This is a genomic window from Methylobacterium sp. D54C (assembly GCF_053345595.1).
Genome location: NZ_JBKFAK010000008.1, coordinates 1 through 224,106, shown reverse-complemented (window position 1 = coordinate 224,106; position 224,106 = coordinate 1). Strand labels below are relative to the sequence as shown.

General features: G+C 72.7%; 191 protein-coding genes, 3 tRNA genes and 2 pseudogenes (1 of these 196 only partly in view). 111 read left to right on the top strand and 85 right to left on the bottom strand.

Annotated elements, in window-relative coordinates:
- The 5 genes from glgB to treZ form a co-directional block, all read right to left on the bottom strand.
- On the bottom strand, positions 1-635 hold the 5' end (the start) of the coding sequence (gene glgB / locus ACLBYB_RS18275) for a 1,4-alpha-glucan branching protein GlgB (RefSeq protein ID WP_447699603.1). The gene continues 1,648 nt to the left of window position 1, outside the view; the window shows 635 of its 2,283 coding nt (coding positions 1-635); the start codon lies at positions 633-635; its stop codon lies off the left edge, out of view.
- The gene (treS, locus tag ACLBYB_RS18270; RefSeq protein WP_020093336.1) at positions 632-3,910 is read right to left on the bottom strand and encodes a maltose alpha-D-glucosyltransferase; all 3,279 of its coding nucleotides are present in this window, start codon (positions 3,908-3,910) and stop codon (positions 632-634) included. Before treS ends, glgB begins: the two co-directional genes overlap by 4 nt.
- A 149-nt stretch (positions 3,911-4,059) precedes the next feature.
- On the bottom strand, positions 4,060-7,455 hold the full coding sequence (locus tag ACLBYB_RS18265) for a maltotransferase domain-containing protein (protein WP_447699602.1): 3,396 nt from the start codon (positions 7,453-7,455) through the stop codon (positions 4,060-4,062).
- Positions 7,456-7,672: 217 nt separating this feature from the next.
- Positions 7,673-12,574, bottom strand: coding sequence for a malto-oligosyltrehalose synthase (locus ACLBYB_RS18260; RefSeq protein WP_447699601.1), 4,902 nt, complete (start codon positions 12,572-12,574; stop codon positions 7,673-7,675).
- Complete coding sequence (treZ, locus tag ACLBYB_RS18255) at positions 12,571-14,376, bottom strand: malto-oligosyltrehalose trehalohydrolase (protein WP_447699600.1); 1,806 nt, start codon at positions 14,374-14,376, stop codon at positions 12,571-12,573. Before treZ ends, ACLBYB_RS18260 begins: the two co-directional genes overlap by 4 nt.
- A 296-nt stretch (positions 14,377-14,672) precedes the next feature.
- On the opposite strand from treZ, the gene ACLBYB_RS18250 reads away from it, so the two are divergent.
- A complete protein-coding gene (locus tag ACLBYB_RS18250) occupies positions 14,673-15,542 on the top strand; it encodes a hypothetical protein (RefSeq protein ID WP_103985027.1) in 870 nt (289 codons plus the stop codon).
- Between the two features lie 90 nt (positions 15,543-15,632).
- On the opposite strand, the gene ACLBYB_RS18245 is transcribed toward ACLBYB_RS18250, so the two are convergent.
- Both ACLBYB_RS18245 and ACLBYB_RS18240 read right to left on the bottom strand, forming a co-directional pair.
- On the bottom strand, positions 15,633-15,908 hold the full coding sequence (locus ACLBYB_RS18245; protein ID WP_020093331.1) for a YiaA/YiaB family inner membrane protein: 276 nt from the start codon (positions 15,906-15,908) through the stop codon (positions 15,633-15,635).
- Entirely contained in the window at positions 15,905-16,642 is a 738-nt protein-coding gene (locus ACLBYB_RS18240) for a PspA/IM30 family protein (RefSeq protein WP_447699599.1), read from the bottom strand. Before ACLBYB_RS18240 ends, ACLBYB_RS18245 begins: the two co-directional genes overlap by 4 nt.
- Before the next feature lie 105 nt (positions 16,643-16,747).
- Between ACLBYB_RS18240 and ACLBYB_RS18235 the strand changes: the two genes are divergently transcribed.
- Complete coding sequence (locus tag ACLBYB_RS18235; RefSeq protein WP_026604950.1) at positions 16,748-17,374, top strand: TetR/AcrR family transcriptional regulator; 627 nt, start codon at positions 16,748-16,750, stop codon at positions 17,372-17,374.
- Between the two features lie 58 nt (positions 17,375-17,432).
- Here ACLBYB_RS18235 and ACLBYB_RS18230 read toward each other — a convergent pair whose 3' ends face one another.
- A complete protein-coding gene (locus ACLBYB_RS18230) occupies positions 17,433-19,109 on the bottom strand; it encodes a cache domain-containing protein (protein ID WP_020093328.1) in 1,677 nt (558 codons plus the stop codon).
- A gap of 176 nt (positions 19,110-19,285) precedes the next feature.
- Between ACLBYB_RS18230 and ACLBYB_RS18225 the strand changes: the two genes are divergently transcribed.
- A complete protein-coding gene (locus ACLBYB_RS18225) occupies positions 19,286-20,326 on the top strand; it encodes an ABC transporter substrate-binding protein (protein ID WP_447699598.1) in 1,041 nt (346 codons plus the stop codon).
- A 12-nt stretch (positions 20,327-20,338) separates the two neighbouring features.
- Here ACLBYB_RS18225 and ACLBYB_RS18220 read toward each other — a convergent pair whose 3' ends face one another.
- Both ACLBYB_RS18220 and ACLBYB_RS18215 read right to left on the bottom strand, forming a co-directional pair.
- Positions 20,339-21,931 (bottom strand): DHA2 family efflux MFS transporter permease subunit, encoded by a 1,593-nt coding sequence (locus ACLBYB_RS18220; RefSeq protein WP_447699597.1) that lies wholly within the window; start codon positions 21,929-21,931, stop codon positions 20,339-20,341.
- Positions 21,928-23,178 (bottom strand): HlyD family secretion protein, encoded by a 1,251-nt coding sequence (locus tag ACLBYB_RS18215; RefSeq protein ID WP_447699596.1) that lies wholly within the window; start codon positions 23,176-23,178, stop codon positions 21,928-21,930. Before ACLBYB_RS18215 ends, ACLBYB_RS18220 begins: the two co-directional genes overlap by 4 nt.
- Positions 23,179-23,256: 78 nt before the next feature.
- On the opposite strand from ACLBYB_RS18215, the gene ACLBYB_RS18210 reads away from it, so the two are divergent.
- Together ACLBYB_RS18210 and ACLBYB_RS18205 are read left to right on the top strand one after the other, a co-directional pair.
- The gene (locus ACLBYB_RS18210) at positions 23,257-23,931 is read left to right on the top strand and encodes a TetR/AcrR family transcriptional regulator (protein WP_091926397.1); all 675 of its coding nucleotides are present in this window, start codon (positions 23,257-23,259) and stop codon (positions 23,929-23,931) included.
- 210 nt (positions 23,932-24,141) lie between these two features.
- Positions 24,142-24,852, top strand: a complete 711-nt coding sequence (locus tag ACLBYB_RS18205) for a DUF1013 domain-containing protein (protein ID WP_020093323.1) — start codon at positions 24,142-24,144, stop codon at positions 24,850-24,852.
- Positions 24,853-24,897: 45 nt separating this feature from the next.
- On the opposite strand, the gene ACLBYB_RS18200 is transcribed toward ACLBYB_RS18205, so the two are convergent.
- The 3 genes from ACLBYB_RS18200 to ACLBYB_RS18190 form a co-directional block, all read right to left on the bottom strand.
- Positions 24,898-26,256: an MFS transporter gene (locus ACLBYB_RS18200; protein WP_447699595.1), complete on the bottom strand. Its 1,359-nt coding sequence runs from the start codon at positions 26,254-26,256 to the stop codon at positions 24,898-24,900.
- A gap of 191 nt (positions 26,257-26,447) precedes the next feature.
- Entirely contained in the window at positions 26,448-27,473 is a 1,026-nt protein-coding gene (locus ACLBYB_RS18195) for a histone deacetylase family protein (protein WP_447699594.1), read from the bottom strand.
- Positions 27,474-27,504: 31 nt separating this feature from the next.
- On the bottom strand, positions 27,505-28,941 hold the full coding sequence (locus ACLBYB_RS18190) for an HD domain-containing phosphohydrolase (protein WP_447699593.1): 1,437 nt from the start codon (positions 28,939-28,941) through the stop codon (positions 27,505-27,507).
- A gap of 436 nt (positions 28,942-29,377) precedes the next feature.
- Here ACLBYB_RS18190 and ACLBYB_RS18185 point away from each other — a divergent pair, with 436 nt between their 5' ends.
- Positions 29,378-30,262: a LysR family transcriptional regulator gene (locus ACLBYB_RS18185; protein WP_091677452.1), complete on the top strand. Its 885-nt coding sequence runs from the start codon at positions 29,378-29,380 to the stop codon at positions 30,260-30,262.
- 42 nt (positions 30,263-30,304) lie between these two features.
- On the opposite strand, the gene ACLBYB_RS18180 is transcribed toward ACLBYB_RS18185, so the two are convergent.
- The gene (locus ACLBYB_RS18180; protein ID WP_020093318.1) at positions 30,305-30,592 is read right to left on the bottom strand and encodes a hypothetical protein; all 288 of its coding nucleotides are present in this window, start codon (positions 30,590-30,592) and stop codon (positions 30,305-30,307) included.
- Positions 30,593-30,693: 101 nt separating this feature from the next.
- Entirely contained in the window at positions 30,694-31,128 is a 435-nt protein-coding gene (locus tag ACLBYB_RS18175) for a DUF1236 domain-containing protein (protein ID WP_447699592.1), read from the bottom strand.
- A gap of 205 nt (positions 31,129-31,333) precedes the next feature.
- Between ACLBYB_RS18175 and ACLBYB_RS18170 the strand changes: the two genes are divergently transcribed.
- On the top strand, positions 31,334-33,022 hold the full coding sequence (locus tag ACLBYB_RS18170; RefSeq protein WP_447699591.1) for a thiamine pyrophosphate-binding protein: 1,689 nt from the start codon (positions 31,334-31,336) through the stop codon (positions 33,020-33,022).
- 33 nt (positions 33,023-33,055) lie between these two features.
- Here ACLBYB_RS18170 and ACLBYB_RS18165 read toward each other — a convergent pair whose 3' ends face one another.
- Positions 33,056-34,384 (bottom strand): Nramp family divalent metal transporter, encoded by a 1,329-nt coding sequence (locus tag ACLBYB_RS18165; protein ID WP_447699590.1) that lies wholly within the window; start codon positions 34,382-34,384, stop codon positions 33,056-33,058.
- A 187-nt stretch (positions 34,385-34,571) separates the two neighbouring features.
- Between ACLBYB_RS18165 and mntR the strand changes: the two genes are divergently transcribed.
- Positions 34,572-35,033 (top strand): manganese-binding transcriptional regulator MntR, encoded by a 462-nt coding sequence (mntR, locus tag ACLBYB_RS18160; protein ID WP_020093314.1) that lies wholly within the window; start codon positions 34,572-34,574, stop codon positions 35,031-35,033.
- Positions 35,034-35,089: 56 nt separating this feature from the next.
- Here the strand turns inward: mntR and ACLBYB_RS18155 are convergent, their stop codons facing one another.
- Complete coding sequence (locus ACLBYB_RS18155) at positions 35,090-36,286, bottom strand: zinc-binding metallopeptidase family protein (protein ID WP_026604947.1); 1,197 nt, start codon at positions 36,284-36,286, stop codon at positions 35,090-35,092.
- Positions 36,287-36,483: 197 nt separating this feature from the next.
- Between ACLBYB_RS18155 and ACLBYB_RS18150 the strand changes: the two genes are divergently transcribed.
- The 3 genes from ACLBYB_RS18150 (at position 36,484) to ACLBYB_RS18140 (ending at position 43,484) form a co-directional block, all read left to right on the top strand.
- Positions 36,484-39,774 carry a transglutaminase family protein gene (locus tag ACLBYB_RS18150; RefSeq protein ID WP_447699589.1) on the top strand — a complete coding sequence of 1,097 codons (3,291 nt, stop codon included), beginning with the start codon at positions 36,484-36,486 and terminating at the stop codon, positions 39,772-39,774.
- 157 nt (positions 39,775-39,931) lie between these two features.
- Positions 39,932-42,469: a circularly permuted type 2 ATP-grasp protein gene (locus ACLBYB_RS18145; RefSeq protein ID WP_447699588.1), complete on the top strand. Its 2,538-nt coding sequence runs from the start codon at positions 39,932-39,934 to the stop codon at positions 42,467-42,469.
- A 115-nt stretch (positions 42,470-42,584) separates the two neighbouring features.
- Positions 42,585-43,484 carry a transglutaminase family protein gene (locus tag ACLBYB_RS18140; protein ID WP_447693350.1) on the top strand — a complete coding sequence of 300 codons (900 nt, stop codon included), beginning with the start codon at positions 42,585-42,587 and terminating at the stop codon, positions 43,482-43,484.
- A 123-nt stretch (positions 43,485-43,607) separates the two neighbouring features.
- On the opposite strand, the gene ACLBYB_RS18135 is transcribed toward ACLBYB_RS18140, so the two are convergent.
- The 3 genes from ACLBYB_RS18135 to ACLBYB_RS18125 all read right to left on the bottom strand — a co-directional run bounded on the left by ACLBYB_RS18135 (position 43,608) and on the right by ACLBYB_RS18125 (position 47,085).
- Positions 43,608-44,219, bottom strand: a complete 612-nt coding sequence (locus ACLBYB_RS18135) for a pyridoxamine 5'-phosphate oxidase family protein (protein WP_020093309.1) — start codon at positions 44,217-44,219, stop codon at positions 43,608-43,610.
- 7 nt (positions 44,220-44,226) lie between these two features.
- Positions 44,227-45,933: a lysine--tRNA ligase gene (locus ACLBYB_RS18130; protein ID WP_447699587.1), complete on the bottom strand. Its 1,707-nt coding sequence runs from the start codon at positions 45,931-45,933 to the stop codon at positions 44,227-44,229.
- A 204-nt stretch (positions 45,934-46,137) separates the two neighbouring features.
- Positions 46,138-47,085, bottom strand: a complete 948-nt coding sequence (locus ACLBYB_RS18125; protein ID WP_447699586.1) for a transporter substrate-binding domain-containing protein — start codon at positions 47,083-47,085, stop codon at positions 46,138-46,140.
- A gap of 45 nt (positions 47,086-47,130) precedes the next feature.
- Here ACLBYB_RS18125 and ACLBYB_RS18120 point away from each other — a divergent pair, with 45 nt between their 5' ends.
- From ACLBYB_RS18120 to ACLBYB_RS18095, 6 genes are all read left to right on the top strand, one after another.
- Positions 47,131-49,014 (top strand): glycosyltransferase family 2 protein, encoded by a 1,884-nt coding sequence (locus ACLBYB_RS18120; protein ID WP_447699585.1) that lies wholly within the window; start codon positions 47,131-47,133, stop codon positions 49,012-49,014.
- 130 nt (positions 49,015-49,144) lie between these two features.
- Positions 49,145-49,390, top strand: a complete 246-nt coding sequence (locus tag ACLBYB_RS18115; protein ID WP_042672728.1) for a hypothetical protein — start codon at positions 49,145-49,147, stop codon at positions 49,388-49,390.
- 127 nt (positions 49,391-49,517) lie between these two features.
- Positions 49,518-49,754: a hypothetical protein gene (locus ACLBYB_RS18110; protein WP_056523116.1), complete on the top strand. Its 237-nt coding sequence runs from the start codon at positions 49,518-49,520 to the stop codon at positions 49,752-49,754.
- Positions 49,755-49,839: 85 nt separating this feature from the next.
- Positions 49,840-50,757, top strand: a complete 918-nt coding sequence (mazG, locus tag ACLBYB_RS18105; RefSeq protein ID WP_447699584.1) for a nucleoside triphosphate pyrophosphohydrolase — start codon at positions 49,840-49,842, stop codon at positions 50,755-50,757.
- Positions 50,758-50,888: 131 nt separating this feature from the next.
- Complete coding sequence (locus ACLBYB_RS18100) at positions 50,889-51,266, top strand: hypothetical protein (protein ID WP_447699583.1); 378 nt, start codon at positions 50,889-50,891, stop codon at positions 51,264-51,266.
- Positions 51,267-51,388: 122 nt separating this feature from the next.
- Positions 51,389-51,718, top strand: coding sequence for a hypothetical protein (locus ACLBYB_RS18095; RefSeq protein WP_447681767.1), 330 nt, complete (start codon positions 51,389-51,391; stop codon positions 51,716-51,718).
- Positions 51,719-51,787: 69 nt separating this feature from the next.
- Here ACLBYB_RS18095 and ACLBYB_RS18090 read toward each other — a convergent pair whose 3' ends face one another.
- The 5 genes from ACLBYB_RS18090 to pabB all read right to left on the bottom strand — a co-directional run bounded on the left by ACLBYB_RS18090 (position 51,788) and on the right by pabB (position 56,114).
- Positions 51,788-52,333, bottom strand: a complete 546-nt coding sequence (locus tag ACLBYB_RS18090; RefSeq protein ID WP_447699582.1) for a YciE/YciF ferroxidase family protein — start codon at positions 52,331-52,333, stop codon at positions 51,788-51,790.
- Positions 52,334-52,758: 425 nt separating this feature from the next.
- Complete coding sequence (locus ACLBYB_RS18085) at positions 52,759-53,283, bottom strand: DoxX family protein (protein ID WP_447699581.1); 525 nt, start codon at positions 53,281-53,283, stop codon at positions 52,759-52,761.
- A complete protein-coding gene (locus tag ACLBYB_RS18080; protein ID WP_447699580.1) occupies positions 53,280-54,143 on the bottom strand; it encodes an aminotransferase class IV in 864 nt (287 codons plus the stop codon). Before ACLBYB_RS18080 ends, ACLBYB_RS18085 begins: the two co-directional genes overlap by 4 nt.
- Positions 54,130-54,744 (bottom strand): anthranilate synthase component II, encoded by a 615-nt coding sequence (locus tag ACLBYB_RS18075; RefSeq protein WP_042672743.1) that lies wholly within the window; start codon positions 54,742-54,744, stop codon positions 54,130-54,132. Before ACLBYB_RS18075 ends, ACLBYB_RS18080 begins: the two co-directional genes overlap by 14 nt.
- Positions 54,741-56,114, bottom strand: coding sequence for an aminodeoxychorismate synthase component I (gene pabB, locus ACLBYB_RS18070; protein WP_447699579.1), 1,374 nt, complete (start codon positions 56,112-56,114; stop codon positions 54,741-54,743). Before pabB ends, ACLBYB_RS18075 begins: the two co-directional genes overlap by 4 nt.
- Before the next feature lie 357 nt (positions 56,115-56,471).
- Between pabB and rimO the strand changes: the two genes are divergently transcribed.
- The 3 genes from rimO to ACLBYB_RS18055 all read left to right on the top strand — a co-directional run bounded on the left by rimO (position 56,472) and on the right by ACLBYB_RS18055 (position 59,614).
- Positions 56,472-57,818 (top strand): 30S ribosomal protein S12 methylthiotransferase RimO, encoded by a 1,347-nt coding sequence (gene rimO / locus ACLBYB_RS18065; protein ID WP_447699578.1) that lies wholly within the window; start codon positions 56,472-56,474, stop codon positions 57,816-57,818.
- A 204-nt stretch (positions 57,819-58,022) separates the two neighbouring features.
- Entirely contained in the window at positions 58,023-59,105 is a 1,083-nt protein-coding gene (gene dinB, locus ACLBYB_RS18060) for a DNA polymerase IV (protein ID WP_447699577.1), read from the top strand.
- 284 nt (positions 59,106-59,389) lie between these two features.
- Positions 59,390-59,614: a hypothetical protein gene (locus tag ACLBYB_RS18055; protein WP_132367652.1), complete on the top strand. Its 225-nt coding sequence runs from the start codon at positions 59,390-59,392 to the stop codon at positions 59,612-59,614.
- Positions 59,615-59,662: 48 nt separating this feature from the next.
- On the opposite strand, the gene ACLBYB_RS18050 is transcribed toward ACLBYB_RS18055, so the two are convergent.
- The 3 genes from ACLBYB_RS18050 to ACLBYB_RS18040 form a co-directional block, all read right to left on the bottom strand.
- On the bottom strand, positions 59,663-59,863 hold the full coding sequence (locus ACLBYB_RS18050) for a hypothetical protein (RefSeq protein WP_020093291.1): 201 nt from the start codon (positions 59,861-59,863) through the stop codon (positions 59,663-59,665).
- Positions 59,864-59,962: 99 nt separating this feature from the next.
- Positions 59,963-60,589, bottom strand: coding sequence for a bifunctional nicotinamidase/pyrazinamidase (pncA, locus tag ACLBYB_RS18045; protein WP_042672749.1), 627 nt, complete (start codon positions 60,587-60,589; stop codon positions 59,963-59,965).
- Between the two features lie 9 nt (positions 60,590-60,598).
- Positions 60,599-61,576 carry a quinone oxidoreductase family protein gene (locus ACLBYB_RS18040; protein ID WP_020093289.1) on the bottom strand — a complete coding sequence of 326 codons (978 nt, stop codon included), beginning with the start codon at positions 61,574-61,576 and terminating at the stop codon, positions 60,599-60,601.
- 190 nt (positions 61,577-61,766) lie between these two features.
- On the opposite strand from ACLBYB_RS18040, the gene ACLBYB_RS18035 reads away from it, so the two are divergent.
- The 6 genes from ACLBYB_RS18035 (at position 61,767) to ACLBYB_RS18010 (ending at position 70,474) form a co-directional block, all read left to right on the top strand.
- Entirely contained in the window at positions 61,767-62,063 is a 297-nt protein-coding gene (locus ACLBYB_RS18035; RefSeq protein ID WP_020093288.1) for an FAD assembly factor SdhE, read from the top strand.
- Between the two features lie 25 nt (positions 62,064-62,088).
- The gene (locus ACLBYB_RS18030; RefSeq protein ID WP_020093287.1) at positions 62,089-62,319 is read left to right on the top strand and encodes a hypothetical protein; all 231 of its coding nucleotides are present in this window, start codon (positions 62,089-62,091) and stop codon (positions 62,317-62,319) included.
- Positions 62,320-62,700: 381 nt separating this feature from the next.
- Positions 62,701-66,297: a transcription-repair coupling factor gene (gene mfd / locus ACLBYB_RS18025; RefSeq protein ID WP_447699576.1), complete on the top strand. Its 3,597-nt coding sequence runs from the start codon at positions 62,701-62,703 to the stop codon at positions 66,295-66,297.
- Between the two features lie 65 nt (positions 66,298-66,362).
- Positions 66,363-67,715: an AmpG family muropeptide MFS transporter gene (locus ACLBYB_RS18020; RefSeq protein WP_447699575.1), complete on the top strand. Its 1,353-nt coding sequence runs from the start codon at positions 66,363-66,365 to the stop codon at positions 67,713-67,715.
- Positions 67,716-67,902: 187 nt separating this feature from the next.
- On the top strand, positions 67,903-69,282 hold the full coding sequence (locus tag ACLBYB_RS18015) for a DUF2778 domain-containing protein (RefSeq protein ID WP_056523015.1): 1,380 nt from the start codon (positions 67,903-67,905) through the stop codon (positions 69,280-69,282).
- Between the two features lie 142 nt (positions 69,283-69,424).
- Positions 69,425-70,474 carry an HpcH/HpaI aldolase/citrate lyase family protein gene (locus tag ACLBYB_RS18010; RefSeq protein ID WP_091978291.1) on the top strand — a complete coding sequence of 350 codons (1,050 nt, stop codon included), beginning with the start codon at positions 69,425-69,427 and terminating at the stop codon, positions 70,472-70,474.
- A gap of 174 nt (positions 70,475-70,648) precedes the next feature.
- On the opposite strand, the gene ACLBYB_RS18005 is transcribed toward ACLBYB_RS18010, so the two are convergent.
- Positions 70,649-71,632: a GlxA family transcriptional regulator gene (locus ACLBYB_RS18005; protein WP_447699574.1), complete on the bottom strand. Its 984-nt coding sequence runs from the start codon at positions 71,630-71,632 to the stop codon at positions 70,649-70,651.
- 53 nt (positions 71,633-71,685) lie between these two features.
- On the opposite strand from ACLBYB_RS18005, the gene ACLBYB_RS18000 reads away from it, so the two are divergent.
- The 4 genes from ACLBYB_RS18000 (at position 71,686) to ACLBYB_RS17985 (ending at position 74,289) form a co-directional block, all read left to right on the top strand.
- Complete coding sequence (locus tag ACLBYB_RS18000; protein ID WP_020093280.1) at positions 71,686-72,408, top strand: DJ-1/PfpI family protein; 723 nt, start codon at positions 71,686-71,688, stop codon at positions 72,406-72,408.
- A 10-nt stretch (positions 72,409-72,418) separates the two neighbouring features.
- Complete coding sequence (locus ACLBYB_RS17995) at positions 72,419-72,796, top strand: nuclear transport factor 2 family protein (protein WP_447699573.1); 378 nt, start codon at positions 72,419-72,421, stop codon at positions 72,794-72,796.
- Positions 72,797-72,843: 47 nt separating this feature from the next.
- Positions 72,844-73,182 (top strand): heat shock protein HspQ, encoded by a 339-nt coding sequence (hspQ, locus tag ACLBYB_RS17990; protein ID WP_012318638.1) that lies wholly within the window; start codon positions 72,844-72,846, stop codon positions 73,180-73,182.
- A gap of 81 nt (positions 73,183-73,263) precedes the next feature.
- On the top strand, positions 73,264-74,289 hold the full coding sequence (locus tag ACLBYB_RS17985) for a DUF4424 domain-containing protein (RefSeq protein WP_447699572.1): 1,026 nt from the start codon (positions 73,264-73,266) through the stop codon (positions 74,287-74,289).
- 89 nt (positions 74,290-74,378) lie between these two features.
- Here the strand turns inward: ACLBYB_RS17985 and ACLBYB_RS17980 are convergent, their stop codons facing one another.
- Positions 74,379-75,152 carry an invasion associated locus B family protein gene (locus ACLBYB_RS17980; protein ID WP_447699571.1) on the bottom strand — a complete coding sequence of 258 codons (774 nt, stop codon included), beginning with the start codon at positions 75,150-75,152 and terminating at the stop codon, positions 74,379-74,381.
- Positions 75,153-75,629: 477 nt separating this feature from the next.
- On the opposite strand from ACLBYB_RS17980, the gene ACLBYB_RS17975 reads away from it, so the two are divergent.
- Both ACLBYB_RS17975 and ACLBYB_RS17970 read left to right on the top strand, forming a co-directional pair.
- Entirely contained in the window at positions 75,630-76,973 is a 1,344-nt protein-coding gene (locus tag ACLBYB_RS17975) for an AMP-binding protein (RefSeq protein ID WP_447699570.1), read from the top strand.
- Positions 76,974-77,134: 161 nt separating this feature from the next.
- The gene (locus ACLBYB_RS17970; RefSeq protein WP_020093275.1) at positions 77,135-77,479 is read left to right on the top strand and encodes a hypothetical protein; all 345 of its coding nucleotides are present in this window, start codon (positions 77,135-77,137) and stop codon (positions 77,477-77,479) included.
- A gap of 177 nt (positions 77,480-77,656) precedes the next feature.
- On the opposite strand, the gene ACLBYB_RS17965 is transcribed toward ACLBYB_RS17970, so the two are convergent.
- Positions 77,657-78,871 (bottom strand): UbiH/UbiF family hydroxylase, encoded by a 1,215-nt coding sequence (locus ACLBYB_RS17965; protein WP_447699621.1) that lies wholly within the window; start codon positions 78,869-78,871, stop codon positions 77,657-77,659.
- A 281-nt stretch (positions 78,872-79,152) separates the two neighbouring features.
- Positions 79,153-80,037, bottom strand: a complete 885-nt coding sequence (locus ACLBYB_RS17960) for an alpha/beta fold hydrolase (protein ID WP_447699569.1) — start codon at positions 80,035-80,037, stop codon at positions 79,153-79,155.
- Between the two features lie 98 nt (positions 80,038-80,135).
- Here ACLBYB_RS17960 and recG point away from each other — a divergent pair, with 98 nt between their 5' ends.
- Positions 80,136-82,355, top strand: a complete 2,220-nt coding sequence (gene recG / locus ACLBYB_RS17955) for an ATP-dependent DNA helicase RecG (RefSeq protein ID WP_447699568.1) — start codon at positions 80,136-80,138, stop codon at positions 82,353-82,355.
- A gap of 297 nt (positions 82,356-82,652) precedes the next feature.
- Entirely contained in the window at positions 82,653-82,976 is a 324-nt protein-coding gene (locus ACLBYB_RS17950) for a hypothetical protein (protein WP_012318646.1), read from the top strand.
- Between the two features lie 322 nt (positions 82,977-83,298).
- On the opposite strand, the gene ACLBYB_RS17945 is transcribed toward ACLBYB_RS17950, so the two are convergent.
- The 3 genes from ACLBYB_RS17945 to ACLBYB_RS17935 all read right to left on the bottom strand — a co-directional run bounded on the left by ACLBYB_RS17945 (position 83,299) and on the right by ACLBYB_RS17935 (position 85,853).
- Positions 83,299-84,093, bottom strand: coding sequence for a DUF502 domain-containing protein (locus ACLBYB_RS17945; RefSeq protein ID WP_042672775.1), 795 nt, complete (start codon positions 84,091-84,093; stop codon positions 83,299-83,301).
- Positions 84,094-84,202: 109 nt separating this feature from the next.
- A complete protein-coding gene (locus tag ACLBYB_RS17940; RefSeq protein ID WP_042672778.1) occupies positions 84,203-85,138 on the bottom strand; it encodes a sugar kinase in 936 nt (311 codons plus the stop codon).
- A 496-nt stretch (positions 85,139-85,634) separates the two neighbouring features.
- On the bottom strand, positions 85,635-85,853 hold the full coding sequence (locus ACLBYB_RS17935; protein ID WP_139215641.1) for a hypothetical protein: 219 nt from the start codon (positions 85,851-85,853) through the stop codon (positions 85,635-85,637).
- 63 nt (positions 85,854-85,916) lie between these two features.
- On the opposite strand from ACLBYB_RS17935, the gene ACLBYB_RS17930 reads away from it, so the two are divergent.
- Positions 85,917-86,870: a PAS domain-containing protein gene (locus ACLBYB_RS17930; protein ID WP_244491817.1), complete on the top strand. Its 954-nt coding sequence runs from the start codon at positions 85,917-85,919 to the stop codon at positions 86,868-86,870.
- Positions 86,871-87,087: 217 nt separating this feature from the next.
- Here the strand turns inward: ACLBYB_RS17930 and ACLBYB_RS17925 are convergent, their stop codons facing one another.
- Positions 87,088-87,516, bottom strand: a complete 429-nt coding sequence (locus ACLBYB_RS17925; protein ID WP_020093268.1) for a MucR family transcriptional regulator — start codon at positions 87,514-87,516, stop codon at positions 87,088-87,090.
- 634 nt (positions 87,517-88,150) lie between these two features.
- On the opposite strand from ACLBYB_RS17925, the gene ACLBYB_RS17920 reads away from it, so the two are divergent.
- On the top strand, positions 88,151-89,572 hold the full coding sequence (locus ACLBYB_RS17920) for an HdeD family acid-resistance protein (protein ID WP_427509466.1): 1,422 nt from the start codon (positions 88,151-88,153) through the stop codon (positions 89,570-89,572).
- Between the two features lie 38 nt (positions 89,573-89,610).
- Here ACLBYB_RS17920 and ACLBYB_RS17915 read toward each other — a convergent pair whose 3' ends face one another.
- Entirely contained in the window at positions 89,611-90,840 is a 1,230-nt protein-coding gene (locus ACLBYB_RS17915; RefSeq protein WP_020093266.1) for a serine hydrolase domain-containing protein, read from the bottom strand.
- A gap of 336 nt (positions 90,841-91,176) precedes the next feature.
- On the opposite strand from ACLBYB_RS17915, the gene ACLBYB_RS17910 reads away from it, so the two are divergent.
- Positions 91,177-91,503 carry a DMT family transporter gene (locus tag ACLBYB_RS17910; RefSeq protein WP_020093265.1) on the top strand — a complete coding sequence of 109 codons (327 nt, stop codon included), beginning with the start codon at positions 91,177-91,179 and terminating at the stop codon, positions 91,501-91,503.
- 136 nt (positions 91,504-91,639) lie between these two features.
- Complete coding sequence (locus tag ACLBYB_RS17905) at positions 91,640-92,266, top strand: cell wall hydrolase (RefSeq protein WP_447699567.1); 627 nt, start codon at positions 91,640-91,642, stop codon at positions 92,264-92,266.
- Between the two features lie 53 nt (positions 92,267-92,319).
- On the opposite strand, the gene ACLBYB_RS17900 is transcribed toward ACLBYB_RS17905, so the two are convergent.
- On the bottom strand, positions 92,320-92,592 hold the full coding sequence (locus tag ACLBYB_RS17900) for a hypothetical protein (protein WP_447699566.1): 273 nt from the start codon (positions 92,590-92,592) through the stop codon (positions 92,320-92,322).
- Between the two features lie 87 nt (positions 92,593-92,679).
- Between ACLBYB_RS17900 and ACLBYB_RS17895 the strand changes: the two genes are divergently transcribed.
- Positions 92,680-92,871 (top strand): hypothetical protein, encoded by a 192-nt coding sequence (locus ACLBYB_RS17895; protein ID WP_091677546.1) that lies wholly within the window; start codon positions 92,680-92,682, stop codon positions 92,869-92,871.
- 198 nt (positions 92,872-93,069) lie between these two features.
- The gene (locus ACLBYB_RS17890) at positions 93,070-93,477 is read left to right on the top strand and encodes a hypothetical protein (RefSeq protein WP_447699565.1); all 408 of its coding nucleotides are present in this window, start codon (positions 93,070-93,072) and stop codon (positions 93,475-93,477) included.
- Between the two features lie 236 nt (positions 93,478-93,713).
- Here ACLBYB_RS17890 and ACLBYB_RS17885 read toward each other — a convergent pair whose 3' ends face one another.
- From ACLBYB_RS17885 to ACLBYB_RS17870, 4 genes are read right to left on the bottom strand one after another with little or no spacing between them, the layout of a single operon-like run.
- Positions 93,714-94,259, bottom strand: a complete 546-nt coding sequence (locus tag ACLBYB_RS17885; RefSeq protein WP_042670687.1) for a transglycosylase SLT domain-containing protein — start codon at positions 94,257-94,259, stop codon at positions 93,714-93,716.
- Positions 94,219-95,787 (bottom strand): flagellar hook-length control protein FliK, encoded by a 1,569-nt coding sequence (locus ACLBYB_RS17880; protein ID WP_447699564.1) that lies wholly within the window; start codon positions 95,785-95,787, stop codon positions 94,219-94,221. Before ACLBYB_RS17880 ends, ACLBYB_RS17885 begins: the two co-directional genes overlap by 41 nt.
- Complete coding sequence (locus tag ACLBYB_RS17875; RefSeq protein ID WP_447699563.1) at positions 95,784-97,031, bottom strand: chemotaxis protein; 1,248 nt, start codon at positions 97,029-97,031, stop codon at positions 95,784-95,786. Before ACLBYB_RS17875 ends, ACLBYB_RS17880 begins: the two co-directional genes overlap by 4 nt.
- Complete coding sequence (locus ACLBYB_RS17870) at positions 97,028-97,168, bottom strand: hypothetical protein (protein WP_447699562.1); 141 nt, start codon at positions 97,166-97,168, stop codon at positions 97,028-97,030. Before ACLBYB_RS17870 ends, ACLBYB_RS17875 begins: the two co-directional genes overlap by 4 nt.
- A 9-nt stretch (positions 97,169-97,177) precedes the next feature.
- Between ACLBYB_RS17870 and ACLBYB_RS17865 the strand changes: the two are divergent.
- Together ACLBYB_RS17865 and flhB are read left to right on the top strand one after the other, a co-directional pair.
- Positions 97,178-97,870, top strand: a pseudogene (locus ACLBYB_RS17865) (flagellar motor switch protein FliG); the annotation flags it as partial.
- 104 nt (positions 97,871-97,974) lie between these two features.
- Positions 97,975-99,036 (top strand): flagellar biosynthesis protein FlhB, encoded by a 1,062-nt coding sequence (flhB, locus tag ACLBYB_RS17860; RefSeq protein WP_447699561.1) that lies wholly within the window; start codon positions 97,975-97,977, stop codon positions 99,034-99,036.
- A 205-nt stretch (positions 99,037-99,241) separates the two neighbouring features.
- Here flhB and ACLBYB_RS17855 read toward each other — a convergent pair whose 3' ends face one another.
- The gene (locus ACLBYB_RS17855) at positions 99,242-101,404 is read right to left on the bottom strand and encodes a malate synthase G (protein WP_447699560.1); all 2,163 of its coding nucleotides are present in this window, start codon (positions 101,402-101,404) and stop codon (positions 99,242-99,244) included.
- Between the two features lie 144 nt (positions 101,405-101,548).
- Between ACLBYB_RS17855 and ACLBYB_RS17850 the strand changes: the two genes are divergently transcribed.
- Positions 101,549-102,448 carry a LysR family transcriptional regulator gene (locus ACLBYB_RS17850; protein WP_020093252.1) on the top strand — a complete coding sequence of 300 codons (900 nt, stop codon included), beginning with the start codon at positions 101,549-101,551 and terminating at the stop codon, positions 102,446-102,448.
- Between the two features lie 219 nt (positions 102,449-102,667).
- Here ACLBYB_RS17850 and ACLBYB_RS17845 read toward each other — a convergent pair whose 3' ends face one another.
- The 4 genes from ACLBYB_RS17845 to ACLBYB_RS17830 form a co-directional block, all read right to left on the bottom strand.
- Entirely contained in the window at positions 102,668-103,471 is an 804-nt protein-coding gene (locus ACLBYB_RS17845) for a class II aldolase/adducin family protein (RefSeq protein ID WP_091978273.1), read from the bottom strand.
- Between the two features lie 236 nt (positions 103,472-103,707).
- The gene (locus ACLBYB_RS17840) at positions 103,708-104,310 is read right to left on the bottom strand and encodes a nucleoside deaminase (RefSeq protein ID WP_447699559.1); all 603 of its coding nucleotides are present in this window, start codon (positions 104,308-104,310) and stop codon (positions 103,708-103,710) included.
- Positions 104,311-104,387: 77 nt separating this feature from the next.
- Entirely contained in the window at positions 104,388-104,642 is a 255-nt protein-coding gene (locus ACLBYB_RS17835; protein WP_042670699.1) for a hypothetical protein, read from the bottom strand.
- 124 nt (positions 104,643-104,766) lie between these two features.
- Positions 104,767-105,108 (bottom strand): GCG_CRPN prefix-to-repeats domain-containing protein, encoded by a 342-nt coding sequence (locus ACLBYB_RS17830; RefSeq protein ID WP_447699620.1) that lies wholly within the window; start codon positions 105,106-105,108, stop codon positions 104,767-104,769.
- Between the two features lie 242 nt (positions 105,109-105,350).
- On the opposite strand from ACLBYB_RS17830, the gene ACLBYB_RS17825 reads away from it, so the two are divergent.
- Positions 105,351-106,556, top strand: a complete 1,206-nt coding sequence (locus ACLBYB_RS17825) for a serine hydrolase domain-containing protein (RefSeq protein WP_447699558.1) — start codon at positions 105,351-105,353, stop codon at positions 106,554-106,556.
- 24 nt (positions 106,557-106,580) lie between these two features.
- Here ACLBYB_RS17825 and ACLBYB_RS17820 read toward each other — a convergent pair whose 3' ends face one another.
- The 5 genes from ACLBYB_RS17820 to ACLBYB_RS17800 all read right to left on the bottom strand — a co-directional run bounded on the left by ACLBYB_RS17820 (position 106,581) and on the right by ACLBYB_RS17800 (position 110,261).
- Entirely contained in the window at positions 106,581-107,864 is a 1,284-nt protein-coding gene (locus ACLBYB_RS17820) for an amidase (RefSeq protein ID WP_447699557.1), read from the bottom strand.
- A gap of 61 nt (positions 107,865-107,925) precedes the next feature.
- The gene (locus ACLBYB_RS17815) at positions 107,926-108,705 is read right to left on the bottom strand and encodes an SDR family oxidoreductase (RefSeq protein WP_056523289.1); all 780 of its coding nucleotides are present in this window, start codon (positions 108,703-108,705) and stop codon (positions 107,926-107,928) included.
- Positions 108,706-108,878: 173 nt separating this feature from the next.
- Positions 108,879-109,016 (bottom strand): hypothetical protein, encoded by a 138-nt coding sequence (locus tag ACLBYB_RS17810; protein WP_020093244.1) that lies wholly within the window; start codon positions 109,014-109,016, stop codon positions 108,879-108,881.
- A 247-nt stretch (positions 109,017-109,263) separates the two neighbouring features.
- The gene (locus tag ACLBYB_RS17805) at positions 109,264-109,761 is read right to left on the bottom strand and encodes a hypothetical protein (RefSeq protein WP_056523291.1); all 498 of its coding nucleotides are present in this window, start codon (positions 109,759-109,761) and stop codon (positions 109,264-109,266) included.
- Complete coding sequence (locus ACLBYB_RS17800; RefSeq protein ID WP_020093242.1) at positions 109,758-110,261, bottom strand: hypothetical protein; 504 nt, start codon at positions 110,259-110,261, stop codon at positions 109,758-109,760. The genes ACLBYB_RS17805 and ACLBYB_RS17800 overlap by 4 nt, the downstream gene beginning before the upstream one ends.
- Before the next feature lie 297 nt (positions 110,262-110,558).
- On the opposite strand from ACLBYB_RS17800, the gene ACLBYB_RS17795 reads away from it, so the two are divergent.
- On the top strand, positions 110,559-110,888 hold the full coding sequence (locus tag ACLBYB_RS17795) for a hypothetical protein (RefSeq protein WP_020093241.1): 330 nt from the start codon (positions 110,559-110,561) through the stop codon (positions 110,886-110,888).
- A 39-nt stretch (positions 110,889-110,927) separates the two neighbouring features.
- Positions 110,928-111,146, top strand: a complete 219-nt coding sequence (locus ACLBYB_RS17790; RefSeq protein WP_447699556.1) for a hypothetical protein — start codon at positions 110,928-110,930, stop codon at positions 111,144-111,146.
- A 215-nt stretch (positions 111,147-111,361) separates the two neighbouring features.
- Here ACLBYB_RS17790 and ACLBYB_RS17785 read toward each other — a convergent pair.
- Positions 111,362-111,436, bottom strand: a tRNA-Val gene (locus tag ACLBYB_RS17785).
- Positions 111,437-111,912: 476 nt separating this feature from the next.
- On the opposite strand from ACLBYB_RS17785, the gene ACLBYB_RS17780 reads away from it, so the two are divergent.
- From ACLBYB_RS17780 to scpA, 9 genes are all read left to right on the top strand, one after another.
- A complete protein-coding gene (locus tag ACLBYB_RS17780) occupies positions 111,913-112,956 on the top strand; it encodes a hypothetical protein (protein WP_091926348.1) in 1,044 nt (347 codons plus the stop codon).
- Positions 112,956-115,142 (top strand): glycosyltransferase family 2 protein, encoded by a 2,187-nt coding sequence (locus ACLBYB_RS17775; RefSeq protein ID WP_091978268.1) that lies wholly within the window; start codon positions 112,956-112,958, stop codon positions 115,140-115,142. The genes ACLBYB_RS17780 and ACLBYB_RS17775 overlap by 1 nt, the downstream gene beginning before the upstream one ends.
- A gap of 168 nt (positions 115,143-115,310) precedes the next feature.
- Positions 115,311-116,642: an MFS transporter gene (locus tag ACLBYB_RS17770; RefSeq protein WP_020093237.1), complete on the top strand. Its 1,332-nt coding sequence runs from the start codon at positions 115,311-115,313 to the stop codon at positions 116,640-116,642.
- A gap of 139 nt (positions 116,643-116,781) precedes the next feature.
- Positions 116,782-118,014: a ubiquinol oxidase subunit II gene (gene cyoA / locus ACLBYB_RS17765; protein WP_447699555.1), complete on the top strand. Its 1,233-nt coding sequence runs from the start codon at positions 116,782-116,784 to the stop codon at positions 118,012-118,014.
- A gap of 75 nt (positions 118,015-118,089) precedes the next feature.
- Positions 118,090-120,090, top strand: coding sequence for a cytochrome o ubiquinol oxidase subunit I (gene cyoB, locus ACLBYB_RS17760; protein WP_100252086.1), 2,001 nt, complete (start codon positions 118,090-118,092; stop codon positions 120,088-120,090).
- A gap of 4 nt (positions 120,091-120,094) precedes the next feature.
- The gene (cyoC, locus tag ACLBYB_RS17755; RefSeq protein WP_020093234.1) at positions 120,095-120,727 is read left to right on the top strand and encodes a cytochrome o ubiquinol oxidase subunit III; all 633 of its coding nucleotides are present in this window, start codon (positions 120,095-120,097) and stop codon (positions 120,725-120,727) included.
- The gene (gene cyoD, locus ACLBYB_RS17750; protein ID WP_020093233.1) at positions 120,724-121,119 is read left to right on the top strand and encodes a cytochrome o ubiquinol oxidase subunit IV; all 396 of its coding nucleotides are present in this window, start codon (positions 120,724-120,726) and stop codon (positions 121,117-121,119) included. The genes cyoC and cyoD overlap by 4 nt, the downstream gene beginning before the upstream one ends.
- Positions 121,120-121,193: 74 nt before the next feature.
- Positions 121,194-121,913 (top strand): SURF1 family protein, encoded by a 720-nt coding sequence (locus ACLBYB_RS17745; RefSeq protein ID WP_447699554.1) that lies wholly within the window; start codon positions 121,194-121,196, stop codon positions 121,911-121,913.
- 117 nt (positions 121,914-122,030) lie between these two features.
- Positions 122,031-124,196, top strand: a complete 2,166-nt coding sequence (gene scpA / locus ACLBYB_RS17740; RefSeq protein ID WP_091677589.1) for a methylmalonyl-CoA mutase — start codon at positions 122,031-122,033, stop codon at positions 124,194-124,196.
- 55 nt (positions 124,197-124,251) lie between these two features.
- Here scpA and ACLBYB_RS17735 read toward each other — a convergent pair whose 3' ends face one another.
- Entirely contained in the window at positions 124,252-125,364 is a 1,113-nt protein-coding gene (locus ACLBYB_RS17735) for an alpha/beta hydrolase (RefSeq protein ID WP_447699553.1), read from the bottom strand.
- Between the two features lie 217 nt (positions 125,365-125,581).
- Here ACLBYB_RS17735 and ACLBYB_RS17730 point away from each other — a divergent pair, with 217 nt between their 5' ends.
- Complete coding sequence (locus ACLBYB_RS17730) at positions 125,582-127,216, top strand: alpha-D-glucose phosphate-specific phosphoglucomutase (RefSeq protein ID WP_447699552.1); 1,635 nt, start codon at positions 125,582-125,584, stop codon at positions 127,214-127,216.
- A gap of 126 nt (positions 127,217-127,342) precedes the next feature.
- Here the strand turns inward: ACLBYB_RS17730 and ACLBYB_RS17725 are convergent, their stop codons facing one another.
- On the bottom strand, positions 127,343-127,822 hold the full coding sequence (locus ACLBYB_RS17725; protein WP_020093228.1) for a GNAT family N-acetyltransferase: 480 nt from the start codon (positions 127,820-127,822) through the stop codon (positions 127,343-127,345).
- Between the two features lie 193 nt (positions 127,823-128,015).
- Here ACLBYB_RS17725 and rpsD point away from each other — a divergent pair, with 193 nt between their 5' ends.
- Positions 128,016-128,633, top strand: coding sequence for a 30S ribosomal protein S4 (gene rpsD, locus ACLBYB_RS17720; protein ID WP_010686187.1), 618 nt, complete (start codon positions 128,016-128,018; stop codon positions 128,631-128,633).
- A gap of 111 nt (positions 128,634-128,744) precedes the next feature.
- Here the strand turns inward: rpsD and ACLBYB_RS17715 are convergent, their stop codons facing one another.
- The gene (locus ACLBYB_RS17715) at positions 128,745-129,047 is read right to left on the bottom strand and encodes a hypothetical protein (protein WP_447699551.1); all 303 of its coding nucleotides are present in this window, start codon (positions 129,045-129,047) and stop codon (positions 128,745-128,747) included.
- Positions 129,048-129,149: 102 nt separating this feature from the next.
- Between ACLBYB_RS17715 and ACLBYB_RS17710 the strand changes: the two genes are divergently transcribed.
- The 5 genes from ACLBYB_RS17710 (at position 129,150) to ACLBYB_RS17690 (ending at position 132,839) form a co-directional block, all read left to right on the top strand.
- Entirely contained in the window at positions 129,150-129,488 is a 339-nt protein-coding gene (locus ACLBYB_RS17710) for a DUF2293 domain-containing protein (protein WP_042670839.1), read from the top strand.
- Positions 129,489-129,583: 95 nt separating this feature from the next.
- A complete protein-coding gene (locus ACLBYB_RS17705) occupies positions 129,584-129,793 on the top strand; it encodes a TOBE domain-containing protein (RefSeq protein WP_020093225.1) in 210 nt (69 codons plus the stop codon).
- Positions 129,794-129,925: 132 nt separating this feature from the next.
- Entirely contained in the window at positions 129,926-130,990 is a 1,065-nt protein-coding gene (gene tsaD / locus ACLBYB_RS17700; protein ID WP_091978264.1) for a tRNA (adenosine(37)-N6)-threonylcarbamoyltransferase complex transferase subunit TsaD, read from the top strand.
- Positions 130,987-131,844 carry a GNAT family N-acetyltransferase gene (locus ACLBYB_RS17695; protein WP_447699550.1) on the top strand — a complete coding sequence of 286 codons (858 nt, stop codon included), beginning with the start codon at positions 130,987-130,989 and terminating at the stop codon, positions 131,842-131,844. Before tsaD ends, ACLBYB_RS17695 begins: the two co-directional genes overlap by 4 nt.
- Positions 131,841-132,839 (top strand): NAD(P)H-dependent glycerol-3-phosphate dehydrogenase, encoded by a 999-nt coding sequence (locus tag ACLBYB_RS17690; RefSeq protein WP_091926355.1) that lies wholly within the window; start codon positions 131,841-131,843, stop codon positions 132,837-132,839. Before ACLBYB_RS17695 ends, ACLBYB_RS17690 begins: the two co-directional genes overlap by 4 nt.
- 25 nt (positions 132,840-132,864) lie before the next feature.
- Here the strand turns inward: ACLBYB_RS17690 and ACLBYB_RS17685 are convergent, their stop codons facing one another.
- Positions 132,865-135,252: a bifunctional diguanylate cyclase/phosphodiesterase gene (locus ACLBYB_RS17685; RefSeq protein WP_447699549.1), complete on the bottom strand. Its 2,388-nt coding sequence runs from the start codon at positions 135,250-135,252 to the stop codon at positions 132,865-132,867.
- Positions 135,253-135,476: 224 nt separating this feature from the next.
- Here ACLBYB_RS17685 and ACLBYB_RS17680 point away from each other — a divergent pair, with 224 nt between their 5' ends.
- The gene (locus ACLBYB_RS17680; protein WP_447699548.1) at positions 135,477-135,893 is read left to right on the top strand and encodes an EVE domain-containing protein; all 417 of its coding nucleotides are present in this window, start codon (positions 135,477-135,479) and stop codon (positions 135,891-135,893) included.
- Positions 135,894-135,920: 27 nt separating this feature from the next.
- Here the strand turns inward: ACLBYB_RS17680 and ACLBYB_RS17675 are convergent, their stop codons facing one another.
- On the bottom strand, positions 135,921-137,456 hold the full coding sequence (locus ACLBYB_RS17675; RefSeq protein WP_447699547.1) for a sensor histidine kinase: 1,536 nt from the start codon (positions 137,454-137,456) through the stop codon (positions 135,921-135,923).
- 284 nt (positions 137,457-137,740) lie between these two features.
- Between ACLBYB_RS17675 and ACLBYB_RS17670 the strand changes: the two genes are divergently transcribed.
- From ACLBYB_RS17670 to ACLBYB_RS17650, 5 genes are all read left to right on the top strand, one after another.
- Complete coding sequence (locus tag ACLBYB_RS17670; RefSeq protein ID WP_020093218.1) at positions 137,741-138,196, top strand: (2Fe-2S)-binding protein; 456 nt, start codon at positions 137,741-137,743, stop codon at positions 138,194-138,196.
- Between the two features lie 59 nt (positions 138,197-138,255).
- On the top strand, positions 138,256-140,451 hold the full coding sequence (locus ACLBYB_RS17665) for a molybdopterin cofactor-binding domain-containing protein (RefSeq protein WP_447699546.1): 2,196 nt from the start codon (positions 138,256-138,258) through the stop codon (positions 140,449-140,451).
- Positions 140,452-140,588: 137 nt separating this feature from the next.
- Entirely contained in the window at positions 140,589-141,206 is a 618-nt protein-coding gene (locus ACLBYB_RS17660; RefSeq protein ID WP_056523320.1) for a uracil-DNA glycosylase family protein, read from the top strand.
- A gap of 276 nt (positions 141,207-141,482) precedes the next feature.
- Positions 141,483-142,175 carry an orotidine-5'-phosphate decarboxylase gene (pyrF, locus tag ACLBYB_RS17655; protein WP_056523322.1) on the top strand — a complete coding sequence of 231 codons (693 nt, stop codon included), beginning with the start codon at positions 141,483-141,485 and terminating at the stop codon, positions 142,173-142,175.
- A 63-nt stretch (positions 142,176-142,238) separates the two neighbouring features.
- Entirely contained in the window at positions 142,239-142,583 is a 345-nt protein-coding gene (locus ACLBYB_RS17650; protein WP_447699545.1) for a DUF1330 domain-containing protein, read from the top strand.
- 8 nt (positions 142,584-142,591) lie between these two features.
- Here ACLBYB_RS17650 and ACLBYB_RS17645 read toward each other — a convergent pair whose 3' ends face one another.
- Complete coding sequence (locus tag ACLBYB_RS17645; RefSeq protein WP_020093213.1) at positions 142,592-143,221, bottom strand: TetR/AcrR family transcriptional regulator; 630 nt, start codon at positions 143,219-143,221, stop codon at positions 142,592-142,594.
- Positions 143,222-143,373: 152 nt separating this feature from the next.
- Between ACLBYB_RS17645 and ACLBYB_RS17640 the strand changes: the two genes are divergently transcribed.
- The gene (locus tag ACLBYB_RS17640) at positions 143,374-144,144 is read left to right on the top strand and encodes a glucose 1-dehydrogenase (protein ID WP_132367614.1); all 771 of its coding nucleotides are present in this window, start codon (positions 143,374-143,376) and stop codon (positions 144,142-144,144) included.
- 91 nt (positions 144,145-144,235) lie between these two features.
- On the opposite strand, the gene ACLBYB_RS17635 is transcribed toward ACLBYB_RS17640, so the two are convergent.
- The 4 genes from ACLBYB_RS17635 to ACLBYB_RS17620 all read right to left on the bottom strand — a co-directional run bounded on the left by ACLBYB_RS17635 (position 144,236) and on the right by ACLBYB_RS17620 (position 146,696).
- Positions 144,236-144,433 (bottom strand): hypothetical protein, encoded by a 198-nt coding sequence (locus ACLBYB_RS17635; protein ID WP_012318739.1) that lies wholly within the window; start codon positions 144,431-144,433, stop codon positions 144,236-144,238.
- Between the two features lie 204 nt (positions 144,434-144,637).
- Complete coding sequence (locus ACLBYB_RS17630) at positions 144,638-145,282, bottom strand: cysteine hydrolase family protein (RefSeq protein WP_447699544.1); 645 nt, start codon at positions 145,280-145,282, stop codon at positions 144,638-144,640.
- Between the two features lie 96 nt (positions 145,283-145,378).
- The gene (locus ACLBYB_RS17625) at positions 145,379-145,888 is read right to left on the bottom strand and encodes a ferritin-like domain-containing protein (protein ID WP_056523329.1); all 510 of its coding nucleotides are present in this window, start codon (positions 145,886-145,888) and stop codon (positions 145,379-145,381) included.
- Between the two features lie 208 nt (positions 145,889-146,096).
- Positions 146,097-146,696, bottom strand: a complete 600-nt coding sequence (locus tag ACLBYB_RS17620) for a PAS domain-containing protein (RefSeq protein ID WP_100252078.1) — start codon at positions 146,694-146,696, stop codon at positions 146,097-146,099.
- Positions 146,697-147,452: 756 nt separating this feature from the next.
- Between ACLBYB_RS17620 and ACLBYB_RS17615 the strand changes: the two genes are divergently transcribed.
- The gene (locus ACLBYB_RS17615) at positions 147,453-148,172 is read left to right on the top strand and encodes a hypothetical protein (RefSeq protein ID WP_447699543.1); all 720 of its coding nucleotides are present in this window, start codon (positions 147,453-147,455) and stop codon (positions 148,170-148,172) included.
- On the opposite strand, the gene ACLBYB_RS17610 is transcribed toward ACLBYB_RS17615, so the two are convergent.
- The 5 genes from ACLBYB_RS17610 to ACLBYB_RS17590 form a co-directional block, all read right to left on the bottom strand.
- The gene (locus tag ACLBYB_RS17610) at positions 148,169-149,086 is read right to left on the bottom strand and encodes an ABC transporter permease subunit (protein WP_447699542.1); all 918 of its coding nucleotides are present in this window, start codon (positions 149,084-149,086) and stop codon (positions 148,169-148,171) included. The two genes, ACLBYB_RS17615 and ACLBYB_RS17610, sit on opposite strands and share 4 nt — an antisense overlap.
- Positions 149,083-149,874 carry a taurine ABC transporter ATP-binding protein gene (locus ACLBYB_RS17605; protein ID WP_447699541.1) on the bottom strand — a complete coding sequence of 264 codons (792 nt, stop codon included), beginning with the start codon at positions 149,872-149,874 and terminating at the stop codon, positions 149,083-149,085. Before ACLBYB_RS17605 ends, ACLBYB_RS17610 begins: the two co-directional genes overlap by 4 nt.
- A 23-nt stretch (positions 149,875-149,897) precedes the next feature.
- Entirely contained in the window at positions 149,898-150,911 is a 1,014-nt protein-coding gene (tauA, locus tag ACLBYB_RS17600) for a taurine ABC transporter substrate-binding protein (protein WP_447699540.1), read from the bottom strand.
- Between the two features lie 412 nt (positions 150,912-151,323).
- Positions 151,324-154,782, bottom strand: coding sequence for a PAS domain S-box protein (locus tag ACLBYB_RS17595; protein ID WP_447699539.1), 3,459 nt, complete (start codon positions 154,780-154,782; stop codon positions 151,324-151,326).
- Positions 154,783-154,993: 211 nt separating this feature from the next.
- A complete protein-coding gene (locus ACLBYB_RS17590) occupies positions 154,994-155,539 on the bottom strand; it encodes a TetR/AcrR family transcriptional regulator (protein WP_020093203.1) in 546 nt (181 codons plus the stop codon).
- A gap of 112 nt (positions 155,540-155,651) precedes the next feature.
- Between ACLBYB_RS17590 and ACLBYB_RS17585 the strand changes: the two genes are divergently transcribed.
- Positions 155,652-156,215 (top strand): sugar O-acetyltransferase, encoded by a 564-nt coding sequence (locus ACLBYB_RS17585; RefSeq protein WP_447699538.1) that lies wholly within the window; start codon positions 155,652-155,654, stop codon positions 156,213-156,215.
- 372 nt (positions 156,216-156,587) lie between these two features.
- Here the strand turns inward: ACLBYB_RS17585 and ACLBYB_RS17580 are convergent, their stop codons facing one another.
- On the bottom strand, positions 156,588-158,336 hold the full coding sequence (locus ACLBYB_RS17580; protein ID WP_447699537.1) for an outer membrane beta-barrel protein: 1,749 nt from the start codon (positions 158,334-158,336) through the stop codon (positions 156,588-156,590).
- 550 nt (positions 158,337-158,886) lie between these two features.
- Between ACLBYB_RS17580 and ACLBYB_RS17575 the strand changes: the two genes are divergently transcribed.
- Together ACLBYB_RS17575 and ACLBYB_RS17570 are read left to right on the top strand one after the other, a co-directional pair.
- Positions 158,887-159,165 carry a hypothetical protein gene (locus tag ACLBYB_RS17575; RefSeq protein WP_427509520.1) on the top strand — a complete coding sequence of 93 codons (279 nt, stop codon included), beginning with the start codon at positions 158,887-158,889 and terminating at the stop codon, positions 159,163-159,165.
- Between the two features lie 186 nt (positions 159,166-159,351).
- Positions 159,352-159,669 (top strand): hypothetical protein, encoded by a 318-nt coding sequence (locus ACLBYB_RS17570; RefSeq protein WP_447699536.1) that lies wholly within the window; start codon positions 159,352-159,354, stop codon positions 159,667-159,669.
- A gap of 30 nt (positions 159,670-159,699) precedes the next feature.
- Here the strand turns inward: ACLBYB_RS17570 and ACLBYB_RS17565 are convergent, their stop codons facing one another.
- Complete coding sequence (locus tag ACLBYB_RS17565) at positions 159,700-162,405, bottom strand: MGH1-like glycoside hydrolase domain-containing protein (protein WP_447699535.1); 2,706 nt, start codon at positions 162,403-162,405, stop codon at positions 159,700-159,702.
- Positions 162,406-162,753: 348 nt separating this feature from the next.
- On the opposite strand from ACLBYB_RS17565, the gene ACLBYB_RS17560 reads away from it, so the two are divergent.
- The 6 genes from ACLBYB_RS17560 to ACLBYB_RS17535 all read left to right on the top strand — a co-directional run bounded on the left by ACLBYB_RS17560 (position 162,754) and on the right by ACLBYB_RS17535 (position 169,615).
- Entirely contained in the window at positions 162,754-163,887 is a 1,134-nt protein-coding gene (locus tag ACLBYB_RS17560) for a branched-chain amino acid ABC transporter substrate-binding protein (protein ID WP_447699534.1), read from the top strand.
- Between the two features lie 122 nt (positions 163,888-164,009).
- On the top strand, positions 164,010-164,900 hold the full coding sequence (locus ACLBYB_RS17555) for a LysR family transcriptional regulator (protein WP_447699533.1): 891 nt from the start codon (positions 164,010-164,012) through the stop codon (positions 164,898-164,900).
- Positions 164,901-165,030: 130 nt separating this feature from the next.
- Positions 165,031-165,795, top strand: coding sequence for an HpcH/HpaI aldolase family protein (locus ACLBYB_RS17550; RefSeq protein WP_447699532.1), 765 nt, complete (start codon positions 165,031-165,033; stop codon positions 165,793-165,795).
- 22 nt (positions 165,796-165,817) lie between these two features.
- Positions 165,818-166,705 carry a 2-hydroxy-3-oxopropionate reductase gene (locus ACLBYB_RS17545; protein ID WP_447699531.1) on the top strand — a complete coding sequence of 296 codons (888 nt, stop codon included), beginning with the start codon at positions 165,818-165,820 and terminating at the stop codon, positions 166,703-166,705.
- A 44-nt stretch (positions 166,706-166,749) separates the two neighbouring features.
- Positions 166,750-168,342, top strand: a complete 1,593-nt coding sequence (gene garD, locus ACLBYB_RS17540; protein ID WP_447699530.1) for a galactarate dehydratase — start codon at positions 166,750-166,752, stop codon at positions 168,340-168,342.
- A 76-nt stretch (positions 168,343-168,418) separates the two neighbouring features.
- The gene (locus ACLBYB_RS17535) at positions 168,419-169,615 is read left to right on the top strand and encodes a PepSY-associated TM helix domain-containing protein (protein WP_447699529.1); all 1,197 of its coding nucleotides are present in this window, start codon (positions 168,419-168,421) and stop codon (positions 169,613-169,615) included.
- 54 nt (positions 169,616-169,669) lie between these two features.
- Here the strand turns inward: ACLBYB_RS17535 and ACLBYB_RS17530 are convergent, their stop codons facing one another.
- The 6 genes from ACLBYB_RS17530 to ACLBYB_RS17505 all read right to left on the bottom strand — a co-directional run bounded on the left by ACLBYB_RS17530 (position 169,670) and on the right by ACLBYB_RS17505 (position 178,121).
- Positions 169,670-171,850 (bottom strand): TonB-dependent siderophore receptor, encoded by a 2,181-nt coding sequence (locus ACLBYB_RS17530; protein ID WP_447699528.1) that lies wholly within the window; start codon positions 171,848-171,850, stop codon positions 169,670-169,672.
- 426 nt (positions 171,851-172,276) lie between these two features.
- Positions 172,277-172,915 (bottom strand): TetR/AcrR family transcriptional regulator, encoded by a 639-nt coding sequence (locus tag ACLBYB_RS17525; RefSeq protein WP_091677649.1) that lies wholly within the window; start codon positions 172,913-172,915, stop codon positions 172,277-172,279.
- On the bottom strand, positions 172,912-173,211 hold the full coding sequence (locus ACLBYB_RS17520; RefSeq protein ID WP_020093189.1) for a hypothetical protein: 300 nt from the start codon (positions 173,209-173,211) through the stop codon (positions 172,912-172,914). The genes ACLBYB_RS17525 and ACLBYB_RS17520 overlap by 4 nt, the downstream gene beginning before the upstream one ends.
- A gap of 403 nt (positions 173,212-173,614) precedes the next feature.
- Positions 173,615-175,462 (bottom strand): NADPH-dependent assimilatory sulfite reductase hemoprotein subunit, encoded by a 1,848-nt coding sequence (locus ACLBYB_RS17515; protein WP_447699527.1) that lies wholly within the window; start codon positions 175,460-175,462, stop codon positions 173,615-173,617.
- A gap of 262 nt (positions 175,463-175,724) precedes the next feature.
- Positions 175,725-177,494, bottom strand: a complete 1,770-nt coding sequence (locus ACLBYB_RS17510) for a diflavin oxidoreductase (protein WP_447699526.1) — start codon at positions 177,492-177,494, stop codon at positions 175,725-175,727.
- A 111-nt stretch (positions 177,495-177,605) separates the two neighbouring features.
- Entirely contained in the window at positions 177,606-178,121 is a 516-nt protein-coding gene (locus ACLBYB_RS17505; RefSeq protein WP_010686224.1) for an Lrp/AsnC family transcriptional regulator, read from the bottom strand.
- Between the two features lie 265 nt (positions 178,122-178,386).
- On the opposite strand from ACLBYB_RS17505, the gene ACLBYB_RS17500 reads away from it, so the two are divergent.
- The 3 genes from ACLBYB_RS17500 to cysN are packed head-to-tail and all read left to right on the top strand — an operon-like array spanning position 178,387 to position 181,579.
- Positions 178,387-179,214: a phosphoadenylyl-sulfate reductase gene (locus ACLBYB_RS17500; RefSeq protein WP_020093186.1), complete on the top strand. Its 828-nt coding sequence runs from the start codon at positions 178,387-178,389 to the stop codon at positions 179,212-179,214.
- On the top strand, positions 179,211-180,173 hold the full coding sequence (gene cysD, locus ACLBYB_RS17495) for a sulfate adenylyltransferase subunit CysD (RefSeq protein WP_091926378.1): 963 nt from the start codon (positions 179,211-179,213) through the stop codon (positions 180,171-180,173). The genes ACLBYB_RS17500 and cysD overlap by 4 nt, the downstream gene beginning before the upstream one ends.
- Entirely contained in the window at positions 180,173-181,579 is a 1,407-nt protein-coding gene (gene cysN, locus ACLBYB_RS17490; RefSeq protein WP_447699525.1) for a sulfate adenylyltransferase subunit CysN, read from the top strand. The genes cysD and cysN overlap by 1 nt, the downstream gene beginning before the upstream one ends.
- A 167-nt stretch (positions 181,580-181,746) precedes the next feature.
- Here cysN and ACLBYB_RS17485 read toward each other — a convergent pair whose 3' ends face one another.
- The 4 genes from ACLBYB_RS17485 to ACLBYB_RS17470 all read right to left on the bottom strand — a co-directional run bounded on the left by ACLBYB_RS17485 (position 181,747) and on the right by ACLBYB_RS17470 (position 184,562).
- Positions 181,747-182,775: a fumarylacetoacetate hydrolase family protein gene (locus tag ACLBYB_RS17485; protein ID WP_447699524.1), complete on the bottom strand. Its 1,029-nt coding sequence runs from the start codon at positions 182,773-182,775 to the stop codon at positions 181,747-181,749.
- A 105-nt stretch (positions 182,776-182,880) separates the two neighbouring features.
- Entirely contained in the window at positions 182,881-183,903 is a 1,023-nt protein-coding gene (locus ACLBYB_RS17480) for an LLM class flavin-dependent oxidoreductase (protein WP_447699523.1), read from the bottom strand.
- Positions 183,904-183,949: 46 nt separating this feature from the next.
- A complete protein-coding gene (locus ACLBYB_RS17475) occupies positions 183,950-184,291 on the bottom strand; it encodes a type II toxin-antitoxin system RelE/ParE family toxin (protein WP_026604932.1) in 342 nt (113 codons plus the stop codon).
- Positions 184,284-184,562 (bottom strand): ribbon-helix-helix domain-containing protein, encoded by a 279-nt coding sequence (locus ACLBYB_RS17470; RefSeq protein WP_326491885.1) that lies wholly within the window; start codon positions 184,560-184,562, stop codon positions 184,284-184,286. The genes ACLBYB_RS17475 and ACLBYB_RS17470 overlap by 8 nt, the downstream gene beginning before the upstream one ends.
- Positions 184,563-184,728: 166 nt before the next feature.
- On the opposite strand from ACLBYB_RS17470, the gene ACLBYB_RS17465 reads away from it, so the two are divergent.
- The 4 genes from ACLBYB_RS17465 to ACLBYB_RS17450 all read left to right on the top strand — a co-directional run bounded on the left by ACLBYB_RS17465 (position 184,729) and on the right by ACLBYB_RS17450 (position 188,677).
- On the top strand, positions 184,729-185,931 hold the full coding sequence (locus ACLBYB_RS17465; protein WP_020093181.1) for a pyridoxal phosphate-dependent aminotransferase: 1,203 nt from the start codon (positions 184,729-184,731) through the stop codon (positions 185,929-185,931).
- Between the two features lie 27 nt (positions 185,932-185,958).
- A complete protein-coding gene (locus ACLBYB_RS17460) occupies positions 185,959-186,801 on the top strand; it encodes a DUF1932 domain-containing protein (protein ID WP_447699522.1) in 843 nt (280 codons plus the stop codon).
- A 427-nt stretch (positions 186,802-187,228) separates the two neighbouring features.
- A complete protein-coding gene (locus ACLBYB_RS17455; protein WP_447699521.1) occupies positions 187,229-187,609 on the top strand; it encodes a hypothetical protein in 381 nt (126 codons plus the stop codon).
- Positions 187,610-187,723: 114 nt separating this feature from the next.
- Positions 187,724-188,677 (top strand): DMT family transporter, encoded by a 954-nt coding sequence (locus ACLBYB_RS17450; RefSeq protein ID WP_056523381.1) that lies wholly within the window; start codon positions 187,724-187,726, stop codon positions 188,675-188,677.
- Between the two features lie 50 nt (positions 188,678-188,727).
- Here ACLBYB_RS17450 and ACLBYB_RS17445 read toward each other — a convergent pair whose 3' ends face one another.
- A complete protein-coding gene (locus ACLBYB_RS17445) occupies positions 188,728-188,991 on the bottom strand; it encodes a hypothetical protein (RefSeq protein ID WP_447699520.1) in 264 nt (87 codons plus the stop codon).
- 336 nt (positions 188,992-189,327) lie between these two features.
- On the opposite strand from ACLBYB_RS17445, the gene ileS reads away from it, so the two are divergent.
- From ileS to ACLBYB_RS17410, 7 genes are all read left to right on the top strand, one after another.
- Entirely contained in the window at positions 189,328-192,294 is a 2,967-nt protein-coding gene (ileS, locus tag ACLBYB_RS17440; protein ID WP_447699519.1) for an isoleucine--tRNA ligase, read from the top strand.
- Positions 192,295-192,379: 85 nt separating this feature from the next.
- On the top strand, positions 192,380-192,895 hold the full coding sequence (lspA, locus tag ACLBYB_RS17435) for a signal peptidase II (protein WP_447699518.1): 516 nt from the start codon (positions 192,380-192,382) through the stop codon (positions 192,893-192,895).
- Positions 192,896-193,055: 160 nt separating this feature from the next.
- Entirely contained in the window at positions 193,056-193,721 is a 666-nt protein-coding gene (locus ACLBYB_RS17430; protein ID WP_020093175.1) for a hypothetical protein, read from the top strand.
- Between the two features lie 159 nt (positions 193,722-193,880).
- Complete coding sequence (locus ACLBYB_RS17425; RefSeq protein ID WP_447699517.1) at positions 193,881-195,290, top strand: M16 family metallopeptidase; 1,410 nt, start codon at positions 193,881-193,883, stop codon at positions 195,288-195,290.
- 107 nt (positions 195,291-195,397) lie between these two features.
- Entirely contained in the window at positions 195,398-196,693 is a 1,296-nt protein-coding gene (locus tag ACLBYB_RS17420; protein WP_447699516.1) for a M16 family metallopeptidase, read from the top strand.
- Positions 196,694-196,883: 190 nt separating this feature from the next.
- Positions 196,884-197,834, top strand: coding sequence for a ring-cleaving dioxygenase (locus tag ACLBYB_RS17415; RefSeq protein ID WP_447699515.1), 951 nt, complete (start codon positions 196,884-196,886; stop codon positions 197,832-197,834).
- Between the two features lie 314 nt (positions 197,835-198,148).
- Positions 198,149-198,922 (top strand): ferredoxin--NADP reductase, encoded by a 774-nt coding sequence (locus tag ACLBYB_RS17410; protein WP_447699514.1) that lies wholly within the window; start codon positions 198,149-198,151, stop codon positions 198,920-198,922.
- Positions 198,923-198,947: 25 nt separating this feature from the next.
- On the opposite strand, the gene ACLBYB_RS17405 is transcribed toward ACLBYB_RS17410, so the two are convergent.
- The gene (locus ACLBYB_RS17405) at positions 198,948-199,241 is read right to left on the bottom strand and encodes a helix-turn-helix domain-containing protein (protein ID WP_447699513.1); all 294 of its coding nucleotides are present in this window, start codon (positions 199,239-199,241) and stop codon (positions 198,948-198,950) included.
- 603 nt (positions 199,242-199,844) lie between these two features.
- Between ACLBYB_RS17405 and ACLBYB_RS17400 the strand changes: the two genes are divergently transcribed.
- From ACLBYB_RS17400 to ACLBYB_RS17390, 3 genes are all read left to right on the top strand, one after another.
- Positions 199,845-199,911 (top strand) — tRNA-OTHER (locus ACLBYB_RS17400).
- Positions 199,912-200,043, top strand: a tRNA-OTHER gene (locus ACLBYB_RS17395). It abuts the tRNA gene before it with no gap.
- 224 nt (positions 200,044-200,267) lie between these two features.
- Positions 200,268-201,872 (top strand): TROVE domain-containing protein, encoded by a 1,605-nt coding sequence (locus ACLBYB_RS17390; protein WP_447699512.1) that lies wholly within the window; start codon positions 200,268-200,270, stop codon positions 201,870-201,872.
- Positions 201,873-201,906: 34 nt separating this feature from the next.
- Here ACLBYB_RS17390 and ACLBYB_RS17385 read toward each other — a convergent pair whose 3' ends face one another.
- Entirely contained in the window at positions 201,907-205,356 is a 3,450-nt protein-coding gene (locus ACLBYB_RS17385; RefSeq protein WP_447699511.1) for a hypothetical protein, read from the bottom strand.
- 183 nt (positions 205,357-205,539) lie between these two features.
- On the opposite strand from ACLBYB_RS17385, the gene ACLBYB_RS17380 reads away from it, so the two are divergent.
- The 6 genes from ACLBYB_RS17380 (at position 205,540) to ACLBYB_RS17355 (ending at position 211,530) form a co-directional block, all read left to right on the top strand.
- Positions 205,540-206,007, top strand: coding sequence for a peroxiredoxin (locus ACLBYB_RS17380; RefSeq protein ID WP_447699510.1), 468 nt, complete (start codon positions 205,540-205,542; stop codon positions 206,005-206,007).
- Positions 206,008-206,107: 100 nt separating this feature from the next.
- Positions 206,108-207,337: a M23 family metallopeptidase gene (locus tag ACLBYB_RS17375; protein WP_056524070.1), complete on the top strand. Its 1,230-nt coding sequence runs from the start codon at positions 206,108-206,110 to the stop codon at positions 207,335-207,337.
- Positions 207,338-207,509: 172 nt separating this feature from the next.
- Positions 207,510-208,073, top strand: a complete 564-nt coding sequence (locus tag ACLBYB_RS17370) for a Uma2 family endonuclease (protein ID WP_103985870.1) — start codon at positions 207,510-207,512, stop codon at positions 208,071-208,073.
- Positions 208,074-208,120: 47 nt separating this feature from the next.
- Entirely contained in the window at positions 208,121-208,462 is a 342-nt protein-coding gene (locus ACLBYB_RS17365) for a hypothetical protein (protein WP_020096438.1), read from the top strand.
- A 120-nt stretch (positions 208,463-208,582) separates the two neighbouring features.
- Positions 208,583-209,434 carry a DUF1206 domain-containing protein gene (locus ACLBYB_RS17360; RefSeq protein ID WP_091682461.1) on the top strand — a complete coding sequence of 284 codons (852 nt, stop codon included), beginning with the start codon at positions 208,583-208,585 and terminating at the stop codon, positions 209,432-209,434.
- Positions 209,435-209,532: 98 nt separating this feature from the next.
- On the top strand, positions 209,533-211,530 hold the full coding sequence (locus tag ACLBYB_RS17355; RefSeq protein WP_447699509.1) for an SDR family NAD(P)-dependent oxidoreductase: 1,998 nt from the start codon (positions 209,533-209,535) through the stop codon (positions 211,528-211,530).
- Between the two features lie 42 nt (positions 211,531-211,572).
- On the opposite strand, the gene ACLBYB_RS17350 is transcribed toward ACLBYB_RS17355, so the two are convergent.
- Positions 211,573-212,598, bottom strand: coding sequence for a cyclase family protein (locus ACLBYB_RS17350; RefSeq protein WP_091926036.1), 1,026 nt, complete (start codon positions 212,596-212,598; stop codon positions 211,573-211,575).
- 325 nt (positions 212,599-212,923) lie between these two features.
- Here ACLBYB_RS17350 and ACLBYB_RS17345 point away from each other — a divergent pair, with 325 nt between their 5' ends.
- From ACLBYB_RS17345 to ACLBYB_RS17305, 9 genes are all read left to right on the top strand, one after another.
- Complete coding sequence (locus ACLBYB_RS17345; RefSeq protein ID WP_091926034.1) at positions 212,924-214,183, top strand: ABC transporter substrate-binding protein; 1,260 nt, start codon at positions 212,924-212,926, stop codon at positions 214,181-214,183.
- Positions 214,184-214,201: 18 nt separating this feature from the next.
- The gene (locus ACLBYB_RS17340) at positions 214,202-215,077 is read left to right on the top strand and encodes a branched-chain amino acid ABC transporter permease (protein WP_020095281.1); all 876 of its coding nucleotides are present in this window, start codon (positions 214,202-214,204) and stop codon (positions 215,075-215,077) included.
- A 257-nt stretch (positions 215,078-215,334) separates the two neighbouring features.
- Positions 215,335-216,255 carry a branched-chain amino acid ABC transporter permease gene (locus tag ACLBYB_RS17335; protein ID WP_056524055.1) on the top strand — a complete coding sequence of 307 codons (921 nt, stop codon included), beginning with the start codon at positions 215,335-215,337 and terminating at the stop codon, positions 216,253-216,255.
- Positions 216,252-217,757, top strand: a complete 1,506-nt coding sequence (locus ACLBYB_RS17330) for an ATP-binding cassette domain-containing protein (protein WP_447699508.1) — start codon at positions 216,252-216,254, stop codon at positions 217,755-217,757. The genes ACLBYB_RS17335 and ACLBYB_RS17330 overlap by 4 nt, the downstream gene beginning before the upstream one ends.
- Positions 217,758-218,054: 297 nt before the next feature.
- Positions 218,055-219,290: an acyl-CoA dehydrogenase family protein gene (locus ACLBYB_RS17325; RefSeq protein WP_447699507.1), complete on the top strand. Its 1,236-nt coding sequence runs from the start codon at positions 218,055-218,057 to the stop codon at positions 219,288-219,290.
- Positions 219,287-220,345, top strand: a complete 1,059-nt coding sequence (locus ACLBYB_RS17320) for a phosphotransferase family protein (RefSeq protein ID WP_447699506.1) — start codon at positions 219,287-219,289, stop codon at positions 220,343-220,345. Before ACLBYB_RS17325 ends, ACLBYB_RS17320 begins: the two co-directional genes overlap by 4 nt.
- 2 nt (positions 220,346-220,347) lie before the next feature.
- Positions 220,348-221,124, top strand: a complete 777-nt coding sequence (locus tag ACLBYB_RS17315; protein WP_447699505.1) for an SDR family NAD(P)-dependent oxidoreductase — start codon at positions 220,348-220,350, stop codon at positions 221,122-221,124.
- 148 nt (positions 221,125-221,272) lie between these two features.
- The gene (locus tag ACLBYB_RS17310; RefSeq protein ID WP_447699504.1) at positions 221,273-222,043 is read left to right on the top strand and encodes an SDR family NAD(P)-dependent oxidoreductase; all 771 of its coding nucleotides are present in this window, start codon (positions 221,273-221,275) and stop codon (positions 222,041-222,043) included.
- Positions 222,040-223,812 (top strand): class I adenylate-forming enzyme family protein, encoded by a 1,773-nt coding sequence (locus ACLBYB_RS17305; protein ID WP_447699503.1) that lies wholly within the window; start codon positions 222,040-222,042, stop codon positions 223,810-223,812. The genes ACLBYB_RS17310 and ACLBYB_RS17305 overlap by 4 nt, the downstream gene beginning before the upstream one ends.
- On the opposite strand, the pseudogene ACLBYB_RS17300 reads toward ACLBYB_RS17305, so the two are convergent.
- Positions 223,779-224,106: pseudogene (locus ACLBYB_RS17300) on the bottom strand (hypothetical protein); the annotation flags it as partial. The gene ACLBYB_RS17305 and the pseudogene ACLBYB_RS17300 sit on opposite strands and share 34 nt — an antisense overlap.

The window sequence follows — 224,106 nt, the reverse complement described above, 5'->3', positions numbered from 1 at the left end:
GCCTTGAGGCCCGGCACGAACAGCTCCCAGATGCCGCCGTCCTGCCAGAGGCGCATCGGGTGGCGCCGCCCGTCCCAGTCGTTGAAGTCGCCGACGACGCTGACCTTGCGGGCGTTGGGCGCCCAGACGGCGAAGCGGAAGCCGTCGATGCCGTCGAGCTGCCCCGACTGGGCGCCGAGCATCCGGTAGACGAGGTTGGTGCCGACCTCGCGGAGCGCCGCCACGTCGTACTGCTCGATCGAGGAGCCGAAGCCGTAGGGGTCGTAGCGGCGGCGCTTCGTCCCGTCCCAGGACTCGACCTCGATCTCGTAGAGGGGCCGGTGCTCGCCCTCGGCCTTCGCGACCCAGAACCCGTCCGGGTGGCGCTTCTCGAAGGGCGCGGTGCGGCCGTCCATCACCAGGGTGGCGGCCCGCGCCTCGGGCAGCACGGCGCGCACCTCCCAGGCCTTCGGCCCGACCCGGTGGGGGCCGAGCACCGCGAAGGGGTCGCCGTGGTTGGCGGCCATCAGCGCGGCGACCGCGTCCGGGTGGACGCTCGGCGGCTGCGCGGCGCCGGCGCCCGGGACATCCGCGGACCGCGCCGTCGCCCCCTCCGGGTCGACCCGCGTTGCGAAGGTCTCGTCGATCGCCGTCATACAGTTGCTCCGGGCTCGTGTCCGTCCGTGTCCAGAATGGTGAGAACCCCACGGGCGGGGATTTCGATCCAGTCCGGCCGGTTGTTGGCCTCGTAGTCGACCTCGTAGAGCGCCTTGGTCAGCAGGCAGAGGCGCAGCAGCCGGGTCCGGCTCTCCGAATCGGTCACCGCCGCCCGGGAGCCCTCGACCGCGGTCTCGTAGCCGGCGAGGAATGCCGCCTCGATCATGCCGCGCCACGCGGTCGCCGCGTCCCGCGCCCGCTCCTCCGAATCGGCGAACCGTGCGGTGATTTCCCGGATCACCGTCTCGGCGCCGTACGCGAAGGAGCGCATCAGCCCGGCGACGTCCCGCAGGGGCATCGACTTGGCCCGGCGCTCGTCGGCCGGGCGCGAGGGCTCGCCCTCGAAGTCGACGATGATCAGGTCGTTCTCGGCGACCAGCACCTGGCCCAGATGGTAGTCGCCGTGGATGCGGGTCTTGTGGGCGCCCCGGACCGGCGCTTCGGTGAGCGCGGCGATCAGCGCCTCGACCTCGCCCCGGCGCTGGCCGAGCTCCGCGCAGGCCGGCTTGCCGGCGTCGAGGCCGCGGTCGGCGAGGCCCTTGAGCGCCCGGAAGGCGCGCTCGGCCTGGTGGCGGGCGTCACGCGCCAGCACGGCGAGGTCGTCCCCGGTGAACGGCTCGGCCGCGAAGGCCGGGTCGTCGGTCTCGATGGCGAGCGCCGCGTGCAGCTCGGCGGTGCGCCGGCCGAGCAGGTCGGCCCAGGGCCGGTGGGCCTGGAACGCCTCCTCGGGGGTCGCGGCCTCGCTCTCGGGCGTGAGCACCACGGTCTCGAAGTCCCGGCGCAGGCCCTCCAGCATCAGGGTCCAGGCGTCGCCCTGGTTCATCACGAACTTCTGCAGGACCGCCAGGGCGGTCCGGGTGCCGTCCTCGGCGACGTGCTCCAGGGTGCCGAGCAGGGCGGGGGTGTTCGAGAACCCCGCCTTCTCGGTGAGGAAGCGCCCGACCTCGATCTCGGGATGCAGGCCCGGCTGCAGGCGGCGCAGCAGCTTGAGCATCATCTTCGAGCCGATGGCGATCGAGGTGTTGCTCTGCTCGCCCGAGAGCCGGCGGATGTCGGCCACGTCGACCGTGACGTCCGGGTCGAAGGCCGAGGTGACGGCGAAGACGAGCCGCCCGGTCTCCGTGGGGATCTCGCGGGCCTGCCGCATGTCGTCGATCAGGCAGGCGGCGAAGTCGTTGGAGCCGGCCGCCCCGTAGAGCAGGCCGGTGCGCGGCCCCCGGCGCACCCGCGCCACCGCGAAGGGCATGAGGGTCTCGTCCTCGCGGCCCTCCTCGACGCCCACGGGCACGAAGTATTCCTGGGTCTCGCCGCTGGCGAGCTGCACCTGCAGCCGCGGCAGCAGGAAGCGCGCGCTGCCGTCGACGTCCTTCAGGGCGGCGCAGTCGACGACCTTCGTGGCCTTGATCCGCGAGCCCTTGGCGCCGAACCAGCGCCGGCTCGTCAGGAACGGCGGCACCACGGTGCGCTCGAAGGCGACGCGCTCGCGCCCGCTCATCAGGGTCTCGATCCCGCCGGTGAGCACGAGGGTGAACAGCTCGGGCGGCTCCTGCTGCGGGCCGATCACCCCCGACCGGGCGGCGCTCAAGGAGAACCAGTAGAAGCCGTAGGACGGCAGGGTCAGCAGGTAGGGCAGGTCGCCGATCGGCGGGAACTCGGTGCCGCCGGTCAGCTCGATCGGCACCGCGGTGCGCAGCTCCGACAGGTCGAGCTGCACCGCCTGCGGCGCGCGCGACAGGTTCGCCACGCACAGGATCCGCTCGTCCTCGTGCTCGCGGATCCAGGCGAGCACCTTCCGGTTCGACGGGTACAGGAACTGGATGGTGCCGCGCCCCAGCGCGACGCTGTTGTTGCGGATCGCGATCATGCGCCGCGTCCAGTTCAGCAGGCTCGTCTGGGCCTGGGTCTGCGCCTCGACGTTGATCGCGTCGAACCCGTAGATCGGGTCCTGGATCGCCGGCAGGAACAGCTTCTGCGGGTTCGCCCGCGAGAAGCCGCCGTTGCGGTCGGGCGACCACTGCATCGGCGTGCGCACGCCGTCGCGGTCGCCGAGGTAGATGTTGTCGCCCATGCCGACCTCGTCGCCGTAGTAGAGCACCGGCGTGCCGGGCATCGACAGGACGAGGGACTTCATCAGCTCGATCTTGCGCCGGTCGTTCTCGAGGAGCGGCGCGAGGCGTCGGCGGATGCCGAGGTTGATCCGGGCGCGCCGCTCGGCGGCGTAGAACGACCAGAGGTAGTCACGCTCCTCGGCCGTGACCATCTCGAGCGTCAGCTCGTCGTGGTTGCGCAGGAAGATCGCCCACTGGCAGCCCTCCGGGATCTCCGGGGTCTGGCGCATGATGTCGGTGATCGGGTGCCGGTCCTCCCGGGCGATCGCCATGTACATCCGCGGCATCAGCGGGAAGTGGAAGGCCATGTGGCACTCGTCGCCGTCGCCGAAATACTGCGCGGTCTCCTCGGGCCACTGGTTGGCCTCGGCGAGCAGCATCCGGTCGGGGTAGCTCGCGTCCAGCGCGGCGCGGATCGCCTTGATGACGTCGTGGGTCTCGGCGAGGTTCTCGCAGTTCGTGCCGTCGCGCTCGATCAGGTAGGGGATCGCGTCGAGCCGCAGGCCGTCGACGCCCATGTCGAGCCAGTAGCGCATCACGTCGATGACCGCTTCCAGCACCTTCGGGTTGTCGAAGTTGAGATCCGGCTGGTGACTGTAGAACCGGTGCCAGAAATACTGCTTGGCGACCGGGTCCCAGGTCCAGTTCGACGCCTCGGTGTCGAGGAAGATGATCCGCGTGTCCTTGTACGGCTCGTCGGTGTCCGACCAGACGTAGAAGTCGCGCTCGGGCGAGCCGGGAGGGGCCTCGCGGGCGGCTTGGAACCAGGGGTGCTGGTCCGAGGTGTGGTTGATGACGAGCTCGGTGATGACCCGCAGACCGCGCTCGTGCGCCGCCTCCACGAAGGCCTTGAAGTCCTCCATGGTCCCGTAGGACGGGTTGATGTCCCGGTAATCGGCGATGTCGTAGCCGTCGTCGCGCAGCGGCGAGGGATAGAACGGCATCAGCCAGATCGCCGTCACGCCGAGATCGCGCACGTAGTCGAGGCGCTGGGTCAGGCCCTCGAAATCCCCGATCCCGTCGTTGTTCGAGTCGAAGAACGACTTGACGTGGATCTGGTAGATGATGGCGTCACGGTACCATTGCGGGTCGCTGCGATCGATCATCGCGTCGCTGCCTCATCGGTCGAGTCTGACGGGACCGGCGGGGGACCCGGCCGGGGCGCGGGCGGCGGGCCGCCGCGCGGGTGCGAGGGTCGGCGACGGGAATTCCCGCCGCCGCATTCAAGGGCCATGGCCGAGTGCCACGCGCGGCCTCAGCCCGCAACCCGCCGCGGCGCCCGGAGGCGCCAGATCACGCAGGATCGCTCGGCCGGATCGAGGGCGATGCGGTGGGTCTTGCCGCGCAACTCGAACGTGTAGCCCTGGAGCAGGTCCTCGACCTCGACGGCGCCGTCGTCGGGCAGGCCGAACAGCCAGAGCGGCACCTCGTAGGTGCATTCCTGGCGGTTCTTCGGGTCGAGGTTGACCATGGTGAAGACGCAGTTGTCGCGCTCCGGCGTCGCCTTGGCGTAGGCGATGATGTTGTCGTTCCAGGCGCCCGTGAAGGTCACGTTGCGGAAATCCCAGAGAGCGGGATTCTCGCGCCGGATCCTGTTGAGCTTGACGATGTGCTCGCGGATGTTGCCCGGCCGGTCGTAGTCCCAGGCCTTGAGCTCGTATTTCTCGGAGTTGAGATACTCCTCCTTGCCCGGGTACGGCGCGGCCTCGCACAGCTCGAAGCCGTTGTAGATGCCGTAGACCGACGACAGGGTCGCGACGAGCGTGCCGCGGATGACGAACCCCGCCCGCCCGCTGGTCTGGAGGAAGTAGGGATTGATGTCGGGCGTGTTGGCGAAGAAGTTCGGGCGGTAGTACTCGCCCATCTCGCCAGCCAGCTCCAGGGCGTAGTCGGTGAGCTCCTGCTTGGTGTTGCGCCACGTGAAGTAGGTGTAGCTCTGCTGGTAGCCGGCCTTGGCGAGCTTCTTCATCATCTTCGGCCGGGTGAAGGCCTCGGCGAGGAAGATCGCGTCCGGGTAGCGGCCGTTGACCTCGCCGATCACCCATTCCCAGAACGGGATCGGCTTGGTGTGCGGGTTGTCGACCCGGAAGATGCGCACGCCGCGCGCGCACCAGCCGAGCAGGATGTCGCGCAGCTCGATCCAGAGCGAGGGCAGGGCGCCGCCGTAGAAGTGGACGTTCGAGATGTCCTCGTACTTCTTCGGCGGATTCTCGGCGAATTTCAGCGTGCCGTCGGGGCGCCACTCGAACCATTCCGGGTGGTTCTTGATCCAGGGATGGTCGGGCGAGCACTGGATCGCGAAGTCGAGGGCGATCTCCATCCCGTAGGCGTGGCTCGCCGCGACCAGCCGCTCGAAATCCGCGAGCGTGCCGAGGTCGGGATGCACGGCCTCGTGGCCGCCCTCCTCCGCGCCGACCGCGTAGACCGAGCCGACATCGCCGGGCTCGGCCTTGAGGGTGTTGTTCTTCCCCTTGCGGTTGGTCCGACCCACGGGGTGGATCGGCGTGAAGTAGAGAACGTCGAAGCCGAGCTCGCGGATCTCGGGCAGGCGCCGGATGACGTCGTCGAAGGTGCCGTGGCGGTTGACGTCCATCGACTGCGAGCGCGGGAAGATCTCGTACCAGGCGGAGAACCGGGCCGCGAGGCGGTCGGCGATCACCGGCAGGGTCACGGGATAGCGGGTCAGGTTCACCCGCTCGGCGTTCCGGCGCACGAGGCTCGCCGCGTCGGGCGCGAGGATCCGGTCGAGCTGGGCCGCCGAGCCGGTCTCCTCGGCGGCGAGCGCGGCCACCAGGGCGGCGAGGCGCTCGGCGTCGCGCCCGCCCCGGGTGCGGGCCAGCGAGGCGGCGGTCCCGACCAGCGCCACGCCCTCGATCGTCTCCAGGCGCACGTCGACGCCGGCGGCGCGCTTCTTCAGGGTGTCGCGCACCCAGGACGAGAAGGCGTCGCGCCACGCGATCAAGGTGAACTCGTAGCGGGCGTTCCGCTCCAGGGGGAAGTGCCCGGCCCAGCGGTCGTTGTCGACGAAGACCATCGGGTCCTCGCGCCAGGTCTCGCCTCCAGACGCCTCGGTGCCGGCGACCCGCGACAGGATCGCGGCGTCGATGATCTCGTGGCCGTCGGAGAAGATGTCGGCCTCGACCCGCAGGGACTCGCCGACGATCCGCTTCACCGCCGAGCGGCCGCCGTCGAGTTCGGGGCTGACCGCCTCGATCACCACCCGCCCCTCGCCGTCCGGGGTGCCGCGCCCGGGGAGCCGGGCGACCTCCTGGGTGCTTGCCGCGAGGATGCGCAGCTCGCCCGGCATCAGGTCGATGGCGCTGCCGGGATGGAACGCGATCGGCTCGGCCTCCGGGGTCCGGTCGACGAAGGCGCCGAGCATGCCGCCGGTGCGGGCGATGAGCGACCCGGCCTCGACCGGCACCGGCTTGTCGGTCGGGTTGAAGAGCACGATCAACCCGTGCCGCGCCGAGGCCGGGTGGCCGGTGTCGAAGCGGGCGAGCGCCACCAGATCGCTGTCGGGGGCCGAGATCCGGATCTGCGCGCCCTCGACATTGGCGGCCGGCAGCTCCGCCCGCAGGGCGTTGATCGCCCGAATGGAGCCGGAGATGTCGATGCCGGTCTCGTTCTCGCGGTCGCGCGGGGTAGTCTCGACCACGTGCAGCGCCCGCCGGTAGCCCCACTCGTAGCCGATCGGCATGAGCACGCCGGCCGAGAAGAAGGCCGCGAGCGCGTAGCGGGTGCGCAGATGCGCCGCCACCGCCTCCGGGCCGCCGCCGATCTCGGCGGCGAGCCGCTTCATGTCGTGGTTCTCGGGGAAGGCGATCGAGGGGGCCAGCACCCGCAGGCGCTCGTACTGCTCGAGCGCCCAGGGCTTCCTCAAGTCCCACCACGCGAAGGAGTTGAACAGGTAGTCGAAGCCGGCGCCGGCCGTGGCCCGGGCCTCCTCGAAGGTGCAGCCCAGGGTCTCGGCGGCGAACAGGCAGGCGGGGTCTTGGCTCTTGGCCTGCCCGATCAGCACCCGCCAGGTCTCCGGCGGCACCTTGTAGGCGGCGTCGCACCGGAAGCCCTTCACGCCGAGGCCCTGGAGATGCGCCACGTAGGCGCCCCAGATCCGGGTGAGTTCGTCCCGGGCGGAGGGGGTGTGGTAGTCGAGCTCGGCCAAGTCGCCCCAGACGGTGCGGATCGACGGGTCGTCCGGGTCGACGGCGGCCGGGTGCATGATCGAGCCGTCGGGCTCCTTCATGAACAGGTCGGGCCGCTCGGTGGCGAGCCGGGCGTTGTCGGCGGTGTGGTTGATCACGAGGTCGGTCATCACCGACAGGCCCAGAGCCGCGGCGGCGGTGCAGAAGCGGCGGATCTGCTCGTCGTCGGGCGTGCCGTCGGGGTCGCGGAACCGCTCGTCCAGGCGCTCGGGATCGGCGACCGCGTAGAGGCTCCGCGAGCCGCCGGTCTGGTGGAACGGGTTGAGGTAGACCCAGTCGAAGCCGAGGGCGGCGATCCGCGGCAGCTCGGCCGTCCAGTCCGAGACGCGCCCGACCAGGAGCGGGAACAGGTTGTAGATCCGCGGCCCCTCGGCCCGGGGGGCCAGCGCGGCCGGCAGGACGGCCGCGGCCCCGGACGTCGCAGCGGCTTTGGTCGGTGCGTTCATGCTGCCTCTCGGCTCCCGTTCCCAGTGTCGTAACGCCCGAACCGCCGGGCTGTGCCGCGCGATCCGGTCCGACGTGTCTCAGCAGAGTCGCGTGACAGGGCTGCGGAGGGGCCACCGGAAGACGCGCCCGGACCGCCGCCGTCTCTGCGAGCGGCGCCACGCTGATCCAGGTCGCGCTGCCCTGGGTCGCCTCGCTCCGCTCGCGATGACGGCGCGGTCACGGTTCCCGCCGCAGCACCGCGTAGGGGAGGTCGCGCAGGAGAGCGCCGAGATCGGCCCCCTCCCCCTCCACCACCCGCCCCGAGGCGAGGTCCCGCCAGCGCGTCCCCGCCCCGAGATCGACCCGGGTGCCGGCAAAGGCCTCGCCCGACCAGACGGCGTCCCCGACGAAGCCCGCCACCAGCCGCGGCACCGCCACGAACAGGTCGCCGCCCTCTTGGACGGGGTCGGTCCGCCGGTAGGCGATGACGTGGTCGGCCCGGGCGCCGGTGGCCGCGACGGGCTCGTAGGCGGCGCTGGCGTAGAAGTCCGGGCGCTCGGCCCGCTCGGCGAGGAGCCGCGTCAGCGTCGCCTGCTTGACCCGCCCGTCCGGCCAGTGGCCCAGCAGGTCGGCGGGCGCCCCGCCCTCCTCCAGCATCCGTTCCAGCGCCGGGTAGTCCACCGGGCGGCGGTTGTCGGGATCGACGAAGGAGAAGTCCCAGATCTCGGTGCCCTGGTAGGTGTCGGGCAGGCCCGGCAGGGTGCATTTCAGGACCGTCCGGCCGAGGCTCGCCAGCATGCCGAGATGGGCGAGACGCCGGGCGAAGGGCCGGAGTTCGCTCAGGAAATCCGACCCCGGGGCGATCAGCGCCGTGAACAGCCGCTTGACCGCGCCCTCGTAGACCTCGTCGACGTTGACCCAGCTCGACCGGCGCTTGCCCTCCCGCATGGCCTTCTCGCCGTAGGCGATCAGCCGGTCCCGGAAATCCGCGATCGCCCCGGCCTCGTCCCGCTCCAGAAGCTCCAGCGGCCAGCCGCCCAGGATCGCCTGGAAGAACATCCACTGGTCGTTGGCGTCCGGGGCCGGCTCGCCGTCGATCCGGGCGAGGTGCGGCCCGGCCTTCCGCTGCCACAGGTCCCAGGCCCCGGCCCATTCCTCGGGGATCTCCGAGAGGGCGAGGAGCCGCGTGCGGGCATCCTCGCCGCGCTTGGTGTCGTGGGTCGCAGTGGTGATCATGGCGCTCGGCCAGTCCCGGGCGCGGGCGATCTGCAGGTCGTGGAAATGCTCGGCGTCGATGCCGTACTCGCCCGGATCGCCGCCGACCTCGTTGAGGCCGAGCAGGCAGGCGTAGCGGTAGAACAGCGTGTCCTCCAGGCTCTTGGCCATGACCGGGCCGGTGAGCTGCTGGAACCGGCGGCGGAAGCGCAGGACCACCCGCGGGTCCGGCCGGCCGGGGCCCGCCGTCTCGACCCGACCGAGCAGGACGTCGGCGGCGAAGTCGTGGACCGAGCGGTCCGGCAGGCTCGACCAGCGCTTGGCCTTGGCGACGGCGCCCTCGATCAGGCGGACATCCTCGGGCTCGACCTCGCCCTCCTCCAGATCCGACGGCAGGTAGCTCCGGTAGGTCGGGAAGCGCGCGATGATCTCGATCAGCGCCCGGCGCAGCGCGTTGACGGTGAAGTCGCGGGTGCGCCGGTCGGCGTCGGCGACCTCCTTGAGGTCGGTGGTCAGCACCTCCAGCTCGCTCGCGAAGCTGATCTCCAGGATCTCGGCCTTGGCGGCGCGGAGCTGGAAGCCGTAGGGCTCGTCGAAGCCCGTGGCCCAGGTGTAGAGCCGCTCGACCTTCCCGCGCCGGGACTTGTCGACCAGGATCCCGTCGAGCTGGTTGAGCACGTCGTAGCCCGTGGTCCCGGCCACCGGCCAGGGCCGCAGCCGCTCGCCCGGCTCTAGGATTTTTTCGACGACGACGTAGAAGCCCGGTCCGACCGCTGCCTGGAGCGCCCGCGCGTAGCCCAGCGGGTCGGCGAGCCCGTCGATGTGGTCGATGCGCAACCCGTCGATCCGGCCCTCGCGGACGTGCCGGAACACGGTCTCGTGCGAGCGGTGGAAGATGTCGGACAGCTCGACCCGCAGGCCGGCGAGCGAGTTCACGTCGAAGAAGCGGCGGTAGTTGATGTCGCTCGACGCCACCCGCCAGTGGGCCAGCCGGTAGGCCTGGGCCTCCAGCAGCCGGTGCAGCGGCCCGAAGCTGTCCGGGCGGCCCTTGAAGCCGTTGAGCAGCGCCAGCGTGCTGGCGGTCGCCTCCTGGATCAGCGGCGACACGCCGTAGATCTCGGCGAGCCGGCGCTTCAGCCCCTCCGCCTCCTCGGGGAAGGTTTGCCGGCGGGTCTCGTCGGTATCGATCGACATCGCCCGCAGCCGCTCGGAGATGGCGAGCAGTTCCGCGGTGGTGTCGTCGTCCACCGCCCCGATCGCGGCGATCACCCGGTTGAGGATGGTCGGGTAGCTCAAGGGGCGGATCGGCAGCTGGTGCTCGTAGTGCCAGACGCTGAAGGCGCCGGTCTCGGGGTCGAACTTCAATTCTAGCGTGCCCTTCTCCAGGGCCTCACCGTAGCGGTCGCCGAGGAATGGGATCACGAGGTTGCGCCCGGCCCCGAGCCGCTGCCAGTCGATGTCGAAGGCGTCGGCGAAGGGCGACAGGGAGCCCCATTCGAGCACCGAGAGCCACCACGGATTGTCGGAGCCGCCGACGCCCATGTGGTTCGGGACGATGTCGAGCAGGAGCTTGATCCCGTGGGCGTGGAGCGTCTCGGAGAGCGCGATGAAGCCCTCCTCGCCGCCGAGCTCCGGGTTGATCGCGCCGTGATCGACGATGTCGTAGCCGTGGGTCGAGCCGGGCCGCGCCTTCTGGAGCGGCGAGGCGTAGACGTGGCTGATCCCGAGCCGGTGCAGGTAGGGGACGATCCGGCCCGCATCCGCGAAGGTGAAGTCCTTGTGGAACTGGAGCCGGTAGGTCGCGCGCGGCGGCGGCGCGGCGAGCCGCGCGGCGCCCGAGCGCGGGCCCCGCGCCTCGGCCGAGAGGGACGCCGCGAGCTTCGCCAGCGGCCCGCCGGGGGCGGCGATGTCCAGGAGATCCCGGTCGAGCTTGCGCCGCCAGTTCGGGTAGCCCTCGGTCGAGCCGGGCACGTTGGCCTGGGCGAGTTCCGAGACCACGTCCTCGTACTGGACGGCGGTGAGCATCGCGGGCGCGCGGGCGAGGTAGCGGGCGGCGGCCTCGAAGGGCGCGGAATCCGGCGGCTCGGCGGAGGGCAGCAGCTGCTCGGCCGCCAGCGCCTCGGCGAGGCGGCGGCGCTCGACGACGCGCTCGCCCCGCTCGACCTCGGCCCGCTCCTGATCGTAGAGGCCGAGCGACTGGCGGGTGTCGGTGTCGACCCCGCGCCACCAGCCGACGAAGGTCGGCAGGTCGTGGGTGGTGATGGCGGTGAGCGCGTCCCGCGGGTAGGCCGAGGGCGGCTTGAAGCGTCCGTCGGCCTCGCGCTCGAAGGCGAGGATCCGGTAGCTCAGCACCCCGGCCCGCATCAACGCGTCGGAGAAGCCTTCCGGCGCCGTGCCGAGATCCTCCGCGATGACGAGGCACTTGTTGCGGTGGCTCTCCAGCCGCAGCACCGCCAGCATCGGCTCGAACGGCATGGCCACGTAGGCGCCGGCCTGGGCCCCCGCCCCCAGCGGGATCAGGAACAGGCGGGCGAGCTGGAAGGCGTGGTCGATCCGGATCGCGCCGGCGTGGCGCATGTTGGCCTGGACCAGGGCCCGGAAGGCCGCGAGCCCGTCGCGCTCCATCGCCAGCGGATCGAAGGCCGGCAGGCCCCAGTTCTGGCCCTTCGGTGCGAGCAGGTCCGGCGGCGCGCCGATCGACACCTTGTCGGCGAAGCGCTCGGGATGCGACCAGATCTCGGAGCCGCCCCGGTCGGCGCCGACCGCGAGGTCGCGGTAGAGCCCGACCCGCATGCCGGCCCCGAGCGCCGCCGCGGAGGCCTCGGCGAGCTGCCGGTCGGCGAGGTACTGCAGCCACGCGTGGTAGCCGACGAGGTCCGCGTTCCCCGCCGCGAAGGCTCGGACCGCCTCCGTGCCGGCGCGGCGATACGCCTCCGGCCAGTCGCCCAGCCAGTGCGCCCCCTGCCCCCGGAAATGCTCGGACAGCGCCTCGAACAGGGCGTGCGCTTCGAGATCCTCCCCGCCCTCCTGGCGGAACTGCTCGAAGCCCGCATCGGTGCCGGCCCGGGCCGGCGACTCGGCCCAGAGCGCCCGGAGCACCGGGTCGAGCACGTCGTGGACGCCCTGGTGGTCGACGAGGGCGGCCTCGCGCAAAGCCGTGATCGCGTCCGCGCGCTCGGCGAGCAGCGCCTCGGCCCGGGAGCCCGCGAGCCCCGGCAGGCTGCGCGGGGCGATGAACAGGGTCTCCAGGAACAGCCGCGAGGACGGCGAGTAGGGCGAGATCTTGGTCCGGTCGGAGCCGAACAGGGCGTGGACCGGGCTGAGCCCCAGGAACGCCGCCCCGCGCAGGGCGGCCTCGCGGGCGGCCTCGCCGGCATCCGCGTAGGTGCCGATGCCGATATTGGTGGCCGAGCGCAGGCCGTAGAGCTGGGCGGCCATGCCCCAGTCGGAGGCGCCCTCCTCCGTGTAGGGCCGCGGGCGCCAGCAGCGCTGCGGCGCGGCGATCACCCAGGATTCGGTGCGGGTCTGCCCGGCCTGGACGGTGAGGCGGTGGTAGCCCGGGGTCAGCGGCGGCAGCTCGAAGCCGGGCTCCGACCCCTGCGGGTTGGCCCGGCCCTCGCGAGCGGCGCCGCGCTCGTCGACGAGGCGCCACACCAGGGTGTGGGGCGCGCCGTCCTGCGGGCGCACCGGCACCCGGGCGGCCCGGCGGGCCTCCACCGGCAGGAGCGGCGGGATCAGGCCGCGGCGCAGGCGCTCGACCTCCGCGAGGCTCGCGGCGATCGCCGCCTCGTCCTCCACCGCGAAGCCGAGGGCCGCCAGCAGGCCGCGGCGCACCTCCAGCGACGTCTCGACGGGCTGGCCGAAGGCGTCGGTGTAGCCGGGGGCGACGCCGACGAGGTCGGCGAGTGTCTCGAGGCGGCTCACGCGCGGGACTCCGTCAGGAACACGCCCGTCCAGGACGGGAGATCGCGTCCGGCCCCGTCCGGGGCGTTGGTCCAGACCAGCCGGGCACCGCCCGGATCCAGCGCGAAGGGTTCGGTCCCGACATTGGCGACGAAGCGCAGGGTGCCGGCGCCGAAGCGCCACGTGCAGTCGACCACGTCCGGGCGCGGCATCGCGGCGGCGGCGCCGTCGTAGCCGGACTTCGCCAGGGGCACGACCAAGTCGCGGCGCAGCCCCAGGAGCCGCGTCGTCTCGGCCAGCACCTCGCGGTGGGGCGAGCGCTCCCGCTCGGACCAGTCGAGCTTCGAGGCCGCGAAGGTCTCGGCCTCGGTCGGGTCCGGGATCTTGGAGGTGTCGTCCGCGAAGGCCGCGAAGCTCTTGAACTCCCGGCGGCGTCCGTCGCGCACCGCCTTGTTCAGTTCCGCGTCGGGCGCGAAGTCGACGAAGAACAGGAACGGCGCGGAGGCCGACCATTCCTCGCCCATCCAGAGCATCGGGATCTGCGGTGCCAGGAGGAGCCCGGCCCGGGCGAGGTCGAGTTTCTTGGGATCCGCGAGGTGGTTGAGCCGCTCGCCGAGCGCCCGGTTGCCGACCTGATCGTGGTTCTGCAGGAAGGTCACGAAGGCGGAGGGCGGCAGGTGCCCGGAGGGCTCGCCGCGCGGGTGGTTGTCGAGCGTCGGGAAGGGCTCGCCCTGGTAGGCGAAGCCCTCGGCGAGGCAGCGGGCCAGGTGGGCGACCGGTTTGTCGGCAAAGCTTTTATAGTAGCCGGCGTCCTCGCCCGTCAGCAGGACGTGCCAGCAATGGTGCAGGTCGTCGGCCCACTGGGCGTCGTGCATCTTCGGGCGCCCGGCGGCGTCGCGCTCCAGCCAGCGGGCCTGGTTGGCCTCGTTCTCCAGCATCAGGTGGATCTGCCGGTTCGGGAAGATCCTCCGGACCGTCTCGCCGAGCTCGGCCAGGAAGTGGCGGGGCGAATCGTCGAGGATGGCGTGGACGGCGTCGAAGCGCAGGCCGTCGAAATGGTACTCCTCCAGCCAGTACAGGGCGTTCTGGATGAAGAACTGCCGCACCGTGGCGCCGCTCTCCTTGCCGTCGAAGTTGATGCCCGCGCCCCAGGGGGTCTGGTGGCGCTCGGTGAAGAACGTCCCGGCATAGGCGTGGAGGTAGTTCCCGGCCGGCCCGAAGTGGTTGTAGACCGCGTCGAGATAGACCATCAGGCCCAGCCCGTGGGCGGCGTCGATCAGGCGCTTGAGGTCGTCCGGTCGACCGTAGGCGCCGTCCGGCGCGTAGGGCTGGACGCCGTCGTAGCCCCAGTTGCGCGAGCCCTTGAAGTCGGCGAGCGGCAGCAGCTCGAGGGCGGTGACGCCGAGCGCCTTGAGGTCGGGAAGCCGGGCCTGCAGGCCGGCATAGGTGCCCTCCGGCGTCGCGGTGCCGACATGGCACTCGTAGATCACCGCCTCCTCGAAGGGCCGCCCGGTCCAGCCCGCGTCGGACCACTCGAAGCTCCGCGGGTCGATCACCTCGCTGAGGCCCGAGACGTCATCCGGCTGGAAGCGGGAGGCGGGATCGGGCACGACGAGGTCGCCGTCGACGCGGAAGCCGTAGCGGGCGCCGGGCTTCACCCCGGGCAGGGCGGTGCGGCGCCAGCCGCCGCCGGATTCGGGCAGCGGGTGGTCGACGCCGTCGACGACGAGGTCGACGCTCCGGGCGGTGGGCGCCCAGAGGGCGAAGCGGACGCCGCCCCCGACCATCTCGGCCCCGAAATCCATGCTGTGGGCGCGCCGCATCGGGCCACCGTCCTCGTCATTGGCCGCGCGACCGGGACGCAAGCGCGGCAGGATCATCTGTCGTGGGAGAAGGCCCCGGGCCCGATCCGGTTCCCGCAGCGCAGCTATGGCGGAGCGGCCGCGTGGCAATGGGGTATCGGCGGGCGTGACGGCGAGGTGACGGCGAGGTGACGGCCACGTGACGGCGGAGGGTAGCGGCGTGACGGCGGGCCGCGCGGAAACTAAGCCGCAGTTCCGTCCGCGCGGGGCGGCCCTATCTTGCCCGGCCGGCACTCTCGTCGGTCTGGGAGCGGACACTGGGTCGGACGCACATCATCGGCATCCACGGGCTCGCCAACAAGCCGCCCCGGGACGAGAAGGCCGCCTGGTGGCGCGCCGCGATCCGCGAGGGGCTCGACCGCAATCTCGGGCTCCGGGTCGCGGAGCCCGATTTGCCCTTCACCTTCGTCTACTGGGCGGACCTGCGCTACCCGCAGCCGCTCGCGGGCGACCGCAACCGCGAGCCCTACCGCCCCGATCACGGCCTCGGGCCGTTCCCCTCCCCGGCGGGGGAGCCGGAGCGCGCCGAGCCGACCCTCACCGACCGGATCTACCGCGGCCTGTCGCACCTGCAGGAGGCCGCCGGTCTGACGCCGGTGGACGACCTGATCCTGGAATACCGCCTCGACGACCTCTGGGGCTACTACGAGGACGCGGACTTCCGGGCGGCGGCGCGGGCGCGCCTGCGCGACGCCCTGGCGGCGGCCGCGGCGGACCGCGTGCTGATCGCCGCGCACTCGATGGGCGGCCTGATCGCCTACGACGTGCTGCGCGCCGCCGAGGCGGACGGGACGCCGATGCCCCGCTGCGACCTCGTCACCCTCGGCGCGCCCCTCGGGCTCGCCGAATTGAAGCTGAAGCTCGCCGACGAGCACGGCGACCTCCGGGTGCCTGCGGCGCTCGCCGCCTGGACCAACCTGATGGATCGCCAGGACATCGCCACGGTGGGCGACGACCTCGCGGCCCTCTACGCGCCGAACGCCGCCGGGGTGCGGGTGCGGGACGTACCGGTGATCAACGCCTACCGGAGGCCGGACGGCGCCGAGAACCGGCACAAATCCTACGGCTACCTGCGGACCCCGGAATTCGCCCGGGTCGTGGCCGGGTTCCTGGACGCCGCGGCGTGAGCGATCCGGGGAGGTGCCGCGCTCCGCCGCGCGCCGCCTCCCCGACCCCGGACGCGCGCCGCCCGGGTCGGGGCGCGGACCTGCCGGGCCTCAGAGCCGGCCCGGCACCACCTCGCGCAGGACGCGCTCCGTGGCGGCGTCCTCGATCTTGTTGATCAGCCGCTTCGCCTCGTGCTCGTCGCGCAGGGTCTTGGCCAGGGTGAAGGTCGTGCCCGTGAGGAACAGCGACGCCATGGCGAGGTAGCCCTTGATCCAGATGTCGGCGGGCAGGAAGAAGATGCCGAACGTCAGCATGGCGGCGGCGACGGCGAAGCTGACCAGCGTGAAGGTCTTCCAGGCGCCGGTATGGGGCATCTGCGGTGTCATGGTGCGGTCTCCTGAGGAATGATCGAAGGGGAAGCGGTGCGGCGCCGGTCAGGCGCCGGCCCTGAGGCGGTCGAGCACGGCCCGCGGGTCGGTGCGGGGGGGGGGGGGGGGCGGCCGTAGCCCGCCGCCTCGAGATCGGCCTCGATCCCGCCCGCGGCCTCGGCCTGGAGCGCGGTCAGCGCGGCGGCGACGTCCGCCTCGGCCGCCTGCCGCTCGCGCAGGCGCGCCAGCGTCCGCTCGGCCTCCCCGAGCGCCCCCGCCGACAGGGTCGTCACCCGGCGGCCCTCCAGTCCGGCCCGCCGCAGCGCCTCGGTGGTGCGGGCGGTCTGGAGCCCGCGGTCGAGGTCCCGCAGGCGCTCGCCGCCCTGCGCGACCAGGCGCTTCAGCCGCTCGACCTCCGCGGCGAAGCGCTCGGCGGCGGCCCGGCGGTCGGCCCGCTCGTCCTCCAGGGCGGCGATGTGGATCGCCGCCTCGGTCCCGAGATCCTCGCGCCCGTCGCTGAGCGCCCGCCGCGCCCCGTCCGACAGGGTGTCGATGCGGGTGCCGATGGCGTCGAGGGCGCGCGCCTCGGCGGCGTGGTAGGCCATGGCGACGGCGAGTTCCCGCCGGGCGGTCGCCAGGGCGCCGGCGGCGTCCCGGATCTGCTGGCGCAGGATCGTCACGGCATGGGCGTCGTGGATCGCCTGGGCGTTGTCGGCGATCACGCCGCGCATCAGGAAGGAGAGGGTCCTCATCACGGTTCACCTCGCGGGAACGACGGGCCGGACCGCGTCCGGATTTGATTGAACGTCGTTCATGAAACAAGTAAACACGGGACGTGCCGGGCCGCAAGGGATAAAATGAACGAGGTTCATAAAAAAGTGAGGGGGCGGCCGCGGAAGGAGCCCGGCGATCGGGCGGCCGATCGCCAGGCCCTGATCGCGGCCGCGGTGGCGATCCTGAACGCGGGCGGCGCGGCGGCGCTGACCGCCCGCGGCGTCGCGGAGCGGGCCGGCACGGCGGTCGGCTCGGTCTACACGCAGTTCGACAGCCTGGAAGTGCTGCGCCTGGAGGCGAACGCCGTCACCATGCGCCGGCTCCGGGACACCCTCGCGGGGGCGCTGGCGGCCTGTCCGTCGCGGGAGACGGAGGCGCGGCTCCTGTGCCTGGCCGACGCGTATCTCGCCTTCGCGGCCGAGCACCACGCCGCCTGGGCGGCGATCTTCGAGCGGCGCACGGTGGCGGCGCCGGACTCGGTGCAGGCCGACATCGCGGCCCTGTTCGGGATCCTGGAGGGGGTGCTGCGCGACGGTGGCCGCCTCGGCGAGGCGGCGATCCCCGTGATGGCGCGGGCGCTGTGGTCCAGCGTCCACGGCATGACCTATCTCGCCGATCTCGGCAGCCTGGGTCCCCTCGGGGTCAGCGACGTGCGGCCGATGATCGACGCGCTGGTGCGGGCCGCGGTCCGGGGCTTCTCCGCGGGCTGAGCGCCGTCCTGCCCGCCCGCGGGGGCCCCGCCCCTCAGGCCACCCTCAGGCCGCGCCCTCAGGCAGCCTGGACCTCCGCCAGGAAGGCCTTCACGGCGTGGTCGAGCTCGTCCGAGCCGCGGGTGAGGTCGCGTGCGGCCGCCAGCACCTGCTCGGAGGCGCTGCCGGTCTCGTCGGCGCCGCGGCGCAGGTCGACGACGTTCTCGGACACGCCCTGCGCCCCGGTGGCGGCGCTCGCCACGCCGCGGACGATCTCCTGGATGGCGGCGTTCTGCTCCTCCATGGCGGCCGCGACCCCGACCGCGATGCCGCGCATCTCCTCGATGGTCCGGCCGACCGCGCCGATCGCCGCGACCGCGTCCCGGGTCTCGCCCTGGATCCGGCCGATCTGGCCGGAGATCTCCTCGGTCGCCTTGGCGGTCTGCTCGGCCAGCGCCTTCACCTCGGAGGCGACGACCGCGAAGCCGCGCCCGGCCGCGCCCGCGCGGGCCGCCTCGATCGTGGCGTTGAGCGCCAGCAGGTTGGTCTGGCCGGCGATCGAGGCGATCAGCCCGACCACGTCGCCGATCTTCTCGGTGCCGGCGGCGAGCGCCCGCACGGTCGCCTCGCCCTGGCGGGTGCTGATCGCGGCCTGCCCGGCGATCTCCGAGGCGCGGTTCACCTGCCCGGCGATCTCCTGGACCGAGGCCGACATCTCCTCGGTGGCCGCCGCGGCGGTCTGGACGTCGGCGGAGGTGCCGGCCGCCTGCGCGGCCACCGCGCCGGTGCGCTCGGTGGTGTGGGCGGCCGTGACGGTCAGCGTCCGCGCCGTCGCCTCGAGGTCGGCGGCCGCCGTCGCGAGGCCGCGGCTCAGGGTCCCGGCCCGGGTCTCGAAGGACCGGGTCAGCCGGTCGAGGGCGGCGGCCCGCCGGGCATCCCCGTCGGCGCTGGCGGCGGCGCGGGCGTCGGTCTCGGCCTTGGCGATCAGCGCGTCCTTGAACACCTGCACGGCGCCCGCCATGGCGCCGATCTCGTCCCGGCGCTCCCGTGCCGGCACCGGCACGGCGGTCTCGCCGGCCGCGAGGCGGTGCATGGCGCCGTTCAGCGCGCGCAGCGGCCGCGTCAGCCGCCGGCCGATCAGCGCCGCGAGCAGGCCGATCAGCGCCACCACCACGAGCATGCCGGCCGCCGCCTTCCAGGCCGCGTCCCGCAGGATCGCCGCGGTGTCGTCGGCGTAGATGCCGGTGCCGATCACCCAGCCCCAGGGGGCGAAGCCGCGCACGTAGGAGAGCTTCGGCACGGGGGCGTCGGCGCCGGGCTTCGGCCAGTAATAGTCGACGAAGCCCTGCCCCTGCCGCTTCACCGTCTCGACGAAGTCGACGAACAGGCGCTTGCCGGTGGGATCCTGCACGGCGGCGAGATCCTTGCCCTCCAGCTCGGGCTTGATCGGGTGGGCGACCATGCGGGGCTGCATGTCGTTGACCCAGAAGTACTCCTTGTCGTCGTAGCGCAGGGCCTTGAGGGCCCGGATCGCGGCGCCTTGCGCGTCCGCCCGGGACAGGCGCCCGGCCCGCTCCTCGCCCTCGAAATAGGCCGCGACCCCGTAGGCGACGTCCGTGAGGTTCCGCGTCTTGGCCATCCGGTCCTGCTCGACCTGGGATTTCAGGCTGACGAGCCCGATGCCCGAGACCGCGACGATGCCGACCAGCGCGGTGGCCGTGATGGTGTGGAGCTTCGCTCCGAGCCCGATCTTCACCCACGCCCCCGCGATGATGATTGCAAGAAGATGATTTCAACGTGCGGTATTTTGCAGCTTCTGCGTTAGCGGAGCGTGAAGACGGCCTTGCGCGCGCCGGCCCGAGCCTGTCCACTCCCCGTCCAACGAAAGCCCGGCGCCGCTCAGGATCGCGCCGGGCCACAGGGAGAAGCGTCATGGTGCGTACGTCTCGGACGGGCTCGCTGCTGCCGGGCCGCCGCCGGCTCCTGCGCGCGGGATCGGTCCTCCTGCTGGCCGGGCTGGCGCTGGCCACCCCCGCCCGGGCCGACGATGCCAAGGTCCGGATCAGCCGGCAGCCGGGCTTCGTCTACCTGCCCGCGGTGCTGGCCGAGCAGCACAAGCTGATCGAGAAGCACGCCAAGGCCGCGGGCCTCGGGGACGTCACGGTGGAGTGGGTCAACCTGACGAGCGGCGCTGCCGGCAACGACGCGCTGCTCTCGGGCAACATCGACATCGTCGACAGCGGCTCGACCAACATGCTGCTGCTCAACGACCGCACCAAGGGCGACGTGAAGGGCCTGTGCGGGGTCGGCACCACGCCGATGATGCTGCTCACCCGCAATCCGGACGTGAAGGAACTCAAGGACTTCTCGTCCAAGGACAAGATCGCCCTGCCCTCCGTGAAGGTCTCGTCCCAGGCGGTGCTGCTGCAGATCGCCGCCAAGAAGGCGTTCGGGCCCGAGAACGCCACCAAGCTCGACCCGCTCACCGTCCAGCTCGGCCATCCCGACGCCGTGGCGGCGCTGGCGAGCCCGCACAACGAGGTCAACAGCCACTTCTCGCTGCCGCCGTTCCAGCAGCGCGAGCTGCAGGACCCGGCGATCCACAAGGTGCTCAATTCCTACGAGATGGTCGGCGAGCCGGTGAGCAACGCGATCTTCTACGCCCGGACCGGCTGGTACAACCGCAACCCGAAGCTCGCCGCCGCCATCGTGGCCGCCATCGACGAGGCCAATGCCGAGATCGCCCGGGATCCGCTGAAGGCCGCCAAGGACTACGTCGCGGCCACCAACGAGAAGACGCCCCCCGAGATCCTGGTCGAGATCATGAAGGAGCCCGGGACGAACTTCTCCACCACGCCCTACGGCATCATGCTCCAGGCCCGGCACTTCTACGCGATGAAGACCATCAAGACCGAGCCCAAGGACTGGAAGGACACGTTCTTCCCGATCGTCCACAACCTGCCGGGGCGGTAGGACCCCGGCCGCTCAGTGCGCCTCCACGGGCCCGGCGGCGCGCTGCGGCTTCTTGAGGATGGCCACCACGGCGAGGCTCGCCACGAGGCTCACGCCCACCAGCCAGAACCCGTCCGCGTAGGCCATCACGTAGGCCTCGCGGCGGACCTGGGCGGCGAGCTGGCCCAGCGCGGCGCCCTTGGCGGCCAGCGGGTCGGCGATGCGGGCGTGCATCCCGGCGGCGAGCGCCGCGAGCCGGTCCTGGGTGCGGGTGGCGTTGACGGTGATCGCCTCGGCCAGCATCGAGAAGTGGAAGTGCTCCCGCCGGTCGATCATCGTCGACAGCATGGCGATGCCGATCGAGCCGCCGAGGTTGCGCATCATGTTCGACAGGGCGGAGGCGTCCGCGGTGTCGCGCGGGGCGAGGCCGACGGTGGAGAGCTGCGACAGCGGGATGGTGAAGAGCGGCTGGCCGATGGCCCGCATCAGCTGCGGCAGGATCAGCTGGTCGGCGCCGACATCGTGGGTCAGGCCGACGTTGATCCAGCAGCTCGCGATGAAGAACAGCGTGCCGGTGACCACCAGCACCCGGGCGTCGAAGGTCCGCATCAGCAGCGGCATCATCGGGAAGAGGACGAGCTGCGGCAGGCCCGACCACATCACCACGTAGCCGATCTGCTGGGCGTTGTAGCCCTGGATCTGCGCGCAGTAGACCGGGATGATGTAGATCGACCCGAACGAGACCGCGCCCAGCACGGTCATCAGCACGCAGGCGCCGCCGACCGAGCGGTTGGCCAGGACCCGCAGGTTGATGAACGGGCGCTCGGTCGTGAGCTCGCGGACGATGAAGCCGGCGATGCCGGCCGCCGCCAGCAGCGACATGTTCACGATGACCTGCGAGCCGAACCAGTCCTTGCGCTGGCCCTCCTCCAGCACGTAGGTCAGGGCCGGCAGGCCGATCGCCATCAGGCCGATGCCGATCCAGTCGCCCTTGAGCAGCTCGCCCCAGCGCGCCGGCACGCTGTCGAAGGCGCCGAGCTGGATCGCCGCCGCCACGGGTCCGAAGATCAGGTTCAGGTAGAAGATGTAGTGCCACGACAGGTTGTCGGTGAGCCAGCCGCCGACCGTCGGGCCGATCGCGGGCGCGAAGGTCGCGGTCAGCCCGAACAGCGCGATGCCGATGGGCTGCTGCGCCTTCGAGAGCCGGGTGCGCACGATCACGATGGCGGTGGGGATCAGCACGCCGCCGGTGAAGCCCTGGCCGGCCCGGAACAGGATCATCTGGCCCAAGGTCGTCGACAGCGCGCAGGCCAGCGAGAAGGCGGTGAACAGCATGGTGTTCACCGCGAGGTAGCGGCGCAGGCCGATCACCGAGGACAGCCAGCCGGTGAGCGGGATCACGATGATCTCGGCCATCAGGTAGGCGGTGGAGATCCAGCTCCCCTCCTCGGTGGAGGCGCCGAGCGCCCCCTGGATGTCGGCGAGCGACGCGTTGGTGATCTGGATGTCGAGGATCGCCGTGAAGGCGCCGAGGATCGCGCCGAACACGGCGAGCCAGTCCCGGGCGCTCGCCTTCGCCTCGGGTACGGCCACGGCCGGCACGGGGCTCGTCGGGGCCGGACTCATCGGGGCAGGGCCTCGCTGACGAGGGCCGGAGCGGGCTTCGGCCGGGCGGGCCGCACCGGCTCGACCGGATCCTGGGTGTGGACCGTGGCCTCCACCGACAGGCCCGGGCGCAGGCGGGCGATGAGCGGATCCGACGGGTCGAGGGCGACGCGCACCGGCACGCGCTGCACCACCTTGGTGAAGTTGCCGGTGGCGTTCTCCGGCGGCAGCAGCGCGAATTGCGAGCCGGTGCCCGGGGAGAAGCTCTCGATCCGGCCCCGGAACGCGTGGTCGCCGAAGGCGTCGACCGTGAAGGTGACGCGCTGGCCCTCGACCATGCGGCCGGTCTGGGTCTCCTTGAAGTTCGCCACGAGGTAGATGTCGCGGCCCATCGGCACGAGGGTCAGGAGCCCGGTGCCGGCCGAGACGACCTGCCCGATCCGCAGCGCCCGGTCGCCGGCCACGCCGTCGATCGGCGCCACGATGGTGGTGTAGCTCAGGTCGAGCCTCACCCCCTCGACCTTGGCCTGCGCGCCCTCCAGGCTCGCGCGGGTGCTGGCCTCGAGCGCCTGCAGGCTGTCGATCTGCTTCTGCGCGGCGTCGAGCGAGGCGGCGGCCTTGTCGCGGGCGGCGTGGCGCTGGCGCAGGTCGGACTCCGCCTGCTGCTGGCGCTGCACCGTGCCGGACCCGGTCTGCAGCAGGTTCTGGTAGCGGGTGTATTCCTGCTGCGCGAAGGTGAGGGCGGCCTCGGCGTTGGCGAGGTCGGCCCGCGACGAGGCGACCTGCGCCCGCTGCTGGACGATCGCCGAGGCGACGCCCAGGATCTGCGCCCGGTCCTTCTCGACCTCGGCCTCGGCCTGCCTGAGCTGGACCCGGTAGGACCGGTCGTCCAGGCGGGCGATGACGTCCCCGGCCTTCACCGGCTGGTTGTCGCCGACCAGCACCGCCGCGACGGTGCCGGCGATGCGCGGCGCTACCGTGACCTTGTCGGACTGGAGATAGGCGTCGTCGGTCACCTCGAGGAAGCGCCCGACACTCCACCAGTGCCAGCCGTAGGTCCCGGCCCCGCCCAGCGCGAGCAGGCCGAGGAAGGGCAGCACGATCCGCGCGCGGCGGCGGCGCGGCGCCGGTGCGGAGACGGTGGCCGGGACCGGCGCGGAGACCGGGGGCGTGACAGCCGCGGTGGTCGGGGCGGTGACCGGGGTCGTGAGCGGCGCACCCGCGACCGGGTCGGCGCTCTTGAAGCTGTCGCTGCGACGTGCGTCCATCGGGTCTGGCCAGAATCAAAACGGTACGGTATCGTTTTAATAGGACGAACGGCGGTGGTGAGCAAGGAGGATCGCGGGGTGACGGTCACGGAGATCGAGCGGGCGGAGGCGGGCCCGCGGCGCGGCGGCCGGCCGACCCGCGCGGAGGCGGCCCGGCGCGAGGCGCACCTGATCGCCGTCGCCACGACTCTGTTCCTGGAGCGCGGCTTCGACGCCACCTCCATCGACGCGGTGGCCGAGGCCGCCGGGATGAGCAAGCCGACGGTCTACGCGCGCTACCGCGACAAGCGGGCCCTGTTCGAGGCGGTCCTGCGCGAGCGGATCGCCGCGTGGCTGGCGCCGCTCTCCGCCGCGGCCGAGGCCCAGGCCGCGCAGGGCGGGAGCGACGACGTCGAGACCGCCCTGGAGGATCTCAGCCGCACCCTGCTGGCCCACGGGCAGTCGCCGGGCGCGGCGATGCTCAAGCGCAACCTCGTGGCCCAGGCGCTGCAGTTTCCCGAACTCGCCCGCCTCGCCCACGAGGAGGGCTGGCTGCGCGGCGTGCGCGCGGTGGCGCAACTGCTCGACGCCTTCGCGCGGCGCGGGCGGATCGCCGTGGCGGATCCGGAGATCGCGGCCGACCTGTTCCTCAGCCTCGTCCTCGGCCGGTCGTCCCAGGCGACCCTCTACGGCATCGCCACCGACCCGGAGGCGCAGGAGCGGCGGCGGCAGGCGGCGGTGCGGCTGTTCCTCGACGGGGTGCGCCCGCGCTGAGGGCGACCAGTCGGCGCCGGTGATCCGGCCGCCGGTAGAATCGGCACGCCGGGCTCCGAACGGGTCCAACCCGCGATTGCGCCCCTCCCCGCCCGGGCCTATAGTGCGTCATCCCCATTCGACAGCGTGAGACGGGACATCCGGATCGGTCATCCGGAGCCCGCGGCCCGATGCCCGGCCCCCGTCCCGCCAGGCCGGAGCACGAGAAGCATGTCCCAGGGTCCGCTGATGCCGAAGGCGACCGCCGTCTGGCTGGTCGAGAACACCTCGCTCGCCTTCGAGCAGATCGCCGATTTCTGCAAGCTGCACCCGCTGGAGGTGAAGGGCATCGCCGACGGCGAGGTCGCAGCCGGCATCAAGGGGCTCGACCCGGTCTCCACCGGCCAGCTGACCCGCGACGAGATCGAGAAGGCCCAGAAGGCGCCGCACTACAAGCTCAAGCCCGCCGTCTCGAAGGTGAAGCTGCCGGAGGTGAAGCGCACCACCAAGGGCCCGCGCTACACCCCGCTCTCCCGCCGCCAGGACCGGCCGAACGCCATCCTGTGGCTGCTGCGCAACCACCCCGAGCTGAAGGATTCGCAGATCATCCGGCTCGTGGGCACCACCAAGTCGACGATCCAGCAGATCCGCGAGCGCACCCACTGGAACTCGGGCTCGCTCCAGCCGATGGACCCGGTCACCCTCGGCCTGACCACCCAGATCAACCTCGATTTCGAGGTCCAGCGCGCGGCGGCCGACCGCCCGGCCGCGGTGGCGGCCGAGTCCGGCGCCTCGCTGCTGCCGACCGAGGTCTCCACGGCCCGCGACGCCGACGAGCGGGACCACGAGGACGATCACGGCGGCCGCGAGGAGCGGCTCGACGCCGATTCGGTCTTCGCCAAGCTCAAGGGCCGGCACCAGGACGAGGACGACGAGGACTAGGACCAGGACCGGCCCCCGCTCCGACCGAGCGGGGGCCGGACCGACCTATTCCGGCAGCGGCCGGCCCCGCGTCTCCGGCATGAACCACGGCACCACGAGGCCGATCACGTAGACGCTCGACAGGGTCAGCGCCGCCGCGGCGACGCCCCCGAAGGCGGTCACGATCTGCCCGGCCAGGATCGGGAAGATCCAGGCGATCAGCCGCGCGCCGTTGAAGACCGCGCTCGACGCCGTCGCCCGGACCGCCGGGGTGAACAGCTCCGCGAGGTAGATCGCCATCCATGAGAAGGCGAAGCCCAGGGTGAAGAACCCGTTCAGGAAGGCGAGCGCCATGAACGGCACCAGCCCGCCGGTCCAGAGGTAGCAGGCGAGCGACGTGGCGATGCAGCCGGCATAGGTCACGAGCAGGAAGGCGCGGCGCCCGATCGCGTCGGCCACGAAGCCCGAGATCACGTAGGCGGTGATCGCCCCGATATTGTAGACGATGCCCATGCGCGGGCCCCAGACATTGGCCGGCGCGCCCGCGGCCTTGGCGAGCCCCTCGGTGTAGGCTGGCAGCCAGGACGAGACCGCCCACCAGCCCACCGTGGTGGCGAAGGACAGGAGCGTGGCGAGCAGGACCCGCCGACGGCTCTCGGGCTCGCGGAAGATCTCCGTCAGGGAGAACGGGCGCCGCGCGCTCCGCGGGGCCCGGTCCGCGTCCTCCGCATCCTCGGCGGTGGCCGCCCAGCGCTGCGCCTTGAGCGCCCGCATCCACTGCTCGGATTCCTCCAGCGCCCGGCGCAGGTACAGGCACACGAAGGCCGGCAGCGCGCCCAGCGCGAACAGGATCCGCCAGGATTCCGCGCCCAGGGGCTCGGTGGCGGCGAGCACGGCCCACACGATGGCGGCGAGCACCGCGCCGCCGCCGAAGCCCGATTGCAGGAAGCCGCAGCCCTTCGGGCGGGCCCGGTTCGGCCAGGTCTCGGCCACGAGGGCGATGCCGGTGGACCATTCCGAGCCGATGGCGAGCCCGGTGATGAAGCGCAGGACGGCGAGCTGCGTGAAGCTCTCCGCGAAGGCGGTGAGCCCCGTGAACAGCGCGTAGCCCAGGATCGACACCATCATCATGCGCTTGCGGCCGATGTAGTCGGCCGCGATCCCGCCGATCAGGCCGCCGATCCCCCAGCCGAGCAGCGTGATGCCGATGGCGAGGCCCACGTAGAAGGCCGGCGCCTGGGCCTGCTCGGGGGTGAGGATCGAGGCCAAAGCCGGGCGCAGGGCGTAGACCAGGGCCACCGCCTCGTAGCCGTCGAAGATCCAGCCGAGATAGCTGCCCCACAGGATCCGCCAGTGGCGCCGGGTGAGACCCGCGTGCCACGGAGCGCCGGCCGCCTCGCGCATGCCCACGTCGCCCGCGTCCATCGCCCGTTCCTCCCGCCCGGGACGCGTCTGCGGCGCCCGCCCCGCCCTGATAGGTCGGTTGTGGCATCGGGTCGACCATATCCGGGCGGCCGATCCGGCGCCCCGGCGATCACGATCGCATCACGCCTTCACTGCGCAGCTTCACTGCGCACCTTGCACTGGGCACCTTCTGCGCGCCCGCGGCGTTCGGCCTAGCGCGCGGCGTCGAAGGCGGCGAGGAAGGCCGCGAGGTTGTCCGGCAGGGCCGCGCAGAGGTAGCCGCCCTCTTGGACCAGCGCCGTGGGCAGCCCGGACCGGGCGATCCGCTCCGCCGCCCCGACGAAGCCCCCCCGGGAGACCGCGAGGGCGCCGATCGGGTCGTCCGCGGCGGCGTCGAGGCCGAGCGCCACCACGAGCGCCCGGGGCCGGTGCGCGGTGATCGCCGCGAGGCCCGCCTCGACGGCCTCGAGCCAGGGCGCGTCCCCCGAGCCCGGCGGCAGCGGCAGGTTGCGGTTGAACCCCGCCCCCGCCCCGGCGCCGGTCTCGTCGGCGTAGCCGGCGAAGAACGGGAAGTAGTCGGACGGGTCGGCGTGGACCGAGACGGTCAGCACGTCGGCGCGGGCGTAGAAGATCCCCTGCGTGCCGTTGCCGTGATGGACGTCGATGTCGAGGATCGCCACCGGGCCGCCGGTCGCGGCGCGCATCCGCTCGGCCGCGATGGCGCTGTTGTTGAGGAAGCAGAAGCCGCCGGCGGAGTCCGCGTAGGCGTGGTGGCCGGGCGGGCGGCACAGGGCGTAGGCGTGCCCCGCCGCCAGCGCAGCGTCGGCGGCCGCGACCGCGCACTGCGCCGATCCGTAGACCGCCGCCCAGGTGCCGGCGCGGATCGGCGTCGAGGTGTCGGCGGTGTAGAGGCCCAGGCGCCCGAGGAGGCCGGCGGGCTTCCGGTGCATCTGCGGCCGGGCGAAGGCCCCGGTCAGGATCTCGTCGCCGATGCCGGAGATCGCGTCCCGGCGCGCCCAGGCCTCGGCCAGGAACGCCACGTAGTCGGGATCGTGCACCGCCCGGATCGGGTCGAGGCCGTGATCGGCCGGCTCGGCGAGGTCGTGGCCGCCCCGGACGGCCGCGTCCCGCAGGATCGCGTAGCGGGCCGCCTGCTCGGGATGCGGGATCGGCGCGCCGCGGCGCATGTAGCGCTCGGGATCGTGCCGGCTCGAATCGGGCGTGTGGACGATGCGCATGCCGGCAGGTTAGGGCCCGCCGGGCCGCGCGTCATCCGCCCGGGACGGCCTCGCGGGGCGCGCCCGCATGGGATGCACCCGGATGGGACGGGCTCAGATGAGGTAGACGGTGCCGTCCGCGCGGAAGACCTTCGGGCAGTTCGCCCCGTCCACGAGGCGCTGGGCATCCTCCAGGGAGATCCCGTGCGCCAGGGCGATCTCCGGCAGCGTCTTCCAAGTCGGGGTCATGGTCCGGCTCCGTCCGTGATCCGTGCGGGTCGGGGATCAACGGCGCAAACGCCTCCGGGTTCGCCGACAGGGCCGATGACGGCTCCAGGATCCTGTCGAGGGTGTCGGCGCGCCACTCCGCCGGGCCGGGCGCCGCGGGGGCGACCTCGCGCAGCAGGGTCGGGACCCGAGCCCAGGGTTCCGTGACCGGCCCGGCGCTCGGCCGCATGCCCGCCCGGGTCCGCCCGCCGGCGACGCGGATGTCCGGGAAGCGCGCGCAGAACGCCGCCACGCAGTCCGGGTCGAAATGGCGACCGCTCTCGGCGCGGACGCAGTCCAGGGCCGCCTCGAAGGGCATCGCGTCCTTGTAGGGCCGCGCCGTGGTCAGGGCGTCGAACACGTCCGCCACCGCGACGATCCGGGCCGAGAGGGGGATGGCGGCGCCGGCGAGCCCGTGCGGGTAGCCGCCACCGTCCCACCGCTCGTGGTGGAACTCGGCGATCTCCGCGGCCAGCCGGATCAGCTCGGAGGCGCTCCCGCCCAGGATGCGCCGGCCGATCGCCGGGTGCGTCTTGACGAGGTCGAACTCGTCCCGGTCGAGCCGGCCGGGCTTCAGCAGGACGGCGTCCGGGATGCCGACCTTGCCGACATCGTGCAGCGGCGCCGCGAGGTAGAGGTTGCGGCAGGTCTCCGGCGCCAGCCCGAGCCCCTCGGCCACGATCTGGCTGTAGCGGGCCACCCGCCACGTGTGGTCGCCGGTGTCGTTGTCGCGGTACTCCACCGCCAGCGCGAGCCGGAAGATGATCTCCTCCTCGCGCTCGCGCATGTGGCGCAGGGCGGCCTCCACCTCGCCGTCGAGCCAGGCGGCCTGCTCGGCCAGCCGCCGCACCGCCCGGGCGAGCCGGATCAGGTTGCGCAGGCGGACGGTGAGTTCGACGCCCTGCATGGATTTGTCGAGGAAATCGGTCGCTCCGGCCTCCAGGGCGGCGAGCCGCACCGCGTCCGAGATGTCGCTGGTGACCATCACGATGGGCACCTGCGCGTAGTGCGGGATGGTCCGCATCTGCCGGATGAAGGCGATCCCGTCGATGTCGGGCATGTGGCAGTCGACCAGGACGAGGTCGAAGGCCCGCGTCCGCGCCTCGACCATGGCGGCGACCGGGTCGCCGTGATCGGTGACGGACACGTCGGGCTTGGCCTCCAGCAGCAGGCGCAGCCGCATCCGCATGGTGGCGCTGTCGTCGACGAGGAGCGCGTCCATCAGCGGCTCCCGGGCCGGCGCAGGCGATCCCGGGGCGGCCGCCGGACCGGGTATGTCGACACAGGAACCATCGCCGCGACGCCTCGCAAGACTGTCGAGCAGCATTGAAGGATGCGGCATTAACGGGTGGTAAATCTTCGCTCTGGGCTATATTTGGAAGTTTTATTTTAATCAGGGGCGTAGTGCGCGTGAATTCCTGTCCTCGTCTGTCGGAGACAGGTGAGGCCGCGGCGATCGACGGGCGGAGAGCCGGCCTCATCCGCTCCGGGGCGCCTGAAGGATCGGCGCGTCTGTAACGGGGATCGCCGCGGCCGCCGCGGCCCGGCTCCGGGACGAAGGGTTGACGCGGCCGCGCGGCCCCCCGACGGGGACCGGGACGGGTCCCAGGCGGCCCGGAGCGCGCCGGCCGGACGGCGCGGCGGGAGGCGCCTTCGCGATGATGCGGTTCGATCTCGTCGATCTCGGCCTGTTCCGGCACGTGGTCGAGGCCGGCTCGATCACCCACGGGGCCGCGCGGGCGAACCTCGCCCTGGCGGCCGCCTCGACGCGGATCCGGCTGATGGAGGAATCCCTCGGCGCCGCCCTGCTGACCCGGGGCCGGCAGGGCGTCAGCCCGACCCCGGCCGGGCGCGCGCTCCTCGTCCATGCCCGGGAGGTCCTGGCCGGGGTGGAGCGCCTGCGCGAGGAGATGGCGGCCTTCTCGGGGAGCGCCTTCGGGCAGATCCGGGTGCTGGCCAACACCAACGCGCTCACCGAATTCCTGCCGGAGGCGCTCTCGGCCTTCCTGGCCGATCACCCCGGGATCGGCGTCGAGATCGACGAGCGCACCTCCGAGGAGATCGTCGGGCTGGTGGCCGAGGGGGCGGCCGATCTCGGCATCCTGTCCGGCACGGTGGATACCGGCTCGCTGCAGACCTTCCCGTTCCGGGAGGACCGGTTCGTGCTGGTGGCGGCCCGGGACCATCCCCTGGCCGCGCGCGGGACGATCCCGTTCGCCGAGGTGCTCGGCCACGACCTCGTCGGCCTCGACCGGCGCAGCGCCATCAGCCGCTTCCTCGTCGCCCAGGCGGTGCGCGAGGGGCGGCCGATGCGCCTGCGTGTCCAACTCCGGGACTTCGACGCTGTCTGCCGTCTCGTCGAGGCGCGGGTCGGGCTGGCGATCCTGCCCGAGAGCGCCGCCGCCCGCGCCGCGCAGGGCCTCGCCCTCGCGGTGGTGCCCCTCGCCGACGCCTGGGCGCGGCGCGACCTGACCCTGTGCCTGCGCGACCTCGACGGGTTGCCGCCGTTCATCCGGGCCTTCGTGGCGGAGCTGCGCGCCTGAGCGGAACCCGCCCCGCCGCGGACGGGCCCGCGCGCGGCGGCGTCAGCGCCACCGCTCGTCCGTGCAGGCCAGCAGGTAGACGACGTGCATGCAGCGCGCCTGGGCGGCCTGCGAGGGCGCGTCGCCCATGCAGGCGCGCATCCCGACGGAGAGCAGGTCGCGATCGACGTCCTGATTGCGCGCGCAGGTGAAGATCGGCTGGAAACCCTCGAACCGGCTCACCTGCCAGAAGATGACCATGACCGCGAGCAGGCAGAAGGTGCAGACCAGGATCCGGCTGTCGTAGAACCAGTGCCGCCGTCCGGCATCCGCGGCGTCGCGCGCGCTCATCCCGTCACCAGGCCCGTTACCGGGAGCGCCGCCCGGATCCCCACCCTTCTCGGCATCGGCTCCCCCTCTCCCTCGCGCCGGATCCCCGGCCGCCCAGGCCGTCAGTCGATCACCTCCACGATCCGGCGCGACCGCGGGTCGACGAGGACCGGGTGGTCGTTGACGATCGTGTAGCTGTAATCCGGCAGGGCGAACTCCCGCGGGACATCGTAGTACACGATGCCGTCCTCCGGGAGCACCGTGCCGACCCGCACGGGTCCCGCGAGCGCGATGGAGGGGCGGCGCTCGCCGCGGGCGTAGATGCGGAACCGCTCCCGCCGGTCGACGCCGAGGATGCCGTTGGCGGTGCCCACGGCCGCACCGATCGCGCCGCCGACGATCGCCCCGAGGGGACCCGCCATCTCCTCGCCGCGCGAGGCGCCCTCCTGGGCCCCGCGCTCGAGCCCCTGCGCCCGCGCGTCCGCGGCGAGGCCCAGGAGGGCTGTCGGGGGAGCCACCAGGGTGGCGAGGAGCGCGAGGGGCGCCGCGATCCGCATGATGTGTCGTCCTGGTCGGTGGCGTGGATCGGCGGGCCTGCGCCCGGGGGCGCGGGCGCGTCCCGGCCGGAGGCTACGCCGAAAAGGCTGCCGATCGGTTGCCGGTCAGTTGCCGCCCGGCGCGGGGCGGCGCGGGGCGGCGCCGGCATTGCCCCGGTCCGCCCATGGGGTAGCCTCCGGCTGATTCCGTCGGAGAGGACAGGGCATGCCGATCGAGACCGTGGAGACCGCCGGCCGCCGCCGGGGCGCCGACCTCCTGGTGGAGGTGCTGCGCTCGGAGGGCGTGCGCTACATCTTCGGCAATCCCGGCACCACCGAGTTGCCGCTCATCGACGCGCTCACCGAGGCGCCGGACATCGCCTACATCCTCGCCCTGCAGGAGGCGACCGCCGTGGCGATGGCGGACGGCTACGCGCAGGGCGCCCGCCGGCCCGCCTTCCTCAACCTGCACACGGCGGGCGGCCTCGGCCACGCCATGGGCGGGCTGGTGAATTCCCAGGTCTCCGGCACGCCGCTGGTGGTCACCGCCGGGCAGCAGGATCTCCGCCACGCCCTGACCGACCCGCTGCTGATGGGCGACCTCGTCGCCATCGCCGACCCGGTGATGAAGTGGGCCCGCGAGGTGACGAGCCCGGACCAGATCCCGATCCTGCTGCGCCGGGCCTTCCACGACGCGGGGGCCGCCCCCTCCGGGCCGGTCTTCCTGTCCCTGCCCATGGACGTGATGGAGGCGCTGTCGGCGGTGCCGGCCGGCGAGACCTCGACCATCGACCAGCGGGCCGTGGCGGGTTCCCTCGACCGCCTCGCGGAGAAGCTCGCCGCCATCGCGCCGGGCCGCCTCGCGCTGATCGCGGGCGACGAGATCGACGCCTCGGACGCCTCGGCGCAGATGGTGGCGCTCGCCGACCTGCTGGCGGCGCCGGTCTACGGCTCGTCCTGGCCGGCCCACATCCCCTTCCCCACCGCGCACCCGCTCTGGGCCGGGAACCTGCCGACCCGGGCCGACGCCATCGCCGAGATCCTCGGGCGCTACGACGCGGTGTTCGCGCTCGGCGGCAAGTCGCTGATCACCGTGCTCTACTCGGAGGTCTCGGCGGTGCCGCCGGGGGTGCAGGTGTTCCAGCTCTCGGCGGACGTGCGCGACCTCGGGCGCACCTACGCCACCTGCCTGTCGACGGTGGGCGACATCCGCGCCTCCCTCGACGCCCTGCTGCCGCTGCTCGCGCCCCGCCTCGCCGACCGGGCCGACGCCTTCGCGGGCCTGCGCGCCCAGGCGGTGACCGCCCGGGCCGAGCGCCGGGCGAAGCTCGCCGCCGCCGCCGACGCGGCCTTCGAGGATCCGGTGATCGCGCCGCTGGTCGCCGCCCGGGAGGTCGCCCGCGCGGTCGGGGCCGAGACCACCATCGTGGACGAGGCGCCCGCGACGCTCACCCATCTGCGCACCTTCCTCGACAGCCCCTCCGCGCACCAGTACGCGGCGATGCGCGGCGGCGTGCTCGGCTGGGGCATGCCGGCCGCGGTGGGTTTCTCTTTGGGACTTGATCGTGCGCCTGTCGTTTGTGTCGTGGGCGACGGCGCCGCGCTATACTCGCCGCAGGCCCTGTGGACCGCCGCGCACGAGAAGCTGCCGGTCACCTTCGTGGTGATCAACAACGCCGAGTACAACATCCTCAAGACCTTCATGAAGGGCCAGGCGCACTACGCCTCGGTGCGCGCCAACCGCTTCATCGCCATGGACCTCACCGACCCGCGGATCGACTTCCCGGCGCTGGCCGCCTCGATGGGCGTGCCCGCCCGGCGGGTGACCCGGGCGGCCGACATCGCCCCGGCGATCGAGGCCGGGATCCGCTCGGGGGGCGCCAACCTCGTGGAGGTGGTGGTGCGGGCGACCTGAGCGGGGCCGTCGTCAGGGCTGCCGGCGGGGCTCTCACTCCAGCCCCGGCACCGGCACCCCGAAGGCGACCGCCAGCAGCACCATGTTGAGGGCCAGCACCAGGGCGGCCCCCGCCACGGCCGCGGCCTGGGTGATGGGCCCGTTGGCGAAGGGGCCCATCACGCTGCGGCGCCGGGTGAACACCACCAGGGCCACCATCGGCACCGGCAGGGCGAGCGACAGCACCACCTGCGACAGGACCAGCGCCTGCGTCGGGTCGACGCCGATCGCCACCACCGCGAAGGCCGGCAGCATGGTCACGAGCCGGCGGACGAGGAGCGGGATGCGCCAGCCGGTGAAGCCCTGCATCACCAATTGCCCGGCGAGCGTGCCCACCACCGAGGAGGAGATCCCGGAGGCGAGCAGCGACACCAGGAAGGCCGCCCCCGCGGCGGGCCCGAGGAGCGGCGTCAGGGTGCGGTAGGCCTCGCCGATCTCCGCCACCTCGCTGTGGCCGACGTGGAAGGCCGCCGCCGCCATGATCACCATCGCCATGTTGACGAGGCCCGCCAGCAGCAGCGCCACCACCACCTCGCGGTTCGAGTAGCGGACCAGCAGGCGCCGGTCGGCCTCGGTGCGGGGATTGCCCCGGCCCTGGGTCAGGCCCGAATGCAGGAACAGCGCGTGCGGCATCACGGTGGCGCCGATGATCCCGACCGCGATGGTGAGCGCCTGCGCGTCCGGGATCCGTGGGGTGACGAGGCCCTTGGCGGCCTCGCCCCAGGCCACGGGCGCGATCAGGAGCTCGACCGCGTAGCAGAGGCCGATCGTGCCGACCATCGCGCCGATGGCGATCTCCAGCGGCCGGAAGCCCTCGTGCTCCAGGAGCAGGATCGCGTAGGTGACCACCGCGGTGATCGCCATGCCGGCCATGAGCGGCATGCCGGTGAGCAGCGACAGGCCGATCGCGCCGCCGAGGAACTCCGCGAGGTCGGTCGCCATGGCGGCGACCTCGCTGATGCCCCACAGGGCGAGGCGCACCGGCCGCGTCGTCGCGTCCCGGCAGTGCTCGGCGAGGTTCTTGCCCGTCACGATGCCGAGCTTGGCCGACAGGGCCTGGAACAGCATCGCCGTCAGGTTGGCAAGCAGCACCACCCAGAGCAGGCCGTAGCCGTAGCGGGCGCCGGCCTGGATGTTGGTCGCGAAATTGCCGGGGTCCATGTAGGCGATCGACGCCGTCACGGCGGGGCCGGCGAACAGCAGGAACCGGGCCCGGCCGCCGGGACGGCCGTCGAGGACGTCGCGGATCGCGCCCTCGGTCCGCCGGCTCATCGCCCCGGGCGCGGCGCGCCCGGGGGCCGTCGCGGCGTTCGGCGCCACCATGCTCGAACCCTCTCCTCAAAGATATAGCGGAGGCTATATTCAGGGTTCGCGGCCAGGATTCAAGGGGTTGGATTCAAGGGGCCGGCAGCGGCCGCCGGTATCGGCCCCGCGGGACTCCCCTCAAGGTGGCGGTGTTTGCTAGACAGGGGTCGGGGCGGCCCGCGCGGACCGCGGTGGGGGAGAGCCGATGCAGGAACCGTCCGAGCCGGGCTCGCCCGAGACCGCGCTGGTCGATCCCGAGCGCCACGTGGAGAGCTTCCGCCAGGCCCGCGAGGCCCGGCGCTCGGAACTCGTGGAGGATTACGTCGAGCTGATCGACGACCTGATCGGCGACGGCGGCGAGGCGCGGCAGGTGGACATCGCGGCCCGGCTCGGCGTGGCGCAGCCGACCGTCGCCAAGATGCTGAAGCGCCTGTGCGAGGACGGGTTCGTCCAGCAGCGGCCCTATCGCGGCGTGTTCCTGACCGAGGCCGGCCGCCGGCTCGCCGCCCAGGCCCGGGAGCGCCACCGCATCGTCGAGCGCTTCCTGTGCGCGCTGGGCGTGAGCCCCGAGACCGCGCGGCGGGACGCCGAGGGGATCGAGCACCACGTCAGCGCCGAGACGCTCGCGGCGTTCCGCGCCTTCGCGGAGCGGCACGGGGGGGCGTGAGGCGCTCCTCCGACCGTCATCGCGTCGAGACGGCGTGTCTGCCGCGACCACCACCCTCACGCCGTCGGCGCCGCCACCTTCTGGCGCAGGCCCAGGATCACCGCGCGGAGCATCTCGGCGCCCGCCGCGCCGGCATCCGGCAGGGTGCCGGTGCGGGAGGCGTAGACCCGCTCGTGCACGAAGGCGAGCTTGGCGATCACCGCGGGTGTCAGCTTGAACGGGTAGAGCGCCGGCTGGCCCATGCTGTGGGACAGCGAGTTGATCGCGTAGGTGAGCGGCAGCCACGCGGCGATCAGCCGGTCGAGGTCGGCCGTGTTGTACGGGTCGAAGTCGATCACGGTCGGTGCCTGCGGCCCGGAAGGCCCCCGCTGGCGCAGGCGCGGGCGCACGTGCAGCTCGAAGGTCGAGGCGGTCTCCACCGTGTCGACGATGTGCAGGTAGTGCGCGAAGGTCTCGGCGAAATCCTCCCACGGATGGGCCGTGGCGTAGGCCGAGACGTAGGCCTCGTCCCAGTCGGCGGGGGCGCCCCTCGCGTAGTGGTCCTGCAGCGCCTGGACGTAGTCGCGGCGCTCATCGCCGAACAGCGCCCGGAAGGCGTCCCAGTCGGGGCTGTTCAGCACCAGCAGGTACCAGAAGTAATGCCCGATCTCGTGCCGGAAATGGCCGAGCAGCGTGCGGTAATGCTCTCCGAACAGGATCCGGCGGCGCTCCCGCTCGACGTCGTCGGCCTCGGCGATGTTCATGGTGATCAGGCCGTTGATGTGGCCCGTCAGCACCGGCGGCCCGCCGGAGACGCTCTCGGAAGGGTCGACCAGGAAGTCGAAGGCCAGCCCGTCCGTGTACTGGGCGCGGGTGGCGAGCGGCAGTTCCAGGCGCAGCAGCGAGTAGAACAGCCGGTGCTTGGCCGCCTCGATCTGGCGCCAGCGGGCGAGGTTCCAGGGCTGCGACAGGTCCGGCACCACGCGGTTGTGGCGGCAGGCGGTGCAGTAGATGTCGGGGCTGTCCTCCGGCACCAGCCAGTTGCAGGCCTGCGCGAGGGCGTTGTTGCACAGCCGGTAGCGCCGGCCGGGATCCGCGTAGGCGTGGAAGATCTGCGCGCCGCCCATCAGCGGGTGGGCCGAGAGCCCCTGCGGCTCCAGCGCCGAGACCTCGTGGACCGCGCAGGCGTAGCCCAGCGGCCGCGCGCAGCTCTCGCAGGCGGTCGCCTCGAAGGTGACCGGCTGGTCGCAGGCCTGGCACTGGAAGATCTTCATCGCGCGGTCCCGGGCCGGCGGCCGGCCCACCTGCCGGTCAAGCGGGGCCGGGCGGCAAAGTTCCTGCCAGCGCCCCGGACGGACGGGCGACGCACGGAAATTGCTTGTTGCGCGATCCGTGTCGCATAACCGTGCGGTGGGCGCCGGCGCCAGGGACCGGCAGCGCGACCGCGTTCGATCCTTCCGACGGAGCCATCGTGTCGATCAGAGCCGCCCTGCACCACGTCACGCATTACCGCTACGACCGGCCGATCAGCCTGGGGCCCCAGGTGATCCGCCTGCGCCCGGCCCCCCACGCCCGTACCAAGGTCCCGGCCTACGCGCTCACGGTGACGCCCGCCAACCACTTCCTGAACTGGCAGCAGGATCCGAGCGGCAACTGGCTCGCCCGCCTGGTCTTCCCCGAGAAGACCGACGAGCTGAGGATCGAGGTCGACCTCACGGCCGACATGGCGGTGATCAACCCGTTCGACTTCTTCGTGGAGGACTACGTCCAGGTCCGGCCCTTCGCGTACGACCCCGCCCTCGCCGGGGAGCTGGCCCCGTATCTCACGCCCGTCGACGCGGATTGTCCCGAGATGGAGGCGCTGCTGGCCCGTCTCCCGGAGGAGACCAGCACGGTCCAGTTCCTGGTGGCGCTGAACGGCCTGATCGCCCGGGAGACCGCCTACGGCGTCCGCATGGAGCCGGGCGTGCAGACCCCCGCCGAGACCCTGCGGCTGAAGAGCGGCTCCTGCCGCGACTCGGCGTGGCTGCTCGTGCAGGTGCTGCGCCGGATCGGCCTCGCCGCCCGGTTCGTCTCCGGCTACCTGATCCAGCTCGTGCCCGACACGACCGCGGTCGACGGGCCGACCGGCGCGTCGGCGGACTTCACCGACCTGCACGCCTGGGCCGAGGTCTACCTGCCGGGCGCCGGCTGGGTCGGCATGGACGCCACGTCGGGCCTGCTCACCGGCGAGGGCCACATCCCGCTCGCCGCGACGCCGCACTACCACTCCGCCGCGCCGATCTCGGGGGCGATGGAGCCGGCCGAGACCGAGTTCGACTTCGCGATGACGATCACCCGCGTCGCCGAGACGCCGCGGATCACCAAGCCGTTCTCGGAGGACGTCTGGGCCGCCATGGACGCGCTGGGCGAGCGGGTCGACGCCGACCTCGCCGCGCAGGACGTGCGGCTGACCATGGGCGGCGAGCCGACCTTCGTGTCGGTGGACGATTTCGAATCGCCCGAGTGGAACATCGCGGCCGTCGGCCCGACCAAGCGCGGGCTCGCCGACCAGCTGATCCGGCGCCTGCGCGACCGGTTCGGCCCGGGGGGGCTGCTCCATTACGGTCAGGGCAAGTGGTATCCCGGCGAGAGCCTGCCCCGCTGGGCCTTCGCGCTCTACTGGCGCAAGGACGGCAAGCCGATCTGGCGCGACCCGGACCTGATCGCGCCGGAGGTGGCCGCCGGGGAGGCGGGGCACGCCACCATCGCGCAGGCCGAGGCGCTCGCCGACGCGCTGGCCCGCCGCCTCGGCCTCGCCGACTACGTCTTCCCGGCCTTCGAGGACGGGGAGCTCTGGGAGCGGAAGACCGCGGAGCTGCCGGTCAACGTCACGCCGGGCGACGCCAAGTCGGGCTCGGTGGAGTTCGACGCCCGGATCAGGCGGGTCTACGCGCGGGGCCTCGGGGAGGCGGCGGGCTACGTCCTGCCGCTGGCGAGCCTGCCCACCGGCAAGGGCGGCGAGGCCGACCGCGTCTGGATCTCGGAGACGTGGGACTTCCGGCGCGGCGCCGCCTTCCTGGTCCCGGGCGACTCGCCCGTGGGCTTCCGCCTGCCGCTGTCGTCCCTGCCCTACGTGCCGCCGGAGCACTATCCCTATTACCAGCCGCAGGACCCGCTGGAGCCCCGCGCCGCCCTCCCCGACGGGCACCCCGAGGGCCATCCCGGCGCCGCTGTGGTCAACGGCGCCGGCATCACCGGCGTGGCGGTGCGCACGGCCCTGTCGTTCGAGCCCCGGGACGGGGTGGTGCGGGTGTTCATGCCGCCGGTGCAGCGCGCCGACGAGTATCTGGAGCTCGCCGGCCACCTGGAGGCGGCCGCCGCCGCGCTGAAGCTGCCGATCCACCTCGAGGGCTACGAGCCGCCCTACGACCCGCGGATCGGCGTCATCAAGGTGACGCCCGATCCCGGCGTGATCGAGGTGAACGTCCACCCGGCCGCCTCGTGGCGGGAGGCGGTCGCCATCACCACCGACCTCTACGCCGAGGCCCGCCAGACCCGGCTCGGCGCGGAGAAATTCATGACCGACGGGCGCCATACCGGCACCGGCGGCGGCAACCACGTGGTCATGGGCGGCGTCACGCCGGACGATTCCCCGTTCCTGCGCCGGCCGGACCTGCTCAAGAGCCTCGTGCTCTACTGGCAGCGCCACCCGTCGCTCTCGTACCTGTTCTCGGGCCTCTATATCGGGCCCACGAGCCAGGCGCCGCGCATGGACGAGGCCCGCCACGACGGGCTCTACGAGCTGGAGATCGCGCTCGCCCAGGTGCCGGCCCCGGACGCGCCCAACATCCCGCGCTGGCTCGTCGACCGGATCTTCCGCAACATCCTCGTCGACGTCACCGGCAACACCCACCGGGCCGAGATCTGCATCGACAAGCTCTACTCGCCGGACGGGCCGACCGGGCGCCTCGGCCTCCTGGAGTTCCGCGCCTTCGAGATGCCGCCGGACGCGCGGATGAGCCTCGCGCAGCAGCTCCTGCTCCGCGCCCTCGTGGCGTGGCTGTGGCGCGAGCCGCAGACCGGCGGCTGTGTCCGCTGGGGCACGAACCTCCACGATCGGTTCATGCTGCCGCATTTCCTCTGGTCCGACTTCCTCGCGGTGCTGGAGGATCTCCGGGCGGCGGGGTACGATTTCGATCCGGTCGCCTTCGAGGCGCAGGCCCTGTTCCGGTTCCCGGTCTTCGGCACGGTCGAGCAGGGCGGGGTCCGGATGGAACTCCGCCAGGCGCTGGAGCCCTGGCACGTGATGGGCGAGGAAGGGACCAGCGGGGGCACCGTGCGCTTCGTGGACAGCTCGGTCGAGCGGCTGCAGGTCAGGGTCGAGGGCTTCGTGCCCGAGCGGCACGTCATCGCCTGCAACGGCCGCCGCCTGCCCATGACCTCCACCGGCCGCGGCGGCGAGGCCGTGGCGGGCCTGCGCTTCAAGGCGTGGCAGCCGGCCTCCTCCCTGCACCCGACGATCCCCGCGCACTCGCCGCTGACCTTCGACATCCTCGACGCCTGGAGCGGGCGCTCCCTCGGCGGCTGCCGCTACCACGTCGCCCATCCGGGCGGGCGCAACTACGAGACCCACCCGGTCAATGCCTACGAGGCGGAGGGGCGGCGCCTCGCCCGGTTCCAGCCGAACGGCCACACGCCCGGCCGGCTGGAGATGCCCCGCCCGGAATCGAGCGCCGAGTTCCCGCTGACCCTCGACCTGCGGACGCCGGCCTCGCAATGACCCGCGATGTTCGGACATCCGGGGCGGACACCGGCGCGGGCGGCAGAGCGCGACGCGCCCCCGCTCCCGTGCGGGAGAGGGACCCGCGCTCCGCTCTGCGGCCGCGACGTCGTCCACGCTGCGTGGATCCGCGAGCCGCGATGACCCGGGATCCGTGATGGAGGCGGCGCTCGCGGGCAGCCGCGGCCGGGCCGAGCGGCCGGAGGGCGCGCGCGAGCGCGTCGCCCGCTGGAGCGCGGGCTACCGCCCCGCCCCCGGCCGGCCGGACGAGTTCCTGGGCCCCGACGGCGCGCCCCGCGGGGCGTGGCCGCGCCTGCTCGACCGTCTCGGCGGCCTCACCGAGCCGGAGATCATGGCCCGGTTCGTCGCGGCGGAGCGGCACATCCGGGACGCGGGCATCTCGTTCCGCATCGCCGGCGACCAGCGCGAGCACCCCTGGCCGCTGGGCTGCCTGCCCCTGGTGATCGAGGGGCCGGAATGGGCGGCGCTCAGCGCCGGCATCGTCCAGCGCGCGGAGCTGATGGAGGCGATCCTCACCGACGCCTACGGCGAGGGCCGGCTGGTCGCCGAGGGGCTCCTCCCCGCCGCGATCGTGGCCGGCACGCCCGAGTTCCTGCACCCGCTCCACGGGGTCGCGCCCCCCGGCGGCCACTACCTCAAGCTCTACGCGGCCGATCTCGGCCGGGGACCGGACGGGCGCTGGCAGGTGCTCGCCGACCGGACCCAGGCGCCCTCGGGCCTCGGCTGGGCGCTGGAGAACCGCATGGTCCTGGCCCGGACCTTCCCGGACTTCTTCCAGGACCTCCACGTCGAGCGCCTGCCGGCCTTCTTCCAGGCGTTCCGCGACGGGCTGGCGCTGGGGGCGGAGCGCGCCGACCCGCGGATCTGCCTGCTGACCTCCGGCCCCTACAGCAGCACCTACGTCGAGCAGGCGGCGCTCGCCCGCTACCTCGGCCTGATGCTGGTGGAGGGCGACGACCTCGTCATGCGCGACGGGCGCCTGCACGTGCGCACCGTCTCGGGCCTGAAGCGGGCCGACGCCCTGTGGCGGCGGATCGACGCCGACTTCCTCGACCCCCTGGAGCTGAACCCGGCCTCGCGCCTCGGCGTGCCCGGCATCCTCGACGCCCTGCGCAACGGCTCCCTGGTGATGGCCAACATGCCGGGCGCGGGGCTCGTCGAGTCGGCCGCCCTCGCCCCCTACCTCGACGGCATCGCCCGGCGCGTCCTCGGCGAGCCCCTGCGGCTCGGCCATCCGCGCACGTGGTGGTGCGGCGACCTCGAGGGCCTGGCGCACGCGCGGGCCAACCTCGACAGCCTGACCCTGCGCCCGGCCGCCACGCCCCAGCGCGGGGCGGGGCGCGACGCGATCCTGGCCGGCCCGGTCCTGGCAGCCGAGCGCGAGCGGGTCGTGGCGGCCCTGCGCGACCGGCCCTTCGACTACGTCGCCCAGGAGGCGGCGCCGCTCTCGACGATGCCGGGCTGGGAGCGCGGCCCGGACGGCCTGTTCCTGACGCCCCGCCCCTTCGTGGTCCGCGTCTTCGCCGCGCGGACGCCCCTCGGCTGGCAGGTCATGCCCGGCGGCTTCTGCCGGGTCTCGGAGCGCGAGGACGTCGACCCGATCGAGCTGCGGCTCGGCATCCGCTCCGCCGACGTCTGGGTCCTGTCCGAGGAGCCGGTCGCCGCGCCCCTGATCGGCACGCAGGCGGCGCCGCGGGTGCGGCGGGTCGGCGGGCACCTCCCCGCCCGGGCCGCCGACGGCCTGTTCTGGCTCGGCCGCTACCTGGAGCGCGGCGAGGCGGTGATCCGGCTGGTGCTCGCCCACCTGCGCAGCGTCGGCGACGCCGTCGGGACCGACATCTCGGGCGCCCTCGACACGCCGGCGGCCCTGGCGCTCCGGGCGCTGCTGCACGAGTGGGGCGCCATCGCGGCCGCCGACCTGCCGACCGCCCGCCTCGCCCAGGAGGCGCTGGCCGGGCGCGACCGGCCGGGCTCGGCCCGGTCCCACGTCATCGCGGCCCGCCGCAACGCCGCCGCGCTCCGCGCCCGCCTGTCGGGCGAGGCGTGGCGGGTGCTCGCCGACCTGAACGAGTTCCTGTCCCTCAACACCGAGCGGGCCTTCACCGAGTCGCAGCTCGCGGGCCGGGCCGAGCGGGCCCTGAGCCAGCTCGCGGCGCTCGCCGGCCTCACCCACGAGAACATGAGCCGCGCCGAGGGCTGGCACTTCATCGAGCTCGGGCGGCGGATCGAGCGGGCGATCAACACCGGCGCCTTCGCGCTGGCCTTCGCCAACGACGAGGCGACCCCCGGCTGCCTCGGGGTGATGCTGTCCCTGTGCGATTCGCAGATCAGCTACGGGCGGCGCTACCTGCAGGGGGCGGCCCTCGACCCCGTGCGCGACATGGTGCTGCTCGACCCCTACAACCCGCGCTCGATCGCCTTCCAGGCGGAGGCGATCACCCGGCACCTCGCCGACCTGCCGGCGCTCGCCGCGGACGGGATCCCCGAGCCCCATTGCCGCCTCGCGACGCGGATCCTGGCGGAGTTGCGCAGCGGCGAGGCCGCGGATTTCGACGCCGTGCGCCTGACCGCGCTCGCGACCGACCTCGAGCGCCTCGCCGACGGCATCGCGGCCCGCTACTTCCCCACCGGGCCGAACGCGCTGCGCCCCGAGAAGCTGACGGGGCTGGCTTGATGCTGTGTGTCCTTGACGCTGCCGCCTCAAGGACGATCCGCAGCACGGGCTGCGGCGCGCCTTCGCGCTTGCCGGCGACCGCAGGCGACGGACGTCGCGATGGGCGGTGGCCGGGATGATCTACACGCTGCGCCACCGCACCGCCTACCGCTACGGCCGGCCGGTGCACTTCGCCCGCTGCACCCTGCGGCTCAAGCCGCAGGATTGCGAGGGCCAGAGCGTGCTGGCGAGCGCCGTCACGATCGACCCGAGCCCCGCCCGCGCGGTGATGCGGCGCGACTATCTCGGGATCGACGCGGTGGCGATCACCCTGGAGACGCCCCACACCACCTTCAGCGTCGAGGCGCTCTCCACCGTGCGGGTCGAGCGCCCGGCCCCGCCGCCGCCCGAATCCGGGATGCCCTGGGAGCGGGTCCGCGACGCCGTTCTCGCCGGGCGCGACCTCGGCGGCCGGGCGCCGGTGCACTTCCTGTTCCCGAGCAGCCGGGTGCCGCTGCTGCCCGCGATCACCGACTACGCGCGGCCGAGCTTCGCCGCAGGCCGCAGCGCCTACGGGGCGGCCCACGACCTGATGCTGCGGATCGGCCGGGATTTCCGCTTCGATTCCAAGGCCACCACCGTCTCGACGCCGCTCGCCGACTCCTTCGCGCTCCGGGCCGGGGTCTGCCAGGACTTCGCCCACGTGATGATCGCGGCCCTGCGCGGCATGGGCCTGCCCGCGGCCTATGTCAGCGGCTACCTGCGCACGGTGCCGCCGCCCGGCCGGCCGCGCCTGCGCGGGGCGGATGCGAGCCACGCCTGGGTGGCGGTCTGGTGCGGCGCCGGCTGGCTCGGCCTCGACCCGACCAACGGCGTCGCGGTGCGGGACGACCACATCGTGGTGGCCCGCGGCCGCGATTACGGCGACGTGGCGCCGGTCGACGGCATCGTCAGCGGCTCGGGCAAGCAGCGCCTCAAGGTCGAGGTCGACGTCATCCCCGACACCGAGACGCGGGATCTCGCGCTGGTGGGATGAGGTGACGCTCCGGCATCGCGAGCGCAGCGAAGCGACCCAGGGCGGCGCGACATCCCCGAAGGTGGCGCGACACCGGATCGCTCCGCTCCGCCCGCAAGGACGGGGATGTCGCGGACGCCACCCTCACCACATCGACTTGGCCGCCCGCTCCGGCCATTCCGCGTCGTAGCGCTGGCCGCCGACCTCGCCCGCGGTCAGCGCCGCCAGGATCGCCCCCGGCGTCGGCAGGCTTCCCGGGTCGACGCGGGCTTCCGGATCCCACAGCCCGGCCCGGATGATCGCCCGGGCGCACTGGAAGTACACCTCCGCGACGGTGATCACGAGGGCGGTGCGCGGCGCGTGGCCGTCGACCCGGAACGAGGCGAGCAGGTCCGGGTCGGCCGAGATCACCGCCCGGCCGTTCACACGCAGCGTCGTGCCCGAGCCCGGGATCAGGAACAGCAGCGCCACCCGCGGGTCGCGCACGACGTTGCGGAGCGAGTCGATCCGGTTGTTGCCGCGCCGGTCCGGCAGGATCAGCGTGCGCGGGTCGGCGACCCGCACGAAGCCCGGCCGGTCCCCGCGCGGGCTGCAATCGAGCCCTTCCGGGCCGGCGGTCGCCAGCACCGCGAAGGGCGAGGCCGCGATCAGCGCCGCGTAGTCCGGCGTGATCGCGGCCGCCACCTTCACCGTCGAGGCGGGCGCCAGGGGCGCGCTGTAGAGCGCCTCCAGCGCGGCGAGATCGTCGACGATCATCGCGCCCTCACGCGACCGGGGCGGCCTTGCCGGCCGCGAAGGCTTCGTGCTCCGCGACCAGCGCCCCCGACAGCGCCGCGGCGATCAGGCCCCGGGTCTCGTCGACGCCGTAGAGGGCCACGAAGGAGCCGAACCGGGGTCCGCGCGCCTCACCGAACAGCACGTTGTAGAGGCTCGTGAACCACGCCTGCGACACGCCGGGCCGCCCGTCCGGGCTCTTGGCCTTGCCGGACGTGTCGGGGAAGTGGCGCCGGCCGACCTCGTAGACCGCCGCCTGCAGGGCCTCGGGATCGGTGGAGCCGGCATGCTCGGCCAGCGTCTCCGACAGGTCCTCCAGGGCCGCCCGCTCCTCGGGCGTCGGCGCCCGGTAGGTCTTGGCCGGCCGCACGAAGTCCGAGAAGTACTTCAGGGCGTGCTTCACCAGCCGGTCGAGGCCCGGATGGGTCTCCGGCCCGGTCCGCGGCGCGTAGCGGCGGATGAAGCCCCACAGCACCGCCGGATCCTCGGTGTTGGCGACCGCCGCGAGGTTGAGCAGCATCGCGAGGGTCAGGCTCGCGCCCTCGACCCGCTCGGGCTCCGGCGGGGTGCCGGCGTGGAGGTGCCAGACCGGGTTGCCCAGCCGCAGCTTCGCGTCCTGGCCGGCGTAGCGGTCGAGGAAGCCGATATACTCGTCGACGTGCCGGGGGATCACGTCGAAGAACAGGCGCTTGGCCTCGCGCGGCTTGTTGTACATGAACAGGGCGAGCGATTCCGGCGTGCCGTAGGTGAGCCACGCGTCGATCGTCAGGCCGTTGCCCTTCGACTTCGAGATCTTCTGCCCCTTCTCGTCGAGGAACAGCTCGTAGTTGAAGCCCTCCGGCGGCTCGCCGCCGAGCGCCCGGGCGATCTTGGCCGAGAGCTTGACCGAGTCGATCAGGTCCTTGCCGGCCATCTCGTAATCGACGCCGAGCGCCACCCAGCGCATCGCCCAGTCGGGCTTCCACTGCAGCTTGGCGTGGCCGCCGGTCACCGGAGTCTCGTAGCGCTCGCCCGTGGCGGGATCGCGCCACACGATCGTGCCGCTCTCCGCCCTCACCTCGTCGATCGGCACCTGCATCACGTGGCCGGTGACCGGGTGGAGCGGCAGGAACGGCGAGTAGCTCGCCGAGCGCTCGGCCCGCAGCGACGGCAGCATGATCTCCATCACGGAATCGTAGCGCTCCAGCACGCGCAGCAGCGTCGCGTCGAACACGCCCGCGCGGTAGCACTCGGTCGCCGAGCGGAACTCGTAACTGAAGCCGAAGGCGTCGAGGAAGCGGCGCAGCTCGGCGTTGTTGTGCGCCCCGAAGCTGTCATGGGTGCCGAACGGGTCCGGCACGCGGGTGAGCGGCTGGTTGAGGTGCGCGGCCAGCATCTCCCGGTTCGGGACGTTGTCGGGAACCTTGCGCAGCCCGTCCATGTCGTCCGAGAAGGCGATCAGCCGGGTCGGCACCGCGTCGCGGGTGAGCACCCGGAAGGCGTGGCGCACCATGGAGGTGCGGGCGACCTCGCCGAACGTGCCGATATGCGGCAGGCCCGACGGGCCGTAGCCGGTCTCGAACAGCACCTCGGTCTTGCCGGATTTCTCCAGCCGCGCCACGAGCTTGCGCGCCTCCTCGAAGGGCCAGGCGGCGGCGTTGGCGGCGGCCTCGATCACGTCGGCGTCGAGGGTCAGGGCTGGGGGAGCGGCGGGCATGTCGTCGGGGGTGATCTTCGGGGCTGAACGCGGATAGGGCGCGCGCACCCTAGAGCGGTTCGCACCGGAGCGGAACGCCCTCGGCCCGCATGGCGCGCATCTCCGCGTCGGTGGCGCGGCCGCCGCGGGCCGCGGCATCGGCGGCGTCCCGCTCCTCCGCCGCCTCCTGGGGCGGCGGCAGACGGAAGCCCCGCGCCCGTCTCCTCAGAACGGGCTCACCGGGAAGAACCGCAGGTACAGCTCGGTGTACTTGCCGTCGTCCCAGACCCGCTGGAGCGCGTCGTCCAGCGCCCGGGAGAGGGCGGCGTCCTCCTGGCGGGTGATCAGGCCGATCCCCTCCCCGAAATAGCGGTTCTCGAGGTAGTCGCCGCCGGTGAGCGCGCAGCAACTCTCCGCGTCCTGGCCGCCGACGAACAGGGCGAGGTTGAGGCCGTCGGCGAACAGGTAGTCGATTTCGCCGCGCTTGAGCGCGCTCTCGGCCGCCGTGAGATCGGTGAAGTCCTTCGGCACGGCCTTCGGGAAGAACGCCTTGAGGTAGGCCGCGTGGGCGCTGCCGGCGATGACCCCGACGCTGCGGCCGGCGAGCGCCGCCGCGGAGGGGACCGGCAGGCCCTTGTCGGCCCGGGCCGCGAAGCGCGCCGGCCAGCGGAAATACGGCCGCGTCGCCAGGAATCGCGACCGCAGGGACGCGGTCAGCGGGATGGCGGCCGCGACCACGTCGCCCTGCTTGCCGTCGAGGGCGTCGAGCAGGGTGTCGAAGCGGCGCGCCTGCACCGTGCAGGTGATCGTCAGCTTCTCGCAGACCGCCCGGGCGAGTTCGACCACGAAGCCCGTCGGGTTGCCGTCGGGGCCGGCGAAGTGCAGCGGCGGGAACTCGTCGTCCGTGAGGAAGCGGACCGCCCGGCCGGTCTGCGGCGCCTCCACGCGCTCGCCCCGGCTGCGCGGGTTCCAGAAATCCGGGATCGTGACGGCGGGGGTGGCGGTGACGCCCGTGGCCGGCGCGGCCGGGGGCGCCGCGGCGGCGGCCGGCCCCGCGAGGAGCGCCGCGACCGCGGCCGCCGCGATCCGGGATGGGATGGCTGTCCTATCGCCTCTTGACGACGGGGACGGGGCGGTGCTCCTCTTGGAGCGCGGGGGCGGGGACTGGCTCACCCCCCTCCTCTACCACGTCCTCGGGCCGCCGGGGGAGCGCGCGGCGTGTCGTTCCAGCGCCCGCCCGCGGGGCCGGAGGGCCTGCCGCCGGAGATCGCCTTCCTGCTGGACGAGGGCGTCGATGCGCGGCTGCTGGCCCGGGCCGCCGCCGCGGCGGCCGCGGCCGGGACCGACGCGGCGACCGCGCTGATGAATGCCGGCCTGATCGCGGAATCGGCCTACTACGCGGCCCTGGCCCGGGCGCTCGGCGCCCCCTACCTCGACGGCCCGATCCCGTTCGGCCTGGGCCTGCGCTTCCCCGACAGCCTCGTGGCCGGCCTCGCGCCGCTGGCGCCGGGCGCGGTGGCGCCCTGGGTCCTGGCGCCCCGCGGGCGGGCGATCGCGGACCTCCTCGACGCCGCCGGCCGCGCCGCTGGCCACGCCGCCGTGCCGGCGATCACCAGCCCTACCCGCCTGCGCGAGGCCGTGTTCGCGTCCGTGCCCGGGCAGGTGGCGGATCACGCGGCGCACGACCTGCGGCGGCACGGCCCCGAGTGGGCGGCCGCCCCCGAGCCGGCCTTCCGCTGGCTGCTGGTCCTCGCCCTCGGCGGGACCGCCGCGCTCTGCCTGTGCGCGGCGCTGCCGGCCCCGCTGGCGCGCGCGGTGATGACGGCCGGGCAGGTCCTGTTCCTGGCCATGGCGACCCTGCGGATCGCGGCCCTCGCCATCGCGGCCCCGGTCGCCGCGGAGGCGGTGGTGCCCCTCGCCGAGGCCGACCTGCCAGTCTACACGATCCTCGTCCCCCTCCACCGCGAGGCGGCGGTGGTGCCGGACCTGCTCAGGGCGCTCTCCGCCCTCGACTATCCGGCCGCCAAGCTCGACATCAAGCTGCTGCTCGAGGCGGACGACGCGGAGACCGCCGCGGCCCTCCCCCGCGACACCCTCCCGGCCCGGTTCGAGGTGATCACGGTGCCGCCGGGCGGCCCGCGCACCAAGCCGCGGGCGCTCAACGCCGCGCTGCCGCTGGCCCGCGGCACCCTGATCACGGTCTACGACGCCGAGGACGTGCCCGATCCCGGGCAACTGCGGCTGGCGGCCGCCCTGTTCGCGCGCCTACCCGCGCGGACCGCCTGCCTCCAGGGGCGGCTCGTGATCGACAATGCCGGCGATTCGCGCCTCGCCCGTGCCTTCGCCCTCGAATATGCCGGGCTGTTCGACGTGCTGAACCCGGCCTTCGCCCGCTGCGGCTTGCCGGTCCCGCTGGGCGGCACCTCGATGCACCTGCGCACCGTCGTGGTGCGGGCTCTGCACGGCTGGGACGCCCACAACGTCACCGAGGACGCGGATCTCGGCCTGCGCCTCGCGCTGGCGGGCTACACCGTCGGCGACCTGCCCAGCCCTACCTTCGAGGAGGCGCCGGCCCGCCTCGGGCCCTGGCTCGGCCAGCGCACCCGCTGGCTGAAGGGCCTGGTCCAGACGAGCCTCACCCACGGGCGGCACCCGCTGGCCAACGCCCGCAGGCTCGGCGGCCTGGAGACGCTCTGCGCCGCCGCCCTGGTCCCCGGGACGGTGGTCTCGGCGCTCGCCTACCCGGCCTGCCTCGCCGCGGCGGCGTGGTCCTTCCTGGTCCGGGACATCCCGGTCGCCCCCGTCTTCCTGGACAACCTCTCCACGGGGCTCGCCATCACGCTGTTCGGGACGGGGCTCGCCGCCCTGGTCCTGCCCGCCCTCGTCGGCTGCGCCCGGCGCGGCTGGGGGGACCTCGCCCGGTCGGTCCCGTGGATGCCGGTCTACTTCCTGCTGGTCAGCCTCGCCGCGTGGCTGGCGCTGATCGAGCTGGTCCGGGCGCCGCTGCGCTGGAACAAGACCCGGCACGGCCTCGCGCGGACCTCCCGCAGCGGCCGCCGGCGGCGGGCGTACCCTGCGACAGCCTGCGACACCGGGACGTGACCGGACGGCGGCGGATGCGCGTCGGCTTGATCTGGATCAGTCGCGGGCCCGCGCCGGGCCGCTAGCTTGGCCAGCCGGCTCCCGCCCGCGCCGCGGGCGGCCGGTGATTCGCCTCGCGTGGGTCCAAGCGATGCCGGCCTATCACCTCCGACGCACCCTCGAGCACGCGGACGGCCGCTGCGGCCTCGCCTTCGCCAGCGACCGCCTGGAGGCGGACGACGCGGAGGCGGCGATCCGCCGCGCCCGCGACCTGTGCCGGACCGCCGCCAACATGCTCCTGACCGGGGCGGTGCTGACCGATTCCCTCGGCCGGATCCTGTGGTCGTTCACCCTGGCGCTGGCCCGGGAGCCGCTCTGCGTCCGGCCGACGAGCTGAGGCCCCCGGCGGAACCCGCGCGGATCGGCGCGCCGTGCAACGCCCGCGGCCCGCGCGCCGTTGTCCCGCACGGGCGCGGCCCGGAGAGGCCGAGAGTGCGGCCGAGCGAGCTGCCGGGAGAGCTGCCATGAGCACGATCGCGATCCTGATCGGCACGAAGGCGGGGGCGCGCCTCCTGGCCGCCGCCTCCGAGCGGGAGGCGGCCCTCTCGGCCGAGGCCTTCCTGCTGCGCCTGCCCGTCCGCGCCCTCCCGGCGCCGCTCTGGGTGCAGTGCGCCGACCCGGCGGTCAGCGGCCGCCTCACCGGCTACCTGAACGGCCTGCAGGCCGAGCAGGTGCGCGAGCGCGACCCGAGCCGGGTCTGAGGCCCTGCGCTGAGGACCGGCGCTGAGGACCGGCGATCCGCGAGACGCATTTCCCTGCGCCGCGCCATGCTCTAACCCCGTCCGCATGAGCGAGACACGCGACGCGGACCGGTCCGGGGCGAAGGGGGGGCGGGACGCCGATCCCGCCGCGGAGGCGCCCCTGGGCCGGCTCTTGCGCCTGATGGCGACCCTGCGCGATCCCGTCGCCGGCTGCCCCTGGGACGTGGCGCAGAGCTTCGCCACCATCGTGCCCTACACGATCGAGGAGGCCTACGAGGTCGCCGACGCGGTGGCGCGGGGCGACCTCCGCGACCTGCGCGACGAGCTCGGCGACCTGCTGCTCCAGGTGGTGTTCCACGCCCGCATGGCCGAGGAGCGGGGCGCCTTCGCGTTCGACGACGTGGCCCGCGCCATCGGCGACAAGCTGATCCGGCGCCATCCCCACGTCTTCACCCCGGACGGCGCGCCCCTGCCCGCCGGCTCGCCCCTGCTCGACCCCGCGGCGGTCGAGGCCCAGTGGGCGGCGATCAAGGCGCAGGAGCGGGCGGCCCGGCAGGGGGAGCGGCGGGACGCGGGGCTCGCGCCGGACCCGGCGCCCGGCCCCCTCGGCGGCGTCGCGCGGGCGCTGCCGGCCCTCGCCCGGGCGGAGAAGATCTCCCGGCGGGCGGCCGCCTACGGCTTCGACTGGGACGACGCCGCCCAGGTCGTCGACAAGGTCCGCGAGGAGACCGACGAGGTCGCCGAGGCCCTGGCGGCGGGCGACCCGGAGGCCCTGTCCGAGGAGATCGGCGACCTCCTGTTCTCGGTGGCGAACCTCGCGCGGCACGCCGGGATCGACCCGGAGACGGCCCTGCGCGACGGCACCGCCAAGTTCGAGCGCCGCTTCGCCGCCATGGCGCGCCATCTCGCGGCGTCCGGGGGCGCCCTCGGCCGCTCCGACCTCGCCGCCATGGAGGCGGCGTGGCGGGCGGCCAAGCGCGACGAGGCGGCGGGCGGGGCTTAGCGGCGCTGTCAGGCGGCGCCGCGCCGTACGCTCGCGGCCCGAGATGCCGGCCCGTCGCGGCGGATCCGTCGGGCTCCGAAACGGTGATCCGACGCGTTGGCGTTCCGGAGGGCGGGCGTTAAACCCGTGCCATGTTCGACGACGCAGCCGCTCAGCGCTATCTCGCGGGACTGGCCCCCGTGGCGGCGGGATCGGTGCGCTGGCTCATCTACGATCACGACCGGCAATGGGTCTCGGTCGTGGACGGTGATCTGGCGTCCCTGCGGCAGGATTGCCTGCACGTCCTCGGTGCCACCGAGGAGGCCGACGCCACCACGTCCCTCGTCGACGCGATCCGCGAGTTCCTCGCCGAAGGGACGGAGCGCACCCCGCAGATCGTCGCCCTCTCGTGCGCCGTGCTGATGCAGAGCGTCGGGGATCTCGACGCGGTCTTCGATCGGATCCGGTCCGGCGTCATGGCAACCCTCGTCTACGCCGAGGACGTCGTGGTCAGGCCCGTCGCCGGGTAGCGCGGATCGGCCCTCGCCCGGACGCGCCGCCCGACCGGGCTGGCTGCCTTCGCGGCGATCCTCCGCGGCTCCCCCGCGCGGCGAGGGCTCGACACGTCGCGGCGCGCGGATATGTTCCGCGCATGCGCTTCGCCCTGCCCGCCCTCGCCGTCCTCGCCGTCACCGCCGCCCTGTCCCGGCCGGCCGCGGCCGAGACCATCCTCCAGGAGCGGTTCGGGTGCCACACCCAGGAGGTCACGGACCGCCTGTTCAAGCTGGTCATGGCGGGCGACGAGTCCGGGTTCGGCCAGCTGCTGCAGGGCAGCCTCGCCAGCGGCGAGTGCCGGTCGTTCAAGCCCGGCGAGGAGGTACGGCTCGAGTCCCGGACGATGAGCTACGGCTGCCTCGCCCTGAAGGACACCCAGGATCGCTGCTACTGGACGCCGCTGAGCGCCATCGAGAAGGCGAACTGACGCCGCCGGCCCGGGCCGCGGCGAACCGGCGCCCGGGGGCGCCGGCCCGCCCGCGCGGCCGGAACGCGGTCAGGCGGCCTTCCTGCCCCTGCCCTTCGACGCCTCCGCGTCCGGCTCCGCTCCGCCGGGCTCGCCCGCGGCGTTGATCGACTCCGCGATCTTCGAGAGCAGCGCGTCGGTCCGCTTCTCCTCCTGCAGGGTCTCGTCCAAGAGCTCGGCGGCGTCCGCGTAGCCGAGCTGGGCCGCCCAGGTCTTCAGGGTGCCGTAGCGGGCGATCTCGTAATGCTCCACCGCCTGGGCGCAGGCGGCCAGCACCGCGTCGGCGGCCGGGCTGTCGGCGAAGTCGTCGAGATCCTCCTCCATCTCCGAGACGATGCCCTGCATCGCCTCGCAGGTCTTGGCCCGGGCCGGCTTCCCGATGATCTCGAAGACCTGCGTCAGGCGCTCCACCTGCTGGGCGCTCTCCTCGGCATGGGTCTCGAAGGCCTGGCGCAGCTCGTCGTGCTCCGCCGCCCGGGCGGATTTCTTGAGGGCTTTCACCGACTGCTTCTCGGCGTAGTAGACGTCCTTCAGGGTCTCGTAGAAGGCGTCCTGCAGCGTCTTCTGCTTGGCCATTCGGTCTGTCTCCGCTGGGGTCCGCGCGCCGGGTTCGGCGGCGTCCTCCGGGGAACTCCGGTCCGGCCGGCCGTATCCGGGCGATATCTTCGCCCTGTGGAGGAACCTTTCGGGGCTCAGCCGCCCGCCCCGTCCGGGCGCGGCTTCCGGCTGCCCCGCGGCGCGCCGCCCGGCTTCGGGCGCAGGCGGTCGAGGACCGTTTCCAGGGCGCGCTCCACCGCGTCGCGGTCCGGCACGGTCTCCGGCACCGCGTCAGGCGGAGGCGGGGGCGATCGGCCCGGGTCGCGGCGCTTCGGCATGTCGTCCGCCCGTATCGCCGCCGGGCCGACCGGTCTTCCGGCCCGCGCGGCGGCTTCCGGCCGGTCGATCGGCCAGGATCCTGGGATCAAAGCCTGCCGGGATCCGGGGATCCCGGGATCCTGTGATCAAGGTTCGCGGATGGTTGCCGGCGCGTCGGGATCCGGACCTTTCGGCGGCCGTGCCGGATCACCGGAGATCCCGGTCGCGGCGGATCTGCGGCGGCCGCCGAACGGCCAGTCGATCAGGCCGCCGGCCCAGAGCGCCGCCCAGACGAAGACCGGCTGAAACGCGAGCCGCGGCCCGTGGTACCACCAGGAATCCGGGATGCCCTCGACGTGGACGTGCTCGAACGCGTGCTTGAGGTTCGCCGGGTAGACGCAGACCGCGTAGAGGGCGAGGCCGAGCGCGGCCGCCCGGCGGAACCGCCCGGTGAGGAGGCCGACCGCGCCGGCGATCTCGCACAGGCCGGTCGCCAGGATGACGAGCCGCGGCTGCGGCACCCAGTCGGGCATGAGCGGCAGCATCGCGTCGGTCGCCACGAGGTGGACCACGCCGATGAACCCGTAGATCGCCGCGAGCGCGTAGCGCAGCCGGCGCCGCCAAGTCTCGATTGCCCCCTCGATTGACGCCTCGATCGCTCCCTCGGTCACGCGACCGCGTCCTCCGTGACGCCGCAGGCCTGCGCCACGCGGGCGCGCAGGGCCGCCACGAGGCGGGTCACCGCCGGATGGCCGGCGCCCGGGCCGGCGCCCGGGAAGGCCGTGTCGCCGATGGCCGTCACGGGGGCCAGGAGCCGCAGGGAGTTGGTCAGGAACACAGCCTCCGCGCCGAGGAGATCGGGCAGGCCGAGCGACCGTTCCTCGGCCCGCAGCCCGCATCCGGCGGCGAGACCCAGCACCTCCGCCCGCACGATGCCGGCGAGCACGCCGTCCCCGAGCGGGGGCGTCACCAGATTGGCGCCGAACAGGGCGAAGAGATTGCCGGTGCCCGCGCAGGCGACGCGGCCCCGGGTGTTGCGGAACAGCGCCTCGTCGAACCCCGCGGCGGCGGCCTCGCGGGCGGCCAGCACCGCGTCGAGATAGCCCAGCGTCTTCAGGCGGGCGGCGGGGGAGGTGTCGTTGCGGGCGATGGCCGTCGGCCACAGGCGCAGGGGCGCGAAGGACGCGGCCCTGGCGCTCGCGGCCGCGGTGGCGAACAGGGTCGGGTTCGGCGCGTCCGGCGGCCTCAGGCCGCGTGGGCCGGAGCCGCGCGTCAGCGTGGTCCGGATCGCGAGCCGCTCCCCCTGACCCGCGAGGTCCCGCATGGCCGCACGGATCCGCTCGGGTTCGGCGGGGATCCCCAGCGTCTCCGCGGAGGCCACGAGCCGGGCGATATGGGCGTCCTCGAAGGCGACGCGGCCGCCGAGCGCCAGTGCGGTGTCGAACAGGCCGTCGCCGAGCGTCAGGCCGCGGTCGGTGTGGTCGAGCGGAGCCGTGGTTCCGGGCAGAGGCGCCCCGTCACGCCACAGCATCGCGGCGCCCCTCCGGCCTCTCCCGCCACGCGCGGGCGAGATCCAGGAAATTGGCGAACAGGGCGTGGCCGCCCTCGGTCAGGACCGATTCCGGGTGGAACTGGATGCCGTAGGTCGGGTGGGTCCGGTGCGACAGCGCCATCACCTCCCCCTCCTGCGAGACCGCGTCGACCGAGAGGTGTCTTTCCATGTCGGGGCCGGGATTCACGACCAGCGAGTGGTAGCGCCCGACCGGCATCGGCGCCGGGATTCCGGAAAACAGGCGCTCGCCGGTATGGGCGATCGGCGTCATCTGCCCGTGGAGGGGGCGCTGTGCCCGCGCGACCGTGCCGCCGAAGGCCGCGCCGATCGCCTGATGGCCGAGGCAGACGCCGAGGATCGGCACCGCGCCCGACAGGTCGCGGATCGCCGGCAGGGAGATCCCGGCCTCCGCGGGGGTGCAGGGCCCGGGCGAGACCACCAGGGCCTCCGGCTCCAGCGCCCGGATGCCGGGGACGTCCAGCGCGTCGTTGCGCACGACCCGGACCGTCTCGCCGAGCTCCTCCAGGTAACGGACGACGTTGAAGACGAACGAGTCGTAATTGTCGAGGACGAGGATCATGCGAAGGCCTCGAACACGCGGGCGGCCTTGGCCAGGGTCTCGTCGTATTCCGGGCCGGGCTCCGACAGCAGCGTCACCCCGCCCCCGGCCTGCAGGACCGCCTGCCGGTCGTCCATGAACACGGTGCGGATCGCGATCGACGTGTCGAGCGCCCCGTCGAAGCCGATCCGGCCGATGGCGCCGCAGTAGAGTTCCCGCGCGTCGCCCTCGATCTCCGTGATGATGTCCATGGCGCGGATCTTCGGCGCGCCCGTGATCGAGCCGCCCGGGAAGGTCCCTTCCAGGAGGTCGAGGGCGTCGAGCCCGTCGCGGAGGTCGCCGGTCACCACCGACACCAGATGGTGGACGTTGGCGTAGGTCTCCAGGCCGCACAGGGTCGGCACGGCGACGCTGCCCGGCGCGCAGACCCGCGACAGGTCGTTGCGCAGCAGGTCGACGATCATGACGTTCTCAGCCCGCTCCTTGACGCTGGCCTGGAGCGCCTCGGCCGCCGCCCGGTCGGCCGCCGGGTCGTCGAGGCGGCGGGCGGTGCCCTTGATCGGGCGCGTCTCCACGTGCCGCCCGTCGAGGCGGATGAACCGCTCCGGCGAGGACGAGGCGACGGTCAGGCCCTCCTGTTCCAGGTAGGCCCCGAAGGTCGCCGGGTTGGTCTCGCGCAGCCGCCGGTAGAGGGCGAACGGGTCGAAGCCGGCCGGCAGGTCGGCCACGAAGCGCTGGGCGATGTTAGCCTGGTAGATGTCGCCGGCCCGGATATAGGCGCGGACCTTTTCGACTGCTTCTTCATAGCTTTGGCGGTCGAAGTTCGAGCGCCACGCGAGCGGCTGGGCCGGCCGGGCGGGGGCTGGGACCGGCGGCTCCGCGCCGCCGAGCAGGTCGGCGAAGCGGGCGAGCCGCGCCTCCGCGCGGGCCCGCCGCGCGTCCGGCGCGGTCTCGGGGAAACCCGTGGCGACGAGCCGGCCCGTGCCGGCGGCGTGGTCGACGACCAGCGCGGTGTCGTAGAGGTTCAGCGCGATGTCGTCGGTGAGCCCCGCCCGCCGGGCGGGCGGCGCCACCCGCTCCAGCGCCGCGCCGAGATCGTAGGCGAGGTACCCGATCGCCCCGCCGGGGAACGGCTCCGGCCCGGCCTCGAGCCGGTAGGGTTCGAGGCAGGCCCGGAGCGCGGCCATCGGGCCGCCCGCCACCGGCCTCCCGTCGAGGGTCGCGCGCCCGTCGCGGTAGCGGAACCGCGCGAACGGGTCGGCGGCCACGATCGAGTGCCGCCCCAGCGGGTCGTGCCGCATGGCGCTGTCGAGGAAGGCGAGCCCCGGCAGGGCGCGCAGCCGGGCCGCCGCCGCGACGGGATCGATGAAGGGGATCTCTCGGGTCCACATGACCGGGTTCGGGGCCGTTATCCTCGGGCTGTGCGTCATCCGCTGCCGTCGCACAGGCGATGCCGCGGGGGAAGCGGCAGTTCCACGCAGGCCCCGCCGCCGCGCGCGGGCGGGCCGTGTCCGGGGCGCAGGGCCGCGCCGCCCAGGCCTGATGTGGGGTCTGAGGAGCCTGCCGCAAAGCTCTGCCGTTACGATAGGATCCGCGCCCGGGCTCAGGCTCGCGCGCAGGGCCGGGCACCTCTGCGGCGGCCGGCCTCGCGCGGAGGCGCGGGAGCCTGTATAGGGTCCCGACCCCGAATTCCTGGTCCCGCGCGCCGGGCGGCCGATCGCCCCGCCGGACTGTCCGACCCGAATGCCATGACCGCCACGCCCGCTCCCCGCGGCCCCGCTCCCGGCGCCGCCCCGAAAATCTCGTTCGTCTCGCTGGGCTGCCCGAAGGCGCTGGTCGATTCCGAGCGGATCCTCACCCACCTGCGCGCCGAGGGGTACGAGCTGGCCCGGCGGCACGACGGCGCCGACGTGGTGATCGTCAACACCTGCGGCTTCCTCGATTCCGCCAAGGCGGAGTCGCTCTCGGCCATCGGCGAGGCCATGGCGGAGAACGGCCGCGTCATCGTCACCGGCTGCATGGGCGCGCAGCCGGAGGAGATCCGCGAGAAATACCCCGACCTCCTGGCGGTGACCGGGCCCCAGGCCTACGAGTCGGTGGTGGCGGCCGTCCACGAGGCGGTGCCGCCGGCCCACGACCCGTTCCTCGACCTCGTGCCGCCGCAGGGGATCAAGCTCACCCCGCGCCACTACGCCTACCTGAAGATCTCGGAGGGGTGCAGCAACCGCTGCAGCTTCTGCATCATCCCGAGCTTGCGCGGGAACCTCGTCAGCCGCTCCGCCGCCGACGTGCTGCGCGAGGCCGAGAAGCTGGTGAAGGCCGGCGTGAAGGAGCTGCTGGTCGTCAGCCAGGACACCAGCGCCTACGGCGTCGATATCCGCTACAGTGAGAGCCCGTGGCGCGACCGCCAGGTCCGCGCCAAGTTCTACGACCTGACCCGGGAACTCGGCGAGCTCGGCGCCTGGGTGCGGCTGCACTACGTCTACCCCTACCCGCACGTGGACGAGGTCATCCCGCTGATGGCCGAGGGCAAGGTGCTGCCCTACCTCGACATGCCGCTCCAGCACGCGAGCCCCTCCGTGCTCAAGCGCATGCGCCGCCCCGGCAACCAGGAGCGCCAGCTCGACCGGATCCGCAGCTGGCGGCAGACCTGCCCGGATCTCGCGATCCGCTCGACCTTCATCGTCGGCTTCCCCGGCGAGACCGAGGCCGAGTTCGAGGAGCTGCTGGCCTGGTTGCAGGAGGCCAAGCTCGATCGGGTCGGCTGCTTCGAGTACGAGCCGGTGGCCGGCGCCACCGCCAACGCGCTGGGCGACCTCGTGCCGCCGGCGGTGAAGGCCGAGCGCAAGCGCCGGTTCATGGAGACCCAGAACGGCATCGCGCTCCGGCTGCAGCGGGCCAAGGTCGGCAAGCGGCTGCCCGTCATCGTCGATTCCGTCGAGGGCGGGGTGGCGCGGGGCCGGTCCAAGGCCGACGCGCCGGAGATCGACGGGACCGTCCACGCCGCGTTCCGGCGCCCGGTGCGGGTCGGCGACATTGTCACGGTGAAGATCGACCGGGCCGAGGCCTACGACCTCTACGGCAGCGTCGCCTGACGGCAGACCCCGTCTTTGCGAGCGCAGCGAAGCAATCCAGGGATGCGCTGCGCTCGAGGACGTCGCGCTGCCCTCTCGTCGCTTCGCTGCGCTCGCGACGACGGGCGGACTCCTGTTGACGCCGCGTCCGGCGCGGCTTGACCCCGCCCGCCCCGCGCGGTCTTTCGGAACAGATCAGGAACTTGGTCGGGACCCGAGGCGGCGATGGATCCGGAGGTCGCGCTCCGAAAGATCATCCACATCGACATGGACGCGTTCTACGCCTCCGTGGAGCAGCGCGACGACCCGTCGCTGCGCGGCCGGCCGCTGGCGGTCGGCGGCTCCCGGGAGCGCGGGGTGGTGGCCGCTGCGAGCTACGAGGCCCGAGAATTCGGTGTCCGCTCCGCCATGCCGTCGGCCACCGCGCGGCGGCTGTGCCCGGACCTGCTGTTCGTGAAGCCGCGCTTCGAGGTCTACCGGGCGGTCTCCGAGGAGATCCGGGCGGTCTTCGCCCGGCACACGGCCATCATCGAGCCGGTGGCCCTCGACGAGGCCTATCTCGACGTCACCGAGAACCTCCAGGGCCTCCCGACGGCGACGGCCGTGGCGAAGGCGATCCGGGCCGAGATCCTGGAACGGACCGGACTCATCGCCTCGGCCGGGGTCTCGTACAACAAGTTCCTCGCCAAGGTGGCGTCCGACCACCGCAAGCCCGACGCCCTGTTCGTCATCACCCCCGCCATGGGGCCGGACTTCGTGGCCGCGCTGCCGATCGGCCGGTTCCACGGCGTCGGCCCGGTCACCGAGGCGAAGATGAAGCGGCTCGGGATCGAGACCGGGGCGGATCTGCGCGCCTGGACGCCGGAGCGCCTGCGCGAGACCTTCGGCTCCGCGGGCGCCTACTACCACGCGGTCGCCCGGGGCATCGACGCGCGGCCGGTGCGCGCCCACCGGGTGCGCAAGTCGATCGGCGCCGAGACCACCTTCTCGGACGACACGGCCGCCTTCGAGGTCCTGGCCGCCCGGCTGGCGCCGCTGTTCGACAAGGTCTGGGCGGGCGCCGACGCCAAGGGCATGCGCGCCCGGACCGTGACCCTGAAGCTCAAGTTCTCGGATTTCGCGCAGGTCACCCGGGCGAAGTCCCTCGCCGTGCCGGTGGCCGACCGGGCCGCCCTGGAGCGGATCGGCCTCGACCTGCTCGCCGGCCTGTTCCCGCTGCGCCGCAGCGCGCGGCTGATCGGGGTGTCGCTGTCGGGCTTCGCGCAGGACGCGCCGGAGGCGCCGCTCCAGCTCGGGCTGGCGCTCTGACACGGCCTCCGGGGCAGGCCCACGCTCCGTCATCACGGGCGCAGCGAAGTGACCCAGGGCAGCAGGACATCGGTCAGCGTGGCTCTGGCCCTGGATCGCCTCGCTCCACTCGCAACGACGACGGTGGGGGAGCATCAACCGGAAAGCGATGGAGCCGCCGCCGTCATGCACGACACGGCGCCTGTGCGGTTCCGCACGTCGGGAAGGCCGGGTCGATCGCAGAGCGGAGCGATCCGGTCCGGATCAGGGTTTCTCGAGCCCGCGCGAACACAAGGACCCTGTCGATGCCGAAGCACGCCCGCCTGGCCCTGGCCGCCGCGCTTCTATCGGCCTTCGCGGCGGGCGCCGCCCGCGCGGACGGCACATCCGCTTTCGGGGCCGCCAACGCGGCCCAGCTCCGGGGCTACACCGCGAGCCCGGCCCAGGTCTACGTTCCGGCAGGCGGCCCGAGCGCCAGGCCCGCGGCCCCCGCACCGCAGCGGCCGAAGGCGCCGGCGCGCAGTCGCTGAGATCGACCCGGGCCGCGCCGGCCCGGGCATCCGATCACGCGTTCTCGGTCACGCGTTCTTGCGCGGCCGGTGGTCGGGGTCGATGCCGCCATCGAGCTTCGTCTCGTTGTCGACGTCGCCCTCGAAGGTCGAATCCGCCTGCAGATCCGCCGGGTCGGCGCCGCTCATCCCCTTCGAGGTGCCGATCCCGGGATTGCCCTTCAGGTCGGCGTCCGTGGGCGTGTCGGTCTTCGGGTGCTTGGATGACATGCAGGCTCCTGTCGGATGCTGATGTCGGGCCAACGCGTCGGCGCGGGGCCGGTCTCCCGCGCGGCGTGCGGCGGTTCGCCTCCCGGTCCCCGCACGCCCTCAGCCGATCTCCGCCGCCGCGATCCGGCGGACGCCCGCCGCCTCCATCCGCGCCCAGGCCCGCGCGAGCGACCCGTCCACGTCGATCCCGCGCACCGCGTCCGCCACCACGAGGACGTCGAACCCCGCGTCGCGCGCGTCGAGCGCGCTCCAGGCGACGCAGAAATCGGTGGCGAGGCCGCACACGGCAACGCGGGTGATGCCGCGCTCCCGGAGCGCCCCGGCGAGGCCGGTGCGCGTGGCCCGGTCGGCTTCCAGGAAGGCCGAGTAGCTGTCGACCCGCGGATCCAGCCCCTTGCGCACCACCAGGCTCGCCCGGTCGGTGGCGAGGTCCGGCGCGAAGGCGGCCCCGGGGCTGCCCTGGACGCAGTGGCGCGGCCACAGCACCTGCGGCCCGTAGGGCAGCGTCACGGTCTCGAACGGGGCCCGCCCCGGATGGGTCTCGGCGAAGGAGACGTGATCGGCCGGATGCCAGTCCTGCATCAGCACCACGTGCCGGAAGCGGTGCTGGAGGTCGTTGATCGGGCCGATCACCGCGTCGCCCCCCGGGACGGGGAGCGCCCCGCCCGGCAGGAAGTCGACCTGCACGTCGACGACGAGGAGCAGGTCGGCGTTGCCGGGCGTCACGGTCGGTCCCTACGGCAGCATCACGATCGAGCCGGTGGTCTCCCGGCCCGCGAGGTCGCGGTGCACCTGCTGCGCCTCGGCCAGCGGGTAGGTGGCGTTGACGGCGATCTTCACCGCGCCGTCGCGGACCACCTTGAACAGGCGGGCGGCCGCCTCCTCGAGGGTGGCACGGTTCGACGAGAAGGTCGCGAGCGTCGGGCGCGTCACGTAGAGCGAGCCGCGCGGGGCCAGCAGGCCGAGGTCGAGCCCGGTGATCGCCCCGGAGGCCGAGCCGAAGCTCGCCAGCAGGCCGAGCGGCGCGAGGCTGTCCAGGGAGCCCATCAGGGTCGCCTGCCCGACGCCGTCGTAGACCACCGGCACGCCCTTGCCGCCGGTGATCTCGCGCACGCGCTTGGCCACGTCCTCCTCGCGGTAGAGGATGACGTGGTCGCAGCCGTTCTGCTTGGCGAGCTCCGCCTTCTCGGGGCTGCCGGCGGTGCCGATCACGGTGGCGCCGAGGTGCTTGGCCCACTGGCACGCGATCAGGCCGACGCCGCCGGCGGCGGCCTGCCACAGGATCGTGTCGCCGGGCTTCACCGCGTAGGTCCGGTGCAGCAGGTACTCGACGGTCAGGCCCTTGAGCATCATGGCGGCGGCGGTCTTCTCGTCGACGCCGTCGGGGATCGGCACGGCCGCCGAGGCCGGGATCACCGGCTCCTCGGCGTAGCAGCCGTCCGCGACCGAGCCGTAGGCGACCCGGTCGCCGGCCTTGAACTGGGTCACGCCCTCGCCCACCGCCGTGACGGTGCCGGCGCCCTCCTTGCCGGGGGTGTAGGGCATGTGCGGGGACTTGTAGGCGCCGGTGCGGAAGTAGATGTCGATGAAGTTGACGCCGATGGCGGCCTGCCTGACTCGGATCTGCCCGGGGCCCGGCTCGGCCAGGGGCACGTCCTCGAAGCGCATCACCTCGGGACCGCCGTACTCGTAGACCCGGATCGCCTTCGGCATCGTTGGACTCCCGCTCGCCGCCCCGTCCGGGGCGTTGCAGCCCGAGATAACGGACCGCCCGCCGGAGGCAATTCGTTTTTGGCCTCTCGCGCCCCGGTTGTAACCCGCCCGGCCGCGGTCCCGTTCTGGATCCGCCGGACCCAGACGCCTATCTAGGCCCTGCCAGTCCCTGAGCCGAGGTCCGACATCCATGTCCGGCACCACCCGCACGAGCGCCGACCTCGATCCGCGCCGCCGCCGCCTCCTCTACCGCGCCTGGCACCGGGGCATCCGCGAGATGGACCTGATCATGGGCCGCTTCGCCGATGCCGAGATCGGCGACCTCTCGGAAGCGGAGCTCGACCAGTTCGAGGCGCTGATCGAGGTGCCGGACCGCGACCTGTTCAAGTGGCTGACCGGCGAGGTCGAGACGCCCACGAACTACGACACGTCGGTCTGGCGGCGGGTGCGGGCGTTCCACCGGCACGACGCGCCGATCCACTCCTGAGAGCGACCGGTCGAGAGTGCCCGCGATGGACGAACCGAAGCCCAACTACGATCACCCGGCCCGGTCGATCGCCACCGAGCTGGTGGTGCGCATCATGCTGGAGATGATGGAGCGCTCCGATCCGGCGCTCCGCGCCGAGATCCTGCGGCAGGCGACGGCGCGCGCCGCCGCGATGACCGAGCACATGCCCAACGCGGACTTCTTCCGCGGCCGGGTCGAGGCGGCGCTGGCGGAGATCGTCGGGCCGGACGCCTGAGGGGCGTAAGTCGCGGACTTCCGTCGCATCCGATCGAAGCGCTCGGCCGATACGGCCCGCTCCGTCATCACGAGCGTAGCGACGTGACCCAGGGCAGCGCGACGTCCGAAGGTGCGGTGCTGCTGGATTGCTTCGCTGCGCTCGCAAAGACGATGGGACCGTCTCTTCCCCCCTGGGAGAGGCGATCCGCAAGGTGCTCTGGGCCGGGCCATGGGTGTCCCCGAAGCGCGGCCGAACAGCCGTTCCATGCCGCGGCAGAACCGCCATATAGGATGCGTTCAGCCGTGACCGCGGGGACGCTTTATCGCGGCGGCCCGATCGGCTAACGCCACCCGACCTCCTCCCCTGACGCGCCCGGCGGGATTTCCCGCGAAAGACCCGATGGCCAAGCCTCAGCCGAAGCCCCCCGCCCCCGCCGCCAAGCCGCAGGTCGCGCGCTTCGCGCTGCCGAAATCCTCCGCGCTCGCCCGGGCGATCGACGCCCTGAAGCGCGGCGACAGCCCGGTCCTGGCGAACGCCCCGGAGGGCTTCGACGCGCTGGCGCTCGCCGACCTCGCCCGCGCCCTGGCGCCCACCGTCGACGCGCCGGCGGTGCTGGTCCACGTGGCGCGCGATTCCGGGCGCTCGGCGGCCTTCCAGGCGGCCCTGGGCTTCGTCGCGCCCGAGATGGACGTGATGAGCCTGCCGGCCTGGGACTGCCAGCCCTACGACCGGGTCTCGCCGACGACGGCGGTCGCCGCCGCCCGGATGACGGCGCTCGCTCGCCTCGCCCGCACCCGCTCGGCCGAGGACCGCCCGCGCATCCTCTGCACCACGGTCAACGCCCTGGTGCAGCGGGTGCCGCCCCGCGCCCACATCGCCAAGGAGGCGTTCTCGGCGGCGATCGGCAACGTCGTGTCGATGGACGACGTGGTGGCCTGGGTCGAGGCCAACGGCTTCCTGCGCACCGGGACGGTGCGCGATACCGGCGAGTACGCGGTTCGCGGCGGCATCCTCGACCTGTCGCCCCCCGGCCTGCCGGCCCCGATCCGCCTCGACTTCTTCGGCGACACGCTGGAATCGATCCGCGCCTTCGACCCGGAGACGCAGCGCACCACCGGGCAGCTCCGCTCCCTCGACCTGATGCCGATGAGCGAGGTCCAGCTCACCACGGAGACCATCCGCCGCTTCCGCCAGAACTACATCCAGAGCTTCGGGGCGGCGACCCGGGACGACCGGCTCTACGAGACGGTGAGCGAGGGGCGGCGCTATGCCGGCCTCGAGCACTGGATGCCGCTGTTCTACGACCACCTCGACACGCTGTTCGACTACCTCGGCGGCGTGCCGCTGGTCTTCGACCCGCAGGTGGAGGACGCCGCCGCCGAGCGGATCGCGCTCGTCCAGGACTATTACCAGGCCCGCGAGGGCGCGATGAAGACGCCGCAGCCCGGCGTCGCCCCCTACAAGCCCCTGCCGCCCCGCGCCCTCTATCTGACGCCGAACGAGCTGAAGGAGCGGATCGGCACCGCCACCGTGGCGCGGCTGACCCCGTTCGCGCAGCCCGAATCGTCCGAGCGCGCGGTGATCGATTGCGGCGCCAAGGCCGGACGGAGCTTCGCGCCGGAGCGGGCCGACGAGAACGCCAGCGTGTTCGACGCCGCGGTGGCGCATATCCGCGACCTCCAGGGATCCGGTCATCACGTGATCCTGGGAGCCTGGTCCGACGGCTCCCGCGACCGGCTCTGCGGCGTGCTCACCGACCACGGCCTGAAGAAGCCGGTGGCGATCACCCGGCTCACCGACGTCTACGCGCTGAAGCGCGGCACCGACGCGGCCGTGGCGGTCTGGGGCCTGGAGGCGGGCTTCACCGCGGGCGAGCTCGCCGTCGTCTCCGAGGGCGACATCCTGGGCGACCGGCTGGTCCGCCAGAAGCGCAAGGCCAAGCGGCCCCAGGACGTGATCCTGGAGGTGCAGGCGCTCCAGCCCGGCGACCTCGTGGTCCACGCCGACCACGGCATCGGCCGCTTCGTCGGCCTCAAGACGATCCACGCCGCCGGCGCCCCGCACGATTGCCTGGAACTGCAATACACCGGCGGCCTGCTGCTCCTGCCGGTGGAGAATATCGAGCTCCTGACCCGCTACGGCTCGGAGGATTCCGAGGTCGCCCTCGACCGGCTCGGCGGCGGCGCGTGGCAGGCCCGCAAGGCCAAGATGAAGCGCCGCATCCTCGAGATGGCGGGCGAGCTGATCAAGGTCGCGGCCCAGCGCTTCGTCCGGAAGGCCCCGTCCCTGCAGGCGCCCGAGGGGCTCTACGGCGAGTTCGCCGCCCGCTTCCCGTTCGAGGAGACCGAGGACCAGGCCAACGCCATCGACGCGGTGCTGGACGACCTCAATGCCGGGCGTCCGATGGACCGGCTGGTCTGCGGCGATGTCGGCTTCGGCAAGACCGAGGTGGCGCTCCGCGCCGCCTTCGCGGCGGCGATCTCCGGCAAGCAGGTGGCGGTGATCGTTCCGACCACGCTGCTGGCCCGCCAGCACTACCGGACCTTCGCCGAGCGCTTCAAAGGGCTGCCGGTCCAGGTGGCGCAGCTCTCCCGCTTCGTCTCGGCGGGGGAGATGAAGCAGACCCGCGCCGGGCTCATCGCCGGCACGGTCGACATCGTGGTCGGCACCCACGCCCTCTTGGCGAAGAACATCGCCTTCAAGGATCTCGGCCTGATCATCGTGGACGAGGAGCAGCATTTCGGCGTCGCCCACAAGGAGCGGCTGAAGGCGCTCCAGGCGGACGTCCACGTGCTGACGCTCTCGGCGACGCCGATCCCGCGCACGCTCCAGCTCGCCATGACGGGGGTTCGCGAGCTCTCGATCATCGCCACCCCGCCGGTCGACCGGCTGGTGGTGCGCACCTTCGTGACGCCGTTCGACCCGCTGACCATCCGCGAGGCCCTGCTGCGCGAGCGCTACCGCGGCGGCCAGTCCTTCTACGTCGTGCCGCGGATCGAGGATCTGGCCGAGGTCAAGAAATTCCTCGACGCCGAGATGCCCGAGATCAAGGTCGCGGTCGCCCACGGCCAGATGGCGGCCGGCCAGCTCGAGGACGTGATGACGGCCTTTTACGAGGGCAAGTTCGACGTCCTGCTCTCGACCACGATCGTGGAATCGGGCCTCGACATCCCCACCGCCAACACGCTGATCGTCCACCGCGCCGACATGTTCGGGCTGGCCCAGCTCTACCAGCTGCGCGGCCGCGTCGGGCGCTCGAAGGCCCGGGCCTACGCGCTGTTCACGACCCCGGCGAACCGCCAGCTCACCGCCCAGGCCGAGCAGCGCCTCAAGGTGCTCCAGAGCCTCGACACGTTGGGCGCGGGCTTCCAGCTCGCCTCCCACGACCTCGACATCCGCGGCGCCGGCAATCTCCTGGGCGACGCCCAGTCGGGCCACATCAAGGAGGTCGGCTACGAGCTCTACCAGCAGATGCTGGAGGACGCGGTCACCGCGCTGAAGGCCGGCATCGAGGACGTGCCCGAGGAGGCGTGGTCGCCGACCATCGCGCTCGGCGCACCCGTCACGATCCCGGAGGACTACGTCGAGGATCTGGGTGTGCGGCTCGCCCTCTACCGGCGGCTCGCCACCATCCAGGACGATGCCGAGATGGAGAGTTTCGGGGCGGAACTCATCGACCGGTTCGGGCCGCTGCCGCCGGAGGTGGAGCAGCTCCTCAAGATCGGCACGATCAAGATCCTGTGCCTCAAGGCGAACGTCGAGAAGGTCGAGGCCGGGCCGAAGGGCGTGGTGGTTCATTTCCGCGACCGCTCCTACGCCAACCCGCAGGGGCTCGTGGCCTTCGTCGCCGAGCAGGCCTCGTTCGCGAAGGTGCGGCCCGACATGAGCGTCGTGTTCGTGCGCGAGCTGAACACGGTCCCGGCGCGGCTCAAGACCGCCACCGAGGTGCTGCGCAGCCTCGTGAAGATCGCCGAGCGGGGGAAGAAGGCGGCGTGAGGGGCGGGGGCGTCGCGCCCCGGCGAGCCCCCTCATCCTGCGGGGCGGCTTGAGGAGACGCGTGGATGGCAGACCCGGCGCCGATCACCGGCGCGCCCGAGCCGGTGAAGGCCGCGCCGGGCGCCTTCCTCACGCCCCTGTTCACCGACCGGCGCGTCGCCGCGGTGCTGGGGCTCGGCTTCGCGCAGGGTATCCCGTTCCTGCTCGTCTACGCGACGCAGTCGGCGTGGCTCGTCCAGGCGAAGGTGCCGCTCGCCACGATCGGGCTGATGAGCGAGCTCACCATCGCCTACAAGCTCAAGTTCCTCTGGGCCCCCTTCCTCGACCGCCACGACGCGCCGCTCATCGGCCGCTGGCTCGGGCGGCGCCGCGGCTGGATCGTCGCCACGCAGATCCTCGTCGCCCTGGCGCTGGCGGGCGTCGCCTTCGGCGACCCGGCCCACTGGCTCGCCTGGACGGTGGCGTTCTCCCTGGCGCTCGGCGTCGCGGGCGCCACCCAGGACGTGGTGATCGACGGCTGGCGCATCACCGCCGCGCCGCCCGAGCAGCAGGCGCTGATGTCGTCCTGGGCCGAGATCGGCTTCCGGATCGGCAACCTCGCGGCCGGCGCCGGCGCGCTCTACCTGTCCGACGCGTATGGCTGGCGCGTGGCCTACCTGTGCATGGCCGCGCTCATGGCGCCCGGCACGGTCGCGGCCCTGCTGGCGCCCGAACCCCCGGCCCCCGAGACCCCCGCCACCGGCGGCTTCGTCGAGACCGTCTGGGCGCCGATCCGCGACCTCCTCGCCCGGCTCGGGCCGCTCGCCCTGCCGGTGCTGGCGCTGGTCGCGGGCTTCCGGATGCCCGGCTACGTCTCGAACGCCATGGCGATCCCGCTGTTCAAGACGCTCGGCTACACCAACACCGACATCGCGACGGTGACGAAGCTGTTCGGCTTCTGGATCGCGCTCGGGGGCACCTTCCTAGCGAGCGCCATCATCCCGCGGATCGGCATGATGGCGAGCCTGCTCATCGGCACCGTGACGGCCTCGGCCTCGCACCTCGCGCTGGCCTACCTCGCCTGGCACGGCGGCCACGGCGGCGCGGCGTTCTGGACCTTCGCGCTGACCGTCGGGATCGACGGCTTCGCCTACGCCTTCGCGTCGATCGTGCTGATCACCTACATGTCGCGCCTCTCGGCCACCGCCCACGCGGCGAGCCAGTACGCCCTGCTGACCTCGCTCTGCGCCCTGCCCGGCAGCCTGCTCGCGGGGTTCTCGGGCTTCGTGATCGAGTGGACCGGGTTCGCGTGGTTCTTCGTCGGCACGTCCCTCATCGGCGTGCCGGTGGCCCTGCTCTGCCTGCTGGTCGCGCGCCGGCACGGGCCGATGGAGCCAGCGGCCGACGCGGCCGGGGACGCGCCGAATCGGGCCACCTGAGGCTGTGTCCCAACACGGGAACGCCCGCGGAAACTGTCTCTTTAGCGGGGATTAACCACAGCACGGCTTAATGGGGTGGACGGTTGATGTCCTCCCCAGACGGGTGACCCGGGCCACGTGCGCGAGAACGGCTCTCGCGGGCGAACGGCGGCGGCTGCCCAGGGGAAGCGCGTACGCGAGTTCCCGAATGGCCCAGGCTGCGTTGTCCCTCGCCGCGTTCCAGACCGCGTATCCGAGCGCGGAACCCCGGCGACCGGCGCCCCCGCGCCCCAGCTACGTCGAGACCGCCTACGACCCGGTCGTCCGCACCCGGGCGCCCTACCCGAGCGCCATGCGGCGCGCCCGTCGCCGCGCCCGGCTGACGACGCTCATCGCTCTCACCGGCGTGAGCCTCGCCGGCTGGGCCGTGTTCAGCCACCCGCAGGGGCCGGCCCGCCCCGAGGCGGAGTCCGTCGCGGCGGCCGGGCCGGCCGCCGTCCCGGTCCCGCAGGCCGCGGCGGCGCCGCGGCCGAGCCTCGCCTGGATGCTCGACCGGAGCCCGGCGCTGGGCGCCGGCACCGCCACGGCCTTCGGGGGCGAAACACCGCCGGTCGCCGGCTTCCAGGTCGCCGCCGCCGCCCCGTCCCCGGCGGTCCGGGAGATCGCCCGGCAGGTCGCGCAGGCGGAGCGGGCGCGGGCCGCCCAGGTCCGGATGGCCCAGGCCAAAGCTGCAGAGAAAGTCGCCGAGAGAGTCGCGGACAGGACCGGCGAGAGGACCGGCGAGAAGGGGACGGGGGCGCCGGTCCGGATGGCCGCGGCCGAGCCCACGCCCGCCGCCCTCGCACCCGCCCCTGTTCCCGCCCTCGTGCCGCTGCCGGTGGCCCGCCCGCCCGAGCTGCGGCGCGCACCGGCGCCGCCCGCGCGGGTGGCGAGCCGCGCCCTGCCCCGGACCCGCGACGTGTTCCGCGCTGCGATGGCCGAGGAGCCGTCCTTCTTCGAGAAGCTGTTCGGCGTCGGCGCCGCGGCGCCGTCTCAGGACAGCCGCCAGGACAGCCGCCAGGAGCCCCGTCAGGCACTGGCCTATGCCAGCCCGGACGCCCTGCCGCAGGAGGCGCCGCGCACCCGGATCAGCCCGGAGCCCGATTCGGTGGCCGGAACGGCCGTCTACGACATCACCGCCCGCACGGTGACGCTGCCCTCCGGCGAGGTGCTGGAGGCCCATTCCGGCCTCGGCGAGCACATGGACAACCCGCGCTACGTCCACCTGCGCATGCGCGGCTCGACCCCGCCCGGCACCTACACGCTGACCGAGCGCGAGCGCCTGTTCCACGGGGTCCGGGCGATCCGGCTCAACCCGGTGGGCGGCAGCGCCGCGATCCACGGCCGCGACGGCCTGCTGGCCCACACCTACATGCTGCGGCAGCCCGGCGCCTCGAACGGCTGCGTCTCGTTCCGCGACTACAACCGCTTCCTGCAGGCCTTCCTGCGGGGCGAGGTCCGGCGCCTCGTGGTGGTGGCCGGCAGCGGCGACGGCGGCGGCATCCTCAACCGGATCGGCCTCGCCGGGCGCCGGGGCGGCCGGGGCTGAGGCTCCGCGGGCCCTGCGGCGCGTCGGGCCGGAAGCCCGAGCGTCACGAAAGTCCGAGATCACTTCCGCGCGGCGCGGCTTTACGCGCCCGCCCAAGCTGCCTTAACGGGGCTCAGACGCCAGCCCTGACAAGAGGCACCCGATGAAACTGCCCCGCCGCTTCTTCCAGCCCCTCGCCACCGGCGCGCCGGCCCCGTTCCGCGAACTGCCGGTGCGGCTGGAGCGGATGATCCACTTCGTGCCGCCCCACAACGACAAGGTCCGGGCCCGCGTGCCGGAGCTCGCCGGGACCGTCGACGTGGTGCTGGGCAACCTCGAGGACGCGGTCCCGGCCGACCAGAAGGAGGCGGCCCGCAAGGGCTTCGTCGCCATGGCCCAGGCCACCGATTTCGCCGCCACCGGCACCGGCCTCTGGACCCGGATCAACGCCCTCAACTCGCCCTGGATCTTGGACGACCTGTTCACGATCGTGGCCGAGGTCGGCGACAAGCTCGACGTCGTGATGGTGCCCAAGGTCGAGGGACCGTGGGACATCCACTACATCGACCAGCTGCTCGCCCAGCTCGAGGCGCGCCACGGGGTGACGAAGCCGATCCTGGTCCACGCGATCCTGGAGACCGCCGAGGGCGTCGCCAACGTCGACGCGATCGCGTCGGCCTCGCCGCGGATGCACGGCATGAGCCTCGGGCCGGCGGACCTCGCGGCGTCGCGCGGCATGAAGACCACCCGGGTGGGTGGCGGCCACCCGGATTACCGGGTGCTCAGCGATCCCTCCGGCGATGCCCCCCGCGCCACCGCCCAGCAGGATCTCTGGCACTACACCATCGCCAGGATGGTCGACGCCTGCATGGCCAACGGCATCAAGGCCTTCTACGGCCCGTTCGGCGACTTCTCCGACGGCGACGCCTGCGAGGCGCAGTTCCGCAACGCCTTCCTGATGGGCTGCGCCGGCGCCTGGACGCTGCACCCGAGCCAGGTGGCGATCGCCAAGCGGGTCTTCGCGCCGGACCCGGCCGAGGTCGCCTTCGCGGCCCGGATCGTCGAGGCCATGCCGGACGGCACCGGCGCCGTGATGCTCGACGGCAAGATGCAGGACGACGCCACCTGGAAGCAGGCCAAGGTCATCGTGGACCTGGCGAAGCTCGTGGCCGCGAAGGACCCCGAGCTGGCGGCGGTGTACAAGCTGGGGTGAGCGGGTTGCCGTTCGGGCTCCCGGACTCGGGCGTCGTGCGCGGCGCCGCGGCGACGGGACGAGGCGCGGGTCCCCTCTCCCGTGCGGGAGAGGGGGCCTGGAGCGACTGGCGAGACCGGGCTCGCCGTCCTTCCCGACCGTTGCAACATGGTCGGATACGGCTCTAGTCCCCCCTCACCCGCCGAACCGCGCCCGGTACTCCTGCGGCGTCGCCGCGACGTGCCGCAGGAAGCTGCGCCGCATCGTCTCCTCGGAGCCGAAGCCGCAGGTCCGGGCGACGCGCTTCACCGGCTGCGCCGTCTCGGCGAGCGCCCGCCGGGCCGCCTCGACCCGCAGGCGCTCCACGGCCCTGGCGGGGGTGAGGCCGGTCGCCTCCAGATAGTGCCGGCTCAGGCTGCGCGCGCTCATCCCGGCCGCCGCGGCCAGCGCCGGCAGCGACAGGTCGCCGGACAGGTTGTCGGCGATGTAGGCGTGGAGCCGCCCGAACCGCTCCTCGCCCGCCTGCAGCGCCAGCGCCGCGCTGAACTGCGCCTGCCCGCCGGGGCGCTTGAGGAACATCACGAGGTGGCGCGCCACCGTCAGCGCGGTCGCGCGGCCGAGATCCTCCTCGACCAGCGCCAGGGCCAGGTCGATCCCCGCCGTCACCCCCGCCGAGGACCAGACCGGGCCGTCGCGCACGAAGATCGGGTCGGGCTCGATCCGGGCGCGTCGGTAGCGGGCGGCGAGCGCCCCGCAATGCTTCCAGTGGGTCACGGCCCGCCGCCCGTCGAGGAGCCCCGCCGCCCCGAGCAGGAACGCGCCGGTGCAGACCGAAGCGACCCGGCGGGCCCGGCCGGCCCGGGCCCGCACCCAGGCCACCAGGGCGGCGTCGTCGCAGGCCGCGACGACGCCGGGGCCGCCCGCGATCACCAGCGTGTCCACCGGCGCGTCGGGATCCGGCAATGGGTCGGCCACCAGCCGCAGGCCCGCCGAGGCGGTGAGCCCCGGGTCGCCGGCCGCGATCACCCGCGGCGCGTAGGGCATCCCGGCGCCGCCGTGCTCGTTGGCGGTGGCGAAGACCTGGAGCGGCCCGGCCACGTCGAGGAGCTGCACCGACGGGAAGGCCAGCACCTCGACCGGGCGCGGCGGATCTGGCGAGAAACGAGGGCTCTTTGGCATTTCGGCCAGATCCTGACGCGCTAGGATCACCCTGTCCACCACGGAGGCCCGGCATGATCCCGCCCGACACCCACCTGCAGATCGGCTCGCTCCTGTTCGAGGGGCTGGACCAGATCGACCTCACCGGCCCGTTCGAGGTCCTGTCCCGGGTGCCCAACAGCACCTACCGGGTCTACGCGCCGGGCCCGGAGCCCGTCCGCGACGTCCGCGGCCTCCGGATGCTGCCGGATGCCACGCTCGCGGAAGCCCCGCGGCTCGACGTGCTGCACGTCCCGGGCGGCACGGGCCAGGAGGCCCTGATGCGGGACCCGGCCGTGCTCGGCTGGATCCGCGATCAGGCGGCCGGGGCCGGCCACGTCCTCTCGGTCTGCACCGGCGCCCTGATCCTCGGCGCGGCCGGCCTGCTGGTCGGGCGGCGGGCCACGACCTACTGGAACGCCGTGCACCTGCTGCCGTTCTTCGGCGCCGAGCCGGTGGACGCGCGCGTGGTGATCGACCGCGACGCGGACGGGCGCACCTGGGTGTTCGCGGCCGGCGTCACCGCGGGCATCGACGGGGCGCTGCAGCTCGCCGCCGCGCTGCGCGGCGAGGAGGCCGCCCGGACCATCCAGCTCGGCATCCAGTACGCCCCCGAGCCCCCTTTCGACAGCGGCACGCCCCACACGGCCTCCCCGGACACCGTGGCGCGGGTGCGGGCGGCGGCGGCCGACATCACGGCCCGGCGCGAGGCCACGGCCCGGGCGATCGCGACCGAGCTCGGCATCCGGATCCCGTAGGAGACCTCCGATGGACCTGACCCGCGTTCGCGCCTTCGCGGCCGTCCTGGCGGCGAAGGACCGGGACGCCGTGCTGGCGCAGATGGCCGAGGGGGGCGTGCTCAACACCCCGCTCGCCGCCGAGCCCGTGCGCGGGACGGCGGCGATCCGGCCGGTGGTCGACGCCTTCGAGAGCCGCGCGATCCTGGAAGGCCCCGCGCACGCCGCCGCCTTCGTCGGCGCGGCGGCCGGCCCGCACCGGCTCGACGGGATGGATGAGTGGCGCCTCGACGCGGCCGGGCGCATCGCCGAGATGACCGTCCCGTGGCGGCCGCTGCCGGAGGCGATCGCCGTCCGGGACCGCTTGGCCCGCGCCGCGGAAACGCCGACTTCCGCGGCGACCGGGTGACACGATCCGTCATCGGACCTATCTGTCCGATCTGGACGGGTTGAACCATGTCGGACGTAACACTGAGAACCGCGAAATTCGCGATCGGCGCCGTGGTGCGCCACCGGATCTACCCGTTCCGGGGCGTCGTGTTCGACGTCGACCCGGTGTTCGACAACACCGAGGAGTGGTGGCTGTCGATCCCCGAGGAGGTCCGGCCGCGCAAGGACCAGCCGTTCTACCACCTGCTCGCCGAGAACGCCGAGACCGAGTACGTGGCCTACGTGTCGGAACAGAACCTCCTGCCCGACACGTCGGGCGAGGCCCTGCGCCATGCCGGCATCGCCGAGATGTTCGAGCGCGACGCCGCCGGCGCGTACCGGATGCGCGACCGCGCCACGAACTGAGGCGCCCGGTCCGTGAAGGTCCTGGCAAGCGGCGGGCGCTCGTCTGCCGCGACGGCCCGTGCCGTCGGACGAGCCCGCCCGATGGTCGCCAAACCCCGCTTCGCCGCCGCGTTCCTGCGCGCTGGCCTGCGCGCTGGCCTGTTCGCTGGCCTGCTCACGGGCACGGCGCGCGCCAACGACAGCGCGGCCGAACTCGATGCCGGCGGCCTCGTCCTGCGGCGCGAGCCCGGGATCGCGCTGGTGAGCGAGGACCTGTCGATCGCCCGCGACCGGATCGACGTGTCCTACCTGTTCCGCAATCAGGTTCAGGAGGCGCGCACGGTCCGGATCGCCTTCCCGCTGCCGCCGATCGACGGGCGGGAACTCAGCTTCTCGGCCCTGGCGCTGCCCCGGCCCGACAGCCCGAACTTCGTCGGCTTCACCGTCACGGTGGACGGCAAGCCCCTCGAGCCCGAGCTGGAGGAGCGCGCCTTCGTGGGCGAGCGCGAGGTGACGGACCTGCTGCGCCGTCACGGCCTGCCGCTGAACCCGCTGCGCTTCGAGGCGATCAGCGCGGCGGCCAAGCGGATCGGCGCGCCCGAATGGGCCGCGCTGGTCAAGGCCGGGCTCTTCCCCGACGTCCCCGACACGCCGGACCGGATGACCGAGGGGCTGTGGCGCGGCGAGGCCAAGTTCCACTGGCTCCAGACCTTCCCGCCCGGGCAGGAGGTCCGCATCGCGCACAGCTACGCGCCGGTGACCGGTTTCCACCTGCTCGACCCGAAGGCGGCGTCCCGGGCGGCCTACCGGGCGACCTACTGCCTGGACGAGGCGGGGCTCGCGGCGATCCGGCGCCTGCACGCGAAGGCGCCGGATCCCGGCGGCACCCTGCGGGCGACCGTGGTGCCCTACATCGTCACCACGGCGCGCAACTGGGCCGCGCCGATCGGGCGCTTCACCCTGACGGTCGACAAGGGCAGCCCGGAGGCGGTCGTCAGCTTCTGCCGCACGGACATCCGGAAGAGCGGGCCGACCACGTTCCGCTGGGAGGCCCGAGACTACGTGCCCGACCAGGACCTGCGCGTGCTGATCGTCCAGCCGGCTTCGGCGGCCCCGGGGACGCGTTAGGTCCCGTCGCCGGGCGGCTCGAACGCGAAGGGCCGGACCTCGCGGCCCGGCCCCCGGTACGGACCCGCCGCGCGGCGGGTCGATGGCGCTTACTTGGCGGCCGGGGCCGGAGCCGCGCCGGCGGCCGGGGCGGCGCCCTGCTGCTGCTCGAGCTTCTTGCGCATATCCTCGGAGCGCTTCTCCAGCTCCGCCTGGAGCTTCTTCTGCTGTTCCTCGAGGACCTTCGGGTCGATGGCCGGGCCGTCGAAGGCCTTGCCGAAGCCGGCCAGCGGCACCGCGAAGGTGACCTCGCGCTGGGTCTGGTTCTGAACCGAGACGTTCAGGGTCGTGCCCTTCTTCATCGCGGCGATCACGCCGGCATCGACGCCGCCGGCCTCGGCGAAGCAGCCGTTCGGGAAGCAGACCGCGAAGCGGCCGGCGGTCGCCGCCTGGCCGTCGACGCTGAAGCGGATGCCCGGCTGCAGCAGCAGGCCGAGCGGCAGCAGGTAGCGCACCACGCGCACCTCCTGCTTCTGGGCGGCGTTCTTCATCTCGTAGACCGCCACGGCCAGCACCGGCTGGCCCTGGTCGGACACGAAGTCGCGGGTCGTGTAGCAGATGTCGGTGCCCGAACCCTGGTCCTTGCCGCAGACCTTGGTCCAGTCGGCCTGGCTCGGCTCGGACTTCACCGCGACGATCTGCGGGCCCGTCTGGGCGGCCGGGGTGTTGGCCGCGGGGGTGCCCGGGGCGGTCGGCGCCGGGGCGGCCGGCGCGGGCGCGGCGGGCTTCTTCGGCTGCGCCAGGGCCGGCGCGGCCGCGAGACCGAGGCCCGCGAGGCCGAGGAGGGCGGCGCGGGCGAGCGTCGCGGTGCGGGTGAAGGACATCGGCTCTGACCCCTTGGAAGAGACGTGGTGTGGCTGGCAGGATGCGGAGCCGGCCTGGCGGCAGGTCCGCCGGAGCGTCCGGCTGCCCGCCGCGTTGGCGCGCCGCCCGGAACTCCGGATGAATCGGTCCGGCCATCGGGCGGGACGGGCGCCGTCTGCGCGCATCCCTCTCCCCGGCGACCGGGCGGCCTGCCTTTCCCCTCGAATGAGGCGAAGGCATGACACCGCGGCCGGGGAAGCTGTCGGAACCGTCCCGACCGCGCCCGGCCCCCGATAGGCTCCCATCCGCCCGGCCGCAAGCGCGACGTTGCGCGGCCGCGAGGCACGAGCGCGTGATCGGGCCGCGCCGCCGGACGCCGCCGAAGGCCTTCCGGACGCCCTCCGGCAGCGATCGGCGGCGCGGCCGCTCTTAGCGGTCGGTTAACCCTGTCGGGCCGAGATGATAGGCGTTCTGCAGGATCGGCGGGGGCGGCGGGTTTGAGCGCGTTGGCGGTGGCGGAGTGGGCGGAAGACGCCGCACCGGACGCGTCCGCGCGATCCGAGGACGCGCCCGACGGCCTGTCCGGAGTCCTGTCCGGACGCCTGTCCGACGGTCTCGCAACCCGCCTGTTCGCCGCCGCCCTGGCGGGCCCGCAGCGCACCCTCCTGCGTGATTCGGGGGACCGGGTCGCGTGGTGCGGGCGCCCGTCCATCACCTGGACCTACGCGGCCGCCGCCGAGATCGTCGGGCGGCTCGCCCGCGGGATCGCCGCGTGGCGGCTCCCGGCCGGCAGCCGGATCGGGCTGTGGTATTCGGGCGGTGCCGAATCGGCCCTCGCCCACCTCGCCGTCGAGGCGGCCGGCCACCTGCCCTGCGCGATGCCCGCCCTCTGGGACGAGGCGGAGCTCTCCGCCGGGATCGAGGCCGCGGGCCTCGTGGCCGTGCTGACGGAGGGCCGCCGCGGCGCGCGCCGGCCCGCCGAGGACCTCACCCGCGCGGCCATGCGCCATTTCGCTCTGCGCTACCTCGCGGCCTTCGGCCCGAGCGTGCCGGACGGCGTGATCAGCCTCGACGCGATGGCCCTGGAGCGGGGCGTGGTCGAGCCGGCGCCGGGCCGCGGCCTCGTCACCTTCGCGGGCGGCGATCCCGGCCGGCCGGTCTACCGCACCGCCGCGGCGCTGGCGGCGGCGGTCGCCGCCCATCTCGACGCGCTGCCCCTGACCGCGGACGAGCGGGTCCTGACGCTCCTGCCCGGCCACGACCTGCGCGGCCTCGTGACCGGCCTGGGCACCGCCCTGGCGGCCGGCGCCGGCCTGGAGACCGTGCTGCCCTTCGACGAGACCGGGTTCCGCGCCGCCCTGCTGCGGCCGGTTCCGACCCGGCTGGTGGTCCCGGCGCGGGTCGAATCGGCTCTCGCCGCCCTGCCGCTGCCCTGGACCGTCCGGGTCCTCGACGTGGTCCACCGCGCGCCCGCCCGGCTGACCCCGCGGGGCGCCGGGCCCGCGGGCCCGCAGCGCCTCGATTCGCTGGTCCTGGGTGAGGCGCTCGTGCTGACCCGCCCCGGCCCGGACGACCTCGCCGCGACCCTGGCCGAGCCCGGGCAGGCCTTCCTGCCCCGCGACCTCCTGGACCTCGCCGCCGGCGCCGACGGCGACCTCGCCTGCCGGGGGGCGGCCTGCGCGGCCTCCCCGCTCACCCGCGGCGCGATCCCGGCGACGGACCCCCTGGCGTGGCGAAGCACGGGCTTCCGCCCGCTCCGCGCGGACGGGCGCGTGGACGGGCGCGCGAACGGGGCAGTCGCGGCGATCGCCGCCACCGTCGCGACCGTCCCCTCCGCCTGAACGGCGGACGATCGCCGGTTCATCCGGCACTCAGGCGGCGCGGATAATCTCGCATCTGCACACGAACCGACGGATCCGATCCGCCTCTTCGCGGGTTCTGCATCGGATTGTCGTGACGGCTATCTTTCCAAGCCGTCCGGGATGGAGTACCGCTCAAGCTTATGGGTGCGCTGCAACAAGTGCTCGTGGTCGACGACGGCGTCCGCGCCGTGGACCGGTCCCTCTCGGGCGAGCTGGCCAGCCTCGGATACGCGAGCGTGACCGCCTCGATGGAGGCGGCCGACGACGTCCTGACCGTGATCGCCCGTCCGGCGGCCGTGCTGCTCCAGGCGCCCACCCGCCGGAATCCCGCCTACGCCCGCCGCGCGGCCCGCCTCCGCGGCCAGCTGCGCGAGCGCGGCATCCCGGTGATCCTCATCGGTGATTCGGGCGAGGCCCGAGGCGGCGGCCCGGTCGATCTCGCGACCCGGCTCGGCGCCTATGTCGCCGCCCAGCCGGATCTCTGAGGCCCCCTCCGGCGCGCGCCGAGGTCGCGGCGTCCGGGCGCTCGCGCCGGGACTGAGGCCGCCTCCGGGAAGCGCCGTCCGACCGCTCCCTGTCACTGCCGGTGTCGCACGAGGCGCGGGTCCCCTCTCCCGCGCGGGAAAGGGGGCGCCGCTGGCGCGAGACGATCGGGAACGGTCCTAGCGCGCCGCGCGCATCAGCTCCGGCGCGCCGATCCGGGGCAGCACGCCCTCCCGCATCACCAGGCGCCGCAGCGGTCCGAGCTGCGTCATCGCCAGCAGGCCGAGACCGCGCAGCGCGTCGACCGGCAGCAGGTCGGTGAGCAGGCTGCGGTTGAGGAGATCGACCGCGGCGGTGCGCGCGGCCGTGTCGACGCGGCGCGCCCGCGCGTAGCCGTCGAGCACGGCGCGCGCGCCGGGATCGCGGCGGTCGCGGACGGCGGCCAGCACCGCGTCGCGCAGGGTCGCGGCGTCGCGCAGGCCGAGATTGAGCCCCTGCGCGCCGATCGGCGGGAAGACGTGGGCCGCCTCCCCGATCAGCGCCAGCCGCGGGGCCACGGGGGTCGCCACCGCGAGGCCGCGCATCGGCACGAGGCCGCGGGGGCCGTCGACCCGCATGGCGCCGAGCATCGCACGGGCCTGCCGCTCCACCGCCTGCCCCAGCGCCGCGTCGTCGAGGGCGGCGAGCCGCCGGGCCGCCCCCTCCCCGGTCACCCAGACGAGGCTGGACCGGTGGCCGCCGGGCAGCGGCACCAGGGTGAAGGGTCCCGACCGGGTGTGGAACTCGGTGGAGACGTCGCGGTGCGGGCGCGCGTGGGCCAGGATCGTGGTGATGGCGCTCTGCGGGTAGGTCCAGTCGCGCACGCGGACGCCGCTGGCGGCCCGCAGCGGCGAGCGGGCCCCGTCGGCCCCCACCACGAGCCGGGCCTCGACGGCACGCCCGTCCGCCAGCGCGACGCGGGCCGCCGCCTCGCCGGGCACGGCGCCGGCGGCGTCCGCCTCGACCAGGGTGAGGTTGTCCTGCGCCCGGGCGCGGGCGCGCAGGCTCTCGACCAAGCGGGCGCTCTCGACGTTCCACCCGAAGGCGTCGAGGCCGATCTCGGCGGCGCGGAACCGCGCCGGCGGCGGCCGGAACAGGCTGCCGGTGTCGTCGACGATCTGCAGCGTGCAGAGCGGGCTCGCGTGCGGCGCCGCCGCCTCCCAGGCGCCGAGCGCGTCCAGGAAGCGCACCGACCCGTCGAGGAGCGCGACGGTCCGTCCGTCCGCCACCGGGGCGTGGCGCCCGACCAGCGCCGTGGGGATCCCTTCGCGGGCGACCGCCAGGGCGGCGGCGAGCCCCGCGGCACCGGCCCCGACCACGGCGACCTCGAAGACGGTGTTGGTGTCCTCCGGCATGGTGTCCTGCACGATCGACGCGTCCCACTCGGGACAGTGTGGCGTCGGGCTTCCCAAGGTTCCGGTTGATGCGCGGCCCCGTCATCGCGAGCGGAGTGACCCGGGGCAGCGGGACGTCAGGAAGCGTGGTGCCACCCTGGGTCGCTTCGCTCCGCTCGCGATGACGGCGGTGTCGAAGTCATCAACCGGGGACGCTGTTCGCGAGCCCGGCACGTCTCGTATCTGCGCATTTCAGCGGATCTGCCAAGACCGGCGACGCGGGGCCACGGCGCCGCAGCCCGTCAACCCAGGAACGCCGCAAGCTCCGAGAGAACCGCGTCCGGCCGCTCCTCCTGGAGGGTGTGACCGCAATCCAGCGCCCGGCCCGAGACGTCGGTCGCCTTCTCGCGCCACGTCTCCAGCACGTCGTAGGTCCGGCCGACCACGCCCTTCGCGCCCCAGAGCGCCAGCAGCGGCGCGGTGATCCGGGCCTCGGCATCGGCCGCGTCGTGCTCCAGGTCGATCCCGGCGGCCGCCCGGTAATCCTCGCAGATCGCGTGGCGGCACGCCGGGTCGGAATAGCAGCGCAGGTACTCGGCGAAGAGCTCCGGCGGGGTCGAGCCGGGGGTCTTCGACTGGCCCTCGACGTGGTGGCGCAGGAAGTATTCCGGATCGGCCCCGATCAGCGTCTCCGGGAGGGGATAGGGCTGGATGAAGAAGAACCACCAGAAATAGCGGGTGGCGAAATCCTTGTCGGTGCGCGCGTACATGGTCGCGGTCGGCGCGATGTCGAACACGGCGATCCGCTCCACCGCCCGGCTGTGGTCGAGGGCGAGGCGGTGGGCGACCCGGCCGCCCCGGTCGTGGCCGACCACCGCGAACCTTTCGTGGCCGAGCGCCCGCATCACCGCCACCGCGTCGGCCGCCATGGCGCGCTTGGCGTACCTGGCGTGGCGCTCGCCCCCCGGGGGCTTGGCCGAATCGCCGTAGCCGCGCAGGTCCATCGCCACCACGGCGTGCCGCTCGGCGAGGCGCGGCGCGACGTGGAGCCAGGTCGACAGGGTCTGCGGATGGCCGTGCAGGAGCAGCACCGGCGGCCCGGACCCGGCCGAGCGGGCGTTGATCGTCACGCCGGGCGCGGTCTCGATCCGGTGCCGGTCGAAACCCGGCAGGAAGTCGCGGGCCATGGATTCGGTCTCCGGGGTCGGTCTTCACTCGGCCGCACTGGCGCGCCGGGATGCACCGGATGATAAGGCGCCTCCGGCACCATGTCCGCCGAACCGCCATGACAGATGCACGCGCGACTCAGGACCCGGCCTTGAAGGATTCCGACGCGGCCGAGGCGCCGGCGGCGGAGGCCGCCCCCGCGCCTGCCGTCGCCCCGCCCCTGCGGCCGAGCATCCTCGACCCGCTCTTCGCGCCGGCCCGCGCCCTGCCGGGGATCGGGCCGAAGATGGCGCCGCTCATCGAGAAGCTGCTCGGCACCCCCGAGCGCGAGGCCCGGGTCGTGGACCTGCTGTTCCACCTGCCCCAGGGCGGCGTGGCGCGGAAGCTCATGGGCTCGATCAGCGAGGCCCCCACCGGCGAGCCGGTGACGATCGGCGTCACCGTGGTGGCGCACCGCCCGGCCCAGGCCGGGCCCGGCCGGCGCCCGCACCGGGTGCTGGTGGAGGATGCCTCCGGCGACATCTCCCTGGTCTTCTTCGGCATGCCCCGCGCCCGGGTGGAGAAGATGCTGCCGCTCGGGTCGCACCGCTACATCACCGGCCGGATCGACCTCTGGGACGGCACCCGCCAGATGGTCCACCCGTCGCGGATCGTGGACGAGGCGGGCCTCGCTGAACTCCCCGCCGTCGAGCCGGTCTACGGCGCCACCGAGGGGCTGACCTCCCGGGCGATCAACAAGCTCGCGGTCGCGGCCCTCGACCGGCTGCCGGTCCTGCCGGAATGGCAGGACCCGGCCTGGCTGGAGCGGAACCGCCTGCCCGCCTTCGCGGACGCGCTCCGCCTCGAGCATCGCCCCGAGGAGGCGCCCCCGAAGGCCGAGGACCCGCTCCAGCCGCCGCCCGCGACGCCGTCCCGGAAGCGGCTCGCCTACGACGAGCTCCTCGCCTCGCAGCTGGCGCTGGCGCTCCTGCGCGCCCGCCAGCGGCGCAAGGCCGGCCGGGTCAATGCCGGCGACGGCGCCCTGAGCGGGCGCCTCGAGGCCGCCCTCCCCTTCGCGCTGACCGGCGCGCAAGGCCGGGCGGTGGCGGAGATCCGCGCCGACCTCGCGGCGCCCCGGCGGATGCTGCGCCTGCTCCAGGGCGATGTCGGCTCGGGCAAGACCGCGGTGGCCCTGCTCGCCATGGCCTCGGCGGTCGAGGCCGGGCGTCAGGCCGCCCTGATGGCGCCCACCGAGATCCTGGCGCGGCAGCATTTCGAGCGGCTGAGGCCGCTGGCCGGCCCCCTGCGCCTGCGCCTGATGACCGGCCGCGACCGGGCCGCGGAGCGGAAAAGCACGCTCGCCGACCTCGCCGCGGGCGAGATCGATATCCTCGTCGGCACCCACGCCCTGTTCCAGGAGGCGGTGACGTTCCGCGACCTCGGCCTCGCGGTGGTGGACGAGCAGCACCGGTTCGGCGTCCACCAGCGCCTCGCGCTCGGCGCCAAGGGCGAGGCGGTGGACTTCCTGGTCATGACCGCGACGCCAATCCCCCGCACCCTGGCGCTGACCTTCTTCGGCGACATGGACGTCTCGATCCTCGACGAGAAGCCCGCCGGCCGCCAGCCGATCCGGACGATCACGCTGCCGACCGAGCGGATCGACGAGGTCGTGGCCGGCCTCGCCCGGGCGATCGCCGGGGGCGAGCGGGTCTACTGGATCTGCCCCCTTGTAGAGGAATCGGAGTTCGTCGACCTCGCCGCCGCGGCCGAGCGCTTCGACGACCTGCGGAAGCACTTCGGCGACGCGGTCGGGCTGATCCACGGCAAGATGCCCGGCCCCGAGAAGGACGCCGCCATGGCGCGGTTCGCCGCCGGGGAGACCAAGCTCCTGGTCTCGACCACGGTGGTGGAGGTCGGGGTCGACGTGCCCGAGGCCACCATCATGGTGATCGAGCACGCGGAGCGCTTCGGGCTGGCGCAGCTGCACCAGCTCCGCGGCCGGGTCGGGCGCGGCTCGAAGGCTTCCTCGTGCCTGCTGCTCTACCGGGGGCCCCTCGGGCAGGTGTCCCGGGCCCGGCTGGAGATGATGCGCGCGAGCGAGGACGGCTTCCGCATCGCCGAGGCCGACCTGAAGCTGCGCGGCGAGGGCGAGGTGCTCGGCACCCGCCAATCCGGCATGGCGGCGTTCCGGCTGGCGCGGCTGGAGAGCGACGCCGCCCTGCTGGAGGCCGCCCGCGACGACGCGCGGATGATCGTGGAGCGCGATCCCGGCCTCAAGAGCCCGCGGGGGCAGGCGCTGCGGGTGCTGCTCTACCTGTTCGAGCGGGAGGCCGCGATCCGGCTGATCGGGGCCGGATGAACGGTTTCCTGAACGGATTCGTTCAGGAAAGTCCGGCCTTCCTGAACGGCCGGATCCGGAATCGCCGCCGCGCGACCGGATCGGTACTCCGATGCGCCGATGTCACAGGCTCTCTGAAAAAGTGTTTCGTTTCAAAGGTTTGACGGGATCGCGCGGAAGCTTGGCGGCGCCGTACGGGCGGTCCGGGAGGCTCCGGACAGGCCTCGTGACCTTGCATCAGCCATATTCTTCCCTTAACTGGAGATGAACGAATGGCCCGGTAAGCCGGGACATCACGGACGAATCTGGAGGACGGACATGTCGAACGGACTGTTCCAAGGCCTGCCGGGCTCCCACGAGATGGCCGGTGCCCACGCCCTGCCGACCGAGCCCTGGCTCCTGCCGATCTCGGATCGCGCCGCCGAGGCGGCGGGCAAGACCGCGGACGAGCTGCAGGCCGCCGTGCGTCGGGCGTCCCGGCCCTTCTGGCTGGCCGCCAACGGGCTCTGCATCGCGCTGGGCCTCGCCCTCACCCTGCAATGCGCCTCCGGCTGGGGTCCGACGGCGCCCCGCAGCGCCGTGACGGTCGCGCAGGCGACGCCGCCGACCATCGCGCCGCAGACCGCCTCGCTGCAGCGCTGAGCCGATAGCAGTCTGATCATTTCAGGGCCGTCCCGCGCGCGGGGCGGCCTTTCTCGTGGGCGATGGCCGCCAATCCCACGGTCTCCCTCACGCCGAGGAGCGGTGAGCTCGGCGCGCAGGAGGCCTGGATCGCGCGCCGGCGCCTCGGGAAGGCCCCTTGAGCGGACCGGAGGTCGTCCCCGCTTCGACGGTTCCGGTCGACGCTGCCGTCATCGCGGGCGCAGCGAAGCGACCCGGGGCAGCGGGACGTCCTGCACCGTGGCGCGACACGGGGTGGCTCCGGCCGCCGAGACGGCGACGAAGCCGGCGACCGGGCGCCGCATCACGCGTCCTGCGGCTCCCGGCGGGGCAGCGGTCCGCCGGCCTGCTGGGCCGTCCGCAGGGTGGCCGCCATGGCGTTGAGGCGGCCCTGCGGGTCCTCCGGCTGGATCACCCCGGCCGACATCACCAGCTTGGCGGCGTCGTCGACGCTGATGGCGAGCTCCACCACCTCCGCGCGCGGCAGGTAGAAGAAGAAGCCCGTGGTCGGATTGGGCGCGCAGGGCAGGAAGACGCCGACGAGGTCGTCCGCCGGCGCCCCCCGGGCCCGCAGCGCCCCCTCGACCTCGTGGGCCGCCGGGGCGGACAGGAACACCACCGACCACGTGCCCTTCACGGGGAACTCCACGAGCCCCACCGTGCGGAACGAGGTGCCGTTGGCCGAGAACAGCGTCTCGAAGATCTGCCGCAGGCCCTTGTAGAGGCCGGAGATCACGGGGGTCCGCGCCAGCAGGACCTCGCCGAACTCGATCACCGAGCGTCCGACGAGGTTCGCCGTGAGGAAGCCCAGCAGGGTCACCGCCAGGAACGCGATCACGAGGCCGAGGCCCGGGATCGAGAAGGGCAGGTAGTGGTCCGGCAGGTAGCTCGCCGGGACCAGCGGCTTCACGAACGAATCGATCAGCGCGATGAACCACCACGTGATGTAGGCCGTGATGGCGAGCGGGCCGGCGACGATGATGCCGGTGAGGAAATAGGTGCGCAGCCGGCCGCGCGCGCTGACCCGTGTCTTCGGGGTGCCGCCGCCCGCCGCGGCGTCGGGCTCGGGAACCTGGATCGGCGGGGGAATCGGCGCCACGGGTGCCCTCTCGGCCGCACCACGCGCGGCGATGACGCTGCGGGGCCGTCCCCCGCTGGCAGAGAGGTAGCGGTTGCGCTTGTCCGCCTCAAGGGCGGCCCCGCCTCCCTCAGGCGTCCGCACCCGGCGGTCGGGCGGCGGGGACCGGCATCGCGTCCCGGGGAATCACGGCGCCGCGATGCCCGATCACCGCCCCGGCCAGGCGGTGCGCCTCGGCGGCGGCGGCTTCCGGTGCCAGCCCGGCGATGCGCGCCGCGAGGTAGCCCGCCGCGAAACTGTCGCCCGCCGCCGTCGTGTCGACGACCCGCGCGGCGCGCCCGGCCGGCACCGCGGTGTCGGCCCGGCCGTGCAGCACCCGGGCGACGGGGCCGGATCCGTCCGAGGTCTTGAGCACGATCTCGGCCCGGCCGCGGTGGCGCAGCACCTCGTCCTCGCCCGCCGCGCCGAACAGCCAGTCCAGATCCTCGGCCGAGGCGAAGATCACGTCGGCCAGGTCCAGGGCCGCGCGGAAGGCGGCCCAGGCCTCGTCCCGGTCGGGCCAGCCGCGGGGACGGTAATTGGTGTCGAAGGCGACCTGCCCGCCCCGCTCCCGCAGGCGCGACAGCGTCTCGAACAGGGCGGCGCGCCCGGTCTCGCCGTAGAGCGAGAGGCTGATGCCGGACAGGTAGACGAGGTCGTAGCGCTCCAGCTCCGCCTCCGTCTCGGCGGCGCCCGGCTCGGTGAAGAGGTCCCGGGCCGCGGCCCGGTCGCGCCAGTAGTGGAAGCTGCGCTCGCCGTCGGCATCCGTGCGGATGATGTAGAGGCCCGGCATCCGGCCCTGCAGGCGCCGGACCCGGTCGAGGCCGATGCCCTCGCGGCCCCAGGCCGCCGCCATCTCGTCGCTCCAGATGTCGTCGCCCAGCGCGGTCACGTAGTCCACCGCGACGCCGAGGCGCGCGAGGTAGAGCGCGGTGTTCAGCGTGTCGCCGCCGAAGCCCCGGACCAGATTCCCGTCCGGGCGTTCGGACAGTTCGACCATGCACTCGCCGATGCAGGCGACCCTCATGCGGTTCCTCCCGGTGCGCGACCCCGTGTCCCCGCATTGTACGGCCCGGCCTGTCAATCGCCACCGGTCCCGGTCCCGACCTCGCCGCGCCGGCCGCGCTCGCGTGGCCCCGTCGCGCGCCCGTCTGAGGAGCCTCGACGATCCAAGAATCGGCGCGCCAGTCGCTCGATTTCGTGGGATTTGCATATCGATAATTTGGCAAATGTATTGTAATATTCGCACAATGACCGATTATGTATCATATATAATCAATAGAATTCACAATAAAATCTGTAATATGCGTGCATGACTCGTCATAGAACCTCGGCGTCGTGCTTTTCTGAAGTTCGATTCAATGCTGGAGCGGAAAATCACCATTCTTAAACACCGAAGGTCAGAGAAGCTCCTTCGCGACAGGGGTCATTGTCGAGCGAGATCCGGTCGCGTTGCTGTCGTGACGGTGTGTGCCGAACGCGCGGAGGGGCGGGATGCGGTCGAGGATCCCGGAAACCTCCGTTCACAGCGCGGCAGGAACGAATCCGTTCGATCGGGAACAAACCGCCTCGGGCTGGAATGTCGATGCAAGATGTTTGTCGATCGCGGGCGCCATCTCGATGGAGATACGTGCCGGATCTGAAGAAATTCCGGATGAATGGTGAAGTGTTGTGCCGGAAAAATTCTCGTGGCCGAACGGCGGGAACGGTGATACGGTTCGAACGGTGCTGAGATGTTCCATACTGCTTTAAGCGCTCTGACTTTCTCGTCGGGAGAGTTCCTGACTCTCACGGAAAGTCGGGGCGTGAGTGGGGCCTGGAGCTGGATCTTCGCGGGCGAGGAGCAGGTCTGGTCGCCCGGGTTCTACCGGCTGCTCGGGCTCGTTCCGAACGCCGCGAAGGCGCGCTACGACCTGTTGCTGAGCCTGATCCATCCCGAGGACCGGCCTCTCATGCCGGCGCTGGCGGACATCCGGCAGGGGCACGTGCCCCGCGAGGTCATCGTCCGGGTGATCCGGACGAACGGCACGGTGCGCACGCTCTCGCTGACGATGGAGGTGCGCGTCTCGGCGGAGGGGCGGCCCGTCGCCCTCAGCGGCACGGCGCTCGACGTGAGCGACCGCGAGCAGTTGGCGCGCCTGCGGCAGGAAGAGCGCCGCCGGCAGAGCGCGCTCTACCTCACGGAGCACATCACGACCTTCTCGATGGGGCTCGACCGCGTCCGGGACATCCCGTTCGCCGTCGCCCAGGTCCACGGGCTCCCGCTGGAGGAGATCTGCGCCGAGCCGTATATCCTGATCGTTCCCGAGGAGCGCGCGGGCTTCCGGGCAGCGGCCCTGGAGCAGATCGAGCGGCGGGCGTTCTTCCAGGGGGGCGCCCACGAGCGCCTCGCCAACGGCGAGCTCTGGCACTTCCGGATCCTCACGATGCCGGTCTGGGATCCGGACGGGACCTATCTCGGGCGCTGCGGGCTCAAATACCCCGTCCGCAACCACGCCCCGCCCCCCGGCGGCCTGCACGAGGGGCTGGAGCATTCCGTGAGCGGCCACCACCTGCGGGCCGCGCGGGCGCTCCTCGACTGGTCGATGATGGAGCTCGCTCAGGCGAGCGGCCTGTCGCATTCCACCGTGCGGCGTCTGGAAGAGGACAGCGAGCATCGGGGAAGCCGGTCCCGCCTGCACGCGGTCGAGGCGCTGCGCCGGGCGGGCGTCCGGTTCGTCCCCATCGATGACGGGACCCTGGCGGTCGCCCGGGTCTGAGCGGATCCCGCGACCGGCGGGCGCTCGCGGGATCCGCCCTGCCCCGCCCCACCGGGTCATCGGGGTCGGTCTCCGCGCTGGCCCCCCGGGGGCCCCGACCCCAGCGCGGAGACCGGGACGGGCGGATCGGGCGATCCGCCGTCAGGCATTCCCGCGCCCGTGTCCCGCGGCGGCCCGGACGGGGCCGCCGATCCAGGGCGGTGCGGGCCTGGCCGCCTCAGGCTGCCTTGTGTCCGAGCTGGATCGCCTTGGCGATCTCCGAGCGCTTGGCGGCGTAGCCCGGGGCCACCATCGGGTAGTCGGCCGGCAGGCCGTACTTCGCCCGGTAACGCTCCGGCGTGAGGCCGTGCGCCGTGAGGTGACGCTTCAGGGTCTTGTAGGACCGGCCGTCGATGAAGCTGATCAGGCCGTCCTGCTGGATCGAAGCCTCGATCTGCGCCGCCGTCGGGCCGGTCCAGCCGGGACCGGATCCCGAGCCGCCGCCCTGCAGCACCGATATGGCCGTGTGCACCTGGTCGATCAGAACCGGCAGGTCGCCCACGCCCACCGCATTCCGAGACACGTAGGCCGCGACCAGTGATGCCGTGCACTTGATCAGGTCTGTGTTCAGGTCCGAGGTCTTTTCGTTCAGATCGATGGTGTTCATGAATCCCCCAGTACCGAAATTCGAGGCATGAGAACCGGCGCATCGATAAAGCTGAGGCTAGGATCAGCTTTTACCGCCCAAGCATGCGCCGAATTGCTTCGAGTGTGCCAAGATTGGCGCGTAACTATACAAAAACTGTCTATTTTGTCTATACTTTATCTTAGGATGTTCTTTGAACATTTTCTGTTCTTGCGAGGCAACATGAGGTTGCCAGGCCGGCGGCGTCTCGCAAACAGTGCGCAGTTTCGGCCTCCGGTCCGTGAGGCTGTCCGCGATGACTGCGAACGGCCGCGCGATGACGGGCTGCAGGGGCGCGAATCAGCGGCGGAGACAGGGACGGATCGCGGATGCCGGGCGGTTACGGGTCGATCGGACCGCGTCCCGCGTCCCTGCTGACCATCGGTCGGGCGGCGCGCGACGGGATTCCGGGGTCCGTGGCGCTTCTCCACGGCCTCTCCGCGGGCGCTGGCGCCGCGACCGGGCCGCGATTAACAAAGTTCTCAGGCAAGGCGTGGATCGTGCGCGCCGGGCGCGTCGCGAAACGCTCGCGCGTCGGGAGCCTCGTTCCGGCCGTGACGGCACGGCGGCATCCGTGCGAGAGGCCCGTCGACGCGCGCTATCGAGGGCGACCCCTATGTCCGGACCCTGTGCGACCACTATCCCGCGCGCGCTCTCCGCGCTCGAAGCGCCCGGACCGGGCGCCGCGGACGCGGTCGGCGGCCGGATGGCGCCCCTCTGGATGCTGCTCGTCGGCCGGGCCGCGGTCCGCCGTCACTGGCACCTCATCGCCGCCACCGGCCTGCTGTGGTCGTCGCTCGGCCTCCTGGTGGTGATCGATTCCCTCGACGGTGCGCTCCACGTCCCGGACCGGTGGTTCGGCCTGATCCTCCTGGCCGAGGGCGTGAGTTCCCTCCTCGTCGGCGCGTCCGCGATCGGTGCCGCGCGCCGCCTGCGCCTCGCCAAGGGCGCGCTGCTGTCGGTCATGGCCGTGCTGATCATGATGGCCACGAAGCACAGCACCTTCCTGCTCGCCATGATCTTCGGCGTCGCCTTCGTGGTCGACGGCCTCGTCCGGATCACGATCGCCGGCCTGCTGAAATTCGCTGGCTGGCGGATGTCGGTCGCCCTCGGCGGCCTCAGCATCGCCTTCGGCCTGTTCCATCTCCAGCCCTGGCCGACCTGGTACGCCGGCACGGTCGGCTACTGCATCGGCATGTTCCTGATCCTGAACGGCGCCAACCTCGCGCTGGTCGGGCTGCGCACCCGGCGCCTGGGCACCGCCGAGCCGGCCGTGTCGGTCGTGTCGGTCGGCGGCGACGAGCCCGGCAGCCTGACGGTCTATGTCTGGACGCCCACCGGGCAGGCGACCACGCCCGCCGGCCAGCGGCTGATCCGGCGCTACGTCGCCTCCGTCGACAAGGCCGGGCGCTTCTCCACCGGCCACGCGGCCCTGCAGCAGGGCGACGACCTCTACGTCAGCCACTACCCCGCGGTGGAGATCGACCGCTCCCCCGCCAACCTGCGCTCGAGCCTGCGCGCGGGCCCGGAGAACGACGTGCCCGGGCGCTTCCTGCCCTCGCACGCCGCGGAGGTGGCGGACTGGTGCCCCGCGACGGTGGCGGTGACGCTGAACGGCATCGACGCCGCCCGGCTGCGGGCGTTCTGGGCGCAGTACAGCCGCGACACCACCTACAACTTCATCAGCCGCAACTGCTCCACCACGGTGGCGCGGGCGCTGGACATCGCCGTGGAGGGCGCGTTCAGCCGCGGCGGGCATCCCTGGCGGCGGCTCGCGGCGGCGCTGACCACGCCGGAATTCTGGGCGGCGGCCTTCCTGCGCAACGGGGCGCGGTCCATGACCTGGACCCCGGGCCTCGTGCTCGATTACACGCGGGCGCTGAGCGCCCTCGTGGATCCGGCCTCGCCGGTGCCGTCGATCGCCTGGAAGCGGGTCGGCTGGCGGCTCCTGCGCAACTGGCGGGCGCGGGACCTCGCGCCCCTGAGCCCGATCGCCCGGCAGCCCTCCGTGCCGGGAGCCGGCCCGACAGAAGCCTGATCCCGGCCCGATCGGGACTCGGGACCGCGGTCGCCCGCTCAGGGATCCTTGCGGGCGGCGGGGCGGCCGGCAGCGAGGTCGCCCGCGATGGCCTGCATCACCGCCAGCGTGTCGACCTCGTCCTGCTCGGCGCCGTGGTCGCTGAGCTTCACGATCACCGTGCCGGTCGCGCGGTTCACGTAGATGTACTGGCCGTAGACGCCGATCGCCGAGATGTCGTCGTCCTCGCCGCCCGGGGCGTGCCACCACTGGGCCGAGTACTGCCAGCCGTCGACGTCGCGCCGGGCCGGCGTCATGATCCGCTCGATCCAGCGGCCCGGGATGATGCGGTGATCGCCCGACCGGCCCTGGTCGGCCACCAGAAGGCCGAGGCGGGCGAAGTCGCGGGCCGTCGCGTTGATGCAGCAGAACGCCTTCTCGATGCCGCCGGGCCGGTCGAGGTTCCAGGTGGCGTCGGCCTGGGCGCCCATCGGCTTCCAGATCCGCTCCGAGAGGATGTCGGCCAGCGGCTTGCCCTCGACCCGGGCGAGGATCAGGCCGAGCAGCTCGGTGTCGATGCTGCGGTAGCGGCCCTTGGTGCCGGGCTTGAACGCCAGGTGGGCGTTGTCGCGCACGAACGCCGTGAGATCGCGCGTCAGGTACATGCCGGCGGTGCCGGTCAGGGGATGCCGGGGGTCGTAGTTCTCCGGCACGGCGATGCCGCTCGCCATGTCGAGGAGGTTGCGCACGGTGATCTGGCCGAAGACCGCGCCGTTCCGCAGCTCGGGCAGGAGGGTGGAGACCCGGTCGGTCTCGGCGAGCTGACCCCGCGCCACCGCGGCGCCGACCAGCAGCGAGACGATGGACTTCGCCACCGACCACGAGGGGAACAGCGTCTCCGGTCCGGTGCCCGCGCGCTGCCACTCGTGGATCAGGACGCCGTCCTGCAGCACCAGGAACGCGTTGGTGTGGGTCGCCTCCAGCACCGTCATCAGCGGGACCGTCTTCCCCTTCCAGGGGACGCGGTCGAGGATCGGGCGCGGCCGCGCCGGCAGGTCGCTCGCCCGGGCCGGGGCCTGGACGATCCGGCTCGGGAACCACGTGCCCACCGACGACGGCTCGATGACCGCGAGCGCCGTCAGGGTGACGGGATCGGGGACGTTGATCAGCGCGGCCGCGGTCCAGGCGCAGCCCGCGATCGCGGCGCCGCCCGCCGCGGCGATCGCGCCCCAGCGGCGGCCCCGGCGCGCGCGGGCCGGGGAATCCGGGATCGCCAAGGACGCGGTCATGCTGGATCTGTGTCGCTCTGGATCGTCGCTGTCGCGCGGCCGGCCCCGGGGTGGGACGGCGCGCGGTCACCATGATCAGCAGGCCTTAACGAAAGCCCCAATCGGCCCCGGCGCCGGGCCGGTCCGTCGCCCGCGAAGCGGCGAGCCGCCGGTTCGGAAATGTTCACGGATCTGTGGCCTTGTGTCCGGCGACCGCCGACGTCCGCGGCCGTTTCGACGCGGATCCGGGCCGGCCCAGCGCCGCCCCGTCCGCGCGGTCGTCCGATTCGAACCTGGTTCTACACGCCTCGACCGCCCGACTCACCCAGCCCGCGCAGCCCGAAAGTCCGCCGTGCCATGAATCCGTACCTGATCCTCGGGCTCGCCATCGGCGCGGAGGTAACCGCCACCCTGGCGCTGAAGGCCGCCGACGGCCTCACCCGCCCGGGGCCGACGGTGATCGTGGCGCTCGGTTACGGCACCGCCCTGTGGCTGATGTCGACCAGCATGGACATGCTGCCGATCGGCGTGGTCTACGCGATCTGGTCGGGGATCGGCATGATCGGCGCGGCGCTCGGCGGCGCGTGGCTGTACGGCGAGGCGCTCAACCCGACGATGCTGGTGGGCATCGGGGTGATCGCGCTGGGCGTGACCGTCCTGGCCGCGGGTCAGGGCCAGCACTGAGGCTCCCGGTCCGGTCCCGAAACGGGACAGCCTCGCCACATCCTCGCCGCGAACGTGCCGTCAAGCTTGGCCTTCGTCCGGTCGGAGCGGAACACCGCCCGGCTGGTCAGGCTGGAGGAGCACGGAGCGCGGATGCATGCGGGGTAGCGAGAGGACGAAGGTCGGTCCTGCACTGATCGTTCTGGCGGCGGCCGGCGGCCTGGGGGCCTGCAATACCGCGTCGCCGGTGCTCACGACGGGATCGATCCCCGACCGCAAGCCGCCGATGGTCGTCAGCGACGCCGAGCGCGATTGTCTGGGCCGCGCCATGTACTTCGAGTCGAACAGGAGCGACAGCGACGGGCTGGTCGCCGTCGGCACGGTCGTGATGAACCGGCTCGAGAACGCGATCTTCCCGGGCGGCATCTGCGCGGTGGTCGGGCAGCCGGGCCAGTTCGCGCCGGGCGTCCTCACCAAGCCGATGCAGGAGAAGGACCTGCAGAAGGTCGCCGACGCCGCCGACGCCGTCCTGGCCGGCGAGCGGCACCCGAAGGTCGGGAAGGCGATGTTCTTCCACACCGCGGGCCACCGCTTCCCCTACACGAACATGCACTACGTGGCCGTCGCCGGCGGCAACGCCTTCTACGAGAAGCGCGACAGGCGCACGGCCAAGCTGGAGAAGCCGGAGAAGCCGGCTCAGCAGGACAAGCCGGCCACGCCCGCCCTGCCCGCGACGGCCCTGACCTTCGCGGCCGTACCCGCGCCGCCCGCCGCGGGCCCCTGATCGAGACGGCCCGATCCGACAGCCGCGTCCCGGATCTGCGCGCCGAGTTCCGGTCAGCCGGCCGCCGCGTCCTCGGCGCGGCTCGCCCGCAGGGTTCGGGCCTCCTGCCGGGCGGCGGTCAGCACCCGCTGCCGGCTCACCGGCTCCCGCAGCGATTCCCACAGACGGAGCAGTTCCAGCGTCGGCAGCGCGTCGCAATCCGGCGACGCGTCCCCGGACGCGCGCTCGGCCGCGGGCGCGCATTCGGCGAAGAAGATCTCGACCGGGCTCCCCAGGGCCTCGGCCAGTCTCCCCAGGAGCGCGTCGGCCTGGACGGTCGGGATCATGGGAAATCCTGTTTCTGCGCGGGCGGTCGAACCGGATCCTTACCTTTAAGTTGTATGCTCGGCATTCAACCAGGTTACTGCACCGCCATGTCCGACGACGACGGTTTTGACCGCATGGTGGAGGCGACGATCCTGGCCCATCAACTCGTGGCCGCGCACGGCACGGCGACGATGCAGCTCCTGTCCCGATTGCTGCTCATGGAGATCGGTACGGAGATCGCGGCGCGGCGCGATCCCGATCCGGCCGCCAACGACAATCCGGACGCCCTAGAGGATTAGAGCGCGCTTCGCCGGCATTCCGGTCGGATCGGGTCCGGGCGGAAGAACCGGCCTGGCCCGTAATCCTTGACGCGATGCAATGGAGCGGGCGGCAAATCTGTTGATCGGCCCATCGATCCGAGCAGGCGGCATTTACAAGGATGGATAACGGTCTAGCTTCTGGGTAGAAACTACCCACGAATCACGGATCCCTCGCCGATGATCGCCGAACGGGTAGCGCTCGCTGGTGCGCTCCTCCTGCTGAGCATCACGCCCGCGGTCCCCCAGCTGCGCCGTCCGATGACGTGTACGGTGGAGGCGTCGACCAGTCTCGATGTCGCCGCACCCGAAGGCGCCAAACCGCAATCCCAGAAGGTCCGGACATTCTCGCTGGTCTCCAGCGGCGGCCTGCTGACCGTGATCTCGGCCGGGCGCTCCGACTATTACGAGTGCCAGACGGCCTCACCGCGGCTGAACGAGCGCACGCCGCGCAACGCGATCAAGTGTCAGAACGGCGTCTACTTCCTTCTGATCGACCTCAACAAGATGAACTTCGTCGAGGCGCAGCTCAATCCCGAGGAGCGCAACGACGTCAAGGTCAGCTACGGGAATTGTCGGACCCTGTAGGGGCGTCGCCGGGCAACCTAGTCCATGTGGATCAGGACGTACGCGGCGGCGGCAACGGCCGTGAGGGTGAGGACCACCAGCAGCGCCGTTTTCCCGGGCGGTCCTTCCGGCGGGTCTGGGGCGTCGGTCATGCGGCTCCTCCGGGCCGGTGACGGGGCCTCTGCCGAAAGGGCCCGGTCCTTCGGTTGGTTCCCTGGCCGGGCCCGGTCCGCATTCTTCCGCCCCGGCCGGGACGATCACCGGCAGAAATGCGCCGCGGCCGGCGTCCACTGGCCGAAGCCCGTGGCGACCATGTTGGCCACGACCCGGCAGATGTAGATCTTCTGCGCGGCGTTGTTGTGCGGGCCGGCATGATAGCGCGCCACGGCCATCGTCCAGCTGCCCTCCCGCCGCTTCAGATCCCGGAGAAATTGCGTCGCGTAGTCCACGTTCGCGCGCGGGTCGATCATGGCCTCGACCGAGGCGAACTTCTCGCCGTGATAGTGGTGGTTGATCTGCATGCAGCCGAGATCGATCAGGCGCGCGCCCCGGCGGCGCGCCGCGGCGAAGTGGGCCAGCACGTCCTGGGGCCCGGTCGCGAAATAGGCCGCCCCTTCGATGTTCATGGCGTAGGGCTGGAGCGAGCCGCGCTTGCCCGTCTCCGTGAGGCCGACCGCGTAGAGCACGCCGAGGGGCACGCCGTAACGGGCCGCGGCACGGCCCATCTCGGCCTCGCACACGGTCCCGGCGACCGGGGCGGCGCTACAGATAAACGCCGCCGTCGCGAGGACGTACCGTCTCATCTGTCCGCTCCCCGTCGCGCCTGCCGAGCGTCGGCCGCTGCGCCGCGCGCTGGTCTGCCTGCCGCTGCCCGTCCCCACCGTGACCCGGCTGGGCGCCGCCGTCGGTGAGCCCGGATTGGCCCTGGGACGGTGATCCGCCCGCGGAGAACCCGGCGTCGCCGGGGCGAACCGGCTCGACAATGATCTCGGGCCGGTAATGCGCGTGCTTGAGCAGTTCGGTGAGGATCGCCGAATCGCGCTGCAGCATCGCCGCCGTCTCGGGACGCGCGGCGCGCAGATGGGTCTCGAGCTGACCGTCGACGAGCCGCAATTCCACCGTGACGATCCCGAGGCTCTCCGGCCGGAGCTGGATCTTGAGCACCCGGAGCGGCCCGTCCTGAGCCGCGGGGATCGCCGGATCGGCGCCGACGCGACGCTCCGGTCCGGCCGCGGTCGCGCGCTCGATCTCCTCCGTGATGGCCGCCGCGATCGTCGGCAGGACGGCGGCGAGTCGGGCCGGCTCGGTCCCGGATCCGTTGCCGGGACCCGGGATGGGGACGCCCGGCGGCCCCTGCCGGCCGGTGGGGGCGAGGAGGAGTCCGGCGATGCCGGAGCGGGGACGGTTGTCCTCGCGTGCCGTGAGCCCCCCCGGCCCATCGATCCCCGTCGCGGTGGGGGCCGACGCATCGGCGCGGGCCGACGCATCGCCGGCTCGAGGCTCGGGATCGGTCGCGAGGGCGACCGTCGCCTTCGGCGGCACTGCGTTCACCTTCCCGGCGACCGTCCCGGCGATCTGGGTGGCGACTTGCGCGGCAATCTGGGCGGCGATCTGGCCGGCCGGCGCGATCGGAGCGGGATCGGGCCCGGTGACGGCCGGAGCCACCGGTCCGGGGCGGATGGGTCGAGGCTGAGCGTCCGCCGCGTTCGGGACGGCCGGCAACGGGGACGTTGCCGCTGCGGCGGCCGGGAGGGCGTGCCGGGCCGCCTCGGGCAGGACGGGCTTGAAGTGAACCGCCCGGTCGAGGACCTCGACCTGCGGGGGGCCGCCCTGCAGCAGGGTGCCCGGGCTCGGCCCGGCGCGCGGCGACGCGTCCGCGCGGGCCGCCTCGAGATTTCCCACGAGGCTGGTCTCCGGGGCCGCGTCGGGGCCCGCCGGGGATGCGGCGGATGGGGCCGGTCCCGGAGCACCGGTCCCGTGGCCCGCGGGCATTTCCGGACGGGCCGACAGGACGGCGGCGCTCAGGATCTCGGCGAGCGCCGCGGCGGCGCTGCCGGGATCGCCCGGTGACGGCGGCGGCGCGGGCGATGCGCCGGCTTCGGGCCGCCGATCCTCCCCGGTCGCGCCCTCCGGTTCGTCCATCTCACTCCCGTCGGTCTCGGGTCGGGCCGCGGGAGTTCCCCCCGAGACCGCGCGCAGGACCAGGTCGAAGGCGCCCCGCACCGCCGCATCCGGCAGCGCCTGAAGGTCGCCCGCCGGATGCGGGGACGGTGCGACATCCCGATCGGGTTTGGGGACGGGTTTCTGGACCGCGGTGGAGATCGTGTTCACGGGGTCGCCTCGCTGAGCATCAGATCGATCCGGTCGATCGTGGCCTGCGCCTTCGGGATCAGGCTCGCGGGCCCGTCGGCGGGATCCGGCGCCCCCCGCGCCGGCTTCGCGGCGGCGTCGGCCTCCGGCAGGCCGGGCCGGCCGGCGAGCCCGCGTCCGATCGCCTCGGCGGTCGACAGGGCCGTCTCGAGGAGGCGCAGGTCGCGGGCCGTGAGTTTGGCCCTGTCGAGCGATCTCAGCGTCCGCGACCCGGACTGGAACGTCGCCAGGCTCACGATCTCGGCGGCAGCCCGGTAGAGCTGGCCCCGGGTCGCCTCCGCGCTTCCGGGCGCGCACAGCGCGAGGGCCTTCTCGCTGGCGCGGAGCGCCGCGGCCGTCTGACCCGCCTGGATCGCCGTCTGGGCGACCACCAGATACAGGTCGCGCCGGCTCTCGGGACCGAGCTCGTCCAGGATCCTGTTGAGGGTCGCGAAGCGCTCCGCGTCGTGGCCGATATCGAACTGCGTCAGCTGATAGGCCAGTCGCTGCCGGAAGTTGCCCGCGTAGATCGAGTGCGGGAAGCGGCGCAGGTACTGGATCGCCAGCGCCTCGAACGTCTTCAGGTCGCCGATCTGACCGAGGGTGAAGATCTCGCGGCGCAGGGCGCCCTCCTCGGTCAGAGTGCCCGGCAGCAGCACCCGGACGCGGTCGAGCAGGGCGATCGCCCGGATCGGTTGGTCGGGCACGGCGAGCGACGCCTGCGTCAGGCCGATGGCGCCCGCGAGCGTCGGCGGCAGATCTGTCGTGTCGACGTCCTGGAGCAGGCGCCGCGCCTCGGCCTCCCGCCCCTCGACATAGGCGAGCGCGCCGCGCGCGAGCGTCGCTTCGGGCTCGCCGAGGCCGTCCTGCGCCGTCAGCCGGCGCAGGACGGAAGGACCGCCGCCGCTGAGGGCGAAGGTGATCGCGGCCCGGAGATTGCTCCGGCGGCCCCAGATCTCGGGCGGGGCGGCCAGGAGATCCGCGTTGATCCGGGCGATCAGCAGCGGCTGGCTCTCGTGGGCGGCCCGGGAGCCGGCGGCGACCCGATCCTGCAGCAACTGGAGCGTGCGCACCCACTGCACCGGATCGCCCGTCGGTGCCTGCGGCTCGGCGGCCGGGGCGGCGGGAGGGCCGCCCGCCGGTTCCGCGGCGACGGGGGCGGCCCTCCCCGCGATGAGCAGGCCGAGGGCGGCCGCCACGATCCGCCCGGTCCGGGACACCTTCATCCTGGAGATCCCTGCAGGAGAATCTCGATCCGCCGGTTCTCCGGAGCCTTCGGATCCGCGGCGTTGCGCGGCGTCCGGTCCGCGGCGCCCTCGACGCGCCAGATCCGCCCTTCGTCGATCCCGGCCCGGGTGAGCATGTACGCAGCTCGATCTGGGACCGCATCTCCAACGGGTCCGAGACCGCCCTGGCGGGCTACCTGATCAAGGAGCACCCTCAGACCGCGGCGCTCGTGCTGTCTAAGGTCAAGCCGGCCTGCGCCGCCAAGGTGATGGCGCAATTGCCGGCGCCGCTGCGCAACGGCGTCATGCGGCGGATGCTGACGTTCAAGCCGATCGTCGACGCGACCATGAAGATGATCGAGCAGACCATCCACGAGGATTTCATGATCAACCTGGCGCGCAATGCCGCGGCGGATACCCACTCGCGCATGGCCGACATCGTCAACAAGATGGAGCGCCAGAGCATGGAGGAGGTCCTGGACAACCTCACGCAGACGCGCCCGAAATCGGCCGAGATCCTGAAGAGCCTGCTCTTCACCTTCGACGACATCATCCACATGACGCCGCGGGCGCGGACGACGCTCTTCGATCAGGTCCCGCACGAGAAGGTCATCCTCGCCCTGAAGGGCACGAACGGGCCGTTGCGGAACGTCGTGCTCAGCGCGCTGACCGCCCGCGCCCGGCGCCTCGTCGAGCACGAGCTGGAGGGAGGCGAGCCCGCCGCCCAGCGGGACGTGCTCGACGCGCGCCGCGCGATCACCGACCAGGCGCTCGAGATGGCGTCGCGCGGCGAGATCGAACTCACCCCGGCCGACTCGGATGAGACCTACTTCCGCTAGCACCGTCCCCGGTCGGGGACGGCTCCGGGGCGCCGCTCCGGCGGACGCGTCCCGCCGGGCCGACCGGCGCGGTGCCGTCGGCGGCCCGAGGTCGGGGCGCCGCGATGTCTGAGGACAGGGAGAGCAAGACCGAGGCGGCGAGCGAGAAGAAGATCAGCGACGCGATCACGGAAGGAAACACGCCGTTCTCGCGGGAAGCGCCCGTCTTCGCCTCCATCCTGGGACTGCTGATCTTCCTGGTCTTCGTGGCGCGGGATCAGGGGCTGCCGCTGGTGCAGAGGCTCGCGCTGGTCTTGGAGCAGCCGCGCAACTTCAGCGTGGAGACGAGCCACGACGCGATGCGCCTCGTCCACGCCCTCGCCCTGGAGATGGGCCGCTTCCTGCTGCCGGTCCTGGTCATCCTGCTCGTGGCCGGCATCGCCGCCTCGATCTTCCAGAACGCGCCGCGCGTGGTGTTCGATCGGATCCAGCCGAAATGGTCCCGCATCTCCCCCGTCGCAGGCTGGAATCGGCTCTTCAGTCTGCAAGGGTTCGTCGAGTTCGGGAAAAATCTGTTCAAGTTCTTCGCGATCGGCGGCATGTCCTACATGGTCCTGCACGCGGATCGCCACGAGATCGTCAATGTCATGTTCGTGGATCCAGTCGGGTTGCCAGAATTTCTGCTGACCCTCTCGGTGCGCCTCGTCTCGGCCGTGAGCGTCGCGACGATCGCGCTGGTCGCCGGCGACCTGGTCTGGACCCGCGTGCGCTGGCAGCGCGACCTGCGGATGTCGCGGCAGGAGGTGAAGGACGAGTTCAAGCAGCTCGAGGGCGACCCGCTCGTGAAGGCGAAGATGCGCTCGCTGGCGCAGGACCGGCTGCGCAAGCAGATGATGGCGGCGGTGCCCCGCGCCACCATGATCCTGGCGAACCCGACGCACTACGCGATCGCGCTGCGCTACGACCAGAGCGAGAACGACGCCCCGACGGTTCTGGCCAAGGGCGCGGACCTGATCGCCCTCCGCATCCGCGAGATCGCCGAGAAGCACCGGATCGAGGTCGTCGTCGACAAGGCGCTCACCCGGGCGATGTACGACCATGTCGAGGTCAACCAGGCGATCCCGGCGGAATTCTACCGGGCGGTGGCGAACCTGCTGGTCTACGTGATGACGCGCAAGCGCCGCTGACCGGCGCGGCGTGGCCGAGGCGTGGCAGCGGCGTGGCAGCGGCGTTGACCGGTCGGCCCGTCCCGACCGGCAGAGGCCGCGGACCCTGGCAGATCCGCGGCGCGGCGTTTCAGGCCGCGCAGGCCGTCGGCGGGCCCGGGGCGCGGTCTTGGGGCAGTCTTGGGGCGGTCTCGGGGCGCTGCGCGTCCGGGATCCGGGAGCGGCCTCAGGCCGCCCGAACGCGGGCGTCCAGGCGCTTCGCCTCCCGGCGGAACCGGTGCAGCACGAACTCGGTGTAGCCGTTCGGCTGGCCGGCGCCCTCGAAGACCAGGGCCTCGGCGGCGCGGAAGGCCGGCCCGTCGAAGCCCGGGGCCATCGGCCGGTAGGCCCGGTCGCCGGCGTTCTGGCGATCGACGACCTCGGCCATGCGCCGCAGGGCCGCGGCGACCTCGTCGCGGTCCACGATCCCGTGGCGCAGCCAGTTGGCGATGTGCTGGCTGGAGATCCGCAGGGTGGCGCGGTCCTCCATCAGCCCGACCTCGTGGATGTCCGGCACCTTGGAGCAGCCGACGCCCTGGTCGACCCAGCGGACCACGTAGCCCAGGATCCCCTGGCAATTGTTGTCGAGCTCCTCCCGCACCGCTTCCGGCGCGAACGCGCCCTCGGCGAGGGGCAGGGTCAGCATGGCTTCGCGGGTCGCGGGCGCCCGGCCGGCGAGCGCCGCCTGGCGGGCGCGGACATCCACCTGATGGTAGTGGAGCGCGTGGAGCGTCGCGGCGGTCGGCGACGGCACCCAGGCGGTGTTGGCGCCCGCCTCCGGGTGGGCGCCCTTGGCGTCGAGCATCGCCGCCATCCGGTCGGGGGCGGCCCACATGCCCTTGCCGATCTGCGCGTGGCCGGGCAGGCCGCAGGCGAGGCCGGCATCGACGTTGCCGTCCTCGTAGGCCTTGATCCAGGCGGTCGCCTTCATGGCATCCTTGCGGACCACGGGGCCGGCCTCCAGCGAGGTGTGGATCTCGTCGCCGGTCCGGTCGAGGAAGCCGGTGTTGATGAAGAACAGCCGGTCCGACGCCGCGGCGATCGCCGCCTTGAGGTTGAGCGTCGTGCGCCGCTCCTCGTCCATGACGCCGATCTTGAGCGTCCGCGGCGCGAGGCCGACCAGCGCCTCGACCCGCCCGAACAGCGCCACCGCGAAGGCGACCTCGTCGGGACCGTGCAGCTTGGGCTTGACCATGTAGACCGAGCCGGTCCGGCTGTTGCGGAGCGGACCGGTGCCCTTCAGGTCGTGCAGGGCGATCAGCGCGGTGACGGCCGCGTCGAGGAACGTCTCCGGGATCTCGGCGCCGTCGAGGGTCACGGCGTCGGTGTACATGTGGTGGCCGACATGCCGGACCAGCATCAGCGACCGGCCCGGCAGGGTCAGGCGCCCGCCGTCGGGGGCCGTGAAGGTCCGGTCCTCGGCGAGCCGCCGCTCGACCGTGCGGCCGCCCTTGGACAGGGTGGCGGTCAGATCACCGCGCATCAGGCCGAGCCAGCTCCGGTAGACCGCGACCTTGTCGGCCGAGTCCACGGCCGCCACCGAATCCTCCATGTCCATGATGGTCGAGAGGGCGGCCTCCAGCACCACGTCGGCGATGCCGGCCGGGTCGGTGCGGCCGATCGGGCTCGCGCGGTCGATGACGACCTCGATGTGCAGGCCGTTGTGGCGCAGCAGGAGCGCGGTCGGCGCCGCGGCGTCGCCGGTGTAGCCCGCGAAGGCGGACGATCCGGTCAGGCCGGCGCTGCGGCCGGCGCCGAGATCGGCGGCGAGGCGGCCGTCCGTCACCGAGAAGCCCACGGCATCCGCCCAGGAGCCGACGCTCAGCGGCGCGGTCGCGTCGAGGAACGCCTTGGTCCTGGCCACCACCGCGGCGCCGCGGGCCGGGTTGAACCCGGCGCCGGGCGCGAGCTCGCCGTCCTGCGGGATCGCGTCGGTGCCGTAGAGGGCGTCGTAGAGGCTGCCCCAGCGGGCATTGGCGGCGTTCAGCGCGTAGCGGGCGTTGGAGATCGGCACCACGAGCTGCGGCCCGGCGATGGCGGCGATCTCCGCGTCCACGTTCTCGGTGGTCACCCGCACGGTCTCGGGCTCCGGCTGCAGGTAGCCGATCCGCGTCAGGTAGGCCGCGTAGGCCGCCGGGTCGTGCGGCGCTCCGCGATGGTCGCGGTGCCAGGAATCGATGTCGGCCTGGAGGCCGTCGCGCCGGTCGAGCAGCGTCCGGTTGTGCGGTGCGAGATCGCGGACGATCGCGGCGAAGCCCGACCAGAACCGGTCGGCCGAGAGACCGGTCCCGGGCAGCGCTTCCTCGGAGACGAAGGTGCGGAGATCCTCGGCGACGACGAGCTTCGACATGGCGATCCTCGGGGATGCGTGGCGACGCGCGTCAGAAAAAAAATCGAACGCGCCGTGAAAAATTTTTGACGTCTCCTCGATAGATCGCTTGGCATCCGCGAGAAAGGCGGCAAAAGGGATTTGATTTTTTCCGCAGCGTTGACAATGCACGACCAGAGCGACTTGGAGATCTTCGCCCGGGTGGTCCGCACCGGCAGCCTCACCCAGGCCGGGTCGGAGCTCGGCCTGTCGGTCGCGGTGGTGTCGAAGCGGCTGAAAAGGCTGGAGGAACGGCTCGCCGTGCGCCTGCTGCATCGCACCACGCGGCGGGTGGCGCCCACGGATGTCGGTGCGGCCTTCTTCGAGCGGATCGCGCCGATCGTCGACGCCATCGCGGAGGCCGAGAGCCTCGTGTCGCAGACGGCGACGCGGGCGCGGGGGACGCTCCGGGTCACGGCGCCGAGCTCCTTCGGGCGCCTGCACATCGTCCCGCACCTGCGGGCCTTCTTCGCCCTCCATCCCGGCATCGTGCTCAACTTGGAGCTGAGCGACGATTTCGAGTCGATCGTCGAGCGCGGCTACGACCTCGCGATCCGGGTCGGCGCGCTGGAGAGTTCCGGGCTGACGGCGGTGCGCCTCGCGCCAGTGCAGCGGGTCCTCTGCGCGCGGCCGAGCTACCTCGACGCGGCCGGGCGGCCGCAGAGCCTCGACGACCTGCGCGGCCATGTCTGCCTCGCCACCGAGAACCAGAATCCCTGGCGGCTGGTCGGGCCGGAGGGCCCCTGCACGGTCGGCGCCTCGGGGCCGCTGCGCACCCATTCCAACGAGGTGGTGCGCGAGGCCGTGATCGGCGGCCTCGGGATCGCGCTGCGCTCCACCTGGGACGTGCACGCGGAGCTGCGCGACGGCCTGCTGGAGGTGGTGCTGCCGGCCTACGCGGCGGCGGCCTCGGCCGGCATCTTCGCGGTCTACCCGAGCCGGGCCTTCGTGCCGGCCAAGACGCGGGCCTTCATCGCGTTCCTCAAGCAGACCTACCGGTCGAGCGGGGCCTGGGCAGACGGGTGAGGCCCGTGCTGCGGCGTCTCGCTCCTGCTGAGCGGGAGACGCCCGCTCGACGTCTCACGCCGTCGCCGATCGCGGCACCGCCGTCGTTGCGGGTGGAGCGAAGCAGTCCGGTCGGCGTGACGAGGTCGGACGTCGCGCTGCCCTGGGTCGCTTCGCCGCGCTCGCGATGACGGAGAGCGGCGCATCGACCGAACGGCTCAGCCGGCGGCCGTGCCGCCCTCAGCCGTTCGCGAAGAAATCCGGATCCGTCCGCGCCAGCATCCGCTTGAATGCCGCCCACTCGTTGTCGGGCGCCCCCTGGACCACGACGCGGTCGTAGCCGGCGGCGTACTGCCCGGCGGTCTTGGTGGCGATGGCGGAGGAGGGCCGGATCACCGGCGCGCCCGCCGCCTGGATCGCCAGCTGCGCCCGGCACGAGCGCTCCAGGTTGTGCATCAGCCGGAACGCCTCGCCGACTGTGCGGCCGCAGGTCAGCAGGCCGTGGTTGCGCAGCACCATCACGGGCTTGTCGCCGAGATCGGCCACCAGCCGCTCCCGCTCGTCGAGGTCGAGGGCGATGCCCTCGTAGGCGTGGTAGGCGACGCGCCCCGTGAACTGCATCGACCACTGGTTCAGGGGCAGGAGCCCCTCCTCCTGGCAGGAGACCGCCACGCCCGCGACCGTGTGGGTGTGCAGCACGCAGATCGCGTCGTGGCGCGCGGCGTGGATGGCGCTGTGGATCGTGAACCCGGCCGGGTTGATGCCGAGCCCCATCGGATCCTCGAGCACCTTCCCGTCGATGTCGACGGTGACGAGGTTCTCCGGCGACACCTCCTCGAAGCGCATCCCGTAGGGGTTGATCAGGAACCGGTGCCCGGCGCCCGGCAGCCGCGCCGAGATGTGGGTGTAGATGCTGTCGTCGAGGCCCAGCCGATGGATCAGCCGGTAGGCGGCCGCGAGGTCGACGCGCATCGCGCGGATCGCGGCGCGATCGGCGGGGTCCGTATCCCGGTCCGCGACGGTCGACGGTGTGGCTGCGCTCATGCGACGGCTCCCTGCCGGTCGGCCCTGTCGGCCCTCCGGGATCGCCGCCCGGCGCAGGCGGTCCCGCGATCCCCGGGCGCCCGAGGCGGGGGCTCGGGGCGAGGTCCGGGAATCGCCGGCAGGGTGCACCAGGGCGGGCGGCCCGGCAATGCGGCGGGACCTCCGGGGGAGCGACGGCCGCGTCCCACCGGATTGCCGGGCCGCGCGGGCGGTCGCCCGAGCCGTCTTCCAGTCCCTTACTTGGACGGGCGGTCGCTGGGCGGAAAGAGCGCGAGCGCCTCCTCCGCCAGGACGCCGCCCGTGATCGCGATCGGGCGGAACGCCGACCGGTCCGCGACCTCCGTGCAGGTGATCATGATCTGGTCGATCTTCGTGGCGAGCTGCTGCAGCGAGGCGGCGAAGACGACGCGCGAGATCCCGCACCAGACGATCGCGCCCATGCACATCGCGCAGGGTTCGCCGGACGTGTAGAGGGTCGTCCCCCGCAGCGCCTCCGGCCCGTGCTCCGCGAGGAAGCGGCGGATCGCCACCATCTCGCCGTGCGCCGTGGGATCGCGCTGCTGCTTCCCGAGATTCAGGCCCCGGGCGCGGATCTCGCCCTCCGCGACGATGACGGCGCCGAACGGGAAGTCGGCGCGGCGCGCCTCGGCGATGGCCGCCCGCATGAAGGTCTCGTCCGCGGCCGTGGCCGGCGCGGCGGTGGCCGCCGACGCGGGGCGCGCGCCCGTCGACAGCGCCACGCCGAGCGCCGCGGCCCCGAGGAACGCGCGCCGGCCCGCATCGGGCGCGACGGGCGGTGCGTGGTCGTGCTGCCCGGTGCCGCGGAGCTTGCTCGTCATGATCGGTTCCGCTGAGCTGTCTCGAGGGGCCGTCCCGGCGGCCGCGACCGCGGCCCTAGCCGTCCTGGAAGCGCTGCCTAGAAGCGCTGATCGGTGCGGCCGGGGTTGGGGCCGCGGCCGTGATAGGACGCCATGCACAGGTGCCAGATCTGCGAACCGAGGTCGTAGAGGCTGAGGTTGTTCGGGTTGGGGTAGCTGAAGATCTGGGCTCGCGCCTGCTCGCGGCAGGCGGCGTCCTGCGGGCTCTGGATGGGCGGCTCCGGCACGGATTGCGCCGCCGCCCCCGTGGTCAGGGCGATCGCGGTCGCGAAGGCAATCAGCGGGAGGCGCATTGTCACAGGTCTCCGGATACGGTGCCGCGGCGGCCGCTGTCCAGCCGGCCGCGGATCTGGGAAGCGGTATGTGGGGCCGGCGGCGCTCCGGGCGAGACCGTCCGGAGCGCCGCCGGCGCGTTCGTCAGCGGCGACGCCAGTGGTAGCTGCGATGCCAATGATAGTTGCGGTGCCAGCGATAGTTGCGATGCCAGCGGTAATTGCGGTGCCAGCGATAGTTGTAGGTCCGGTAGAAGCGCCGGCCTCCGTAGTAGCGGGCTCCGTAGAAGGCCGGGCCCGGGCCGTAGAACCGGCGGGCGTTCGGGACGCACCGGCCCCACGGGTTGAGGTGGAATCCGGGCCCGCACCAGTAGCCGACCCGGGTCAGCCCGCTCGCGTCGCTGGCCAACGGCGCCGGTGAGAGCGGGGCCGCCGACGCGGGGCCCGCCAGGCCCAGGCCGCTCAACACAAGGGCCACGAGCCCCATCATCCGCATGAAATGCACGGCGTGATCCTCCCGCGACCGGCGCGCTGTCCGCGTCCGGATCGTGCATCATGCTGCTTGCGAGCCAAGATTAATGTCAATGGCCCGCATTCAGTCAATACCTGTATCAACTACGCATCATCATTTATGAGCCGCGCGATTTCCGTTCTGTATTCAGTGTTCGTCAATGCATCCGTTCCAATCTGACGCACCCGGCGCGCCGGTGACGGATCGGGAGGAGGACCATGAACAGCACGGATCGTCGGGCCGGCGGACGGTCTCGACCCATCGTGACGGCCGGCCTCGCCGCCCTCGTCCTCGCGCTCGCCGCCGGTCCCGGCGGCGCGCAGGACGGCTTCGGTGAGGGGGCCGGGCGCCCGGCCGACCTCGCGGCCGGCGCGGAGGTGGACGCGCTGCGGCCGGTCGTCGAGCGCTTGGCCGGCGCCTGGGTCGCGCGCGGGGCGATCCCGGGCCTGATCGTGGGCGTGAGCCACCGGGGGCGGCGCAGCTACTTCGGGTTTAACGGGGCCGGCGGCGCGCCCTACCGGTCCGACACGATCGTGGAGATCGGCTCGATCACCAAGGTGTTCACGACCGCACTGTTCGCCGAGGCCGTCGATGCGGGCCGCCTGCGTCCCGACACGCCGCTGCAGGAGCTGTTGCCGAACCTGCGGCTCCGGCCCTGCACGGCCCAGATCACGCCGCTGCAGCTCGCCGACTTCACCTCGGGGATGCCGACGCTGCCGGGCGACCTGCCGCGTGCCCTGGCGGAGCGCAGCGTCCGGACCTACCCGCCGGAAGCGTTCCTGGCCTGGGTGTCGCGCTGGAGCCCGGAGGGATCCGAGGCGGGCGGCTGCGCCCTGCCCGCCCCCTACCGGTACTCGAATGCCGGCATCGGCCTGCTCGGCTACGTTCTCTCCGAACGTCTCGGCGCGCCGTGGGAGAGCCTCGTGCACGAGCGGATCACCGGGCCGCTCGGGATGACCAGCACGGCGGTCACCGTGAAGCCGGCCGACCGCGCGCGTCTCGCGCAGGGCTACGGGATGGAGGGCCAGCCGGTCATGCCCTGGCCGGTCTTCGCGTGGTACGCCGCGGGAGCGCTCCGCTCGACCGCCACCGACATGCTCGCCTTCGGCGAGGCGGCGCTCGGGCACGAGGCGGTGAACGGCGCGCCCGTGCCGCCAGCGCTCACCCGGGCGCTGCGCGAGGCGATGACGCCGCTCTACCAGCCGGAGGGACAGACCTTCCGGCAGGGCATGGCCTGGATCGAGGAGATCGGCGACCCGGACGCGGGCCAGCGGCCGGTCTTCCTGAAGGTCGGGGGGACCGACGGCTTCAACAGCGTGGTCGTCCTCAATCCGGGCAAGGATCTCGTCGTCTTCGTGGCCGGCGGCCAGCCGAAGATCGGCGCGGAGCGCCTCGGCGTGGCGCTGTCCCGCCAGATCCGCTGAGCGGGCCCGGGCCGCGCGGGGCGCTCACCCCGCCAGCGCGGCCTCGATCCCGGCCCCGATCGCCAGGAGCCGGCGGTCCTGCTCGTGCCGGGCCAGCAGCATCAGGCCCGCCGGCCGGGGCAGGCCCGGCATCGGCAGGGACAGGCCGGTGAGATCGAAGAAATTGCCGAAGGCGGTGTTGCGCAGCATCAGGCGATTGGCCGCCAGGAAGGCCGCGTCGTCCGCCGCCAGCGGGGCGGTGAGCGGCGCCGTCGTGGCGGTCGCCGGGAGCGCCAGCACGTCGAGCGGGGCGAGGTGCCGGTCGAAGGCGGCGATCAGCGCGGCCCGCCGGCGCATCGTCCGGATGTAGCCCGCGGCCGTCGCATTCCGGCCGGCCACGATGCGGCGATGCACCCGCGGGTCGTAGCGGCCGGCCGCGCTGTCCAGCCAGTCGGCGTGGATCGCCGCGGCCTCGATCGCCGCGAGGGAGCCGTCCGGGAGCGCCGCGTCCATGGCGGCGAGGTGGTCGTCGATCGGGTGATCGGCGATCCGGGCGCCGGCCCGGGACAGGCGGGACAGCACCCGCTCGAAGGCCTCGGCGACCGGCGCCTCCGTCTCGGTGAACAGCAGGCTCCGCGGCACGCCGATGCGCAGGCCGGCGACGGCGAGCGCCTCCAGCGGCGCGGGCTCCTCGCCCGCCATCACGGCGTCGGCGGCCGCGCAATCCGCGACCGTCCGGGCGAGCGGCCCCAGGGAATCGAGGGCGTAGGACAGCGGGAACGCCCCTTCCAGCGGCACGCGGCTTGCGGTCGGCTTGAAGCCGACGACGCCGTTCAGCGAGGCCGGGATCCGGACGGAGCCGCCCGTGTCGGACCCGATCGCGATGTCGCTCGTCCCCTGCCCCACCGAGACCCCGGCGCCGGAGGACGAGCCCCCCGGGATGCGCGCCGGATCGGCGGCGTTGCCGGGGGTGCCGTAATGCGGGTTGAGGCCGAGCCCCGAGAAGGCGAACTCGGACATGTTGGTCTTGCCCAGGATCACCGCGCCGGCGCGGCGCAGGCGGGCGACCACCGGGGCGTCGGACCGCGCCGGCGCCGCGTCGGCCAAGAGGACCGAGCCGGCGCGCGTCGTCTCGCCCGCCACGTCGAACAGGTCCTTGATCGAGACCATCGCGCCGTCGAGGGGGCCGAGGGAGATCCCGTCCCGGCGGCGCGCATCGGCGGCGTCCGCCGCCGCGCGGGCCTGCTCCGGGTAGAGGCGGGTGAAGACCGCCGGGTCCCCCGCGGCGATCCGGGCCAGCCGGGCCTCGAGGGTCTCGCGTACGCTCATGGTCCTCACCGCATGATCTGATCCGGCCCTGCAAGCGGAGGGCCGGTCGGGCCGGTCCGCGTCAGAACGTGCCGGGATAGGCGCCGCCATCCATCAGCAGGTTCTGCCCGGTGATGAAGCCCGCCTGCTGGCTGCACAGGAACGCGCAGGCGGCGCCGAACTCGTCGGGGTGGCCGAAGCGGCCGGCGGGGTTGTCGCGGGCCCGCGCCTCCAGGAACGCCTCCACGGAGGTGCCGGCCTTGGCGGCCCCCGCGACGGCGTTGCCGCGGATCCGGTCGGTGTCGAAGGGGCCGGGCAGCAGGTTGTTGATCGTCACGCCGTGCCGCACGGTCTTGCGCGCCAGGCCGGCCACGAAGCCCGTCAGCCCCGAGCGGGCGCCGTTCGACAGGCCGAGATGCTCGATCGGCGCCTTCACGGCGCCGGAGGTGATGTTGACGATCCGGCCGAACCCGCGGTCGATCATCCCGTCGACCGTCGCCTTGATGAGCGCGATCGGCGCCAGCATGTTGGCGTCGAGCGCCCGGATCCAGGCGTCGCGGTCCCACTCGCGGAAATCGCCGGGGGGCGGGCCGCCGGCATTGTTGACCAGGATGTCGGGCTCGGGGCAGGCGGCGAGCGCGGCGGCCCGGCCGGCCTCGGTGGCGATGTCGCCCGCGACGGCGGTGACGGTGACGCCCGTCGCGGCGCGGATCTCGTCCGCGGTCCGCTCCAGCGTCTCCGCGGTGCGGGCCGTGATCGTCACCGCGACGCCCTCCCGGGCGAGCGCCAGGGCGCAGCCCTTGCCCAGTCCCTTGCTCGCCGCGCAGACGAGCGCCCGGCGTCCGCTCAAGCCGAGATCCATGGGAAGCCTCCGTGAGCCGGCCCTCGCCGCGAGGGCGTCCGGCGCGTCATAGCGCGCCGGGTGCCGTCCCCGGAAGCGGCCCGGGACGGGGCGCGGGGCCTCTCGGGGTCTCTCCGCCTCCGGAGGGCCGGTTCGGCGGCGGGCGCCTCACGGCCGGAACCGGGATCCGGCGCTCACCACGTGCGCAGGTCGCGGGCGCCGGGCACGTCCGGACGCTCCTCCCGCTCCGGAGCGACGAAGCCTGCCCACAGCAGGGCCACCGCTCCGGTGAGGAGCGGAAGGGACGTGCTGAGGACGAGGCTGAGGGTCACGGCGATCCTGCCAGGCGGACGGTGTCGAGGCGACGAGATCAGAATTCCATATCCTGAGAATTGTTTTCGACGACTTAAGGCGAATGCGCGTAATTGCGGGAACCTGAAGGAAATCTGCGCGGCCGGCCCGCGTCGCGGCGGCCATCGCGCGTGAGGGCGGCGTCGGACGCTCGGCCGAGGCCGACGCATCGCGGGTCCGCGCGATCCCGGCCGGATGTCCGGGCGACCGGGGCCGGTGCGCGCCGGCTCAGGGCTGATCCGCCGCTCCGGACAGGGCGCCGAACTCGTTGACCATGCACTCGTGCATCCGGCGCAGCCACGCCCGCGCCTCGGCCCGCTGGGCCTCCGCCCGTTCGGCCCGCTCGTCCGACGCGCGGGCCTGCGCCTCGGCCCGCTCGGCCCGGGCGAGTGCCGCCTGCAGGAGCGCCTCGGCGTGGCGGGCCCGCTCCTCGGCCGCGCGGAGCGCCGTCTCGGCCGCCCGCACGGAACTCTGAGCCTCCCGGACGGAGTCGCGGGCGCTCGCCTGCAGGGCGCGGACCCGCGCCGCGGCGCCGCGCACGGCGGTCAGGGAGGTCGACCAGTCATCCTCGGCCGCCGGGGAGGCGGGCGCGGGGGATGCGGCCGCGGCGCCGGAGAACAGCGCCACGACCCGGTCGATCGGGTCGGCGTGGCCGTCGCGCGGCAGGGCCGGGTCGGACAGGGGATGGGGCGCCGTCGGCTCGGCCCACGCGCGGGCGGCGCTCATGCCGCAGCCTGCTCGGTGAGGTCCGAGAACTCGGACAGGATCGCCTGCTGGACACGGTCCAGCCAGTCCTCGGCCTGCCGGGCCCGATCCTCGGCGGCGCGGGCGCGGGCCTCCGCCGCCTTGGCGCGCTCCTCGGCGGCGACGACCTGCGCCTCGGCGCGCAGCTGGGCCTCGCGCGCCTGCATCTCGGCCATCCGGGCGCGCTCGTTGGAGGCGTGGACCTCCTCGCGGACCTGATCCAGCACCTGCTCGATCCGCGCCTCCCGCTCGCGCGCCTGGGCCTCGATCACGCGCGCTTGGCGGGCGGCGGTCTGCACCCGGTGGATCAGCGCGTCCCAGTCCCGCGGCGCGGCCGGCGGTGTCGGGGACTCGGCCCGCGCGTGCAGCGACGCGACGGCGCGCAGGACGTTGCCGAGGTCGGGTTCGGACGCGGCGCCGCGCTTGGCCTTGTCTGCGGGCCGGAACCGAGGATCGCTCAGAAGCCTCTGCAGCTCGCTCACGGATCCCCTGCTCCCTGTGTACGCGATTCTGATCCGACTAAGCTGTTTAGAATGGTTAACGAAGGATTAAACGACGGGCGATCGGGTATTGGACAATTAATGACGGCGGCCGATCCCCGCGCGGCGGCCACGGCCGGGCGGGCCTCGCGCCGGGCCCCGGATCGCCGGATCGAAGCCGGCGGCAGGATTGCCGGTGCGCTCGCCGGATGTGCTGTTTGATACGGAATTCGCGCCCGGAATGACCGCGTATTCAGCTCATCGGTACGGGCTGAAATGGTTGTTCTGCAGGAGATCGCGATGGCCGGGAACCGCATGGAAGAGGCCTGGAGGCCGGCCTTCAAGACCGGACAGATCTTCTTCGGGCACCCGCAGGAATGCTGTGACTGCCTGATCTGGGAGCTCAGGACATCCGGGGCGCGGATCGAGGTCCAGCCGGAGGCGGTGCCACCGCAGGCCGTCCGGCTCGTCTCGATCGCCCTGCTGCTGAACCAGGCCTGCGAGGTCGTCGCGCGCGAGGGCCGGACGATCGAGCTGAGGTTCTCCCCCCGTCCGGAGCCCGCGGGCGGTGCGCCCGACGCGACGCGGCCCGTGCTCGGCCGCACGCTGTTCCCGCCGCACCGGCCATAAGTCTCCCGCATCACCGCGAAGCACCCGAGGAGGTGCGTCATGACCGCTCCGCAAGTCATCGCAACGATCTTCTTCCTGGTCTCGGTCGGTTCGGCGACGACGCTGGCCCTCATGGCGGCGGCCTCGGCCGTGCTGGACGCGGTCGCGAAGACCTGCGACCGCGCGCGGCCGGACGCGGGACGGGACCGCTCGCGCCGTGTCACGGAGGCCGCCTGTCGGCTGCGCCGCGCGGCCCTCGCCCGCACCGCGATCCCGTAGGATCCCGGTCCCGCCGCCGGGTCGGGCATCGGTTCTGCTCGAGCCTCGTCGTCTCGCCACGCGAGAGGAGGCACGAGCGACGCCGTGAGGGAGGAACGGGCAGGCGCGATGCCGTAGGCCGCGACGGGTTCGGAGAACCCCTCGGTGGGCGATCCTGCCGTGACGTCAGTCTGGGGCGTTCAATCTGGAGACGGGCCGGGAGTCACGGCGCCGAATGGTGGAGACGACAGGGATCGAACCTGTGACCTTTCCCATGTCAAGGGAATGCACTACCGCTGTGCTACGTCTCCATATCGACCGCGATCAGGTTCGACGAACCTGCAAGCCATCGAAATAGTCCAGACTGCTCAGTAACTTATGAGAGTGCCGACTACCGTGTCAAGGTAGTGCTCTCCCGCCGAGCTGCGCGTCCGGGCCGGCGCCGTTCGGGCTCCGGTGGGCGGGGCCTATAGCGGCTGCCCGGCGAGGGCGCAAGCGGAACCTGCGTGACCAGGCCGATCGATCGCGTCCCTCAATGGTCCGGCCGCGGCGCGCGCCGACCCGATCGCCCCGCGCCGCGCGCGGATAGCGCATTCTGCGTCAATGGCTTAGAGACGGGGAGAACGAGCCGGCGGGGGCAACCCGCCGGGATCCGTCTCCGGGCCGAACGCGCCATGGTGCACGCCGACGGGAAAATGCGCTATGGCCCTGCCGCTCGGCATCCGGCCGCGCCGCGACACATGGCGGACACTCGGCGCCGGCATGCCGCCGCCTCACGCTTCAGGACATGCGCTACTTCATCGACCACGATCAGGGCGACTCGATCCGCGGCTGGATCGTGCCGGACAATCCCCTCGCCATCAGCCGGGTCGTGGTCGCGGTCGACGGCCGACGCGTGGCCGAGGTCCCGGCCAGCGTCATCGACGAGGCGTTCAAGCGCAACGGCTGGCACGCCACCGGGCAATGCACCTTCGTGGTCAGCGAGGCCGAGGTGCCGGGCCTGTCCGAGATCCCGCGGCTCGAACTCTACGATGCCGACACCAACGTGCTGGTCTACCGCCGCATGCCGGTCGAGGGTCAGATCCGGCTGCGGACCATGCTGATCAACACCGGCATCGAGCCCGAGACCGTCCTCCAGACGGCGCTCTTCCCGTATTTCCAGCACTGCTACTTCGGCATCCACAAGCTGCCGGACGAGATCCTGAGCTGCGTCCTGGCCGGCCCGGCCGCCCCGTCGGCCTTCCTGTCGGGCGCCGTGACCATCCCGCGCTACGAGAACTTCATGACGCCGGACCTGATGGTCACGGCCATCCTGCTCCAGGAGCCGCAGATCGAGATGGCGGCCCGGATGCGCTGGCTGAAGGCCCGGGCCGCGGATGCGGCCGATCCGGCGCGCAGCTGGCGCCTGGGGCCGCTGGCCGAGGCCGCCGCCTTCGCGGACGGGTACGACTTCTCCGACGTGAAGAGCCTCAAACGCTTCTTCCGGATGCTGCCCGAGCCCGCCTACCGGCTGCTCTACAACCCCCTGACCCGCCAGCTCGGGACCCGCATGCCGGACGACCGGCTGCATCCGGGCAACTCGATCGCGGCGATCGAGATTCTCGCCCGGGTCGGGATCGTCGGCCACAAGACCCGGTTCCCCGCCTTCGCGTCGACGCTGTTCGACCGCCTCGGGATCGGCGCGCCGATCCCGGCGCTGCCGCCGGTGCCGGCCGAGACGCTGGCGCTGGCCGAGCGCCTGAAGAGCGTCAAGGCGGTCGAGGACATGATCGTGTTCGACGTGGCCATGTCGGATGCCGTGAAGGCCTCGGTCGACAAGAGCTGGAGTTGATGGTGCGTTCGACCGGGCCGGCGGTGCCCGAACTCCGCCTCCCGACGGCGCAGGTCGCGGGGCTCTGGGGCAAGCGGCGCGCCCTCCCGGCGCGGGCGGGCTCCGACGGGTTGCGCGTCGCGCTGCCGGATCTCGCGGGCCGCTGGGTCGAGATCATCCTGTCCAACGACCCGGCCGAGGCCCGCGACACCCTCCCCGACATCAGCTTCGTCGGTCCCGACGGACGGGCGGGCACGCTGCTGCCGCAGGAGGCCCGGGGCGGCGGCGCCTTCGCGTGGATCGGCTGCCTGCCCGAGGACGTCGTCGAGCTGCGCGTCGCCGACCCGGCCGGGCGCGTCCCGGTCCGGCTGCGTCGGATCGCCGTGCGCCGCCTCGCCCGGCCGGTCCTGGCCGCCCGCGGGCTCCTGCGCGATCCCGGCCTGACCGTGCAGGCCTTCACCTGGCGGATCCTCGGCAAGAAGGTGCGCGCGCGGGGCTTCCTCGGCCGGGCGCTGCGCCACCGGCGCGTGAGCGGCTACGAGGCCTGGCTCGGGACCCACACCCTGCGCCGCGCGGAGCGGGACGGGATCGCCGCCGAGATCGCCGCCTGGACCGATCCGCCCCTGATCTCCGTGCTGATGCCGGTCCACGATCCGGACCCGAAGGTGCTGCGCGCGGCCCTGGCCTCGCTGCGGGCGCAGCTCTACCCCCACTGGGAACTGTGCGCCGTCGACGACGCCTCCACGCGCCCCGAGATCCCGCGGATCCTGAGCCGGGCGGCCGAGGCCGACCCGCGCATCCGCGTCCTCGCCCGGACGGAGAACGGCCACATCGCCCGGGCGACCAACGACGCGCTGGGCATGGCCCGGGGGGCGGTCTGCGCCTTCATGGACCACGACGACGCGCTCACCGAGGACGCCCTCTACGAGGTCGCCCGGGCGCTGCGCCGCGACCCGGGCCTCGTGCTGATCTACAGCGACGAGGACAAGATCGACGGGCGCGGCCGGCGGTTCGACCCGCACTTCAAGTCCTGCTTCGACCGCGAGCTGCTCTATGCCCAGAACTACATCAACCACCTCACGGTCGTGCGCACCGAGGCGCTGCGCGCCGTCGGCGGCCTGCGCCCCGGCTTCGAGGGCAGTCAGGACCACGACCTGCTGCTGCGGCTGACCGACGGGCTCGACCCCGCCCGCATCCGCCACATCCCGCGGGTGCTCTATCACTGGCGCGCCGCCCAAGGGTCCGGCACCTTCTCGGACCGGGCGCTCGCCCGGGCGGAGGCCGCGCGCCTGCGCGCCCTGGAGGAGGTCGTGGCGCCCTGGGGCGGCCGCGCGGAGCGCGGTCCCGGCGGCTTCAACCGCCTGGTCCGGCCGCTGCCGGCGTCGCCGCCGCGGGTCTCCGCGATCATCCCGACCCGCGACCGGGCCGAGATCCTGTCGGTGACCCTCGACGGGCTGCTCGGCGCGACCGACTACCCCGACATCGAGGTGATCATCGTCGACAACGACAGCCGCGAGCCGGAGACCGCCGCCCTGTTCGCCCGCTACCGGGACGATCCGCGGGTGCGCGTCGTGCCGGTGCCGGGGGCGTTCAATTTCTCGGATCTGTCGAATCGCGGCGCCGCCGCGGCCACCGGCGCGGTGCTCCTGTTCCTCAACAACGACATCGAGGTGCTCGAGCCCGGCTGGCTGGCCGAGCTGGTCCGCCACGCCGTGCGGCCGGAGATCGGGGCCGTCGGGGCCAAGCTCCTCTACCCGGACCACACGATCCAGCACGGCGGCATCGTCCTCGGGATCGGGGGCGTGGCCGGCCACAGCCATCTCGGCGTCGCGGACGCGGATCCGGGCTATTTCTGCCGCATGGTCATCGCCCACGAGGTCTCGGCGGTCACCGGCGCGTGCCTGGCCATGCGGGCGGACGTGTTCGCGGAGGTCGGCGGCTTCGACGCGCAGGCCCTGAAGGTCGCCTTCAACGACGTCGACCTCTGCCTGAAGATCCGCCGGTCCGGCTACCGGATCGTCTGGACCCCCTTCGCGAAATTGATTCATCACGAGTCGAAGAGCCGCGGGGCCGAGGACACGCCGGAGAAGCAGAAGCGCTTCGAGGGCGAGGTGCTGACCATGCTCGACCGCTGGGGCCCGGAGCTGCGTGCCGACCCCTATTACAACATCAACCTGTCACGGAATTCCGCCCATTACCGCGTGTGAGCGGTCCTCACCCGGTGGCGACACCGGTGGTCGCGACCGCGCGGTGCTATGCATGCGTCAGTGGGTAAACTTGCGTCCGGAGCCGGTTGCGGTACCTCTGGACATGCCGCAAGAGGCAGTTCCGGCCAAGGCGTCCCCACGGGCGCGCGGCGAGGGCGACAATCAGAGATGAGTGCGAACACCCCTACGGTCGCGGGCCTGGAGCGCGACGCCCAGCAGGCGATGGGAGACCACAAGGTCCACCCCAACGAGATCGCCATCGGCGTGGTGATCGGACGCGCGTCCGAATACTTCGACTTCTTCGTGTTCGGCATCGCCTGCGTGCTGGTCTTCCCGAAGGTGTATTTCCCCTTCGTCGACCCGCTGAAGGGCACCCTCTACGCCTTCTCGATTTTCGCCCTCGCCTTCATCGCCCGGCCGCTCGGCACCGTGCTGTTCATGGCGATCGACCGGCGCCACGGCCGCAGCGTCAAGCTGACCACGGCCCTGTTCCTGCTCGGCGGGTCGACGGCGGCGGTGAGCTTCCTGCCGCGCTACGACAGCATCGGCATCTCGGCGGTCTACATCCTGGCCGGCCTGCGGATCCTGCAGGGCCTCGCCCTCGGCGGCGCCTGGGACGGCCTCGCCTCGCTGCTCGCCATGAACGCCCCGCGGGAGCGCCGCGGCTGGTACGCGATGATCCCGCAGCTCGGCGCGCCTTTGGGCTTCATGGTGGCGAGCGCCCTGTTCGCGTTCTTCATCGTCAATCTCGACGAGGCCGATTTCATCGACTGGGGCTGGCGCTTCCCGTTCTACTGCGCCTTCACCATCAACGTGGTCGCGCTGTTCGCCCGGCTGCGCCTCGTCGCCACCGACGAGTTCGCCCGGATGATGGACCTCGACCGGCTGCGCCCGGTCCCGGCCCTGGAGCTGTTCCGCCACCACGCCGGCGACGTGGTCCGCGGCGCCTTCGTGCCGCTCGCCGCCTTCGCGCTGTTCCACCTCGTAACGATCTTCCCGATCGCGTGGCTCGCGCTGAACAGCACGACCCGCTCGCCGGGCGAGTTCCTGATCGTGCAGTTCTCCGGCGCGATCGTGTGCGCCGGCGCGGTGGCGGCCTCGGGGCTGATCGCCGACCAGATCGGCCGCCGCAACTGCCTGATCATGAGCAGCTCGCTGATCGGCTTCTTCGCCGTCGGCAGCATCATCGCGCCGCTCCTGTTCGGCGAGAGCGCCATCGGCCAGACCATCTACGTCACGATCGGCTTCATGCTGCTCGGCCTCGCCTACGGCCAGACCGCGGGAGCGGTGAGCGCCCGCCTCGGCAACCGCTACCGCTACACCGGCGCGGCGCTGACCTCCGACTTCGCGTGGCTGATCGGGGCCGGTTTCGCGCCCCTGGTGGCCCTGTTCCTGTCGCAGCGCTACGGCCTGGCGATGATCGGCGTCTACCTCCTCTCCGGCGCGGTCTGCAGCCTCGTGGCCCTGTTCACCGACCGGTCGGAACTGCGCCAGATGTGAGTCGGCGGCCGGCGGCGCAGGCCGCCCGGCCCGCCCGTGAGCTGACTGGAACGCCGCCTCGCGCGGTACGGCAGAAGCGCCGCGGCAGCGGCATGGCAGAAGTGCCGCGGCAGCGGCCTGGGATGACGAGACGCGTGCTGTGACATCCACGATCCATCGACCGGACAGGACCGACACCGCGACCCGCCGAGGCGGTCGCGCTCGGCGCCTCCTGCCGCTCCTCGCCCTGCCGCTCCTGACCCTGCTCGGCGGCTGCAACTTCGTGGTCCTGCACCCGGCCGGCTACGTCGCCGAGCAGCAGCGCAACCTCGTGCTGGCGGCGACCGGGCTGATGCTCCTGATCATCGTCCCGGTGATCGCCTTCACGCTGATCTTCGCGTGGCGCTACCGCGCCAGCAACCAGGACGCGGTCTACGATCCCGAATGGCACCACTCGACGCAGCTCGAGGTGCTGATCTGGACGGCGCCGCTGATGATCATCATCGCCCTGGGTGCCCTCACCTGGATCGGGACCCACACCCTCGATCCGTTCCGGCCGCTCAGCAAGATCGACCCGAAGCGCGACGTCCCGGCCGGGACGGTGCCGCTCGAGGTCGAGGCCGTGGCCATGGATTGGAAGTGGCTCTTCCTCTACCCGCAATACGGGATCGCCACGGTCAACGAGCTGGCCGCGCCGGTGGACCGGCCGATCCGCTTCAAGATCACCGCCACCGACGTGATGAACACGTTCTACGTGCCTACGCTCGCCGGCATGGTCTACGCGATGCCGGGCATGCAGACCCAGCTCCACGCGGTGATCAACCGCGAGGGTGCCTACGAGGGCCGCTCGGCGCATTACAGCGGCGCCGGCTTCTCCAACATGTTCTTCAAGTTCCACGGCCTGACCACCGACAAGTTCGACCAGTGGATCGCCAAGGCCAAGGCCGAGGGCGGCGAGCTGACCCAGGAGGTCTACCTGAAGCTGGAGGAGCCGAGCGAGGCCGAGCCGGCGCGGTTCTACAAGTCCTACATGAAGGGCCTGTACGACCGGATCATCGGCATGTGCCCCTGGCCCGACCAGATGTGCGTCGGCGAGATGGCGAAGATCGACGCGCAGGGCGGCGCCACCGGCGCGGAGGCCGCGGAGAACTACGCGCGTCTCCGGTACGATAACCGGCTCGCCGAGCGCGGCGTCGAGGGGCCGGGCGCGACGGCGCCGGCCTCCGGAACGGCGCCGCACGGCCAGACGCAGCCGCAGGGCATGCAGCCGCGACCCGACATGGGCAACCCGGACGTCCGGGGCCAGACGACGCCGCCCGACGCCACGGGCCAGGGCTCCGGCGGGGGTCGGAGCGGGGGCATCCAGATCGCCCCGAAGCAGCTGAACCAGTGAGGCCGCGCGTGCTGACAGCGGACTCCACACACACAACCGGCGGTCGCCGTCGAACCCACTGAACGGGCCGATCCCATGTTCGCAAACCTGGACCTACAGCAGCTGCTCGTCGGGCGATTCACGATCGAGCAGATCCCCTATCACGAGCCGATCCTGCAGGGGACGTTCGCCGGCGTGGCCGTCGTCGGCCTCACCGTGCTCGGCGTCATCACCTACTACCGCTTCTGGGGGCCGATGTGGCGTGACTGGATCACGTCGATCGACCACAAGAAGATCGGCATCATGTACTGCATCTTCGCGGGCATCATGCTGCTGCGCGGCTTCGCCGACGCGATCCTGATGCGCTCGCAGCAGGCGGTCGCGTTCGGCGACCAGCAGGGCTTCCTGCCGCCGCACCACTACGACCAGATCTTCACCGCCCACGGCATGATCATGATCTTCTTCGTGGCGATGCCGTTCGTCACGGGGCTCATGAACTTCGCCGTGCCGCTGCAGATCGGCGCCCGCGACGTCGCCTTCCCGTTCCTCAACAACTTCAGCTTCTGGATGACGGTCGCCGGCGGCATGCTGGTGATGGTCTCGCTGTTCGTCGGCGAGTTCTCCCGCGCCACCTGGCTGGCCTACCCGCCCCTCTCGGGGGCGGCGATGAGTCCCGGCGTCGGCGTCGACTACTACATCTGGGCCCTGCAGATCGCCGGCATCGGGACGCTGCTCTCAGGGATCAACCTGATCGCCACCATCGTGAAGATGCGGGCGCCCGGCATGACCATGATGAAGCTGCCGATCTTCGTCTGGTCGTCGCTGTGCACCAACATCCTGATCGTGGCCGCCTTCCCGATCCTCACGGCCGTTCTCGCGATGCTGTCGCTCGACCGCTACGTCGGCACGCACTTCTTCACGAACGACCTCGGCGGCAACGCCATGCTGTACTTCAACCTGATCTGGATCTGGGGTCACCCGGAGGTCTACATCCTGATCCTGCCGGCGTTCGGCGTGTTCTCGGAGATCACCTCGACCTTCTGCGGCAAGCGCCTGTTCGGCTACACCTCGATGGTCTACGCGCTGGTGGTGATCACCATCCTCGCCTACCTCGTGTGGCTGCACCACTTCTTCACGATGGGCTCGGGCGCGGACGTGAACTCGTTCTTCGGGATCACGACCATGATCATCTCGATCCCGACGGGCGCGAAGATCTTCAACTGGATGTTCACGATGTACCGCGGCCGGATCCGGTTCGAGGTGCCGATGCTGTGGGTGGTGGCGTTCATCGTCACCTTCGTGATCGGCGGCATGACCGGCGTCCTGCTCGCTGTGCCCCCGGCGGACTTCGTCCTGCACAACTCGCTGTTCCTGATCGCGCACTTCCACAACGTGATCATCGGCGGCGTGCTGTTCGGCATGTTCGCCGGCGTGACCTTCTGGTTCCCCAAGGCCTTCGGCTTCAAGCTCGACGAGTTCTGGGGGAAGATGGCCCTCGTGTTCTGGGTGACCGGGTTCTACGTCGCCTTCATGCCGCTCTACGTGCTCGGCCTGATGGGCGTGACCCGGCGCATGCAGCACTTCGACGACCCGTCGCTGCAGATCTGGTTCGTGATCGCGGCCATCGGCGCGGCGCTCATCGCCTGCGGCATCGCCTCGCAGATCATCATGTTCGTGGTTTCGATCCGGAACCGCGACAAGCTGCGCGACCTCAGCGGCGACCCGTGGGGCGGCCGGACGCTGGAATGGTCCACCTCCTCGCCGCCGCCGGACTACAACTTCGCCTTCACGCCGGTGGTCCACGATTCCGACGCGTGGTGGGACATGAAGAACCGCGGCTTCGACCGCCCGCTCAAGGGCTACCGGCCGATCCACATGCCCAAGAACACCGCGGCCGGCGCGATCCTGGCGGCGCTGAACTTCACCTTCGGCATCGCCATGGTCTGGTACGTCTGGTGGCTGGCGATCCTCAGCTTCGTGGCGATCTTCGTCGTGGCGATCGCCCACACCTTTAATTACAATCGCGACTACTACATTCCCGCCGACGTCGTCAGTCGGACGGAAGGTCAGCGGACGCGCGAACTGGAGATGGCGTGATCCGATGATGCACGCGGAGACTGCACCCCCCGGCGCCGCGGCGCCGGTCTTCTACCAGACCGACGAGGAGGGCCATCATTCCGAGGGCTCGACCATGCTCGGGTTCTGGCTCTACCTGATGAGCGACTGCCTCATCTTCGCGACCCTGTTCGCGACCTACGGGGTGCTCGGGCGCAGCTACGCGGCCGGCCCCACCCCGAAGGAGCTGTTCGACCTGCCGGGCATCGCGGTGAACACCGCCATGCTGCTGTTCTCGTCCATCACCTACGGCTTCGCCATGCTGGAGATGGACCGGGACCGGGTGAAGCAGACGCAGATCTGGCTCGCCATCACCGGCCTGTTCGGCGTCGCCTTCGTGGCCCTGGAGATCCGGGAGTTCGTCCACCTGTTCCACGAGGGCGCGCCGCCCTGGCGCAGCGCGTTCCTGTCCTCGTTCTACACCCTCGTCGGGACGCACGGCCTGCACGTCTCGATGGGCATCCTGTGGCTCGTCGTGCTGATGGTGCAGGTCAGCAAGCGCGGCCTGATCGTCGAGAACAAGCGCCGGCTGATGTGCCTGTCGATGTTCTGGCACTTCCTCGACCTGATCTGGATCGGCGTCTTCACCGTCGTCTACCTGATGGGAGTGCTGGAATGAGCGCCGACGTTCACAACGCCGCCGCCGGGCACGGCCACCACGACGCCCACAGCGAGGGCGGGCACGGCACCTTCCAGAGCTACATGACGGGCTTCGTCCTGTCGGTGATCCTGACGGTGATCCCGTTCTGGCTGGTGATGGGCAACGTGCTCGACAACAGCCTCGTCACCACCCTGGTGATCCTGGCGCTCGGCGGCGTCCAGATGGTCGTGCACGTCATCTACTTCCTGCACATGAGCACGAAGTCGGAGGGCGGCTGGACCTTCATGGCGCTGATCTTCACCATCACGCTGGTGGTGATCATGCTCGCCGGCTCGGTGTGGGTCATGTACCACCTCAACCACAACATGATGCCGATGGATGCCCACGACGTCATGAAGAACGCCCGCTGAGCGCGCGTTCGGTTTCGAGACCCGCGGGGTCGGGAGGGGGGGCCGATCCGGGCCCCTCCCCGGCCCCGCTCTCGTTGCTGCGGCGCGCCGTGTTCGGCGCCGGCGCGGGCCTCGTCTTCCTGGTGCTGCTGGGGCTCGGGACCTGGCAGGTGGAGCGGCGGGCCTGGAAGCTCGACCTGATCGCCCGGGTCGATGCCCGGGTCCATGCGCCGCCCGTGCCGGCGCCCGGCGCCGCCGCGTGGCCGCGCGTCGGCCTCGACGACGCCTACCGGCATGTCCGGCTCTCCGGCACTTTCCTGCACGATCGCGAGACCCTGGTTCAGGCCGTCACCGAGCTGGGCGGCGGCTTCTGGGTGCTGACGCCCCTGCGGCGGCCGGACGGGACCGTCGTGCTGGTCAATCGCGGCTTCGTGCCCGGCGACCGGCGGGACCCGGCGACCCGGGCGGCCGGGCAGGTCGCGGGCGAGACCGCGGTGACCGGCCTCCTGCGGCTGACCGAGCCCGGGGGGGCGTTCCTGCGCGCCAACGATCCGAAGGACGGCCGCTGGTATTCCCGCGACGTGGCGGCGATCGCCGCCGCCCGGGACCTGACCGACGTCGCCCCCTACTTCGTGGACGCGGACGCGACACCCAATCCGGGCGGCCTGCCGGTGGGCGGCCTGACGGTGATCGCCTTCCCCAACAACCACCTCGTCTACGCGATCACGTGGTACGGGATGGCGCTGATGCTCGCCGGCGCCGTGATCTACCTGCTGCGGCGCGGCCCGGGGGACCGGGACGCCGAGGCCCGCTGAAGCCTGCTGGGGCGCCGGCGCCGCGCGGCCTCCGCGCGAGGCTTGACCGATAGGGGAGTAGCCCGCTCCGAGCGGGTCCCTATAATGGCGTGACAAACGCCACAACGAGTCAACGCCATGACCTCCCGCATCCCGAACTTCGCCGAAGTCCCGTTCTCAGGCGAATCGCTCGCGGTGGCGGCCCCGGCGCTCGGCGAGCCCTGGATGACGCCGGAGGGCATCCCGGTGAAGGGACGCTACGGGCCGGAGGACCGGGAGGGCATCGAGTTCCTCGACACCTATCCGGGGATCGCGCCGTTCCTGCGCGGCCCCTACCCGACCATGTACGTCACCCAGCCCTGGACGATCCGGCAATATGCCGGCTTCTCCACGGCCGAGGATTCGAACGCCTTCTACCGCCGCAACCTCGCGGCCGGGCAGAAGGGCCTGTCGGTCGCCTTCGATCTCGCCACCCACCGCGGCTACGATTCCGACCATCCCCGCGTCTCGGGCGATGTCGGCATGGCGGGCGTGGCGATCGACTCGATCTACGACATGCGCACGCTGTTCTCCGGCATCCCGCTGGACGAGATGACCGTGTCGATGACGATGAACGGCGCCGTGCTGCCGATCCTCGCCCTCTACATCGTCGCCGCCGAGGAGCAGGGCGTGCCGCCGCAGAAGCTCGCGGGCACGATCCAGAACGACATCCTCAAGGAGTTCATGGTCCGCAACACCTACATCTATCCCCCGAAGGGATCGATGCGGATCATCTCCGATATCTTCGCCTACACGTCGAAGAACATGCCAAAGTTCAACTCGATCTCGATCTCCGGCTACCACATGCAGGAGGCCGGGGCGACGAACGACCTGGAGCTCGCCTACACGCTCGCCGACGGCGTCGAGTACATCAAGGCCGGGCTGGCGGCCGGGCTGACCATCGACCAGTTCGCCCCGCGCCTGTCGTTCTTCTGGGCGATCTCGACCAACTTCTTCATGGAGGTCGCCAAGATGCGGGCCGCGCGCCTGATCTGGGCGAAGCTCGTGAAGGGATTCGATCCGAAGTCGGAGAAGTCGCTCGCCCTGCGCACCCACTCGCAGACGTCGGGCTGGTCGCTCACCGCCCAGGACGTGTTCAACAACGTCACCCGCACCAACATCGAGGCGATGGCGGCGACGCAGGGCGGCACGCAGTCGCTCCACACCAACGCGCTGGACGAGGCGCTGGCGCTGCCGACCGATTTCTCGGCCCGGATCGCCCGCAACACCCAGCTGTTCCTCCAGCAGGAGAGCGGCACCACCCGGATCGTCGATCCCTGGGGCGGCTCCTACTACGTGGAGAAGCTCACTGCCGACATGGTCGCCCGGGCCTGGGAGCACATCCGCGAGGTCGACGGGCTCGGTGGCATGGCCAAGGCGATCGAGGCCGGCATCCCGAAGTTGCGCATCGAGGAGGCCGCCGCGCGGGCGCAGGCGCGGATCGATTCCGGCCGCCAGACCATCGTGGGCGTGAACAAGTTCCGGGCCGACGACGAGATGGCGATCGAGCTGCTGCGGGTGGACAACGGCAACGTCCGCCGGCTCCAGATCGACAAGCTCAAGCGCCTGCGCGCCGAGCGCGACGAGGCGACGGTCGCGGACCGGCTCGACGCGCTCACGAAGGCCGCCGACGGCACCGGCAACCTGCTCGAACTCGCCGTCGACGCGGCCCGCGCCAAGGCGACGGTGGGCGAGATTTCCGAGGCCCTGGAGAAGGCCTGGGGCCGGCACCGCGCCGAGATCCGCTCGATCTCCGGCGTCTACAAGCGCGAGGTGGGGGGCATGTCGCCAGTGGTCGAGGAAGTCCGGGCGCTGGTCGAGGCGTTCGAGGAGAACGACGGCCGCCGGCCGCGCATCCTGGTCGCCAAGATGGGCCAGGACGGTCACGACCGCGGCCAGAAGGTGATCGCCTCGGCCTTCGCGGATCTCGGCTTCGACGTGGATATCGGGCCGCTCTTCGCCACGCCGGCGGAGGCCGCCCGGCAGGCGGTGGAGAACGACGTCCACATCGTCGGCGTCTCGTCGCTGGCGGCCGGCCACCTGACGCTGGTGCCGGAGCTGAAGGCGGCGCTCACCGAGCAGGGCCGCGACGACGTGATGATCGCGATCGGCGGCGTCATCCCGCCGGGCGACTACGAGGCGCTGACGGCGGCCGGCGCGGCGGCGATCTTCCCGCCCGGCACGGTGATCGCCGAGGCGGCAGCCAAGCTGATCCGCGCGCTGAACGAGCGGCTGGGCTACGCGGCCCGGCAGGCGGCGGAGTAGGGCGAGCCTCCCGCGGCGGCCGGGCTGGCCGCCGCGGACCTTGTGCCGAAGCGCCTCAGTTCAGCGCCTGCGGGTCCGCCTCCGTGAGGAACGCCCCGACGGCGTGGAGGAACTGCATGCGGTTCTTCTCCATCATCACCGTGTGGGTGCCCTCCCCCAGCTCGACGAAGCGCTTGTAGGGGGCGTGGGTGAGCTTGGTGAAGTATTCCTGCGCCTGGTAGCTCGGCAGGTCCGCGTCCCACTCGGCGTGGATGATCAGCACCGGCACGCGGATCTCGCCCGGGTCGTAGAGCGGCTTGCCGGCCGCCCAGTAGGCGTCCTTGTCGGCGACCGTGCCGTTCGGCGCGCGCAGGACCGGCGGCGACCGCTTCGCGCCGGCCGCGTCGGTCGCGAAGGTCGCGTCGGCCCACTGGTCGAACCAGCCCGCCGGGATCAGGTCGGCCTTCTTGTCCTCGGGCACCCCGGTCAGCCAGCGGGCCCGGGCGCTGTCCCGGCTGACGGTGCGGTAGGCCCCGACCTTGCCACCGCCGCCGATCAGGCCCGGCGTGCGCGCGAGCCATTGCGGCGCGTAGAGGACGAGGCGGTTGACGCTGTCGTTGTGGGTGCTGGTGTAGAGCCCCATGGTGGAGGTCCCCCAGGACCAGCCCATCAGGTCGATCTTCTCGACGCCGCGCCGCTTCTTGATGAAGTCGACGACCTGCCCCACCACCTTGGCGGCGTCGGGCGTGCGCATCAGCGGCGGGTTGTCGTCCGGCGGCGCGTCCATGGCGGCCGGGCGCCCCGACAGGCCGTAGCCCGGCAGGTCCACGCAGTAGACGTCGAAGCCGAGGCCCGCGAGGTAGTCCATGGCCGACATCCCGCCGAGCGGCAGGTCGAAGGCCGTGGAGGACGGGTAGGTCGAGCCGTGCACGTAGAGCAGGATCCGGTCGCCCGGGAACGCGTCGGTGCCGGCCGGGCGCTTGTTGCGCACGTAGATGTCGACGCCCGGCTCGCTCCAGGGCAGGCGGAACTCTTCCGTGGCCAGCCGGGCCGCGGGAGCCGCGACGGCAGGGGCCGCCGCGGCCGCGACCGCCGCCCCGGCGGCGAGCGCCCCGACCAGCTCGCGCCGGGCCAGGCCCCGGCCCGGTCGTGCCCCGTTCGGATCTGTCCGCATCGGTCTGTCCGCCATGGTTTCCTCCGGTCCGCCTTGTCTGGCGGCTCGGGCGATTGAACCGGCGGGTGCCGGCGAGCGCAACGCTCCGGGGCGGCCGGCGGCGGACAGGCGGCGGGTTCCGTCGCCCGATCCGGCGAAACCGCGTGATAAAAGCCCGCCCCTGTCGCCGGGGCTGGTGACGCCGCGCCTCCGCGCGGGCATTGAGGCGGGAGAGCCCGGGAGACGCCCGCTTATGACGACCCCGACGACCGTCGCGACCACGCCCTTCCCCGACCAGAAGCCGGGCACCTCTGGCCTGCGCAAGAAGGTGCCGGTGTTCCGGCAGCCGAACTACGTCGAGAACTTCGTCCAGGCGATCTTCGACACCCTGCCCGACAGGGCGGGTGCCACCCTGGTGCTCGGCGGTGACGGCCGGTTCCTCAACCGCGAGGTGGTGCAGAAGACGCTGCGGCTGGCCGCCGGAAACGGCTTCGGCCGGGTCCTGGTCGGGCAGGGCGGCCTGCTCTCGACGCCGGCCGCCTCCTGCGTGATCCGGAAGGCCAAGGCGCTCGGCGGCATCGTCCTCTCGGCGAGCCACAACCCGGGCGGGCCGGAGGGCGATTTCGGCATCAAGTTCAACGCCGCCAACGGCGGCCCGGCGCCGGAAACCGTCACCGACGCGATCTTCGCGCGGGCCAAGGCGCTGACCGAGTACCGCGTCGTCGAGGCCCCGGACCTCGACCTCGACACGCTCGGCGACACCCGCCTCGGCGCCATGACGGTCACGGTGATCGACCCGGTGGCCGACTACGCCGAGCTGATGCGCACGCTGATCGACTTCGACGCGGTGTCGCGGCTGTTCGCCTCCGGCTTCCGCATGCGCTTCGACGCCATGAGCGCGGTGACGGGGCCGTACGCGACGGCGATCCTCGAAGGGATGCTCGGCGCCCCCGCCGGCACGGTGGTCAACGCCGTGCCGAAGGAGGATTTCGGCGGCCACCACCCGGACCCGAACCCGGTCCACTGCCACGACCTGTTCGACCTGATGCAGGGCCCGGACGCGCCGGATTTCGGCGCCGCCTCGGACGGCGACGGCGACCGCAACATGATCGTGGCCCCGGGCCTGTTCGTGACGCCGAGCGACAGCCTCGCGCTGCTCGCCGCCCACGCCCACCGGGCGCCGGGCTACGCCGGCGGGCTCGCCGGTGTCGCGCGGTCCATGCCCACGAGCCGCGCCGCCGACCGGGTCGCCGCCGCCCTTGGCATCGAGGCCTACGAGACACCCACCGGCTGGAAGTTCTTCGGAAACCTGCTGGATGCGGGCCTCATCACCCTGTGCGGCGAGGAGAGCGCCGGCACCGGCTCGAACCACGTGCGCGAGAAGGACGGGCTCTGGGCGGTGCTGCTCTGGCTCAACATCCTGGCCGCCACCGGCGAGCGCGCCGACGCGCTGGTGCGGGCGCATTGGCGCGCTTACGGGCGCGACTACTACGCCCGCCACGATTACGAGGAGGTCGATTCCGACGCCGCCAACGGCTTGATGGACGCGCTCCGCGAGAAGCTCGCCGGGCTGCCGGGCACGCGGATCGGCGACCTCACGGTGTCGACGGCCGACGAGTTCGCCTACCGCGACCCGGTCGACGGCTCGCTCACCGAGCGCCAGGGCATCCGGATCGGCTTCGCCGAGGACGCGCGGGCGGTGTTCCGGCTCTCGGGCACCGGCACCGCCGGGGCGACGCTGCGGGTTTACCTGGAGCGCTACGAGAACGCGCCGGACCGGCTCGACTTGGCCGTGGCCGAGGTGCTGGCCCCGGTGGCCGCCGCAGCCCGCGCGATCGCCGAGATCGCGCCGCGCACCGGAAGGCCTGAGCCGAGCGTGGTGACCTGAGGAAGCGGGGCGACGCCCCGTCTTTGCGAGCGCAGCGAAGCAATCCAGCGGCGCCAGACTCTGCGGCGGCGCGCCACCCTGGGTCGCTTCGCTGCGCGCGATGGCGGCAGGGCCGGCGCCGATTCCTCAAACCAGGTCCTTCACCATGTGCACGGTGACGTCGTCGTCGCGGGTCCGGCCCGGTCCGTCGTAGAGCTCCTCCCGCTCCACCCGGTAGCCGAGTGCCCCGTAGAGGCGCAGGTTCGCCGTGTACTTCTTGTTGGTGTAGAGGCGCAGTCGCGTCAGCCCGGCCTCGCCCGCGACCGCGTCGGCGCGTCCCATCAGCCGGCTGCCGAAGCCCCGGCCCTGGAAGGCCGGATGCACCGCGACGTTGACGACCAGAAGGTGATCGGCCTCGGTCCGCGTCTCGATCAGGCCGGCGAGATCCGGGCCGGCCACCAGCAGGTCGAAGCGGTGGTCCCGCAGAGCCTGCGCGTAGTCCGCCCGCATGGGGATCGGCAGGCGGCCGATCACCGGGATCCACTTCGTGTAGGCCGCCTCCACCAGCGCCCGGATCGCGTCCGCGTCCGCGGGCGCACCGCGCCGGAGCGCGACTGACTCGTTCATCTGACCTCTCACGGTTGACCGCGGCGCGTCCGTCCCCTAAAGACCCGCCCGTCGATGGGGCTCCGCACGGGGCCCCGTCGCGTTTTCACGCGCACCCGTGGGCGGGATCCTCCCGCCCTGTCGTCCCGGACCGAGAAGGGCCGGGAAAAGGAGGGCGCGTTCCTCATTCTCGTCACGAGAGGACGCGGAAGATATGTCGAAGCGGATTCAGGCGAAGCACAAGCTCGACCGCCGCATGGGCCAGAACATCTGGGGCCGCCCGAAGAGCCCCGTCAACCGCCGCGAGTACGGCCCCGGCCAGCACGGCCAGCGCCGCAAGGGCAAGATGAGCGACTTCGGCACGCAGCTGCGCGCCAAGCAGAAGCTCAAGGGCTACTACGGCAACATCACCGAGAAGCAGTTCCGCCGCTACTACGCCGAGGCGATCCGCCTGCGCGGCGATTCCGGCGAGAACCTCGTCGGCCTGCTCGAGCGCCGCCTCGACGCCGTGGTCTACCGGGCGAAGTTCGTCGCGACCCCGTTCGCCGCGCGTCAGTTCGTCAACCACGGCCACGTCAAGGTGAACGGCGTCCGCGTCAACATCCCGAGCTACCAGGTGAAGGCCGGCGACCTCATCGAGGTCAAGGAGTCGTCCCGCCAGCTGGAGATCGTCATCGTGGCGACCCAGCTCTCCGAGCGCGACGTGCCGGACTACATCGAGGCCGACCACGCCAAGATGACCGCCCGCGTCACCCGCATCCCCAGCTTGTCCGAGGTGCCCTACCCGGTGCAGATGGAGCCGAACCTCGTCATCGAGTTCTACTCCCGCTGATCCTGTCGCCCCGGCGACCGATGGAGGGGCTGCCCGTTCGGGCGGCCCCTTCGCGTTTCGATACCCTCGTCCCGAAGGCCGGCCTCCGGCACCCGGGACGGGGCGCGGGCCTCAGCAGCCGTGGCAGATCGAGCCCATCGTGTGCCGCATCTTGCTATCCCAGGCCTTCGAGCGGGCCTCGGCGGCCTTCTGAGCCTTGATCATCTCGGCCTGGCTCACGGGCTGCGGCAGTCCGGTGGCCGCGGCGTTGCCCGGCGGCTTGGTCTGGCTCATGGGGGTGACCCGGCGGCCGCCCACGATGGGGCCGGCCGGGGTGGCGGGGCCTGGGCCCGCGCCCGGAGCCGGGCTCTGGGCCAGCGCCGGCGTCGCCCCGAGCAGGAGGCCGAGAAGCAGCGCGGGACGAAGAATTGCCATGGACGTGATCTCCCCGGCGGAGGATCCTGTGCCGGCCCCGCCTCATCTGGCGGTGATCCTACCCGATCACACCTTTAAAATCATGCCGACGGCAGATCCCCGGTGAGCGCCGGTCCGCCCCTGAACCGCCGGGAGGCCGTCGCCGCGGCCCTGGCCCGCCTCGCCCCGCGCCTGCCGGATTTCGAGGCCGAGGCCGCCCTCGACCGGGCGCTGGCGAGCCCCGGCCTCCGCCGGGCCGCCCCCGAGACGGCGGCCCGCCTCGCCCTCGTGGCCTACGCGCGCCACGTCTTCACGGATTACGACGAACTCCTCGCGGAAGGCTACGACCGGGACAGCGCCCGGCACTTCGTCCTCGAAGACCTCAACGCCGCGCTCGCCGCCTGGGGCGCCGCGCCGGTCCCCGAGGACGAGCCCGGCGCGCCCGGGGCCGATCCGCGCTGAGGCGGTCGCGCCGGGCTCCGCCATGCTGTAGGAGACCGGCCCGGGGCCGACCCGCGGCCCGTTCCGGTGCCGCTCGTGGAGATTGGCAGAAGACCATGAAGATTAGCGCGCGCAACGTTCTCAAGGGTACGGTCGTCTCGGTGGAGAAGGGGGCGACCACCTCCCACGTGAGGATCGAGATCAGCCCCGGCCAGGTGGTCACCGCCTCGATCACCAACGAGGCCGTCGAGGCCCTCAAGCTCGTCGCCGGCGGTCCCGCCTACGCGGTGATCAAGGCCTCCGACGTCATGGTCGCCGTCGACTGACGACGGCTTGCGCGGCGTCCTCCGGGGAGGGGCGCCGCGCATCCACCACGCTCCGGGCCCGGGCGGGGGCCGGCCGCCTTCGCGCCGCCGCCGCCGCCGGATAGGATGAGCCCGGACCAAGGAGTTCCGCGCGTGCAGAAGACCGTGCTCGGCATCGAGACCACTTGCGATGAGACCGCCGCCGCGGTGGTGTCGGTCGACGAGGAGGGGGGCGCTCAGATCCGCGCCAACGAGGTGCTCAGTCAGATCGCCGAGCACGCGGCCTACGGCGGCGTCGTGCCGGAGATCGCCGCCCGCGCCCATGTCGAGGTGCTCGACCGGCTGATCGCCCGCGCCCTCGACCGGGCCGGGACCGGCTTCCGGGACCTCGACGGCATCGCGGTGGCGGCCGGGCCCGGGCTGATCGGCGGCGTGCTGGTCGGCCTCGTCACCGCCAAGACCCTGGCGCTCGTGACCCGCAAGCCCCTGCTCGCCGTCAACCACCTGGAGGCCCACGCCCTCACGGCGCGGCTCACCGACGGCATCGCCTTCCCCTACCTGCTGCTCCTGGTCTCGGGGGGCCACACCCAGCTCGTCGCCGTGCGCGGCGTCGGCGACTACGTGCGCCTCGGCTCCACCGTCGACGACGCCATCGGCGAGGCCTTCGACAAGGTCGCCAAGCTCCTGGGCCTCGGCTATCCCGGCGGCCCCGAGGTCGAGCGCGTGGCCGAGGCCGGCGATCCCGAGCGCTTCGCCCTGCCCCGGCCGATGCTCGGCCGCCGCGAGGCCGACTTCTCCCTCTCGGGCCTCAAGACCGCCGTGCGGATCGAGGCCGAGCGGATCGCCCCGCTGGCCGAGCGCGACGTCGCCGATCTCTGCGCGAGCTTCCAGGCCGCCGTGGTCGACGTGGTGGTGGACCGCGCCCGGGTCGCCCTGCGCGCCTTCTCGGACGTCGCCGGACGCCCGACCGCCCTGGTGGCGGCGGGGGGCGTGGCGGCCAACGGCGCCGTCCGGCGGGCGCTCGCGTCCCTCGCGGGCGAGGCGGGCCTGAGCTTCGTGGCCCCGCCCCTGCCCCTCTGCGGCGACAACGGCGCGATGATCGCCTGGGCCGGGCTGGAGCGCCTGCGCCTCGGGCTGGTGGACGACCTCACCGCCCCGGCGCGGCCCCGCTGGCCGCTGGCGGCCGCCCCGGCCCGCGCGGCGGTCCCGGCCGGATGAGCGCGGCGGACCGGCGTGCCCACTGGCGGGACCTGGTGGAGCGCCGCCTGCCCGGGGCCGCCCGGCCGGGCTGGCCGGTGCGGCTCGACCATTGCTTCGCCCGCATCCTCCTGGACCACGCCTGCGGCGGTGCCTGGCGCGACCATGTCCGCCCGCCCGCCCACGCCACCATGCCCCTCGCGCAGCTGGAGCTGGCGATCGCGCTCGGCGAGGCGGTGCTCGCGGGGCGCGCGGATCTCGCCCTCCTCAACCGCCGCTCGCTCGCGTGGCGCGGCAAGATCGCCCTCGCGCCGGTGCCCGCGGCTCTCCGCGACGGCGACCTGACCCTGCGCCGCTGGCGCCCGGAGGACGCGGCGCCGTTCGCGGCGCTCAACGCCGATCCGGCGGTGATGGCCCACTGTCCCCGGACCCGGACCGCGACGGAGAGCGAGGCCGAGGCCGGCCTCCTCGACCGCCGCTTCGTGGCGGACGGGTTCGGCCCCTGGGCCCTGGAACACGCGGGCCGGTTCGTCGGCTTCGCCGGCGCGATGCGGATCCTGCGGCCCCTGCCCTTCCCGGGCGGCGACCGGCCCGGCTCGACGGTCGAGCTGGCCTGGCGCCTCGCGCGCGACTCCTGGGGCCGCGGCTTCGCCACGCGCGCCGCGCGGCTCGCCCGCGCCGATCTCGCCGGGCGCTGCGGGATCCGCAGCGTCGTGGCCTTCACGGCGGCCGGCAACGGCCGCTCCCGCGCCGTGATGGAGCGCCTCGGCATGCGCGCGGCCGGGACATTCCCGCATCCGGCGGTGCCGGAGGGGCCGCTGCGCGACCACGTGCTCTACCGGCTGGACTGCGCCGACAGGGAGGAAGCGGCATGAGCGCCGAGACCCCGATCAACGTCGTCGGCGGCGGGGCCTGGGGCACGGCGCTGGCCAACGCCGCCGCCGGGGCCGGCCATCCCGTCACCCTCTGGCTGCGCGACCCGGGGGCCGCCGCCGCCCTGCAGGCCCAGCGGGAGAACCCGCGCTACCTGCCGGGCGTGCCGCTCCACCCGGCGATCCGGGCGACGGGCGAGGCCGCCGACCTCGCCCGTGCCCGGGCGACGCTCCTGGTCGTGCCCGCCCAGACCGTGCGCGGCGTGCTGGAATCCCTGCGCGGACCCCTGGCGACGGCCGGGCCGGTCATCCTCTGCGCCAAGGGGATCGAGCGCGGCAGCGACAGCTTCCTCAGCGCGGTGGCCGAGCAGGTCCTGCCGCCGGGAACGCCCGTGGCGGTCCTGTCCGGCCCGAGCTTCGCGATCGACGTCGCCCGCGGCCTGCCCACGGCCGTGACCCTGGCGGCGGCCGATGCCGGCCGCGCCGCCGCCCTGAGCGCGCTGCTGTCGGGACCGAGCTTCCGCCTCTACCACACCGACGACGTGCGCGGCGTCGAGATCGGCGGCGCCGGCAAGAACGTGCTCGCCATCGCCTGCGGGATCGTGGCCGGGCGCGGGCTCGGCGAGAGCGCCCGGGCGGCGCTGATCGCCCGGGCCTTCGCCGAGCTGATGCGCTTCGCCCGCACCTTCGGCGGGCGGCCCGAGACGCTGATGGGGCTCTCCGGCCTCGGCGACCTCGTGCTCACCGCCTCCTCGCCGCAATCGCGCAACTTCGCCTTCGGCCAGCGCCTCGGCGCCGGGGCGAGCCCGGCCGAGGCCGCGGGCGGCAAGCTCGCCGAGGGGGCGTTCACGGCCGCGGCGCTGGCCGGGCTGGCCGCCGCCAGGGGCATCGAGATGCCGGTGGCGGCGGCCGTCGCCGCCATCGTGGCGGGCACCGCCAGCGTCGACGACGTGATCGCCGGCCTGCTGGCCCGTCCGCTGCGCGGGGAGACCGACTGACGCCGGCCCCGGCCCGCAACCCGCGTCACGCCACCGAGGCCGCCGGCACAGCGTGGCCTTGTCCTTGGCCGTGGCCGTGGCCGTGGGTGTGGGCCGCGAAGCGCGCGATCGGCGCCGGCCGACCCAGCAGGTAGCCCTGGGCGAGGTGGCACTGCTCGCCGGCCAGGAAGGACAGCTCCTCGGCGGTCTCCACGCCCTCCGCCACCACGGCGAGCCCGAGGCCGCGCCCCAGCCCCAGGACGGAGCGCACGATCGCGGCCCCCTGCGGGTTGCTGTGGACCGCCCTGATGAACGAGCCGTCGATCTTGATCCGGTCGAACGGGAAGGCGCGCAGGTTCGACAGCGACGAGTAGCCGGTGCCGAAATCGTCCATGGCGATCCGCACGCCGAGGGCCTTGAGCTGGCGCAGGGTGAGGAGCGCCCGGGCCGGATCCCGGATCAGCGCGGTCTCGGTGATCTCGATCTCCAGGCGCTCCGCCCGCAATCCGGATTCGTACAGGGTCCCGTGGACGAACGGGACGAAGTGCGGGTTGTGGAGCTGCACCGCCGAGACGTTGACGGCGATCGCCAGCGGGTTCGGCCAGCCGGCCGCCGCCCGGCAGGCCTCCCGCAGAACCCAGGCGCCGATCTCGAGGATCGCCCCGGTCTCCTCGGCGATCGGGACGAACACGGCCGGTGAGATGCCGCCCCTGGCCGGATGGTGCCAGCGCAGCAGCGCCTCGAAGCCCGTGACCGTGCCGGACTCGATCTGGCTCTGCGGCTGGTAGACGAGCTCCAGCTCGCCCCGCGCCACCGCGTGGCGGAGGTCGTGCTCGAGCTGGCGCCTGTCGCGGATCTCGGCGCCCATGCTGGCGTCGTAGCGCCGGCAGGTGCCGCGCCCCTCGCTCTTGGCCCGGTAGAGGGCGGCGTCGGCGTGGCTCAGGAGCGCGCGCAGGTCCGCGGCGTCGTCGGGATAGACCGCGATGCCGATGCTGGTGGCGATCACCGGGCCGGAGGCGGCCGGCACCGCCGCCAGGGTGGCGAGGATCCGCTCGGCCAGCCGCTCCCCCTGTCCCTCCGCCTGCGGCGTCAGGATGGCGAACTCGTCGCCGCCGAGCCGCGCCATCAGCTGCTCGGTATCGAGGAGACCGCCGACCCGCAGCGCGAGGTCGCGCAGCATCGCGTCGCCGGCGGCGTGCCCGAACAGGTCGTTGACCTCCTTGAAGCGGTCGAGGTCCAGGCACAGCACCGCGAGCCGGCCGCCCTGGGCGTCCGCGGCGCGCATCGCGCGCTCGAGCCGGGCGTGGAAGCTCGTGCGGTTGGCGAGGCCGGTGAGCGCGTCGTGGTGGGCGAGGTAGTGGATCTCGCTCTCGGCCCGGCGCCGCGCGCGCAGGTCGCGCACCGCCACGGCGTGGTGCGGCAGGCGCCCGTACTCGGCGACCGGGCGCATGATCACCTCGACGGGAATGGGGGCGCCCGCCGCCGGGACGAGTTCGGTCTCCAGGGGCTGGTCGGCCGTCCCTGAGCCGGGCACGAGGTCCGGCAGGTAGGCGCTGAGGCTCCGGCCCGTCAGGAGGGCCGCCTCCAGGCCGGCGAGCCGGGCGAAGGCCTCGTTGGCGCTGACGATCTCGCCGCCGCGGCAGACGACGAGGCCCTCCACGGCCGCGTTGGCGAGGCTGCGCAGGCGCTCGCGCTCGAGATCGGCGCGGCGGCGCTCGCGCAGGTCGACCACGAGGGCGGCGCCGGCGAGCAGCAGAATCAGGCAGCTCGCCACCGCCACGGCCGCGGCGAGCCACCCGCTCCGGATCGCGCCCGAGGGGATCGCCACGGTGGGGTCGGGATGGAGGGTCACCGCGCCCATGCCGGCGAAGTGGTGGCCGCAGATCGCCAGGATCAGCAGCGCGGCGCCGCCGTACCGACCCCGGAACGTGGTGGCCGACAGGCCGACCACCAGGGCGGCGGCGCCGAGCCCCGCCCCGAGGCCGACCGAGACCACGACCAGCGCGGGGGTCCAGGCGAGGTGCCCCGCCACCTGATAGGCGGCCATGCCGGTGTAGTGCATCGTCGCGATGCCGCCGCCGACCACGGCGCCGCCGAGGCCCGCCTGGACCGCCCGGCCGGAGACGGCCAGGGCGAAGCCGAGCCCGGTGATCGCGACGGCGTCCACGTAGGAGAGGAGCGTCAGCCCGACGCCGTAGCCCGACGGCAGCCCGGGCTCGAAGGCGAGCATCGCCAGGAAATGCGTCGCCCAGATCCCCGATCCCCCGGCGGCGGCGGCCACCGCGACCCAGACGTAGCGGCCGCGGCCGCCGGTCCGGCCGGCATGGGTGAGGAGCTCGATCGCGGTGCCGCTCGCCAGCGCGCAGACCAGGGCCGCGAGGCCTACCAGCCACAGGTTGTGTTCGCCGATAAAGCAACCGATGACTGAGATCATGTATGCAACCGAAGATTGGTGCGTGACGCGCTATACGGCTATTTTTATGCAGAATTTAATATTTGCCCAAGGCTTGCGATAGCAGAGCTGCGGCGTTCTACGCGGGTTCTGCTTGACCGCCGGTCCCGCGCGCGGCCGGGGCCGGACCGGCCTGTTCCCGGGAGGCGAAGCTGGGCTATGGCGGGGCGCGCCGCCCGGCCGGGCGGTCTACTGGGACTTCAGCGATGGCGTACTGGCTGTTCAAATCCGAGCCCGCGACCTGGTCGTGGGATCAGCAGGTCGCGGCCGGGGAGGCCGGCACGCACTGGAACGGCGTGCGCAACCACCTCGCCAAGAAGCAGCTGATGGCCATGCAGATCGGCGAGGAGGGCTTCTTCTACCACTCGAACGAGGGCAAGGCGGTGGTGGGCATCGTGGCGGTGATCCGCGCCTACTATCCCGACCACACCGACGAGACCGGCCGCTTCGGCATGGTCGACGTCAGGGCCGTGCGGGCGCTGCCGAGCCCGGTCACGCTCGAGGCGATCAAGGCCGACGCGGCGCTCGCCGACATGGTGCTGGTCAACAATTCCCGGCTGTCGGTGCAGCCGGTGACCGAGGCCGAGTGGGCGCGGGTCTGCGCCCTCGGCGGTCTCGGCTGAGCCGGGGCGCGCGGCCCGACGGGCCGCTCAGGCGGCGCGGTTGAGGGGGCCGCGCACGGGGCCCACGAAGTCCGGCTCGACCTCGACCGGCGGCAGCGTGTCCATGACCCGGGCGGCCGGCAGGGTCACCACCACCTCGGTGCCCTCGCGGGGCTTGGAGGACAGCTGGAACTGCCCGCCGTGCAGCTCCACGAGGCCCTTCACGATCGGAAGGCCGAGGCCGGAGCCCTGCTCGGCGGTCTTGATCGCGAGCGAGCCGCGCCCGAACGAGGACAGGACCGTGCCGAGCTCGTCCTCGGGGATGCCCGGGCCGCTGTCCTTCACCGAGACGTACTGCCCGCCCGAGGCGGTCCAGCCGACCTTCAGCCAGATCTCGCCGCCCGGGGGCGTGAACTTCACGGCGTTCGACAGCAGGTTCAGGACGATCTGGCGCAGAGCCCGCTCGTCGGCCCAGAGCCGCGGCAGCGAGCCGTCGACGAGGTCGTGGAAGGTCTGGTTCTTCGCCTTGGCCCGCAGGCCCATCATGTGGCGGCACTCCTCGACCACGTGGGCGAGCTGCACAGGTTCCTCGTTCAGCTCGTAGCGCCCCGCCTCGATCCGCGACAGGTCGAGGATCTCGTTGATCAGGTTCAGGAGGTGCATCCCGCTGTCGTGGATGTCGTGCGAGTACTCGCGGTAGGACGGCGCCGTATGGGTGCCGAACACCTCGTTCTTCATCACCTCCGAGAAGCCCAGGATGGCGTTGAGCGGCGTGCGCAGCTCGTGGCTCATCGTGGCGAGGAAGCGCGACTTGGCGAGGTTGGCCTCCTCGGCCCGGCGGCGGGCCTCGTCCGAATTGGCCTTGGCCTGCTCCAGCTCGCCGAACACCGCGTCCTTCTCGGCGCGGGAGCGCAGGGCGCCCACCGTCGAGGTGTAGAGGCGGCGGGACAGGCCGAGGAAGAAGACCTGCGCCCCGCCGGCCATGACCACCAGCATCAGCAGGTCCATCCCGCGGGAGAAGGCCGCGAGCGAGGCGGTGGCGAGGGCCAGCGGCACCAGGGCGGCGACGGCGGCGAGCGGCACCGTCGCGGCCAGCATGGTGGTGACCGCGGAGGCGATGACGAGGCCGAACAGCGCGAAGGTCCAGCCGCCGGTGGTTCCGAGCCCGATCATCGCGGCCCACGACAGGCTCTGCAGCACCTCGCCGACCAGGAAGCGGCGGCGCCAGCGGGCGAGCGGGATCGTCGCCGGGTCGGCGCGGAGGAAGCGCCGGCTCAACGTCGTGTTGAGCGAGATCATCAGGACCACGCCGAGCGCCCAGATCGCCGCCACCGGCGGCGCGATCCAGAAGGTCGACGCCGTGGCCAGCACCGCCGCGAACCCCACCAGCGGGATGCCCGCGCCGACCCGGTACTGGGCGTAGTGGCGCAGCAGCTCGTAGTCGAAGGCCCGTTCGAGGCCGGTCCGCGAGGTCAGCTTCTCCCGGGCCGAGCGGATTTCCCGGGCGACCCCGCGGCGGCGCGCCGCCTCCTCCGTCGAGGGGCCGCGACCGCGCTGGACCATCTCGACGGTGAGATCGGACATGCGCGTCTTCAAACTCGGCTCGAATGCGCGGACGGGCGGCGGTGGCGGGGAAGCACTCCGTGAGGATGGGGCGGATATGTTAAGAAGCGGCTGCCGACATCCCTGCAATCTTAAGCATCGCGGGCTGTATCGAGACTGTCGTGCCGCCGGATCGACGTGCGGTGCCGCACATCGTGTCGGGGTCCGCGCCCGCTAGTCTCGGGTGGAGGCCCGCCGGCCCGAGCGCGGTCGCACGCCGCGATCCGGGGCGCCCGGACACGCGCGTCGAGAGAGGGTCGCCGACCATGCCGAATCTCACCGTCAACGGCGTCGCGCACGCGATCGACGCCGATCCCGACATGCCCCTGCTCTGGGTGCTGCGCGACCGGCTCGACGCCACCGGCACCAAGTACGGCTGCGGCATCGCGCAGTGCGGCGCCTGCACGGTCCACCTCGACGGCCAGCCGGTCCGGGCCTGCCAGACGCGCCTGGGCGATGTCGGCGCCGCGCAGGTGACGACCATCGAGGGCGTGTCGGGCCGGGTGGCCGAGGCCGTCCAGGCGGCTTGGCGCAAGCTCGACGTGGTCCAGTGCGGCTACTGCCAGTCCGGCCAGATCATGTCGGCGATCGGCCTGCTCTCGGGCAACGCCAAGCCCACCGACGCCGACATCGACGGTGCCATGGACGGCAACATCTGCCGCTGCGGCACCTATCAGCGCATCCGCGCGGCGATTCACGAGGCCGCGCGCAGCCTCGCCTGATCCGTCCCGGCGCCCACCTTCCCGCCCTCCCCCGCGGTCCCGACCGGAGCCTCGCCGCCATGCTGAACGCCCGTCGACCGAACCCCCTCCCCGTCCGTCCGAGCCGCCGCGGCCTGCTGGCGGGCGCCGGCGCCCTCGTGGTCGCGTTCCGGCTCGACCCGAAACCCGCCCGCGCCGCGCCCGGCCCGAACCTCGCCGACGTGAAGGCGCAGCCCAACGCCTTCGTGCGGATCGGCGCGGACGACACCGTCACGGTGGTGATCAAGCACCTCGACATGGGCCAGGGGAACACGACCGGGCTCGCCACGATCCTGGCCGACGAGCTCGGCGCCGACTGGCGACACGTCCGCACCGAGTTCGCGCCCGCCGACGCGGCGCTCTACAACAACACCCTGATGGGCCCGATCCAGGGCACCGGCGGCTCGACCGCGGTGGCCAATTCCTGGTTCCAGCTGCGCAAGGCCGGCGCGGCCGCCCGCGAGATGCTGATGGCCGAGGCCGCCTTCCGCTGGAAGGTGCCGGTCTCCCAGATCACGGTCGCCGACAGTCTCGTGCGCCACGCCCCGTCCGGCCGGCAGGCCCGGTTCGGGGAGCTCGCGGCCTCGGCCGCCTCGCTGCCGGTGCCGTCCGAGCCGCGGCTCAAGGACCCGAGCGAGTGGACGCTGATCGGCCAGACGGTGCCGCGCCTCGATTCCGTCGCCAAGACGAACGGCACGGCGGTCTACTCCCTCGACATCCGCCGCCCGAACCAGGTCACGGCCCTCGTCGCCCGGGCCCCGCGCTTCGGCGCCACCGTGAAGAGCTTCGACGCCGCGGCCGCCCGGAAGGTCGCGGGCGTCCTCGACGTGGTGCAGGTGCCGACCGGCGTGGCGGTGATCGCCCGCGACACGTGGTCGGCCATGAAGGGCCGCGAGGCGCTGACCGTCGCCTGGGACGACAGCACCGCCGAGACCCGCTCGTCCGACGCGATCCTGGCCGAGTACCGCGAGCGCGCCAAGGGTCCCGGCCTGACGGCCTCCGAGCGCGGCGACCCGGAGGCGGCGCTCAAGGGCGCCGCCAAGGTCGTCGAGGCCGAGTTCACCTTCCCCTACCTCGCCCACGCGGCGATGGAGCCCCTGAACGCCACGATCGAGAAGGGGGCCGACGGCGGCTACGACGTCTACGCGGGCTTCCAGTTCCAGACCGTCGAGCAGGCCACCATGGCGGCGATCCTCGGCGTGACGGCCGACCGGGTCCGGCTGCACAGCAACTGGGCCGGCGGCTCGTTCGGGCGCCGGGCGACGCCCACCGCCGACTACCTCGCGGAAGCCGCCACCGTCTTCAAGGCGTCCGGCGAGAAGGCCCCCCTCCACCTCGTCTGGACCCGCGAGGACGACATGGCCGGCGGCTATTACCGCCCGACCGTGCTGCACAGGGTCCGGGCCGGCATCGACGGCAAGGGCGCGGTGGTCGGCTGGGACCACGTGATGGTCGGCAAGTCGATCATGATCGGCTCGCCCTTCGAGGCGATGATCGTCAAGAACGGCATCGACGCCACCACCGTGGAGGGCGCCTCCGACACCGCCTACGCGCTGCCGGCCTACCGGTTCGGCGTCCATAACGGCCGCGAGGGCGTGCCGGTCCTGTGGTGGCGCTCGGTCGGCCACACCCACACGGCCCACGTGATGGAGGTGATGATCGACGAGCTGGCCCACGCCGCCAACGTCGATCCGGTCGCCTACCGGCTCTCCCTCCTGACCCAGGCGCCGCGGCTGGCCGGCGTGCTCAAGCTCGCCGCCGAGAAGGCTGGCTGGAGCGCCAAGCCGCAGGACCAGGGCCGCGGCCTCGGGGTGGCGGTCCACGAATCCTTCGGCTCCTACGTCGCCATGGTGGCCGACGTCACGGCGCACGACGCCGCGATCCGCGTCAACCGGATCGTGGCGGCGGTGGATGTCGGCGTTCCGGTCAACCCGGACGTGATCCGCGCGCAGGTCGAGGGCGCGGTGGGCTTCGCCCTGTCGGCGGTGCTGCGCAACCGCATCACCCTCAAGGACGGGCAGGTGCAGGAGCACAATTTCGACGCCTACGAGCCGACCCGGATGAGCGAGATGCCGAAGGTGGAAGTGCACATCGTGCCGAGCCAGGCGGCGCCCACCGGGATCGGTGAGCCGGGCGTGCCCGTGCTCGGGCCGTCGATCGCCAACGCGGTCTTCGCCGCGACCGGCCGGCGCCTGCGCTCGCTGCCGCTCGACCTCTCCGGCGTGAAGGGCGCGTGAGGAAACGCACGTTCCGCCGGCCCGGATCGGCGTAGGAAGGGTGGGCCTTCCCCCCAAGGCAAGAGACCCGACTGACGACGGCGCGGCGCGACACCGCGCCGTTTCTTTTTCGCGCGCCGCGACGCCATCTCCGGGCCATGCCCGCCTTCGACGACACCGCCGCGCGCCTACGCGCCTGCCGCCTCTGCCGCGACACGCCGCGCTACGGGCCGCCCCTGCCCCAGGAGCCCCGGCCGATCGTCCAGGGCTCGGCCACGGCCCGCCTCTGCATCGCCAGCCAGGCCCCCGGCACCCGCGCCCACCGCACCGGGCAGCCCTTCACCGACCCGTCGGGCGTGCGGCTGCGCGCCTGGCTCGGCCTCGACGCGGCGCGGTTCTACGATCCCGCCCGGGTGGCCATCGTGCCGATGGGGTCGTGCTTCCCCGGCCTCGACGCCAAGGGCGGCGACCGGCCGCCCCGCCGGGAATGCGCCGAGCGCTGGCGGGCGGAACTCTTCTCCGGCCTGCCGGACCTGGAGCTGATCCTGGTGATCGGCCAGTACGCGCAGGGCTGGCACCTCGGGCGGATGGAGGGCGGCCTCACCGGGACGGTGCGGCGCTGGCGGGAGATCCTGGCCGAGCCGCGCCGCCCCCGGGTCCTGCCCCTGCCCCACCCGTCCTGGCGCAACAACGGCTGGCTGAAGCGCGAGCCCTGGTTCGAGGCGGAGCTGCTGCCGGTGCTGCGCGCCGAGGTGGCGCGGGTGATGGCGGGGTGAGGGGCCATCGGGGCCTCGTCCCGACAGCGACGACATGCGCGTGCCAAATCGCTCGGGACTGAAGGGGCGCGCCCGTCCTTGCGAGCGCAGCGAAGCAATCCAGCGACACATCAAATCCGAGACCGGCGCGCCGCCCTGGATTGCTTCGCTGCGCTCGCAAGGACGGCGCGGGTCGGGGCGCGCACGGCGGGTCGGGGACGGCGTCGCCCGGACCCGCCCGCATTGACAGGCATCGCCGGCGCGTGATCCGTGCCGCGACCCCCGAAGGACGCGCCGATGACCGAGATTGCCGACCCCCGCGACCGCCTGATCGTGGCCCTCGACCTGCCGAGCGTGCAGGCCGCCGAGGCGCTGATCGACCGGATCGGCGACGCCGCGACCTTCTACAAGATCGGCTACCAGCTCGGCTACGCGGGCGGCCTCGCCCTGGCCGAGCGGCTGGCGGCCCGCGGGCTCAAGGTCTTCCTCGACCTGAAGCTCCACGACATCGGCAACACCGTCGAGGAGGGCGTGCGCTCGGCCTCGGGCTCCGGCGCCACCTTCCTCACCGTCCACGCCTACCCGCAGACCATGCGGGCGGCGGTCCGCGGCCGGGGCGCGGGACTCAGGATCCTCGCCGTGACGGTGCTCACCTCCTACGACGACGCCGACGCCGCGGAGGCCGGCTACGGCCTGCCGGTGGCGGAGCTCGTCGCCAAGCGCGCCGCGCAGGCGGCCGAGATCGGCATCGACGGCCTCGTCTGCTCGGCCGCCGAGGCGGGCGCGGTCCGGCGCGTCGTCGGTCCGGACCGGCTGATCGTCACCCCGGGCATCCGCCCGGCGGGCGCCGCGGCCGGCGACCAGAAGCGGGTCATGACGCCGGGCGACGCCCGCCGGGCCGGGATCGACCACGTGGTGGTCGGCCGCCCGATCACCGGCGCCGCCGACCCCCGCGCGGTGGCGCGGGCGATCGTGGCGGACCTCGCCTGATCCGAGCGGGATTGCCTTCGGGCGGAGCGGTCCCACTTCGCTCCGCAGGGCAGGAGACGCAGCATGACCAAGGGCTACTGGATCGCGCGGGTCGATGTCCGCGACGGGGAGGCCTACAAGGACTACGTGGCGGCCAACGGCGCGGCCTTCGCCAAGTTCGGCGGCCGGTTCCTCGTGCGCGGCGGCGCCCACGAGGCGGTGATGGGCCCGGCCCGGTCCCGCAACGTGGTGATCGAGTTCCCGAGCTACGCCGACGCCCTCGCCTGCTGGAACTCCGACCTCTACCAGGCCGCCAAGGCCAAGCAGCGCGGCGGCGTCGAGGCCGAGATCCTGGTGATCGAGGGCTATGACGGGCCGCAGCCCAGCGCCTCCGAGCCGGCGCCGGAGGCGGGGCCGGCCTCCGAGTAGGCGGCGCGCTACGGGAGCGACCCGCGCGGCGCGAGGCTCCGCAGCAGGAACGCCGTCATCGCCGCCATGGGCGGCACCGGCTGGAGGGTGGAGCAGCCCACCAGCAGCGGGTGGGTGTAGCGGGCGATGGCGACGTGGACGCAGGCGGCCGCCTCGGCGGGATCGGCCGCCTCGAACTCGCCCCGCGCCACCCCGTCGCGGATGATCCGCTCGAACCCGGCGGTGATCCGGGCGACGTGGTGGCGGCAGACGTCCCAGCTCTCCGCCATCGCCGCCTCGATCATCTCGTGCAGGCGGGGAAACGTCTCGCAGCGCCGGGTGGAGTCGCGATGCAGGGCCTCGATCGCCGCCGCGAGGCGCGCGGTGGCGTCGAGGCCCGGCCGGTCGGCGATGCCGAGGATCACCGCCTCGCTCTCGCCGATCAGCCGCTCCAGCACCGCCTCGTTGATCGCCTTCTTCGACTCGAAGAAGCGGTAGACGTTGGCCGGGCTCATCTTCAGCGTCCGGGCGATGTCGGCCACGGTCGTCTTCTGGTAGCCGATCTCGCGGAAATACGTGCCCGCCGTCGCGAGGATGCGGCTCCGCGTGTCGGGCGCGCACTCCTCCGCGAGCGAGCGGGTCGTATCTTCGAGGGACATGCGACCTCACTAGGCCATGCGGCGGCGGGGCGTCAAAGACGCGAACCCGGATCGGGTTCCCCTGCGGCGGCTGCGCGCGCCCGGAACCGGCCCGGCCGGCGCCCATTGCCCAGGCACCCCGCCGCGACGGCGGCGTCAGCGAGAGATCCGCGATGCGCTTCACCGACACCCGCGCCCTGGTCACCGGGGCCGATTCCGGCATCGGGCAGGCGACCGCGGAACTGCTCGCCCGCGCGGGCGCCGACGTGGCCATCACCTATCACAGCGACGCGGAGGGCATCCGCGAGACCGCCGCGCGGGTCGAGGCCGCGGGCCGGCGGGCGCTGGTGCTCCAGCTCGACGTCGGCGACCCGGCGGCGGTCACGGCGGCCTTCGACCGCATCGGCAGCGAGTTCGGCACCCTCGACATCCTCGTGGCCAATGCTGGGCAGGCCATGAGCGGGATGCCGGTCGCCGAGATGGACGACGCGGTGCTGGAGCGGATCCTGCGGGTGAACCTCATGGGGCCGCTGTTCTGCGCCCGCCCCTTCATCCGGATGCGCCGGGCCCAGGGCGGCAACGGGAAGATCGTATTCGTCTCCTCCGTGGCCCAGCACCTGCCCACGCCGGAGAGCGCCCCCTACGGCATGTCGAAGGCCGGGCTCGGCTCCCTCTGCCGGTCCCTGTCGCGCGAACTCGCGGAGGACCGGATCAACGTCAACAACGTCGCCCCGGGCCTGATCGAGACGCCGATGACCGCCGACCGGTTCGAGAAGCCGGAGGTTCTCGACGAGTCCCTGGAGCGGATCCCGTGGCACCGGGCCGGCCAGCCCGAGGAGATCGCCCGGGCGATCCTCTACCTCGCCTCGGAGGACGCCGCCTACGTCACCGGCCACACCCTGGTGGTCGATGGCGGCCTGACGATGCAGTGGGGCGGCGCCTGAGCGGCGCCCGGAACGACGAAGCGCGGCGCAGGGGTCACGCCCGGCGCCGCGTCGAAGGGTCTGCGATCTGCGGCTCGCGCGTGGCCGCGCCTCAGGAGCCGAACTGCGAACCCAGGCGCTCGAGGTACTCGGCCAGATCGACGCCCCCGACGCGCTTGCCGTAGTCGAAGCGCATGCCCTGGCGGATGTCGACGCTCGCGTCCCGCGTGGTCAGGGTGAAGGGACGGACGCAGACCCAGGCCCCGTCGCGGCGGTGCTCGAAGTAGCCGAGGATCTCGTGCTTGGCCATAACCTTTCCTCCGGAACCCTGTTCAGGAACATAACGGTCTCACCGGCCACCGGTTCATGCGCCGCGACTGTTTTTCGCGTGCGCGGTCGCACGGATCGAGTGTTCGTGAGCCGGGGTGGCCGGCGGAGCCGGGCCGAGAACTCGCCTTGAGCTTGTCCATTACAGATCGGATGCTCGGGCCCGGCGGGAGGGCGCGCGGCCGGCTCAGTGCCAGCGGTCGAGGATCTCGGCGGTCGTCATCGTCTCGACCTGGTGGCCGTAGCGCATCCGGTACATCAGCAGGAGGGCGTCGTGCGCCTCGTCGCAGGAACTGCACAGGCCGTCGGTGGCCAGCACGATCCGGTAGCCGAGATCGACCCCGCCGAGCACGGCGGCCAGCACGCAGACGTCGGTCTCGGCGCCTGTGACGATCAGCGTGTCGACCCCCCGCGCGCGCAGGCGCGCGTCGAGACCCGTCTCGAGCCAGGGCGAGTAGACGGTCTTGTCGACGATCTCGGCGGGCGGAGCCAGTCGGGCGAGGTCCGGGACGAGGTCGATCAGGCCCGGGTCGAGGCGCTCCCGGGTCATGCCGGCCCAGCGCCGCGAGTAGGTCGCCCAGGTCCCGCGGCCCTCGCCCGGCCGGGCGGCCGGGATGAAGCGGGTGAAGACGGTCCGCTCCGGATGCGCCGCCGCGAGGCGGCAGACATGGGGCAGGACGCGGTTCATCCACGGGGTCTGCCAGTCGGTGGGCTCGGCGAACATGCGCTGCATGTCCACGCAGAGGTGGACGCAGTCCGGCCCCAGGGCTCCGCCGGAGGATCCCGGCTCCGGCCGAGGGCTGTCCGTCGAGGGGCGGCTTCCGGTGTCCATGGGCGCGCGATCAGACCGGGTCAGCGTGGCTCGGGCGGGGGCGAAGGTGGACGAAGGGCCGTCCCCGCCCGGTCTCGGGGCGGGGACGGCGGGACCTCAGCGGTCGGCCTTGGCGCCGGATACCGTCAGGGAGAGGTAGCGCTCGGTGGTCGGGCGGATCAGCTTGCGCACCGCCTCCGCCATGGCCTGCTCCTCCTTGAGGGACTGCTCGAACGCCGTCCGGTGGCCCTGCTGGCCGGCGGCGTCGCCGATGGTGAGCAGCGACTCGTAGGCGGCGATCTCGAAATTCTCGAAGGCGTGGTTGGCGTAGGTGTTCTTCAGGATCTCGTCCTGGGCCGGCGTGTGACCCAGCGCCATCATGTTGCCGACGAAGCCCAGGAAGCCCTCCTTGAGGGTCGAGGGGCTGTCGCCCAGGCTCTGGAGCGCCTCCTCCAGCCGGTGGCGCTGCCCGTGCGTCTCCTCGATGTGGCGGCGCAGGGCCTGCTCCATCTCGGGATAGCGCTCCAGGCGCTCGACCTGCCGCTCCATGATCTGCAGCGCCTGCATCTCCACAGCATGGGTGTTCTTCAGGGCCGTGACGTAGATCTCGCGGGCGTCCGTGGTCATGGCGTTCACCTCTCAGCAGTTGTGAGCGCGGGGCTCATTCAACCGGCAAACACGGGTGCCGCACGGCCAAGTTCCGGTCGGAAGGTCGCAGGCGCGGGGGGCGCCGGTCCCGGACGGGCCGCACGAGACCGGACAGCCGGTGCCGGTCGACGAAGCCGGGGCGGCGCGCATCGAGCGGACGATCCGCGACCTCCGGCAGCTGCCCCGCTCAGTGCAGACCGCCGCTGCGCTCGGCGCGCTGGCGCTCCGCGAGCCGCTTGCCGATCTCGAGGAGCAGCGTCTCGGTCAGCGCCACGAGGGCGGTGTCGCCGAGCACCGAGACCGTGTTGTGCAGCGACAGGCAGAGGTCGGCGGTGCGGCTGAGGGCGTCGTCGATCGTGTCCCCGTCGCGCTCCGCGAAAGCCGCGCCGGCCGCCTTGCTGTCCGAGATCTCGACGATCACGCCCCGTCCGGTGGTCGGCCGCCCGTCCTGGTCCAGGTAGAAGTGCCCGCGGGTGAACAGCCACCGCAGCCGCCCCTCCGGCGAGCAGACGCGGTACTCCGCCGTGTAGGAGCCGCCGGTCCGGACGCAGTCCAGAATGACCTGCGAGATGTGGGGCTGATCGTCCGGATGGACGGCCTTCAGGAGCTCCGCGAGGCTGACCCCGACCCGCGACCGGGCCGGGCTGATGTTGAACAGCAGGGCGCTCACCGGATCGGCCCGCGCCTCGTCCCGGAGGATGTCCCACATCCAGAAGCCGACGCCGCCCGAGGCTTCGAGCGCCGCGACGAGCGCCGCCTCGGATACGACGTCGTCCGCGTGGTCCATCCGAGACCTCCCCGATCTCACCGCAACCAGAGGCGACGCTGCGCGACGATTGTGATCCTGCAAAATCCATTATAGCCCAATACAAATTCCCGTAAAGATCTTGTATTCAAATATATGTGTTGTCTCGCCGTGCCCGGTTCGCCTGCCCTAGGCTTCCGTCAGAGTTGAGCGGCGGACTCGAAGGGAATTTTTTTCTGCTGGCCGCCGCGACGTGCCGTCCCTCCACTGGCCGACACCTGACTCCGCCGGCAGGGACGGGGCGAGGCCCAGCGTCCAGGCCCAGCGTCCTGGCCGAGGGGCCCGGGACGTCCCGGTCCGGGCCGGAGCTTGCGCGCCCTGCGCGTCCGCGCGGGCGCTGGACGCGGTTCGTCAGCGCAGCGAGCGCATCAAATGAGGGCGACCGGCGAGCGGGCCGACGCGATCAAGGACGGGTTGGTTCTGCCGACCTCCACGTCCGCTGCCTGGTGGGCCCCACATCTTGTCGGGACGCGGACGTGGATGCAGAGCCGCGCGCGGGCCGGCCCGTTCCTCCGATCCGCAGGGTCTCCGCGCGGACCCATCCGCCGCGCCGTGAACCCATGGCCCCCTTCGTCCCGGCGGCCTGTGCAGTAATGGCGCAACTTGCGCCATCTTGTGCAGCTATTTATCCAGATGAATGATTGACGAATCCGGCTCTATCGGCTCAGATAATGCGCCTGATGGCGTTCGGACCGGCTCTCAGGTGTCGTCTGGCTCGGGTCGGCAAGGTTCGGTCCCATGAGCTACATGTTCAAGGTCCCCTCCGGCGCCGTGGCGGGGGCGATCGCGCAGCAGATCACGTCACAGGGCTACGCGGTTCTCGAGGACTACGTGAGCCCGGAGGACCTGCGCGTCGCGCAGGCTTTCGTCGCGCGGGCGGTCGCCGCGAAGGGCGGTGAGTACGCGGGTTTCACCGGGACGAAGGATCTCGGCGGCACGTTCCTGGCCGCCCTGCCGGACGACCCGACCTTCAACGCCCTGTGCCGCGGCATCTACGAGAGCGCCGTGGGACGGCCCGCGCCGGATGTCGGCTACTACCAGATCCTGCGCTGTCTGGCGGGACATGGCGCCAGGACGCACTCGATGCGCTTCCACTTCGACTCGTACGTGCTCACGGCCCTCGTCCCGGTCACGATGCCGGACCACGGTTCTCCGGGGCGCCTGATCATCCACCCGAACACCCGCGCACTGCGTCGAAGCTACCTCCGCAACCTTGTCGACAAGGCGCTGGTCGACAATCCGCTCGCGCAGAAGCTCCTGACCCGCGCCTACGACCGCGGCAGCGACCGCGTGATCCGCCTGTCGCTGAAGCCGGGAAGCCTGTACTTCTTCTGGGGCTACCGCTCGCTGCACACGAACGAGCCCTGCGCGTCCGACGCGATCCGGGCCACGGCCCTGCTGCACTACGTCGATCCGCACGCGGGCAGCCGGCTCAAGCGGGTGCTGCGGCGGCGCTAGTGTCGGCCCTTCCAGGGCACCAGCACGCGCTCCAGGCCCCGCATCCCGAGCTCGAACAGGCCCGCGAACAGGCCGATCAGCAGGATGCCCATCACCACCACGTCGGTGCGCAGGAAATTGGAGGCGTTGAGGACGAGCTGGCCGAGCCCGGCCTGGGCCGCCACCATCTCGGCGGCCACCAGGGTGGTCCAGCCCACGCCCATGCCGATCCGCAGGCCGATCAGGATCTCCGGCAGCGCCGCCGGGAAGACCACGTGGCGCAGGACCTGCCAGCGGCTCGCCCCGAGGGCGCGCGCGGCGTTGATCTGGTCGACCGAGGCGGAGCGCACCCCCGCCCGCGCGGCGAGCGCCACCGGGGCGAGGCAGGCGAGGAAGATCAGCAGCACCTTCGACAGCTCGCCGATCCCGAACCAGATGATCATCAGGGGCAGGTAGGCGAGCGGCGGCAGCGGCCGGTAGAACTCGATCGGCGGGTCGAGGATGCCCCGGGCGATCCGGCTCGTGCCCATGGCGAGCCCGGCCGGGATGCCCACCAGGGCGGCGAGCGCGAAGGCGCCGAGGACGCGCAGGAGGCTGTCGCCGATGTGGAGCCCGAGCGGGGCTCCGTCGATCTCCCCGCGCCAGGCCTGACCGAAGGCCGCCAGGACCGCCTCCGGCGGCGGCAGGAACAGCGGCTTCACCCAGCCGGCACGGGTGGCGACCAGCCAGAGGCCGAGGGCTGCCAGCACCGTGGCGGCGCTGACCGTCGGCACCAGGATCCCGCGGCGGCGGCGGATTCCGGTGCGCGCCAGCGGGGCCGCCGCCGGAGCCGGGGCCGGGACCGTGTCCGGGATCACGTCCGGGATCACGTCCGGGATCACGTCCGGGATCACGTCCGGGACCGCGTCCGGCGCGGCGCGGGGCAGACCGCTCATCGGACGGCCTCCGGTGCCGCGCCGGCGCCGCCGCGGATGCGCGCGAGCACGCGCTCGCGCACGGCGATGAAGGCGGGGTCCGACTTCACGGCCCGGGCGTCGCGGCCCTCGACGAACGCCCGGGAGAAGGGCAGGTCCAGCGTCTCGACGATGCGGCCGGGCCGCGGGCTCATGATCACCAGCCGGGTGGCGAGGAACACCGCCTCCTCGACGTCGTGGGTGATGAAGAAGGCCATCTTGCCGGTCCGGTGCCAGATCCGGAGGATCAGCTCCTGGATCTGCTCGCGGGTGAAGGCGTCCAGCGCGCCGAGCGGCTCGTCCATCAGCAGGGCGCGCGGGTCTCCGGCGAGCGCCCGGGCGAGGCCGACCCGCTGCTGCATCCCGCCCGAGAGCGCGTAGACCTTCCGGTCGGCGCAGTCGGGCAGGCCGACGAGGTCGAGCGTCGCCAGGGCGATCCGCCGCCGCTCCGCCCGGGGCACGCCCCGCATCTTCGGTCCGAAGGCCACGTTCTCGGCGACGTCCAGCCAGGGCATCAGGGCGTGGCGCTGGAACACCACGCCCCGCTCGGCTCCCGGACCCCGGACCGGCGCGCCGTCGAGGAGGATGCGGCCCTCGGTGGGCGCCAGGAATCCCGCGATCGCCGAGAGCAGGGTGGTCTTGCCGCAGCCCGAGGCGCCGAGCGCCACCACGAACTCTCCGGGACCGATGGTCAGGTCGATCCCCGACAGCGCGGCGACCGCGTCGGCGCCCTGCCCGTAGCGGACGCTCAGGTTGCGGATCTCGATCATGGGCCCTCCGGTCCGGGGACAGGCTATTTCCGGGCCGCGTCCACGACCTGCGTCGTGACGAACCGGGCGTAGTCGGGCGCCAGCGCCTGCACGCGCCCCTGCGCCTTCAGGAAGGCGGCGGTCTCGGTCAGGGCCTTGGCGGCGGCGCCGCCGAGCCAGGCCGGGGAGGCCTGCGCCTCCAGGGTCGGGAGCCGGTAGGCCGCGAGGCTCGCGGGCACCTCGGCGGGCGCCGAGCCGCTGATCCGGGCCACCGCCGCCACCTCCGGCGCGTCGGCGCCCCAGGGCCTGGCGGCGTAGGCCGCGTCCTGGGCGGCGATCAGCCGGACGAGCGTCACCAGGAAGTCCCGGTTCCGCGCCGCCCAGGCCCGGTCGACCACGAGGCCGTCGAAGGTCGCCTTGCCCCGGCGGGCGAGGTCGCCGGCCGAGACCACCACGGTGCCGGACTTCTTCACCCGGGCGAGCACCGGGTCCCAGATGAAGGTCGCGTCGATGTCGCCCCGCTCCCAGGCGGCGGCGATCTCGGGCGGCCGCATGTTGAGGATCCGGACGTCGGCCTGCGTCAGCCCGGCCTCCGCCAGGGCGGCGATCAGCTGGTAATGCGCGGTCGACACGAACGGCACCGCGATCGTCTTGCCGCGCAGGTCGGCCACACCCGTCACGCCGCTGCCGGCGCGGGCCACGAGCTGCTCGGCGTCGGCGATCTCGTCGAGGATCCAGAACAGCTGGATGTCGAGCCCCTGCGAGGCGGCCGCCGCGATCGGGCTCGACCCCGCCTCGCCGATCTGGACGCTGCCCGAGGCCATGGCGCGGATCACGTCGCCGCCGCCGCCGAACTTGCGCCAGTGGATCGTGTAGCCGGTCGCCTTCTCGATCGCCCCGGAGGCCATCAGGGCGCGGAACGGCACCACCATGTCCTGGTGGGCGAAGGTGACCTCCCGGTCGGCCGCGCGGGCGGTGCCGGTGAACGGCGCGCCGAGAACCAGGGCGGCCAGGGCGGCCAGCGCGACGGCGCGGCGGTGCGGACCGGCAGATGTCATGAGATGTCCCCCATTCCGGCCGGCCCGGCGCGGAGGCGACTCGGGCGGCCGGGCGCAGGGTCGGCCGAGCTCGGCCACGAAGGCAAGGGCCCGTGCCCTGCCCCGGTCGCGCCCGGGATCCGCCTCGCGCCGCGGCCCCCGCGGCGGTGCGCGGGTCGCGGGCAGCCGCCCGCGGCGGTGCGCGGACCGCGCGCGCCGGAATATCCATCTCCCCGGACGCGCGCGATAGCCGGTGCCGTTCTCCGAACCGCCCTCGCCGGAGGCGCCCGCCATCGTCGTCCCGGAGTCGCGGCCCGGCGGGCGCGCAGCCGGCGCGGGACCGCCGGCTGGGAAGATCGTTCCTCGCCGCCGCGTGGCTGGGAGACGAGAATTTGGGCGTGCAAAACCCGCGGGCTGGCTCCGGCGCCCCCGCTCAGGCCGCGCGCAGCGCGGCGATCTCGTCGATCGTGGCGGCCGCCTGGGCCCGGAGCGCGGCCAGCAGCGCGGTGACGTCCTCGCCCGCGCGGCAGGCCGTCTCGAAGGCCCGGCAGGTCGCGGCCAGATCCAGGAAGCCGATCATGCTGGCCGCCGACACCATGGCGTGCGCGTCCCCCATCAGCCGCGTCCGGTCGCCGTCGGTCGCCGCCGGCCCGAACCGCTCGGCGAGCTCCTTCGCCAGCATCGCCAGGAGGTCGCCCATGCGCGCCTGGCCGACCATCGCAGTCATCTCGTCCAGGGTGGCCCGGTCGATCGTCCCCGCGCGGCGCGGCGGCTCGGCGCGAGGGGCCGCCCACCGGTCGATCGCGGCGAGCAGCGCGTCCGCGCGGAACGGCTTGCCGATATGGTCGTCGAGCCCGGCGGCGCGCAGCTCGGCCACCTGCTGCGGCAGGACGTTCGCCGTCATCGCGAGGATCGGCAGGCGGCCGGCGGCGCCGCCCAGGGCGCGGATCCGCCGGGTCGCCGCGATGCCGTCCATCACGGGCATCTGCACGTCCATCAGGACGAGGTCGTAGGATCGCGCCTGGACGGCCGCCACCGCGGCGACCCCGTCGGCCACCACGTCCACCGCGTGCCCGGCGCGCTCCAGGATCATCCGGGCGAGGTCCTGGTTGAGCGGCACGTCCTCGGCCAGGAGCAGGCGGCGGCCGGTCGCGCGGGCGATCGCCGAGGCCGGCGCGGTCGCGCGGGCCGGCGGGACCGCCGCGGGCAGGTCGGCCTCGAACCAGAAGGTCGAGCCGTGCCCGACCGTGCTCGCGACGCCGATCGTCCCGCCCATCAGCGTGACGAGGGATTTCGAGATGGCGAGCCCCAGCCCGGTGCCGCCGTACTCGCGGCTGATCGAGCCGTCGACCTGCGAGAAGCGCCGGAACAGGCGGTCGCACTTGTCGGTCGGGATCCCGATGCCGGTGTCGCGGACCGCGAAGCGCAGCCGCGTCCCGCCGATCGCGTCCGGGCTGACCCGGACCGACAGGTCGATGCCGCCCGACGCGGTGAACTTCACGGCGTTGTTGAGCAGGTTGAGCAGGATCTGCCGGAGGCGGTCCTCGTCGCCCTCGACCCAGTCGGGCAGGCCCGGGCCTTGGGCGAGCGTGAGGGCGAGCCCCTTGCGCTCCGCGGAGGGGCGCACGATCGACACCGCGTTGTCGATCAGCGCCTCCAGGGCGAAGGGCCGGGGCACGATCTCGATCTGCCCGGCCTCGACCTTCGAGAAGTCGAGGACGTCGTTGACCACGGTCAGGAGCGCGGCCCCGGCGGTGCGGATGCGGTCGGCGTTCCGGCGCGCCGACGGTCCGAGATCCGTCCCGTCGAGGAGCAGGTCGGCGTAGCCGATCACCCCGTTGAGCGGCGTGCGGATCTCGTGGCTCATGGCGGCGAGGAACTCGCTCTTGGCCGCGCTCGCCCGCTCCGCCTCCAGGCGCGCGGCGTCGGCCGCCGCCTTGGCGGCGAGGAGCGCCGCCTCGGCGGCCTTGCGGGCGGTGACGTCGATGTTGAGGCCGATCATCCGCCGCGCCTGCCCGGGCGCGCCGCGCCCGACGCCGTTGATCCAGCGCACCCCGCCGTCCGCGGTGGGGACCCGGAACTCGATCGAGAAGGTCTGCCCGGCGGCCGCGGCCGCGGCCGCGATCCGCAGCGCCCGCTCGCCGTCGGCGCGGTCGATCAGGGCGAGCCAGTCCCGGGTGTCGAGGGCGTGGTTCCGGTCGGTCTCGATGCCGTGGAGCCGCGCGCTCTCGGGGGACCACTCGATCCGGCCGCTGTCGAGGTCGAGGTGCCACGTCCCGGCATGGGCGGCCTGCTGGGCGAGGTGCAGCAGGCTGCTGGCATCCTCCACGGCGCGCCGGGCGGTGACGATCTCGTCGATGTCGAGGGCGGTGCCGAGCATGCCCACCATGCTCTCGCCCTGCCAGATCGGCAGGAGCACGATCTTGTGCCAGCGGTAGGCGCCGTCGTGCCGCTGCAGGCGGCCCTCGACCTCGTAGGGCGCGCGGCGGGCGGGCGCCTCCGACCACAGCCGCTCCATCCGCTCCGTGTCGTCGGGATGCGTCCGGGCGATCCGGGCGGCGCGCGTCGGGCCGATCGGGCCGTAGTAATCCTCGAAGCGCCGGTTGACGTAGGAGGCGTCGCCGGTCTCCGTGCTGGCGATCCAGACGAGCTGCGGCAGCGCGTCGGCCAGGGCGCGGTAGCGGGCCTCGCTCAACCGCAGGGCGTCCTCCGCGGCCTTGCGGGCGCTCACGTCGCGCAGGGTCGCCACGTAGCCGTCCGGGGCGCCGGTCGCCCGATCGTGGGTCAGGCTGAACGAGATCTCCACCCAGACCCAGTGCCCGTCCCGGTGCCGGTAGCGCTGGGAGGTCAGGGCGCGGGACGCGCGGCCGCCGGTGAGGTCGTCGAGGACGCGGCGGTACGCGCCGACCTCGTCGGGATGGACGAAGTCGAGGGGATGGGTGCCGATCAGCTCCTGCGGATCGTAGCCCAGGACGGCGCGCACCGCCGGCGAGACGTAGCGGCGGCGGGCGGTCAGGTCGGACCAGATGATGATGTCGGTGGCGTTCTCGGCCAGCAGCCGGTAGCGGCGCTCGCTCTCCTCCAGGTCCCGCTCGGCGATCCGGTTCTGGGTCACGTCGCCGAAGGTCAGGACCGTGCCGCCGTCCGGCAGGGCCGCGCACCGGACCTCCAGGATCGGGCCGCCGGGCAGGCGCCAGTCGAACAGCGGCGGCAGCCCGGCGCGCGCGCCCGTTCCGAGGCCCGGATCGGACCCGGCCGCCGCGCAGTCGCCGCGGGCCCGCTGGTAGGCGCGGATGTCCGGGAGGGCGACGCCCGCCCGCAGGACGTCGTCCGGCAGGTCGAGCAGGTCCGCGGCGCTTCGGTTGAACGCGCGCACCCGCTGGTCGGCGTCGAGGACGACGAGTCCCTGGTCCAAGCTGTCCAGCGTGCCGCGCAGGATCATGTCGGTCTCGCGCGCCCGCCGCTCCGACCGGACGAGGTCGGTCACGTCGAGAATGAGGCCGTGCAGGGCGACGAGCGCGCCCTCGGGCCCGAACTCGGGCAGCCCCTGGATGATCGCGTCCAGCACGGTCCCGTCCGGGCGGACGATGCGGGCCCGCGCCTGGTAGGGGATTGCCGGCCGGCTTCCTTCCAGAATCCCCTCGAGCCGCGCGACCAGGGCGGCGCGGTCGTCCGGATGATAGCACGCGACGTGCTCGGCGAGCGGCAGGTCGCACGCGCCGGGCGTCCCGAGCAGCCGCGCGAGACTCGCCGATCGGGTCACCCGGCGGGTCCGCGGATCGAGACGCCACTGCCCGAAGCCGGGGCCCCCGTCCCAGGGTGCAGGCTCGCCCGCGGCCCGGCGCGGAGCGGGATCCGGCGGCGCGGCCGGGCGGGTCGCGTCAATCTGCATCGGCCCCAGGGTTCCCCACCACCGGCGCGGACCGCGCCCGGGCGCGCCCTCGGCACGCATCGGGGCGAACCTGCTCGCGCGACGGTTGCTGATTCCTTGCCGGCACCGTGCGGCATTCGGCACCTGTCCGGCCGGCGATCACGATCGCTTGAGGGGCCGGCACGCGGCGTCCCCGGCCCGGTGGGGGGCGGGTGCGGGGACGGGTGCGGCCCTACCGCACCAGCCGCTCCACGATCGCCCGCACCTGCGCCCGATCCGCCGGCTGCGGGTCGACCGAGCGGTGGATCGTCAGGCCCTCGATCATGGCGTCGAGGGCCTTGGCGGTCTCCGGCGCGAAGTGCCGTTCCAGGGCGGCCCGGCTCTTGGCCATCCAGTCCTGCATGACCCGGCGCAGCGGCGGGTTCCGGGCCGCGAAGGCGTAGAGTTCGTAGCTCAGCAGCATCGTGCGCGGGCTCGCCCAGAGGTCGCTCACGATCAGGTCGACCACGGCCTCGCAGGCCTCGTCGACGGTCGCGGCCGCGGCGAGCCGGTCGGCGAACCGCGCCGAGACCGTGTCGGCGAGCCCGGTGAACGCCTCGGTCAGAAGCGCGTCGAGGCTGTCGAAATGGTAGGTCATGGAGCCCAGCGGCACGTCGGCCGCCGCCGCGACCCGGCGGTGGGTCGTGCCGGCGACGCCGTGCTCGGCGACGACGTCGAGGGTCGCCCGGATGATGCGCGCCCGGCGATCCGGGTCGAAACGGCGCTGGGCGGCGGGCAAGGGGACCTCCTCGGATCCGGTTCAGGGCAGCCGGGCCGTGACGCGCGCGGCCTTGATATGTACATCTGTACGCATAGCTAGGGTCCGACGCGGCCGGAGGGAGGTCCCCACCATGAACACAGAGATCGTGAAGACCCAGAAGCAGAGGATGCTGGCGGGCGAGCTGTACTGCGCCGACGACCCGGAACTGGCCGCCGACAACCGGCGCATCTCGGAATGGATGGACCGGTATAACGCCGCGCAGACGCGGAGCCAGCCCGAGCGGCAGGCGCTCCTGGAGGAGGCCTTCGCGCGGGTCGGCCCGGGCTGCAACATCCGGCCGCCGTTCCACTGCGACTACGGCTACAACATCAGCCTGGGCCGCGGCGTGTTCCTGAACTTCGGGTGCAGCATCCTCGACGTGATGTCGGTCACGATCGGCGACCTGACGCAGATCGGCACGGCCGTGCAGATCCTGACCCCCGATCATCCGCGCGAGCCGGCCCAGCGCCGGCAGATGCTGGAATTCGCCCGCCCGGTGGTGATCGGCGCCAATGTCTGGATCGGCAGCGGCGCGATCATCCTCCCCGGGGTCACGATCGGCGACGACGCGATCGTCGGGGCGGGCAGCGTGGTGACGCGCGACGTCCCGGCCGGCGCCACCGTGGTGGGGAACCCGGCCCGGCCGCGGCCGTGAGGAGGTGAGGGCGCGCGGGGCGCGTGCTGCGTGGGGGAGCGGTCCGGCCGCGTCGGCCCTCCGTCGAGCGTGCCAGCGCTCCCGTCCGGGCCGGAACTCCCGTCCGGGCCGGAACTCCTGTCCGGGCCGGAACTCTTGTCCGGGCCGGAACTCTTGTCCGGGCCGGACCTGCCGGGGACGCCGACGACCGGTCGCGGCCGGTTCACGCGGCCGCGCGGCCAAGCTGAGCGGCCCCGCGGCGTCGCTGCCGCGGGCCGGGGGGGCGATGCCGGGATCGAGGCACCGGGATATCGAGGCACCGGAATCGAACGGCCGGCGCGGCCCGTCCCCTGGCCTGCCGCGCCCGCGTTCGGGCGCGGCGTGGCGGCTGGATCAGTCCTTGCGGATCGGGGCCGCCGGAGCGCCTGTCTCGCCGAAGCCGAAATCGGCCAGCCGGTAGGAGAGCTGCGCGAAGCCGCCGTAGCGACCGGTCTCGAACTTCATCGGGCTGGGCGGCGAGAACGGGAAGGCCGTCGTGTGCGCCTTGTCGGCCTGGAGCTGCCAGTAGCGGCCGCCGACGCCGACGCTGACGGACGGCGTCAGGTCGTACGAGATGATCCCCTCCAGGAAGTAGCCGTCGCCGCGGCCGCCTTCCGGCCCCGGATTGATATCGGGCCGCAGCCAGTGCCGGTCGACGCCGCTCAGGCTCACGACCGGCAGGTAGGCGCCTTCCAGGCTCAGCCGGACCCGGTCGAACCGCGCTTCGCCGATCACGCCGACGCGCAGCGCGTTCCACTGCATGCTCTCGCCCAGCGTCTTCATGCTGGTCGGGTAGGGTCTGGCGCAGGGAGTCCCGCCCGCCACCTGACGGCAGCCGTAGCCGTTGTACAGTTCGGACGCGAACTGGTAGCCGAGGAAGCCGCCGAGCTTGTACCCGTCCCGGCGCAGCACGTCGTAGCCGAGATCGATCACGCCGTAGCCGATGTCGCCGTCCTTGATCGGCGACAGCGTCTTCGAATAGCGGCGCAGGGCGGGCGGGAAGTCCTCGTCGGCGAGGCGGCCGCCGGTGACGCCGCCCGAGCCGAGGAAGCCCTTGGCGAACAGGCCGGTGGGGTTGTGCTCGAGCCGTGCGAAGCTCTCGCCGGCATGCGCCTGGGTGTTGTTGTAGGTCAGGCGCGAATTGAGCTGGCCGGGCGCGTCGGGGTCGCCGAGCTTCTCGCGCGGTGTCCCGGAGCTGAAGAAGTAGCGCAGGCCGCCCTCGAAATCCCAGGTGGCCGGGCCTGCCGACGCGATCGGGGCCAGGGTGGGAAGCCCGGCTCCGAACCGGTAGTTGAGGCCGACGCGGGCCAGGAAGCCGTCCGTCGCGACCCGCGTGCCGGCGTGGTAGCCGGTCAGCACGGGGTACGACGGAGCCGGGAGGACCGCCCGGGAGCCGAGATCGTAGTAGAGACCCTCGACCTTGGCGGAGAGGTGCTCGCTGAAGGCGTGCTCGATGCCGGCGCCGGCCACGTAGCCCAGGCGCACCGCGCCCTGGCGCCCGTCGAACAGCGGGAAACCGGCCAACGACAGGTTGTTGTCGGTCCGGACCGTGCCCGCGGCGAGGCCGCCCGTGGCGTAGACGAGGGTGCGATCGACGGCGAAGCCGATCCTGCCGCGCAGGGTGGCGAGTTCGTCCAGCCTCTGGCCGGAATGGGCGACGCTGCGGCGATAGAAGCCGCCGCCCGCGGCCGGAAAAGCGCCCTCGCGGCGATCGTAGCCCCACAGCCGGGTGAATTGGTAATCCGCGGCGGCGCCGGCGACGAAGCCGGAATTCACCTGCCAATCGTAGCCGACCTCGGCGCCGCCGACGAAGCTCCCGTCCGAGGCCCGCTTCGATGGAATGACCGGGCAGTTCCGGGCTCCGGGCTGCCCGTCCGGACCTGTGCAGACGAACTGCGTGGCCCGATCGAGGGTCCCGTAACCGGCGAACAGGCCGGCATGCGCTCCGGTCCAGGAGAAGATCGGCACGGCCGTCGCCGCCGGCGGAAGGGCCCGCCGCGGGAGGTCCGCCGCCATCGCGGTCTGCGACAGCAGGCACAGGAGAAGTCCAGAACTCGAGATGCGGTACATGTAGTGTCCCCCGCCGCGCGTCGTCGAAGGCATGAGCGTCAAGGTCTCTTCGTCGGTAAGGATTCGGATGCCGAAGTGGAGCTTCTGCTGATCTCGCGCGGTTCGCATGATGCGCTCTTATGATTAGGTCGTGATGTCTCGATTCTGAAGCGTAAATTTTCGACCTATCTCATCAAATTTGACTAGATATACAATTGTTGATGCGAGAAGTGTATTTTACCAAATACGCGGATTTTGCAGACTTATTATCTTGATGGCCTATTCGAGTCATTGTCAGCGGAGATGTTGCTCTGATCTTCGGTCGTGCCGCGGCTTGGTTCCGTTCGCTTTTGCGGCCGGGTGATGCGTTCGTGCATCACCTGCGCCCTGCCCGGTCCAACCCAGGGCGGCCACGGGGCCGGGCCGCCGGCCCGACGCGATGCCCGTCGCGATACCGCTCCGGCGCGTTCCTGGCGGGGCGGCCCGGTCCGGGGAACCATCCGGGCGGCCCGAGCCTTCCTGGGCGGGATTGCGGGCGGATCCGGCCGCGAGTCCCCTGGATACGCCCGCCCGTCTTCCCGGGCGGCGAGAGAGGAAACCTCACGTGCGTTCAACGATCATTGCCGCCGCCCTGCTGGCGGCCCTCGGTTCCGCCGTCGCGAGCCCGGCCTCCGCCGCGCCGATCGGCCCCGGCACGGGCGTGTCGGCGCCCGCCGGCATGGTCTCGACGGTCCAGATGGATCCCGTCGAGCGCCACATGATGCGCCGTCGCATGGAGCGCCGGATGATGCGCCACCGGATGGAGCGCCACATGATGCATCGGGAGATGCGCCGCGAGATGCGCCACCGCGAGATGCGTCGCGAGATGATGCGCCGCATGTGACGCGCGTCCGCGCCGGGGCGGTGCCCGCCCCGGCGCGGGCCGGGGCAGAGCCGCGAGGCGGGCTTCCCGCATCGCGGGGGCTGAGCCCGTGCTGGGCTCGAGCTGGCCGGGGGTGCCACGTCCGAGGCGATCGAACCATCCGCGCCCCGACGCGTTTCTGGCCACCGACAAGGGAGGATTGGTACGATGAAGGCGATTCTGGCAGCGGCCGCGGTGAGCCTCGGCATTCTGGGCGTGGTCGGCCCGGTCTCCGCGCAGCCGCGCCCCGACTACGACGATTACGGCGGCCGGGGCTACCGCGACCGCGGCGATTACGAGTACCGGGACCGCGGCTACCGCGACCGGGACGATTACCGCGGCCGCGCCAATTACGGGTTCGACGAGCGCGAGTACCTGCGCTGCAACCCGGATGTCCGCCGCGCCGTGGCCAACGGCCAGATGGAATCGGGCGCCGCCCACTACAAAGTGTTCGGGCGTCGCGAGGGCCGGCGGCTGAGCTGCTGACCGGATCGGCCGGCTCCCGGCCGGGCGCGCCTATCGCGGGCGTGCCCGGTCGCGCAGCAGGTTGATGATCAGGGCCGTCCAGCCGGTCTGGTGCGCGGCGCCGAGGCCCCGCCCCGTATCCCCGTCGAAGAACTCGTGGAACAGCAGCGCCTCCTCGGCACCCGGCGCCGGGGCGATCGGCGGCCGGGTCCCGAAGGCCGGCCGGCGCCCGGTCCCGTCCTTGGCGAACAGCGCGATCAGGCGGTCCTCGAGGGCGTCCGCGATGGCGCTGAGCGTCAGCATCGCGCCCGAGCCCGTCGGGTACTCCACTAGGAAGTCGTCGCCGTAATAGGTGTGGAAGCGCCGCAGAGCCTCGACGATGAGGAAGTTCATCGGCATCCAGACCGGGCCGCGCCAGTTCGAGTTGCCGCCGAACATGTTCGAGGTGGAATCGGCCGGGTCGTACCGGACCGTGAAGGAGGCGCCGAGCTCGTTGAGCACGTAGGGCGCGTAGCGGTGCACCTTCGACAGGGAGCGCACGCCGTAGGGCGAGAGGAACTCGGCCTCGTCGAGCATGCGGCGCAGCAGCGCCTTCATCCGGTGGCCGCGCAGCAGCGACAGCAGCTTGCGGTCCTTCACGCCCCCCTCGGTCCAGCGGGAGACCAAGCGGGCGAGGTGGGGCCGGTTCTCCAGCACCCAGTTCAGGCGCCGGGCGAAGTCCGGCAGCCGGTGGAGCACGGAGGGCTCGATCACCTCGACGGCGAAGAGCGGGACCAGCCCGACCATGGAGCGGACCCGCAAGGGGAGCATCCCGCCGCCGGGGATGTCGACCTCGTCGTAGTAGAATTCGTCTATCTCGTCCCACAGGCCGTAGCCCTGCCCGTCCCCGCCCGACCCGCCCATGTCGGTCATGGCCTCGGCGATCAGCAGGAAGTGCTCGAAGAACTTGGAGGCGGTGCTCTCGTAGACGTCGTTGTGGAGGGCGAGCTCCAGGGCGATGCGCATCATGGTGAGCGCGTACATCGCCATCCAGGCGGTGCCGTCGGCTTGGTGCACCACCCCGAAGCCCGGGGGCGGGCGCGAGCGGTCGAACACGCCGACATTGTCGAGCCCCAGGAAGCCCCCCTGGAACACGTTGCGGCCCTGCGCATCCTTGCGGTTCACCCACCAGGAGAAGTTGATCAGGAGCTTGTGGAACACGCCTTCCAGGAAGGCGAGGTCGCCGCGCCCGCCCCGCCGGTCCCGGTCGATCTCGAACACCCGGTAGGTGGCCCAGGCGTGGACCGGCGGGTTGGCGTCGCCGAACTCCCACTCGTAGGCCGGGAGCTGGCCGTTCGGGTGCATGTACCATTCGCGGGTGAGCAGCAGGAGCTGCTTCTTGGCGAAGTCCGGGTCCAGCAGGGCGAGCGGCAGGCAGTGGAAGGCGAGGTCCCAGGCGGCGAACCAGGGATATTCCCAGGTGTCGGGCATCGACAGCACGTCGGCCGCCGCGAAGTGGCGCCACTGGCCGTTGCGGCCGCCCGCGCGCCCCCGGGGCGGCGGCAGCTGGAGCGGGTCGCCCTCCAGCCAGCGCCGCACGTCGTAGCTGTAGAGCTGCTTCGACCAGATCAGGCCGGCGGCGGCCTGGCGGAAGATCGCGCGGGACTCCGCGCTCGCGATGCCGTCCTGCAATTCCTCGTAGAACGCGTCCGCCTCGGCCACCCGGCGGCGGACCAGGGACCCGTCGTCGACGGCCCGGGCGCGCAGGCCCGCCGACAGCCGCAGGCGGATCCGGGCGGTCGCCCCGGGCGCCAGCCGCAGCGCGTAGTGCAGGCCGAGCTTGGTGCCCGCGTCCCGGCGCACCGAAGCGGGATCGCCGTCGACGATCGCCGCGTGGAGACCGTCCTTGAACGGCCCCGCGGCGTCCGGCTGCCCGCCGTGCCGCCGCAGGTTGGTGTCGTTCTCGCAGAACAGCAGGTCCGGCGCCCCGTCGAAGGCGAGCCGGTACGGCCCGAGCCGCTCGTGGGTGCAGACGGCGCCCCCGTCGGGCGCGCGGGCGATCCGCGGGCGCGCCTGCCCGGCCTCCCACGACCACGTGTTGCGGAACCAGAGCTGCGGGACGAGGTGGAGGTCGGCGGGCTCGGGCCCCCGGTTCAGCGCGGTGATCACCGCGTGGACGTCGTCGGCGTCGGCCTTGGCGTACTCCACGGTGACGTCGAAGAACCGGTCCCCGTCGAAGACGCCCGTCTCCTCGATCTCGTACTCGGGCTGCTCCCGCCCGCGCCGCCCGTTCTCGTCGACGAGGTCCGCGTAGGGGAAGGCCGCCTGCGGGTAGCGGTACAGCATCTTCAGGTAGGCGTGGCTCGGGACCGCGTCGAGGTAGTGGTAGACCTCCTTCACGTCCTCGCCGTGGTTGCCCTCCTGGTTGGTCAGGCCGAACAGCCGCTCCTTGAGGATGCGGTCGCGCCCGTTCCAGAGTGCGAGGGCCAGGCACAGGTTGCCGCGCTCGTCGCAGATGCCGGCCAGCCCGTCCTCGCCCCAGCGATAGGCGCGCGAGCGGGCGTCCTCGTGCGTCAGGGCGGCCCAGGCGTTGCCGCAGGGGCTGTAATCCTCCCGCACGGTCCCCCATTGCCGCTCGCTGAGATAGGGGCCCCAGAGCGACCACGCCCGGTCGCCCCGGCCCTGCTCGGCGATCCGGCGGCGCTCGGCCCAGTCCACCGACGCGTCTCGACCCTCGCCCCGATCCCCGTCCCGATCCTCGTCCGCGCGCGGCCCCATCAGCCGCGTCCCGGACGCGGGCCCGGTCGGCCGGGGCTGGGGGGGCGGCGGGGACGGAAGGCGGTCATCGGTCACGGCGGGTTGCTGCGGATGCGCCGGCCCGATGCATCATCGGCGCCATCCCGACCCGTCGGGCCTTCGGGCCGCCGCACGGCTCCGTGAGCGCCCGCCGGCCGATCGCGCGCCCGCGCCGGTGACCGTCTCGGCCCGCCCCCAAACCTTGACCCCAGTGAAGGTGAGCGACAGGATCGCGCCGGGTGATCTGCGACTCGACGCGCGGGGATCCGCGTTGATCTATCCGAATTCAGCGTTCGTCGGCGATCTGTCCGGCCACATCTTGGGGGAAAGATGACGCGACTACTGATGGCCGGCCTGGCCGGGCTGCTGTTCATGACCGCGGCGCAAGGTCAGGAGGGCGGCACGCCGGTGAAGATCGGCGTCGCCGCGCCCATGACCGGGCCGAACGCGGCTTTCGGCGCCCAGATCCGGAACGGCGTGAGCCAGGCGGTGGAGGACATCAACAGGGCCGGCACGCTGAAGGGCACGACGCTGGCCGTCACGGTCGGCGACGACGCCTCCGACCCGAAGCAGGGCGTCTCGGTGGCCAACAAGTTCGCCAGCGACGGCGTGAAGATGGTCGTCGGCGACTACAATTCCGGCGTCACGATCCCGGCCTCCGACGTCTACCTCGACGCCGGCATCATCCAGGTCACGCCGGCCTCCACGAGCGTGAAGTTCACCGAGCGCGGCATGTGGAACACGTTCCGCACCTGCAGCCGCGACGACCAGCAGGGCGCGGTGGCGGGCAGCTACCTGGCCGCGCACTTCCCGGGCAGGAAGATCGCCTTCGTCCACGACAAGACGCCCTACGGCAAGGGGCTGGCCGACGAGACGCTGAAGGCCTTCAAGGCCAAGGGCGGCAAGGAGGTGCTGTTCGAGGGCATCAACCCGGGCGAGAAGGATTACGCGGCGCTCGTCTCCAAGATGAAGTCCGCCAACGTCGACGTCGTCTATTTCGGCGGCGTGCACACCGAGGCCGGGCTGATCATCCGGCAGATGCGCGATCAGGGCCTCGCCGCCCGCATGATGAGCGGCGACGCCATCCCCGACAAGGAATTCGTCCAGATCGCCGGCCCGGGCGCGGCCGGGACCCTGATGACCTTCGCGCCGGACGCCCGCAAGAACCCGAACGCCAGGGGCGTGGTGGCGGCGTTCAACGCCCGGGGCATCGATCCCGAGGCCTACACGCTCTACGCCTACGCGGCCGTGCAGGTCCTGGCCAAGGCGATGGCCGAGACCGGCTCCAGCGACGGCAAGGCGCTCGCCGACTGGCTGCACCGGGGCCAGCCGGTGGACACGGTGGTCGGGCCGATCGCCTACGACGGGAAGGGCGATCTCACCCGCCCCGACTACGTCATCTACGAGTGGACCAAGGGGCCGGACGGCCGGATCGACTATGCCGGGCACGAGGTGACCCCGTAGGCCGGTCGGGCCCGGAGGCCGCCGCCTTACCTAATTGGATGAGGGCGGCGATCTCAACGTGGCCGCCGCGAAGGCCTTATGCTCCCGCCCGACTGCGCCGCGGTCCGGGAGAGGGAGCCTTCATGTTCGACTTCAGCCAGCTCCGGTGCTTCGCCGCCGTGGCGGAGGAGCTGCATTTCGGGCGTGCGGCCGCCCGGCTGAACATGACGCAGCCGCCGCTGTCGCGGCAGATCCAGGTCCTGGAGCGCGTCCTCGACGTGCAGCTCCTGGAGCGCACCAGCCGCACGGTCCGGCTGACCGCCGCCGGTCGCAGCTTCCTGCCCGAGGCGCAGCGCATCCTGCGGCTCGCCGAGACCGCGACCCACGTCACCCGGCAGGTCGCGGCGGGGCGCGCGGGCGTCCTCAAGTTCGGCTTCACGGCGGCCTCGGCCTACGACTTCCTGCCCCGCCTCGTCACCGCGTTCCGGCGGGCGCTGCCGGACGTGACGCTCGCGCTGCGCGAGATGGTCAGCAAGGACCAGATCGAGGAGCTGCTCGCCGGCCGGATCGACGCCGCGCTGGTGCGCCCGCCCGTGACGCACCCGGACCTGATCGCCGTCCGGGCGCTGGCCGAGCCCCTGGTGGTGGCCCTGCCGGCCGGGAACCCCCTGGCCCTGCGCGACGGGCTCACCCCCGCCGATCTCGGGCGCGAGCCGCTCATCGGCTACGCGCCCAACGAGGCGCGCTACTTCCACGATCTCGTCCTCGGCCTCGTCGCGGAGGCCGAGATCCGGCCGCCGATAGTCCAGCAGCTCACGCAGATCCACTCGATCCTGGCCCTCGTCCGGGCGGCGCTCGGCATCGCCCTGGTGCCGGCCGCCGCCGAGCGCCTGCGCTTCGAGGGCGTGGTGTTCCGCCCCCTCGCCCTGCCGGCGCCGCGCCCCGTGGAGCTCCTCCTCGCGTGGCGGCGCGACGCGGACGACCCGCTCATCGCCCAGCTGGTCTCGATCGTGGCGGAGATGCCGCCCGCGTGAGCCCGCACGGTCGATCGATGCGCGATCCGCATCGATCGATCCAGTGTTTGGCTTTGACCTCGCGGCGGAAGGCTGCGCGTGATGGGGCGGACGGCGCGCAGACGCCGCGACGCCCCCAGGGAGGATCGTGATGGACAGCCTCACCAACCGCTTCAAGGCGGCGCTCTCCGAGGGGCGCCAGCAGATCGGCCTGTGGTGCAGCCTCGCCAGTCCCATCTCCACCGAGGTGGTCGCCGGGGCCGGGTTCGACTGGCTGCTCCTCGACATGGAGCACTCGGCCAACGACCTCCGGGACATCTACGCCCAGCTCCAGGCGATGATGGAGGGCGACACGCACCCGATGGTGCGGGTGCCGAGCGACGACCCGATCACCATCAAGCGCGTCCTCGACGCCGGCGCGCAGTCGCTGATGATCCCCAACATCGACGACGCCGCGCAGGCCGCCCGGGTGGTCGCGGCGACGCGCTACGCGCCCCGCGGCATCCGCGGCTTCTCGCAGGCGCCCCGCGCCGCTCGGTTCGGCCGGATCAAGGACTACCACACCCGCTGCGAGGCCGAGATCTTCGTGGCGGTGCAGGTCGAGTCCCGCCGCGCCCTCGACAATCTGGACGCGATCGCCGCCGTGGAGGGCGTGGACGGCGTGTTCATCGGGCCCGGCGACCTCTCCACCAGCCTCGGCTATGTCGGCCAGCAGGGCCACCCGGAGGTGGTCGCCACCATCGAGGCGGCGGTCGCCCGGATCGTCCGGGCCAGCAAGCAGGCCGGCATCCTCACGCCGAGCGAGGAGCTGGCCCGCCGCTACATCGCGGCCGGCACCCGCTTCACCGCGGTGGGCTCCGACATGGGGCTGCTCGCCCGCAGCTCCGAGGCGCTCGCCGCCCGCTTCCGCGCCTGAGTTCCGCAACGGGATCGTACCCATGAACATCGGATTCATCGGCCTCGGCATCATGGGCACGCCCATGGCCGGACACCTGATCGCGGCGGGCCACAGCCTGTTCCTCAAGTCCCGGCGCAGCGTGCCCGAGGCCCTGCTCGCGGCGGGCGGCACCGCCTGCGCCACCGCCGCCGAGGTCGCCGAGCGCGCAGACACGATCATCCTGATGCTGCCCGACACCCCGGACGTGGAGCAGGTCCTGTTCGGGGCGGATGGGGTCGCCGAGGGGCTCAGCTCGGGCAAGACCGTGATCGACATGAGCTCGATCGCGCCGCTGGCCACAAAGAATTTCGCCGCCCGGATCGCCGAGCGGGGCGGCGCCTATCTCGACGCGCCGGTCTCGGGCGGCGAGGTCGGGGCCAAGAACGCCGCGCTCTCGATCATGGTCGGCGGCGAGGCCGAGACCTTCGCGCACGCCGAGCCCCTGTTCGCCGCGATGGGCAAGACGGTCACGCATGTCGGCCCGGTCGGGTCCGGACAGGTGGCCAAGGTCGCCAACCAGATCATCGTCGCCCTGACCATCGAGGCGGTGGCCGAGGGGCTGCTCTTCGCCTCGAAGGCCGGCGCCGATCCCGCCAAGGTGCGGCAGGCGATCACCGGCGGGCTGGCCACCTCGCGGATCCTGGAGCTGCACGGCGCGCGGATGATCGAGCGGACCTTCGATCCCGGCTTCCGCATCGGCCTGCACCAGAAGGACCTGAACCTCGCCCTGGACAACGCCCGGACGCTCGGCCTCAGCCTGCCCGCCACGGCGCTGGCGCAGCAGCTGTTCTCGGCCTGCGTGGCCCAGGGCGGCGCGGCCTGGGACCACTCGGCCATGGTGAAGGCCCTGGAGGCCCTGGCGAACCACGCGGTCGGCGACGCCGCCTGATCCCGACAGGAGCCCGGACGGGCGCGAGACGGAAGGAGCATCCGATGCAGGCCGAGATCGAAGCCCCGACCCGCCCGCACCCGGCCGGCGCGGGGGCCGCAGGGGCCGCCGGCGACGTGCCGCGCACGATCCGCCTGAGCGACAGCGACAACGTCGCGATCGTGGTCAACGCCTTCGGGCTGCCGGCCGGCACGGTCTTCCCGGACGGGCTGGAACTCGTCGAGTTCGTGCCGCAGGGCCACAAGGTGGCGCTCACCGACATCCCGGAGGGCGGCGAGGTCCGCCGCTACGGCGAGGTGGTGGGCATCGCCACGCAACCGATCCCGCGGGGCGCCTGGGTGGAGGAATCCCGCGTCGCGACGCCGGTCGCCCCCGCCCTCGACGCCCTGGAGATGGCCACCCGCGTGCCGGCCCCCCTGCCCCCGCTCGAGGGCTACACCTTCGAGGGCTACCGCAACCCGGACGGGTCGGTGGGCACCAAGAACATCCTGGCGATCTCGATCAGCGTGCAGTGCGTCGCCGGCACCCTCGACGTGGCGATCCGGCGGATCAAGCAGGAGCTGCTGCCGCGCTTCCCCAACGTCGACGACGTGGTCGGCCTGACCCACGCCTACGGCTGCGGCGTCGCCATCAACGCTCCCGAGGCGGTGGTGCCGATCCGGACGCTCCAGAGCCTCGCGCAGAACCCGAATTTCGGCGGCGAGGTCATGGTCGTCGGCCTCGGCTGCGAGAAGCTCGTCTCGGAGCGGCTCCTGCCCGACAGCGGAGCGGCCGGCGACGGGGTGGTGCGGCTGCAGGACGAGCGCCACCGCGGCTTCTCGGCCATGATCGACAGCATCCTGACCATGGCGGAGGCCCGCCTGGAGGTGCTGAACCGCCGGACCCGCGAGACCTGCCCGGCCTCCGAGCTGGTCGTCGGCCTGCAATGCGGCGGCAGCGACGCGTTCTCGGGCGTCACCGCCAACCCGGCGCTCGGCTTCGCGGCCGACCTACTGGTCCGCTGCGGCGCCACCGTGATGTTCTCCGAGGTGACCGAGGTGCGCGACGCGATCCACCTCCTCACCCCGCGGGCGAAGAGCCCGGAGGTCGCCGCGGCGCTGGTCCGCGAGATGGCGTGGTACGACGCCTACCTCGCCAAGGGCGAGGCCGACCGCCGGGCCAACCCGTCGCCGGGCAACAAGAAGGGCGGGCTCAACAACATCGTCGAGAAGGCGCTGGGCTCGGTCGCCAAGTCCGGCACGAGCGCGATCTCCGGGGTCCTGGCGCCGGGCGAGCGCGTCCGCGAGAGGGGCCTGATCTTCGCCGCGACGCCGGCGAGCGACTTCGTCTGCGGCACGCTGCAGCTCGCCTCGGGCATCACCCTGCAGGTGTTCTCCACCGGCCGCGGCACGCCCTACGGCCTCAGTCAGGCGCCGGTGATCAAGGTCGCCACCCGCACGGAGCTGGCCGAGCGCTGGTCCGACCTGATCGACCTCGATGCCGGCCGCATCGCCACAGGCGCGGCGACGATCGAGGAGGTCGGCTGGGAGCTGTTCCACCTGATCCTCGACGTCGCGAGCGGGCGCAAGCGCCCCTGGTCGGACCGGTGGGGGCTGTTCAACGACCTGACCCTGTTCAACCCCGCGCCGATCACCTGAGACTCACCGGCGGGACGGCGTTGCGTCCCGCCGCGTCGTCAGCGTGGCCGGACTCTGCTAGGCAGCGGGCACCGCCATGACGCTGCCGATTCCCTCCCTCCGGACCCTGCTCTTCCGCCTGCACTGGGCGCTCGGCCTCACCGCCGGCCTCGTCCTCGCCCTGATGGGCCTGACCGGGGCGCTGATGAGCTACGAGGAGGCGGTCACCGCCTTCGCCAACCGCGACCGGCTCGAGGTCGCGCCCGGCGGGCGGACGGCGCTGCCCCCCGCGGTGCTGGCGGCGCGGATCGACGCGCAGGCGGGCGGCCGCGTCGCCAACGTGCTGACCCTGTCGGACGACCCGCGCGCGAGCGTCCACGTCCGCTTCGCCCGCGATCCCGAGACCCGCGCGCGGCCGCCCGCCGCCTACGCCGATCCCTACGACGGCGCTCTGCTCGGCCCGGTGCGGCTGGAGGGCGCCTTCACGACGGTGCGGGACCTGCACCGCTGGCTGCTGCTGCCCGGCGGGTCCAAGGGCTGGGGCCGCACGGTCACGGGCGCCTGCACCCTGGCGCTGCTGGCCTTCCTGGCGACCGGCCTCTACCTGCGCTGGCCCCGGATCCACCGCTGGCGGATCTGGCTGAAGCCGGCCCTGTCGCGGCCCGGCCGGCCGCGCTGGTGGTCGCTGCACGCCGTGGTCGGGACCTGGCTCCTGCCGGTCTACCTGGTCATCGCGCTGAGCGGCCTGACGTGGTCCTACCCGTGGTTCAAGGACGGCGCGACGCGGCTGCTCGCGGGCGCCCCCGACGCCGCGAAGCCGGTCGGCCGCAGGGCCGCCGGAAAACCGGCCGATCCCGCCGCCGACGGCGCGGCCGTCGACCGCGCCTGGGCGGATTTCCGGGCGCGGACCGGCGCGGAGGCCGGGACGGCGGTCCTGACCCTGCCGGGCGCCGACACGAAGGCGATCCGCATCCGCTGGCTGCCGAAGGGCGTCGACGCGCCGAGCGCCCGCAACGAGATCCGCTACGATCCCGCCACGGGCGCGCTGCTGGCCTCCGAGCGGGCCGCCGACGCGCCGCTGGGCCGGCGCCTCCTGGACAACGTCCTGGAGGTGCATCGCGGCCGCTTCTTCGGCGACCTCGTCGCGCTGCTGTTCTGCCTCGCGGCGCTGGCCATGCCGGGCTTCGCGGCGACCGGCCTGACGCTCTACGTCCTGCGCCGCCGCGCCGGCGCCCGGCGCAGGACCGTCGCGGCCGGGGCGCCGGCGGGCGCCGTCCGCACGGCGAGCCCCTGACGGCGGCCTCCGGCGGGGCGACGGCCCGGCCGCTCGGGCGATACGGCCCGCCCGTCAGAGCCGGGCGGTGATCGTCGCCAGCACCGTGAACGGCGCCCCGGGGGTGTTGTTGGTCGCGTTGGTCGGCGCCTCGATGTAGCGCGCGTTCGTCAGGTTGCGCATGTTCACCGACAGGCGCCAGTGGGCGTCGAAATCGTAGTACACGAGCGCGTCGAGCCGGTTGTAGGCGCCCACGGTGAAGCTGTTGTCGAGGTCGCCGTAGCGTCGGCCGACATGGGTGACGCCGAAGCCGAGCCCGAGCCCGCGCAGCGGGCCGTCCTGGAACGCGTAGGTCGTCCACAGGCTGCCGCTGAACACCGGCACGCCGGTGAGCCGGTTGCCGACCGCGAAGGTCGTGTCCTTGGTGATCCGCGCGTCGATCAGGCCGACACTGCCGATGATGCTCCAGCCGGGCAGGATCTCGCCGGCCAGATCGGCCTCGACACCCCGCGACCGCTGCTGGCCGGTGATGACCGAGAAGGTGGGATTGCGCGGGTCGGTGGCCGCGACGTTGTCCCGGACGATCTGGAAGGCGGCCGCGCTCAGGGTCAGGCCGGGCGTGAGATCGACCCGGGTGCCGGCCTCGACCTGCTCGCCCGTGCTGGGCGGGGGGCTCGCCACGTTCAGCACGCTGGCGGTCTGCGGCAGGAACGACGTGGCGTAGCTCGCGTAGAAGGTCAGCGGCTCGAACGGCCGGTAGATCAGCCCGACCCGCGGCGAGGCGCCGAACAGGGTCTGCTCGGGCGGCTGGGTCCGCGAGGCCGGCTGGCGGTTGAAATAGTACTGGCTGCCGAGATCGAACCGGGCCCCGACGACGAGCTGCAGGCCCGGCGCCAGCACGATCTGGTCCTGGACGTAGAGCCCGAACACCTCCAGCTTCTGCTTCAGGTCGGCCTGGAACCGGAGCGGCTGGAAGGCCGCGCCGAACATCGGGTTGAGGAAGCTGACCGGGGCGAGGTTGCCCTGCTGGAGGAAGGCGTGCCGGAAGCCGTTCGAGTACTCGAACCCGAGGAGCGCCGTATGGGCGAAGCCGAAGGTGTCGAACTTCATCACGGCCTCGGTCTGGCTGTCGACCGCGGCGAAGCGTGAGTTGACCGCGGTTTCCCGCCGGGTCAGCAGCGTGCCGGCGTCGTTGACGTCCAGGGCACGGGCGGCGAACACGTCGAACGTGCCCCATTGCCCGGCGATGACCTGCCGGAGCGTCAGGTTCTCGTTGACGTCGTGCTCGGCCCGCATGGTGATCGTGTTGAACGCGCCGAAGTAGCGCGAGGACGGCTCACCGTAGAACCGGCCGATGTTGTCGAGCGGGACGCGGCCGCGGAAGGCCACCAGCCCCTCGTCGTACTGGGTGTGCTGGTTGGTGAATTCCGAGTTCACGTAGACCCGGGTGTCGGCGCTCGGCGTCCAGCTGAAGGCCGGCGCCACGAAGACGCGCCGGTTCGTGTCGCCGCCGTAATTGCGGAAGGTCGGATCCTCCTGGGCGGCGAAGCTGAGACGCGCGGCGAGGCCCTCGACGGCGGGCAGCGCGCTCGACACGGAGCCCTGGAACCGCCGGAAGCCGAAGCTGCCGCCCTGCACGCTCGCGTCGGCCGTGGGCTCGAAGGTGGGCCGGCGGGTCACGATGTTGATGACGCCGCCGGGGTCGCCCCGGCCGAACAGCACGGAGGCCGGCCCCTTGATCACCTCGACGCGCTCGGCGTCCACGAGGTCCCGTGTGACCGGGTAGAAATTGATGGCCGGATCGACCAGCACGCCGTCGACGGCGAAGACCTGCGTGGAGAAGCCGCGGATCAGGTAGTTCTGCGATCGTCCCTGGATGGTGCTGCCGAGAACCACGTTGCTGACGTTGGTCACGGCATCGGTCAGCCGCAGGTCCTGCTGATCGGTGATCACCGAGCGGGACACGACGTTGATCGATTGCGGCGAGTCGCGCACCGGCGTGTCGGTGCGCGTGGCGGTCGCCGAGCGCGTCGCCCGATAGCCGGTGACGGGACCGTCGGCCCGCTCGCTGACCGGGCCCGTGCCCGCAACGCTGAGTTCGGAGAGCACGACCTCGTCGGCGGCCGGGTCGGATTGCGCGCGGATCTCCGTCGGCGCGAGCAGGAGGAGCGACGTCGCGAGTCCGGTGCTGCAGATATTCAGGCGCGACCGGCAGTATTTGATGCGATCGACGGCGTCGATCCGGGCGGCGTGCATGATTTAAAATCGTTCTCAAGAGCGGCGTATCGACGCGGTGCGGTGTTTCTAGAGTGCAAACGCCGTCCTTTCTCAACGCCGATCCCGAAAGCCGCGGGTGACGCGCGCATCCTCTGCCCGGATGTGGCGCGGAAGGCACGCTTTGAGGGGCAATGCTTTGAAATCATTCAAAGATGCCAACTACAGAGTGTGTAATGCGTGGCCTTCGCAACCGGCTGAATCCCAAGCCGCGGGCCGACTCACGCCGTCGCGTCTGTCAGGTGACCGCGCGGGATCGCCCGGGAGAACGGCCGGCCGGCCCGCGCGAGGGGGGAAACGCGGACCGGCCGGCGTACCGCGCGCCGTGTCCGACGCGCGATCGTCGATGGCGGTTCGACCGGCGCGCCGCCGGTGCGTCCCGGGGGCGCGGCGGCAGCGGTGCCGGGATCAGCGGCCGGCGTGTCGGCCCGCGAGCGCGGGGGCCGGCAGGCGACCGTCGAGCCCGGCGTCGAGGAGCGCGTGGAGCTGGGCGATCGCCGCGGCGACGTCGTAGTCGGGCAGCGCGGCCCGGCCGACGACGATCCCCTTCATCAGCGGCGCGAGCAGGGCGTAGAGCCCGGCCGGATCGCATCCCGGCGCGGTGGCGAGCGCCGCCAGGGTCGCCACGAACCAGTCGCGGCTCTCCGCCTCGGTCCGCGCCGTCATGGCGGCGATGTCCGGGTTGCGGGTCGATTCCGACCAGATCTCCACCCGCAGGGTCGCGGCCTCGCGGGTGATCGACGCGAAGTAGCGGGCGATGATGCCCAGCAACGTCCCGCGCGGGTCGCCGCTGCCCTCCATCTCGGCGACCAGGAGCGTGCCGCGCTCGCGCTCGCGCTCCACCAGCCCGAGGACCAGGGCCTCCTTGGATTCGAAGTAGCGGTAGAAGTTGCCCGGACTCATCGCGGCCTCGCGGGCGAGGTCCTGCATGGTGGTGCGATGGAAGCCGTTGCGCGCGAAACAGGCCTCGGCGGCGTCGAGGATGTGCGCGCGCCGGGCGGACGGGTCGCCGCGGGCCTCCGCCCTCCTGTCCGCCGCGACGGTCACGATCCCGGCTGCGCCGTGACGGCGACCGGGGCGACGCGGCTCTGGTCCTTGCCCAGGCTGGCGACCGCGCAGGATTGCGGTCCCTGATGCAGGTCCGCGCAGATCCGGGCCTGCCAGCCGTCCGGGCCGGCGCCCGTCCAGTTAATCAGGGCCAGCCAGGCGAGGGCCAGGACGGCGCCGAAGGTCAGGTTGGCGGGGGTGCAGACGGCGCGGACGAGGGCGAGGGCGCCCGGGCCGCGGGCGCCGAAACGCTCGGCATCGAGATCGGACCAGCGGCCTTCGAGGGTGAGAGCCATCGCGCGCTCCTGTTTGCCTCACCCTTATAATGAACGTTCATTCTCATGTCAATGAACGTTCATTCTCGTCGCGGGCGATGGGTTGCGACGGCAGCGCATCGCTGGGGCGGGGATATGCGAGGGCGGGGATCTACCGGGCGTGCCGGCGCGAGCGCGGCCGGGTCTCCGGCGGCGGTTCCGGTTTTCTCGGAACGGCCGTCCGGATCCACGCATGGGCGGGGAGCTCCTCCGGGGCTCGGATCCCTCGCGCCGCGGCCCGGCCGCCCGGGATCGGCGCGCGGCTCCGGTCAGGGCGGGGCCGGGCCGCGACCCGCATTCCGCAACCCTGCCCGCGACCCTGCCGCCGCGGCCTCGCGGTCCCGGCGCGTCCGGAAGCGCCGTCCCGGACGCGCGCGGCCTTTCGTCAGCCGAGCGTGGCCGGCTTGAGGGCGCCGGTCCGCTCGTGGAAGTCCGGGCCGTTGGTGGTCCGCGCCACGTGGCCGGCGCGGATCAGGTAGTCGCCGAAATGCTCGCCCGGCTGCCGGCCCTTCGCGTAGTCGGCGAAGAGCGGGTCGAGGGTGTCGCGGATCTCGGAGGCCGCCACGTCCTCCCGGTAGAGCTTGCTGAGCCGCGAGCCGTCGTGGGCGGCGCCCAGGTAGAGGTGGTAGCGCTCGGGGCCGCGGCCGACGAGGCCGATCTCCGAGATGAACGGCCGGGCGCAGCCGTTCGGGCAGCCGGTGGAGCGGATCGTGATCTCCTCCTCGGCGAGCCCGTGGGACGCGAGGCTCTCCTCCAGCTCGGTCATCAGGTCCGGCAGGTAGCGCTCGCTCTCGGCGAGCGCGAGGCCGCAGGTCGGCAGGGCCACGCAGGCGATCGAGCTGCGCCGCAGCGCGCTCGCGCCCCGGGTCAGGCCGTACTCGTCGACCAGCGCGTCGATCTCGGCGCGCTTCTCGGCCGGGACATTGGCGATGATGACGTTCTGGTTGCCGGTGAGGCGGAAATCACCCTGATGCACCTCGGCGATGCGGCGCAGGCCCGAGAGGAACTGCGCGCCGCCCGCGATGTCCTTGATCCGGCCCGAGGGCACGTAGAGGGTCAGGTGGTGGCGGCCGTCGTCGCCCTCGACCCAGCCGTAGCGGTCGCCGTTGCCCGTGAAGGTGAAGGGCTTGGGCGCGCCGAGCTTCTTGCCGGCGCGCTTCTCGACCTCGGCCCGGAAGGCGTCGAGGCCGTAGCGCTCGATCGTGTACTTGAGCCGGGCGTTCTTGCGGTTCTTGCGGTTGCCCCAGTCGCGCTGGACGGTCATCACCGCCTCGGCGACCTTCAGGGCGTCCTCGGGCTTCACGAAGCCCATCACGTCGGCGGTGCGCGGGAAGGTGTCGGGCTCGCCGTGGGTCATGCCCATGCCGCCGCCCACCGTGACGTTCCAGCCGGTGACCTGGTTCTTCTTGTCGAGGATCGCGATGAAGCCGAGGTCGTGGGCGAAGATGTCGACCTCGTTGGAGGGCGGCACCGCCACGACGGTCTTGAACTTCCGCGGCAGGTAGGTCCGGCCGTAGACCGGCTCGACCTCGGCCTCCTCCTCGCCGCCGACCACGCGCTCGCCGTCGAGCCAGATCTCCCGCCACGCGCTGGTCTTGGGCAGCAGCGAGTCGGAGATGTCCTTGGCGAGCTGGTAGGCGGCCTTGTGGGCGCCGGTCTGAGCGGGGTTCGTCGCCGCCATGACGTTGCGGTTGACGTCGCCGCAGGCCGCGATCGTGTCGAGCAGCGCGCCGTCGATGGCCGCCATCGTGCGCTTCAGGTTCGACTTGATCACGCCGTGGTACTGGAAGGTCTGGCGCGTGGTCGCGCGCAGCGCCCCGCCCGCGTAGGTCCGGGCGATGTCGTCGAGGATCAGCCACTGCTTCGGGGTGATGACGCCGCCGGCGATGCGTAGGCGGATCATGAAGCTGTAGGCCTTGTCGAGCTTCTTCTTGGTCCGCTCGGGGCGCAGGTCGCGGTCGTCCTGCAGGTACATCCCGTGGAACTTCACGAGCTGCCCGTCATCCTCCGAGATCGCCCCGGTGGCGTGCTTGAGGAGGCCGTCCGCCAGGGTGCCGCGGAGGTAGCCGCTGGCGATCTTGATGTGCTCGTTCGCCGCGAGCTTCTCCGCGCGCGCGGCCTCGGCGTCCGTGATCGGGCGCGTTGTCGGCGGGGTCTCGTAGACGCGCTTGGCCGGGGCGGTGGTCGGGCCGGGGGCCGGGGTCTCGGCGTCGCGGGGGCTGTGGTCGTCCATGGGGTGAATCCGTCTGTCTGAACGCGTCTCCCAGCCCCCGCGTCAGGGGTGGGTGTCGAGCGGAGCGCGCGCCGGTTCACGGAAGGGGCGGGATCCGCGACGGTCCCCCTCTCCCCGGCGGGAGAGGGTTGGGGTGAGGGACGCGCCCTCTCCGGAAAGACCTGGATCCCTCACCCTGTCCCTCTCCCGCCCGGGAGAGGGGACCCGCGCCCCGTCCTGCTCCGCTGCAATCTCGATCCTGCGGCCTCGGAAGGCCGATCCGTCAGTAAACGTCCTGCTGGTAGCGGTGGCTGCGCTCCAGCGCCGCGACCTGCGCCTCGGCGTCGGCGGCGCTGAGGCCCTTCGCGCTCTGGTACGCGCCCACCACGGCGGCGCGCACGTCCTTGGCCATGGCCTTGGCATCGCCGCAGACGTAGAGATGCGCGCCCCCGTCCAGCCAGGAGACCAACTCCTGCGCGTGCTGGGTGATCCGGTCCTGAACGTAGACCTTCTCCGGCTGGTCCCGCGAGAAGGCCACGTCGATCTTCGTGAGCGACCCGTCCTCCAGGGCGTCCTGCCACTCGAGCTGGTACAGGAAGTCGTGGGTGAAGTGCCGGTCGCCGAAGAACAGCCACGACCGCCCCGGGGCCTCCACGGCCCGGCGCTCCTGCACGAAGGCGCGGAACGGCGCGACGCCGGTGCCCGGCCCGACCATGATGATGTCGGTGGCCGGATCCTGCGGCAGGCGGAAGTGGCGGTTCGGCTTCAGCCGCACCCGCAGCTTGGCGCCGTCGCGGATCCGGTCGGCGACGTGGACCGAGGCGACGCCCGCGCGGGCGCGGCCGTGGGTCTCGTAGCGCACCGCCGCGATCGCGAGGTGGACCTCGTCGCCGACCTCCTTGCGGGAGGAGGCGATCGAGTAGGCCCGCGGCGGCAGCGGCCGGGTGATCGTATTCACGTGCTCGGCGGTGAGCTTCGCCGGGTAGGTCTCCAGCAGGTCGATCAGGTGGCGGCCCTCGATCCAGGCCTTGGCCTCGCCGCTGTCGATGAGCGTCTGCGCCTCCGCGTGGCCGGTCGCCTTCACGAAGCGCTCGATCGTGGCGGCCGACAGCGTGGTGATGTCCCGCTCGGCGAGCAGCGCCCGGCGCAGGGCCTCGTCGCCGGAGAGCCCGGCGGCGTTCAGGATCTCGTCCACGAGCTGCGGGTCGTTCTCGGGATAGATCTCCAGCGAATCGCCGGGCTCGTAGGCCGGCGCGCCGTCCTCGAAGGCGAGCGCGAGGTGGATCGTCTCCTTGTCGGAGCGCGAGGAGTTGAGGTTCACGTGCTCGACGACCTCGACCACGACGGGCTCGCGGCTCGGCTCGGCGTCGTCGTCCTCGCCGGCGCCGGCGCGGGCGAAGTCCACCGCCACGACGTTGTCGGGCTGCTCGGCCGGGGCGAGCGCCTTCAGCGCGCCCTTGATCCAGTCGGCGGCCGGCTTCTCGAAGTCGAGGTCGAGGTCGGCCCGCTCGGCGGCGCGCTTGGCGCCGAGCGCCTCGAAGCGCGCGTCGAGCGCCTTCCCGATGGCGCAGAACTCCGCGTAGGACGTGTCGCCGAGCGACAGGACCGCGAACTCGACGCCGTCGAGGCGCGGGGCGCCCTCCCCCATCAGCTCGCCGTAGGCCCGCACGGCCCGGGCCGGGGGCTCGCCCTCGCCCCAGGTGGCCGCGATGGCGATCAGCTTGCCGGCCTTGGGCAGGGTCGCGACGTCGAGGTCGGCGAAGTCCACCACCTTCGGCTTGAAGCCCTGCTTGCGCGCGAGCTTGGCGACGTTGCCGGCGAGCGCCTCGGAGTTCCCCGATTCGCTGGCGTAGATCACCGTCAGCGGCGCGGCGGCCTTGGGCGGGGCGGCCGGCACCGCGGCCGGCTGGCCGCCCGCGGCGTCGAGGCCCGCCAGGAAGCCGGCGAGCCAGGCGCGCTGCGTGGGGCTCGCGGTGCCGAGCACCGCGTCGAGGCTGGCGCGCTCGCCGTCCCCGAACGGGGCGGTGCGCGGGAGGAGATTCTGGCGGGACATCACGGGACCATGTCGGGGCCGGCGCGGCCGGTGTCAATCGAGAAACGTTCGTTTTGCAGAACGGGCGGCGTATAGGACATCACGTTCGCTGCACTGCGAAAAAAGAGAATATCATTCTCCAACCACGGCGAGGACGGGGGCCGTCCCCGGCAGGTGCCGCCCGTTCTTCGGGGGCGCCGGCAGCGGCAGGGCCGTGGTGGATTTCACCTTCTCCATCGCGAAGCGGGAGGTGACGTTCTTGAGCGGCAGCACCGCGATGAGGTGCTTGTAGAAGCTGTCATAGGCCTGCATGTCGGCGACGACGACCCGCAGCATGTAGTCCACGTCGCCGGCCATCCGGTAGAACTCCAGCACCTCCGGCATGGCCGAGACGGTTGCGGCGAAGCGCTGCAGCCACTCCTGGGAATGGTCCGCGGTCTCGATGGAGACGAACACGGTCAGCCCGAGGCCCAGCTTCACCGGATCGAGCACCGCCACGCGCCGGTCGATGACCCCGTCGGCCTCCAACTTCTGGATGCGCTTCCAGCACGGGGTCTGCGACAGGCCCACGCGCTCGCCGATCGCCGCGATGGAGAGCGTGGCGTCCGTCTGCAGCAGGGCGAGAATCTTCAGATCGATCGCGTCCAAAGCTGTCTCCGTGGGCTTCCGCCGCGCGCGGGGCGCGAGCGCATATACGTGTCTACCGGGACCGGTGAGAAGAATCTTTTACCTCGGGCCCATGCTGCCCGCGCCGGAAGCTGTGCGCAACCGCACGCCGAACCGCCGGTCCGACCCCGCCAAGCGCGCCGGGGCGCCTTGACTTCGTTCGGTATAGCGAACATTTCGACCGCTCGACAACAGGCACGGCGCTGGCCGTGGCCTTTCCACCACGCGAACCCCGGGACATGGCGCGATGACCCGTCCGGACCGACAGGCGGCCGACTCCCTCGCGGAGCGGCTGTCCGGGCTCGACCTTCCAGGCCGCCTCCACCTGATCGCCGCCGAGATCCCCGGCCGCCTCGTCTTCACGACGAGCCTCGGCGTCGAGGACCAGGCGCTCACCCACGCGCTGGCCATGGCGGGCCTCGCGAAGGGTCGCGTCGAGATCGTCACCCTCGATACCGGCCGCCTCTTCGCCGAGACCTACGACACGTGGACCGAGACCGAGTCGGCCTACGGCATCCGAATCACCGCCTACGCCCCCGAACGCGCGGCCGCCGAGGACTTCGTGCGGAGCGAGGGCATCAACGGCTTCCGGCGCTCGGTGGCGGCCCGTCAGGCCTGCTGCGGCTTCCGCAAGGTCGAGCCGCTCGGCCGCGCGCTCGCCGGCGCGAGCGGCTGGCTCACCGGGCTGCGGGCCGGCCAGTCGGCCAACCGCGCCGAGACGCCGCTCGCCGCCTTCGACGCGGAGCGCGGCCTGATCAAGCTGAACCCGCTGGCCGACTGGTCGCGGGAGCAGGTCGACCGCTTCGTGCGCGACAATTTCGTGCCCTACAACGTCCTGCACGATCGCGGCTTCCCGTCGATCGGCTGCGCCCCCTGCACCCGCGCCGTGAAGCTCGGCGAGCCCGAGCGGGCCGGCCGCTGGTGGTGGGAGCAGGAAGACAAGAAGGAGTGCGGCCTGCACGTCGGACGCCCCGGTGCGGCCGTGCAGCCGGGCCAAGAGCCCGCGATCCTCGAGCCCGCCGCCTTCGAGACCACCCCGAATCAGACAGCCCGCCAGCCGGAGTTCGCCCGATGAGCGCCGCCCTCGCCGCCGCCGTGCAGCCGAGCGCCCCCACGCCCGCACCGACCGCCGCCGACCGCCTCAGCCATCTCAAGAGGCTGGAGGCCGAGAGCATCCACATCTTCCGGGAGACGGTCGCCGAGACCGAGAACCCGGTGATGCTCTACTCGATCGGCAAGGATTCCTCGGTGCTGCTGCACCTCGCCCTCAAGGCCTTCGCGCCCGGGCGGCTGCCGTTCCCGCTGCTCCACGTCGACACGACGTGGAAGTTCCGCGAGATGATCGCCTTCCGCGACGCCCGCGCCAAAGAGCTCGGCCTCGACCTCCTGGTCCACACCAACCCGGACGGGCTCGCCCGCGGCGTCGGCCCGGTGAGCCACGGCTCCGAGGTCCACACCGACGTGATGAAGACGCAGGCCCTGCGGCAGGCGCTCGACAAGCACAAGTTCGACGCGGCCTTCGGCGGCGCCCGCCGCGACGAGGAGGCGAGCCGCGCCAAGGAGCGGATCATCTCCCTGCGCACCGCGCAGCACCGCTGGGACCCGAAGCGCCAGCGCGCCGAGCCCTGGCACCTCTACAATCTCAAGAAGAAGCGCGGCGAGTCCCTGCGGGTCTTCCCGCTGTCGAACTGGACCGAGCTCGACATCTGGCTCTACATCGAGCAGGAAAACATTCCGATCGTGCCGCTCTACTTCGCCAAGGAGCGGCCGGTGGTCGAGCGCGAGGGCCAGCTCATCATGGTCGACGACGAGCGCCTGCCGCTCGCGCCGGGCGAGACCCCGCAGCAGCGCCTCGTCCGCTTCCGCACCCTCGGCTGCTACCCGCTCACCGGCGCGGTGGAGAGCGACGCGGCCTCGCTCCCCGAGATCATCGGCGAGACGCTGGCGGCGCGCACCTCGGAGCGCCAGGGCCGGGTGATCGACAAGGACGGGGCCGGCGCCATGGAGCGCAAGAAGCAGGAGGGCTATTTCTGATGACGCTCCACCAGGCTCCCACGGCCTTCACCGACCGGGCCTCCGGCTACGCGGCGTTCCTCACCGCCCACCGCAACAAGGCGGTGCTGCGCTTCATCGCCTGCGGCTCGGTGGATGACGGCAAGTCGACCCTGATCGGGCGGCTCCTGCACGACACCAAGCAGATCTTCGACGACCAGATCTCGGCGCTCCAGCGGGATTCCCGCAAGCACGGGACGCAGGGGCAGGAGATGGACCTCGCGCTGCTCGTCGACGGCCTCCAGGCCGAGCGCGAGCAGGGCATCACCATCGACGTCGCCTACCGGTTCTTCTCCACCGACAAGCGCTCCTTCATCGTGGCCGACACCCCCGGCCACGAGCAGTACACCCGCAACATGGCCACCGGCGCCTCGACGGCCGACGTGGCGGTGATCCTGGTCGACGCCCGCCAGGGCCTGACCCGGCAGACGCGGCGCCACGCGCTGCTCGTGTCGAATCTCGGGATCCGCCGCGTCGTGCTGGCGGTGAACAAGATGGACCTCGCCGGCTGGGCGCAGGGCACCTTCGACGGCATCGTGTCGGGGTTCTCGGACTTCGCCCGCGGGCTGAATTTCTCCGAGGTCAAGGCGATCCCGCTCTCGGCCAAGAACGGCGACAACGTCGTGGACGCGGGCGTCGCGGCGCCCTGGTACACGGGCGGCACCCTGCTCCACTACCTCGAGACCGTGCCGGTCCGCGCGGAGGCGCTGAACGCGCCGTTCCGGATGGCGGTGCAGTGGGTCAACCGGCCCAATTCCGAGTTCCGCGGCTACAGCGGCCGGATCGCCAGCGGCCGGGTGCGGCCGGGCGATTCGGTGACGGTGCAGCCCTCCGGCCGGACCTCCACGGTGGCGCGGATCTACACCGCCGACGGCGACCTGCCCGAGGCCGGCGAGGACGAGTCGGTGACCCTGGTGCTGGCCGACCAGATCGACGCCTCCCGCGGGCAGGTGATCGTGGCCACCGACGCGCCGATGCGGGTCACCGAGACCCTCGACGCGCGCCTGTTCTGGGCCTCCGAGACCGATCTGAGCCCGGGGGCGAGCCTGCTCGCCAAGATCGGCACCGCCACGGTCACCGCGACCGTGGAGCGGATCGCCTCGCGGATCGATCCGGAGACCGGCCAGCCCGGCCCGGCCGAGCGCCTGTCGGCGAACGACATCGCCGACGTGAGCCTGCGCTTCGACCGGCCGGTGGCGGTGGACCCGTACGCGGAGAACCGCGAGACCGGCAGCCTGATCCTGATCGACCGCGAGACCACCGATACGGCAGCCCTCGGGCTCATCCTGGCGCCGAAGGCGGGAGCCGCGCAGGCGGCGACGCCCGGTGCGAAGCCTGCTGAAGGATCGGGGTTCCTGGCCCGTCTCGGGCGCCTGCTCGGGCGCTGAGGACGACCCGCGCACCCTGGCCGTCTCAGGTGATGGCTGCGACAGGGCCGTCCTTGCGAGCGGAGCGAAGCGATCCAGCCGGCGCGACGACTCCCGCCGTCGCGCTACCCTGGGTCACGTCGCTGCGCTCGTGATGACGGTGCGGGTCGCGCCGCTCGGACGACGGATCAGACCAGCCTGAAGCGCAGCTCACCGAGCCCTTCCAGCTCGGATACGACCTCGTCGCCGGGTTTCAGCCACGCGCGGTCCTTGCGCGGGATCTTCTCGCCGAAGATCACCCCCTGCGGGGTCCCGGTGTAGAAGATGTCCCCCGGCTTCAGGGTCATCACCTTCGACGCGAAGCTGATCAGCTGGCGGCAGTTGAAGATCATGTCGTCGGTGCTCCAGTCCTGGCGCACCCGGCCGTTGACCAGCGTCTTGAGCTTGAGGTTGTTCGGGTCCTTCACCCGGTCGGCGGTCACCAGGTAGGGGCCGAGCGGCGCGAACCCGTCCGAGGTCTTGCCGATCATGAACTGCGAGGTCAGCGTCTGGAGGTCCCGGGCGCTGAAATCGTTGCCCGTGCAGTAGCCGGCGAGATAATCGAGGGCGTCCGCCTCGGACACGTTCCGGCACTCGCGGCCGAACACCATCACCAGCTCGGTCTCGTAGTCGAATTCCCGCGCCGCCTGGGTCGGCAGCGCGATCGTGCCGCCGTGGTGGTTCAGGGCGTTGTTGTACTTGTTGAACAGCGGCGGGTCCTTGGGGATCGGCGTGCCGGTCTCCTCCGCGTGGTGGCGGTAGTTGAAGCCCATCATGATGATCTTCTCGGGCCGCGTGACCACCGGCGCGTAGGCGACGTCGGATTCCGCCAGCACGAAGCGCCCGTCGGGGGCGGCCTCGACCGCGTCGATCAGCGCCCGCAGCGCCGGGCCGCGCCCGTTCTGGAGGAGGTCGTCCATGTCGGCGGGGACCGGCATCCCGAGCGCCCGGCCGGCGGCCTCGACGTCGAGAACGCCGTCCTTCGTCTTCACGCCCAGGGCGTAGCCGTCGCCGCGGCGCATGTTGAGGAGGACCATGTCGCGGGGCATGCCGAAGGGCGGCGCCCCCGTCGGCGTGGATTTCGGAGCCGCCGTGCGCTCCTCGGCGGCCCGGGCCGGCGCCGCGGCGGCGGCGAGGCCGGCGGCCGTGGCGGTCAGGAATTCGCGTCGGTTGCCCATGCTGCCTCTCCTCCGGTCGGCCCGTCTGGTCGCGGGCGTGAACCGTGGGAGCCTGCACGGCCGGCGGCGCCGCCGCCAGCGCCCGCGGCGGGGGCGGGTGACGGCTCAGGCCGCCTGTGAGGCGGCGCCGAGCCCCCAGGCCCGCGCCAGCAGCGCGTAGGAGTCGTGGCGCGCCGCCTGGTCGGGGATCGCCGAGACGATCATCAGCTCGTCGGCCTGCGTGCGCGCGACCATCTCGGCGAGCCGGGCCCGCAGGGTCTCGGGGCCGCCCACGTGCAGGCGGTCGCGGCCGCGCTCGATCTGCACCCGCTCGCCGTCGGAATACGGGTAGTCCAGCGCCTCGGCGAGGCTCGGCAGAGGCCGGTACTCGCCGCGCTCCCGACGCAGCGTCGCGAGCCGCGCGCTGGAGGCGAGGCGCTCGGCCTCCGCGTCCGTGGCGGCGCAGATCGCCGCCACCGCCAGGATCGCGTGGGGCTTCGCGCCGAGCCGCGTCGGCCGGAACCGGTTCCGGTAATCCAGCATCGGCGGCTCCGCGGGCATCCCGGAGAAGTGCTGCGCGAAGCCGAAACCGCAGCCGATCTCGCCGGCGAGGCGGGCGCTGTAGTCGGAGGACCCGAGCAGGAAGATCGGCGGCAGCGGCACCCCCGCGGGGCTCGCCTCGATCCGCGCGAACGGGTGCCCCTCCGGGAAGCCGCCGTCCCAGAACAGCAGCTCCTGGAGGCGGTCGAGGAAGTCGTCCCCGCCCTCCCCCGGCGCTTCCCGGCGGCGCATCGCCCGCGCGGTGAGGCCGTCGGTGCCGGGTGCGCGCCCCAGACCGAGGTCGATCCGGCCCGGAAACAGGGCCTCCAGCACCCGGAAGCGCTCGGCCACCATCAGCGGCGCGTGGTTCGGCAGCATGATGCCGCCCGAGCCGACCCGGATGTTGCGGGTCGCGGCGGCGATCTGGCCGATCATGATCTCGGGCGCCGGGCTCGCCACGTTGGGGAGCGCGTGGTGCTCGGCGAGCCAGTAGCGCCGGTAGCCGAGGTTATCGACGTGGCGGGCGAGGGCCAGCGTGTCGTGCAGCGCCCGCGCCGGGGTCGAGTCGGCACTGACGAAGGAGAGGTCGAGGACGGAGAGCGGGGTCATGCCGGGTGAGATGGGGGTCTGGGCCGGCCGGTGCGAGGGCAGTTCGTCAGGACGGGGGCTCCTGAGCTTCTTCCGTGGTATCGCCTGGATAGACCGCCTCGAAATCGCGGCCGCCATAGAAGATATTGAGGATCCTCACGGATCCACGTTCCACGCGATAGGCGATCACAGCCGATCTCTCGAACGCCACCGTTCGCAAGCCTTCCAAGAGATCGTCACGGGGTCGGCCCGCATGCGGTGCGTGGCCGATTCGGTCGCACCGATCCTTGATCCGCTGCGTGAAGCGCTGCGCCGTCGCGACGTTCTGACTCCGCTGCAAGACCGTTCGGAAGATGCCGGCCAGATCGGCCTGCGCTTGAGGGCGAAACGCGACAGGCAGTCTACGCACGGCGGGTGTCGTGCCGCGCTTCAGCGAACATCCTGTCGAGATCCTCTTGAACCTCTTCGATGCTCAGATCCGGCCGCGGATCGTCCAGGGAACGCCGGATGCGGGCGCGGATGTCATCGAGACGCTCGGCATCCTCGCGTCGCTGGCGCTGCAGGGCGTGCACGGCCTCGTCGAGCAGCGCGTCCACCGAAGCGTACTCACCGGCCTCGACGCTCTCTCGCACGGCGCGGAGCGTGTCCGGTGCCAGGGTGATGCTGATCGTCTCGCCCATCGGCAGGGCCTCTCGTTCCGTCCCGATTCCGAGGATCATAGCAGAAACGTCGCTCCCGCGCGCCGCCGCGGCGTCTCACGCTTGCCGGCTCAGCGTCCCGGGCCTAGGGTCCGCCGCGCCGCGGGGAAGCGGCGCCTGACCGCAAAAATCCGGAGCATCGCACGCCATGGCTCTCCTCGCCGACGTCCTCTCGCGGGTGAAGCCGTCCGCGACCATCGTGATGACCCAGAAGGCCCGGGACCTGAAGGCCTCCGGCGTCGACGTCATCAGCCTGTCGGTGGGTGAGCCCGACTTCGACACGCCCGAGCACATCAAGCAGGCCGCCATCGCGGCGATCCACCGGAACGAGACCCGCTACCCGCCGGTCTCCGGCATCGTGCCCCTGCGCGAGGCGATCGTGCGCAAGTTCAAGCGCGAGAACGGGCTCGACTACAAGGTCTCGCAGACCATCGTGGGCACCGGCGGCAAGCAGGTGCTGTACAACGCGTTCCTCGCCACGCTGAACCCCGGCGACGAGGTGGTGATCCCCCGCCCCTACTGGGTGTCCTACCCGGAGATGGTCGGGCTGTGCGGCGGCACGCCGGTCTTCGCCGACACCGACATGGCCAACGGCTTCAAGCTCCAGGCCGAGGAGCTCGACCGGGTGCTGACCCCGAAGACCAAGTGGATCGTCCTCAACTCGCCGTCGAACCCGTCGGGCGCCGCCTATTCCCGCGCCGAGATGAAGGCGCTCACCGACGTGCTGCTCCGCTACCCGGACGTGCACATCCTCACCGACGACATCTACGAGCACCTCACCTACGGCGACTTCGCGTTCGTCACGCCGGCCCAGGTCGAGCCGCAGCTGATCGAGCGGACGCTGACGATGAACGGCGTCTCGAAGGGCTACGCCATGACCGGCTGGCGCATCGGCTACGCGGCCGGGCCGGAGGCGCTCATCAAGGCGATGGACTTTGTCCAGGGCCAGCAGACCTCCGGCGCCAGCACGATCGCGCAGTGGGCGGCGGTGGCCGCCCTCGACGGGCCGCAGGACCACCTCGCCACGTTCCGGGCCGCCTTCCAGGGCCGGCGCGACCTCGTCGTATCGATGCTCAACCAGACCAACGGGCTGACCTGCCCGACGCCGGAGGGCGCGTTCTACGTCTACCCGTCCTGCGCGGCGCTGATCGGCAAGCGGACCGAGGCCGGCAAGACCATCGAGACCGACGAGGACTTCGTCATGGAGCTGCTCCAGGCCGAGGGCGTGGCGGCGGTCCACGGCTCGGCCTTCGGCCTCGGCCCGAACCTGCGCATCTCCTACGCGACGTCGAACGCGGTGCTGGAGGAGGCCTGCCGGCGCATCCAGCGCTTCTGCGGCTCGCTGCGGTAGCGGTCCCCAGAGTCCCGGAGGCGTCCCGTGCCCACGATCGCGGTGATCGCCCCGGGCGCCATGGGCAGCGCCGTCGGCGCCCGGCTCGCCGGGCACGGCGCCCGGGTGCTGACCTCCCTGAACGGGCGCGGGGCGGCGAGCCGCGCCCGGGCCGCGGCCGCCGGCATGGCGCATGCCGGGGACGGCGACCTCGCCGCCGCCGATCTCCTGCTCTCCATCGTGCCGCCCGCCGACGCGGAGGCGCTGGCCCGCCGGCTCGCGCCCGCCCTGGCGGCGGCCCCGCGCAAGCCGGTCTACATCGACGCCAACGCCGTCAGCCCGGAGACGGTCGGGCGCGTCGCCGGGATCGTCGCGGCCACCGGCGCGCCGTTCCTCGACGGGGCGATCCTGGGCCTGCCGCCGAAGCCCGGCGCCAAGGGGCCGCGCGTCTACGTCTCGGGTCCCGAGACGGCCCCGGCCCTGGTCCTGCGCGACCTCGGCCTCGACCTGCGCGTCTGCCCCGGCGACGTCGGCGCCGCCTCCAGCCTGAAGATGAGCTATGCCGGCCTCAACAAGGGCCTGACGGCGCTCGCCGCGCTCGTGATCGGCGCCGCCGAGCGCGCCGGCGCCGGGGAAGCGCTGCTGGCCGAACTCGCCGAGAACGAGCCGGCGCTGCTGGCCCGGTTCGCCAGGGGGCTGCCCGACATGGCGCCGAAGGCCTATCGCTGGGCGCCCGAGATGGAGGAGATCGCCGGGTTCCTCGGGCCCGACGCGGCCGGGCGGCAGGTCTTCTCCGGCTACGCCGCGCTCTACCGGCGCCTCGCCGCGGAGAACGGCGCGGACGAGATCGCCGCGCTGATGCGCTTCGCCGCGGCCGCGGCGGAGCACTGATCGCCGCGGGGTCCCGGAAACGGTCCCGCCTCTGTTGCCGGCTCGGCTGTCACCCTCTACACGGGCTGTCCCCAGCGGCCGATGCGCCTGAAGGTTTCGCGAGCCCGCTCGGGCCTGCATGGCGGCGGGGTCGGCAGTGACGGGACGGTCCGGACCAGTTCTCTGGGCCGTTCCTGTGAGGCTCAGTGGGCCGAGTCGCTGCAGGAGTGTCGGGAGCGCGGGGAACAGGAACCGCGGGTCCGGCGCATGGCCCACATGATTTCCCACCCGATTCCGCCCGTGAGACGGGTCGCGGGCGCGGGCTCCTGACCCGTTCCGGGACAGGGGCGCACGGGGCCGTTGCGGCTTCGTTCACGCTCCCGCGCGATGATGCGTCCGGGCCGGGGATCCGGTTCCGCGTAACTGCGTTCTCTCGGGCCTGACGACCATGCGAGCCCTGCTCACCAGCGGCATCAAGGCGATCCTCGGCATCGCCGCGCTCTCCACCGCCGCGCACTGGACCCTGCGGGTGCAGCGCGAGTCCGCCGCCCCCGCGGTCGCGACGGCGAGCCTCGCCGAGCCCGCCGCGACCGGCTCCATCGAGCCGCGCCGGGTCGAACGGGCCGCCGCGCTGGCGCCCGCGCCGGTCGCCGCGGCGGCGCCTGTTCCCGCTGCGCCCGCGCGCGCCGCCGCGGGGCTCGACCAGTCGCACCTCGCCGCCCTGATCGCCGGCGCGACGCCGCCCAAGCCGAAGCTCGCCAAGGCCGCGACCAAGACGGCCTCCGCCGAGAAGGCCCCCGCCGCCGAGAAGGTCGCGGCGAAGCGCTGAGCCGCCGCCGGCGCGGGCGACCGTGCCGGCTGCATGGTTCCCCTGCGCGCCGGCCGATACCCGCGCGGCGCCGGGCGTGGCAGGGGTTTCAGCCTCTACCGAGATTGGTCAGGCATGAGCACGCAGGTCGCGACCTCCGTCCCCGACGACAGCGCCGCGCCGCGCGCCGCTCCGGAGGCCGACCTCGCCGGCCGCCGGCGGATCGTCGGCATCGCCCTGATGTGCGGGGCCGTCGCCTTCTTCGCGAGCCTCGACGCCTGCGGCAAGACCCTGGCCCGGGCCGGCGTCGATCCCCTGGTCACCACCTTCATGCGCTACGCGGCGAGCGTCGCCATGATCTCGCTGTTCATCAACCCGGTGCGCACGCCGGGCGTCGTGAAGAGCCGGCGCCTGCCGCTGCAGATCGCGCGCTCCCTGCTGCTCTTCGCCTCCACGGCGCTCAACTTCCTGGCCCTGCGCTACCTGCAGCTCGCCGAGACGATCTCGATCCAGTTCGCCGCGCCGCTCACCGTGGCGCTGCTCGCCGGGCCGCTGCTCGGCGAGTGGTCGTCGCGGGCGCGGCTGGCGGCGATCGGCGTCGGCTTCCTGGGCGTGCTGGTGATCGTGCGGCCCGGTGTCGGCGGGATGCATCCGGCCGCGCTGCTCTGCGTCGCCAACGTCGTGGTCTACGCCTTCTACGCGATCATCACGCGCAAGCTCGCGGCCTACGACTCGACCGCCACGACCATGTTCTACACCGGCCTCGCGGGACTCGCGCTGATGGCCCCGCTCCTGCCGTGGATCTGGACGAGCCCGGCGAGCCTGACCCACTGGGCGCTGCTGTTCGGGGTCGCGCTGTTCGGGACGCTGGGCCACTGGCTGCTGGTGATGGCCCATGCCCGGGCCCCGGCCAACGTGCTGGCGCCGTTCATCTACACGCAGCTGCTGTGGTCGGTGACGCTCGGCTTCCTGCTGTTCGGCGACGTCCCGAGCCGCTGGACCGTGGCGGGCGCCATGATCGTCGTGGGCTCCGGCCTGTACCTCCTGGCGCAGGAGACGATCCGCCGGGAGGCGCGGCCGGCCGCCTGAGGCGACCGGCCGGACCCTGTTACGGGACCCTGTCAGCGGCCGAGGCGCGCTCAGCGACGCTCCTGGCGCTCCATCCGCTCCTCGCGGCGGTTCTCGCGCGCCCGGCGGGCCGGGTCCGGATCGGTGCCGAGCACGCCGCCGACGGTGCCGGTCGCCGCGCCGACCGCGCCGCCGACGACCCCGCCCACGGGGCCGGCCGCGGCCGTGCCGTCCTCGACGCCGCGCTGGGCGCCGCGCGCCGTGCCCTGGGCCTCCGCGGCGCCCGCGTAGGCCAGCGGCGCGAGGGCGAGGGTCGCGATCAGAAGCTTCTTCATGGGGCTACTCCCGGATGTCTGTCCGAATCGGCTCCGCGCCGCCGCGGCGGGCGGAGGGTGTGTCGGTCAACGGTTCAGACGCCGATTGGTCCCATCCGCGGTCACGGGCGCGTGATCCGCGCTGCCGCTGGCCTCCGGCCGGGGCGGCTGGTAGAGAACCCGTCATGCACGCTTCGCGCGCCCTGCGCGGCCCCGGCCGCCCGATCCGAATTACCGGCCCGGCCTCCGCCTGAGGGCCCGCTCCAGCGCGGCCGCGCGGAGGTCCGGGATCCTCCTGCCGCCCGACCCGATTCCGCCGGCCCGACGCTGCCGGCCCGACCGCCGATGCGAGATCCGATGACCGCCCCCGAGACCGCGCCCGCCCGCGACTATTCCAAGACCCTGTTCCTGCCGCAGACCGAGTTCCCGATGCGCGCCGGCCTGCCGGTGCGCGAGCCGCTCTTCATCGAGCGCTGGAAGCGGATGGACCTCTACGGCAAGCTGCGCGCCCGCGGCCAGGGCCGGCCGAAATTCGTGCTCCACGACGGCCCGCCCTACGCCAACGGCAACATCCACATCGGCACGGCGCTCAACAAGATCCTCAAGGACGTGGTGGTCCGCTCGCAGACCGCGCTCGGCTTCGACGCCAACTACGTCCCGGGCTGGGACTGCCACGGCCTGCCGATCGAGTGGAAGATCGAGGAGCAGTACCGCGCCAAGGGCCGCAACAAGGACGACGTGCCGGTGATCGAGTTCCGGCAGGAATGCCGGACCTTCGCGGCCCAGTGGCTCGACGTGCAGCGCGAGGAGTTCAAGCGGCTCGGCGTCACCGGCGACTGGGACCATCCCTACGCCACCATGGCGTTCCCCGCCGAGGCCGTGATCGCCGACGAGCTGATGAAGTTCTCGATGAGCGGCCAGCTCTATCGCGGCTCCAAGCCGGTGATGTGGTCGGTGGTCGAGAAGACCGCGCTCGCTGAAGCCGAGGTCGAGTACGAGGAGCACGTCAGCGACACGATTTTTTGCGCGTTTCCGATCCGGTCCGGCGCCGAGGGCGATCTCGCGCAGGCGCGGGTGGTGATCTGGACGACCACTCCGTGGACGATCCCGGGCAACCGCGCCGTCGCGTTCTCCAAAAAAATTGCCTACGGCCTGTACCGGGTGACGGAGGCGCCGGCCGACAACTGGGCGGTGCCCGGCCAGACCTACCTGCTCGCCGACAGCCTCGCCGCCACGGTGTTCAAGGCCGCCCGGGTCGAGGCGTTCGCGCGCGTCGCCGACGTGAGCCCGTCGACGCTCGCCGGCCTGACCCTGGACCACCCGCTGGCCAAGCTCGGCTACGGCTTCGCCGTGCCGATGCTCGACGGCGACCACGTCACCGACGAGTCCGGCACGGGCTTCGTCCACACGGCGCCGAGCCACGGCCGCGAGGATTTCGAGCTCTGGATGGCGAGCGGCCGGCTGCTGCGCGAGCGCGGCATCGACGCGACCATCCCCTACACGGTCGACGCCGACAGCGTGCTGACAGAGGCCGCCCCGGGCTTCACCGGCACCCGCGTGCTCACCGCCAAGGGCGAGAAGGGCGACGCCAACAAGGCGGTCATCGCCGCGCTGACGGAGGCCGGGGCGCTGATCGCCCGCGGGGTGCTGCGCCACCAGTACCCGCATTCCTGGCGGTCCAAGAAGCCGGTGATCTTCCGCAACACGCCGCAATGGTTCATCGCCATGGACCGGCCGGTGGATTCGCTGGGCAACCGGACGCTGCGCGAGGTGGCGCTCCAGGGTATCGACGACACCCAGTGGGTGCCGACGCAAGGAAAGAACCGCATCACCGGCATGGTCGCCAACCGGCCGGACTGGGTGGTCTCGCGCCAGCGCGCCTGGGGCGTGCCGATCACCGTCTTCGTCCACCGCGACACCGCCGAGATCCTGAAGGACGACGCCGTCAACGCCCGCATCCGCGACGCCTTCGCGGCCGAGGGCGCCGACGCGTGGTTCCGGGACGACGCCGCGCAGCGCTTCCTGGCGCCCGACCACGACCCGGCCGCCTACGAGAAGGTCACCGACGTCCTCGACGTCTGGTTCGATTCCGGCTCGACCCACGCCTTCGTGCTGGACGATCCGGAGGCCTTCCCGGGGCTTTCTGGGGTGAAGCGCGTCCGCGACGGCGGCCAGGACCGGGTCATGTACCTGGAGGGCTCCGACCAGCACCGCGGCTGGTTCCAGTCCTCGCTGCTCGAATCCGCCGGCACCCGCGGCCGGGCGCCCTACGACATCGTCCTGACCCACGGCTTCGTGCTCGACGGCAAGGGCCTGAAGATGTCGAAGTCGAAGGGCAACGTCGTCGCGCCGCAGAGCGTCATCAAGGATTCGGGCGCCGACATCCTGCGCCTCTGGGTCGCCGCCTCCGACTACACCGACGACCTGCGCATCGGCCCGGAGATCATCAAGACGTTTGCCGAAACTTACCGGAAGCTGCGCAACAGCTTGCGCTGGATGCTGGGCTCCCTCGCGCACCGGGTCCCGGGCGACGACGTGGCGTACAAGGAGATGCCGGAGCTGGAGCGGCTGATCCTGCACCGGCTCGCCGAGCTCGACGGCGAGATCCGCGAGGCCTACGCGGCGTTCGACACCAAGCGGGTGGTGGCGCTGCTCAACGGCTTCATGACCGGCGACCTGTCGTCCTTCTACTTCGACGTGCGCAAGGACGCCCTGTACTGCGATCCCGTGTCCTCGGTCCGCCGGCGGGCGGCGCTGCAGGTGATCGACGAGGCCTTCCGCCGGGTGACGATCTGGCTCGCCCCGGTGCTCGCCTTCACCGCCGAGGAGGCGTGGCTCGACCGCTACCCGTCCGAGGACGGCTCGGTGCATCTCCAGACCCTGCCGGAGACCCCGGCTGACTGGCTCGACGCCCCCCTCGCGGAGCGCTGGCAAAAAATCCGGCGGGTGCGGCGGGTGGTTACCGGCGCCCTGGAGATCGAGCGCGCGGCCAAGCGCATCGGCGCGAGCCTGGAGGCGGCGCCGACGGTCTACGTGGCGGATCCGGAGCTTCTCGCGGCGCTCGAGGGCTGCGACTTCGCCGATACCTGCATCACCTCGGACATCGCCGTGGTGGCGGGCGAGGGCCCGGCCGAGGCTTTCCGCCTCGACGAGGTGCGCGGCGTGGCGGTGGTGCCGAGCCCGGCCGAGGGCCGCAAGTGCGCCCGCTCCTGGCGGGTCAGCCCGGAGGTGGGCAGCGACCCGGACTACCCGGACGTGACGCCCCGCGACGCCCAGGCCCTGCGCGAGTGGGACGCGGCGCATCCGGAGGCGAGCGCGGCGTGAGGGCGTTCCGCGTCGTCGGCGGCGCCACTCCCTCTCCCCGCCCGCGGGGAGCAGGGGGCGCCGGCCCGGGCCGAGTGCGCCGCCCGTGACGCCCTTCCGCGCCGGCCTCCTGGCCCTCGTCCTCACCCTGGTCCTCGATCAGGCCAGCAAGCTCGGCCTCTATTTCGGCACCGACCTCGTGCTGACGCAGCCCTGGCGGCTGGCGCCCTTCGCCGACTTCGTCGTGGTCTGGAACAGGGGCGTCTCCTACGGGCTGTTCCAGCAGGAGGGCGGGATCGGCCGCTGGCTACTCGTGGCCCTGTCGCTGGCCGCCGCCCTCGGCCTCGGGATCTGGATGCGCCGGGCCATGTCGCGGCTCCTCGGGATCGCCCTCGGGCTGATCGTCGGGGGGGCGCTCGGCAACGCCATCGACCGGGCTGCCTACGGCGCCGTCTTCGACTTCGTCCACCTGCATGCCGGCGGCTGGTCCTGGTACGTGTTCAACGTCGCCGACGCGGCGATCGTGGCCGGCGTGATCGGCCTGATCCTCGACAGCCTGTCCCCGGACGGCCGCAGGGGCCGGGCGTCCCCGCCGCAGGGCGACCCGGCGCCGCGCCTGTGATCCCTGCAACACACAGGTCCTCCCGCGTCCCCCTCCTGGCGCGACGCAGTCAAGGCGCCATACGATCGCCGGAAACCGGTCTCAGGCCGGGACCTGTCGGATCGGGCCGCGCCGCGGCCTTCCCAGAGCCGGACGCTCCGTCCGGAACCCGTGAGGCAGCATGACCGGGCATCGCAGGCTTCGTCCCCTCCTCTCCGCCGCGGTGGCCCTGGCTCCGCTCTGCGTCGTCGGTGCCGCGCACGCGCAGGAGCGCGGCGAGTTCATGCGCGACGCCCTGTCGGGCATCGGCCTCCTGGAGAAGCGCCAGGATCCGATCGACTATCACGAGCGGCCGCCGCTGGTGATGCCGCCCAAGATCGACGGCAAGGCCCTGCCGCAGCCGCGGGCGCGCTCCACCAGCACCGCCTGGCCGAAGGATCCCGAGATCGTGGAGCGCGAGCGCGCCGCCGTGGAGCGGCGCAATCCCAAGGGCTCCCAGGCCCAGGGCCGCTACGACGACAACAACGCGACGCTCTCCGTGGAGGAGATGCGCGGCGGCCGCCGTGCCGGCGCGGGCCTGACGACCACCGCCGAGCGCAAGCCCGGCGACAACAACCGCGACGACAGCCTGCTCAGCCCCTTCGAGCTGCTCAAGGGCAAGAGCGCCAACGCCGAGCCCTCCGACATCGAGCCGAGCCGCGACACGCTCACGGACCCGCCGACCGGGTACCGGCAGTCGCCCAAGCAGCTGGCCCGGCCGCCGTCGAGCGACCCGATCAACAACGCCAGCCGCGAGCGCGAGGAGTCGGATCCCCGCGCGTATCTCCGTCAGCGCGCGCAGCAGTGACGGGGGCGCCGTGTCGCCGTTGCAACGGCGACACGGCGTGGCAACATGAGATGATCGTCCCGGTGCGGTTCTTGCGCCCCGGTGACCAGGACGGCCCCGATCCGCGCGCGCATCCCGACGCGGGACGCTTCGATCCGGGGCCGGCAGAAGGAAAGCGGAATGCACCTGTTCAGGAAGGCGACGCCCACCCTCTTCCCGCTGCGTCCGGGCTCGCCCTACGGCGGCAGCGCCGGCCGGGGCGAGGCCGCGCCGTTCGGGCGTTCCGAGGCGGGCGGACCGGAAGTGACGGCCTTCACCCTCGACAACGGCCTCGACGTGGTGGTCGTCCCCGACCACCGGGCCCCCGTCGCCACCCACATGATCTGGTACCGCAACGGTTCGGCCGATGATCCGCTCGGCCAGTCGGGCATCGCCCACTTCCTCGAGCACCTGATGTTCAAGGGCACCGAGAAGCACCCGGTCGGGGCCTTCTCCAAGGCGGTGTCGGGCCTGGGCGGCCAGGAGAACGCCTTCACCAGCTACGACTACACCGCCTACTTCCAGCGGGTCGCCCGGGATCACCTCGGCACCATGATGGAATTCGAGGCGGACCGCATGAGCGGCCTCGTCCTCGACGACGCCGTCGTCGCCCCCGAGCGCGACGTCGTGCTGGAGGAGCGGCGCATGCGGGTCGAGACCGACCCCTCCGCCCAGCTCTCCGAGGCGATGGCGGCCGGCCTGTTCGTGCACCATCCCTACGGCATCCCGATCATCGGCTGGATGCACGAGATCGAGGGCCTGAACCGCGAGCACGCGCTGGCCTACTACAAGCGCTTCTACACCCCCGAGAACGCCATCCTGGTGGTGGCCGGCGACGTCACGCCCGACGAGGTCCGGCGCCTCGCCGAGACCACCTACGGCCGCGTGACGCCCCAGGGCGCCCGGCCCGAGCGCCTGCGGGCGCGGGAGCCGGAGCCGAAGGCCCTGCGCCGCGTCGCCGTCGCCGACCCGAAGGTCGAGCAGCCGACCCTGCAGCGCCTCTACCTGACCCCCTCCTGCATCACCGCCCGGGACGGCGGCTGCCACGACCTCGAGCTGCTGGCTGAGGTGCTGGGCGGCGGCTCGACCTCGTACCTCTACCGCAAGCTGGTCATGGAGACCGGCCTCGCGGTGAATGCCGGCGCCTGGTACATGGGCTCGGCGATCGACGACACCCGCTTCTCCGTCTACGCGGTGCCCGCCGAGGGCGTGCCCCTGGAGAAGCTGGAGGAGGCCGTCGACAGGGTGCTGCGCCGCGCCCCCGCGGAGGCCCTGGACGCCGAGGCGATCGAGCGCGCCAAGACCCGCCTCGTGGCCGAGACCGTCTACTCCTCCGACAGCCAGTCGTCGCTCGCCCGCATCTACGGCTCGGCGCTGGCGATCGGCGAGACCATCGAGGAGGTCCGCCGCTGGCCGACCGACATCGAGGAGGTGACGCAGGCGCGTCTCAAGGGCGCCGCCGAGCGCTGGCTGACGCCGGCCCGCTCGGTCACCGGTTACCTGACCAAGGCGCAGGATCCCGACGCCCCGGTCGCGATGGCCGCCGAGTAACCCCGGGTGCGTCCCGCCGGGCCCGTGACGGGTCTGGGCGGGGCGCTCTGCCGAACGGGAGCCCTGGCCCGCTCCGCTGTCGCCCGAGATAGAGACACGAGGTTCCCATGAGCTTGGCCGAGACTCTGGTCGAGACCACCGCCCAAACCGTCAGCTCGCCCACCACGGCGCTGCCGGTGACGACCGCCGCCGGCATCGAGGCGTGGCACGTCGAGTCGCCGGTGGTGCCGATGATCGCCCTGGCCTTCACCTTCGAGGGCGGCGCCGCCCAGGACCCGGCCGGCAAGGCCGGCTGCGCGCAGATGCTGGCGCGGCTCCTCGACGAGGGCGCCGGCGATCTGACCTCCGACCTGTTCCAGGAGCGGCTCGCCGCCCGGGCAATCGAGCTGTCGTTCCACGCGGGGGCCGACGCGGTCGGCGGCTCGCTGAAGATGCTGGTCAAGCACGCCGACGAGGGCATCGCGCTCCTCGCCCTGGCGCTGGCCAAGCCCCGCCTCGACCCCGACGCGATCGAGCGCGTCCGCGCCCAGATCATCGCCGGCCTGCGCTACCAGCAGAACGATCCGGGCGTGCTGGCCTCCCGCCGCTTCTTCAAGGAGGCGTTCGCCGGCCATCCCTATGCCCGCCCGTCCTCCGGCACCGTGGAGAGCGTGACGGCGATCACCCGGGACGACCTGCTGGCAATGCACGCCCGCATCATCGGCCGCGGCCGGGTGAAGGTGGCGGCGGTCGGCGCCATCGGCGCCGAGCAGCTCGCCGAGGGCCTGAACCGCGCCTTCGGAGCCCTGCCGGAGGCCGGGGCGCTGAAGGCGGTGCCGCGCACCGAGGTGCACGATCTCGGCAAGCGCGTCGTCGTCGACCTCGACGTGCCCCAGTCGGTGATCCGGTTCGGCATGGCCGGCGTGCCGTGGCGCGACCCGGACTTCATCCCGGCCTACGTGCTGAACCACATCCTCGGCGGCGGCGCCTTCACGTCCCGCCTGTTCCAGGAGGTGCGCGAGAAGCGCGGCCTCGCCTACTCGGTCGGGACCTCGCTCGTCAGCCACCGCTCGGCCGCGATGACCTGGGGTTACACCGCCACCAAGAACGAGCGCGTCGGCGAGGCCCTGTCGGTGATCGGCGACGAGATCGGCCGGCTGATCACGGACGGCCCGGACGACGACGAGCTCCAGAAGGCCAAGGATTACCTGACCGGCTCCTACGCGCTCGGCTTCGACACCTCGACCAAGATCGCCCACCAGCTGGTGCAGATCGCCTTCGAGGAGCTGGGCATGGACTACATCGCCCGCCGCAACGCCATGGTCTCGGCCGTCACCCAGGCGGATATCCGCCGGGCCGCCGCCCGTACCTTCGCGGACGGCAAGATGCTGGTGGTCGCCGCCGGCCGGCCCGTGGGGCTCTGAGAAGCGGGTCTCGGGACCGCGGTTCGGCGAAATCCGCCGCGCCCGGGTACCGATCGCCGCGTAGCGGCCGCGCCGCCGGTCCGGGGCGCGGCCCCGGAGGAACGGGTGCCGGCCGCCCGATCCGCGGGCCGCTCGCGAAGCCGCCGCCGCTCCCCACCTGAGGCGCGACGCGGCGAACCCCAGGACCGACATGCAGCTCACCGGCATCCACCATCTCACCGCGGTGACCGCCCGCGCGGCGGAGAACGTCGCCTTCTACACGGGCACGCTCGGCCTGCGGCTCGTGAAGAAGACGGTGAACCAGGACGACGTCTCGGCCTACCACCTGTTCTACGCCGACGGGCTGGCGAGCCCCGGCACCGACATCACCTTCTTCGACTGGCCGGCGCCCCGGGAGCGGCGGGGCTCCGGCAGCATCACCCGCACGCACCTGCGCGTCCCGGGCGAGGGCGCGGTCGCGTGGTGGCACGCGCGCCTGCGCGAGGCCGGGATCGTCGAGGCCGAGCCCGCCGCGCGCGACGGGCGCCTCACCCTCGATTTCGAGGATCCGGAGGGCCAGCGCCTCGCCCTGGTGGACGATGGCGGGACCGGGCCGGAGCATCCCTGGGACGGCTCGCCCGTGCCGGCCGCCTACCAGATCCGCGGCCTCGGCCCGATCCGGCTGTCGGTGCCGGACCCGGCCCGCACCGCCGCCGTGCTGACCGAGGTGCTCGGCCTGCGCCGGGACCGCGCCTTCGAGACGGGCGACGGCCCGGTGGAGGTCTACGCGATGGGACCCGGCGGCCCGGCCGCCGAGCTCCAGCTCCTGGCCGACCGGTCCGCGCCGGCCCGCCAGGGCGCGGGCGCGGTCCACCACGTCGCCTTCCGCATCCCGGACGGGGATTACGAGGCCTGGGCCGACAGGCTCCGGGCGGCGCGGGTGCCGAGCAGCGGGCCGGTGGACCGCTACTACTTCCGCAGCCTCTATTTCCGCGAGCCCAACGGCATCCTGTTCGAGATCGCCACCGACGGGCCGGGTTTCACCGCGGACGAGCCCCTGGAGACCCTGGGCGAGCGCCTGGCCCTGCCGCCGTTCCTGGAGCCGCGCCGGGCCGAGATCGAGGCCGGGCTCGCGCCGCTCCGGCCCGCCGCCCTCGTCTGAGGGCGGCGCGGGGCCGGCTCTGCGGCAACCCTCCCATGTCCGGAACGGCGCTGCGGAGCGTCCGCGAAGACGCTAAATCTTCGAACGATTCCAGGCCGTTCACTTCTTTCGCCAGTGTGATCCCGGCACGCCTTGACGGACGTGCTGCAACTGCGAAAGAAGCGGCGCGCGTGTGTTTGCAACCGGATCCGGGCGGGTTCCCTGCCGAGGATCCACCCCCGCCCGAGCGGGGCGGCGGGGATCCCCCGCACCACGGGCCCCGAATCGTCGGGGCCGTGTGCCGAGCGTCAGAGGATTCGAGGACTGATCCGTCGATGAGCAAGTTCTACGAGGAGCGCGTTCTGTCGGTCCACCACTGGACCGACAACCTGTTCTCGTTCCGCACGACGCGGGATCCGGCGTTCCGGTTCCGCAACGGCGAGTTCACCATGATCGGCCTGGAGGTCGAGGGCCGGCCGCTCCTGCGCGCCTACTCGGTGGTCTCGGCCAACTACGAGGAGGAGCTGGAGTTCTTCTCGATCAAGGTCCAGGACGGCCCGCTGACCTCGAAGCTGCAGCACCTGAAGGTCGGCGACCCGATCATCGTCGGCAAGAAGCCCACCGGCACGCTGGTGCTCGACAACCTGCTGCCGGGCCGCAACCTGTACCTGCTGGGCACCGGCACCGGGCTGGCGCCGTTCCTGTCGATCATCAAGGATCCCGAGGCCTACGACCGGTTCGAGAAGGTCGTGCTGGTCCACGGCTGCCGGCAGGTGCAGGAACTCGCCTACGGCGAGACCATCACCGAGACGCTGCCGCGCCACGAGTTCCTGGGCGAGATGATCTCGAACCAGCTGGTCTACTACCCGACCGTGACCCGCGAGCCGTTCCGCAACCGCGGCCGGATCACCGACCTGATGGTCTCGGGCAAGCTGTTCGAGGATATCGGCCTGCCGCCGATGGCGATCGAGAACGACCGCTTCATGCTCTGCGGCAGCCCCGACATGATCCGCGACACCCGCGAGCTCCTGTCCTCGCGCGGCTACGAGGAGGGCAACCACGGCGAGGCCGCCCACTACGTCATCGAGAAGGCCTTCGTCGAGAAATAGCGCACCCGCGCAGGCCGGTTCGGCTTCAGCCCGGTGCGGTCGTCCGCGCCGGGCTTTTCTGTGCCGGTGCGTCCCCGGACCCGGTCGCGGGGGCGGGGCGCAGGATCGCCCCGTAGCCCTCCTGCGCGTCGCCGACGAAGCGGATGCCCGCCCCTTCGAGGACCGTGCGGATCGCCGCGAGGGTCCGGCTGCGGGGCTGGACCTGCTCGCTCTCGATCATGTTCAGGGTGACGACGGAGACCGCGGCGCGGCTCGCGAGAACCCCTTGCGTCCACTTGAGAAGTCCGCGGCCGGCGCGGATCTGGGCGGCAGTGATCATGGGCCGGAGATCGCCCGAACTGAAAGAATTTTCAAGTTTCCGGTTGACGCAGGCCGAGCGCGACCGTATCCACCGCGCCATCGGCCTGCCGGGCCGGTGATCTGAAGTGACCGCACGCTCCTCGTATCCGCGGCCCGCGCGCCGCGGCGGACGAGTCCGGTTCCCTTCGCAACGGTCGCCGCTGGCAGCCGATCGCAGTTCACCGGCGCGGGCCGGAGACGCTCGGTTATCCCTGTCACGGATCTCCCCGAGCCTCATCGACACGCCCGCGTCACCCGAAGCCCCGTTCGGACGGAGCATGGTATGAAACAGCACGACGGCATCGACGTCGCGGCGTTCGCCCGTCCCGGGCTGATGCGACCGTTACGGTCGTATCGCGGGGCTCTCGGCCCGAGAGGCTGAGCGCGTCTCGAGGACCCTGCGGGCCGGCAGGGGACGGTTATCATCGGTAGAGCGCCGCGGGCTTGTCCCGCGGAGGTTGCGGGTTCGATCCCCGTCGGGGGCCGCGAGGTCGCCGGAGCTCATGCCCGTCCCCGACACCACGACCGCAGGGCCCCGCGAGACAACCGGGGCGCCGACCGTGCGCGGATCCCGGCCGACGATGCGGGCCGGAGAGGAACGGTTATCTTCACCGAAGGGAGGTCGCGGGTTCGAATCCCGCCGGGCCGCGAGGCCCGTAGCTCAGCCCGGATAGAGCGCCCGGACACCGTTCCTCACCCCACGCCCGCATCGCCCGGACGCGGGCCGGAAGACGAAGGTTATCGGGATCCGAGGGGTGCGGGTGCGAGTCCCGCCGGGTCGTCAGGCCCGTAGCTCAAGCAGAGCATCGGATAAGCCCCTCGTCGCCGCCACGCCCGCGCCCGGCCGGACGGAACCCCGCCACCGACTACACGAGATACCGGCCGCGCGCGAGCGGCGGTGGACGACGCGCTGCGGCCGCGTCCCCGCCCGACCGCGCGCGCCGGGACGCGCCACCGGCCGGCGATCGGCCGCGATGGAGAGAGGAGAGACCGAGAGGAGCCCGCCATGACGAAGCTCGCACAGATGTTCCGGCTCCGCGCCACCCCGCAGACGGAGCCGATCCCCGGCACGGTGCCGAACGCCGCCGGAGGCCACGCCTTCGCGGTCGGCGACTGGGCGCGGCTCGACCGCTTCCTGGTGCTCGGCTCCGAGGGCGGCTCGTACTACGCGAGCCCGCGCGCCCTGACCGCCGAGAACGCGGCGGCGGTGCAGCGGTGCATCGCGCAGGACGGCGTCCGCGCGGTCGCCGCCATCGTGGCGGTGAGCGAGGGCGGCCGGGCTCCGAAGCCGGATCCGGCGATCTTCGCCCTGGCGCTGGCCACCGCGTCGGCGGACCTCGCGACCCGGCGCGCGGCGCTCGCGGCCCTGCCTCGGGTCTGCCGCACCGGCACGCACCTGTTCCAGTTCGCCGCCTCCGTCGAGGCGATGCGCGGCTGGGGCCGGGGCCTGCGCCGGGCGGTCGGTGACTGGTACTGCGCCAAGCCCGTGGAGGCCCTGGCCTTCCAGGCGGTGAAGTACCGGACCCGCCAGGGCTGGTCGCACCGCGACCTCCTGCGGCTGGCCCATCCGGAGACGGAGGAGCCCGCCCGGAAGGCGCTGTTCGACTGGATCTGCCGCGGCACCGTGACCGAGGCCGCCCCCGGGCTCGTCCATGCCTTCGCGCGGGTGCAGGCGGAGGGCCTCGACGGGGCGGTGGCCGCCGCCCTGGTGCGCTCGCACGGCCTGCCGTGGGAGGCGCTGCCGACCGGGCTGATGGGCAGCCGCGCGGTGAACGAGGCCCTGATCGAGCGGATGCCGGTCGGCGCCCTCGTGCGCCAGCTCGGCCGCCTGACGGCCGCGGGGGTGCTGGCGCCCTTCTCGGAGGGCACCGAGCACGTCCGGGCGGTCCTGTCGGACCGGGAGCGGATCCTCCGGGCGCGCCTGCACCCGATGGCGCTGCTGCTGGCCCTCAAGACCTACGCCTCCGGGCACGGTCAGCGGGGCAAGCTCTCCTGGGAGCCGGTGGCGGCGATCGTCGAGGCGCTGAACGCCGCGTTCTACACGGCGTTCGGCGCGGTCGAGCCCACGGGCCGGCGCCTCGTGCTCGCGCTCGACGTCTCGGGCTCGATGGGCGCCAGCACGGTCGCGGGCTCGACGCTCACGGCCCGGGAGGCGGCCGCCGCGATGGCGCTCGTCACCGCGGCGACCGAGGAGCACTGGCAGGTGCTGGGCTTCACCGCCGAGGCCGGCCGGGTCTGGAGCCAGGGGGCCGCGCTGACGCCGCTGCCGATCGGGCCGTCGACGCGGCTCGATCAGGCGGTGCGGGCGACCGCCGACCTGCCGTTCGGCGCCACCGACTGCTCCCTGCCGATGCGCTGGGCGCTGGAGCGGGGCGTCAAGGCCGACGCGTTCGTGGTCTACACGGACTCGGAGACCTGGGCGGGGCCGGTCCACCCGGTCCAGGCGCTGCGGGCGTACCGGGAGAAGACCGGGATCTCGGCGAAGCTGGTGGTCGTGGGGCTGGTCTCCAACGGCTTCAGCATCGCCGACCCGGAGGATCCCGGCATGCTCGACGTGGTCGGCTTCGACACCGCGGCTCCGGCCGTGATCGCGGATTTCATCCGCGCGTGAGACAGGGGCGGGCGGCTCTTCCGGGCTGCCCGCCCTATTGCTGCGGGACGCCCGGCATCCCGTCCGCGAAGGGGCCGCCGCCGGCGCTGAACAGCTTGCGCAGGAAGCCCGGGGCGATCGCCGAGAGCGGGTTCACGCTCACGTCCGGCGAGGCGAGCTTGCCGGAGACGCGGAAATTGACCGCGAACAGGCCCTCGTTGTGGCCGCCGCCGAGCAGCGGCCCGAGCAGCGGCAGCTGCGAGGCCACGTTGTTCAGGCCGTAGAGCGGCACGAAGGTGCCGGTCATGTCGGTGCGCTCGCGGCCGGTATCGAGCCAGCCCGACAGGGTGAAGCCCATGGCGGCGTTCGAGATCGCCGCGTCGGTGAAGTCGACGCGGGTGCCGGTGCGCACGAAGTTGGCGCGCATGCGGTCGAAGGTGACGTCGCCCGCGCCCCGGCCCGGGGCGACCCGGCGGCCGCGGGCCGTCTCCGCCTCGGACGGCTCCGGGCCCTGCGCCATGATGCTCGACAGCGCGGGCTCGTTGCGCAGGATGAAGTCGCGGATCTGCACGACGCCGGATTGCGGGCCGTCGTTGAGGCCGATCCCGGCCGTGAGCCGGCCGCCATACATCCGCCGGTACACGTCGACGAACCGCAGCGTCGCGCCGGCATCGGCCGATTCCACCGACAGGGTCGGCACGCCGCGCTCGCCGCGGGTGACCGTGGCGGCGAAGGGCGCCGCGCGGAAGCGCCCGGTGATGTTGGCGGCCCGCAGGGTCTTCCCGTGTAGGGAGAGCTTCAGGTTGGCGCCGGTCAGCGCCTCCTCGTTGAAGCCGGTGACGATGGGCACCTGGATGTCGGCGTCGATATCCTTGGGATTCGCGTCCCGCGCCTCACGGCCGACCTTGGGATCGGGGGCGCCCAGGGATTTCAGGAACGGCCGGGCGTCGGCCACCGCGCCCCGGACCACGACCTTGTAGCCGCCGCCGGTCCGGTCGAGGCTCACGCGCAGGTCGTCGCCGGGGGAGAGCTTGACGCTGCTCAGGTCCGCCCGCTCCAGGCCGCCCTCCTGGGTGATCGAGACGGTGCCGCGGGCGCTCGCCGGGGCCGCGTCGAGGGCGAAGTCGCGCAGGTCGAAGGTCTGGCCGCTGTCGACCAGGGTGAAGGTGAGCCGTCCCGGCTTGCCCGGGGGCTTGGTCAGCCCCGGGATCAGCCCGTCGATCCCGGCCTTCGCCAGATCCGCCTCGACCCGGATCGGCGGCTTGCCGGATCCCGGCCGGCCGATCTGCACCACCGCGCGGACCGGGATGGTGCCGGTGAGCTGCGGTGCGGTCGGCAGGCCCTTGCGTCCGCGGACCGCCTCGTCGAGGGACACGTTGACCACCGCCTCGCCGGGCTGCCCGACCTTCGGCTGGCGCAGGTCGACCGACATGGGCGCGCCCGCGACCCGGCCGTCGCCCTTCAGCGTGAAGGCGCCCCGGTCGTAGACGAGGTTGAACCGGCCCGACTCGAGCCGGTCCCGGCCCATCACCTTGTCGACCGAGAGGTCGGCCAGCGAGCCGGTCAGCGTCACCGGCAGGTCCGGCAGGTCGGGGATGTGCTTGAGGTCGAGGGGGAAGTCGACGCGCAGGTCGGCGCTGCCCTTGATCGTGGCGGGGTCGAGGTCGACGCTCATCACGCTCTTGAACAGCTTGGCCTGGAGCACGGAGGCCATGCCGTCGGCGCCGCCGGAGAGCCGCATCCCGATCTGGGCCACGACCCGGTCCGGGGTGATCTGCGGGATGACGAAGCTGCCGTCCGAGATGGCGAGCCCGCGCCCGTCCGGCCCGTGGACCTCGGCGGTCACGTTGCGCACCGTGGTCGAGCGCCCGGTGATCACGCCGACGACGTTGCCCTTGGTCACCGGCGGGGAATCGGCGGTGACGTCGATGGCCGCGTCCGAGACGTGGAAGTCGATGTGGACCGCGTCGTCCGGGGCGGGGTCGCCCCGGGTGGCGGCCGCCAGGACCGCCCCGGACATCTTCACCTTGATGTCGACGGAATCGACCCGGCCGCGCCGGAGCTGGTCCACCAGGTAGGTGCGGGCCGGCGGCGCGATGTGCTCCGGCCAGAGCCGCAGCCCGGTACGGACCTCGCCGTCGTGGCCGGCGAGGTGCAGGGTCAGGCCGCCGTCGTCGGCGCTCGTGCCGATCGTCCCGGTGATGGCGCCTTTCACGCCGGGCCCCGACAGGGTCAGCGCGTCGATGGAGATCCCGCCGTCGCGGCCGGAGAGCTGCGCGTCCAGGGCGTCGATCTTCACCGGCACGTCCTGCGGGGTCGCCCCGCGTAAGGTGGCGTCGCGGCTCGCCAGCGTCGCGGTCCAGGTCGTGCTCGCCCCCGCGGGGCTGCCCGTCCACGTCCCCGCGAGGTGCACGGCGTTGCCGGCCCCGCGATAGTCCAGGCCGGTCAGCGACATCACGCGGTTGGCCTCGTCCCAGTCCAGGGAGGCGTCGAGGCTCTCGACCGTGACCGGGTTGAAGTCCTTCTCCTCGATCAGGAACGTGCCGTCGCCGGTGTGGAGCTTGGCGTTCATGGTCCGGATGCGGCCGGCCGTCAGGCTCACGTCGGCGCGGGCCGAGACCTTCAGGTCCGTGGTCAGCGGCAGGCCGGACTGGCCCGAGAGCAGCAGGAGATCCGTGACCGGCAGGTCGTCGAGGGTGATGACGCCCGAGCGCTCCTGCCCGTCCGCGCCGTCGCGCAGCGTGCCGCCGAAGCGCCACTCGCCGTGCGGCCCGTCGAGCCGCAATTCGAAGTTCCGGGTGCCGTTGACCGGGTCGCGCCCGAACAGGCCGTTGACCCGCGCGAAGACCGCGCGCTCGCGGCCGTCCTCGTCGATCAGCCGCAGCCGCGCGTCGGTGACGCGCGCGCGGTCGAGGGCGCCGACCACGCCGCCCGGATCGAGGACGACCCCGAAGATCGACGCGATCGCGGCCGAGAGCGGCGAGACGGTGCCGCGCACCCCGTCCACGCTCGGCGGCGTGTGCGGCGCGACGTCGACCGGGTGGTTGGCCTCCGAGGCCGCGAAGGCGATCGAGCCGTCCCGGTGCAGCAGCGCGGTGGTCTGCGTCTCGCGGAACTCGATCGAGCGCGGCTGCAGGTTGAGCCGCAGGAGCCCCCAGGGGTCGAGGCTGACTAGCGCCAGGGGGGCGCGCACCACGAGGTCGCCCTGCGGGTTGCGGATGTCGAGGCCGGAGAAGCGCAGGCTGAGCGCGTTCTCGCGGTCGAGCTCGAGGCTGCTGCCGCGCAGCCCGATGCTCCAGCCGGGCCCGATCCGCTCGGCCACGGCGGCGGCGACGCGGCGCGACAGGCCGTCGATCTGGAGCGGCCCGTTCGACAGTCGCAGGGCCACGAGGCCGACACCGGCGCCGACGAGCAGCACCAGCGCGAGGGCGCTCACGAGGCAGACGCCGCCGACGCGTCGCGCCTTCCCCCGAGGCCTGCATGCCGGCGTTGTCTCGTCCGCCATCGGGACCTTTGTTCCGGGGTCTCTGCGCGCGGCGCCCTCGGGCTCCGCGGCCGGTGGATCGAAGCGCGCCCGCGCTTTACAGCGGCCGCGACTCCGGGCTTGGCTCGGACGTGCGCGGTGCCATCGCTCGAGCCCGCGCACGAGATCGGTTGCACATCATCAATCGGCCGAAAGGAAGGCACGATGCCGCTGTCAGAGGGGGATCCCGCCCCCGATTTCGACCTTCCCGCCTCGGGCGGAGGGCGTGTCGGACTGTCCGCGCTCCGCGGTCACAAAGTCGTGCTCTACTTCTACCCGAAGGACGACACGAGCGGATGCACGCTGGAGGCGCAGGACTTCAACGGCCTGCTGCCGGCCTTCGCGGAAGCGGACGCCAAGGTCGTCGGCCTGTCGCCGGACCCGGTGAAGAGCCACGACAAGTTCTGCAGCAAGTACGGGCTGACCTTCCCGCTCGCCACCGACGAGGACAAGACCGTGCTCGAGGCCTACGGCGTCTGGGTCGAGAAGAGCATGTACGGGCGCAAGTACATGGGCGTGGAGCGCACCACCGTCCTGGTCAACCGGGAGGGGCGCGTCGCCAGGATCTGGCCGAAGGTGAAGGTGCCCGGCCACGCCGAGGCCGTCCTGGCGGCCGCGCGCGCCCTGCCCTGACGTCCCCTTGACGTCTCCTTGACGTCCCCCTGACGCCCGGCGCGCGACGGATCCTTAACCCTACTGAGGCCTGAATGGCGGCTCCTCCGGTGCCGTCCCGATGCAGCTTCCGAAGTTCCCCGCGCGTCTCAGGCCGCACCGGCCAGCCCCCTGGCTCGCCGCCGGCCTCGCCCTGGCGGTGGCCTGGGCGCTCGGGGCCTCTTGCCTGATCGTGTTCCACGACGACGTGCTCGCCGGGTTCGTGGCCCGGCAGGCCGCCCTGCGCGACGCCTACGAGGCGCGCATCGGCGAGCTCCAGGACCGCCTCGACCGCGACCGGAGCGACCGGGCGGGGAGCGAGGCGGGGCTGGCCGACCGGGTCGCGGCCGCCCTGGAGCGCCAGGCCGAGCTGGAGCGGCGCACGGCCGCCCTCGCCGACCTGGAGCGGCAGGCCCTGCCCGAGCCGTCCACGACCGGCGCCCTGCCCGGGCGGCCCGGCGCTGCGCCCGGTGGGAGCTACGACGATCTCTTCCTGCGTCCGACTGAGGGTGCGGCTCCGGCGCCGCGCTCCGCCCGCGATCCCCTGCCCCGCCGCGGCGCGCGCGAGGCCGAGACCGGCCTGATCCGGCTGGAGGCCCGGCTCGACGGCCTGCAGGCGGCCCAGGGCGAGCGCCTCGCCGGGCTGGCCGCCCGGGCCGGGGACGCGGTGCGGCGGCTGCGCGGGCTGATCGGCCGCACCGGTCTCGACCCCGACCGCCTCGATCCCGACCGCACCGGCGCGGCCGCGCCGGCCGCCGGGCTGGGCGGACCGTTCGTGCCCCTCGACGGCCGCGCCCTGGACGGAACCGGCTTCGCGGAGGGCCTCGCCCTGGCCCGGCGCGCGCTCGACGACGGCGAGCGCCTGCGCCGGCTCGCCGCCACCCTGCCCCTGGCCCGCCCGATCCGGGGAGGCGCGACCGTGTCGAGCCCGTTCGGCACGCGCCTCGACCCCTTCACCCGCGGCCTCGCCCTCCATACCGGGCTGGACCTGAAGGCGGAGTACGGCGAGCCCGCCCGCGCCACCGCGCCGGGCCGGGTGATCGCCGCCGAGGCCGCGGGCGGCTACGGCAACATGGTCGAGATCGACCACGGCCACGGCGTCACCACGCGGTTCGGCCACCTCGCCCGCATCGCGGTCCGCCCCGGGCAGCGCGTGGCCGCGGGCGACGCGGTCGGCGCCGTCGGCTCGACGGGGCGCTCCACCGGGGCGCATCTCCACTACGAGACCCGCATCGACGGCGAGCCGGTGGATCCGCAGCGCTTCCTGGAGGCCGGCGCCACCGTCGCGGCGGCCGGACCCGGCGCCGACTGAGTCCGTCGCTGCGCCGGTCGCCCTGTGCCGGTCGCCCTGTGCCGGCCTCCGAGTCCCCGAGGGAGGCCGGCCTGGCATCGGCCGTGACGCCCGCGCGGGGATGGCCTTCCGGGCCGGACCTGTTGCGGGCGGCCGGCCCGGTGCTACGATCCGGCCGAGGTGGGGATCGGCGATGGCTCTGGCCGCGAAGCGCGACGCGCGGATGGATGTGTCCGAGTTCAGGCTCTGGGTGGAGGGTCGGCCCGCGCACGAGCGCTGGGAGCTGCTCGACGGCGAGCCCGCGCTCATGGCGCCGCCGCGGGAGCGGCATCAGCGAATCGTCATGAACCTGGCGGGACGCCTCGACGCCCTGGCGGAGCCGCGAGGCTGCCGCGCCATGCCGGGTCTGGCGATCCTCAGCGCCGCGATGGACGATTTCGCCCCGATCCCCGACGTGGTGGTGCGGTGCGGGCCGCCGCTGCCGGAGGGCTACGCCGCCGACCCGCTCCTCGTCGCCGAGGTGCTCTCGCCCTCGACGATGAGTCTCGACCGCGGCCGGAAGATCGACTTCTACCGGACCGTGCCGAGCCTCGCGGTCCTGCTGATCGTCTATTCCGACGAGGCGCGGGTCGAGGTCTGGCGGCGCGCGGGCGACGACTGGAGCGTCGCGGCCCTCGGGCTCGACGGTACCGTGTCGCTGCCGGAGCTCGACGGCGCCGTGCCGGTGCGCGACCTCTACCGCGGTCTCGCCTTCTGAGCGGCCGCACCCCACCTGATCGAACGGCGAAGCATCAAGGCACCGACTTGCCCCATTTCGAAGATTTCTACGCGGCCAAGCTGCGCGGCTCCCTCGGCGTGACCGACGCCGAGTCGGTGCTCGACCTGCGCGGCACCAACCGGGCGACCGCCGAGGCCTCGCTCAAGGACATGCTGGAGCGCAGCCGCTTCGCCAAGGGCAAGACCGTGGCGATCCGGCTCGATCCGCCCCCGGAGGGCGGCGGCGAGACCCTGTTCCAGCCGGCCGGGCGCCTGCTCCTCGACGCGAAGCGCCGCGGCCTGATCGAGCGCCTGCAGACCCTGCCGGCCCAGGACGGGCTCGGCTTCTACGTGGCGCTCACCGGCCGCGCCGACCGGACGCCCATGTAGGGCGGCCACGGAGGTTGTGCCGGCAACGGATCGGGTGCGCGCCGCCGGGCGTTGAACGCTCCCGCTCCACAGGATGCCGCCCGTGCCCGACACCCGATTCCCCGAAGCCGGGTCCCGCCGATGAGGACCCTTCCCGGCGGCCGCAACGCGATCGAGCGCATCGCCCGCTTCGGCTACGGCGCCCGCGGCGTGGTCTACATCGTGGTCGGCGCCCTGGCCCTGCTGGCGGCCCTGGGGCATGGCGGCCGGGCCGGCGACAGCAAGGACGCGCTCCGCGCCGTCATGGCCGGGCCGTTCGGCGCGGCCGTCGTCGGCCTGATCGCCCTCGGCCTCGCCGGCTTCGCCCTCTGGCGCCTCGTCGAGGGCATCACCGATGCCGACCGGCGGGGCACCTCCGCCAAGGGCCTCGCGGTGCGCGGTGCCCACCTGATCAGCGCCGGGCTCTACCTCGGTCTCGCCGCCAGCGCGGCCTCGCTCAGCCTCGGCCTGGGCATGAGCGGCGGCGACGGCGTGCATGACGGGACTGCGTGGCTCCTGAGCAAGCCCTTCGGCCGCTGGCTCGTGGCCCTCGTCGGCCTCGCGGTCGTCGGCGGCGGGTTCGGCTTCCTCGGCAAGGCGTGGCGCGGGGACGTCACCGACCGGCTCGCCCTCGACGCCCGGGCCCGGGACCGCTGGGCCGGCCCGATCGGCCGCTTCGGCTACGCGGCGCGGGGCCTCGCCTTCCTGATCATCGGCGGGTTCCTCGTGGCCGCCGCGTGGCACCAGCGCTCCTCGGATGCCAAGGGTCTGGCCGAGGCCTTCGCGCTGCTGCGCGCACAACCCTACGGCTGGATCCTCCTCGGGCTCGTGGCGGCCGGCCACGCCGCCTTCGGGGCCTTCGGGCTGATCCAGGCCCGCTACCGGCACATCGACGCCCCCGACATCGACCGGGTGGACGACGCGGCCGGTGCGGCGGCCCGGGCGCTGGGGTGAGGCCGGCGCCGCCTCCGGCCCCGGCTCCGGCCCTGGGCGGGCCGCGTTGACAGGGCCGGTGCCGCGGCGGATACCCCCGGCATCCCATCCGGCTCCCGATGCAGCAGCGCCTCTACAAGACCGCGGTGATGGTGACCCACGACCTCGCGGCGACCGCTGCCGCCGTGGTGCTCACCTTCCTGTTCCGCTTCCAGGGCGGCATGCTGGCCGAGCGTCTGCACGCCCTGCCCCTGCTGCTGCCGCCGTTCCTCGTCCTCGCCGGCCTCGTCTACGGCCGCTTCCGGCTCTACCGGACCAAGTGGCGCTTCGCCTCGTTGCAGGACCTCGCCGGCATCGTCCGGGCGGCCAGCGTCCTGGCCCTGGCGCTCCTGGTGATCGACTGGGTGCTGGTCTCGTCCGACCTCTACGGCTTCTACTTCTTCGGCAAGATCGCGATCCTGCTCTACTGGGTGCTGCAGATCTTCTTCCTGGGCGGCACGCGCCTGGCGTTCCGCTACCTCAAGGACACCCGCTCCCGGCAGTCGAGCGCGCGGGCCGCCACCGTCCCGACCCTGCTCCTCGGGCGCGGCGCCGACATGGACGTGCTGATCCGGGCGATCGAGGCGGGCTCGGTGCGCAAGCTCGCGCCGCGGGGCATCCTGTCGCCCCGGGCGGACGAGCGCGGGCAGTTCATGCGCGGCGTGCCGGTGCTCGGCGGCTTCCCGGATCTCGAGCGCGTTGTCGCCGACCTCGCCGCCCGCGGCGAGCCGGTGCGGCGGCTCGTGGCCGCCCCGAGCGCCCTCGTGCCGGAGGCGGCGCCGGACGACCTGATCGCCCGCGCCCGGCGCCTCGGCCTGCCCCTCGCCCGGGTCGTCGGCCTCGGCGAGGGCGTGCAGGGTCCGGAACTGGCGCCGCTGGAGATCGAGGACCTGCTGCTGCGGCCGACCGTCGCCATCGACCGGCCGCGCCTGGAGGCGTTCCTCGCCGGCCGCCGGGTCGTGGTGACCGGCGGCGGCGGGTCGATCGGCTCGGAGATCTGCCTGCGGGCCGTGGCCTTCGGGGCCGCCGCCGTGCTGGTGCTCGAATCCTCCGAGCCGGCGCTCCACGGCATCCTCAGCCACCCCGCGATCCTGGCCGCCGAGACCGCCGTGACGGGGGTGCTGGCCGATATCCGCGATCGTGAGCGGACCCACGCGGTGATCGCGGCGTTCCGGCCCGACTACGTGCTCCACGCCGCCGCGCTGAAGCAGGTGCCCTACCTGGAGCGGGACTGGCAGGAGGGCATCAAGACCAACGTGTTCGGCTCGATCAACGTCGCCGAGGCGGCGGTGGCGGCGGGCGCGCGGGCGCTCGTGATGATCTCCACCGACAAGGCGATCGAGCCGGTCTCGCAGCTCGGCGTCACCAAGCGCTTCGCCGAGATGGTCGCCCAGGCCCTCGACGCCGCGCAGTCGGCGCGGCCGGACCACCCGACCCGGCTGATCGCCGTGCGCTTCGGCAACGTGCTGGGCTCCGTGGGCTCGGTCGTGCCGGTGTTCAAGGCGCAGATCGCCCGGGGCGGCCCGGTCACCGTCACCCACCCGGACATGGTCCGCTACTTCATGACCGTGCGCGAGGCCTGCGACCTCGTGCTGACGGCCGCCTCCCACGCCGACGGCGAGGCCCGGGCGGGCGCGGAGCGCGCCGCGGTCTACGTGCTCAAGATGGGGCAGCCGGTGCGGATCGCCGACCTCGCCGAGCGGATGATCCGGCTGGCGGGCTTCGAGCCCGGCACCGAGATCGAGATCGCCTATACCGGCGCCCGGCCCGGCGAGCGGCTCAACGAGATCCTGTTCGCCCGCGAGGAGCCCCGGATCGCCCTGCCGGGCATCGACGGGGTGATGGCGGCGCGGCCGGTCTTCGCCGACCGGGACCGGCTCGACGCCTGGGTGGCGCGGCTGCGCGACGCCGTGGCGGCCGGCGACCGGGCGGCCGCCGAGGCCGTGTTCGAGGCGGCCATCCCGCATTTCCGCGAGCGCGCAGTCCTCCGCCCCGGGCCGCCCCAGGGAGTCGCGGAACCGGCCGCGGAGCCGGTCGGCGACCCGCCGCGCGCCGCCGCACCCGCCGCCCTCGGCTGATCCGGGCGACCTCGGAAGCGCGTCCCGGGTCCGCTCCGATCCTCACACCGTGGCGATCGGCGTCGTCGGCGAGCCGACGGCGCCGGGCAGGCGCAGCGGCGGGGCGGTGAGCAGGAAGCGGTAGCGGCCGCGGGCCCGCAGCCAGTCGGCCAGCGGCGTCAGGTGCCACAGCTCGCCGAGATTGACCCCGAGCTTGAACAGGCAGTGCTCGTGGAGCGGCAGCGTCGCGCAGCAGGCGGGGCCGGGGCCGGCCGGGTAGGCCTCCACCGCGTAGTTGTCGGCGATCAGCGCGCAGAGCCCGGTGCGGGTGATCCAGTCGAGGAGGCGCGGGTCGCGCCCGTCGAGGCCGGCGCAGAGGGTTTGGACGAGCTTCGGGTCCGGCGCGCCGCCCATGGCGATCAGCCGCTCGGCGAAGCCCGTGTGCAGGCAGACCATGTCGCCCGGCTCCACCACGACGCCGTCGGCCTCCAGGATCCGGGCGAGCTCGTCGTAGCCGACGCGTGTCCTGGCGTCGCCGAGATGGGCGCGCAGGTCGATCATCACGGCGCGGCCCTGCATGCCGGTCTCGGCGAGGCGCTCGATCCCGAGGCGCTTCGCCCGGGACGGCTCATCCGCCGCCTCCGGTGCGCTCGGCCCGACGATGTCGCGGCCGCCGCGGAAGCCGTTGTAGAAGGTCGGCGCGGCGCCCGCCCCGTCCGCGTCGAACAGCGAGCCGACATGGGCGAGCGAGTCCCACTGCGTCGAGTATTGCAGGTGGATCAGCGCGCGGTCGTCGCAGATCACGTCGGTGGCGCCGTCGACCTCCTCGCAGACCGGGAAGTTCATGTTCGGCCGGCCGTTGGCGCGGCGCGTCGGGGTGATCTGCGGCGGGTGACGGCGCGGGTTCAGGACGTTGCCGCCCGGCAGGTCCAGCGGCAGGCTCAGACAGAAGGTCAGCCCTTCGCGCACCTCGGCGACCCCCTGCAGCACCTTCTCGGGGGTGAGCAGGTTCAGGCGTCCCAGCTCGTCGTCGGGGCCGAAATCCCCCCAGGTCGAGCCCTCGGGCCGCCGCGTCCAGCGCAGGGTCATGCCTGTGGTTCCCCTGCCCGTGCCGGCCGCGGAGCGGGCCGCTTCCCGAGGCTCCGGGGCCGCGGTCCGGGGCGAACCCCGGCCGCGGCCGAGCGTGCGTTCCTCACCGGACCGTGCCCTTCTTCGAGGCCGCCGGGCCCGCGCTTCGCAGGGCCGCGGCGAGCCTAGGATGCGGCGGCGCGCGGCGATACCCCGGGCGGAAAACGACTCGGTGCAAACGTCACCGGCCGGTCCCGACCGGCCCCTTGTGATCCGTCGGAGCGCGGGTACAGTCCGGGCCAAGCCCGCGAATATAAAATTCGGGCACTGGGATGAGGGAACGCCGATGTCCGAGACCGTGCGCGCCGCCGCCCGGGTTGCCCCGATTCGGCGCACGCTGCCCGCGCTGATCGCCGCGGGGCTGGTCGCCGCCGGGCCCGTCCGGGCCGCGGACCCGATCAAGATCGGGGTGATCGCCGAGGCGCAGTCGGTGGCCGGGGCCTCGATCCCGCAGGCCGTCCAGCTCGCCGCCGACGAGATCAACGCCAAGGGCGGCGTCGACGGGCGCCAGATCCAGGTCGTCACCTACGACGACAAGTCCTCCGCCTCCGACGCGGTCCGCGCCTTCCAGCGGGCGGTCTCCGAGGACAAAGTCAACCTCGTCATCGCCAGCTACATCTCGGAGGTCGTGCTGGCGCTGATGCCCTGGGCGGCCCGGCTCAAGACGCCGATGATCACGCCCGGCGCGGCCTCGAACGAGATCAGCGTCGCGGTCCACAAGGACTACGCGCGCAACAAGTACACCTTCCACGGCTACCTGACCTCGCACGCCCTGGCGCAGGCGGTCTGCGATTCCGCCAAGGAGGTGCTGGTCGAGAAGCTCAAGGCCAAGACCGCCGCGATCATGAGCGAGGACGCGGCCTGGACCCGCCCGCTCGACGCCGCCTACCAGGAATGCCTGCCGAAATCCGGGCTGAAGGTGGTCGAGCACGTCCGCTTCTCCCCGGACACGGGCGACTTCACGCCGATCTACAACAAGATCGAGGCGGCCAAGCCCGACCTGATCGTCACCGGCATCGCCCATGTCGGCGTGCAGCCGACCGTGCAGTGGCAGAACCAGCAGGTGCCGATCGCCATGACGGGGATCAGCGGCCAAGCGACCTCCTCGACCTTCTGGGCCAACACCAACGGCGGCACGCAGGGCGTGCTGTTCGACAGCGTGGCGGTGCCGGGCGTGGCGCTCACCGAGAAGACGATCCCGTTCGCCGAGGCCTTCACCAAGCGCTTCGGCGGCGCGCCGTCCTACGCGGGCTACATGGCGTACGACGCCACGCACTACGCGGCGGAGGCGGTCAAGCGGGCGGGCTCCACGGAGGCCGACAAGCTCGTCGACGCCCTGGAGAAGACCGACTACGTCGGCACCGTCGGGCGCCTGAAATTCTACGGCAAGGACGAGCCGTTCACGCACTCGATCCAGTACGGGCCCGGCCTGATGACCAGCGTCCTCGGGCAGTGGCAGAACGGCAAGCAGGTGGCGATCTGGCCGGCCACCACCGCCAACGGGACCATGATCCTGCCCCCTGCGGTGAAGGCGGCGGGACGGTAACCGGGCGGGGAGAGCGCGATGATCGGCCTCCAGATCCTCGTCGACGGTTTCGCGATCTCGTCCCTCTACGCGCTCGGCGCGATGGGCTTCACCCTGATCTTCGGGGTCTCGGGCGTCCTCAACCTGACCCACGGCGCCCTGATGGTCATGGCCGCGGTGGCGGCCTGGGCGGCCTCGGCGCTGTTCGGGCTCGGGTCCTACGCGGGCGCGGTGATCGGCATCCTGTGCGGGCTCGCGGGCGCGCTGGTCACCTACTTCGCGGTGGTCGCGCCGATCGAGCGCAGCCGGGCCATCCCGCGGGAGGAGAAGGAGATCTTCGTGCTCACGGGGACGCTGCTCTGGGGGATCATGATCCAGGAGCTGGTGGCCTACTTCTTCACCGACAACCCGAAGACCGTGCTGCCGATCGTCGAGGGCGTCTTCGAGATCGCCGGGGTGCGGACGCCGAGGAACCAGGTCTTCACCGCGGTGATCTGCTGGGTGGTGATCGGCCTGCTCTGGCTGTTCGTGAACCGGGCGCGGGCCGGCAAGGTCCTGCTCGCCGCCTCCATGAACCCGCGGGGCGTCACGCTGCTCGGCCACGACATGGGCAAGATCTACGTGGCGGTCTGGGCGATCTACGGCCTGCTCGCCGGCACCGCCGGGGTGCTGCTCGGGATGTTCCTCGGGGTGTCGTCGTACTCGGTGGGCCCGCTCACCGCGAGCGCCTTCTCGATCGTGGTGCTGGGGGGCTTAGGGAGCGTCACCGGCTCGCTGATCGCCGCCTACGTGGTGGGCTACCTCGAGACCGCCACCGCCTACCTGATCTCGCCGGCCTACCGGGTGATCCCGGCGCTGCTCCTGCTGGTCGCCGTCATGTACCTGCGTCCGCAAGGTCTGCTGGGGCGGCGGTGATGATGGAACCGGAGTGGGGCATCGACGCCGGCGGCAGAGCGCGACGCACCCCCTCTCCCGGGCGGGAGAGGGCCGGGGTGAGGGATGAGAAGGCTCCGGATGGAGCACCCCACCTCCGGGCATTCCGGTCGCGCCTCGTCCTGCAAGACGTGATCCCTCACCCTGTCCCTCTCCCGCACGGGAGAGGGGACCCGCGCTTTGCCCGTATCGCTTCGGGCAATCGGATCCCTCGCAGTCGGTCCCGGTCTGGCTAACCCATGAAGCTCCTCACCACCCCCGGCTTCTGGATCGCGGTCCTCGCCGTCCTGGCCGCCGCCACCCTGCCCTGGTGGGTCTCCGGCTACATCCTCGGCCTCCTGACCATCGCCTACTATTTCGGCGTGTTCTCCATGGCCTGGGACCTGCTCTTCGGCTTCGCCGGCGAGGTGAATTTCGGACCGACCTTCCTGATCGGCCTCGGGGCCTACGGCGCCGGCATCCTCAACAACCGCTACGAACTGCCGATCCCCTACTGCCTCGCGGCCGGGACCGTGCTCGCCGTGGTCGGCGGCCTCGCCCTGGCGCTGCCGGCGCTGAAGGTCCGCGGTCCCTATTTCGGGCTGATCACCCTGGTGGCGGTCCTGCTCCTGCAGAACATGATCGTGGTCTTCTCCGGCCTCACCGGCGGCGAGATCGGCCTGACCGTGCCGGACGTCATCTCCATCGACGCCGACACCAATTACTGGCTGGCGCTGGGCTTCATGGCGGTCTCGGGCCTGATCCTCACGGCCATCGCCCGCTCGCCCGCGGGGCTGATCCTCCAGGCCGCCGGCCAGGACCCGGTGGTGACCGGGGCGCTCGGCTTCAACGTCGCCAAGCACAAGCTCGCGGCCTTCGCGGTCAGCGCCGCCTTCTCGGGCCTCGCGGGCGGGCTGGTGGTCTTCTACATGGGCACCGCCTCGGTCGGCACGCTGATCAACACGTCGGTGGGCGTGCAGGTGATCATCGCGGCGGTGCTCGGCGGCCGGCGCACCATCGTGGGCGCGGCTCTGGGCGCCGTGTTCCTGATCGCGGCGGGCGAGCTGCTGCGCCCGCTCGGCGGCCTCTCGACCTTCGTGGTCTCGGCGGTGGCGCTCCTCGTGATCCTGTTCGTGCCCTCGGGGCTGCTCGGCCTCGGATCGCTCCGGAGAGCCCGATGACCGTCGCCGTCGCGCCCCCGCCGGCCGTGTCGCCCGTCATGGCCGAGCCCTGCCTCACCGTGCGCGGCCTGACCAAGCGCTACGGCGGCCTCGTCGCCGTCAAGAACATCGACCTCGACCTGCGCCCGGGCGAGATCCTCGGGCTGATCGGCCCCAACGGCTCGGGCAAGTCCACCGTGATGAAGCTGATCATGGGGCTGGAGCGGCCGAGCGCCGGCTCGATCCGCCTCGACGGCACGGAGATCGGCGGCATGCCGGCCCACCGGGTCGCCCGCTCCGGGATCGGCCTCGTGTTCCAGCACGCGCGGCCGCTCCAGCGGCAGACCGTGCTGGAGAATATCAGCCTCGCGCTCCTGCCCGACAGCCTGATCCGGCTGGCGGCCGACCCGCACGTGGCGCGGCGCGCGAGAGACATCGCCGAGCGCGTCGGCCTCGGCGCGGTCATCGACCGGCGCCCCGGCACCCTGCCCTTCGCGGATCTCCGCCGGCTGGAGCTCGCCAAGGCCATCGCCCGCGACCCCCGGGTGGTGCTGGTCGACGAGCCCTTCGCGGGCCTGACCGGCGGCGAGGTCGCGGCCTTCTCCGAGCTGATCCGCGGCTTCCGCGACGAGGGCAAGGCCGTGCTCCTCGTCGACCACAACGTGAAGAGCGTCGCGGCCATCGTCGACCGGGTGTTCGCGATGTATCTCGGCGAGCGCATCGCCGAGGGCTCGGCCGAGTCGGTGATGGCCGACCCGACCGTGCGCCGGGTCTATCTCGGCGGCAGCATCGAGACGGCGGCCCGGCCCGAGGCGGCGTTCAAGCCCGACTCGCTGCTCACCGTCGAGGGCGTCGACGTGCTCTACGGCAAGGCGCAGGCCCTGCGCGCCGCCTCGATCCATGTCCACGAGGGTGAGTTCGTCTCGGTGGTCGGCCTGAACGGCGCCGGCAAGACCACGCTGTTCAACGCCATCTCGGGCCTCGTTCCGCACACGGGCACGATCCGGTTCGACGGCCGGGACCTCTCCCGGATGAAGCCCGCCGCCATCGCGCGGGCCGGCATCGTCCAGGTGCCCGAGACCCGGGAGCTGTTCGGCGACCTCAGCGTGCGCGAGAATCTCGACCTCGGCGGCCAGCATTTCCCGAAGGCCGAGAGCGCCAGGCAGCGCGACTGGCTCTACGAGCTGTTCCCGATCCTCAAGGACCGCGAGACGCAGAGCGCCCGCACCCTGTCGGGCGGCGAGCAGCAGATGCTGACCATCGCCCGGGCGCTGATGATGCGCCCGCGCCTCCTGATCCTCGACGAGCCGACGCTGGGCCTCGCCCCGGTGATCCTGGAACTGCTGTCGAAGGCGCTGGAGAAGCTGCGGCAGACCACGCCGATCACGGTACTGCTCGGCGAGCAGAACGTCACCTTCGCGCTCCCCCACGCCGACCGGGTCTACGTGCTGGAGCAGGCGCGGATCGTCTGGGAGGGACCGCCGCAGCGCTTCGCCAGCGAGATGGGATCGGCCTATCTGTGAGCGGCGGCGTGATGTGGGTCGATCGAGCGCCACGTTCGATTCGGGTCGGAGCGCGGGTCCCCTCTCCCGTGCGGGAGAGGGACAGGGTGAGGGATCAGGTCTGTCCAGAGAGGGCTCGACCTGACTGCGCGACAAGGGCGGGCTCGATCCTGTGGCTTCTCGTCCCTCACCCCAACCCTCTCCCGCACGGGAGAGGGGGCGCGTCGCGCCGTGGGTGAAGGCAATGGGAAGGCGGGCAGCCCGCGCACGCAAGCTCGGTGCGCTCGCCCGGCAGAGAAACCCTAGGGAGCGGACACCGTGGACTTCACCCTCTCCCAGTCCCAGACCCACTGGCTGACCCGCGTCCGCGCCTTCATCGCCGACGCGATCCTTCCGGCCGCCGCCGCGGTGTCGGCCGAGCGCGCGCAGAGCCGCGAACCCTCCCCCACGATGGAGCGGCTGAAGGAGAAGGCCCGTGCCGAGGGCCTGTGGAACCTGTTCCTGCCGCCCTCCCCCGAGCACGACACCGACGCCTATCGCGGCGCCGGCCTGACCAACCTCGACTACGCGCTGTGCGCCGAGGCGATGGGCCGGGTCGGGATCGCCTCGGAGGTGTTCAACTGCGCGGCGCCCGACACCGGCAACATGGAGGTGCTGCACCGCTACGGCACCGCGGCCCAGAAGGACCGGTGGCTGAAGCCCCTGATGGCGGGTGAGATCCGCTCGGCCTTCCTGATGACCGAGCCGGAGGTCGCCTCCTCGGACGCCACCAACATCGCGACGGCGATCCGCCGCGACGGCGACCACTACGTCGTCGACGGCCGCAAATGGTGGTCGACCGGCGTCGGCGATCCGCGCTGCCGGATCGCGATCCTGATGGGCAAGACCGACCCGGAGGCCCCCCGCCACCGGCAGCAATCGCAGATCCTCATCCCCATGGACACGCCCGGGGTCCGGGTGGAGCGCCTGCTTCCGGTCTTCGGCTACGAGGACGCGCCCAAGGGCCACGGCGAGGTGGTGTTGGAAAACGTCCGCGTCCCGGCCGGAAACCTGATCCTCGGCGAGGGGCGCGGCTTCGAGATCGCGCAAGGTAGGCTCGGGCCAGGCCGCATCCACCACTGCATGCGCACCATCGGGGCGGCCGAGGTGGCGCTGGAGGCCATGGCGCGGCGGCTCGTGTCCCGGGTCGCCTTCGGCAAGCGGATCAGCGAGCAGTCGGTCTGGGAGCAGCGGGTCGCCGAGGCGCGGATCGACATCGAGATGACCCGCCTCCTCTGCCTGAAGGCCGCCGACATGATGGACAAGGTCGGCAACAAGGGCGCCAAGCTCGAGATCGCCATGATCAAGGTCGCGGCGCCGCGGGTGGCGCTCAAGGTGATCGACGACGCCATCCAGGCCCATGGCGGGGCCGGCGTCTCGGAGGATTTCGGGCTCGCGAAAATGTACGCCCATATCCGCACCCTGCGGCTCGCCGACGGGCCGGACGAGGTGCACAACCGCTCGATCGCCCGCCTGGAATTCGGGCGCTACACCAATGCCCGCGAGGGCGCATGAGCGACGCGGATGTCTTTTCCGGCGTGAAGCCGGTCGAGCCGCGCCACCGGATCGACGAGGCGAAGCTCGCCGCCTGGATGGACGGGCACGTCCGCGGCTACGCCGGGCCGCTCACCGTGCAGCAGTTCCGCGGTGGCCAGTCGAACCCGACCTACCGGCTCGACACGCCGGGCCAGGCCTACGTGCTGCGGCGCAAGCCCTTCGGCCCGCTCCTGCCCTCGGCCCACGCGGTGGAGCGCGAGTTCCGGGTGATCGGCGCCCTCTACGGCGAGGGGTTCCCGGTGCCGCGCCCCTTCGCCCTGTGCGAGGATCCCGACATCATCGGCGCGGCCTTCTACGTGATGGAGGCGGTGGACGGCGCCGTGCACTGGGACGGGGCGTTGCCCGGCCTCGATCCCCACGCCCGCCACCGGCACTATGCCGGCATGATCGCGACGCTCGCTCGGCTCCACGCCATCGACCCGGAGGCTGCGGGGCTCTCCGATTACGGCCGGCCCGGCAACTACTTCGCCCGGCAGGTCGACCGCTGGACCCGCCAGTACCGCGCCGCCGAGGACGGGCGCCTGGAGGATGTCGAGCGACTGATCGCGTGGCTGCCCCGGACGGTGCCGGAGCAGCAGGGCGCCTGCGTGGTCCACGGCGATTACCGTCTCGACAACCTGATCTTCTCCCGCGACGGCGGCGTCAGCGCGGTGCTCGACTGGGAGCTGTCGACCCTCGGCGATCCGCTGGCGGATTTCAGCTACCTGCTGATGCAGTGGGAATTGCCCGCCGACGGGCGCAGCGGGCTCGGCGGCCTCGACCTGACGGCTCTGGGCATCCCCACCCGTGACGAGGCGGTGGCGCTCTACTGCCGGGCTGCGAACCGGAAAAACCTGCCCGACCTCGACTGGTACTTCGCCTACAACCTGTTCCGGCTGGTCGGCATCCTCCAGGGGGTGGCGGCCCGCGCCAAGGCCGGCAACGCCGCGAGCGAGCACGCCGCCGCCATGGCGGCGCGCGTGCCGAAGCTCGCGGAAGCGGCCTGGGGCTTCGCCGAGCGGGCGGGGGCCTGAAGATGGAGCTGTCCGGCCGCGTCGTCGCCGTCACCGGGGCCGCGAGGGGCATCGGCCGGGCGCTCGCGGTCGCGGCCAGGGCCCGGGGCGCGACGGTCGTGGCCCTCGACCGGGACGGGGCAGGGGCGCAGGACGTGGCGGCGGAACTCGGCGGACGGGCCTTCGCGCTCGACGTCGGCGACGCGGAGGCGGTCAGTGCGATCCTGGCGCGCATCGAGGCTGGGACCGGGCCGATCGCGCTCTACTGTTCCAACGCGGGCATCCTGGAGCGCGACCCCGATCCGGATCTGGCCACCTCCGCCGACCCGGAGAGCTGGGCGCGCGCCTTCGCGGTGAACGTGATGGGTCACGTCCACGCCGCGCGGGTGCTGGTCCCGCTCTGGCGCGCCCGCGGCGGCGGCGCGTTCCTCGGAACGGTCTCGGCGGCCGGGCTCTTGAGCCAGATCGGCAGCGCCACCTACGGGGCGACCAAGCACGCGGCACTCGCCTTCCTGGAGCATGTCGCCATCGCCCACGCCGAGGACGGGATCCGGGTCGCCGCCCTGTGCCCGCAGGGCGTCGACACCGCCATGCTGGGGGAAGCCAGCGCCGCGTCGCGCGACGGCGTGCTGGCGCCGGAGACCGTGGCCGAGGTCGCCCTCGACGGGCTGGCTTCGGGGCGCTTCCTGATCCTGCCGCACCCGCAGGTGGCCGAGTACGCCCGCCGCCGGGCCGAGGACCCCGAGCGCTGGCTCACCGGCATGGCGCGCCTGCGCCGGTCGATGCGGGACGGGACGTGACGATGGGCGGCGTCCGGCGACATTGTCGGCGGCCGGATGGGGCGCGGGTCCCCTCTCCCGTGCGGGAGAGGGGGCGCGTCGCGACCGTCCTATCCCGTGAAACGAGGATCGGAGCCGTTCGCCGCTTCATCCAGCGCGGAGGCGAGCCATGTCCCTGTTCGATCTGACCGGCAAGACCGCCCTCATCACCGGCTCGTCGCGGGGCATCGGCCGGGCGATCGCCCTGCGGATGGCCGAGCACGGCGCCCGGGTGGTGATCTCGTCGCGCAAGCGCGAGGCCTGCGAGGCGGTCGTGGCCGAGATCGAGGCCGCCCATGGGGCCGCCCGCGCCGTGGCGATTCCGGCCAGCATCTCGGTGAAGGAGGAGCTGGAATCCCTCGTGGCCGAGACCGAGAGCCGGCTCGGCCCGGTCGACGTGCTGGTCTGCAACGCCGCCAGCAATCCCTATTACGGGCCGCTCGCCGGCATCTCCGACGCGCAGTTCCGGAAGATCCTCGAGAACAACGTCCTGTCGAACCACTGGCTGATCCAGATGGTCGCCCCCGGCATGGTCGCGCGGCGGGACGGCGCGATCGTCATCGTCTCCTCCATCGGGGCGCTCAAGGGCTCGCCGGTGATCGGCGCCTACAACGTCTCGAAGGCCGCCGACCTCCAGCTCGCCCGCAACTACGCGGTGGAGTACGGCCCCGCCAACGTCCGGGTGAACTGCCTGTGCCCGGGGCTGATCCGCACCGATTTCGCCCGGGCGCTGTGGGAGGATCCCGAGATGCTGGCCGCCACCACGGACGCCGCGCCCCTGCGCCGGATCGGCGAGCCCGACGAGATCGCGGGTGCGGCCGTGTTCCTGGCCTCGGCGGCCGGCCGGTTCGTCACCGGTCAGGCGCTCGTCATCGACGGCGGCGTGACGATCGCGCGATGAGCCCCGATCTCCGGATTCCCGCCGGCTGGCCGGCCCTGCCCTTTCGCGAGGCCGAGGCGCGGCTCACCGCGTCAGGTGGGCCCTTCGCCATCGCCACGGTGCCGATCCGGGGTGTGCCGACCCGGATCTGGGAGAAGGCGCCGCCGACGCTGGGCGATCTGTTCCGGATCGCGCGCGGCCACGGGGACAAGACCTTCGTGGTCTACCAGGACGAGCGCGTGACCTTCACGGGCTTCGCCCGCGCCGCCACCGCCCTGGCGCGGGGTCTGATCGAGGCCGGCGTGCGCAAGGGCGACCGGGTCGCCATCGCGCAGCGCAACCTGCCCGAATGGCCGGTGAGCTATTTCGGCGCGCTGCTCGCCGGCGCCATCGCCACGCCGCTCAACGCGTGGTGGACCGGGCCCGAACTCGCCTACGGCCTGCAGCATTCGGGCGCGCGGGTGCTGATCGCCGACGGCGAGCGCTTCGACCGGATCGCCCCGCACCTGCGCGAATGCCCGGCCCTGGAGCGGGTCCTCACCACCCGGACCGCGCCGGACCCCCGGGCGACGCCGCTCACCGACATCGTCGGCCGGGTCCACGACTGGGGCGCCCTGCCCGACTTGCCCCCGCCCGAGATCGCCCTCGACCCGGAGGACGACGCGACCCTGTTCTACACCTCCGGCACGACCGGCAAGCCCAAGGGGGCGGTCGGCACCCACCGGGCGGCCGCCACCACGGTGATGGCCTACCCCTACTCGGCGGCGCGCAGCGCCCTGCGCCGGGGCGAGGCGCCGCCGAAGCCCGACCCGGCCGCGCCGCAGCGGGCGGCGCTGCTGGTGATCCCGCTGTTCCACGTCACCGGCTGCCACGCGAGCCTGGGGGCGGCCCTCTACGGCGGCCACCGGCTGGTGATGATGCACCGCTGGGACGCCGCCGCGGCCCTCGACCTGATCGAGCGGGAGGGCTGCACCAGCGCGGGCGGCGTGCCGACCATCGCGTGGCAGCTCGCCAACGCGGCCCGGGAGGCCGGCCGGCCGCTGCCGACCCTCGAGGGCGTCACCTACGGCGGCGCCCCGGCCGCCGGCGACCTCGTGCGGGCGCTGGGCGAGGCCCTGCCGCGGGTCGTCCCGGGCACCGGCTGGGGCATGACCGAGACCTCGGCGACCTTCACCCACCACCAGGGCGAGGATTACCTCGCCCACCCGGAATCCTGCGGACCGCCCCTGCCGGTCTGCGAGGTGCGGATCCTCGATCCCCTCGGGCAGGATCTGCCGCCGGGCAGCGTCGGCGAGCTGTGCGTGAAGGGCCCGAACGTGGTCCGCGGCTACTGGGACGACCCGGCCGCCACCGCGGAGGTCCTCTCCGAGGGCTGGCTGCGCACCGGCGACCTCGCCCGCGCCGACGAGGAGGGCTTCCTGACCATCGTCGACCGGATCAAGGACATGCTGATCCGCGGCGGCGAGAACATCTACTGCTGCGAGGTCGAGAACGCCCTCTACGCGCACCCGGACGTGATCGACGCCGTGGTGCTGCCGGTGCCCCACCCGACGCTGGGCGAGGAGCCGGGCGCCATCGTGGTGCTGGCCGAGGGCGCCGAGACCGACCCGGAGGCGATCCGCGCCTTCGCGGCCGAGCGGCTCGCGGCGTTCAAGGTGCCGGTGCGGATCGAGATCTGGGACGGGCTCCTGCCCCGCAATCCCGCCGGGAAGATCCTGCGGGCGCCCCTGCGGGCGGTGTTCGCGGCGGGCTCAGCTCAGAACGGCTCGCCCTCGTCGTCCGGGCGATAGACCCGCAGGGTCCGGCCGTCGGGGAACTGCACCGTCCGGCGGTGGACCACGACGTAGCCGGCGGCCTGGGCGCTGCTCAGGCGGTCGAGGCGGTCGTCGGTGTAGCCCTGGGTGTAGCCCTGGGCGTAACCCGGCTCGTAGCCGTAGCCCGGCCCGTAATTGTAGGCCCGGTAGCGGGCGTAGCCCTCCGGGGGCGGCGGCGCGGCGGCGACGGCCTGCGGGGCGGCCCGGACAGACCGGGCCGGCGCGGCGGCGACGCGGGCCCGGCGCGGCGCGGCGGCGATCCGCTTGGGC

What these genes read in the sequence shown, in the direction of transcription:
- treS (WP_020093336.1), bottom strand. Translation starts at nt 3,910, where the DNA reads ATGATCGATCGCAGCGACCCGCAATGGTACCGTGACGCCATCATCTAC.
- ACLBYB_RS18265 (WP_447699602.1), bottom strand. Translation starts at nt 7,455, where the DNA reads ATGAACGCACCGACCAAAGCCGCTGCGACGTCCGGGGCCGCGGCCGTC.
- treZ (WP_447699600.1), bottom strand. Translation starts at nt 14,376, where the DNA reads ATGCGGCGCGCCCACAGCATGGATTTCGGGGCCGAGATGGTCGGGGGC.
- ACLBYB_RS18245 (WP_020093331.1), bottom strand. Translation starts at nt 15,908, where the DNA reads ATGACACCGCAGATGCCCCATACCGGCGCCTGGAAGACCTTCACGCTG.
- ACLBYB_RS18240 (WP_447699599.1), bottom strand. Translation starts at nt 16,642, where the DNA reads ATGAGGACCCTCTCCTTCCTGATGCGCGGCGTGATCGCCGACAACGCC.
- ACLBYB_RS18235 (WP_026604950.1), top strand. Translation starts at nt 16,748, where the DNA reads ATGAACGAGGTTCATAAAAAAGTGAGGGGGCGGCCGCGGAAGGAGCCC.
- ACLBYB_RS18225 (WP_447699598.1), top strand. Translation starts at nt 19,286, where the DNA reads ATGGTGCGTACGTCTCGGACGGGCTCGCTGCTGCCGGGCCGCCGCCGG.
- ACLBYB_RS18220 (WP_447699597.1), bottom strand. Translation starts at nt 21,931, where the DNA reads ATGAGTCCGGCCCCGACGAGCCCCGTGCCGGCCGTGGCCGTACCCGAG.
- ACLBYB_RS18215 (WP_447699596.1), bottom strand. Translation starts at nt 23,178, where the DNA reads ATGGACGCACGTCGCAGCGACAGCTTCAAGAGCGCCGACCCGGTCGCG.
- ACLBYB_RS18205 (WP_020093323.1), top strand. Translation starts at nt 24,142, where the DNA reads ATGTCCCAGGGTCCGCTGATGCCGAAGGCGACCGCCGTCTGGCTGGTC.
- ACLBYB_RS18200 (WP_447699595.1), bottom strand. Translation starts at nt 26,256, where the DNA reads ATGGACGCGGGCGACGTGGGCATGCGCGAGGCGGCCGGCGCTCCGTGG.
- ACLBYB_RS18195 (WP_447699594.1), bottom strand. Translation starts at nt 27,473, where the DNA reads ATGCGCATCGTCCACACGCCCGATTCGAGCCGGCACGATCCCGAGCGC.
- ACLBYB_RS18190 (WP_447699593.1), bottom strand. Translation starts at nt 28,941, where the DNA reads ATGGACGCGCTCCTCGTCGACGACAGCGCCACCATGCGGATGCGGCTG.
- ACLBYB_RS18185 (WP_091677452.1), top strand. Translation starts at nt 29,378, where the DNA reads ATGATGCGGTTCGATCTCGTCGATCTCGGCCTGTTCCGGCACGTGGTC.
- ACLBYB_RS18180 (WP_020093318.1), bottom strand. Translation starts at nt 30,592, where the DNA reads ATGAGCGCGCGCGACGCCGCGGATGCCGGACGGCGGCACTGGTTCTAC.
- ACLBYB_RS18175 (WP_447699592.1), bottom strand. Translation starts at nt 31,128, where the DNA reads ATGCGGATCGCGGCGCCCCTCGCGCTCCTCGCCACCCTGGTGGCTCCC.
- ACLBYB_RS18170 (WP_447699591.1), top strand. Translation starts at nt 31,334, where the DNA reads ATGCCGATCGAGACCGTGGAGACCGCCGGCCGCCGCCGGGGCGCCGAC.
- ACLBYB_RS18165 (WP_447699590.1), bottom strand. Translation starts at nt 34,384, where the DNA reads ATGGTGGCGCCGAACGCCGCGACGGCCCCCGGGCGCGCCGCGCCCGGG.
- mntR (WP_020093314.1), top strand. Translation starts at nt 34,572, where the DNA reads ATGCAGGAACCGTCCGAGCCGGGCTCGCCCGAGACCGCGCTGGTCGAT.
- ACLBYB_RS18155 (WP_026604947.1), bottom strand. Translation starts at nt 36,286, where the DNA reads ATGAAGATCTTCCAGTGCCAGGCCTGCGACCAGCCGGTCACCTTCGAG.
- ACLBYB_RS18145 (WP_447699588.1), top strand. Translation starts at nt 39,932, where the DNA reads ATGGAGGCGGCGCTCGCGGGCAGCCGCGGCCGGGCCGAGCGGCCGGAG.
- ACLBYB_RS18140 (WP_447693350.1), top strand. Translation starts at nt 42,585, where the DNA reads ATGATCTACACGCTGCGCCACCGCACCGCCTACCGCTACGGCCGGCCG.
- ACLBYB_RS18135 (WP_020093309.1), bottom strand. Translation starts at nt 44,219, where the DNA reads ATGATCGTCGACGATCTCGCCGCGCTGGAGGCGCTCTACAGCGCGCCC.
- ACLBYB_RS18130 (WP_447699587.1), bottom strand. Translation starts at nt 45,933, where the DNA reads ATGCCCGCCGCTCCCCCAGCCCTGACCCTCGACGCCGACGTGATCGAG.
- ACLBYB_RS18115 (WP_042672728.1), top strand. Translation starts at nt 49,145, where the DNA reads ATGCCGGCCTATCACCTCCGACGCACCCTCGAGCACGCGGACGGCCGC.
- ACLBYB_RS18110 (WP_056523116.1), top strand. Translation starts at nt 49,518, where the DNA reads ATGAGCACGATCGCGATCCTGATCGGCACGAAGGCGGGGGCGCGCCTC.
- mazG (WP_447699584.1), top strand. Translation starts at nt 49,840, where the DNA reads ATGAGCGAGACACGCGACGCGGACCGGTCCGGGGCGAAGGGGGGGCGG.
- ACLBYB_RS18100 (WP_447699583.1), top strand. Translation starts at nt 50,889, where the DNA reads ATGTTCGACGACGCAGCCGCTCAGCGCTATCTCGCGGGACTGGCCCCC.
- ACLBYB_RS18095 (WP_447681767.1), top strand. Translation starts at nt 51,389, where the DNA reads ATGCGCTTCGCCCTGCCCGCCCTCGCCGTCCTCGCCGTCACCGCCGCC.
- ACLBYB_RS18090 (WP_447699582.1), bottom strand. Translation starts at nt 52,333, where the DNA reads ATGGCCAAGCAGAAGACGCTGCAGGACGCCTTCTACGAGACCCTGAAG.
- ACLBYB_RS18080 (WP_447699580.1), bottom strand. Translation starts at nt 54,143, where the DNA reads ATGCTGTGGCGTGACGGGGCGCCTCTGCCCGGAACCACGGCTCCGCTC.
- ACLBYB_RS18075 (WP_042672743.1), bottom strand. Translation starts at nt 54,744, where the DNA reads ATGATCCTCGTCCTCGACAATTACGACTCGTTCGTCTTCAACGTCGTC.
- pabB (WP_447699579.1), bottom strand. Translation starts at nt 56,114, where the DNA reads ATGTGGACCCGAGAGATCCCCTTCATCGATCCCGTCGCGGCGGCGGCC.
- rimO (WP_447699578.1), top strand. Translation starts at nt 56,472, where the DNA reads ATGACCGCCACGCCCGCTCCCCGCGGCCCCGCTCCCGGCGCCGCCCCG.
- dinB (WP_447699577.1), top strand. Translation starts at nt 58,023, where the DNA reads ATGGATCCGGAGGTCGCGCTCCGAAAGATCATCCACATCGACATGGAC.
- ACLBYB_RS18055 (WP_132367652.1), top strand. Translation starts at nt 59,390, where the DNA reads ATGCCGAAGCACGCCCGCCTGGCCCTGGCCGCCGCGCTTCTATCGGCC.
- ACLBYB_RS18050 (WP_020093291.1), bottom strand. Translation starts at nt 59,863, where the DNA reads ATGTCATCCAAGCACCCGAAGACCGACACGCCCACGGACGCCGACCTG.
- ACLBYB_RS18040 (WP_020093289.1), bottom strand. Translation starts at nt 61,576, where the DNA reads ATGCCGAAGGCGATCCGGGTCTACGAGTACGGCGGTCCCGAGGTGATG.
- ACLBYB_RS18035 (WP_020093288.1), top strand. Translation starts at nt 61,767, where the DNA reads ATGTCCGGCACCACCCGCACGAGCGCCGACCTCGATCCGCGCCGCCGC.
- ACLBYB_RS18030 (WP_020093287.1), top strand. Translation starts at nt 62,089, where the DNA reads ATGGACGAACCGAAGCCCAACTACGATCACCCGGCCCGGTCGATCGCC.
- mfd (WP_447699576.1), top strand. Translation starts at nt 62,701, where the DNA reads ATGGCCAAGCCTCAGCCGAAGCCCCCCGCCCCCGCCGCCAAGCCGCAG.
- ACLBYB_RS18020 (WP_447699575.1), top strand. Translation starts at nt 66,363, where the DNA reads ATGGCAGACCCGGCGCCGATCACCGGCGCGCCCGAGCCGGTGAAGGCC.
- ACLBYB_RS18015 (WP_056523015.1), top strand. Translation starts at nt 67,903, where the DNA reads ATGGCCCAGGCTGCGTTGTCCCTCGCCGCGTTCCAGACCGCGTATCCG.
- ACLBYB_RS18010 (WP_091978291.1), top strand. Translation starts at nt 69,425, where the DNA reads ATGAAACTGCCCCGCCGCTTCTTCCAGCCCCTCGCCACCGGCGCGCCG.
- ACLBYB_RS18005 (WP_447699574.1), bottom strand. Translation starts at nt 71,632, where the DNA reads ATGCCAAAGAGCCCTCGTTTCTCGCCAGATCCGCCGCGCCCGGTCGAG.
- ACLBYB_RS18000 (WP_020093280.1), top strand. Translation starts at nt 71,686, where the DNA reads ATGATCCCGCCCGACACCCACCTGCAGATCGGCTCGCTCCTGTTCGAG.
- ACLBYB_RS17995 (WP_447699573.1), top strand. Translation starts at nt 72,419, where the DNA reads ATGGACCTGACCCGCGTTCGCGCCTTCGCGGCCGTCCTGGCGGCGAAG.
- hspQ (WP_012318638.1), top strand. Translation starts at nt 72,844, where the DNA reads ATGTCGGACGTAACACTGAGAACCGCGAAATTCGCGATCGGCGCCGTG.
- ACLBYB_RS17985 (WP_447699572.1), top strand. Translation starts at nt 73,264, where the DNA reads ATGGTCGCCAAACCCCGCTTCGCCGCCGCGTTCCTGCGCGCTGGCCTG.
- ACLBYB_RS17980 (WP_447699571.1), bottom strand. Translation starts at nt 75,152, where the DNA reads ATGTCCTTCACCCGCACCGCGACGCTCGCCCGCGCCGCCCTCCTCGGC.
- ACLBYB_RS17970 (WP_020093275.1), top strand. Translation starts at nt 77,135, where the DNA reads ATGGGTGCGCTGCAACAAGTGCTCGTGGTCGACGACGGCGTCCGCGCC.
- ACLBYB_RS17965 (WP_447699621.1), bottom strand. Translation starts at nt 78,871, where the DNA reads ATGCCGGAGGACACCAACACCGTCTTCGAGGTCGCCGTGGTCGGGGCC.
- ACLBYB_RS17960 (WP_447699569.1), bottom strand. Translation starts at nt 80,037, where the DNA reads ATGGCCCGCGACTTCCTGCCGGGTTTCGACCGGCACCGGATCGAGACC.
- recG (WP_447699568.1), top strand. Translation starts at nt 80,136, where the DNA reads ATGACAGATGCACGCGCGACTCAGGACCCGGCCTTGAAGGATTCCGAC.
- ACLBYB_RS17950 (WP_012318646.1), top strand. Translation starts at nt 82,653, where the DNA reads ATGTCGAACGGACTGTTCCAAGGCCTGCCGGGCTCCCACGAGATGGCC.
- ACLBYB_RS17940 (WP_042672778.1), bottom strand. Translation starts at nt 85,138, where the DNA reads ATGAGGGTCGCCTGCATCGGCGAGTGCATGGTCGAACTGTCCGAACGC.
- ACLBYB_RS17935 (WP_139215641.1), bottom strand. Translation starts at nt 85,853, where the DNA reads ATGGAACATCTCAGCACCGTTCGAACCGTATCACCGTTCCCGCCGTTC.
- ACLBYB_RS17925 (WP_020093268.1), bottom strand. Translation starts at nt 87,516, where the DNA reads ATGAACACCATCGATCTGAACGAAAAGACCTCGGACCTGAACACAGAC.
- ACLBYB_RS17920 (WP_427509466.1), top strand. Translation starts at nt 88,151, where the DNA reads ATGTCCGGACCCTGTGCGACCACTATCCCGCGCGCGCTCTCCGCGCTC.
- ACLBYB_RS17915 (WP_020093266.1), bottom strand. Translation starts at nt 90,840, where the DNA reads ATGACCGCGTCCTTGGCGATCCCGGATTCCCCGGCCCGCGCGCGCCGG.
- ACLBYB_RS17910 (WP_020093265.1), top strand. Translation starts at nt 91,177, where the DNA reads ATGAATCCGTACCTGATCCTCGGGCTCGCCATCGGCGCGGAGGTAACC.
- ACLBYB_RS17905 (WP_447699567.1), top strand. Translation starts at nt 91,640, where the DNA reads ATGCGGGGTAGCGAGAGGACGAAGGTCGGTCCTGCACTGATCGTTCTG.
- ACLBYB_RS17900 (WP_447699566.1), bottom strand. Translation starts at nt 92,592, where the DNA reads ATGATCCCGACCGTCCAGGCCGACGCGCTCCTGGGGAGACTGGCCGAG.
- ACLBYB_RS17895 (WP_091677546.1), top strand. Translation starts at nt 92,680, where the DNA reads ATGTCCGACGACGACGGTTTTGACCGCATGGTGGAGGCGACGATCCTG.
- ACLBYB_RS17890 (WP_447699565.1), top strand. Translation starts at nt 93,070, where the DNA reads ATGATCGCCGAACGGGTAGCGCTCGCTGGTGCGCTCCTCCTGCTGAGC.
- ACLBYB_RS17885 (WP_042670687.1), bottom strand. Translation starts at nt 94,259, where the DNA reads ATGAGACGGTACGTCCTCGCGACGGCGGCGTTTATCTGTAGCGCCGCC.
- ACLBYB_RS17875 (WP_447699563.1), bottom strand. Translation starts at nt 97,031, where the DNA reads ATGAAGGTGTCCCGGACCGGGCGGATCGTGGCGGCCGCCCTCGGCCTG.
- ACLBYB_RS17870 (WP_447699562.1), bottom strand. Translation starts at nt 97,168, where the DNA reads ATGCTCACCCGGGCCGGGATCGACGAAGGGCGGATCTGGCGCGTCGAG.
- flhB (WP_447699561.1), top strand. Translation starts at nt 97,975, where the DNA reads ATGTCTGAGGACAGGGAGAGCAAGACCGAGGCGGCGAGCGAGAAGAAG.
- ACLBYB_RS17855 (WP_447699560.1), bottom strand. Translation starts at nt 101,404, where the DNA reads ATGTCGAAGCTCGTCGTCGCCGAGGATCTCCGCACCTTCGTCTCCGAG.
- ACLBYB_RS17850 (WP_020093252.1), top strand. Translation starts at nt 101,549, where the DNA reads ATGCACGACCAGAGCGACTTGGAGATCTTCGCCCGGGTGGTCCGCACC.
- ACLBYB_RS17845 (WP_091978273.1), bottom strand. Translation starts at nt 103,471, where the DNA reads ATGAGCGCAGCCACACCGTCGACCGTCGCGGACCGGGATACGGACCCC.
- ACLBYB_RS17840 (WP_447699559.1), bottom strand. Translation starts at nt 104,310, where the DNA reads ATGACGAGCAAGCTCCGCGGCACCGGGCAGCACGACCACGCACCGCCC.
- ACLBYB_RS17835 (WP_042670699.1), bottom strand. Translation starts at nt 104,642, where the DNA reads ATGCGCCTCCCGCTGATTGCCTTCGCGACCGCGATCGCCCTGACCACG.
- ACLBYB_RS17830 (WP_447699620.1), bottom strand. Translation starts at nt 105,108, where the DNA reads ATGGGGCTCGTGGCCCTTGTGTTGAGCGGCCTGGGCCTGGCGGGCCCC.
- ACLBYB_RS17825 (WP_447699558.1), top strand. Translation starts at nt 105,351, where the DNA reads ATGAACAGCACGGATCGTCGGGCCGGCGGACGGTCTCGACCCATCGTG.
- ACLBYB_RS17820 (WP_447699557.1), bottom strand. Translation starts at nt 107,864, where the DNA reads ATGAGCGTACGCGAGACCCTCGAGGCCCGGCTGGCCCGGATCGCCGCG.
- ACLBYB_RS17815 (WP_056523289.1), bottom strand. Translation starts at nt 108,705, where the DNA reads ATGGATCTCGGCTTGAGCGGACGCCGGGCGCTCGTCTGCGCGGCGAGC.
- ACLBYB_RS17805 (WP_056523291.1), bottom strand. Translation starts at nt 109,761, where the DNA reads ATGAGCGCCGCCCGCGCGTGGGCCGAGCCGACGGCGCCCCATCCCCTG.
- ACLBYB_RS17795 (WP_020093241.1), top strand. Translation starts at nt 110,559, where the DNA reads ATGGCCGGGAACCGCATGGAAGAGGCCTGGAGGCCGGCCTTCAAGACC.
- ACLBYB_RS17790 (WP_447699556.1), top strand. Translation starts at nt 110,928, where the DNA reads ATGACCGCTCCGCAAGTCATCGCAACGATCTTCTTCCTGGTCTCGGTC.
- ACLBYB_RS17780 (WP_091926348.1), top strand. Translation starts at nt 111,913, where the DNA reads ATGCGCTACTTCATCGACCACGATCAGGGCGACTCGATCCGCGGCTGG.
- ACLBYB_RS17775 (WP_091978268.1), top strand. Translation starts at nt 112,956, where the DNA reads ATGGTGCGTTCGACCGGGCCGGCGGTGCCCGAACTCCGCCTCCCGACG.
- ACLBYB_RS17770 (WP_020093237.1), top strand. Translation starts at nt 115,311, where the DNA reads ATGAGTGCGAACACCCCTACGGTCGCGGGCCTGGAGCGCGACGCCCAG.
- cyoB (WP_100252086.1), top strand. Translation starts at nt 118,090, where the DNA reads ATGTTCGCAAACCTGGACCTACAGCAGCTGCTCGTCGGGCGATTCACG.
- cyoC (WP_020093234.1), top strand. Translation starts at nt 120,095, where the DNA reads ATGATGCACGCGGAGACTGCACCCCCCGGCGCCGCGGCGCCGGTCTTC.
- cyoD (WP_020093233.1), top strand. Translation starts at nt 120,724, where the DNA reads ATGAGCGCCGACGTTCACAACGCCGCCGCCGGGCACGGCCACCACGAC.
- scpA (WP_091677589.1), top strand. Translation starts at nt 122,031, where the DNA reads ATGACCTCCCGCATCCCGAACTTCGCCGAAGTCCCGTTCTCAGGCGAA.
- ACLBYB_RS17735 (WP_447699553.1), bottom strand. Translation starts at nt 125,364, where the DNA reads ATGGCGGACAGACCGATGCGGACAGATCCGAACGGGGCACGACCGGGC.
- ACLBYB_RS17730 (WP_447699552.1), top strand. Translation starts at nt 125,582, where the DNA reads ATGACGACCCCGACGACCGTCGCGACCACGCCCTTCCCCGACCAGAAG.
- ACLBYB_RS17725 (WP_020093228.1), bottom strand. Translation starts at nt 127,822, where the DNA reads ATGAACGAGTCAGTCGCGCTCCGGCGCGGTGCGCCCGCGGACGCGGAC.
- rpsD (WP_010686187.1), top strand. Translation starts at nt 128,016, where the DNA reads ATGTCGAAGCGGATTCAGGCGAAGCACAAGCTCGACCGCCGCATGGGC.
- ACLBYB_RS17715 (WP_447699551.1), bottom strand. Translation starts at nt 129,047, where the DNA reads ATGGCAATTCTTCGTCCCGCGCTGCTTCTCGGCCTCCTGCTCGGGGCG.
- ACLBYB_RS17705 (WP_020093225.1), top strand. Translation starts at nt 129,584, where the DNA reads ATGAAGATTAGCGCGCGCAACGTTCTCAAGGGTACGGTCGTCTCGGTG.
- ACLBYB_RS17695 (WP_447699550.1), top strand. Translation starts at nt 130,987, where the DNA reads ATGAGCGCGGCGGACCGGCGTGCCCACTGGCGGGACCTGGTGGAGCGC.
- ACLBYB_RS17690 (WP_091926355.1), top strand. Translation starts at nt 131,841, where the DNA reads ATGAGCGCCGAGACCCCGATCAACGTCGTCGGCGGCGGGGCCTGGGGC.
- ACLBYB_RS17685 (WP_447699549.1), bottom strand. Translation starts at nt 135,252, where the DNA reads ATGATCTCAGTCATCGGTTGCTTTATCGGCGAACACAACCTGTGGCTG.
- ACLBYB_RS17680 (WP_447699548.1), top strand. Translation starts at nt 135,477, where the DNA reads ATGGCGTACTGGCTGTTCAAATCCGAGCCCGCGACCTGGTCGTGGGAT.
- ACLBYB_RS17675 (WP_447699547.1), bottom strand. Translation starts at nt 137,456, where the DNA reads ATGTCCGATCTCACCGTCGAGATGGTCCAGCGCGGTCGCGGCCCCTCG.
- ACLBYB_RS17670 (WP_020093218.1), top strand. Translation starts at nt 137,741, where the DNA reads ATGCCGAATCTCACCGTCAACGGCGTCGCGCACGCGATCGACGCCGAT.
- ACLBYB_RS17665 (WP_447699546.1), top strand. Translation starts at nt 138,256, where the DNA reads ATGCTGAACGCCCGTCGACCGAACCCCCTCCCCGTCCGTCCGAGCCGC.
- ACLBYB_RS17660 (WP_056523320.1), top strand. Translation starts at nt 140,589, where the DNA reads ATGCCCGCCTTCGACGACACCGCCGCGCGCCTACGCGCCTGCCGCCTC.
- pyrF (WP_056523322.1), top strand. Translation starts at nt 141,483, where the DNA reads ATGACCGAGATTGCCGACCCCCGCGACCGCCTGATCGTGGCCCTCGAC.
- ACLBYB_RS17650 (WP_447699545.1), top strand. Translation starts at nt 142,239, where the DNA reads ATGACCAAGGGCTACTGGATCGCGCGGGTCGATGTCCGCGACGGGGAG.
- ACLBYB_RS17645 (WP_020093213.1), bottom strand. Translation starts at nt 143,221, where the DNA reads ATGTCCCTCGAAGATACGACCCGCTCGCTCGCGGAGGAGTGCGCGCCC.
- ACLBYB_RS17640 (WP_132367614.1), top strand. Translation starts at nt 143,374, where the DNA reads ATGCGCTTCACCGACACCCGCGCCCTGGTCACCGGGGCCGATTCCGGC.
- ACLBYB_RS17635 (WP_012318739.1), bottom strand. Translation starts at nt 144,433, where the DNA reads ATGGCCAAGCACGAGATCCTCGGCTACTTCGAGCACCGCCGCGACGGG.
- ACLBYB_RS17630 (WP_447699544.1), bottom strand. Translation starts at nt 145,282, where the DNA reads ATGGACACCGGAAGCCGCCCCTCGACGGACAGCCCTCGGCCGGAGCCG.
- ACLBYB_RS17625 (WP_056523329.1), bottom strand. Translation starts at nt 145,888, where the DNA reads ATGACCACGGACGCCCGCGAGATCTACGTCACGGCCCTGAAGAACACC.
- ACLBYB_RS17620 (WP_100252078.1), bottom strand. Translation starts at nt 146,696, where the DNA reads ATGGACCACGCGGACGACGTCGTATCCGAGGCGGCGCTCGTCGCGGCG.
- ACLBYB_RS17615 (WP_447699543.1), top strand. Translation starts at nt 147,453, where the DNA reads ATGAGCTACATGTTCAAGGTCCCCTCCGGCGCCGTGGCGGGGGCGATC.
- ACLBYB_RS17610 (WP_447699542.1), bottom strand. Translation starts at nt 149,086, where the DNA reads ATGAGCGGTCTGCCCCGCGCCGCGCCGGACGCGGTCCCGGACGTGATC.
- ACLBYB_RS17605 (WP_447699541.1), bottom strand. Translation starts at nt 149,874, where the DNA reads ATGATCGAGATCCGCAACCTGAGCGTCCGCTACGGGCAGGGCGCCGAC.
- tauA (WP_447699540.1), bottom strand. Translation starts at nt 150,911, where the DNA reads ATGACATCTGCCGGTCCGCACCGCCGCGCCGTCGCGCTGGCCGCCCTG.
- ACLBYB_RS17595 (WP_447699539.1), bottom strand. Translation starts at nt 154,782, where the DNA reads ATGCAGATTGACGCGACCCGCCCGGCCGCGCCGCCGGATCCCGCTCCG.
- ACLBYB_RS17585 (WP_447699538.1), top strand. Translation starts at nt 155,652, where the DNA reads ATGAACACAGAGATCGTGAAGACCCAGAAGCAGAGGATGCTGGCGGGC.
- ACLBYB_RS17580 (WP_447699537.1), bottom strand. Translation starts at nt 158,336, where the DNA reads ATGCCTTCGACGACGCGCGGCGGGGGACACTACATGTACCGCATCTCG.
- ACLBYB_RS17570 (WP_447699536.1), top strand. Translation starts at nt 159,352, where the DNA reads ATGAAGGCGATTCTGGCAGCGGCCGCGGTGAGCCTCGGCATTCTGGGC.
- ACLBYB_RS17565 (WP_447699535.1), bottom strand. Translation starts at nt 162,405, where the DNA reads ATGGGGCCGCGCGCGGACGAGGATCGGGACGGGGATCGGGGCGAGGGT.
- ACLBYB_RS17560 (WP_447699534.1), top strand. Translation starts at nt 162,754, where the DNA reads ATGACGCGACTACTGATGGCCGGCCTGGCCGGGCTGCTGTTCATGACC.
- ACLBYB_RS17555 (WP_447699533.1), top strand. Translation starts at nt 164,010, where the DNA reads ATGTTCGACTTCAGCCAGCTCCGGTGCTTCGCCGCCGTGGCGGAGGAG.
- ACLBYB_RS17550 (WP_447699532.1), top strand. Translation starts at nt 165,031, where the DNA reads ATGGACAGCCTCACCAACCGCTTCAAGGCGGCGCTCTCCGAGGGGCGC.
- ACLBYB_RS17545 (WP_447699531.1), top strand. Translation starts at nt 165,818, where the DNA reads ATGAACATCGGATTCATCGGCCTCGGCATCATGGGCACGCCCATGGCC.
- garD (WP_447699530.1), top strand. Translation starts at nt 166,750, where the DNA reads ATGCAGGCCGAGATCGAAGCCCCGACCCGCCCGCACCCGGCCGGCGCG.
- ACLBYB_RS17535 (WP_447699529.1), top strand. Translation starts at nt 168,419, where the DNA reads ATGACGCTGCCGATTCCCTCCCTCCGGACCCTGCTCTTCCGCCTGCAC.
- ACLBYB_RS17530 (WP_447699528.1), bottom strand. Translation starts at nt 171,850, where the DNA reads ATGCACGCCGCCCGGATCGACGCCGTCGATCGCATCAAATACTGCCGG.
- ACLBYB_RS17520 (WP_020093189.1), bottom strand. Translation starts at nt 173,211, where the DNA reads ATGGCTCTCACCCTCGAAGGCCGCTGGTCCGATCTCGATGCCGAGCGT.
- ACLBYB_RS17515 (WP_447699527.1), bottom strand. Translation starts at nt 175,462, where the DNA reads ATGGACGACCACAGCCCCCGCGACGCCGAGACCCCGGCCCCCGGCCCG.
- ACLBYB_RS17510 (WP_447699526.1), bottom strand. Translation starts at nt 177,494, where the DNA reads ATGTCCCGCCAGAATCTCCTCCCGCGCACCGCCCCGTTCGGGGACGGC.
- ACLBYB_RS17500 (WP_020093186.1), top strand. Translation starts at nt 178,387, where the DNA reads ATGACCCGTCCGGACCGACAGGCGGCCGACTCCCTCGCGGAGCGGCTG.
- cysD (WP_091926378.1), top strand. Translation starts at nt 179,211, where the DNA reads ATGAGCGCCGCCCTCGCCGCCGCCGTGCAGCCGAGCGCCCCCACGCCC.
- cysN (WP_447699525.1), top strand. Translation starts at nt 180,173, where the DNA reads ATGACGCTCCACCAGGCTCCCACGGCCTTCACCGACCGGGCCTCCGGC.
- ACLBYB_RS17485 (WP_447699524.1), bottom strand. Translation starts at nt 182,775, where the DNA reads ATGGGCAACCGACGCGAATTCCTGACCGCCACGGCCGCCGGCCTCGCC.
- ACLBYB_RS17480 (WP_447699523.1), bottom strand. Translation starts at nt 183,903, where the DNA reads ATGACCCCGCTCTCCGTCCTCGACCTCTCCTTCGTCAGTGCCGACTCG.
- ACLBYB_RS17470 (WP_326491885.1), bottom strand. Translation starts at nt 184,562, where the DNA reads ATGGGCGAGACGATCAGCATCACCCTGGCACCGGACACGCTCCGCGCC.
- ACLBYB_RS17465 (WP_020093181.1), top strand. Translation starts at nt 184,729, where the DNA reads ATGGCTCTCCTCGCCGACGTCCTCTCGCGGGTGAAGCCGTCCGCGACC.
- ACLBYB_RS17455 (WP_447699521.1), top strand. Translation starts at nt 187,229, where the DNA reads ATGCGAGCCCTGCTCACCAGCGGCATCAAGGCGATCCTCGGCATCGCC.
- ACLBYB_RS17450 (WP_056523381.1), top strand. Translation starts at nt 187,724, where the DNA reads ATGAGCACGCAGGTCGCGACCTCCGTCCCCGACGACAGCGCCGCGCCG.
- ACLBYB_RS17445 (WP_447699520.1), bottom strand. Translation starts at nt 188,991, where the DNA reads ATGAAGAAGCTTCTGATCGCGACCCTCGCCCTCGCGCCGCTGGCCTAC.
- ileS (WP_447699519.1), top strand. Translation starts at nt 189,328, where the DNA reads ATGACCGCCCCCGAGACCGCGCCCGCCCGCGACTATTCCAAGACCCTG.
- ACLBYB_RS17430 (WP_020093175.1), top strand. Translation starts at nt 193,056, where the DNA reads ATGACCGGGCATCGCAGGCTTCGTCCCCTCCTCTCCGCCGCGGTGGCC.
- ACLBYB_RS17425 (WP_447699517.1), top strand. Translation starts at nt 193,881, where the DNA reads ATGCACCTGTTCAGGAAGGCGACGCCCACCCTCTTCCCGCTGCGTCCG.
- ACLBYB_RS17420 (WP_447699516.1), top strand. Translation starts at nt 195,398, where the DNA reads ATGAGCTTGGCCGAGACTCTGGTCGAGACCACCGCCCAAACCGTCAGC.
- ACLBYB_RS17415 (WP_447699515.1), top strand. Translation starts at nt 196,884, where the DNA reads ATGCAGCTCACCGGCATCCACCATCTCACCGCGGTGACCGCCCGCGCG.
- ACLBYB_RS17410 (WP_447699514.1), top strand. Translation starts at nt 198,149, where the DNA reads ATGAGCAAGTTCTACGAGGAGCGCGTTCTGTCGGTCCACCACTGGACC.
- ACLBYB_RS17405 (WP_447699513.1), bottom strand. Translation starts at nt 199,241, where the DNA reads ATGATCACTGCCGCCCAGATCCGCGCCGGCCGCGGACTTCTCAAGTGG.
- ACLBYB_RS17390 (WP_447699512.1), top strand. Translation starts at nt 200,268, where the DNA reads ATGACGAAGCTCGCACAGATGTTCCGGCTCCGCGCCACCCCGCAGACG.
- ACLBYB_RS17385 (WP_447699511.1), bottom strand. Translation starts at nt 205,356, where the DNA reads ATGGCGGACGAGACAACGCCGGCATGCAGGCCTCGGGGGAAGGCGCGA.
- ACLBYB_RS17380 (WP_447699510.1), top strand. Translation starts at nt 205,540, where the DNA reads ATGCCGCTGTCAGAGGGGGATCCCGCCCCCGATTTCGACCTTCCCGCC.
- ACLBYB_RS17375 (WP_056524070.1), top strand. Translation starts at nt 206,108, where the DNA reads ATGCAGCTTCCGAAGTTCCCCGCGCGTCTCAGGCCGCACCGGCCAGCC.
- ACLBYB_RS17370 (WP_103985870.1), top strand. Translation starts at nt 207,510, where the DNA reads ATGGCTCTGGCCGCGAAGCGCGACGCGCGGATGGATGTGTCCGAGTTC.
- ACLBYB_RS17360 (WP_091682461.1), top strand. Translation starts at nt 208,583, where the DNA reads ATGAGGACCCTTCCCGGCGGCCGCAACGCGATCGAGCGCATCGCCCGC.
- ACLBYB_RS17355 (WP_447699509.1), top strand. Translation starts at nt 209,533, where the DNA reads ATGCAGCAGCGCCTCTACAAGACCGCGGTGATGGTGACCCACGACCTC.
- ACLBYB_RS17350 (WP_091926036.1), bottom strand. Translation starts at nt 212,598, where the DNA reads ATGACCCTGCGCTGGACGCGGCGGCCCGAGGGCTCGACCTGGGGGGAT.
- ACLBYB_RS17345 (WP_091926034.1), top strand. Translation starts at nt 212,924, where the DNA reads ATGTCCGAGACCGTGCGCGCCGCCGCCCGGGTTGCCCCGATTCGGCGC.
- ACLBYB_RS17340 (WP_020095281.1), top strand. Translation starts at nt 214,202, where the DNA reads ATGATCGGCCTCCAGATCCTCGTCGACGGTTTCGCGATCTCGTCCCTC.
- ACLBYB_RS17335 (WP_056524055.1), top strand. Translation starts at nt 215,335, where the DNA reads ATGAAGCTCCTCACCACCCCCGGCTTCTGGATCGCGGTCCTCGCCGTC.
- ACLBYB_RS17330 (WP_447699508.1), top strand. Translation starts at nt 216,252, where the DNA reads ATGACCGTCGCCGTCGCGCCCCCGCCGGCCGTGTCGCCCGTCATGGCC.
- ACLBYB_RS17320 (WP_447699506.1), top strand. Translation starts at nt 219,287, where the DNA reads ATGAGCGACGCGGATGTCTTTTCCGGCGTGAAGCCGGTCGAGCCGCGC.
- ACLBYB_RS17315 (WP_447699505.1), top strand. Translation starts at nt 220,348, where the DNA reads ATGGAGCTGTCCGGCCGCGTCGTCGCCGTCACCGGGGCCGCGAGGGGC.
- ACLBYB_RS17310 (WP_447699504.1), top strand. Translation starts at nt 221,273, where the DNA reads ATGTCCCTGTTCGATCTGACCGGCAAGACCGCCCTCATCACCGGCTCG.
- ACLBYB_RS17305 (WP_447699503.1), top strand. Translation starts at nt 222,040, where the DNA reads ATGAGCCCCGATCTCCGGATTCCCGCCGGCTGGCCGGCCCTGCCCTTT.